Source organism: Streptomyces sp. NBC_01257, from assembly GCF_035917255.1.
Classification (GTDB): Bacteria; Actinomycetota; Actinomycetes; order Streptomycetales; family Streptomycetaceae; genus Streptomyces.
Genome location: NZ_CP108472.1, coordinates 3,422,261 through 3,652,946 on the forward strand (window position 1 = coordinate 3,422,261; position 230,686 = coordinate 3,652,946).

General features: G+C 70.8%; 185 protein-coding genes, 2 tRNA genes, 3 rRNA genes, 1 other RNA gene and 1 riboswitch (2 of these 192 cut by a window edge). Of the genes, 70 read left to right on the plus strand and 121 right to left on the minus strand.

The genetic code is table 11. The annotated features are described in order from the left end of the window. On the minus strand, window positions 1-184 hold the 5' end (the start) of the coding sequence (locus OG408_RS14485) for an ROK family transcriptional regulator (RefSeq protein ID WP_326670197.1). The gene continues 1,004 nt to the left of window position 1, outside the view; the window shows 184 of its 1,188 coding nt (coding positions 1-184); it begins with the start codon at window positions 182-184; its stop codon lies off the left edge, out of view. A gap of 56 nt (window positions 185-240) precedes the next feature. Between OG408_RS14485 and OG408_RS14490 the strand changes: the two genes are divergently transcribed. After that, a complete protein-coding gene (locus OG408_RS14490) occupies window positions 241-1,410 on the plus strand; it encodes a Gfo/Idh/MocA family oxidoreductase (protein WP_326670198.1) in 1,170 nt (389 codons plus the stop codon). After that, on the plus strand, window positions 1,407-1,886 hold the full coding sequence (locus OG408_RS14495) for a heme-degrading domain-containing protein (protein ID WP_266779177.1): 480 nt from the start codon (window positions 1,407-1,409) through the stop codon (window positions 1,884-1,886). The genes OG408_RS14490 and OG408_RS14495 overlap by 4 nt, the downstream gene beginning before the upstream one ends. A gap of 207 nt (window positions 1,887-2,093) precedes the next feature. Here OG408_RS14495 and OG408_RS14500 read toward each other — a convergent pair whose 3' ends face one another. From OG408_RS14500 to OG408_RS14525, 6 genes are all read right to left on the minus strand, one after another. Further along, on the minus strand, window positions 2,094-2,954 hold the full coding sequence (locus OG408_RS14500) for a fumarylacetoacetate hydrolase family protein (protein WP_285563694.1): 861 nt from the start codon (window positions 2,952-2,954) through the stop codon (window positions 2,094-2,096). Between the two features lie 135 nt (window positions 2,955-3,089). After that, on the minus strand, window positions 3,090-3,860 hold the full coding sequence (locus OG408_RS14505) for a YidC/Oxa1 family membrane protein insertase (RefSeq protein WP_266779181.1): 771 nt from the start codon (window positions 3,858-3,860) through the stop codon (window positions 3,090-3,092). 126 nt (window positions 3,861-3,986) lie between these two features. Next, window positions 3,987-4,307: a DUF6412 domain-containing protein gene (locus tag OG408_RS14510; RefSeq protein ID WP_326670201.1), complete on the minus strand. Its 321-nt coding sequence runs from the start codon at window positions 4,305-4,307 to the stop codon at window positions 3,987-3,989. A gap of 83 nt (window positions 4,308-4,390) precedes the next feature. Beyond that, window positions 4,391-5,929: a sodium:solute symporter family protein gene (locus OG408_RS14515; RefSeq protein ID WP_326670203.1), complete on the minus strand. Its 1,539-nt coding sequence runs from the start codon at window positions 5,927-5,929 to the stop codon at window positions 4,391-4,393. Further along, the gene (locus OG408_RS14520) at window positions 5,926-6,084 is read right to left on the minus strand and encodes a DUF3311 domain-containing protein (RefSeq protein ID WP_078617706.1); all 159 of its coding nucleotides are present in this window, start codon (window positions 6,082-6,084) and stop codon (window positions 5,926-5,928) included. The genes OG408_RS14515 and OG408_RS14520 overlap by 4 nt, the downstream gene beginning before the upstream one ends. A 61-nt stretch (window positions 6,085-6,145) precedes the next feature. After that, the gene (locus OG408_RS14525) at window positions 6,146-6,949 is read right to left on the minus strand and encodes a class E sortase (protein ID WP_326674538.1); all 804 of its coding nucleotides are present in this window, start codon (window positions 6,947-6,949) and stop codon (window positions 6,146-6,148) included. 99 nt (window positions 6,950-7,048) lie between these two features. On the opposite strand from OG408_RS14525, the gene OG408_RS14530 reads away from it, so the two are divergent. From OG408_RS14530 to OG408_RS14545, 4 genes are all read left to right on the plus strand, one after another. Next, the gene (locus tag OG408_RS14530; protein ID WP_266779188.1) at window positions 7,049-8,050 is read left to right on the plus strand and encodes an SEC-C domain-containing protein; all 1,002 of its coding nucleotides are present in this window, start codon (window positions 7,049-7,051) and stop codon (window positions 8,048-8,050) included. Window positions 8,051-8,231: 181 nt separating this feature from the next. Further along, a complete protein-coding gene (locus tag OG408_RS14535) occupies window positions 8,232-8,753 on the plus strand; it encodes a GNAT family N-acetyltransferase (protein ID WP_285563697.1) in 522 nt (173 codons plus the stop codon). Between the two features lie 250 nt (window positions 8,754-9,003). Continuing rightward, a complete protein-coding gene (locus OG408_RS14540; protein WP_326670206.1) occupies window positions 9,004-9,420 on the plus strand; it encodes a hypothetical protein in 417 nt (138 codons plus the stop codon). A gap of 92 nt (window positions 9,421-9,512) precedes the next feature. Beyond that, a complete protein-coding gene (locus tag OG408_RS14545; protein WP_326670208.1) occupies window positions 9,513-12,656 on the plus strand; it encodes a DUF3427 domain-containing protein in 3,144 nt (1,047 codons plus the stop codon). Window positions 12,657-12,782: 126 nt separating this feature from the next. On the opposite strand, the gene OG408_RS14550 is transcribed toward OG408_RS14545, so the two are convergent. Beyond that, window positions 12,783-13,274 carry an ATP-binding protein gene (locus OG408_RS14550; RefSeq protein ID WP_326670210.1) on the minus strand — a complete coding sequence of 164 codons (492 nt, stop codon included), beginning with the start codon at window positions 13,272-13,274 and terminating at the stop codon, window positions 12,783-12,785. Between the two features lie 374 nt (window positions 13,275-13,648). Here OG408_RS14550 and OG408_RS14555 point away from each other — a divergent pair, with 374 nt between their 5' ends. Then, entirely contained in the window at window positions 13,649-14,494 is an 846-nt protein-coding gene (locus tag OG408_RS14555) for a helix-turn-helix domain-containing protein (protein ID WP_326670211.1), read from the plus strand. Then, window positions 14,494-14,688: a DUF397 domain-containing protein gene (locus tag OG408_RS14560; RefSeq protein WP_326670212.1), complete on the plus strand. Its 195-nt coding sequence runs from the start codon at window positions 14,494-14,496 to the stop codon at window positions 14,686-14,688. The genes OG408_RS14555 and OG408_RS14560 overlap by 1 nt, the downstream gene beginning before the upstream one ends. A 75-nt stretch (window positions 14,689-14,763) precedes the next feature. Here OG408_RS14560 and OG408_RS14565 read toward each other — a convergent pair whose 3' ends face one another. Continuing rightward, on the minus strand, window positions 14,764-16,113 hold the full coding sequence (locus OG408_RS14565) for a hypothetical protein (protein WP_326670214.1): 1,350 nt from the start codon (window positions 16,111-16,113) through the stop codon (window positions 14,764-14,766). Window positions 16,114-16,492: 379 nt separating this feature from the next. On the opposite strand from OG408_RS14565, the gene OG408_RS14570 reads away from it, so the two are divergent. Then, window positions 16,493-17,260, plus strand: a complete 768-nt coding sequence (locus OG408_RS14570; protein WP_326670215.1) for a hypothetical protein — start codon at window positions 16,493-16,495, stop codon at window positions 17,258-17,260. Between the two features lie 90 nt (window positions 17,261-17,350). On the opposite strand, the gene OG408_RS14575 is transcribed toward OG408_RS14570, so the two are convergent. Beyond that, window positions 17,351-18,016: a nitroreductase gene (locus OG408_RS14575; protein ID WP_326670217.1), complete on the minus strand. Its 666-nt coding sequence runs from the start codon at window positions 18,014-18,016 to the stop codon at window positions 17,351-17,353. Between the two features lie 104 nt (window positions 18,017-18,120). Further along, the gene (locus tag OG408_RS14580) at window positions 18,121-19,176 is read right to left on the minus strand and encodes a MerR family DNA-binding transcriptional regulator (RefSeq protein ID WP_326670218.1); all 1,056 of its coding nucleotides are present in this window, start codon (window positions 19,174-19,176) and stop codon (window positions 18,121-18,123) included. Between the two features lie 179 nt (window positions 19,177-19,355). Here OG408_RS14580 and OG408_RS14585 point away from each other — a divergent pair, with 179 nt between their 5' ends. After that, window positions 19,356-19,979 (plus strand): histidine phosphatase family protein, encoded by a 624-nt coding sequence (locus tag OG408_RS14585; protein ID WP_326670219.1) that lies wholly within the window; start codon window positions 19,356-19,358, stop codon window positions 19,977-19,979. Window positions 19,980-20,117: 138 nt separating this feature from the next. On the opposite strand, the gene OG408_RS14590 is transcribed toward OG408_RS14585, so the two are convergent. Next, window positions 20,118-22,367, minus strand: a complete 2,250-nt coding sequence (locus OG408_RS14590) for a trypsin-like serine protease (RefSeq protein WP_285563717.1) — start codon at window positions 22,365-22,367, stop codon at window positions 20,118-20,120. 78 nt (window positions 22,368-22,445) lie between these two features. Then, window positions 22,446-22,970, minus strand: a complete 525-nt coding sequence (locus OG408_RS14595; protein WP_285563718.1) for a hypothetical protein — start codon at window positions 22,968-22,970, stop codon at window positions 22,446-22,448. Between the two features lie 508 nt (window positions 22,971-23,478). On the opposite strand from OG408_RS14595, the gene OG408_RS14600 reads away from it, so the two are divergent. The 4 genes from OG408_RS14600 (at window position 23,479) to OG408_RS14615 (ending at window position 32,216) form a co-directional block, all read left to right on the plus strand. Then, entirely contained in the window at window positions 23,479-26,859 is a 3,381-nt protein-coding gene (locus OG408_RS14600) for an ALF repeat-containing protein (protein ID WP_285563719.1), read from the plus strand. An 81-nt stretch (window positions 26,860-26,940) separates the two neighbouring features. Further along, complete coding sequence (locus tag OG408_RS14605; RefSeq protein WP_326670221.1) at window positions 26,941-28,875, plus strand: DNA/RNA non-specific endonuclease; 1,935 nt, start codon at window positions 26,941-26,943, stop codon at window positions 28,873-28,875. 31 nt (window positions 28,876-28,906) lie between these two features. Then, window positions 28,907-29,950, plus strand: a complete 1,044-nt coding sequence (locus OG408_RS14610) for a hypothetical protein (RefSeq protein WP_285563721.1) — start codon at window positions 28,907-28,909, stop codon at window positions 29,948-29,950. Window positions 29,951-30,542: 592 nt separating this feature from the next. Beyond that, window positions 30,543-32,216, plus strand: a complete 1,674-nt coding sequence (locus OG408_RS14615; protein ID WP_326670223.1) for a cellulase family glycosylhydrolase — start codon at window positions 30,543-30,545, stop codon at window positions 32,214-32,216. Between the two features lie 70 nt (window positions 32,217-32,286). Here the strand turns inward: OG408_RS14615 and OG408_RS14620 are convergent, their stop codons facing one another. Further along, window positions 32,287-32,931, minus strand: coding sequence for a dihydrofolate reductase family protein (locus OG408_RS14620; RefSeq protein WP_266779238.1), 645 nt, complete (start codon window positions 32,929-32,931; stop codon window positions 32,287-32,289). Between the two features lie 255 nt (window positions 32,932-33,186). On the opposite strand from OG408_RS14620, the gene OG408_RS14625 reads away from it, so the two are divergent. Beyond that, the gene (locus tag OG408_RS14625) at window positions 33,187-34,464 is read left to right on the plus strand and encodes an MFS transporter (RefSeq protein ID WP_326670225.1); all 1,278 of its coding nucleotides are present in this window, start codon (window positions 33,187-33,189) and stop codon (window positions 34,462-34,464) included. 43 nt (window positions 34,465-34,507) lie between these two features. Here the strand turns inward: OG408_RS14625 and OG408_RS14630 are convergent, their stop codons facing one another. Then, window positions 34,508-35,119: a TetR family transcriptional regulator gene (locus tag OG408_RS14630; RefSeq protein ID WP_326674540.1), complete on the minus strand. Its 612-nt coding sequence runs from the start codon at window positions 35,117-35,119 to the stop codon at window positions 34,508-34,510. 97 nt (window positions 35,120-35,216) lie between these two features. Here OG408_RS14630 and OG408_RS14635 point away from each other — a divergent pair, with 97 nt between their 5' ends. Then, on the plus strand, window positions 35,217-36,152 hold the full coding sequence (locus OG408_RS14635; protein WP_326670226.1) for an oxidoreductase: 936 nt from the start codon (window positions 35,217-35,219) through the stop codon (window positions 36,150-36,152). A gap of 81 nt (window positions 36,153-36,233) precedes the next feature. On the opposite strand, the gene OG408_RS14640 is transcribed toward OG408_RS14635, so the two are convergent. Beyond that, on the minus strand, window positions 36,234-36,818 hold the full coding sequence (locus tag OG408_RS14640; RefSeq protein ID WP_266779246.1) for a GNAT family N-acetyltransferase: 585 nt from the start codon (window positions 36,816-36,818) through the stop codon (window positions 36,234-36,236). A 194-nt stretch (window positions 36,819-37,012) separates the two neighbouring features. Here OG408_RS14640 and OG408_RS14645 point away from each other — a divergent pair, with 194 nt between their 5' ends. Together OG408_RS14645 and OG408_RS14650 are read left to right on the plus strand one after the other, a co-directional pair. Further along, window positions 37,013-38,854, plus strand: coding sequence for a serine/threonine-protein kinase (locus tag OG408_RS14645; protein ID WP_326670228.1), 1,842 nt, complete (start codon window positions 37,013-37,015; stop codon window positions 38,852-38,854). Window positions 38,855-38,957: 103 nt separating this feature from the next. Next, complete coding sequence (locus OG408_RS14650) at window positions 38,958-39,467, plus strand: GNAT family N-acetyltransferase (RefSeq protein WP_326670229.1); 510 nt, start codon at window positions 38,958-38,960, stop codon at window positions 39,465-39,467. Here OG408_RS14650 and OG408_RS14655 read toward each other — a convergent pair. The 3 genes from OG408_RS14655 to OG408_RS14665 form a co-directional block, all read right to left on the minus strand. Then, on the minus strand, window positions 39,458-40,030 hold the full coding sequence (locus OG408_RS14655; RefSeq protein ID WP_326670231.1) for a hypothetical protein: 573 nt from the start codon (window positions 40,028-40,030) through the stop codon (window positions 39,458-39,460). The two genes, OG408_RS14650 and OG408_RS14655, sit on opposite strands and share 10 nt — an antisense overlap. Before the next feature lie 75 nt (window positions 40,031-40,105). Then, the gene (locus tag OG408_RS14660; protein WP_326670233.1) at window positions 40,106-40,687 is read right to left on the minus strand and encodes a TetR/AcrR family transcriptional regulator; all 582 of its coding nucleotides are present in this window, start codon (window positions 40,685-40,687) and stop codon (window positions 40,106-40,108) included. Then, a complete protein-coding gene (locus tag OG408_RS14665) occupies window positions 40,684-42,195 on the minus strand; it encodes an MFS transporter (RefSeq protein WP_326670234.1) in 1,512 nt (503 codons plus the stop codon). The genes OG408_RS14660 and OG408_RS14665 overlap by 4 nt, the downstream gene beginning before the upstream one ends. Window positions 42,196-42,392: 197 nt before the next feature. Here OG408_RS14665 and OG408_RS14670 point away from each other — a divergent pair, with 197 nt between their 5' ends. After that, a complete protein-coding gene (locus OG408_RS14670; protein ID WP_026171862.1) occupies window positions 42,393-42,695 on the plus strand; it encodes a hypothetical protein in 303 nt (100 codons plus the stop codon). Between the two features lie 158 nt (window positions 42,696-42,853). Here the strand turns inward: OG408_RS14670 and OG408_RS14675 are convergent, their stop codons facing one another. Beyond that, window positions 42,854-44,242 (minus strand): DUF445 domain-containing protein, encoded by a 1,389-nt coding sequence (locus OG408_RS14675; RefSeq protein WP_405403501.1) that lies wholly within the window; start codon window positions 44,240-44,242, stop codon window positions 42,854-42,856. 151 nt (window positions 44,243-44,393) lie between these two features. Here OG408_RS14675 and OG408_RS14680 point away from each other — a divergent pair, with 151 nt between their 5' ends. Beyond that, complete coding sequence (locus OG408_RS14680; protein ID WP_266779259.1) at window positions 44,394-45,638, plus strand: SGNH/GDSL hydrolase family protein; 1,245 nt, start codon at window positions 44,394-44,396, stop codon at window positions 45,636-45,638. A 28-nt stretch (window positions 45,639-45,666) separates the two neighbouring features. On the opposite strand, the gene OG408_RS14685 is transcribed toward OG408_RS14680, so the two are convergent. The 4 genes from OG408_RS14685 to OG408_RS14700 form a co-directional block, all read right to left on the minus strand. Further along, window positions 45,667-46,335, minus strand: a complete 669-nt coding sequence (locus OG408_RS14685; RefSeq protein ID WP_326674542.1) for a DUF1707 SHOCT-like domain-containing protein — start codon at window positions 46,333-46,335, stop codon at window positions 45,667-45,669. A 61-nt stretch (window positions 46,336-46,396) separates the two neighbouring features. Continuing rightward, window positions 46,397-47,371 carry an ABC transporter ATP-binding protein gene (locus tag OG408_RS14690; protein WP_266779261.1) on the minus strand — a complete coding sequence of 325 codons (975 nt, stop codon included), beginning with the start codon at window positions 47,369-47,371 and terminating at the stop codon, window positions 46,397-46,399. Between the two features lie 42 nt (window positions 47,372-47,413). Further along, window positions 47,414-48,283 (minus strand): ABC transporter permease, encoded by an 870-nt coding sequence (locus OG408_RS14695; protein WP_266779263.1) that lies wholly within the window; start codon window positions 48,281-48,283, stop codon window positions 47,414-47,416. Further along, on the minus strand, window positions 48,276-49,076 hold the full coding sequence (locus OG408_RS14700; protein ID WP_266779265.1) for an ABC transporter permease: 801 nt from the start codon (window positions 49,074-49,076) through the stop codon (window positions 48,276-48,278). Before OG408_RS14700 ends, OG408_RS14695 begins: the two co-directional genes overlap by 8 nt. Before the next feature lie 172 nt (window positions 49,077-49,248). On the opposite strand from OG408_RS14700, the gene OG408_RS14705 reads away from it, so the two are divergent. Further along, the gene (locus tag OG408_RS14705) at window positions 49,249-51,669 is read left to right on the plus strand and encodes a transglycosylase domain-containing protein (RefSeq protein WP_326670240.1); all 2,421 of its coding nucleotides are present in this window, start codon (window positions 49,249-49,251) and stop codon (window positions 51,667-51,669) included. Window positions 51,670-51,697: 28 nt separating this feature from the next. On the opposite strand, the gene OG408_RS14710 is transcribed toward OG408_RS14705, so the two are convergent. From OG408_RS14710 to OG408_RS14720, 3 genes are all read right to left on the minus strand, one after another. Then, complete coding sequence (locus OG408_RS14710) at window positions 51,698-52,018, minus strand: DMT family transporter (protein WP_018555875.1); 321 nt, start codon at window positions 52,016-52,018, stop codon at window positions 51,698-51,700. Window positions 52,019-52,054: 36 nt separating this feature from the next. Beyond that, window positions 52,055-52,121, minus strand: a riboswitch (guanidine-III (ykkC-III) riboswitch). A 56-nt stretch (window positions 52,122-52,177) separates the two neighbouring features. Further along, entirely contained in the window at window positions 52,178-52,516 is a 339-nt protein-coding gene (locus OG408_RS14715; RefSeq protein WP_266779271.1) for a GroES family chaperonin, read from the minus strand. 46 nt (window positions 52,517-52,562) lie between these two features. After that, a complete protein-coding gene (locus OG408_RS14720; RefSeq protein WP_266779273.1) occupies window positions 52,563-52,883 on the minus strand; it encodes a DUF3618 domain-containing protein in 321 nt (106 codons plus the stop codon). 127 nt (window positions 52,884-53,010) lie between these two features. Here OG408_RS14720 and bcp point away from each other — a divergent pair, with 127 nt between their 5' ends. From bcp to OG408_RS14740, 4 genes are all read left to right on the plus strand, one after another. Continuing rightward, window positions 53,011-53,478: a thioredoxin-dependent thiol peroxidase gene (gene bcp, locus OG408_RS14725; RefSeq protein ID WP_266779275.1), complete on the plus strand. Its 468-nt coding sequence runs from the start codon at window positions 53,011-53,013 to the stop codon at window positions 53,476-53,478. Between the two features lie 157 nt (window positions 53,479-53,635). Next, window positions 53,636-55,132: a glycine betaine/L-proline transporter ProP gene (proP, locus tag OG408_RS14730; RefSeq protein WP_266779277.1), complete on the plus strand. Its 1,497-nt coding sequence runs from the start codon at window positions 53,636-53,638 to the stop codon at window positions 55,130-55,132. Between the two features lie 158 nt (window positions 55,133-55,290). Beyond that, window positions 55,291-56,205: an HNH endonuclease gene (locus OG408_RS14735; RefSeq protein ID WP_326670244.1), complete on the plus strand. Its 915-nt coding sequence runs from the start codon at window positions 55,291-55,293 to the stop codon at window positions 56,203-56,205. A gap of 137 nt (window positions 56,206-56,342) precedes the next feature. Next, window positions 56,343-56,429 (plus strand) — tRNA-Leu (locus OG408_RS14740). A 38-nt stretch (window positions 56,430-56,467) separates the two neighbouring features. On the opposite strand, the gene rdgB is transcribed toward OG408_RS14740, so the two are convergent. The 3 genes from rdgB to rph all read right to left on the minus strand — a co-directional run bounded on the left by rdgB (window position 56,468) and on the right by rph (window position 58,358). Next, window positions 56,468-57,070 carry an RdgB/HAM1 family non-canonical purine NTP pyrophosphatase gene (gene rdgB, locus OG408_RS14745; RefSeq protein WP_266779283.1) on the minus strand — a complete coding sequence of 201 codons (603 nt, stop codon included), beginning with the start codon at window positions 57,068-57,070 and terminating at the stop codon, window positions 56,468-56,470. 32 nt (window positions 57,071-57,102) lie between these two features. Further along, window positions 57,103-57,498: a hypothetical protein gene (locus tag OG408_RS14750; RefSeq protein ID WP_285563737.1), complete on the minus strand. Its 396-nt coding sequence runs from the start codon at window positions 57,496-57,498 to the stop codon at window positions 57,103-57,105. Between the two features lie 122 nt (window positions 57,499-57,620). Then, window positions 57,621-58,358 carry a ribonuclease PH gene (gene rph, locus OG408_RS14755; protein ID WP_266779287.1) on the minus strand — a complete coding sequence of 246 codons (738 nt, stop codon included), beginning with the start codon at window positions 58,356-58,358 and terminating at the stop codon, window positions 57,621-57,623. Window positions 58,359-58,486: 128 nt separating this feature from the next. Between rph and OG408_RS14760 the strand changes: the two genes are divergently transcribed. Next, on the plus strand, window positions 58,487-60,193 hold the full coding sequence (locus OG408_RS14760) for a GAF domain-containing SpoIIE family protein phosphatase (protein ID WP_266779289.1): 1,707 nt from the start codon (window positions 58,487-58,489) through the stop codon (window positions 60,191-60,193). Window positions 60,194-60,314: 121 nt separating this feature from the next. Here the strand turns inward: OG408_RS14760 and OG408_RS14765 are convergent, their stop codons facing one another. After that, window positions 60,315-60,548: a PTS glucose/sucrose transporter subunit IIB gene (locus OG408_RS14765; RefSeq protein ID WP_266779291.1), complete on the minus strand. Its 234-nt coding sequence runs from the start codon at window positions 60,546-60,548 to the stop codon at window positions 60,315-60,317. A 222-nt stretch (window positions 60,549-60,770) separates the two neighbouring features. Here OG408_RS14765 and OG408_RS14770 point away from each other — a divergent pair, with 222 nt between their 5' ends. Together OG408_RS14770 and OG408_RS14775 are read left to right on the plus strand one after the other, a co-directional pair. Next, complete coding sequence (locus OG408_RS14770) at window positions 60,771-62,084, plus strand: PTS transporter subunit EIIC (protein WP_285563739.1); 1,314 nt, start codon at window positions 60,771-60,773, stop codon at window positions 62,082-62,084. Between the two features lie 262 nt (window positions 62,085-62,346). Then, the gene (locus OG408_RS14775; protein ID WP_266779295.1) at window positions 62,347-63,597 is read left to right on the plus strand and encodes a PTS transporter subunit EIIC; all 1,251 of its coding nucleotides are present in this window, start codon (window positions 62,347-62,349) and stop codon (window positions 63,595-63,597) included. A gap of 80 nt (window positions 63,598-63,677) precedes the next feature. Here the strand turns inward: OG408_RS14775 and OG408_RS14780 are convergent, their stop codons facing one another. The 8 genes from OG408_RS14780 to clpS all read right to left on the minus strand — a co-directional run bounded on the left by OG408_RS14780 (window position 63,678) and on the right by clpS (window position 69,696). After that, window positions 63,678-64,430: an MBL fold metallo-hydrolase gene (locus tag OG408_RS14780; protein WP_326670249.1), complete on the minus strand. Its 753-nt coding sequence runs from the start codon at window positions 64,428-64,430 to the stop codon at window positions 63,678-63,680. 439 nt (window positions 64,431-64,869) lie between these two features. Continuing rightward, the gene (locus OG408_RS14785) at window positions 64,870-65,820 is read right to left on the minus strand and encodes a PLP-dependent cysteine synthase family protein (RefSeq protein ID WP_266779299.1); all 951 of its coding nucleotides are present in this window, start codon (window positions 65,818-65,820) and stop codon (window positions 64,870-64,872) included. Further along, entirely contained in the window at window positions 65,820-66,098 is a 279-nt protein-coding gene (locus OG408_RS14790; protein WP_266779301.1) for a MoaD/ThiS family protein, read from the minus strand. The genes OG408_RS14785 and OG408_RS14790 overlap by 1 nt, the downstream gene beginning before the upstream one ends. Before the next feature lie 123 nt (window positions 66,099-66,221). After that, window positions 66,222-66,347 carry a putative leader peptide gene (locus OG408_RS14795; RefSeq protein ID WP_266786633.1) on the minus strand — a complete coding sequence of 42 codons (126 nt, stop codon included), beginning with the start codon at window positions 66,345-66,347 and terminating at the stop codon, window positions 66,222-66,224. Between the two features lie 123 nt (window positions 66,348-66,470). Continuing rightward, complete coding sequence (locus OG408_RS14800; RefSeq protein ID WP_285563740.1) at window positions 66,471-66,902, minus strand: M67 family metallopeptidase; 432 nt, start codon at window positions 66,900-66,902, stop codon at window positions 66,471-66,473. Window positions 66,903-66,992: 90 nt separating this feature from the next. Further along, window positions 66,993-68,432 (minus strand): amino acid permease, encoded by a 1,440-nt coding sequence (locus OG408_RS14805; RefSeq protein WP_266779305.1) that lies wholly within the window; start codon window positions 68,430-68,432, stop codon window positions 66,993-66,995. A 311-nt stretch (window positions 68,433-68,743) separates the two neighbouring features. Continuing rightward, entirely contained in the window at window positions 68,744-69,328 is a 585-nt protein-coding gene (locus tag OG408_RS14810; protein ID WP_266779307.1) for a DUF2017 domain-containing protein, read from the minus strand. A 62-nt stretch (window positions 69,329-69,390) separates the two neighbouring features. Then, a complete protein-coding gene (gene clpS, locus OG408_RS14815; RefSeq protein ID WP_018555894.1) occupies window positions 69,391-69,696 on the minus strand; it encodes an ATP-dependent Clp protease adapter ClpS in 306 nt (101 codons plus the stop codon). A gap of 111 nt (window positions 69,697-69,807) precedes the next feature. Here clpS and OG408_RS14820 point away from each other — a divergent pair, with 111 nt between their 5' ends. Both OG408_RS14820 and OG408_RS14825 read left to right on the plus strand, forming a co-directional pair. Continuing rightward, on the plus strand, window positions 69,808-71,136 hold the full coding sequence (locus OG408_RS14820) for a nicotinate phosphoribosyltransferase (RefSeq protein WP_326670255.1): 1,329 nt from the start codon (window positions 69,808-69,810) through the stop codon (window positions 71,134-71,136). A 146-nt stretch (window positions 71,137-71,282) separates the two neighbouring features. After that, entirely contained in the window at window positions 71,283-71,867 is a 585-nt protein-coding gene (locus OG408_RS14825) for an isochorismatase family protein (RefSeq protein ID WP_266779313.1), read from the plus strand. 25 nt (window positions 71,868-71,892) lie between these two features. Here OG408_RS14825 and OG408_RS14830 read toward each other — a convergent pair whose 3' ends face one another. Both OG408_RS14830 and OG408_RS14835 read right to left on the minus strand, forming a co-directional pair. Next, window positions 71,893-72,225 (minus strand): hypothetical protein, encoded by a 333-nt coding sequence (locus OG408_RS14830; RefSeq protein ID WP_266779315.1) that lies wholly within the window; start codon window positions 72,223-72,225, stop codon window positions 71,893-71,895. Window positions 72,226-72,349: 124 nt separating this feature from the next. Then, the gene (locus tag OG408_RS14835; protein ID WP_266779317.1) at window positions 72,350-74,749 is read right to left on the minus strand and encodes an immune inhibitor A domain-containing protein; all 2,400 of its coding nucleotides are present in this window, start codon (window positions 74,747-74,749) and stop codon (window positions 72,350-72,352) included. A gap of 369 nt (window positions 74,750-75,118) precedes the next feature. Between OG408_RS14835 and OG408_RS14840 the strand changes: the two genes are divergently transcribed. Further along, the gene (locus OG408_RS14840; RefSeq protein ID WP_266779319.1) at window positions 75,119-75,460 is read left to right on the plus strand and encodes a hypothetical protein; all 342 of its coding nucleotides are present in this window, start codon (window positions 75,119-75,121) and stop codon (window positions 75,458-75,460) included. Window positions 75,461-75,505: 45 nt separating this feature from the next. Here the strand turns inward: OG408_RS14840 and OG408_RS14845 are convergent, their stop codons facing one another. Further along, window positions 75,506-76,177 (minus strand): RDD family protein, encoded by a 672-nt coding sequence (locus OG408_RS14845; RefSeq protein WP_266779321.1) that lies wholly within the window; start codon window positions 76,175-76,177, stop codon window positions 75,506-75,508. Window positions 76,178-76,319: 142 nt separating this feature from the next. After that, window positions 76,320-77,855 (minus strand): RDD family protein, encoded by a 1,536-nt coding sequence (locus OG408_RS14850; RefSeq protein WP_326670259.1) that lies wholly within the window; start codon window positions 77,853-77,855, stop codon window positions 76,320-76,322. Window positions 77,856-78,096: 241 nt separating this feature from the next. On the opposite strand from OG408_RS14850, the gene OG408_RS14855 reads away from it, so the two are divergent. Continuing rightward, window positions 78,097-78,573, plus strand: a complete 477-nt coding sequence (locus tag OG408_RS14855) for an SsgA family sporulation/cell division regulator (RefSeq protein ID WP_266779326.1) — start codon at window positions 78,097-78,099, stop codon at window positions 78,571-78,573. Between the two features lie 44 nt (window positions 78,574-78,617). Here the strand turns inward: OG408_RS14855 and OG408_RS14860 are convergent, their stop codons facing one another. Then, window positions 78,618-79,985, minus strand: coding sequence for an FAD-binding oxidoreductase (locus OG408_RS14860; protein ID WP_266779328.1), 1,368 nt, complete (start codon window positions 79,983-79,985; stop codon window positions 78,618-78,620). 97 nt (window positions 79,986-80,082) lie between these two features. Between OG408_RS14860 and OG408_RS14865 the strand changes: the two genes are divergently transcribed. Continuing rightward, window positions 80,083-81,855, plus strand: coding sequence for a tetratricopeptide repeat protein (locus tag OG408_RS14865; protein WP_326670263.1), 1,773 nt, complete (start codon window positions 80,083-80,085; stop codon window positions 81,853-81,855). 117 nt (window positions 81,856-81,972) lie between these two features. Here OG408_RS14865 and hppD read toward each other — a convergent pair whose 3' ends face one another. Continuing rightward, a complete protein-coding gene (gene hppD, locus OG408_RS14870) occupies window positions 81,973-83,118 on the minus strand; it encodes a 4-hydroxyphenylpyruvate dioxygenase (protein ID WP_266779332.1) in 1,146 nt (381 codons plus the stop codon). A 134-nt stretch (window positions 83,119-83,252) separates the two neighbouring features. On the opposite strand from hppD, the gene OG408_RS14875 reads away from it, so the two are divergent. The 8 genes from OG408_RS14875 (at window position 83,253) to OG408_RS14910 (ending at window position 89,791) form a co-directional block, all read left to right on the plus strand. After that, window positions 83,253-83,726, plus strand: a complete 474-nt coding sequence (locus OG408_RS14875; protein WP_266779334.1) for an Lrp/AsnC family transcriptional regulator — start codon at window positions 83,253-83,255, stop codon at window positions 83,724-83,726. 15 nt (window positions 83,727-83,741) lie between these two features. After that, the gene (locus tag OG408_RS14880; protein ID WP_266779336.1) at window positions 83,742-84,389 is read left to right on the plus strand and encodes an ABC transporter permease; all 648 of its coding nucleotides are present in this window, start codon (window positions 83,742-83,744) and stop codon (window positions 84,387-84,389) included. Beyond that, window positions 84,382-85,644 (plus strand): ABC transporter ATP-binding protein, encoded by a 1,263-nt coding sequence (locus tag OG408_RS14885; protein WP_266779338.1) that lies wholly within the window; start codon window positions 84,382-84,384, stop codon window positions 85,642-85,644. The genes OG408_RS14880 and OG408_RS14885 overlap by 8 nt, the downstream gene beginning before the upstream one ends. Next, complete coding sequence (locus OG408_RS14890; RefSeq protein WP_266779340.1) at window positions 85,641-86,525, plus strand: ABC transporter permease; 885 nt, start codon at window positions 85,641-85,643, stop codon at window positions 86,523-86,525. The genes OG408_RS14885 and OG408_RS14890 overlap by 4 nt, the downstream gene beginning before the upstream one ends. After that, on the plus strand, window positions 86,522-87,502 hold the full coding sequence (locus OG408_RS14895; protein WP_266779342.1) for a glycine betaine ABC transporter substrate-binding protein: 981 nt from the start codon (window positions 86,522-86,524) through the stop codon (window positions 87,500-87,502). Before OG408_RS14890 ends, OG408_RS14895 begins: the two co-directional genes overlap by 4 nt. Window positions 87,503-87,617: 115 nt before the next feature. Further along, window positions 87,618-88,226: an ArsR/SmtB family transcription factor gene (locus OG408_RS14900; RefSeq protein ID WP_266779344.1), complete on the plus strand. Its 609-nt coding sequence runs from the start codon at window positions 87,618-87,620 to the stop codon at window positions 88,224-88,226. 14 nt (window positions 88,227-88,240) lie between these two features. Continuing rightward, on the plus strand, window positions 88,241-88,441 hold the full coding sequence (locus OG408_RS14905; RefSeq protein WP_326670268.1) for a hypothetical protein: 201 nt from the start codon (window positions 88,241-88,243) through the stop codon (window positions 88,439-88,441). Window positions 88,442-88,444: 3 nt separating this feature from the next. Beyond that, window positions 88,445-89,791, plus strand: coding sequence for an MFS transporter (locus OG408_RS14910; protein ID WP_266779348.1), 1,347 nt, complete (start codon window positions 88,445-88,447; stop codon window positions 89,789-89,791). Here OG408_RS14910 and OG408_RS14915 read toward each other — a convergent pair. The 4 genes from OG408_RS14915 to OG408_RS14930 form a co-directional block, all read right to left on the minus strand. After that, window positions 89,721-90,509, minus strand: a complete 789-nt coding sequence (locus OG408_RS14915; RefSeq protein WP_266779350.1) for a YlbL family protein — start codon at window positions 90,507-90,509, stop codon at window positions 89,721-89,723. The genes OG408_RS14910 and OG408_RS14915 overlap by 71 nt on opposite strands. A gap of 491 nt (window positions 90,510-91,000) precedes the next feature. Then, window positions 91,001-91,642 (minus strand): IclR family transcriptional regulator, encoded by a 642-nt coding sequence (locus tag OG408_RS14920; RefSeq protein WP_266779352.1) that lies wholly within the window; start codon window positions 91,640-91,642, stop codon window positions 91,001-91,003. Window positions 91,643-91,978: 336 nt separating this feature from the next. After that, on the minus strand, window positions 91,979-93,991 hold the full coding sequence (locus tag OG408_RS14925; RefSeq protein WP_326670272.1) for a hypothetical protein: 2,013 nt from the start codon (window positions 93,989-93,991) through the stop codon (window positions 91,979-91,981). Window positions 93,992-94,107: 116 nt separating this feature from the next. After that, entirely contained in the window at window positions 94,108-95,730 is a 1,623-nt protein-coding gene (locus OG408_RS14930; protein WP_266779356.1) for a hypothetical protein, read from the minus strand. 292 nt (window positions 95,731-96,022) lie between these two features. On the opposite strand from OG408_RS14930, the gene OG408_RS14935 reads away from it, so the two are divergent. After that, entirely contained in the window at window positions 96,023-96,574 is a 552-nt protein-coding gene (locus OG408_RS14935; protein ID WP_266779358.1) for a hypothetical protein, read from the plus strand. An 86-nt stretch (window positions 96,575-96,660) separates the two neighbouring features. Here OG408_RS14935 and OG408_RS14940 read toward each other — a convergent pair whose 3' ends face one another. Both OG408_RS14940 and OG408_RS14945 read right to left on the minus strand, forming a co-directional pair. Next, entirely contained in the window at window positions 96,661-98,442 is a 1,782-nt protein-coding gene (locus tag OG408_RS14940; RefSeq protein ID WP_266779360.1) for a DEAD/DEAH box helicase, read from the minus strand. 212 nt (window positions 98,443-98,654) lie between these two features. Beyond that, on the minus strand, window positions 98,655-100,112 hold the full coding sequence (locus OG408_RS14945) for an MFS transporter (protein ID WP_266779362.1): 1,458 nt from the start codon (window positions 100,110-100,112) through the stop codon (window positions 98,655-98,657). A 185-nt stretch (window positions 100,113-100,297) separates the two neighbouring features. On the opposite strand from OG408_RS14945, the gene OG408_RS14950 reads away from it, so the two are divergent. Next, window positions 100,298-100,372: transfer RNA gene (locus OG408_RS14950), tRNA-Cys, on the plus strand. Between the two features lie 60 nt (window positions 100,373-100,432). On the opposite strand, the gene OG408_RS14955 is transcribed toward OG408_RS14950, so the two are convergent. From OG408_RS14955 to OG408_RS14995, 9 genes are all read right to left on the minus strand, one after another. Beyond that, entirely contained in the window at window positions 100,433-102,778 is a 2,346-nt protein-coding gene (locus OG408_RS14955) for a xanthine dehydrogenase family protein molybdopterin-binding subunit (protein ID WP_326670275.1), read from the minus strand. Next, window positions 102,775-104,328 (minus strand): 2Fe-2S iron-sulfur cluster-binding protein, encoded by a 1,554-nt coding sequence (locus OG408_RS14960; protein WP_266779373.1) that lies wholly within the window; start codon window positions 104,326-104,328, stop codon window positions 102,775-102,777. The genes OG408_RS14955 and OG408_RS14960 overlap by 4 nt, the downstream gene beginning before the upstream one ends. Next, window positions 104,325-105,221, minus strand: a complete 897-nt coding sequence (locus tag OG408_RS14965) for an FAD binding domain-containing protein (RefSeq protein ID WP_266779375.1) — start codon at window positions 105,219-105,221, stop codon at window positions 104,325-104,327. The genes OG408_RS14960 and OG408_RS14965 overlap by 4 nt, the downstream gene beginning before the upstream one ends. Window positions 105,222-105,544: 323 nt before the next feature. Further along, on the minus strand, window positions 105,545-107,179 hold the full coding sequence (locus OG408_RS14970) for a beta-N-acetylhexosaminidase (RefSeq protein ID WP_326670277.1): 1,635 nt from the start codon (window positions 107,177-107,179) through the stop codon (window positions 105,545-105,547). Window positions 107,180-107,183: 4 nt separating this feature from the next. Continuing rightward, complete coding sequence (locus OG408_RS14975; RefSeq protein WP_266779379.1) at window positions 107,184-108,032, minus strand: carbohydrate ABC transporter permease; 849 nt, start codon at window positions 108,030-108,032, stop codon at window positions 107,184-107,186. Further along, on the minus strand, window positions 108,029-109,000 hold the full coding sequence (locus tag OG408_RS14980) for a carbohydrate ABC transporter permease (RefSeq protein WP_326670279.1): 972 nt from the start codon (window positions 108,998-109,000) through the stop codon (window positions 108,029-108,031). Before OG408_RS14980 ends, OG408_RS14975 begins: the two co-directional genes overlap by 4 nt. Window positions 109,001-109,002: 2 nt before the next feature. Continuing rightward, window positions 109,003-110,307, minus strand: a complete 1,305-nt coding sequence (locus OG408_RS14985) for an extracellular solute-binding protein (RefSeq protein ID WP_326670281.1) — start codon at window positions 110,305-110,307, stop codon at window positions 109,003-109,005. Between the two features lie 228 nt (window positions 110,308-110,535). Then, complete coding sequence (locus tag OG408_RS14990) at window positions 110,536-110,829, minus strand: DUF3039 domain-containing protein (RefSeq protein ID WP_266779385.1); 294 nt, start codon at window positions 110,827-110,829, stop codon at window positions 110,536-110,538. A gap of 29 nt (window positions 110,830-110,858) precedes the next feature. Beyond that, a complete protein-coding gene (locus OG408_RS14995; protein ID WP_266779387.1) occupies window positions 110,859-111,419 on the minus strand; it encodes a YqgE/AlgH family protein in 561 nt (186 codons plus the stop codon). 275 nt (window positions 111,420-111,694) lie between these two features. Here OG408_RS14995 and murA point away from each other — a divergent pair, with 275 nt between their 5' ends. After that, window positions 111,695-113,035 (plus strand): UDP-N-acetylglucosamine 1-carboxyvinyltransferase, encoded by a 1,341-nt coding sequence (murA, locus tag OG408_RS15000; protein ID WP_266779389.1) that lies wholly within the window; start codon window positions 111,695-111,697, stop codon window positions 113,033-113,035. Between the two features lie 127 nt (window positions 113,036-113,162). Here murA and OG408_RS15005 read toward each other — a convergent pair whose 3' ends face one another. The 6 genes from OG408_RS15005 to OG408_RS15030 form a co-directional block, all read right to left on the minus strand. Next, the gene (locus OG408_RS15005) at window positions 113,163-113,444 is read right to left on the minus strand and encodes an HU family DNA-binding protein (protein ID WP_003968811.1); all 282 of its coding nucleotides are present in this window, start codon (window positions 113,442-113,444) and stop codon (window positions 113,163-113,165) included. Window positions 113,445-113,786: 342 nt separating this feature from the next. Continuing rightward, window positions 113,787-115,220: an NAD-dependent malic enzyme gene (locus tag OG408_RS15010; protein WP_266779391.1), complete on the minus strand. Its 1,434-nt coding sequence runs from the start codon at window positions 115,218-115,220 to the stop codon at window positions 113,787-113,789. Between the two features lie 416 nt (window positions 115,221-115,636). Next, complete coding sequence (locus OG408_RS15015) at window positions 115,637-118,015, minus strand: HelD family protein (protein WP_326670284.1); 2,379 nt, start codon at window positions 118,013-118,015, stop codon at window positions 115,637-115,639. A gap of 140 nt (window positions 118,016-118,155) precedes the next feature. Then, window positions 118,156-119,010: an anti-sigma factor family protein gene (locus OG408_RS15020; protein ID WP_266779395.1), complete on the minus strand. Its 855-nt coding sequence runs from the start codon at window positions 119,008-119,010 to the stop codon at window positions 118,156-118,158. After that, a complete protein-coding gene (locus tag OG408_RS15025) occupies window positions 119,007-119,594 on the minus strand; it encodes a sigma-70 family RNA polymerase sigma factor (RefSeq protein ID WP_266779397.1) in 588 nt (195 codons plus the stop codon). Before OG408_RS15025 ends, OG408_RS15020 begins: the two co-directional genes overlap by 4 nt. Before the next feature lie 88 nt (window positions 119,595-119,682). After that, window positions 119,683-120,306, minus strand: a complete 624-nt coding sequence (locus tag OG408_RS15030) for a CGNR zinc finger domain-containing protein (protein ID WP_266779399.1) — start codon at window positions 120,304-120,306, stop codon at window positions 119,683-119,685. 117 nt (window positions 120,307-120,423) lie between these two features. Here OG408_RS15030 and OG408_RS15035 point away from each other — a divergent pair, with 117 nt between their 5' ends. Then, window positions 120,424-120,972 carry a GNAT family N-acetyltransferase gene (locus OG408_RS15035; protein ID WP_326670286.1) on the plus strand — a complete coding sequence of 183 codons (549 nt, stop codon included), beginning with the start codon at window positions 120,424-120,426 and terminating at the stop codon, window positions 120,970-120,972. Between the two features lie 20 nt (window positions 120,973-120,992). Here the strand turns inward: OG408_RS15035 and OG408_RS15040 are convergent, their stop codons facing one another. Continuing rightward, window positions 120,993-121,577, minus strand: coding sequence for a GNAT family N-acetyltransferase (locus OG408_RS15040; RefSeq protein ID WP_326670288.1), 585 nt, complete (start codon window positions 121,575-121,577; stop codon window positions 120,993-120,995). A gap of 114 nt (window positions 121,578-121,691) precedes the next feature. Here OG408_RS15040 and OG408_RS15045 point away from each other — a divergent pair, with 114 nt between their 5' ends. After that, window positions 121,692-122,273: an anthrone oxygenase family protein gene (locus OG408_RS15045; RefSeq protein ID WP_285563759.1), complete on the plus strand. Its 582-nt coding sequence runs from the start codon at window positions 121,692-121,694 to the stop codon at window positions 122,271-122,273. Here OG408_RS15045 and OG408_RS15050 read toward each other — a convergent pair. The 10 genes from OG408_RS15050 to ftsE form a co-directional block, all read right to left on the minus strand. After that, window positions 122,222-123,364 (minus strand): uroporphyrinogen-III synthase, encoded by a 1,143-nt coding sequence (locus OG408_RS15050; protein WP_266779407.1) that lies wholly within the window; start codon window positions 123,362-123,364, stop codon window positions 122,222-122,224. The genes OG408_RS15045 and OG408_RS15050 overlap by 52 nt on opposite strands. A 129-nt stretch (window positions 123,365-123,493) precedes the next feature. Beyond that, window positions 123,494-124,825 carry a nitrate/nitrite transporter gene (locus OG408_RS15055; RefSeq protein WP_285563760.1) on the minus strand — a complete coding sequence of 444 codons (1,332 nt, stop codon included), beginning with the start codon at window positions 124,823-124,825 and terminating at the stop codon, window positions 123,494-123,496. Between the two features lie 131 nt (window positions 124,826-124,956). Then, complete coding sequence (locus OG408_RS15060; protein WP_326670291.1) at window positions 124,957-126,291, minus strand: acyltransferase family protein; 1,335 nt, start codon at window positions 126,289-126,291, stop codon at window positions 124,957-124,959. Then, window positions 126,288-128,483: a glycosyltransferase gene (locus OG408_RS15065; protein WP_266779413.1), complete on the minus strand. Its 2,196-nt coding sequence runs from the start codon at window positions 128,481-128,483 to the stop codon at window positions 126,288-126,290. Before OG408_RS15065 ends, OG408_RS15060 begins: the two co-directional genes overlap by 4 nt. Beyond that, a complete protein-coding gene (locus tag OG408_RS15070; RefSeq protein WP_266779415.1) occupies window positions 128,484-129,176 on the minus strand; it encodes a hypothetical protein in 693 nt (230 codons plus the stop codon). A gap of 358 nt (window positions 129,177-129,534) precedes the next feature. After that, window positions 129,535-129,922: a transfer-messenger RNA gene (gene ssrA / locus OG408_RS15075) on the minus strand. A 120-nt stretch (window positions 129,923-130,042) separates the two neighbouring features. Next, on the minus strand, window positions 130,043-130,531 hold the full coding sequence (gene smpB, locus OG408_RS15080; RefSeq protein ID WP_266779417.1) for an SsrA-binding protein SmpB: 489 nt from the start codon (window positions 130,529-130,531) through the stop codon (window positions 130,043-130,045). Window positions 130,532-130,549: 18 nt separating this feature from the next. Continuing rightward, window positions 130,550-131,737 (minus strand): S41 family peptidase, encoded by a 1,188-nt coding sequence (locus OG408_RS15085; RefSeq protein WP_326670294.1) that lies wholly within the window; start codon window positions 131,735-131,737, stop codon window positions 130,550-130,552. Between the two features lie 68 nt (window positions 131,738-131,805). Further along, entirely contained in the window at window positions 131,806-132,723 is a 918-nt protein-coding gene (gene ftsX, locus OG408_RS15090; protein ID WP_266779421.1) for a permease-like cell division protein FtsX, read from the minus strand. 23 nt (window positions 132,724-132,746) lie between these two features. Next, window positions 132,747-133,436 (minus strand): cell division ATP-binding protein FtsE, encoded by a 690-nt coding sequence (ftsE, locus tag OG408_RS15095; protein ID WP_024489199.1) that lies wholly within the window; start codon window positions 133,434-133,436, stop codon window positions 132,747-132,749. A 269-nt stretch (window positions 133,437-133,705) separates the two neighbouring features. Here ftsE and OG408_RS15100 point away from each other — a divergent pair, with 269 nt between their 5' ends. After that, a complete protein-coding gene (locus OG408_RS15100; protein ID WP_266779423.1) occupies window positions 133,706-133,909 on the plus strand; it encodes a hypothetical protein in 204 nt (67 codons plus the stop codon). A gap of 147 nt (window positions 133,910-134,056) precedes the next feature. On the opposite strand, the gene OG408_RS40165 is transcribed toward OG408_RS15100, so the two are convergent. Then, on the minus strand, window positions 134,057-134,986 hold the full coding sequence (locus tag OG408_RS40165; protein WP_266779425.1) for a hypothetical protein: 930 nt from the start codon (window positions 134,984-134,986) through the stop codon (window positions 134,057-134,059). A gap of 406 nt (window positions 134,987-135,392) precedes the next feature. On the opposite strand from OG408_RS40165, the gene OG408_RS15115 reads away from it, so the two are divergent. After that, on the plus strand, window positions 135,393-136,745 hold the full coding sequence (locus OG408_RS15115; protein ID WP_326670299.1) for a histidine-type phosphatase: 1,353 nt from the start codon (window positions 135,393-135,395) through the stop codon (window positions 136,743-136,745). A gap of 80 nt (window positions 136,746-136,825) precedes the next feature. On the opposite strand, the gene prfB is transcribed toward OG408_RS15115, so the two are convergent. The 3 genes from prfB to OG408_RS15130 all read right to left on the minus strand — a co-directional run bounded on the left by prfB (window position 136,826) and on the right by OG408_RS15130 (window position 141,087). Next, window positions 136,826-137,932, minus strand: coding sequence for a peptide chain release factor 2 (prfB, locus tag OG408_RS15120; protein WP_266779429.1), 1,107 nt, complete (start codon window positions 137,930-137,932; stop codon window positions 136,826-136,828). Window positions 137,933-138,014: 82 nt separating this feature from the next. Then, on the minus strand, window positions 138,015-139,274 hold the full coding sequence (locus OG408_RS15125; RefSeq protein WP_266779431.1) for a serine/threonine-protein kinase: 1,260 nt from the start codon (window positions 139,272-139,274) through the stop codon (window positions 138,015-138,017). Window positions 139,275-139,443: 169 nt separating this feature from the next. Further along, window positions 139,444-141,087, minus strand: a complete 1,644-nt coding sequence (locus tag OG408_RS15130) for a serine/threonine-protein kinase (RefSeq protein ID WP_266779433.1) — start codon at window positions 141,085-141,087, stop codon at window positions 139,444-139,446. A gap of 552 nt (window positions 141,088-141,639) precedes the next feature. Here OG408_RS15130 and OG408_RS15135 point away from each other — a divergent pair. The 5 genes from OG408_RS15135 to OG408_RS15155 all read left to right on the plus strand — a co-directional run bounded on the left by OG408_RS15135 (window position 141,640) and on the right by OG408_RS15155 (window position 151,757). Further along, the gene (locus OG408_RS15135) at window positions 141,640-145,338 is read left to right on the plus strand and encodes an FHA domain-containing protein (RefSeq protein ID WP_326670303.1); all 3,699 of its coding nucleotides are present in this window, start codon (window positions 141,640-141,642) and stop codon (window positions 145,336-145,338) included. A gap of 276 nt (window positions 145,339-145,614) precedes the next feature. After that, window positions 145,615-146,985: an ABC transporter substrate-binding protein gene (locus OG408_RS15140; protein ID WP_266779437.1), complete on the plus strand. Its 1,371-nt coding sequence runs from the start codon at window positions 145,615-145,617 to the stop codon at window positions 146,983-146,985. A gap of 4 nt (window positions 146,986-146,989) precedes the next feature. Beyond that, the gene (locus tag OG408_RS15145) at window positions 146,990-148,426 is read left to right on the plus strand and encodes a carbohydrate ABC transporter permease (protein ID WP_285563767.1); all 1,437 of its coding nucleotides are present in this window, start codon (window positions 146,990-146,992) and stop codon (window positions 148,424-148,426) included. Further along, on the plus strand, window positions 148,423-149,346 hold the full coding sequence (locus OG408_RS15150; protein ID WP_266779441.1) for a carbohydrate ABC transporter permease: 924 nt from the start codon (window positions 148,423-148,425) through the stop codon (window positions 149,344-149,346). Before OG408_RS15145 ends, OG408_RS15150 begins: the two co-directional genes overlap by 4 nt. 242 nt (window positions 149,347-149,588) lie before the next feature. Beyond that, window positions 149,589-151,757 (plus strand): bifunctional glycosyltransferase/CDP-glycerol:glycerophosphate glycerophosphotransferase, encoded by a 2,169-nt coding sequence (locus OG408_RS15155; protein WP_285563769.1) that lies wholly within the window; start codon window positions 149,589-149,591, stop codon window positions 151,755-151,757. An 87-nt stretch (window positions 151,758-151,844) separates the two neighbouring features. Here OG408_RS15155 and OG408_RS15160 read toward each other — a convergent pair whose 3' ends face one another. From OG408_RS15160 to OG408_RS15180, 5 genes are all read right to left on the minus strand, one after another. Beyond that, window positions 151,845-152,219 (minus strand): hypothetical protein, encoded by a 375-nt coding sequence (locus OG408_RS15160; RefSeq protein ID WP_266779445.1) that lies wholly within the window; start codon window positions 152,217-152,219, stop codon window positions 151,845-151,847. A gap of 70 nt (window positions 152,220-152,289) precedes the next feature. After that, window positions 152,290-153,804, minus strand: a complete 1,515-nt coding sequence (locus tag OG408_RS15165) for a bifunctional glycosyltransferase/class I SAM-dependent methyltransferase (RefSeq protein ID WP_266779447.1) — start codon at window positions 153,802-153,804, stop codon at window positions 152,290-152,292. A 79-nt stretch (window positions 153,805-153,883) separates the two neighbouring features. Then, window positions 153,884-155,113 (minus strand): glycosyltransferase family 39 protein, encoded by a 1,230-nt coding sequence (locus OG408_RS15170; RefSeq protein WP_442806131.1) that lies wholly within the window; start codon window positions 155,111-155,113, stop codon window positions 153,884-153,886. Between the two features lie 245 nt (window positions 155,114-155,358). Continuing rightward, window positions 155,359-158,919: a CDP-glycerol glycerophosphotransferase family protein gene (locus OG408_RS15175; RefSeq protein WP_442806030.1), complete on the minus strand. Its 3,561-nt coding sequence runs from the start codon at window positions 158,917-158,919 to the stop codon at window positions 155,359-155,361. 153 nt (window positions 158,920-159,072) lie between these two features. Beyond that, the gene (locus tag OG408_RS15180; RefSeq protein WP_266779453.1) at window positions 159,073-159,678 is read right to left on the minus strand and encodes a TetR/AcrR family transcriptional regulator; all 606 of its coding nucleotides are present in this window, start codon (window positions 159,676-159,678) and stop codon (window positions 159,073-159,075) included. Between the two features lie 182 nt (window positions 159,679-159,860). Here OG408_RS15180 and OG408_RS15185 point away from each other — a divergent pair, with 182 nt between their 5' ends. After that, a complete protein-coding gene (locus OG408_RS15185; protein WP_405403562.1) occupies window positions 159,861-160,835 on the plus strand; it encodes an ABC transporter permease in 975 nt (324 codons plus the stop codon). Beyond that, complete coding sequence (locus OG408_RS15190) at window positions 160,828-161,619, plus strand: ABC transporter ATP-binding protein (RefSeq protein WP_266779455.1); 792 nt, start codon at window positions 160,828-160,830, stop codon at window positions 161,617-161,619. The genes OG408_RS15185 and OG408_RS15190 overlap by 8 nt, the downstream gene beginning before the upstream one ends. A gap of 87 nt (window positions 161,620-161,706) precedes the next feature. Here the strand turns inward: OG408_RS15190 and OG408_RS15195 are convergent, their stop codons facing one another. From OG408_RS15195 to OG408_RS15220, 6 genes are read right to left on the minus strand one after another with little or no spacing between them, the layout of a single operon-like run. Then, a complete protein-coding gene (locus OG408_RS15195) occupies window positions 161,707-165,195 on the minus strand; it encodes a hypothetical protein (protein WP_326670311.1) in 3,489 nt (1,162 codons plus the stop codon). Window positions 165,196-165,211: 16 nt separating this feature from the next. Further along, window positions 165,212-166,297 (minus strand): hypothetical protein, encoded by a 1,086-nt coding sequence (locus OG408_RS15200; protein ID WP_266779459.1) that lies wholly within the window; start codon window positions 166,295-166,297, stop codon window positions 165,212-165,214. Beyond that, complete coding sequence (locus tag OG408_RS15205; protein WP_326670314.1) at window positions 166,294-167,328, minus strand: hypothetical protein; 1,035 nt, start codon at window positions 167,326-167,328, stop codon at window positions 166,294-166,296. Before OG408_RS15205 ends, OG408_RS15200 begins: the two co-directional genes overlap by 4 nt. After that, window positions 167,325-168,893, minus strand: a complete 1,569-nt coding sequence (locus OG408_RS15210) for a vWA domain-containing protein (RefSeq protein ID WP_285563775.1) — start codon at window positions 168,891-168,893, stop codon at window positions 167,325-167,327. Before OG408_RS15210 ends, OG408_RS15205 begins: the two co-directional genes overlap by 4 nt. Beyond that, window positions 168,890-170,797, minus strand: coding sequence for a hypothetical protein (locus OG408_RS15215; protein WP_326670317.1), 1,908 nt, complete (start codon window positions 170,795-170,797; stop codon window positions 168,890-168,892). Before OG408_RS15215 ends, OG408_RS15210 begins: the two co-directional genes overlap by 4 nt. Before the next feature lie 7 nt (window positions 170,798-170,804). Continuing rightward, window positions 170,805-171,731 carry a hypothetical protein gene (locus OG408_RS15220; protein WP_326670319.1) on the minus strand — a complete coding sequence of 309 codons (927 nt, stop codon included), beginning with the start codon at window positions 171,729-171,731 and terminating at the stop codon, window positions 170,805-170,807. Between the two features lie 164 nt (window positions 171,732-171,895). On the opposite strand from OG408_RS15220, the gene OG408_RS15225 reads away from it, so the two are divergent. Continuing rightward, window positions 171,896-173,029 (plus strand): FHA domain-containing protein, encoded by a 1,134-nt coding sequence (locus OG408_RS15225; RefSeq protein ID WP_326670321.1) that lies wholly within the window; start codon window positions 171,896-171,898, stop codon window positions 173,027-173,029. Between the two features lie 194 nt (window positions 173,030-173,223). Here OG408_RS15225 and OG408_RS15230 read toward each other — a convergent pair whose 3' ends face one another. Further along, the gene (locus tag OG408_RS15230; protein ID WP_266779471.1) at window positions 173,224-178,257 is read right to left on the minus strand and encodes an NAD-glutamate dehydrogenase; all 5,034 of its coding nucleotides are present in this window, start codon (window positions 178,255-178,257) and stop codon (window positions 173,224-173,226) included. A gap of 397 nt (window positions 178,258-178,654) precedes the next feature. Here OG408_RS15230 and OG408_RS15235 point away from each other — a divergent pair, with 397 nt between their 5' ends. Beyond that, window positions 178,655-179,221: a DJ-1/PfpI family protein gene (locus OG408_RS15235; RefSeq protein ID WP_266779473.1), complete on the plus strand. Its 567-nt coding sequence runs from the start codon at window positions 178,655-178,657 to the stop codon at window positions 179,219-179,221. A 33-nt stretch (window positions 179,222-179,254) separates the two neighbouring features. Here the strand turns inward: OG408_RS15235 and OG408_RS15240 are convergent, their stop codons facing one another. Together OG408_RS15240 and OG408_RS15245 are read right to left on the minus strand one after the other, a co-directional pair. Continuing rightward, window positions 179,255-179,926, minus strand: coding sequence for an HAD family hydrolase (locus tag OG408_RS15240; RefSeq protein ID WP_266779475.1), 672 nt, complete (start codon window positions 179,924-179,926; stop codon window positions 179,255-179,257). 89 nt (window positions 179,927-180,015) lie between these two features. Continuing rightward, a complete protein-coding gene (locus tag OG408_RS15245) occupies window positions 180,016-180,522 on the minus strand; it encodes a DUF6912 family protein (RefSeq protein WP_266779477.1) in 507 nt (168 codons plus the stop codon). A 289-nt stretch (window positions 180,523-180,811) separates the two neighbouring features. Here OG408_RS15245 and OG408_RS15250 point away from each other — a divergent pair, with 289 nt between their 5' ends. Beyond that, the gene (locus tag OG408_RS15250) at window positions 180,812-181,231 is read left to right on the plus strand and encodes an Rv3235 family protein (RefSeq protein ID WP_326670326.1); all 420 of its coding nucleotides are present in this window, start codon (window positions 180,812-180,814) and stop codon (window positions 181,229-181,231) included. A gap of 429 nt (window positions 181,232-181,660) precedes the next feature. On the opposite strand, the gene secA is transcribed toward OG408_RS15250, so the two are convergent. Then, the gene (gene secA / locus OG408_RS15255; RefSeq protein ID WP_266779481.1) at window positions 181,661-184,477 is read right to left on the minus strand and encodes a preprotein translocase subunit SecA; all 2,817 of its coding nucleotides are present in this window, start codon (window positions 184,475-184,477) and stop codon (window positions 181,661-181,663) included. A gap of 240 nt (window positions 184,478-184,717) precedes the next feature. On the opposite strand from secA, the gene OG408_RS15260 reads away from it, so the two are divergent. After that, complete coding sequence (locus tag OG408_RS15260) at window positions 184,718-185,305, plus strand: GNAT family N-acetyltransferase (RefSeq protein WP_326670327.1); 588 nt, start codon at window positions 184,718-184,720, stop codon at window positions 185,303-185,305. A 51-nt stretch (window positions 185,306-185,356) separates the two neighbouring features. Next, a complete protein-coding gene (locus OG408_RS15265; RefSeq protein WP_326670329.1) occupies window positions 185,357-186,532 on the plus strand; it encodes a winged helix-turn-helix domain-containing protein in 1,176 nt (391 codons plus the stop codon). A gap of 33 nt (window positions 186,533-186,565) precedes the next feature. Here OG408_RS15265 and OG408_RS15270 read toward each other — a convergent pair whose 3' ends face one another. The 7 genes from OG408_RS15270 to mtnA all read right to left on the minus strand — a co-directional run bounded on the left by OG408_RS15270 (window position 186,566) and on the right by mtnA (window position 195,044). Continuing rightward, complete coding sequence (locus tag OG408_RS15270; RefSeq protein ID WP_266779487.1) at window positions 186,566-187,321, minus strand: response regulator; 756 nt, start codon at window positions 187,319-187,321, stop codon at window positions 186,566-186,568. Window positions 187,322-187,507: 186 nt separating this feature from the next. Further along, window positions 187,508-188,197 carry a ribosome hibernation-promoting factor, HPF/YfiA family gene (gene hpf / locus OG408_RS15275; protein WP_266779489.1) on the minus strand — a complete coding sequence of 230 codons (690 nt, stop codon included), beginning with the start codon at window positions 188,195-188,197 and terminating at the stop codon, window positions 187,508-187,510. A 322-nt stretch (window positions 188,198-188,519) separates the two neighbouring features. Further along, window positions 188,520-189,248: a ComF family protein gene (locus tag OG408_RS15280; RefSeq protein WP_326670332.1), complete on the minus strand. Its 729-nt coding sequence runs from the start codon at window positions 189,246-189,248 to the stop codon at window positions 188,520-188,522. Window positions 189,249-189,323: 75 nt separating this feature from the next. Further along, entirely contained in the window at window positions 189,324-191,093 is a 1,770-nt protein-coding gene (locus tag OG408_RS15285) for an LpqB family beta-propeller domain-containing protein (RefSeq protein WP_326674543.1), read from the minus strand. 85 nt (window positions 191,094-191,178) lie between these two features. Further along, window positions 191,179-193,203, minus strand: coding sequence for an MtrAB system histidine kinase MtrB (mtrB, locus tag OG408_RS15290; protein ID WP_285563782.1), 2,025 nt, complete (start codon window positions 193,201-193,203; stop codon window positions 191,179-191,181). Between the two features lies 1 nt (window position 193,204). Further along, entirely contained in the window at window positions 193,205-193,894 is a 690-nt protein-coding gene (mtrA, locus tag OG408_RS15295; RefSeq protein ID WP_005316841.1) for a two-component system response regulator MtrA, read from the minus strand. Window positions 193,895-193,898: 4 nt separating this feature from the next. After that, a complete protein-coding gene (mtnA, locus tag OG408_RS15300) occupies window positions 193,899-195,044 on the minus strand; it encodes an S-methyl-5-thioribose-1-phosphate isomerase (protein WP_326670335.1) in 1,146 nt (381 codons plus the stop codon). 140 nt (window positions 195,045-195,184) lie between these two features. On the opposite strand from mtnA, the gene OG408_RS15305 reads away from it, so the two are divergent. Genes OG408_RS15305 through OG408_RS15325 form a run of 5 tightly spaced genes read left to right on the plus strand, consistent with a single transcriptional unit; the run spans window position 195,185 to window position 200,654 of the window. Continuing rightward, window positions 195,185-196,384, plus strand: a complete 1,200-nt coding sequence (locus OG408_RS15305; protein WP_326670337.1) for a glycerophosphoryl diester phosphodiesterase membrane domain-containing protein — start codon at window positions 195,185-195,187, stop codon at window positions 196,382-196,384. A gap of 4 nt (window positions 196,385-196,388) precedes the next feature. Continuing rightward, complete coding sequence (locus OG408_RS15310) at window positions 196,389-197,078, plus strand: DUF4129 domain-containing protein (RefSeq protein WP_266779498.1); 690 nt, start codon at window positions 196,389-196,391, stop codon at window positions 197,076-197,078. After that, a complete protein-coding gene (locus OG408_RS15315) occupies window positions 197,075-198,334 on the plus strand; it encodes a DUF4350 domain-containing protein (RefSeq protein ID WP_326670340.1) in 1,260 nt (419 codons plus the stop codon). The genes OG408_RS15310 and OG408_RS15315 overlap by 4 nt, the downstream gene beginning before the upstream one ends. Continuing rightward, a complete protein-coding gene (locus tag OG408_RS15320; RefSeq protein ID WP_266779502.1) occupies window positions 198,331-199,332 on the plus strand; it encodes an AAA family ATPase in 1,002 nt (333 codons plus the stop codon). The genes OG408_RS15315 and OG408_RS15320 overlap by 4 nt, the downstream gene beginning before the upstream one ends. Window positions 199,333-199,343: 11 nt before the next feature. Further along, window positions 199,344-200,654 (plus strand): DUF58 domain-containing protein, encoded by a 1,311-nt coding sequence (locus OG408_RS15325; RefSeq protein WP_326674544.1) that lies wholly within the window; start codon window positions 199,344-199,346, stop codon window positions 200,652-200,654. A gap of 113 nt (window positions 200,655-200,767) precedes the next feature. On the opposite strand, the gene rrf is transcribed toward OG408_RS15325, so the two are convergent. The 4 genes from rrf to OG408_RS15345 all read right to left on the minus strand — a co-directional run bounded on the left by rrf (window position 200,768) and on the right by OG408_RS15345 (window position 207,616). Continuing rightward, window positions 200,768-200,884, minus strand: a 5S ribosomal RNA gene (gene rrf / locus OG408_RS15330). Window positions 200,885-200,963: 79 nt separating this feature from the next. Next, window positions 200,964-204,088 (minus strand): 23S ribosomal RNA (locus tag OG408_RS15335). A 298-nt stretch (window positions 204,089-204,386) separates the two neighbouring features. Next, a 16S ribosomal RNA gene (locus OG408_RS15340) occupies window positions 204,387-205,912 on the minus strand. Together the 16S, 23S and 5S rRNA genes form the textbook arrangement of a ribosomal RNA operon. Before the next feature lie 696 nt (window positions 205,913-206,608). After that, window positions 206,609-207,616, minus strand: a complete 1,008-nt coding sequence (locus tag OG408_RS15345; RefSeq protein WP_266779504.1) for a stage II sporulation protein M — start codon at window positions 207,614-207,616, stop codon at window positions 206,609-206,611. A gap of 119 nt (window positions 207,617-207,735) precedes the next feature. On the opposite strand from OG408_RS15345, the gene OG408_RS15350 reads away from it, so the two are divergent. Further along, a complete protein-coding gene (locus tag OG408_RS15350) occupies window positions 207,736-208,719 on the plus strand; it encodes an RDD family protein (protein ID WP_326670342.1) in 984 nt (327 codons plus the stop codon). Between the two features lie 10 nt (window positions 208,720-208,729). Here OG408_RS15350 and OG408_RS15355 read toward each other — a convergent pair whose 3' ends face one another. The 8 genes from OG408_RS15355 to OG408_RS15390 form a co-directional block, all read right to left on the minus strand. Further along, entirely contained in the window at window positions 208,730-209,341 is a 612-nt protein-coding gene (locus tag OG408_RS15355; RefSeq protein ID WP_266779508.1) for a hypothetical protein, read from the minus strand. Between the two features lie 214 nt (window positions 209,342-209,555). Continuing rightward, window positions 209,556-211,013: an adenosylhomocysteinase gene (ahcY, locus tag OG408_RS15360; protein ID WP_266779510.1), complete on the minus strand. Its 1,458-nt coding sequence runs from the start codon at window positions 211,011-211,013 to the stop codon at window positions 209,556-209,558. Window positions 211,014-211,261: 248 nt separating this feature from the next. Further along, entirely contained in the window at window positions 211,262-212,323 is a 1,062-nt protein-coding gene (locus OG408_RS15365; RefSeq protein WP_326670344.1) for a cation diffusion facilitator family transporter, read from the minus strand. A gap of 89 nt (window positions 212,324-212,412) precedes the next feature. Next, the gene (manA, locus tag OG408_RS15370; protein WP_326670346.1) at window positions 212,413-213,591 is read right to left on the minus strand and encodes a mannose-6-phosphate isomerase, class I; all 1,179 of its coding nucleotides are present in this window, start codon (window positions 213,589-213,591) and stop codon (window positions 212,413-212,415) included. A 102-nt stretch (window positions 213,592-213,693) separates the two neighbouring features. Next, a complete protein-coding gene (locus tag OG408_RS15375; RefSeq protein ID WP_326670348.1) occupies window positions 213,694-214,830 on the minus strand; it encodes an SIS domain-containing protein in 1,137 nt (378 codons plus the stop codon). A gap of 57 nt (window positions 214,831-214,887) precedes the next feature. Then, window positions 214,888-215,070 carry a Trm112 family protein gene (locus tag OG408_RS15380; protein ID WP_266779518.1) on the minus strand — a complete coding sequence of 61 codons (183 nt, stop codon included), beginning with the start codon at window positions 215,068-215,070 and terminating at the stop codon, window positions 214,888-214,890. A 329-nt stretch (window positions 215,071-215,399) separates the two neighbouring features. Continuing rightward, complete coding sequence (locus tag OG408_RS15385; RefSeq protein WP_326670351.1) at window positions 215,400-216,776, minus strand: phosphomannomutase/phosphoglucomutase; 1,377 nt, start codon at window positions 216,774-216,776, stop codon at window positions 215,400-215,402. A 93-nt stretch (window positions 216,777-216,869) separates the two neighbouring features. Further along, window positions 216,870-217,247 (minus strand): DUF3499 domain-containing protein, encoded by a 378-nt coding sequence (locus OG408_RS15390; RefSeq protein WP_266779522.1) that lies wholly within the window; start codon window positions 217,245-217,247, stop codon window positions 216,870-216,872. A gap of 322 nt (window positions 217,248-217,569) precedes the next feature. Here OG408_RS15390 and OG408_RS15395 point away from each other — a divergent pair, with 322 nt between their 5' ends. Continuing rightward, a complete protein-coding gene (locus OG408_RS15395) occupies window positions 217,570-217,998 on the plus strand; it encodes a metallopeptidase family protein (RefSeq protein WP_266779524.1) in 429 nt (142 codons plus the stop codon). Between the two features lie 37 nt (window positions 217,999-218,035). On the opposite strand, the gene OG408_RS15400 is transcribed toward OG408_RS15395, so the two are convergent. The 3 genes from OG408_RS15400 to OG408_RS15410 all read right to left on the minus strand — a co-directional run bounded on the left by OG408_RS15400 (window position 218,036) and on the right by OG408_RS15410 (window position 224,183). Next, on the minus strand, window positions 218,036-219,562 hold the full coding sequence (locus tag OG408_RS15400) for a DUF5719 family protein (protein WP_326670354.1): 1,527 nt from the start codon (window positions 219,560-219,562) through the stop codon (window positions 218,036-218,038). After that, the gene (locus OG408_RS15405) at window positions 219,559-223,494 is read right to left on the minus strand and encodes a glycosyltransferase (protein WP_326670356.1); all 3,936 of its coding nucleotides are present in this window, start codon (window positions 223,492-223,494) and stop codon (window positions 219,559-219,561) included. The genes OG408_RS15400 and OG408_RS15405 overlap by 4 nt, the downstream gene beginning before the upstream one ends. A 425-nt stretch (window positions 223,495-223,919) precedes the next feature. Then, window positions 223,920-224,183: a WhiB family transcriptional regulator gene (locus OG408_RS15410; protein ID WP_030927001.1), complete on the minus strand. Its 264-nt coding sequence runs from the start codon at window positions 224,181-224,183 to the stop codon at window positions 223,920-223,922. Between the two features lie 703 nt (window positions 224,184-224,886). Between OG408_RS15410 and OG408_RS15415 the strand changes: the two genes are divergently transcribed. From OG408_RS15415 to OG408_RS15425, 3 genes are all read left to right on the plus strand, one after another. Next, window positions 224,887-225,414 (plus strand): cysteine dioxygenase, encoded by a 528-nt coding sequence (locus tag OG408_RS15415; RefSeq protein ID WP_266779530.1) that lies wholly within the window; start codon window positions 224,887-224,889, stop codon window positions 225,412-225,414. Window positions 225,415-225,523: 109 nt separating this feature from the next. Next, window positions 225,524-226,480: a 2-phospho-L-lactate transferase gene (cofD, locus tag OG408_RS15420; protein WP_285564883.1), complete on the plus strand. Its 957-nt coding sequence runs from the start codon at window positions 225,524-225,526 to the stop codon at window positions 226,478-226,480. Next, window positions 226,477-227,796: a coenzyme F420-0:L-glutamate ligase gene (locus tag OG408_RS15425; RefSeq protein WP_266779534.1), complete on the plus strand. Its 1,320-nt coding sequence runs from the start codon at window positions 226,477-226,479 to the stop codon at window positions 227,794-227,796. The genes cofD and OG408_RS15425 overlap by 4 nt, the downstream gene beginning before the upstream one ends. Before the next feature lie 165 nt (window positions 227,797-227,961). On the opposite strand, the gene OG408_RS15430 is transcribed toward OG408_RS15425, so the two are convergent. The 3 genes from OG408_RS15430 to OG408_RS15440 all read right to left on the minus strand — a co-directional run. Then, complete coding sequence (locus tag OG408_RS15430; protein WP_266779536.1) at window positions 227,962-228,942, minus strand: DNA-3-methyladenine glycosylase family protein; 981 nt, start codon at window positions 228,940-228,942, stop codon at window positions 227,962-227,964. 89 nt (window positions 228,943-229,031) lie between these two features. Further along, entirely contained in the window at window positions 229,032-230,123 is a 1,092-nt protein-coding gene (locus OG408_RS15435) for a nucleotidyltransferase family protein (protein ID WP_266779538.1), read from the minus strand. A gap of 203 nt (window positions 230,124-230,326) precedes the next feature. Continuing rightward, on the minus strand, window positions 230,327-230,686 hold the final stretch of the coding sequence (locus tag OG408_RS15440; protein WP_266779540.1) for a peptidoglycan recognition protein family protein. 969 nt of this gene lie beyond the right edge of the window; 360 of the gene's 1,329 nt are visible here — the last part of the coding sequence; the start codon falls outside the window, past its right edge; its stop codon occupies window positions 230,327-230,329.

Genomic DNA, 230,686 nt, shown 5'->3' on the forward strand with positions numbered 1-230,686 from the left:
CCAGGCCCTCGGCCCGCAGCCGGGCGGTGATCTTGCTGACGGCCTGCGGGGTGAGTCCGGTCCGCTCGGCGAGTTCGAGCCGGCTGATGCCGCTCCCGCCCGCGACCCGCAGCAGGTCCAGCACGAGCGCCGCGTTGTGGCTGCGCAGCGTCGGCAGGTTCGCGCCGCTATTGCTCCTGTTCACCGACCCATTGTGTCCTGCGCTTGCACTTTGGCAACAGCGTTGCCAAAGTGGAACGCATGACAGACCACGCGACTCACGAGACGTCCGGCACGGCCCCGGCCCCCCTGCGTGTCGGGCTCGTCGGCTACGGCCTGGCGGGTTCCGTCTTCCACGCCCCTCTGATCGCCGCGACCGACGGCCTCGTCCTGGACACGGTCGTGACGTCGAACGAGGAGCGCCGGGAGCAGGCCCGCGCCGAGTTCCCCGGGGTGCGCTTCGCCACCTCGCCGGACGAGCTGTGGCCGCGCGCGGACGAGCTCGACCTGATCGTGATCGCGTCGCCGAACAAGACGCACGTCCCGATCGCGACGGCCGCGCTCAAGGCCGGTCTGCCGGTGGTCGTGGACAAGCCGGTGGCCGGCACCTCGGCGGAGGCCCGCGAGCTGGCGGCGCTGGCCGAGGAGCGCGGGCTGCTGCTCTCGGTCTTCCAGAACCGCCGCTGGGACAACGACTTCCTCACCCTGCGCTCGCTGATCGCGGACGGCGAGCTGGGCGAGGTGCAGCGCTTCGAGTCGCGCTTCGAGCGCTGGCGCCCGCAGCCGAAGGGCGGCTGGCGCGAGTCGGGCGACCCCCAGGAGATCGGCGGGCTGCTGTACGACCTGGGCAGCCATGTCGTCGACCAGGCGCTGGTCCTGTTCGGTCCGGCGGTGCGGGTGTACGCGGAGTCGGACGTGCGCCGGCCGGGTGCGGCGGCCGACGACGACACGTTCGTCGCGATCACCCACGCGAGCGGGGTCCGCTCGCACCTGTACGTCAGCGCGACGACGGCCCAGCTCGGCCCGCGTTTCCGGGTGCTCGGCTCGACGGCCGGCTATGTGAAGTACGGCCTCGACCCCCAGGAGGCCGCACTGCGCGAGGGTGCGCGCCCGTCGGCGGACGGGCCGTGGGGCGAGGAGAACGAGGAGCTGTGGGGCCGGCTGGGCTCGGGCGAGTCCCCGCTCACGGGCGGCGGCACCCCGGTCCGTACGCTGCCGGGCGACTACCCCGCGTACTACGCGGCGGTCGCCGGCGCGCTGCGCGGCAAGGGCGACAATCCGGTGACCGCGCTCCAGGCCGCCGCGGCGCTCGACGTCCTGGAGGCCGCCCGCCGCTCGGCCCGCGAGGGCGTCACGGTCACGCTGCCCACGCCGTCCGCGTCCACCGCCACGCACGCCACCGCTCATGCCACCGAGGAGCAGTCCGCATGAACCCCACCGCTCCGACCATCTCCGAGCTCATCGCCCAGGAGCGCCGGCTGACCCTGCCGCACTTCGGCTACGACGACGCGTACGCGCTCGGCGGTCTGCTGGTCGCCCTGGCGCGGGAGCGGCACGCCCCGGTGGCGATCGACATCCGGCGAGGCGCACAGCAGCTGTTCCACGCCGCGCTGCCGGGTTCGAGCGCGGACAACGACGCGTGGATCGACCGCAAGCGCAGGGTCGTCGAACGGTACGGCGAGAGCTCGTACCTGGTGGGGACCCGGTTCCGGGCCAAGGGGACGACGTTCGACGAGGCCTCGCGCCTGGACCCGGACAGGTACGCCGCACACGGCGGCTCGTTCCCGATCGCGGTCGAGGGCGCGGGCGTCATCGGCTCGGTCACGGTCTCGGGACTGCCGCAGGCGGAGGACCACGCACTGGTGGTCGAGGCGCTGGAACAGTTCGCGACGAAGATCAGCGACTGAGAACCCCGGTCACACCCGGAGGGGTGGGGACTGCCAGTGGCAGCCCCACCCCTCCGATCTTTAGGGCCATCAGGTCCAGCTGGGAACCACCCAGCCCGGTAAAATCAAGCCCGTCCGGCGCTTGGGGACATCTCTTCAGCCCGTCCGGCGCTTGAGGACGAAGCGGTCCCGGGCGCACCCGGGACCGAGGACCGCCCCGCCCACCCCCTAAGCGCCTTTCAGCTCCTGCCGCTGCCGCCCCAGCCCCGCGACCTCGAGCTCCACGACATCCCCCGCCCGGAGGTACGGCTTCGGCTCCGGCTGCCCCATCGCGACGCCCGCAGGCGTCCCGGTGTTGATCACGTCGCCCGGGTAGAGCGTCATGAAGTGGCTGAGGTAGCGCACGACCTCGCCGACCGGGAAGATCTGGTCGGCCGTCGTGCCGTCCTGCTTCAGCTCACCGTTGACCCAGAGCTTCAGCGGCAGCGCCTGCGGGTCGGCGACCTCGTCGGCCGTCACCAGCCAGGGCCCCAGCGGGTTGAACGTCTCGCAGTTCTTGCCCTTGTCCCACGTGCCGCCGCGCTCGATCTGGAACTCGCGCTCGGAGACGTCGTGCGCCACCGCGTACCCGGCGACGTGCGCGAGCCCCTCCTCGGCCGAGTCCAGGTAACGGGCGGTGCGCCCGATGACGACGGCGAGCTCGACCTCCCAGTCGGTCTTCTCGCTGCCGCGCGGCACGAGCACCGTGTCCTCGGGACCGACGACCGTGTCCGGCGCCTTGAAGAACAGGATCGGCTCGGTCGGTATCTGGGCGCCGGTCTCCGTGGCGTGGTCGTGGTAGTTCAGCCCGATGCACACGATCTTGCCGATCCGGGCGAGCGGCGGCCCCACCCGCAGCCCCTCGGCGTCGAGCACGGGCAGCTCCCCGGGCGCGGCCGCGGCCGCCCGTACCCGGGCGAGCGCGTCCTCGTCGGCGAGCAGCGCGCCGTCGATGTCGGCGACGACTCCCGACAGGTCACGCAGGGTTCCGTCCTCGTCCAGCAGTGCCGGACGTTCCGCGCCCGCTGTACCCACACGAAGCAACTTCAACGGTCTGTCTCCCTCGGTCGAGATCGGGCCCGTCGGATGGGTTGCGGCCATCGCAGGCTTGTCCGATCCTCCAAGACATCCGATCACTCCGCAAGACCCTGTTCACACACTGGACCGGAGTGTTCGGGCGCCCGATTACGCCGCCGTGGCCATGGCGGCGCCCGCGGCCGGCATGTCGCGGTAGAGGTAGGCCCGCTCGATCGCGGTCCAGGTGGTGCTGGTGACGACGTACAGCGCGGCGGCCAGCGGTACGAAGGCGACGGTGAACAGCGTGAAGAAGGACATCAGCGGCATCACCTTCGCCATCGCGCCCATGCCCGGGACCGGCTGTCCGTCGGGGCCGGTGGCCGGCGTGACGGGGTTGGCCGCCATCTGCCGCTTCGTCCGCCCGTAGTTGAACGTGGCGACGGCGGCGACGATCACGAACAGCCCGACGTACACGAGGCCCTGCGCGCCGAACATTCCGCCGTCGGCCATCGCGTCGCGCCAGCGCTCGCCCAGCGGGGCGCCGAAGAGCTGGTGGCCGAGGAGTTCGTTGGCGTCGCCGCCGATCTTCTGGCTGGAGAAGAGGTGGTAGAGCAGGAAGAAGGCGGGCATCTGCAGGAGGCTCGGCAGGCAGCCGGAGAGCGGCGAGACCTTCTCCTCCTTGTGCAGCTCCATGAGCGCCTTCTGCATCCGCTCGGGGTTCTTCTTGTGCTTCTTGCGGAGTTCGGCGATCTGCGGCTGGAGCCGGCGCTGCGCCTTCTGTCCGCGCGCCGCGGCCCGCGACAGGGGGTGCACGGCGAGCCGTACGAGCGCGGTGAACAGGACGATCGCGGCGGCGGTGGACGCGTTCTGGAAGAGCGGGTGGAGCAGATCGGCGAAGGCGCCGACCAGGCTGGCGAATGCGGACATGAAGGCGGACATGGATGAGCCCTCCGGGGTCTCGTCGTGCCGGGAAGTGGATCAGCTTCGGCATGACGATCCGCGCGGGGCGCCCGCGTACGCGCACAGCGCGTACGTACCGGACGGAGAGAGGGAGGAGAGGGAGCCCTACGCGGCCGTCAGGAGGACACGGCCGGGGGCTCGGGGTCGCCGGCGCCCCTTGGCGTCGGGATCCCGCTGCGGGAGGAACGCGGTGCGTTTCTCCCGGTCGCGCATGGCGGTACGGACCCGGGTGCGGGGCACCGGGACGGCGCAGCGCGCGCTGATGACCGAGCAGGCCACGAGTGCGGTTCCGGCGGCCGCGGTGGCGGCGAGCGCGACCGCGGCGGAGAGGCTGCCGCCCTCGGCGAGCAGGACCTCGGTGAGGAAGAAGAGCAGCAGCCCTGCGGGGCGGAGCAGCCGGGCGAGGGTGCCGCGTATGCGGTTCATGGCACGTGCGTCCACGATCCCTCCCCCTTCCGTGCTCCTGCGGCCACGCCGTGCGGGTCGCACGGCACTTCAACCTTTAACCGTTATACACGATCGGATTTCGGGGACAGCTCCTCCTCGTCCCCGATCTCGTCCCCGATCTCGCCCTCGATCTCGTCCCGTGCGAGGACCTCGTCGTCCGGCCGCTCGTCACGCTCGCGCGGCCCCGCGTACGTCACCACCAGCGCGACGGCCAGGTTGGCGCCGAGCGCGACGATGCCCGCGTTCACGCCCCACACCGGATCGTTCTCCGTGAACACGAACCCGCACACCACGCCCACCCCGACGACCAGCCCGCTCAGCGCCCCGAGCAGCGTCAGCCGCCGCCACATCAGCCCCAGCAGCACCATGGGGAGCAGCTGTGCCATCCCCTCGTACGAGATGAGGGAGAGCCGCACGAGGGTGTTGGGCGCGGTGTACGTGAGCAGGAGGGCCAGGCTGCCCGCGATCACGACGACGACCTGGGCCGCGCCCTTCTGCCGCCGTTCCCAGCGCGGCACGAGCGAGAGCACGCTGCGCCCCCACATCGTGCCGATGACCAGCATGAAGACGGCCATGGGCACGATCGAGGAGAGCGCGGCGGCGACGCCGATGATGCCGACCGACCAGGCCGGCAGCGAGTCCACGACGAGCTTGAAGAGGGCGAGGTTGGACTCGGCCCCGACGAGCCCGGGGACGACGAAGAGGGCCGCCATGCCGAGCAGCATCGGGACGAACAGCAGGACGTTGTAGGCGGGCAGCCACATCGCGTTGCGCCGGAGCACGTCGGCGTTCTTGGCGCCGAGGTAGCCGGCGACGGTGGTCGGGAAGATCACGACGGTGAGGGAGTTCAGGAACGAGGTGGTGATGAACCAGGCCTGTCCGAGCCCGCTGTCCCCGTGGCCGGGGAAGGTCAGCCACTCGCTCTTCTCGGTGACGAGCCGGTCGAGGAAGGGCCCGTAGCCGTCGAAGTAGTGCAGCGGTACGTACACGGCGAGGAAGCCGAGCGTGGCGATGACCAGGACGTCCTTCAGGACGGACACCCACGCGCTGCCGCGCAGCCCGCTGACGACGACGAAGCCGGTGGTGACGGCGAAGGCGATGAAATAGGCCCAGTTCAGGCTGATGGCGCCGTAGGAGATCGTCGAGACGACGACGCCCATGCCGGTGATCTGGAGCTGGATGTACGGGAGCAGGAAGACGGTCGCGAGGACGGCGGTGAGCGCGCCGAGCCAGGGCCGGCCGAAACGGTGGGCGACCATGTCGGTGATCCCGACGAGTCCGTGCCTGCGCGCGTACGCCCAGAGCATCGGCCCGACGACATAGCCGACGGCGTAACCGCAGGACATGTACGCGACCACGTACAGGACCGGCGCCCCGTAGTTGTAGCCCCAGCCGGCGGCGCCGAGGTAGCTGAAGCTGGTGTAGCCCTCGCCGGCCATCAGCACCCAGATGAAGACGGTCCCCAGGCTGCGCCCGCCCACCGACCACTCGGCGAGCCCGCCGCCCTCTCCCCCGCGTCTGCCGCGCACGGCGAACAGTCCGAGGGCGACGGTGGCGACCATGAAGACCCCGAAGACGGAGGTCGCGACGGCGGCGTTCACCGGCGGTCACCCCGCCGGGTCAGCCACACGGCGACGGGGGTCAGCACGGTCGCCCCGAGCAGCCAGAAGAAGAGGAACGGCAGTCCGAGAACGACGGGCCGGACCCGGTTCACGAACGGCAGCGCCCCCAGGTAGAGCACATAGGGGACCAGCAACCACAACAACTGCGGACGTCGTCTGAGCACGTCAGAGAACCTTACGACCTCCCCCCTGCGGTCAGCGCCCGCGTACGCCGGTGAGCTTCCCCCACACCACCAGCCGGTAGCGGGAGGTGAATTCCGGCGTGCAAGTCGTCAGGGTCAGATAGGACCCGGCCGCCCGGTAGCCCACGTACGGCTTCACATTGCTGCGCGGCACGGCGGCGACGACCCCGCCGTCGCCCGGCAGGGTCCGGGCGAGGGTCTTGTCGACGGTGTACGTGTAGACGGCGTCCCGGGTCTCGACGGTGATCCGGTCGCCGGAGCGCAGCCGGTTGATGTAGCGGAACGGTTCGCCGTGGGTGTTGCGGTGCCCGGCGAGCGCGAAGTTCCCGGAGCCGCCGGGCTGCGCGGTACCGGGGTAGTGGCCGGCGTACCCCTTGTCGAGGACGCCGCGCTTGCTGATGCCCTGGGCGACGGGCGCGGTCAGCCCGATGCGGGGGATCCGGATGACGGCGTACGCCTGGGACCGGCGGGGCGCGGACGCGGCGGCGTCACGGTCCCCCGCCCCCACGGCGGGGCTGTCGTCCGCTGGCTCCCCGGACGCATCCGCCCCCGCCGGGTCCGACGGATCCGGCACCGCGGGCCCGGTATCCGTCCTCTCCCCTTCCTCCGGGTCCCCCCAGTCCCGCTGGAGGTCCTGCACGGTGTGGGCGGCTTCGGCGCGGGCCTGGCGGTTGGTCCACCACAGCTGGTGGGCGACGAGCAGCAGCAGGACGACGCCGAGGGTCACCACCAGCTCGGCGCTCGTCCACAGTCCGCGCGCGGCCAGCCGCCTCCGACGCGGGTCGCGCTGCACGACCACCGGTATCCGCTCACGCATCCGTTCACGCACGGCCCGCACGATAGGGCCAAGCCCCGTAAGTCTCCAGGGCCGGAACAGGCCTCCGTGCAACGCCCCGACGGCAGTACCGTGTGGTCCATGCGCCCCGACACGCCTGCCGACCACACCACCGAAGCCGAGCGCCTGCTGCGCACCGCGGCGCAGTACCCCGAGGACCACGAACCGCTGCTCCTCCAGGCGGCGGCCCATCTGGAACTCGCCGGCGACCGCGCCCGCGCCACGACGCTCTACGACTCCCTGCTCAGCGACCCCGACACCGAGCACCCCCACCTGGTGAAGGCGCTCAACGCCGCCAACCTGTGGGAGTACGGCCACGAGGCCGAGGCCCGCGCGATCATCGACGGCATCCGCGCGGCCGGCCCGCTGGAGGCGGCCCCCTGGGAGATCGCGGCCGAGACCCTGGAGGCCCACGACGAGCTCGAAGCGGCCCACGACTACTTCTCGACGGCCCTCACCCTGCTCATCGCCCCGGGCGAGGAGGTGCCGTACGCCACACAGTCACTGCTGACCGGCCGGCACCGCGTCCGCCGGCTGATGGGTGTCACGCACGACGCCTGGGACGAGCTGGCCGACACCCTGCACACGGCGGCGGTCCCGCTGGACGAGCTGCACGACCCGAAGCGGCTGTGGGCGCTCGGCTCCTCGGACCCGGGCGAGCTGCGGGCCGAGATCACCCGCCTCCGCGCGGAACTGGGCACGTACCGCACGGCGCTGTCCCGCCCGTTCCCGGTGGCGGTGCTGCACTGGCCGGAGAACGAACTGCGCGAACTCCTCACCGCGTACCCGGGCCTCGCCACGGAGTACACCTCCCACGCCGACCACCTGTCCCGCCTGGAGGCGGCCCTGCGCGACCTCCACGCGACGGGCACCCCGAACCTCGGCATCGTGACCGGCACGGTCCCGTCGTACGAGGCCTTCGCCGCCTCCGAGGCCGCCTCCCCATCCGACCCGGACCTGCTCCCCCAGTACGCGACGACCCTGGCGGCCCGCGGCCGCGCGGTCCCGTGGCCGCCGGCGAGGAGCGCGGCGTGCTGGTGCGGCTCGGGTCGTTCGTACCGGGACTGCCACGGGGGCGCGTAGCTGTTCGCTGTTCGCTGTTCGCTGTTCGCACGTAAGGGGCCGGAGCGGGCTCTGGGCGGGCTCTCTCCTGGGCCGCCCTGACGGGGTGGCCCGGGGGCCCGCCCGTCTGGGCGGCCCGGGGGTGCCTCGCGGGCGGAAATTCCCGATGCCGTCGGGCCCGCCGCCCGCATACCCTGCCGCCATGCCCGAGATCCGGCTCCAACGCCTGCGCCCCGACCACGCCCCGGCCCTCCTCGCGTTCGAGCGGGAGAACCGCGCCTTCTTCGCGGCGTCGATACCGGACCGCGGCGACGACTACTTCACCCACTTCGCCGCCCGCCACGCGGCGCTCCTGGCCGAACAGGAGACGGGAGCCTGCCACTTCCACGTGCTGGTGGCGGAGGACGGCGAGGTGCTGGGCCGGTTCAACGTGGTGGACGTGGCGGACGGATCGGCCGAACTGGGCTTCCGCCTGGCCGAGAAGGCGACAGGTGGCGGCCGGGCCACGGAGTCGGTCCGCCAGATCCTCAAGGCGTGCGCGAGGATGTACGGCCTGACGACGGTGCGCGCGTCGGCCACGCTCACCAACACCGCCTCACGCGCGGTGCTGACCCGCACGGGCTTCGTCCCGACGGGCGAGGAAGTGACGCTGAACGGGAAGCCGGGACTCCGGTACGTACGGGAGCTGGCGGAAACGCCGTCACCCACATCCCCACCCGCGTGATGCGGCCGCGCGTGGCCGACTTACCTCTGGCGCAACGCACGCCCTCCCCCGACCATGGCCTCCTGAAGCGTGGACCACTTCGGGGGAAGGCCACCGCATGAGCACGGACGACCCGGGCACGCCGGGCAAAAAGCCTCCACCGCAACGCCCTTGGGCCCGCGGGAACCCCGGCCCCGGTGGCCCTCCCCGCCCGCCGCACCCACCCGGCCCCGCCGGCTTCGGAGGCGGGCCGCCTCCCACCGGCAGCGAGATGCCCGCCCCGGTCAGCAGTCTGCGCGTTCTCATGATGGTCGTCGGCGGACTCCAGGCGATCCTCGGCCTGGCCCTGGTGACCAACAGCGTCGCCATCGCCACGTCCCTCTGGGGCGAGGACGACGCCTCCGCGTACGCCCGCCGGGCCACGGGCGAGGACCACGCGGGCACGGTCGTCTTCGTGGGCATCCTCATTCTGGCGATCGCCGCATGGGGCATCCTGACGGCCCTCAAGTTCCCGACCCGCCACCCCAACGTGCGGAATTCGGCCATCGCCTACGGCTGGACGGCCCTGGCCTTCACCGTCGCCCTGTGGGCGTTCCTGTCGGTCCTGATCCTGATCTGGCTCATCCTGGCGATCCTGCTCACGGTCCGGCCGAACCAGCCGGAGTGCAGGGCGTGGTTCGGGGGGTAGGGGACGTTCTGATCCTGCCCATGCGCTCAGGTTCTGTCAGTCTCCCTTGATACAACTGCGTACATAAGTGTCGCGACGAGGGGGACTCGGCTATGGCCAGCCATGCTTCAGAGGGAGCGGCGCCCGTCGCCGGTCTGTACGAGACTCTGATCACCCGACGCCTCGAAGAACAGATGAAGCAGCTCAGCGCCGCTGGTTGGCACGCGATCGACGGCACTGTGGGCATCGAGTCGACGCCACATGTTCTGTCACGTCACATCGCCAGCACCGTGCGGCAAGTGCTTCAAGGCCTCAAACCGGCGGAACAAGTCGTGGCCGCCAATCACATCCTTGAATCTCTCAACACCATTGAAGGTGCTGCTGAGTGGGCCGATGCGGTCATCGACGGGCCGCGACAGCTTCTCGCCGTCGCAGAACAGGAAGCACCAGGCGTCTACGCCATCCGGCCCGCTACGCCTCTCTCAGAGACTGCCCTCATCACCAATTCCCCTGAAGATCCGAGCCTGGGCTTCGAGATTCGAAGGGAACTGGCAACAGCTGACCGTGTGGACCTACTCTGCGCGTTCGTTAAGTGGCACGGCCTGCGAGTGCTCGAAGAATCGCTGACATCCGCCCGGGATCGCGGCGTCCCCATCAGGGTTCTCACGACCACGTACATCGGTGCCACCGAGCGTCGCGCGCTCGACCGGCTCGTTCGCGAATTCGGCGCCGAGGTGAAGGTGAACTACGAGCTTCGCTCGACTCGCCTGCACGCCAAGGCGTGGCTCTTTCGCCGGGACAGTGGGTTCGACACCGCGTACGTCGGCAGTTCCAACCTCTCGAAGGCCGCGCTCCTCGATGGTCTCGAATGGAACGTACGGCTCTCGTCGATCGCCACCCCGTCGGTCCTGCGCAAGTTCGAGGCGACCTTCGACGCCTACTGGAGCGAGCGCTCCTTCGAGCCGTACGACCCCGACAGCGACGCGCAACGATTGGATGAGGCTCTCTCTCACGCTGGCGGCCCGGCCGGCCAGCAAGGCCGCAACGTCATCACGCTCTCCGGGCTGGAGGTGCGTCCATACCCCCACCAGCGCGACATGCTGGAGCGCCTTGAGGTCGAGCGCACCGTTCACGAGCGGAATCACAATCTACTCGTCGCCGCCACGGGCACGGGCAAGACAGTGATGGCGGCGCTGGACTACAAGCACTTGAGAAAGAAGCTTGGTCGGGACCTACGTCTGCTCTTCCTGGCCCATCGGAAGGAGATCCTCGAACAATCCTTGCGTGTTTACCAGAACGTGCTGGTCGATGCGAACTTCGGTGAGCTCTTCTTCGGCGGTGAGGTGCCCGAGGACTGGAACCACGTCTTCGCAAGCGTTCAGTCACTCAACGTGCGCGCCCTGGAGCGCCTGGCTCCCGATCACTTCGATGTCATCGTGATCGATGAGTTCCATCACGGCACTTCGTTGACCTACCGGCGGCTTGTGGAGCACTTCACCCCGCAGGAACTACTGGGTCTCACTGCCACGCCAGAACGTATGGATGGGCTGAACATCCAGGATGAGTTCTTTGACGGCCGAATCGCAGCCGAAATGCGGCTCTGGGAGGCCCTTGAGAACGAGCTGCTAAGTCCGTTCCACTACTTCGGTGTCACCGACAACACTGACCTGCGCCCCCTCGCCTGGAAGCGAGGGGCATACGACACGAGTGCTCTCAGCAACCTCTTCACAGGTAACGATGCCCGGGCCAGGCTCGTCGTCAAAGCTGTTCAGGACAAGGTCACCGACCCCGGAACAATGCGAGCACTGGGCTTCTGCGTCTCGGTGACACACGCTCAGTTCATGGCCGACTACTTCAGACGCGCTGGCCTTAACGCCGTCGCACTCTCAGGCGAGACACCGAAGCCGGAGCGCAAGGCAGGTCTCGACGATCTCCGCTCTGGAACGCTCCAAGTCATCTTCTCCGTCGACCTGTTGAACGAAGGACTCGACATCCCCGATGTCGACACCCTCCTCCTTCTGAGACCCACCTCAAGTGCCACTGTCTTTCTTCAGCAACTGGGACGTGGCCTTCGCCGTACCGACAGCAAGGCAGTGCTCACCGTCCTCGACTTCATCGGCCAACACCGCAAGGAGTTCCGATTCGAGGAGCAGTTCCGCGCCCTGACCAACCTGACACGTAACCGACTCCTCACCAACATCGAGGATGACTTCCCGCAGCTGCCCTCTGGCTGCCAGATCATCCTTGAAACGAAGGCCAAGGCCCTCATCCTCGACAACATCCGCAACCAGATCGGCGTCAACGTCACTCAACTCGCTCGCGAGGTTGCTACCTACGCGGAGCCCCGGCTCGCGGACTACCTCAGGGAGAGCGGCCGAGAACTCAAAGAGCTCTACCGAGGCAATGGAAATTCTTGGACAGGGCTTCTCCGCCGCGCCAAGCTCCTGGAACCGACGGCGCCCAGCGGTGAGGCAGCGCTCCTGAAGCGGGTACCGGCGTTTCTTCACGTCGACGATCCGACACGCGTCGCGGCGTACACCAAGTTGCTCAGCGATGACGCACCGCCGTACGACCAACTGAGCGGCCAGGAGCAGGCATACGCCCGCATGTTGTTCTTCTCGCTCTGGCCGTTGGGGGGAGAATTCACAAGTTATCAAGAGGGCTTCGATACTCTGCGCACTCAGCGTGCATTCCGAGACGAGGTCCGACAGGTTCTGGCTCACGTCCTCGACCTGGCCGCCCATCTGCCACTCCCACTACTAGGCGCACATAGCGACCTGCCCTTGGCGGTTCACGCCTCATACAGCCGTGAGGAGATCCTTCCTGCACTGGGGCAATCCACTGTGGACGGCTTCATGCCCGGACACTTCCGTGAAGGCGTGAAGTGGTGCGAAGAAATCCAAACAGATGCCCTTCTCATTACCCTAGAGAAGGATGAGAAGGATTTCTCCCCCGAAACCCGGTACAAAGACTACGCACTGAACGAGTCCGATTTCCATTGGGAGTCACAAAACCAGACATCGGAAACGTCCCCAACAGGCCTCCGCTATCAGACGCACCGAGAGAAGAACACTCACGTACTCCTCTTCGTCAGACGCTACAAGAAGACGGACATCGGAGGCCCCCAGCCCTGGATGCTGCTCGGACCGGCCGACTACGTCACCCACAAGGGGAGTAAGCCCATGGCAATTACATGGAAGCTGCACCACGAGATGACAGCAGACGTCTGGACGTACTCAGCAATCGCCGCAGGGTAGAGCTGCACCTAGAGCCCCTGCGACCGGTCCGCCCACCGACTGCGGTGGTGACGCAGACACGCAGGGTCTATTTCATGCTCGGGTAGCAACAGCGCCCTAAACACGTGCCTTGACGGGCCAGATGACTCACGCGACCTCCTCCGCCTCCGACTCGACTTCGAAGAGGAGTTGCGCACGGTCAAGCGCCTCGTCAGCGTCGAAGCCATGCGCCCTTAGCCAGAGTAGAAGGTCAGCGATCAGGCCGGTGGCTGCCTCCGCGGCTTCCTTCACGCTCAGCCGCCTCGGCTGCGAGCGCCCGAGGCGCTCCCCCAACCCACAGAGACCCAAAAGCGCTTCCGCCTTTGCCACCTGTTCACTCGCGACATGACCGTCGGCCGATTGCAGATCAGTGGTTAGCTCACACCAAGTGGTCTTGGAAACGCCACGGACGATCACACCCCACCGGGCAGCCACTCCATCCACCAGGGCCATGCCGCGCCCCCACTCCTCCAAGCCAGCAGGCCTGACGAGCGTCGGAAGCCGATGCCCGTCGGGGTCGCTCACCTCAATACGCAAGTGGCTGCCGTTCATACTCACCGCCAGACAGGCCGACACCCCCACACCCACGTGCTTGATCACGTTGCTCGTGAGCTCAGTTACGCAGATCTGAGCCGCGTGAACCAGCGAGGGGAGCCCCCAGAGCCCCAGCTGAAGCCGCACCACCCGACGCAGGCCAGCAAGCTCGCACTCCTCCGCCAAGAACGGAAGCTCCCACCGCTTCCGCTCGACACCAAATCGGCACCCAGTCATACCCATCACCCTTCCCAAGCCTTGGCGGTCACTACGTGCTCCCGCCTCGTCTCATAAGGTGACAGTGGAACTCTCAAAATGGAACTCTCACCGCGACCTTTCGGGAGTGCACACCCTCGACGCGCGCCCCCGTCGTGCGCCACCTTGCTCGCACGGCTCGGCGCCGTGCACCCTCTCGGAGACCGACTTGAAGGGCCGAAGACATGCCAGTTGGACCGACTACCCGCAGGCGTCAGCTGGGAGCAGACTTGCGCCGCCTCCGTGACGCAAAGGGCCTCACCTTGGAGGAGGCGGGTGCCCGCGTGGGTATCTCCAAGGCCACGCTGAGTCGATACGAGACGAAGGAAGGAACGGTCAAGTGGCCTGCCGTGGACGCTCTTTGCCGGGAGTACGGAGCGTCTGACCAGGAACGAGAATCGCTGGTCGATCTGGCCAAAGGAGCTCGCATCCAAGGCTGGTGGCGGTCGCTGGCCGACCCAATCCCCGAATCCATGAACCTCATGCTCACCCTCGAAGACGAGGTGGTGAGTGAGGGTCACTACGCCTGCATGTACGTTCCAGGGCTACTTCAAACTCGCGCGTACGCCGAGGCAGTTCACCGAGCGTCAGAGATGAGATGTACCGACCAAGAGATCAATCACATGGTCGACATCCGGATGAAGCGTCAGGAGCTCCTCGCGCGTGATGAGCCACCACACCTCTGGGCAGTGATCGACGAAGCAGTCATCCGACGGATGGTCGGGGGGCGATCCATCATGCGTGAACAGTTGCAGCACCTGATCGCAGCATCGGCCCAGCCCAACATCACGGTGCAGATACTGCCGTTCGAAGCGGGGGCCCATGCAGCGGCCGTGGGCAGCTTCGTCATCCTGGGTGGGTCGGCACCTGAACTCGATGTGGTCTACGTGGACATCATCGGTGGCGGGCTGTTCATGGAGAAGCCGCGGGAACTCGAACGCTATAAGTTGGCGTTCGAGTACTTGCGCGCGCAGGCGCTGGATCTCCAGTCCTCTACCGCGCTCCTGAACCAGGTTTGCGAGGAGCTGTGATGGATCACGAGGACACCCAGTGGTTCAAGTCGTCATACAGCGGGGGCAGCGGGACTGAATGCATTGAAGCGGCCTTCACCTCCGTCGGCGCATCTGTGCGCGACAGCAAGCGGCCGAGCGGCGGCCGATTCCACGTCGGCCCAGCAGCTTGGGCGGACTTCGTCGGATCGGTACGGGCAGGCGAGATTCGCTGACTGAGGGCTGCCGTTGCCGAGCAGCCGCAGCCCCATGACCTCCCTGCCTTCCCTGAGGAATGAGGACGCGCACGCTCACCCCGGCGCCCGCACCCCCACAAGGCTCGAACCGTGCGCGTACACCAGCCGGTTGTCCGAGAGGAAGAACGGCGGCCCACTCGTCGTTCGTCGCCAGGCGGTCCTGCCGTAGACGTCGACGGCGATGATCTCGCCCCGCCGGCCCCTCCCGGGGACGTACCAGGCGCCCTGGCCCACGTCCTGTGCGGTGGCGGTGAGTTCGGCGGGGCGGCGTAGGGAGGTGTCCGACGAGGTGGGATCGGGACCCGGATGGGGATTCGGGTCGCGGTACGTGCCGTCCGTGCGGTAGGCGAGGATGCTGCTCCTGCGGGCGACCGGGTATTCGCCCGGCTTCAGGCGCAGCGGGAACGTGCCGTGGTACTCGTCCCCGATCAAGGCGCCCGCCGCATCCGGCAGGGTCAGGCGGTAGCTCATGAGGAGCGGGATCGACGGGTCCCTGCGGCAGCCTTCGCGGACGGCCGCCTGGGGCTGGTCCCAGGTGAAGGTGTGCTGCCAGGCCGGGGCGGGGGACTCGGTCGTGACGTCGTACGCCGCTGCCCGGGCCTGGCAGCCGGGGCCGTGCGGGGTGGTCAGTACGAGGGTGCGGTAGAGGGTGGGGATCACCTGGGCGATGTCGCCTCGGGGCAGTTCTACGGGCCAGGCGTGGAGCCGGTCCTCACCGCGCCGGAGCGTCATGAGCCGGCCGTCGGCGACGAAGACCAGCGGACTGCATTTCCGGCCGAGGTCCGCACTTCCCCATGCCCCGGCCCCCTCCTGGTTGCAGGGGGCGGCGAAGACCGCCGGGCCGCGGGTTCGGTGCTTCCACAGGATCCTGCCGGTGGTGGCGTCCCAGGCGGTCAGCGTGCAGGCGGCCCCGGGCAGGCACGTGGCGGCCACCGCCTGGTGGATGGTTCCCGGTGTCGACGCGACGGTGACGAGCCGGAGTTGCCCCGGCGGGCGGGCCGGGGGCGCGGCCAGTCTCGTGAAGCGGCCGGTGACGGGGTCGAGTGTTGCCATGCCGGGCATCCGGCCGGACGCCGCCGCGCCCACGAGTGTCAGCGGGCCTCCGGTGGGGGTGGCGACCGCGTGTGTTCCGCCCGGGCGGCCGGTGAGCGCGAACTGATCCGGCAGCGTCGTACGCCAGAGAACCTTCCCGTCCTCGTCGAACCTCGCCGCCACCGTCCCCTGCCCGATGATCCCCATGCGGCGGTTCACCAGAGCCCAACCGCCCGAGGCATCCGTCGGTACGGGCAGCGGCACCCGGAACGCGGCCTCGGGATCCTGGTCCGCCCCGATGCGCGGCGGCGACGGCGCGAAGCAGCCGGTGAGCAGCGGTAGAAGCATCAGAAGACCGAGCAGTCTGCGCATGAGAACCCCCCGCACCAGCCTGCACAGGTGCGTCTCTCGTGGGGAGCACGAATGACGACCGGTTCGGTCACGGAACGGAGAGCCCGCACACCGGGGCACCATGCCGGCCGTCGCGCGAGCGCCCGTACCAGAGAAACCGGCGCATCATCACGAAATATCGATACCAGCTACACACCATCCTCACAAAGTCTTAAGATCTCACCGTCCTGGCGCTCCTGGTGACTCTCACCTCGGGCGTCGGCGCGCATCCACGACACGACACGACGCGGCGCAGCAGGCGCAGTCGTGGGGCGGCAGCAACGATCGAGAACAAGAAGCAGGGGGCGGCATGTCTCTTCGGGATGCACCGAGGTCTTCGATATCCAGCGGTGCCCAGGGCATGAAGTGGGGAAGGAAGAAGCCCCGACGGGCCTACGGAGCCCTGGTGGTCGGGCTCATGGCCCTCTCCGTCGGCATCTCGGCGTGCTCCGCCGGGGACCAGGACGCCGCTTCGGCCGCGGCTTCGGCGAGCACATCGACGGTGCCGTCCGCCACGGCTTCGGCCTCCCCCTCGGCCACGGTCTCCACGTCCCCGCCCGCCACCGCCTCGACGTCCCCCTCCGCGACGCCCTCGAAGAAGCCGGTCGTTCTGGAGGCGGTCGGCAACTACACCGGGTGGAACCTCCGGAAGGCCGTGGCCGACGCCCGCGGACACCACGTCAAGTCCGTTTCGTACACGGACGCGAGCGAGCTTCGGCGTTCCGTGGTGAGCACATCGAACTGGAAGGTGTGCTCGCAGAGCCCGTCCTCCGGCAGCTACAGCACCACCACCAGGCTCGCCTTCAAGATCGTGGGCGTCAACGAGTCGTGCGCGCACCCGCCGCGCTCCTCTTCCAGCGGTACGTCCGGCAGCAGCGGCGGGTCGTCCTCGTCCGGCGGCAGCGGCAGCAGTGGCGGCAGCAGCGGTGGGTCCGGCTCGGGTGGGGGTACCTCGGCGGGTGGTGGCTCCGGCAGTACGCAGGTGTGCAGCATCCGGTCCAACGCCGGTAACTGCTACCACGCCGGGCAGTTCTGCCGGAAGGCCGATGTCGGGGCGACGACCACGGACGCCGCCGGGCGAAAGATCACCTGCGGCTATCAGGCCAGTGCGAACCGGTGGCACTACTGAGGCGAGGCGCGCGCGCAATCCGCGGATCGCTCACCGCACCGACGGCCGCCGGTGCGCCGCCCAGCATGCGACTGCGGAGATGCCCGGCGGTCACATGCCGATGAAGCTCACCGTCTCCGTCATGTCCGCCCGCCCGGTACGCAGCCGTGGCACGTCCTCCTTCTCGAATCCCACGGAGACACCGCAGAACAGCACGAGGCCGTCGTCGGCTCCGACCGTCTCGCCGACGGTCCTGCGGTACATGGTCCACATCACCTGGGGGCAGCTGTGCAGGCCTTCCGCCCTCAACAGCAGCATGACCGTCTGTACGTACATCCCCGCGTCGGCCCACTGCCCGGGGCCCATCGACTCGTCGACGTAGCAGAACAGGACGACCGGCGCCCCGAATGCCTGCGCGTTCAAGGTGGCGATCCGCCGGGGTCTGCCGGGGTCGTCGCGCTCGATTCCCAGAGCCTCGTACCGCTGGGCGGCCGCGGCGGAGAACCGGTCCGCGTACGGAGGCTTCAGTTCGGCCGGGTACATCGGATACTCCCGGTCGTCACCCTGGTCACCCGCCACCGCCCGGGCCGTCGCGCGCCTCTTCAGCTCGGCCAGGGGCTCACCGGCCACGACGTACATCCGCCACGGCTGGAGGTTCCCGCTCGACGGGGACCGCGTTGCCGCGGTCAGCACTCGTTCCAGCGCCTCCCTGGACACCGGTTCATCGCTGAACGCCCGCACGGCTCTGCGGCTGTCCACGGCCTCGTACACGTCCACGGCTTCGGATCCTCCCTACGGTTGCTCCAGGTCCAGGTTCGACGAGTGTCGCTGCGTCTCCCCCGGCCAAGGCAACCAGGGTGCGGCCGGGAACTCCCCTCCGGTCAGGCGGGGTTGTCCCGGAGCCATCGGAGTACCTGCCGCGCGTGCTCGTCCGGCGGGAAGACCGGATAGAAGACGTGCTCGATGACGCCGTCGCGTACGACGAGCGTGATGCGCTTGTACAGGGGCACCCCGCCCGCCTCGAACGTGGGCAGGCCCAGCGTCGTGGACAGGCGGAACGCGGTGTCGGAGAGCATCGGGAACGGGAGGCGCAGCCGGTCCACCACCTCCTGCTGGTAGGCCGTTCCCTGGCTGGACAGGCCGTAGACACGGGTCGCGCCGGCGGCCACGAGGTCGTCGTGGTGGTCCCGGAAGTCGCAGGCCTCGCTGGTGCATCCCCGTGCTCCGGGGATGCTGTTCCAGCCCTCGGGGAGGTCTGTGTCGGGGCGTCCGGTGAGTGGGTAGCAGTAGATGACCGACCGGCCCTCGCCCAGCGCGTGCAGCGCGACGGTGCCGCCTGTGGTGTCGGGCAGCTCGGTCTCCGGTACGGCCCGGCCCTGGAGGTGCGCGGCCGCCCCGTCGTCCTCGGGGACCGGCAGGTCCGCGGGGAGTCGGATCAGATGTGCGTTCGCGTCGATCGCGGTGGTCCCTTCGGTGTCCGGTCCGTCGGCGGGGCCGACTGCCTTCTTGTTCTCTTCGGTGTCCGGTCCGTCGGTGGGGTCGCTCGCGCTGTCCCCTTCCGTGTCCGCTCCCCCGGTTCGGCTGTTGCGATGGGCCGCCTCGTGGAGGTGACGGGCCAGTACGGAACGGCGGGCGGTGAGTTCCTCGATCCGCTCGGTCAGGTCGTCGATGGCCTCGCGGTAGCCGGCCAGCGAGGACGGGCAGTCGTCCACGTGCTCCCGGCCGCCGGCCAGGCATTCCAGGAACGGACGGGTTCGCTCGACCGGAATCCCCAGGCGGTTCAGCTCCCGGGCCTCCCGCACCAGCCTGGCATCGTGCTCGGAGTAGTCCCGGTAGCCGTTGGCGAGCCGGGCAGGCGCGATCAGGCCCAGCGACTCGTAGTAGCGAACCGTCTTCGTCGTCACACCCGCGCGCCGCGCGACCTCACTGATCCTCATCGTGCGACGAACGTAAACCCTGCCCCCGGGGGCAACGTCAAGGGCCTGCCGGGCGAGGTCCCCGGGCCCCCGGAACCTGCGCGGCTTCCCCGCCCGCGGCCGGAACCACGCGGGCAGCCGGCGGCGTCCGTCCAGGGACTCGTACGATCACCGACACGCTTCCAGAGGATCTCGCCTCCATGACCGGAACAGCCACCCGCTACCTCTATCTCACGCGACACGGTGAGGCCTCACCGGACGAGAGTGAGCTGACGGAGAGCGGCCGACGACAAGCGGCTCTGCTGGGGCAGCGGCTCCGGGGCTGCCCGCTCTCGGCCATCCACCACGGTCCCCTTCCCCGGGCCGCGCAGACCGCTCAGCTGATCGGTGAGCAGCTCGACGGCGTTCCCCTTCAGGTGTCCGCACCCGCCGGGGACTACCTTCCGTACCTGCCCCAACGGGCCGAGCTGCCTCCGGAGTCGGCCGACGCCATGGTCGCCCGCCTGGCCCAGTTCCCGGCCCAGGAGCGCGAACAGGGGCCGGAGCTGGCCCGGGAGGCGCTCGTCCGGTTCACGGGGGCGGTGGACGGGGATGCGCCGCGCCATGAACTGCTCGTCACCCACAACTTCCTCACCGGCTGGCTCCTCCGGGATGCCCTCGACGCTCCGAAATGGCGGTGGATGGGCCTCTACCACGCCAACGCCGCACTGACCGTGATCCGGTACGAGCCCGGCCGGCCCGCCGCCGTACTCCTCTACAACGACACCGGGCATCTGCCCGTGGAGCTGCGCTCGGACTGCTTTCCGGACGACCTTCACATCTGAGGGGGCGTGGACCCCGGAACGACTGCGGTCCGCCCCCGGGGTCGGGGGCGGACCGTACGGTCAGTGCCTCACTTCGTGGCAGGCCCGGGCCGCCAGGACTCGCGTCGTGGACCGGCCCGGGCCGTCAGAGGGCCTCGCCTAGCGCGCGGCGTGGCCGAACTCGTCGCCGGCTGCGGGCAGGCCGCCGGTGCCGGGCTGGTACGTGGTCACCGCGCCGTCGGTGCCGCCGGGGATGACGTTGCCGATCGGCAGGGCGTACAGCGAACCGTAGGTGCTGGGTCCGTAGGGCAGACCGGCGTAGAGGTGGGTGCCGGTGAAGTGGATGCTCTCGCCCAGACGCTGGCCCGCCTTGGAGGTGCCGGGTATGCCGTCGCCGTCTCCGGCCTCGATCCACAGGTCGTTGTCACCGGCCGAGCCCAGCATCGAGAAGGTGTGGATCGCACCGGACTGGGTCTCCGTGCCGATGGCCTCGCCCGGGGTTCCGACGGCGACCAGCAGGGTGGAGGTGGTGGCCACCGCGCGCGGCGCGGTGTTGATCGCGGTCAGGCTCTCGCCCATCCGGTCGCCGGCCTCCGAGGTACCCGAGACCGTGTCGTCCGCTTCGCCCTGACGCAGTTCGCGCAGGTAGGTCCAGGTGCTGTCGGCGTTGATACGCACCAGGACCGCTCGTCCGGCGCCCGCCTTCGCGGCGCCGGCGACCGTGGTGGTCTCGCCCGGCGAACCGATGGCCAGCATCGAGGTGTTGGCGCCTGCGGAGGCGGAGGCGCGGTACGCGGTCATGGCCAGGGCGGCGCCGAACTCGTCGCCCGTCTCGGCGGCTCCGGTCACCCCGCCGCTTCCCTGGACGACGCCGCCGATGCTGGTGGGCCGGCCGTCCGCGTCCAGCGTGTGGCTGAACAGGGCGACCTGGCCGGCGTCGGCACTGGCGTCGAGGTCCTCGCCGGGTGCGCCGATGGCGAAGTAGTTCCCGTCACCGGCGACGGCGGCGCCGAACCGGTCGCCCGCCTCGGGCGCTCCGGGCACTGCGACGGGCAGGTCCTGGTGGAGGGAGCGGCTGGTGTCGCCGTAGACGTAGAAGGCCATTCCGGCCGCGGCCCCGCTGCCGACGGACTCGCTCCGCACCCCCGATGCCGAAGGGCCGACGGACTCGCCCGGCAGACCGATGAGGATCCACGGACGGCCCTCGGCCGTGGTGCCGGCCGCGAGGGCCTTGCCCATGCTGTCGCCGGCCTCGGAGGTCGAGACGGAGATCGCGCCGGTGCCCGCACCCTGTTCGAGGCCCTTGTGCTTCACCGCGCCGGTGCCCAGGCCGCTGGGGCCGCCGAAGAGTATGTCGACCATGCCCGCGTTCGCGGCGCCGTTCAGCGCTTCGCCCGGGGACCCGACCACCAGGTCGGTGTAACCGTCCTGGTTGTAGTCGACGGTGGCCAGGGTCTCGCCGAAGCCGTCGTTCGCCTCGGCCGCGCCGCCCACCCAGTCCAGGTCCTGGTCGATCTGGGCGATGCCCTTGCCGCCGCCGTACACCATCCGGACGAGGCCGGCTCCGGCCTTGCCGCCCACGGTCGCCTTGGCGTCGGCGACGGCGATGTCCTCGACGCCGTCCCCGTTGAAGTCGGTGATCGCGGGGGCGCCGACCTTGGAGTCGATCCAGGACTTCAGGTCGTCGACCCGGGCGGTGACGCCCGCGGTGCTGGTCTGGGTCTCGTCGGTGCCGAAGCAGCCGCCCTGGAAGGACTGGCTGTTCAGGGCCACCAGCTGGGCCGCGGCGCCGGTACCCCGGAGAACCGGGCCGCCGGAGTCGCCCATGCACGCGGCGGCGTCCTTGCCGGTGACGGCCGCCGTGGTGGCGGCGGCCGAGTCCACGGTGTAGGTGCCGGTGTGCAGCTTCAGCGGCGCCCACTCGTCCTTGCTGCGGCCGTATCCCGCGAACTTCAGCTCCTCGCCCGCAGCCGGGGCGGTGGTCGCCAGGGGGGCCGGGGCGACGTCGGTGACGGGCCGGTCGAGCCGGGCCAGGACGACGTCACGGTCGGCACGCGGCACCAGTTCGACGATCTTGCGCTGGGCACCGGAGGTGGAGGTGAGGTCGGTGCGGCCGATCGTCGCGGTCACGTTCGACGCCGGGACCCCGGGGGTCACGGAGAGGCTCTGCGCCGGGTCGGCGGCGAAGCAGCTCGCGGCGGTGAGAAGCCATTCGGAGTCGACCAGGACACCGGAGCAGCCACGGTCGTTCGTGCCGACGACGATCTGCGCGGTGTAGGCGTGGGTGGTGTCGGAGGCCTCGGAGGCAGGTCCGGTGACGGCGGCGGCGGGTACGGCGCAGAGCGCGAGCGGCGCGGCCACGAGGGAGGCGGCCGCGGCGAGGACGCGGGAGCGTCTGGTAAGGCGCATGGGTTTCAGGGTTCCTTGCTGAACGTGGACGAGGGATCTGCGGTGCTGAACAGGGCTGTTGCGGGACCCTGAGCGCGGCTACTTGGCCGTCCGGATCTCGACGAGCATGTGCTCCCGGCCTTCGTCGTCCACGGACTCGCCCACCGGGGTGAAGGTGTTCTTGATGATGTCGAAGCTCTTCTCCTCGTCACCGACGGTCATGTCGACGGTGGTGGAGTAGTCGTTGCCCTTGAACGAGTAGACGGCGGGGATCTCCAGGCTCAGCCAGCCCTCGTTGCCGACGACCTTGAAGCAGATCCTGGCGCCGTTGTGGCGGGCCAGGAGCTCGAGCTGTCCGGTGCCGGCCACACAGTCGGCGAGCGTGATGTGACCGTCGCCGCGCTTCAGGACGATGTTCTTCTCCGCCAGGATCTTGTCGGCCTGCGGGTAGTCGTAGTCCTCGACGGCGTAGCCCGGGGCTCCGTCCGCGACCAGCTTGGAGGGCGACTCCTGGGCGGGCGACCCAAGGACGCCGGTGGTCATCGCGAGGATCGCGAGAGCGCCGGCCGCCGCGGTGCCGAGAATCCTTACCGCGAGCCGATTTCTCCGCTGCCGCATGGTCATTGTTCCGTGTCTCCTCATTGCATTCCTCAGTTCGAAAAACGGGATCACAGGCATACGAAACAGGCCCCGCATCCGAGGGCTGCTCATTCAATTCGCCTCGGGACGGCTCGCCCGACCTCGTGGCAAAGGGTCATGACGATGCGTCACTGAGGTGACCCCGTCATGCCAACACGGAGAGAAGGTTCAGTCCAAAATCGCGTTCCACTCAAAAACGGGCAATGCTCGCGCACACAGTGTGACCTTCGCCATCATTTGAAAAGGTTGTATCGGTAGTTGTGAGGGACACGTAAACATTCGCGCCGCAATCGCGCTGACTTATCCAGATACCGTCACGTAAATGCCTCCATGAGGGCCCAGTTGCCTTGCCTGAATAAGCAACTCGGCTTTTATGGCCGCGCGTTGATAGGGTCACCGGAATCCAGTGACTGCCCCCGCCGCATTCCGTGGCGAGCCCTGCCCGCAAGATTGCGAGGGGCCTCACTCCACCGCCTTTGCGAGGAATTCCCCTATGCAGACGACATTTTGGAGCAGACGCCGCGTGCTCGGCGCGCTCGCCGCCGTGACCGCCGTCGCGGCCACCCCTTCGATCCTGATACCGGCCACCGCCACCGCCGCCGAAGGCACCACGCCCGAGCCGGTGCCGCTGCCCGACACCGACCGCGCCAGGGTCGTCAACGCGTGGCTGACCGGCGGCAAGAGCGTCAAGGCCGCCGCCGTCGAGGCCCTCTACGGGAGCGACGCCGGCATCCAGACCTTCCTCGCCGAGACGCTGCCGAAGCAGACCGTGGAGGACAACCGGGTCGCGATCGTCCGCAGCCTGGACCGTGCGGGCAAGGGTCTGCGCCGGGAGGCCGTCGCCGCCCTGGACAACGGCGACACCGCGATAGCCGCCTTCCTCAAGGACGGCTTCGGCCCCGCCATCGTCGAGGACCTGCAGGTCGCCACCAGCATCGTCGCGGCCACCGGCGGCAAGGCGGTGGTGCGCGAGGCCAACGCCGCCCTGACTGCCGGCACCGCGTCGCAACTCACCGCGTTCCTCGCCGACCAGCAGTACGACGCGCGCCTGGAGGACACCCTGGTCCAGGTCAGCGCCATGATGGTGAACAGTGGTCCGGAGGTGCAGAAGTACGCGGACCGCGCGCTCAGCGGCACCGCGGCCGATGCCGAGTGGTTCATGGAGACCGGCCAGCACATCGCGCGCGCCCGCGACCAGGAGTCGGCGACCATCGAGGAACTGGTGGCCGTCGTCGAGCGCGAGGGCAAGCGCGCCGAGCGCGAGACCAACCTGGCCGTGGAGGCGGGGGCCCGCGCAGAGACCGCCGCCGCGAAGGCCAAGGAAGCCGCGGAGAAGGCCGCCGCCGAGGCCTCCGCCGCCCAGAGCGATGTGCGGAAATCGGCAGCCGCGGCCCGCAAGGCGGCGAGCGCGGCGAAGGGTGCGGCGGACGCCGCACGCAACGCGATCAACGCCTCCAACGCCGCGGTGCAGGCGTCCCGCCGCGCCTCCTGGGCAGCCGTCGGCGCCGCACAGGCCGCCTCGAAGGCCGGCAGCGCCGCGTCCCGCGCCTACAACGCCGCGATCGCCGCCTCCAAGGACGCCGGTAAGACGGCGGCCGCCAAGAACGCTGCCGTCGCCGCCAAGAACGCCGCAGGCAAGGCCCGTTCGGCTGCCGCCGCCGCCCTGAAGGCCGCCCTCGCCGGCGACGCGTGCAAGGCGGCCGGCAACTCCGCCGCCTCCGCCGCGCGCAACTCGGCCGCCGCCGCCACCGCCGCCGCCCAGGCCGCCGTCGCGGCCGGTGCCTCCAAGGCGGAGGCCGACGAGGCCAAGCGCCAGGCCGCCATCGCCACCAGCGCCGCCAACCGCGCCAGCAACGCTGCCTCCACCGCCCAGGCCCTGGCGACCACCGCCGCGGCCGCGGCCCGCGCCGCGTCCGTCGCCGCCAACTCCGCCGCCGACCACGCCGAGAAGGCGGCAGCCGCCGCCGACGAGGCCGTCCTCAACGCGGGCAAGGCCATCGACTACGCCAACAAGTCGACCGCCCACGCCGCGGAGGCCGTGAAGGCCGCCAACGTCGCCACCAAGGCCATCACCGACGCCCTGGAAGTGGAGAAGAACGCCCGCGCCGCCGAGGCCCAGACCCTGCTGCAGGACAAGCAGCAGGCCATCGAGGAGGCTCAGCAGCTCGCCGCCATCGAGCAGAACGAGCTGTCCGACGTCCGCGACAAGCGGCTCATGGCGGAGCGCACCAGCCAGGAGACCAAGGACGTCATAGCCAACGCCGAAACGGCCCTGTACTCCGGCGACATGACACTCGCCGCGACCCTGGGCCGGCAGGCGGCGATCGCCCTGATCGACGCCCGCGGCGCCTACACCCGCCAGGCGGCCCAGCACGCCCTCGCCGGTTCCGATGACGACGTCTTCGCCTGGATCGACCTCGACCGGGCCCTCGCCCAGGGGCAGGACGACCGCGAGACCACCCTCCACGTGGCGACGATCGGCGCACCCATGGTCGCCGCGGCCGCCGCGGCCGCGCTGGAGAGCAACGACTCGCTCGCCGTCGGGGACTTCCTCACCAGCGGCATGAAGCGCGCCTCGGACGAGGAACTGAGCGTCGCGATCAACAAGATCCTCGGTGAGGGCGCGGGCAAGGCCGTCACGAAGGCCGCCAACGACGCACTGGAGGACAACACCACCGAGTCCCTCAACTACTTCTTCGACACCGCCTACCCCATAGCGGTCAAGGAGGACGACGGGGTCCGCACCAACGAACTCATCGCCACCGGAGGCGCGTTCACCAAGGCCTACGGCGAGGTCGCGCTGGAGGGCCCGGCCTGGATGCTGCGCAACTTCATCACCGTGATCCAGTACCGCACGGCGCAGCTCGACCACGACACCGCCACCCACGTCGCCGCGGTCCGCGGAGCCATCGCCGCGGCCGCGAAGATCGCGGAGAAGGCGCAGGAGGACGCGGCCCTCGCCTCGAAGGCCGCCGCCGACGCCCGTAACGCCGCCGACGAGGCCCAGGAGTGGGCGCAGAAGGCCCTCGACTCCGCCGCCAAGGCCGACGACTACGCCCAGGAGGCGCGGGACAACGCGAACGCCGCCGACAAGTCGGCCGCCGACGCCCAGTCCTCCGCCACCACGGCGAAGAACGCCGCCGCCACCGCCCACGGCGCAGCGCGCTCCGCCAACTACTCGGCGAACAAGGCCGTCGACTCGGCACGCGCCGCCCTCGCCTCCTCCGCCGAGGCCCAGCGGTCGGCCGCCGCCGCCCGCGCCTCCGAGCTCGCGGCCGGCGCCGACGCGAAGGCCGCCGCCGCCGCGTACTCCCAGGCCAAGCAGATCGTCGCCGACAAGAAGCGGGCCGAGGTCATCGCCAGGGCCAAGGCGGCCGCCCTCGCGGCCGAGGAACAGCGCAACAAGCACCAGAACCCGGCCGACAACGACAAGAACAACCAGGTCAACCCCAACGGCACCGCGGGCGGCGACTCCGACGAGTGGTGGAACGACGCCCAGTTCTACGCCGACGCCGCCAACATGATCAGCGTCGGCGCCGGATTCCTGGCCGCCGGCTGCGCCCTCGCCGCCTTCGTCTTCCCGCCGGCCCTCGCGGCGGCCGGCTTCTTCGCCGGCGTCTCCGCGGGCGCGGGCGCCCTGGGCACCCTCTTCACGGGCATCGAGCACGGCTTCACCAGCGGCGCCTTCTGGGAGTCCGCCGTCGGAACCGGCCTGAGCCTGGTCTCCTTCGGCGCCTACAAGTGGGTCGGCGCCGCCGACAAGGCGCTCGGCGGCGGCCTCGTGAAGCCCGTCGTCGGCAAGATCACCGACGTCGGCGAGGACCTGGTCTCCGGCATCACCAAGGGTCTCAGCAACTTGGGCCTGGCGGCCTGATCCCCTCCCGCCCAGGGGGCGCCGCAGTCATGCGGCGCCCCCTTCCCTTCCCTCCCCCTTTCACGGAAAGTTCCTGCCTCCATGCATGCGATACGCACCGGGCGCGCCCCGAGAAGACGCGCCCGCTCAGCGGTCCTGACCGGTCTCACCGCCCTGACGCTCGTCCTCACGACAGCCGTCACGGGCCAGGCGGCCCAGCCGCAGTCGTCCACGGCGACCACGTCGTCGGCCACGAAGGCCGCCGGCACCAGCAACGGGACCGACGCGCTCGCGACCCGCTCCGGTGAGGAGTGCACCGCCACCGCGCCCGGCTCGAAGGAGCGCCGCGCAGGCGCCGTCGAATCCTGCGTGACCGTCGCTCCCGCCCCCGCGAAGGCGCAGGCCCGCGTCGCCGCCACCGCCGCCGACGGCAACACCGGAAGCTGCGACATCACCAACCCCGGCATCTACAGCTACGAGCGCTTCTCGTACTGCGTGACCGGCATCAACGTCACGTACATCCTGCGCAACGCCAACGGCGTGGAGATCGGCCGCGGCACCCTGGCGGTCTCCACCGGCGGCGACCTCTCCCCGACCGAAACGACCTGGAGCGAACAGGTCACCGTCACGATGACCAGCGCCGCCGGCGATGTCACCGCCCTGGATGCCAAGCTCCGCGCCTCCTGCGACGCCGGCTGCACGGCCACCAAGACCGCCCCCTGGTACAAGAGCGACCTCGTCGTCGGGGGTAGCCTCACCGGCACCGTCACCTACTCCTCGCCGCAGGCGGCGGGCTCTTCCTCCTCCTTCCTCACGGCGTACGCGATGTACGTGACGTCCCCGGGTGCGACGACGGTCGACCCGAACGCGTCGTGGAAGAACGCGCGGCAGATCAGGTGCGACGACGCCGTCGGGGGGACTTCGGTGGCCGGCTGCGCCGTCCCCTCCGTCATGGCCGTGGTGCCGATGAAGGCAACGAGCGCGGACGCGGGCGGCGCCGTGGCCGCCTACGGCTGGGCACAGAGCAACCTCAACGGCGCCTGGGGGAAGAAGGGCAGCCCCCTGACCCGGTCGACAAGCGGCGTGGCCGCCCGCACCGCCACCACGTGCGGCGGCTTCACGGCCGAGACGGAGCTCGTCGACGGCGACTCCTGCGGTGACTTCCCGTTCGGCGAGGCGAAGGAGGGCGGTGCCGCCGGCGCGCAGTGTGTCCAGGCGATCCCCCACCTGGGCAACGGCGAATGGAACACCTACGTTCTGAACGACGCCCATGAACTGGACCGCGCCGCCCCCTGTGTCCAGGCCCATGTCACGCCCGCCGAGAAGCAGTTCGCCGACACGCAGCTCGTCGACGGCTTCACGGACCAGCGGGTGATCGACGCCGACCAGTTCGAGCTGCCGGTCTCGGTTCCGGACGCCGGACCGCAGGCCAGTTGCCTGAACGACCCCCGGCCGATCAACTCGATCCCCAACCCGATCGGCGGCGGCTGGTTCTGGAACACCACCGAGGCGGTTCCTCTCGCCAACCAGAGCAAGCCGGCGGCCGGCGCCGGGGAAAGGCCGACCCGGGCGCAGGCATGCCTGGGACGGGAGACCAGCGGGGGGAAGGGAACCAGCGATCCCGTCACCGGCTGGGAGGACGCGGAGAAGTTCAAGAAGGACAACAGCCTCACCTACGGCCTGTCTCGGTGTCATCTCATCGCGAAAGTCCTCGGCGGAAAGGGTAACGACGCGCTCACTCGGAGCAACCTCGTCCCCTGCTGGCAGACCGGAATGAACACCGGCACACCCAGCATGCGGAAGTTCGAGACCATGGCGCAGGACACGATCAAAGGCCCCATCGCCAGCTTCGGACCAAACGACGCGGTCTTCTACCAGGTGACGCCCGTCTACAAGGACGCGGACAGCACCATCCCGACGGGCGTCACGATGATCGCTAGTATCCAACGGGCGAACGGGACAACAGAGGAACTGTTCCCCAACGTCTACGTCACGAACACCTACGCGAACACCGGAACGTACAACCTCGGTAACTGATCCCACACATTGCGCGCCAACGGGAGCCGGCATGAGCTTCACCACCCCACCGCGGCCGTTCAACATCGCCGCGCTCTTCCCTCAGCTGGCCCCGCTGGCGCGCACAGCGACCCGGCTGCACCCGCGGCCCGGGTCGCCGACCGTGCACGACAGCTCCGTCGGCGGACCACTCCTCTGGCCCGCCGACGAGCCCTGGCCCCACTGCAGCGAGGCACACAACAGGCACGCGTCGCCGGTGGTCCACTCACCGGACGACATCCGGCTCCTCCGCCGAGACCTCGCCGCAGCAACCGAACGGCTGCGCCTAGACCCCGAGGCACCCGAGTCCACCCCCGAGGAACGGGAGAACTGGGAGCGGCTCAAGGCGGGCCGCCCCTGGTTCGACGGCCCAATCCCCCTCCTCCCGGTCGCCCAGCTCTACGCCCGAGACATACTCTTCCCGTGCCCGACCGACGCGGACCTCCTCCAGATCCTCTGGTGCCCCTTCGACCACGAGGAGACTGCCCACCCGAAGACCGCGCTCTTCTGGCGCTCCTCCGCCTCCGTCGCCAGCGTCCTCGACGCACCACCCGAGCCTCCCGTTGTCCAGCTCGGCTACTACCTCCCCGAGCCGTGCCTCTTCTCACCCGAGCAGGTGACCGAGTACCCCAACCCCAGGGAGTTGAGCGAGGAACTCCGGGGCCAGCTCGAAGACATGAGCCGCTGGGATTCCATCGACCCTGCGCGGTACAAGTCGTATGCGTACGACCCGAGCGACCTCTACCAGAGCAGCCTCTGCCACGCCCCCGGCTGGAAGACCGGCGGCTGGACTCTCTGGGACCGCATGGACCCCATACCCCGCCCCTGCCCCGAGTGCGGCACCGAACAGGTCCCGCTCCTCACCATCGCCTCCTGGGAATGGGACGGCGACGGCGGCACGTGGATCGCCAAGGAGCAAGCGCCGAACCCGGCCCCGCCTCCCCTGGGCGCCCAGAACGGCAACTTCACCCTGATCGACATCCTCGGCGGCTACAACCTCCAACTCCACGCGTGCCCGAAGTCCCCGGACCACCCCCACATCGAACTGGCCCAGTGAACACTCCATGCAATGCCGTCCGCGGAGCGTGTAGCCGCCACACCGCCGCCGGGCGTGTGGCGTCCCCGTAGTGCTGATGCCACCTACCCGCCGGCCATGCCCGCGCGTATGGCCGCAAGGGCACTACGCTGGAAGATCGGCGGGTGGACCCGCTGGGGGCTCACCGACCCCATGCCCAGGCCGTGCCCGGAATGCGGAACCGAAACCGACCCGCTGCTCACCATCGCCGGCTCGGAATGGAATGCGGGCACCCAGAGCTGGGCCCCCGACGAAGACGGGGGCGAACTCCGCCTCGCCCAGCTCGGCGCCCACATCGCAGAAGCCCACCGGGCTCGACATCGCCCGCGGCTCCAACCTGCAACTCCACGCCTGCCCGGTATCCCCCGACCATCCGCACATCGAACTGATCCAGTGATCGGTGCGTAAGAAGAGCACCTGACGGCCGCGAGCCGCGGGCGATGCCGCTGCGCAATGTATTGACGTGCCCCTGACTAACTGGCTTCATAGGAGCGCGTAAGCGTGGGAGCGCTCCCACACGCGGAAACGTCTGTCGATGCTCAGCTCTTGATCCCGCTCACCCCCTGGAGCCGCAGTGAGAACAGCAAGAAGCACGCAGAAGAACCCAGCGCACAAGCATCCCGTCACCGCTCTCCTGACCGCCCTGGTCACCCTCCTCGGCCTCCTCGCCCTCGGTGGCCTCGCCCCGGCCCAGGCCGCACCAGCAACGCCCGCCGCCACCGGACTGCACATCAGCGACGGCCGCCTGCTGGAGGGCAACGGCAACGACTTCGTCATGCGCGGGGTCAACCACGCCCACACCTGGTACCCCGGCGAGACCCAGTCGCTGGCCGACATCAAGGCGACCGGCGCCAACACCGTCCGCGTCGTGCTCTCCGACGGGTTCCGCTGGAGCAGGAACAGCCCGGACGACGTGGCCGCCGTCATCGCCCAGTGCAAGGCCAACCGGCTCATCTGCGTACTGGAGGTGCACGACACCACGGGGTACGGGGAGGACGCCGCCGCCGGCACGCTCGATCACGCCGCCGACTACTGGATCAGCCTGAAGGACGTCCTCGCCGGCCAGGAGGACTACGTCGTCATCAACATCGGCAACGAGCCCTGGGGCAACACCGACCCGGCCGGCTGGACCGCACCCACGACCGCCGCGATCCAGAAGCTGCGCGCCGCCGGATTCGCGCACACGATCATGGTGGACGCGCCCAACTGGGGCCAGGACTGGCAGGGCGTCATGCGGGACAACGCCCAGGCCGTCTACGACGCCGACTCCACCGGCAATCTGATCTTCTCGATCCACATGTACAGCGTCTACAACACCGCGCAGAAGGTCACCGACTACCTGAACGCGTTCGTGGACGCCGGACTCCCCCTGGTCATCGGTGAGTTCGGAGGCCCCGCCGACCAGTACGGCGACCCCGACGAGGACACCATGATGGCCACCGCCGAGCAGCTGAAGCTCGGTTACATCGCCTGGTCCTGGAGCGGCAACACGGACCCGATCCTCGACCTGACGATCGGCTTCGACCCCACGCAGCTCAGTTCCTGGGGTGAGCGCATCTTCCACGGCGCCGACGGCATCGCCCAGACCTCCCGCGAGGCCACCGTCTACGGCGGCGCCACGGAGGACACCGAGGCCCCGACCGCGCCCGGCGCCCCGACCGCCTCCGCGGTGACGGACACCTCCGCCACGCTCGGCTGGACCGCGGCCTCCGACAACGTTGCCGTCACCGGCTACGACGTCGTCCGCGTCGACGGCACCACGGAGACGGCCGTCGCCTCCTCCGCCACCACCGGCGTCACTGTCACCGGACTCGGCGCCGGTACCGCCTACACGTTCGCGGTGTACGCGCGCGACGCCGCCGGGAACCGTTCGGCGCGCTCGGCCACGGTGGGCGTCACCACGGACGAGGGCGGCAGCACGCCGGGCGCGAGCTGCTCCGTCGGCTACCGGGTCGTCGGCGAGTGGCCGGGCGGCTTCCAGGGCGAGATCACCATCCGCAACACCGGCACCACCGTCATCGACGGCTGGACGCTGGGCTTCGCCTTCGCCAACGGCCAGACCATCAGCAACATGTGGGGCGGAATTCCCACGCAGAACGGCGGTTCGGTGAGCGTCGCGCCCGCCTCGTACACCTCGTCGATCGCCGCGAAGGGCTCGGTCACCGTCGGATTCACCGCCGGTCGCAGCGGTACGAACGCCGCGCCGAGCGCGTTCACCCTCAGCGGTGGCGCCTGCGCCGCCGCCTGAGGCCCGGCCCGGCCCGGCGGAGACCGCCGGGCCGGGCACGGCGCCCGTGACGCCGGCCGGCGTGCGTGATTCAGCGCCGCCAGAACAGGTGGTGCGTCACACCGCTCGGGCTGGGCACGACGTCCAGGTGGAACCGGTCGAGCAGGTCGTCGGGCGACTCCCAGAGCCGAACCCCGGAGCCGAGCTTCACCGGTGCGACCACCACGTGCAGGGCGTCGACGAGATCGGCGTCGAGGAACTCCCGGACGGTGGTCGCCCCGCCCCCGAGCCGGACGTCCTTGCCCTGCGCCGCCTCCCGTGCCGTGGCGAGGACCGCGGCGGGCTCGTCGTCGACGAAGTGGAACGTGGTGTCGGAGAGGGTGAACGAAGGGCGCGTGTGGTGGGTCATCACGAAGACCGGGGTGTGGAACGGCGGTTCGTCGCCCCACCAGCCACGCCACTCGTGGTCCTTCCAGGCTCCGCGGTGCGGGCTGAACTTGTTGCGGCCCATGATCTCGGCGCCGATGTTGTGCGTGAAGTCCCGGGTGAAGTAGTCGTCGAGGCCGCGGCTCCCTCCGGGGTCGGTGCGGTTGGGCCAGCTCGCCGTGGCACCGGCCCAGGACATCAGGGCCCCGGGGTCGGCGTGCCCGAACGGCCGCTCCAGGCTCTGGCCCTCGCCGGCGCCGAATCCGTCGCTCGACACCGTGAAGTTCTGCACTCGCAGCAGCTGTGCCACGTGCGTCCTCCTCCTGTGGTTGTTGACCCTGATGAGACTGCCGACCCCGCTGAAAGTCATCGCCGCCACGCCGATGACCGCCCCCGGCGCCGGGCGGCGGAGCCGGGCCTCAGCCGGTGCCGGTGGTACGTACCCCTCCCCGGCCTGCGGCTACGCGATCTTCCGGCGCCCCCGCGAGTGGCCGGAGCCCTGCCGGCTCTGATATCCCTGACCGACGTCAGAGGGTACGAGCACGGCAGCGAAGGGGCACCCGCCATGGGAGGCAGACCGTCGCTGGGCCGCCGGTTCGGGTGGCTGTGGGCCGCGTACTCGGTCAGCACCTTCGGCACGCGGCTCGCGTTCGACGCGTTCCCCCTGATGGCGATCCTGGTGCTCCACTCCGGGCCGACGGCGGTGTCGGTCCTGGCCGCCGCCGGGCTGGCCGTCGGCGCCGTGATCGCGATCCCGCTCGGCCCGTGGGTCGACCTCCGCCGCAAACGGCCCGTGATGATGGCGATGGACCTCATCCGCTTCGGGGCGCTGCTGACCGTCCCCGTCGCGTACGCGCTCGATCTGCTCGGCTTCGTCCAGTTGCTGGTCGTGTCCGTCGTCGTCGCGTCCGCCGACATCACCTTCGGCGCGGCCGCGGGCGCGTATCTGAAATCGCTCGTGCCCTCGCGGGACCTGGTCACCGCCAACGGGCGGTTCGAGTCCACGTCCTGGACCGCCACCATGCTGGGGCCGCCGCTGGGCGGGGCCGCGATCGGCATGTTCGGGCCGGTGATCACGGTGCTGGCCGACGCGGTCAGCTATCTGCTCTCGGCCCTGGGGCTCCGGGCGATCGGCGGCAAGGAGCCACCGCCCGGCACCGGGGAGCGGCCTCGGCTGCGGGCCGGTGATCTGCTCGACGGCTGGCGCCACATCCTCACCGACCCGGCGCTCCGCCCGCTGTTCTTCAACACGGTCCTGACCAGCGGTCTGATCATGGCGACCGCGCCGGTGCTCGCCGTCCTCATGCTGAGCGACCTCGGCTTCGCGCCCTGGCAGTACGCGCTCGGCTTCGCCGCGCCCTGCATCGGCGGCCTGATCGGCTCCCGCATGGCGGGCGGCCTGGTCACCCGGTTCGGCCGGCACCGGGTGATGCTCTTCACCGGGTGGCTGCGGGCCTGCTGGCTGGTGGGACTGGTCTTCGTCGGGCCGGGCACGGTGGGACTGGTCACCGTCATGGTGGTCGAGCTCGGGCTGATCACGTCCATGGGCGTCTTCAACCCGGTGTTCGCCACGTACCGGCTGGAGCACACGGACACGGGCCGCGTCGCCCGCACCCTGTCCGCCTGGTCGGTCAGCAGCAAGGCGACCGTCGCCCTCCTGACCGCGCTCTGGGGGCCGCTGGCCGCGCTCACCGGCCCGCGCACGGCGATCGGCGTCGCCGGCCTGCTCATGCTGGCGACCCCGCTGCTCCTGCCGCACCGGGAGCCGGCGGAGGGCAAGGGCGTACCGGACGGGGGCGGCACCGAGGCCGAGGCCGATACCGGCCGGAGCCGTACGACCTGACGTCCACGGCCGGGGACACGGTGCCAAGCCCCTTCGGGTCAGTTCAGGGCTGCTCGCTGCGGGCCGTCGTCCCGGCGTCCAGCGCCGGGGCGATCACCTCGAAGGCCTGGTCGAGCAGGGCGGCCGGTGACTCGGCACCGTCGCCGGTGCTCCAGCGGTGCAGTACGGCGTCGAACGCGTTCAGCGCCATGCCCGCCGCCATCCTGGGATAGAAGTCCGCACCGGCGTCGAGCCCCAGCCGCTGCGCCACCTCCTGCGCCAGGTCGTCGCGCCACTGCGCCTGGCGTTCCAGGAAGCGCGCGAGCAGGGCGGGGGTCCGCAGGATCAGCCGGACCACGCGCAGCGCCCGGTCCCCGTGGTCGGCGCATTCACCGAGGGGCACCCACACCGCCCGCAGCAGCGCGACGGAGGGCGGTTCCGCGGCGGGGCGCGTCGCGAGCTCGGCGCGGATGCCGGTGCCCATGTCGGCCAGGAACTGGACGACCACGTCCTCCTTGGACGCGAAGTAGCGGAAGAACGTCCGCTTGGAGACGCCGGCGGCGACCACGATCTCGTCGACCGTGACGGCGTCGAACCCCTTCCGGGCCAGCAGTTGGAGGGCCGCTTCCGTCAGTTCGTCGGAGACGAGCCGGCGCTTGCGCTGGGCCATGGTCATGTCGGGGCGGCTGCTCACCACCCCAGGGTATTGCATGCCTTTAATGACACCAAGTGCCATGTTGACACATGATGCCGTCAGAGGCAGCCTGTGTCGTATGACACCGCAGCAACGCTGGACTTCCGAGCAGATCCCGGACCAGACCGGGCGCGTGATCGTCGTCACCGGGGCCAACAGCGGCCTCGGGCTGGCCACCACCCGGGCCCTCGCCCGGCGCGGCGGGCATGTGATCCTCGCCGTGCGCGACGAGGAGAAGGGCCGCCGCGCGGTCGCGGACCTCACCGCCGGGCAGCCGGACGCCCGTCTTGAGGTGCGCCGGCTCGACCTGGCCGACCTCGACTCCGTACGGTCCTTCGCCGACCGGCTGCACGCCGACCGCGGGCGGCTGGACGTGCTCGTCAACAACGCCGGGGTGATGGCGCCGCCCCGGACCCTGAGCCCCCAGGGCCACGAGGTGCAGTTCGCGTCCAACCACCTCGGCCACTTCGCCCTCACCGGGCTGCTGCTCGACCTGCTGGGCGCCGGGAGCGATCCCCGTGTCGTCACGGTGAGTTCGGCCAATCACCGCAAGGCCCGGATCCACTTCGACGACCTCACGGGCGAGCGCCGGTACACGCCGATGGGTTTCTACAACCAGTCCAAGCTCGCCAACGCCGTCTTCGGCCACGAGCTCCACCGTCGGCTGACCGCGGCCGGCAGCCCGGTGCGCAGCCTGCTCGCCCACCCCGGTTACGCCGCCACCGGGCTGCAGACCGAGGGGCCCGCCGCCCTGGTGAAGCTGCTGTTCGGCCGCGTCCTCACACCGCTCGCCCAGAGCCCGGACCGGGGCGCCCTGTCCCAGCTGTACGCGGCGACGGACCCGAGTGCGCGGGGCGGCGAGTTCATCGGGCCGGACGGGATGGGCGAACTGCGGGGCGGGCCGACCCGGGTGGAGCTGTCCGCCGGGGCGGCGGACGCCGCGACCGGTCAGCGGCTGTGGGAACTGTCGGAGCGGGCGACGGGCGTGCGGTTCGCGTTCCCCGCATCCGTCTGAACGGTTCGGCTGCCCGCGCCCTCCCCCATGGCGGTGCGGGCGGTCAGCCCGTCGGGCCCCGGGCAGGCAGATGCACGGCGGTCAGTCCGTCCGGACCCGGGCGTGCAGATGCACGTCGTGGCGGCCGTCCGCCTGCAGCCACGCCGAGCGCCGGACGCCCTCCACGGCGAAGCCCGCCTTCTCCGCCACCCGGCACGACGCGTGGTTGGCGGTGGCGTGCTCCAAGGCGATCCGGTGGAAGCCCCACGTGTCCATCGCCCACTGCGTCACCACCGTGACCGCGCTCGGGCACAGCCCCCGGCCGCGCGCCAACGGCACGGTCCAGTAGGCGATTTCGGCCGTGCCGTCCTGGAGGTCGAAGGCCTTCAGGGCGACCCGGCCCAGCAGTGTGCCGCCGTCCGCCGCATCGACGAGCGCCCAGTGGGCGCCGGTCCCGGCCGTCCACTCCGCCTGCCAGGCAGCGATCCACTCCTCCGCCTCGGCCACGGAATCCGCTCTGCGCACATGCCAGCGCTGGATCGCCGGATCACGGAAGGCCTCCAGGACCGCCGCGGCATCGGTGCGGAGCCAGGGGCGCAGCAGCGCCTCCTCCCCTACGGGCAGGGCGGGATGGCCGGTGGCGGCCGGTGTGCCGGCAGGGATCGAGGGGCCAACCAGGGACGGCATGACGGGCATTCTCACAGACGCCCGCCGGGGAGGGGCCGGACGGGCCGCCCTGGCGGGGGGAGGTCCGGCACGCGCGCGCCGCGCCCCTCCCGTGCGCCCGCCCGCATGCGCGCCCCCGTGCTCGTCCTCCGCGACTCCGGATTTGGATAAGGTGCCGTTTCGACAGCAGCGTTCTTCGGGGGAGACACGAGTTCATGAGCGGTCAGCAGCCAAACCGGGGCGGCGCCTCGCAGGTCTTCCAGCCACTGGCGGCGGACGACCCGGCCACCATCGCCGGATACCGTCTCGCCGCCAAGCTCGGCGCGGGCGGTATGGGCAAGGTGTACCTGTCGTACACACCCGGCGGACGGCCCGTCGCCATCAAGGTGATCCGGCCCGAGTTCGGCGAGGACCCCGAGTTCCGGCGGCGGTTCGCGCAGGAGGTGCAGTCCGCGCAGCGCGTGCAGGGGCTGTTCACCGCGCCGGTCATCGACGCCGACACCAACGGTGCGCAGCCGTGGCTCGCCACCGCGTACGTGCCGGGGCCCTCGCTCGCCGACGCGGTCGCCGCGCACGGGGCGCTGCCGGTCGAGGCGGTGCTGCTGCTGATCGCCGGCATGGCGGAGGCGCTGCACGTCATCCACGGCGCGGGCATCGTGCACCGCGACCTCAAGCCGTCGAACGTGCTCCTCGCAGCGGACGGGCCGCGCGTCATCGACTTCGGCATCGCGTACGCGGCCGACGCGACGTCGCTCACCGGCAGCGGCGTCACCATCGGCACCCCGTCGTTCATGGCCCCGGAGCAGGCCGCGGGGCGCCGGGTCACCCCGGCCACCGACATCTTCGCGCTCGGCCAGGTCGCGGCCTACGCGGCCACGGGCTCACCGGCCTTCGGCGAGGGGACCTCGCACGGGGTGCTCTACCGGATCGTCCACGAGGAGCCGGACCTCAGCGGCGTCCCGGAGCGGCTGATGGAGCTCGTCGGCCGGTGCCTGTCCAAGGACCCGGAGGCCAGGCCCTCGGTCGCCGAGGTCATCACGCTGTGCCAGACCGCGAACGCGGAAACGGTGCTGCGCCGCCCGGAGGACTGGCTGCCGAGCCCGGTCGCCGCCGACATCACGGTCCGCGCGGCCGCGCCCGCCCCGGTGCAGACCCCGCCGCCCCCGGCCGCCGCCCCGGCGGCGTACTCGCCCACGACTCCGGTGGCCCCGAGCACGCCGCCCCCGGGGTACGGCCCGCCGGTCACGCCCCCGCCCGTCCAGAGCCAGGCGGCGCATCCCACGCAGCCCGCTCACCCCGCTCACCACCCCGCCCAGCCGTACCAGCCGGTCTCCCAGGCGCAGGTCCACGCCCCGACGCAGTTCCCCACCGGGTACCCGGCGCAGGACCAGACGTACCCCGGTCACCGCCCGCCCCAGGGGCCGGGCCCGACGCCGCAGCCCGCGAAGGGCCGCGGCGGCCGGATCGCCGCCATCGTCATCGCCGCCGCGCTCGTCCTCGGCATCGCGGGCGGCGGGACGGCGTACTTCCTGCTCAAGGACGACGGGAAGAAGTCGCAGAGCAACGAGTCGCCCAAGGACAACAGCACACCCAAGGACGGCGGTTCGTCACCGGGTGCGGATGACGAGAGCACGGACACCGCGACCGACCCGAAGCCCTCCGCCAAGGCCGATCCGAAGCCGGCCGACTACCCGGGCATCAATCTCACCGCCGGCTACCACCTGACCCTCGGGGACGAGGACGTCCGCCCGCAGGACGGCGAGGACAGTGGGTACGAACTGTCCTACGACACCGGCGGCTACCTCGACGCCGAGGCGGAGGGCGGGCGCCTCGTCCTGCTCGACCCGGGCCAGGAGGGATCGTTGGAGACCTGCCGCTCGGACACCCGGTTCACCAGCAACATCTACGTGGACAAGCTCTCCAAGGGACGGCAGGTCTGCATCACGACCGGCACGGGACACCTGGCGCTCCTCACGTACCAGGGCCACTCCCCCGAGGACTCGCCCAGTGACTACATGACGATCGACCTGACCGTCTGGCGCAACGCGACCGGCTGAGACTGGAGTTGCCGTGCGGCGGCCTGCCCTGCGGCGGGCCGCCGCAAGGGCCGGTGGCGGAATCCGGTGCGGTTCCCGGCCTGCCGGAAGGCAGCTTGCGGGAATGTCCTCATCGTCCCCATCGCTCCGGCTCGCGCCGGTCACGTCCGACAACGTCGAGGCGGCCTGCGCACTCACCGTCCGGCCCGATCAGAACGGACTCGTGAAGCCCGTCGCCTGGTCGCTGGCCCAGGCCTGCACCAGCCCCGACACGGCGTGGCCGCGGCTCATCGCCGACGGTGAGACGCTCGTCGGCTTCGTCATGGCCTTCCTCGGCGTGCGCTTCGCCCCGGACCGGCCCGGCGACCCGCTGCGGTCCGGACTCTGGCGGCTGAACATCGCCGCCGCGCAACAGGGGCGCGGATACGGGCGGTTCGCCGTCGGGGCCGTGAACGACGAGCTGCGCCGGCGCGGGACACCGCGGACGACCGTCACCTACGTCCCCGGAGCGCACGGGCCCGAGGAGTTCTACCGGAAACTCGGCTTCCGTACGACCGGTGAGACGAGCGGCGACCAGGTCGTCGCGGAGCTGGAGCTCGGCACGGCGACTGCGGGGGACACCCGTCAGCGGTAGTCCTCCGGGTGGCCCTGCATCCAGGTGTTGATGCGGTCCCGCGTGCCGGTCAGGTCATCGAAGTGCTTCTCCAGGTTGGCGGTCGAGATGTCACCCGCCAGCCCGGTCCACAGCGTGCTCAGCCACCCCAGGGGCTCCTTGAAGTGGTTCGGGCGCCCGTCGTCCACCTTCATCGCCCGGTCCAGGCCGGTCAGTTCCTCGTGCACCCGGCCCAGGAAGTAGGCGCAGTCCCCCGCGCCCGGGGTGCAGGTGTCGTCGAGCGTGGCCTGCAGTCCGGCGAAGGCGTCGCGCACCTCCTCCGGCCGCTTGGCGGCCGTCTCCAGGTCCGCCTGTGCCTCGACCGCCTCCGAGGCCGCCGCCGACGCCTTCGCATCGGCCTCGGCACGCTCGATCGCGTCGTTCGCCGCCGAGGCGTCCGTCGACGGGGCCACGTACGGCACATCGCCCCCGGGCCCGTCCGAAGTGGCCGCCTGCGAACAGGCGCTCAGGGACGCCACCAGCGCGGCCGCCACCGCCAGCACGGCAGCATTCCTCCGGGCGCGCGTGCGGATACGGACAGACATGTGAGGCCCCCCTCGTCGGCTGGCCCAGACCATATCGCGCGCCGTCACGGCGGCGAGCGGAAGACCGGCCAGAGGTCAGCCGGTGATCAGCTTCTGGAGCGCGGGCGCGTACAGGTCGGCGATGCGTTCCGGGGTGGCCAGGGCACCCGCGCCCTCGCGGTGGAGGCCGAGGGTCGCGCCGAGGCCCAGGAGGTGGCCGGCCAGGAGTTCGGCGCGCAGGGCGCGGTCGTGGCCGGGGAGCCGGGCGGTCAGGGCGTCGGTGACCTGTTCGTGGAACCGGTCGCGCAGCAGCGAGCGTTCGTCCTGGTTGCCGAGAGAGAACACGACGCGCAGCAGCGGGTCGGACTGGCGCTCGCGGCGGTGGGTCACCAGCGTGACGACCATGTGGCGGCCCAGGACGTCGAGCGGGGCGTCGAAGAGCTCCGCGGCGGCCGGGCCGAAGTCGGCCACCGTGTTGAAGAGTTCCTCCTTGCGGCCGAAGTGCTTGACCACCAGGGACGGGCTCACCCCCGCGTCGGCCGCGATGCTGCGGATCGTCACCTCGGCGTACGGGCGCTGGGTGAACGCCCGGCGCGCCGCGCGCAGGATCGCGGACCGGCCGGTGCCGCCCGCCGCCGCGGGGTCGGGGGCCGTCGCGATGGCCTGGCCGCCGGTCATGCGCCCTCCTGGATTCCTGCCGCCCGCACACCCGCCTCGCGGGTCGCCGGTGCCTTGCGGTTCTCTCCGACCGTACCCGCCCCGGCGGGCTTGTGGCCCGGCAGGAACAGCGTGACGACGAGGGCCGCGAGGGCCGCGCCCGCCGCGATCACGAAGACCAGCTGGTACGCGTGGAGCGTCGGGGCGGTCCTGCCGCCCGCCTGGAAGGTGATGTTGGCCAGCACCGCGGCGACGGTCGCGCTGCAGAAGGCCTGCCCGATGGAGCGCATGAGGGTGTTCAGGCCGTTGGCCGCCCCGGTCTCGCTGACCGGGACGCCCCGCATCACGAGCGCGGGCAGCGCCGAGTAGGCGATGGCCGTGCCGGAGGCGACGACCGTGGCGCCCGCGACGATCAGCCACAGGCTGTGGCTGGTGAAGTACCGCACCCCGTAGCCGACGGCGATGATCCCGGCCGCGAGCGCGAGGCTCACCTTGGGACCGTGCTTGGCCGAGATCCGGGCCGAGACGGGCGACAGCGCCACCATCGCCAGGCCGCCGGGCAGCAGGCACAGTCCGCTGACGACGAGGGAGGCGCCGAGCCCGTACCCCGTGGCCTTCGGCTCCTGCACCATCTGGGCGGTGACCAGCGAGTTCGCGTAGAACGCGAAGCCGATCAGCAGGGCCGCGACGTTGGTGAGCAGGACGGCCGGGCGCGCCGAGACCCGCAGGTCGACCATGGGGGTGCTCACGCGGAGCTCGTACGCGCCCCAGAGCAGTGCCACCACCACCGCGGTCACGAGCAGGCCGACCGTGCGGCTCGATCCCCAGCCCCAGTCGGCGCCCTGGGTGACGGCGAGCAGGAGGCAGACGAGGGCGACCGACAGGCCCAGGGCCCCGATCGCGTCGAAGCGGCCGCGGCTGCGCAGCGGGGACTCCGGTACGCACGCCAGCACCAGCACGATGTCGACGATGCCGATCACGCCGGAGACCCAGAACATCGTGTGCCAGTCGAAGTTCTCCACGACGAGCGCCGCGACCGGCAGGCCGATGGCGGCGCCGATCCCGAGCGTCGAGCTCATCAGGGCGACGGCCGACAGCACCCGCTCGGGCGGCAGTTCGTCGCGCAGGATGCTGATGCCCAGGGGCACGACGGCGATCGCGGCGCCCTGAAGGGCGCGGCCGGTGATCAGCACCCCGATGTGGGAGCTGACCGCGCAGAGCGCGGAGCCCACGACCAGCACCCCGAGCGAGGCCACGAGCACCCGGCGCTTGCCGTACATGTCGCCGACCCGGCCGAGGACCGGGGTGAAGACCGCGCCGGTGAGGAGGGTGACGGTGACCAGCCAGCTCGCGGCCGCGGGGGTGGCGCCGGTCAGCTCGGGGATGTGCGGCAGCAGCGGGACGACGATCGTCTGCATGACGGCGACCACGACCCCGCAGAAGGCCAGCACGCCGACGGCGAAGCGGGGGTGCGGGGCCCGGACCTCGGGGGCCGCTGGGGTGGCTGGGACCGGTATGTCCGCGGGCATGGTTCTCCGTACGGTGCTCGGCGGCGACGGGGTGCACGCCGACAAGGGGTGCACGTCTGTTCACCCCCAGGGTAAACGCTTGTGCACCCCCTCGGCGACGTGTCGGCGAAAGGCCGCGTTAGCCTCGGATCCGAGAGCCGGTACGGGCGATGCGCCGCGCGTACGGCGATATCCACGAGAAAGCTGAGGTGGCTGCGATGGCGAAGGTTCCGGCAGCGGCGGTGGCGGCGGGCGGACTGGTCGGCGGCTACGCCGTCGCACGGTGGACCAGGAAGCGTCCGCTGGGCGGGGTCGCTCTCGCCGCCGCGGGCGGTGTCGCGGCGTACGAGTGGAACCGGCAGGCCGGACCGCGTGCCGCCGTCGCCCTGACCACCGCGTACGTGGCCGCCTTCGCGGGCTCGCACCCGCTGGCGAAGAAGGTCGGCGCGTGGCCCGCCGTCTTCACCGTGGCCGGCACCGTGGCCGCCGCGTCCTGGGCGGTCACCCGCCGCGCCTCCTGAACGGGAGCTCCGTCCGCCGCGCCGCCCCGGCCGCCCGGCGGAAGTTTCTTCCCCCGCGGTGAACGCGGGCGGGGCAGGCCCCGTATGGATGGGTACTCCCCCGCGTAACCCGGGTGCGTGTCCGAACGAATCGACAGGGCGGACACGCACCCGGCCCCCTACGCCCCGAACGCCCGCGACACCGAGTAGATCAGCAGACCGGCCAGCGCGCCGACCACCGTGCCGTTGATCCGGATGAACTGCAGGTCACGGCCGATGTGCGCCTCGATCTTCTTCGACGTCTGGTCCGCGTCCCAGCCGGCCACCGTGTCGCTGATCAACGACGTGATCTCCGCCCGGTACGTCGTGACGACGTAGACGGCCGCGTCCTCCAGCCAGCCCTCCAGCTTCGCCTGGAGCCGCCCGTCCGTCGCCAGCCGGGCACCCAGCGCCATCAGAGAGGCACGGGCGCGCAGCCGCAGCTCGCTCCGCTCGTCCTCCGCCGCCGCGATCACCATCTGCCGCACCGACGACCACGCGGACGCGATCACGTCCTGGACCTCGCCGCGCCCCAGGATCTCCGACTTCAGCCGCTCCACCCGGGCCCGGGTCTCCGAGTCCGTCTGGAGATCGGCCGCGAAGTCCGTCAGGAACGTGTCGATCGAGCCGCGCGCCGGATGGCCCGGCATGTCGCGCATCTCGGTGACGAACCGCAGCAGCTCCTTGTAGACCCGCTCGCCCACCCGCTTGTCGACGAACCGCGGGGTCCAGCCCGGCGCCCCGCCCTGCACCGCGTCCATCACCGAGTCGTTGTGCTCCACCAGCCAGTCGTGGGCCCGGGCGCAGACCAGGTCCACCACCTTGCGGTGGCCGCCGTCCGCGACGACCTTCTCCAGCATCTTCCCGAGACCGGGGCCGACCTCCGCCGCGTTCGCCCGCCGGGTGATCGCCTCACCGACCACGGCCTGCACGTCGGAGTCGCGCAGGACGGTCAGCGCGCCCCGCAGCGCGGTCGACAGCTCCGCCGTCACCCGGTCCGCGTGCTCCGGCTCCGCGAGCCACGCACCGAGCCGGCCGCCGATGGCCAGGGAGTGGATGCGGTCGCGGACGACATCGCCCGACAGAAAGTTCTCCCCGACGAAGGAACCGAGGGAGGCCCCCAGCTGGTCCTTCTTGGTGGGAATGATGGCGGTGTGCGGAATCGGCAGGCCGAGCGGACGCTTGAAGAGGGCAGTGACGGCGAACCAGTCGGCCAGCGCACCCACCATTCCCGCCTCGGCGGCCGCCGCGACGAAGCCCGGCCAGCCGCTCACCCCCTCGTTCTTCGCCCAGGTGGCGAGGACGTACACCAGCGCGACCAGCAGAAGGAGGCCGGTGGCCGTGGTCTTCATACGGCGTACGCCACGACGCTTCTCCTCGTCCGCCGCCGTGTACGCGAACGAGGCGAGGGAGGCGCCCGGGCGCCGGACACCCGCCACCGGGCTCCCACGCCCGCCCGCACCCCCGCCCGGGGGCGCGCCCGTGCCGGCGCTCCGCTCGTCCGGTCCGGTGCCTTCGATCCGTTCCATCCGCTCCACCCGTCCGCGTGCCCAGCGCCCCCGGCGCCCCGTACGCATTGTCCCTGCCTGACCTACTCCCGGGCCGCACGTCGAGTTCCCCGCGCCCTGCCGCATCATGGGAACCGGTCCACGAACGAACGAACGAGGAGACACACCGTCCATGCCCAGGCGCCAGGGGTACACCCTGCTCATAGCCCTCGTGGCGGGCACCGCCGCGCTCGCCGCCGTCGTGGCGTTCGCGGGCTCGCTGCTGTTCTCCGGGCCCCGGGCGAAGGCGGCTGCCACCACCGCCCCGCAGGGCGTGGCCCGGACGCCCGCAGCGCCCGCCCACTCCACCGGCCTCTGGCTCGCCACCTGGGCCGCGGCACCCGTCCGCGGGGAACTCGACCCGGACCGGGGCACCGACCCGAGCCTGCGCACCATCCGTAACGTCGTGCACACCAGCATCGGCGGCACCGAGGCCCGGATCACCCTCTCCAACCTCTTCGGTACGCATCCGCTCCTCATCGACCACGCCACCGTGAACACCCGCCCGGTGACGTTCCGCGGCGCCCCCTCCGTCACCGTCGCCGCCGGCCGGCAGATCGTCAGCGACCCCGTCGTCGTCCCGGTCGTCGCCGACGCCGATCTCGTCGTCACCCTGCGCACTCCCACCGCCCGGGGCCCCGTCACCCTCCACCCCGGCAGCCACCAGACCTCGTACACCGAGGACCCGGACGGCACCTGGAGCACCGCCGACTGGCGCTACCTCACCGCCGTGGACGTGCGGGGCGAGACCTCCACCGGAACCCTCGTCGCGATCGGCGACTCCCTCACCGCGGGCAGCGGCTCCACCACCGACGCGAACAGCCGCTGGCCCGACGTCCTCGCCGACCGGCTGCACGGCCGGTACGCGGTCGTGAACCAGGGCATCGCCGGCAACCGCATCCTGCGCGACGGCATCGGCCCGCGCGCCCTCAGCCGCTTCGACCGCGACGTCCTGGGCGTCACCGGGGTGAAGACCGTCGTCATCGCCCTCGGCATCAACGACGTCCAGGCCTCCCCCCAGGAGACGGACCCGGCCAGGATCACGGACGCCCTGCGCGCCCTGACCCAGCGCGCGCACGCCCGCGGGCTGCGGGTCATCGGCGCGACCCTGATGCCGTACGAGGGCCATCGCAACTGGACCCCCGCCCGGAACGCCGTACGCACCGCGGTCAACGAGACGATCCGCGCGGGCGGTGTCTTCGACCAGGTCCTCGACTTCGACCGCGCGGTCCGCGACCCGTCCCTGCCGGACCGGCTGCTGCCCGCCTACGACTCGGGCGACCACCTGCACCTGACCGACGCCGGCTACCAGCGCCTGGGCTCCCTGCCCGACGTGGCCGACCTGCTGCGCGCCCAGCCGTCGTCGGACGCGCTGTGAGCGGGGGCGGCGAGCGGGAGCGAAGGCCCTAGCGGTCGCCGTCGCCCTTCTCCAGCCGCGGACGCTCACGCTCCGCGTCCCGCAGCCGCTGCTTCTCGGCCTTGCTCCGCTTCTGCCACACACCGACACCGCCCATCAGCGCGAAGCCGGTGATCCGCACCCGGGGAGCATCCGGTGCGGGGATCCCGGCGTCCTTCGAGTGCTCGCCGAAGCCGCCCATGATGCCGAAGCCACGCACGTCCACGTTCAGGTCCGGGGGGACCGTCACATGAATGCCACCCATGATCGTGAAGCAGCGGATGACCACCTCACGGGACTCGAAATTCGCCTCGCGCAGATCGATGTTGCCGCCGCCCCACATCGCGAACGCGGTGAACACCCGGCCGATGGTCCAGTTCCCCTGACGCCGGAACCCGCCCCAGAGCGCGAAGCCGCCCTGCGACGTGGCCGGCTTGCCGATCCGGTCCGGCCAGCGGGCCATCGACCCCGTCCGGGGCTGCCCCGCGACGACCGGGGCCACCGGGGCGCCACCGGGGGCAGGCAGATCGCGGACCAGCGGTTCGAGCTCACCGTGCGTACGGGCCTTGTAGGCCGCGTCGAGCCGCGTCTCGAACTCCTCCATCCGCAGCCGGCCCTCGGCCACCGCCTCGCGCAGGACCTCGGCGATCCGTTCACGTTCGGCATCGGAGGCGCGCATATCCGGAAGTTCGCTTGTCATACCGTGCAGCCTATTGAACGCGTCCGCTCCCGTCACCGATTCAAAGACCGGTGGCCGACGCGTACATCTTCGCGATGACCGCCTCGATGTCCGGCTCCCGCACCGACAGGTCCACCAGCGGGTAGTCCGCGGCGATCCGGGCCACCAGCGGGGCCGCCGACGCGGACGCCGGGAACGCCAGCCACTGCCGCACCCCCTCCACCTTCACCGTGCGCACCGAGGGCTCCGACTCCAGCCGGATCGGGGGGAGTTCACGCTCCAGGTCCACCACGAGCATCCGCTCGCTCTCGCCCACCTCATGCAGCCCCGCGAGCGCACCGTCGTACATCAGACGGCCGTGGTCGATCACCATCACCCGCTTGCACAGCTGCTCGATGTCGGTCAGGTCGTGCGTGGTGAGCAGCACCGTCGTACCGCGCTCCGCGTTCAAGTCCCGCAGGAATCCACGGACCTTGGCCTTGGACACCACATCGAGGCCGATCGTCGGCTCGTCCAGGTACAGCACCTCCGGATCGTGCAGCAGTGCCGCCGCGATGTCGCCACGCATCCGCTGCCCGAGCGACAGCTGCCGCACCGGCACGTCCAACAGCTCCGCCAGGTCCAGGAGTTCGATGCAGCGGTCCATGTTGGCGCGGAAGCGGGCATCGGGAATCCGGTACATCCGGTGGACCAGCCGGTACGAGTCGCGCAGCGGCAGGTCCCACCACAGCGTGGTGCGCTGCCCGAAGACCACCCCGATCCGCTGCGCCAGCCTCGTACGCTCCCGGGAGGGATCGATGCCCGCCACCCGCAGCGAACCGCCGCTCGGCGTGAGAATGCCGGTCAGCATCTTGATCGTCGTCGACTTCCCCGCCCCGTTCGGTCCGATGTAGCCGACCATCTCACCGCGCGCCACGCGGAAACTGATCCCGTCGACAGCCCGCACCTCGCGGCGTTCGCTGCGCAGGAAACCCGTCCTGCGGCGGACGTCGAAGACCTTCTCGACACCGTCGAGCTCGATGAAGTCCGTATCCATACCCTTCACACCCCTTCACGCCCCTTCTCGCCCGTCACTCCGTCAACTTCCCGTGCTCCGGTACGCCCTCAGCCCCGCCCGCCACGCCAGACCGGCACCCACCCAGCACACGCCCGCCACCAGCGGCGACAGGAACGCCACCCAGTCCGGCAGCCCCAGCGGATAGTCCCGGCCCAGCACATACAGACAAGGCAGCCAGTTCACGAAAGCCAGCGGCACGACGAACGTCACCCCGCGCACCAGATCCGTCGCGAAAACCGACGGCGGGTACTGGAGCAGCGTCGCCCCTCCGTACGTAAAGGAGTTCTGCACCTGCGAGGCATCCTGCGCGACGAACTGGAACGCCCCGCCGGCCACGAACACCGCCGAGAAGATCGCCGCCCCGCTCAGCACCATCAGCGGCACCAGCACCACCTTCGCCACGGTCCACTCGATGTCCAGCGTCACCAGCGCATAGCCGAACACCAGCAGCCCCTGGGACACCCGCCCCAGCCTGCGCAGCGCGAACCGGTCCGCCGCCACCTGCGCGATCACCGGGACCGGCCGCACCAGCAACGTGTCCAGCGTGCCGTCCCGCACCCGCTGGCCCAGCCGGTCCATCGACCCCATCAGCAGATCCGCCAGCCCGAACGCCGTACCCGCCGACCCGTACAACAGGGCGATCTCCGGCAGCGTGAACCCGCCCAGCACATCCACGTGCGAGAACATCAGCACGATCGTGACGAAGTCGAACGCCGTCGCCGCGAAGTTCCCGAGCGCCATCATCACGAACGACGCCCGGTACGCCATCGTCGAGCGCAGCCACATCGCGACGATCAGCCCGTACGCCCGGACCCCCTCGACCACCCGCGACCGGGGAACGAACACCGCATCGGGCGCGTCACCCACGACCGCGTCCACCACCTCAGCCACCCTGGACCACCACCCTCCGCGTCGCCACCGACTGCACCAACCGCCCCGCCAGCAGCAGCACCAGCGCCCAGCCCGCCTGGAACGCGTACACCCGCACCAGGCCCCAGCCCGTGTGCTTGCCGAGGAACACATCGGCCGGCACCTGGAGCAGCGCCGACCACGGCAGCGCCCGCGCCACCTCACCCAGCAGCCCCGGGAACAGATTCAGCGGCAGCAGCATCCCCGAGAAGAACATCCCCGCCAGGAACGACATCTGCGCCACCCCCGCCCCGTCCATCAGCCAGAACGCCGACAGCGCGACCAGATAGCGGAGCGCGAAACTCACCACGACACCCAGCGCCACCGCGACCAGGAACGCCACCCAGGTCCCCGGCGACGCGGGCATCACCAGATCGAACGCGAGCGAACCGAGGACCATCGGCACGATGCCGCGCCCCAGCAGATGAAACGCCGCCCGACCCAAGTCACCCGCCAGCCACCACAGTTGAAGGTCAACAGGCCGGTAGAGATCGACCGCGATATCACCCGTACGGATCCGCTCGATCAGCTCGTTCTCGAAACCGCCGCCCATCATCACGCACGTCATCAGAAGCGCCTGGCCCAGCCACACATACGTGAGCGCCTGCGACATGTCGTATCCGCCGAGCTGCGGACGCTCGTCCCACAGCGCCGCATACGTGTACGCCAGAATGAAGCCGAAGACGGTGTTGGTGAACACCCCCGCGGCCGTCTCGATCCGGTACGTGGCATAGCGCCGGAACCCGCCCGCCGCCACCACCGCGTAGAGCCGCACAGCAACCACCCCCCGCAATCGGGGTGCCCCACCACGCGTGGACACCAAAGCGCAGGAGCCTAGCCCAGCCGGGGCAACCGCCGCGACCGCTTTACGAAGGTCGATCCGATGGTTATTCCGCAGAAAAGTGCACTATGGGGGAACTGACCGCGGCCGAGGAGTCTGCACCGACATGAGCGACGAGCCACAGCAGCAGAACGGGGACCCCGCCCCCCGCGGCTGGACCCCCAGAGACCTGCCTGCCGACGCTGCCGCCCCCGCGAAGCAGGGCACCCCGGCCCCGGACGCCACCGGCGCGGACAAACAGAAGAAGCAGAAGAAGCCCAAGCGCCCCAAACGCACCGGCTGGCGCCGCGCGATCCCCACCTGGCGCATGGTCCTCGGCGGCATCCTGCTCATCGCCCTGGTCCTGATCGGCGGCTTCATCGCCGGCTACCAGCTCGTCGACATCCCGCCCGCCAACGCCAGCGCCACCGCCCAGTCCAACGTGTACCTCTACAAGGACGGCAGCGTCATCGCCCGCGACGGCGAGGTGAACAGGGAGAACATCAAACTCGCCCAAGTCCCCCGCACCGTCCAGCACGCCGTCCTCGCCGCCGAGGACCGCGACTTCTACTCCGAACGCGCCGTCGACATCAAAGCGATGTTCCGGGCCGGCTGGAACACCCTCACCGGCAAGGGCAAACAGGGCGGCTCGACCATCACCCAGCAGTACGTCAAGAACTACTACCTGGGCCAGGAACAGACCGTCGGACGCAAGATCAAGGAATTCTTCATCGCGATCAAGCTCAACCGCGAGGAGTCCAAGGACCAGATCTTCGAGGGCTACCTCAACACCAGCTACTTCGGCCGCAACGCCTACGGCATCCAGGCCGCCGCCCAGGCCTACTACAGCAAGGACATCGGCGACATCACCACCGCCGAAGGCGCCTACCTCGCCTCCCTGCTCAACGCCCCGAGCGCCTACGACGTCATCACTCACCCCGAGAACAAATCCGCGGCCCTCGCCCGCTGGAACTACGTACTCGACGGCATGGTGAAGGAGGAATGGCTCGACGCCGGCGAACGCGCCCGCCTCACCTTCCCCCTGCCCGGCCCGGTCAAGCCCGCCAACAGCCTCTCCGGACAGCGCGGCTACCTCGTCCAGGCCGTCGAGGACTACCTCGTCCAGAACGACATCCTCGACGAGAAGACCCTCGCCACCCGCGGCTACCGCATCACCACCACGCTGGAGAAGAAGAAGCAGGACGCCCTCGTCAAGGCCGTCGACGACAACGTCATGTCCAAGACCAGCAAGAAGAACAAGGCCGACCGCAACGTCCGCGTCGGCGGCGCCTCCATCGACCCCGCCACCGGCAACGTCCTCGCCCTGTACGGCGGCATCGACTACACCAAGCAGTACGTCAACAACGCGACCCGCCGCGACTACCAGGTCGGCTCCACCTTCAAACCGTTCGTCTTCACCTCCGCCGTCGCCAACGACTCCACCACCCAGGACGGCCGCCGCATCACTCCCAGCACCGTCTACGACGGCACCAACAAACGCATGGTCCAGGGCCCCGACGGACCCACCGGATACGACCCCGCCAACGAGGACGACGTCAGCTACGGCCCCATCACCGTCCGCACCGCCACCGACAAGTCAGTCAACGCCGTCTACGCCCAGATGGCCGAGGACGTCGGACCGGAGAAGGTCCGCAGCACCGCCATCGACCTCGGCATCCCCAAGAACACCCCCGACCTCACCGCCTCCCCGTCGATCGCCCTCGGCCCCGCCACCGCCAGCGTCCTCGACATGACCGAGGCCTACGCCACCCTCGCCAACCACGGCAAGCACGGCGCCCACGTCCTCGTCGGCAAGGTCACCAAGGACGGCGAGAGCGTCAAACTCCCCGACCGCACGACCAAGCAGACCGTCACCCGCGAGGCCGCCGACACCACCACCTCGATCCTGCGGAGCGTCGTCGACGGCGGCACCGGCACCGCCGCCCAGGCCGCGGGCCGCCCCGCCGCCGGAAAGACCGGCACCGCCGAGGAGGACAAGGCCGCCTGGTTCGCCGGCTACACCCCCGGCCTCGCCACCGTCATCTCCGTCATGGGCCAGGACCCCGACACCGGCGCCCAGAAACCCCTCTACGGAGCACTCGGCCTGCCCCGCATCAACGGCGGCGGCGCACCCGCCCAGACCTGGGCCCAGTACACCGGCGCCGCACTGCGCGGCACCACCGTCGAGGAGTTCGACCTCGACCTGGAGAGCGGCACCGACGAGACGGACCTGCCCACCGACGAGGACACGGCGACCGGCGACACCGGACAGCCCTCCCGGACCCCCTCCAGCACACCCCCGAACACCCCGTCCAGCACACCGCCCACCACCCCGTCCACCCCGCAGACCACCCCCGGCACCACCGACACCCCCATCGGCGGCACCGACACCGGCGGAGCGACGGACGGCGGCGGCACCGGAGGCGGAGACGACGGAGGCGGCACGGGCGGCGACGGCACGGGCGGCCAGGACAACGGCGGCGGGGACAACGGCGGCGGCGGCTTCCTCGAAGGCGCCCGCGGCACCCGCGCCCCGGCACTCCCGTAGGCCACCCCGGGGCACGGACCAGCGCGGGTCAGTGCCCCGAGGTCGCCTTCAGCCCCACCACAGCCACCAACAGCAGACACACGAAGAAGATCCGGGCCGCGGTCACCGGCTCATGCAGCACCACCATGCCCAGCACCGCCGCACCCGCCGCACCGATACCGACCCACACCCCGTACGCCGTACCGATCGGCAGCGTCCGCGCCGCATGCGACAGCAACAGCATGCTCGCGACGATCCCCAGACCGGTGAACACACTCGGCCACAGCCGAGTGAACCCCTCGGTGTACTTCATCCCGATCGACCAGGCCACTTCCAGAAGACCAGCGACCACCAGCAGAACCCACGCCATGACGGCACCTCCGACGACAGAACACGCGAACAACACGGTGCGTCGTCTTTGCAAAAAGCCCGGTACGGCGCGTCTCGTCGGGGTCCCACCACCGTAGCAAAGAACAGGCAAAGGGCCTGGTGACAACCGTCACCAGGCCCCGCACAGCACGATCCGGAGCTACAGATACAGCCCGGTCGAATCCACCGAACCCTCGAACCGGTCCGCCGCCACCGCATGCAGATCCCGCTCCCGCATCAGCACGTACGCCACACCCCGCACCTCGACCTCGGCACGGTCCTCGGGGTCGTACAGCACCCGGTCCCCCGGCTCGACCGTCCGCACGTTCTGCCCCACCGCGACCACCACGGCCCAGCCCAGCCGGCGGCCGACCGCGGCCGTCGCCGGAATCAGGATGCCGCCGCCGGAACGCCGCTCACCCTCGGGCGAATCGGACCGGACCAGCACACGGTCGTGCAGCATCCGGATGGGCAGCTTGTCGTCGGTGTTCTCGCTCACGCCCCGCAACCTACCCGGCCGCGACACCACCTGGCGCCCTCGGGGCTCAACGCTTCTTCCGCTGCGCGGACACAGTGAGCAGACCCACCACACCCACCGCGAGCAACGCCACCGGAATCACCCGCTCCAGACGCGGCGAACCCTCCTCCGAAACGAACTGCGCCTTCACGTCCGACACCGTCCGGTTCACCGCGACGAACGCCCGCCCGGCCGTCCGGTCCACCGCCCCGGCCGCCTTCGCCTTCACGTCACCGATGATCGTCTTCGGGTGCACCCGCACCCCGATCTCATCGAGCACCACCGCGAGCTGCTCGCGCCTGCTGATGATGTCCGCCTCGATCTGCGCAGGGGTCCTGGCATCCGACACTGCGCCGCCTCCGTGGTCCTCGTCCGGTAAACCTTCATCGACAGTCTGTCAGCTCGACCGCCCCCGCACCCGGCGGCACCCCTATTACGCTCGGTCCCGTACACCCCGCGCACCAAAGAGGAGAACCATGAGCGAGCGACTCAAGACCGGCGACACCGCCCCCGCCTTCACCCTCCCCGACGCCGACGGCAACGACGTATCGCTCGCCGACCACAAGGGCCGCAAGGTCATCGTCTACTTCTACCCGGCCGCCCTCACCCCCGGCTGCACCAAGCAGGCCTGCGACTTCACCGACAACCTCGACCTCCTGGCCGGCGCCGGATACGACGTCATCGGCGTCTCCCCCGACAAGCCCGAGAAGCTCGCCAAGTTCCGCGAGAAGGAGAATCTCAAGGTCACCCTGGTCGGCGACCCCGCCAAGGAGACCCTGGAGGCCTACGCCGCCTTCGGCGAGAAGAAGCTCTACGGCAAAACGGTGACGGGCGTCATCCGGTCGACGATCGTCGTCGACGAGGACGGCAAGGTCGAACACGCCTTCTACAACGTCAAGGCCACCGGCCACGTCGCCAAGATCATCAAGGACCTGGGCATCTGACCCGACCGGCAGGAAAACGGCGGAAACACACCCCTGGATTGGGCCGAACGGCCGAAAACATGTGATGGACATCCCAATCCACCGCCGAATCGGTTTGCAACCGCCATGTCCGCGCAGAAGCCTTTCCTGGAACACCCACCGAGGAAAGGACCCGGCCATGGCGGCCTCCGACCCCCAGCAGGCGGCCGACCCCGAAGCGGTCAAACGGCACCCCGCCCTCTTCCGTGCCATCCGAAAGCGCCAGAACCCCAAGCTGCGCAGGACGGACATCACCGTCACGGACGACCAGGCGGTGAAGCGCGCGGTCAAGGCGGCCTCACTCGGTAACGCCATGGAGTGGTTCGACTTCGGCATCTACTCCTACCTGGCGGCGACCCTGGGCCATGTCTTCTTCCCGTCCGGGAACGACACAACCCAGCTCCTCTCCTCCTTCGCCACCTTCGCCGTCGCCTTCCTCGTACGACCGCTCGGCGGCATGTTCTTCGGCCCCATGGGCGACAAGATCGGCCGCAAGAAGGTCCTCGCCCTCACCATGATCCTCATGGCGGTCGGCACCTTCGCCATCGGCGTCATCCCCTCCCACGACACCATCGGCGTCGGGGCCCCCATCCTCCTCATCCTCTTCCGGATGCTCCAGGGCTTCTCCACCGGCGGCGAGTACGGCGGCGCCTCCACCTTCATCGCCGAGTACGCCCCCGACAAACGACGCGGCTACTTCGGCAGCTTCCTCGAATTCGGCACCCTGGCCGGCTACGTCGGAGCGGCCGGCCTGGTCACCGCGCTCTACGCACTCCTCAACGACACCCAGATGGAAGCCTGGGGCTGGCGCGTCCCCTTCCTCGTCGCCGGCCCGCTCGGCCTCGTCGGCCTCTACCTGCGACTGCGCCTCGACGAGACCCCCGCCTTCCAGAAGCTGGAGGGCGGCACCGCCCACGCCACGGAGGCCGCGGACGGCGTCGAGACGACCGCCAAGGGCGACCTCGCCAAGATCTTCCGCGACTACTGGCCGACGCTGATCCTCTGCATCTGCCTGGTCGGCGCATACAACATCACCGACTACATGCTGCTGTCGTACATGCCGACGTACCTCTCCGACGAGCTCGGCTACAGCGAGACCCACGGCCTGCTGATCCTGCTCGGCGTCATGGTGTTCCTGATGCTGATCATCAGCCAGGTGGGCAAGCTCTCCGACCACTTCGGCCGCAAGCCCCTGCTCATGACGGGGATGCTCGGCTTCCTGATCTTCTCCCTGCCGGCCTTCCTCCTGATCCGCCAGGGCAGCATCCCGGCGATCACGATCGGCATGCTGATGCTGGGCCTCTCCCTGGTCTGCATGCTCGGCACGATGTCCGCCGCCCTCCCGGCCCTGTTCCCCACGCAGGTCCGCTACGGCTCCCTGTCGGTGGGCTACAACCTCTCCGCGTCGATCTTCGGCGGTACGACCCCGCTGGTCATCACGGCCCTGATCAGCTGGTCGGGCACCAACCTGATGCCGGCGTACTACGCGATGGCGGCGGCGCTGGTCGGCGTGATCGCGGTGGCCTGCATGAAGGAGACCGCGAACAAGCCGCTGGCGGGTTCGCCCCCGTCGGTGGAGACGAGCGAGGAGGCGGAGGAACTGGTCCAGGCGCAGACGCCGGACCCGAAGTTCTGACCCGTCCCGTCCTGCATGGGAATGGCCTGCGCCGCTTCGGTTGTCGCCGAAGCGGCGCGGGCCATTCCGCATCTTGTCGGATATCGGACGTGACTCTCCGATAAACGGTTCGTTACTCCGTACGAGGCCGCGAACGGGCGGCCGGATGCGGAGGGGGAATGTCCGAGGTGTACGACCCAGCAAGACTCGCACTGGCTGTGGAAGCCGCAAGCAACTGGACCGATCTCATGCGCCGACTGGGCCTGAAGGAGAGCGGCGGAAGGCACCGCACACTCAAGGCGAAGGTCACGGAACTCGGACTCGACACAACTCACTTCAAGCAGCGCAGTCCGTGGCGCAAATACCCTGATGCGGCCATCGCCGCCGCAGCGACGTCGTCATCATCCCTGCGCGAGGTCGTCCTCAAACTGGGCGCCACTCCGGCCACGGGCACCCTGTCTCACATAGCCCGTCGCATCGCGGCTGCGGGGATCGACGTCAGCCACTTCCCTGGAATGAATCGCCCCCAGTTGGACCTCCTGTTCAGTGCCGAGGAACTGCAGGCTGCCGCCGACTCCAGCCAGTCCGTCCGCGGGGTGGCGCGAGCTCTTGGCGTCCCGGATGACGGCCGATCACGCGCCGCAGTGGCTGCAATGCTTCGCAGGAGGAGCATCAACACCTGCCACTTCCGCAACGCCCGCGTCTACATCCCAGAGGAAGGCCTGAGTACTGCAGTACGGAAGGCTTTCAGTTACGTCGAGGTCGTTCAGGCGCTCGGCCTTGAGGTGACCGATTCCAACCACCGGCGGGTACGACGCAAGATCCTGCAGATGGAACTGGATACAAGCCACTTCAAACGCCGCTCGTGGGCATCTGTACAAGTTCCGAAGCAGAAGCAGATTGCACCAACAGCACTCGTGATCATGCCGCAGGGATCGACTCGAGCGAACCGAACACGCCTTCACCGGGCGCTCCAGGAGCTCGGCGTAACGTACCGCTGCACGTCCTGTGGCAACACTGGCGAGTGGCTGGGTCGATCGATCACGCTCCAGATCGACCACGTCAACGGCAACTGGCTGGACAACCGGGCCTAGAACCTGCGCTATTTGTGCCCGAATTGCCACGCACTCACAGAGACCTGGTGCCGGAAGAAGACAGCCGTTTCGGAGTCCGCGAGCGGTGACCTGTCTGCCCCGAAGACCATCCCGCCCGCTACGATGGACCCAAGTATGCGGCCGTAGCCAAACTGGTATCGGCGGGTGTTTTAGGGGCATCTGGGAGCAATCCTGTGTGGGTTCGAATCCCACCGGCCGCACCACAGATGGGCCGTCCCACAGGGGCGGCCCATCGCGTCGTTCACCCCACCAACTCCCGCACCACCGGCACCAGCGCCCGGAACGCCTTCCCCCGGTGGCTGATCGCGTTCTTCTCCGCCGGGGTCAGTTCCGCGCAGGTCCGGGTCTCGCCCTCCGGCTGGAGGATCGGGTCGTAGCCGAAGCCGCCCGTGCCGGACGGGGTGTGGCGCAGGGTGCCGGGCAGGCGGCCCTCGACCACGCGTTCCGTGCCGTCCGGGAGTGCGAGGGCGGCGGCGCAGGCGAAGTGGGCGGCGCGGTGCGGGGCGTCGATGTCGGAGAGCTGGGCCAGGAGCAGGTCGAGGTTGGCCTGGTCGTTGCCGTGGGTGCCTGCCCAGCGGGCGGAGAAGATGCCGGGGGCGCCGTTCAGTACGTCGACGCAGAGGCCGGAGTCGTCGGCGATGGCCGGGTGGCCGGTGGCCTGGGCGAGGGCGTGGGCCTTGAGGAGGGCGTTCTCGGCGAAGGTGACGCCGGTTTCCTTGACGTCGGGGATCTCCGGGTACGCGTCCGCGCCGACGAGTTCGTAGGTGAGGCCTGCGTCGGCGAGGATCGCGTGGAGTTCGGTGATCTTCCCGGCGTTGCGGGTGGCGAGGATGAGGCGGGTCATGTCCCGATTATCGCCGCCGGGGTGGCTGCGCCTTACGGGGTGCAGACCTTGGCGATCTCCGCGGCGGCGTCGGTGACGGGGGTGATGTCGGGGGTGGCGTCGCCCTTGTCGATGGAGCCGCGGACGTTGGCGACGCCGGCCTGGAGGTCGTCGACGGCCTTGCTGAGGTCGGCGTTGTCGGTCTTGTCGCCGAGGTTGCCGAGTTCCTTCTCGATCTCGTCGAGTGACTCGGAGGCCTGGGTGGGGTCGTTGGAGGCGTTGGCGACGGCCTGCTGGAGGTTGTCGACGCTGGTGGCGATGGCGTCGGCGGTGCGGACGCAGTCGAGTGTCTTGTCGAGGGCGCCGCAGCCGGCCGCCGCGGTGACGGTGAGCAGTGCGGCGGTGATGGCCAGGGCGGTGCGGCGGTGGCGTCGGTGGCGCGTGGCCATGGTGGGTCCCTCCCCGGGTGCGGATACGCGGACGGGCGCACGGTTCGACCCGTGCGCCCGTATTCGTATCGACGCTGTGGAGTGGGACTTGGTTGCTTCTTTACCCGGGCCTGTCCTCGTCGTTACTCGCCGAGGGTGCGGGCGAGGGCGTCGTTCTGGAGCTGGGTGAGGTCGACGCAGCCGGCGGTGGCGAGGTCGAGGAGGGCGTTCAGTTCCTTGCGGTCGAAGGGCTCGGCCTCGGCGGTGCCCTGGATCTCGACGAAGCGGCCGTCGCCGGTGCAGACGACGTTCATGTCGGTCTCGGCGCGGACGTCTTCCTCGTAGCAGAGGTCGAGGAGGGGGGTGCCGTCGACGATGCCGACGCTGATCGCGGAGACGGTGCCGGTGAGCGGCTTGCGGCCGTGCTTGATGATCTTCTTGCCCTGGGCCCAGGTGATGGCGTCGGCGAGGGCGACGTAGGCGCCGGTGATGGCGGCGGTGCGGGTGCCTCCGTCGGCCTGGAGGACGTCGCAGTCCAGGACGACGGTGTTCTCGCCGAGGGCCTTGTAGTCGATCACGGCGCGCAGGGAGCGGCCGATGAGGCGGCTGATCTCGTGGGTGCGGCCGCCGATCTTGCCGCGTACGGATTCGCGGTCGCCGCGGGTGTTGGTGGAGCGGGGCAGCATCGAGTATTCGGCGGTGACCCAGCCTTCGCCGCTGCCCTTGCGCCAGCGCGGGACGCCTTCGGTGACGGAGGCGGTGCAGAAGACTTTGGTGTCGCCGAAGGAGATGAGTACGGATCCTTCGGCGTGCTTGCTCCATCCGCGTTCGATGGTGACGGGGCGGAGCTGGTCGGGGGTGCGGCCGTCGATACGAGACATGGGCGGAAGCCTATCCGGCGGGTGGGGGGACTTTTGGCCCGCTGTTCGGGGACGTTCAGCCTTTCCTTCTTTACTGTGATCCTGCTTAAGCTTTTAGTATCTAAGTCTCCACTCACAGGAAGATCTTGATGTCCCTCCCTTCGAGCCGGACAATCCGGCCGCAGCCTGCCGCACCGCGTCTGCCCCTGTCGGACCACCTCGCGTCCGTCCAGGTCCTGGAGGGTGCGCCGCATGGGATCGTCATCGCTTCCGCCGAGCAGGGGGCGACGACGGTGTACTCGAACGGGCGGCTGGCGGAGCTGTTCGGGGCGCAGGTGCCGCAGGAGCCGGGCGGGCTGGCCCGGGCCGCCACGTCCTTTAGCGACCGCAACGGCGAGCCGTTGCGGTTCGCCGAGTCGCCGCTCGGGGTGGCGCTGGGGCTGCGTCGTCCGGCGCGGGCCGAGGTGCGGTACATGCCGCAGGGCGAGCGGGCGCTGTGGCTGGACATCAGTGCCGTTCCGCTGGACTTCGGTCCCGGTGAGCTGCCGCTGGCGGTGGCGTTCCTCCATGACGTGTCCCAGCAGCGGCGGTCGGCCGATGATCTGGACGAGGTGAACCGCAGGCTGGCCGAGCAGTTGGAGGATGCGACCTGGGTGCACGGTCTGTCGGAGCGGCTGACGGATCACGACAGTGTGGACGGCACGCTGCATCAGGTGCTGGGCGAGGGTGCCCGGCTGTTGCGGGCGGACATGGGTGTGGCGCGGCTGCGGGACGAGGACGGTGCCGTGATGCGGACGCGTGCGCTGTACGGGATGCCGGCGGATGTGCGGTCGGTGCGTGAGGCGGTGGAGGCGTTGCCGCCGGGGCGGTTCCTGGTGGACGAGGCGGAGGCGGCGGGCGGTGCGCTGATCGTGGAGGACGTGGAGACGGATCCGTCGTGTTCGCCGCGTGTGCGTGAGCTGGGGCGTGCGGCGGGGTTCCGCCGGGTGTACGCGCTGGCGCTGAGCACCACGTCGGGCCGGCGGCTGGGTGTGGTGGCCTGGGCGTGGCGGGAGCCGGGGCGGCCGACGCTGCGGCAGCGGCAGCTGGTGGGGACGTACTGCCGGTTCGCCGGGCAGATGGTCGAGAACAATCTTCTGTACGAGCGTGAGCGGCGGATCGCCGGGACGCTTCAGCAGTCGATGCTGGCGCAGACGCTGCCCGAGATCGCCGGGGTGCAGGTCGCGGCGTGCAGTCTGCCGGGGGCGCGGGGGATGCAGGCCGGGGGTGACTGGTACGACGTGATGGCGTTGCCGGGCGGGAAGGCGGGGCTGGCGCTGGGTGACGTGATGGGCAAGGGGTTGCGGGCGGCGACGGCGATGGGTCAGCTGCGGACGGCGTTGCGCAGTTACGCGTTGGTGGAGGGGGAGGATCCGGTGGCGGTGCTGTCGGATCTGAACGCGTTGAGTCAGGACATGGCGCTGACGGATCTGGCGACGGTGCTGTACATGACGGTCGATCCGCAGGAGCGGCGTGCGGTGGTGGCGTCGGCCGGTCATTGTCCGCCGTTGCTGGTGGACCATTCGGGGGCTCGGTTCCTGCGTGCGGGGCAGGGGGTTCCGCTGGGTGTGGTGGACGAGTGGGATGCGGAGGCGGACGAGTTCGAGCTGCCGGCGGGGGCGTTGCTGGTGCTGTACACGGACGGTCTGGTGGAGCGGCGCGGGGAGGAGCTGGGGGTGGGGCTGGAGCGGCTGCGTGCGGCGGCGTTGGCGGCGCCCTCGGATGTGGGTGATCTGTGCGGGCATCTGGTGGAGGCGTGCCTGGATGACGGTGAGAGTTCGGACGACGTGGCGATTCTGGCGGTGCGGGTGCGCTGATCGGGGGGCGGCGCCCGGGGGCGGGGGTGCCGGGGGGTGTGCCGTGTACGCCGCAGGCCCCGTCCGGGTGGACGGGGCCTGCGGCGTGCCGGGGGTTGGCCCGGTCGGGTTCAGCGGTGGGTCACATCATGTCTTCGATGTCGGCGGCGATGGGGTCGGCGTCGGTGCCGATGACGACCTGGATCGCGGTGCCCATCTTGACGACGCCGTGGGCGCCGGCGGCCTTGAGCGCGGCTTCGTCGACCTTGCTCGCGTCCTTGACCTCGGTGCGGAGGCGGGTGATGCAGCCCTCGACCTCTTCGATGTTCTCGATTCCGCCGAGCCCGGCGACGATCTTCTCAGCCTTGCTGGCCATGGCCTTCTCCCTGGTTTTTCACGAACATGCGACGGCCCACCATGGGTCCGTTTCGTCACGGTAACGCACGGTTGGCCCAACTTCGCGAGCGAGTAGCCGAACCATCACCAATGATGACGATCACCGGCGCCCTGTCTTCCGGGCGGGCTCCGCACCGTACCGCAACTGGTCTACACCAGTCTGCAACGACCGCCAAATGTGACTGGTTCCGGGAGGATGCCGATGAGCTCGACGAGCAGCGCCGCGATCCCACAGAAGAAGTGGTGGAACGGCCTCTTCCAAGGCCTCCAGAAGATGGGGCGCAGCCTTCAGCTCCCGATCGCCGTCCTTCCGGCGGCAGGCATCCTGAACCGGCTCGGCCAGCCGGATGTGTTCGGTGACGAGGGTCTGGGCTGGGACAACCTCGCCAAGGTGTTCGCGGCGGCCGGTGGTGCGCTGCTGGACTCGGGTCTCGGTCTTCCGCTGCTGTTCTGCGTGGGTGTCGCGATCGGCATGGCGAAGAAGTCGGACGGGTCGACGGCGCTGGCCGCCGTGACGGGCTTCCTCGTCTACTACGCGGTGCTGCACGCGTTCCCGGTGGACTGCGACAGCGGTTCGACGTTCGTCTCGGGCGGCACCTGGTTCGGTACGTGCGTGACGGACGACGCGCAGGTGACGGCGGCCGAGTACCAGAACCCGGGGGTGTTCGGCGGCATCGTGATGGGCCTGATGTCGGCCTGGTTCTGGCAGCGGTACCACCGGGTGAAGCTGGTGGACTGGCTGGGCTTCTTCAACGGCCGCCGGCTCGTCCCGATCATCATGGCGTTCGTGGGTCTGCTCTTCGCGGCGCTCTGCGCCTGGCTGTGGCAGCCGGTCGGTGACGCGCTGACCAGCTTCTCGGAGTGGCTGGTGGATCTGAACTGGCTGGGCTCCGGCATCTTCGGCATCGCGAACCGCGCCCTGCTCGTCTTCGGGCTGCACCAGTTCCTGAACACGTTCGTCTGGTTCCAGTTCGGTGACTACACCAAACCGGACGGGACGATGGTGCACGGTGACATCAACCGGTTCCTGGCCGGTGACCCGACGGCCGGTCAGTTCACGACGGGCTTCTTCCCGATCATGATGTTCGCACTGCCCGCGGCGGCGCTGGCGATCTATCACTGCGCGAAGCCGCATCGCCGCAAGGCGGTCGGCGGCATGATGATCTCGGTCGGTCTGACGTCGTTCGTGACGGGAATCACGGAGCCGATCGAGTACTCGTTCCTCTTCGTCGCGCCTCTGCTGTACGCGATCCACGCGGTGCTCACGGGTGTGTCGATGGCGGTGACGTGGGCGCTCGGAGTGAAGGACGGCTTCAGCTTCTCGGCGGGCCTGATCGACTACGTCATCAACTGGAGTCTGGCGACGAAACCCTGGCTGATCATCCCGATCGGTCTGGCCTTCGCCGTCGTGTATTACGTGATCTTCCGGTTCGCGATCACCAGATTCAACCTCCAGACGCCGGGCCGCGAGCCCGACGAGGTGGAGGAGGAACTGGAGAAGGACCTCACGAAGTAGCTGCTCACGGGGCGAACGCCCTGTTCGGCCAAGGCCCTCGGACCCACCGGTCCGGGGGCCTTCGGCATGTCACTGTGCGTGGGTGATGGCTACTGCGAAGTAGTCGGAAATTGCAGGTTCCTTATCTAACCCTCACCGTGCTACAACTGGTCTACACCACTCAGTGGTCCAGACCACGCGCCGCTTCTGCGGCGCGTTTCTCGAGTCGTCGCCCACCCAAACACCCTGTCCCTGGCGGCGCCTTGCCTACTGGAGGAAGTTGATGAGTACGGCCACCGCCACGGCGGCCCCCGCGAAGAAGCGGGGCTCCGGCCTGTTCCAGGGCCTGCAGAAGGTGGGACGCAGCCTCCAGCTGCCGATCGCCGTGCTGCCGGCCGCGGGCATTCTGCTCCGTCTCGGCCAGCCCGACGTCTTCGGTGACGACGGCCTCGGCTGGCACAAGGTCGCCTCCGTGTTCGCCACCGCGGGCGGCGCGGTCTTCGACAACCTTCCGATGCTCTTCTGCATCGGTGTCGCCATCGGGTTCGCCAAGAAGTCGGACGGCTCCACGGCACTGGCCGCGCTCGTCGGCTTCCTGGTCTACAGCAACGTCCTCAAGGCCTTCCCGGTCACCGAAGCGGTGATCCAGAAGGGCGCGGACACCGCGGCGACGTACAACAACCCCGGTGTCCTGGGCGGCATCCTGATGGGTCTCGTCACGGCGATCCTGTGGCAGAAGTTCCACCGCACCAAGCTGGTCGACTGGCTCGGCTTCTTCAACGGCCGCCGTCTCGTCCCGATCATCATGGCCTTCGTCGGTGTGATCTTCGGTGTCTTCTTCGGCCTGGTCTGGGAGCCCATCGGTGAGGGCATATCCAACTTCGGCGAGTGGATGACCGGCCTCGGTTCCTTCGGTGCCGGCCTCTTCGGCCTGATCAACCGCGCGCTGCTGCCCGTCGGCATGCACCAGTTCGTCAACACGGTCTCGTGGTTCCAGCTGGGTGACTTCACCGACGCGACGGGCGCCGTCGTGCACGGTGACCTGAACCGCTTCTTCGCCGGTGACCCGACCTCGGGCCAGTTCATGTCGGGCTTCTTCCCGATCATGATGTTCGGCCTCCCGGCCGCCGCCATCGCCATCGCCCACGCCGCTCGCCCCGAGCGCCGCAAGGCCGTGATGGGCATGATGATCTCCCTCGCGCTGACCTCGTTCGTCACCGGTGTGACCGAGCCGATCGAGTTCTCGTTCATGTTCATCGCGCCGCTGCTCTACGCGATCCACGCGGTCCTGACCGCCCTCTCGATGGCCGTCACCTGGGCGCTCGGCGTGCACGCCGGATTCACCTTCTCGGCGGGCTTCATCGACTACGCACTGAACTGGAACCTGGCCACCAAGCCGTGGCTGATCATCCCGATCGGTCTCGTCTTCGGAGCCATCTACTACGTGCTCTTCCGCTTCGCGATCACCAAGTTCAACCTCACCACCCCGGGCCGCGAGCCCGAGGAAGAGGTCGAGGACCTGACCAAGGCGTAAGCCCCGTCGGCCCCGCGACAGCTCGAAGCCCTCACCTTCCCGGCGGAAGGTGAGGGCTTCGTCGTACGCGGGACCGGACCCTAGATCTCGTACACCGCGCCCGGCACCGCCAGCTCCGTCGGTCCGGCGAAGACCTCGCGGGCGTCGGACAGGTTGCGGTCGGCGTCGGTCCACGGCGGGATGTGGGTGAGGACCAGGCGCCCCACCCGCGCCCGGGCGGCGAGCTCACCCGCCTCGCGGCCGTTGAGGTGGAGGTCCGGGATGTCCTCCTTGCCGTGCACGAACGACGCCTCGCAGAGGAACAGGTCGGCGCCCTGCGCCAGCTCGTCCAGGGCCTCGCAGGTGCCGGTGTCGCCGGAGTACGTGAGCGAGCTGCCGCCGTGCTCGATGCGGATGCCGAACGTGTCGACGGGGTGGCAGAGCTTCTCCGTACGCACCGAGAAGGGGCCGATCTCGAACGAGCCGGGCTTCAGCGTGTGGAAGTCGAAGACCTCGCTCATCGCGTGGTCGGACGGGGTGTCGGCGTGGGCGGTGGTGAGCCGCTGCTCCGTGCCGTCGGGACCGTAGACCGGGATGCGGGCCGGGCGTCCGCCGTCGTGCGGGTAGTAGCGGACGACGAAGTACGCGCACATGTCGATGCAGTGATCGGCATGGAGATGACTGAGGAAGATGGCGTCGAGGTCGTACAGACCGACATGGCGCTGCAGCTCGCCGAGGGCGCCGTTGCCCATGTCGAGGAGCAGCCGGAAGCCGTCGGCCTCTACGAGGTAGCTCGAGCATGCCGATCCCGTGGACGGGAACGAGCCGGAGCATCCGACGACGGTGAGCTTCATGGAGCGTGAACCTCCGAGACGTGGGAACGGGGAGGGTTCGTGCGGATCGTTGAGCGTTTGTTGAGCGTAAGGCGCGAAAGAGCCGGTCGCTCCTTCGGGGCGTGCCGTTGTGGGGGAACTCACCTGTGCTGTCACCGGTTCGATGGAAGCGGGGCGTCCCCGGGGGGGGTGCGCCCGGGGCGGGTGCGCCTGCGGCGGGCCTGTTCCCCGCCCCGCCCCTTCCCGTATCCGGGGCTACGCCCCGGACCCCGCGCCTCGAACGCCGGCGAGGCTGACTTTCGCGGCTGCGATTCGCCCTGCGGCGGCAAGATCAAGCCCCTCCGGCGGTTGAGGAGCGGGGGTACGGGGGCAGCGCCCCCGCAGAACGGCGGACGCCGGGGGTCCCGGACCGGTGTGGTCCGAGGCCCCCGGCGTCCGGGTGGGCGAAAGGCGCGGGCGGCTACGCCCAGAGCTGGCCCTGGAGCGTCTCGATCGCCGCTTCCGTCGTGGGCGCGGTGTAGACGCCCGTCGACAGGTACTTCCAGCCGCCGTCCGCGACGACGAAGGCGATGTCGGCCGGCTGCCCGGCCTTGACCGCCTTGTTGCCGACACCGATCGCGGCGTGGAGCGCGGCGCCGGTGGAGACGCCCGCGAAGATGCCCTCCTGCTGGAGGAGTTCGCGGGTGCGGGTGACGGCGTCGGCGGAGCCGACGGAGAAGCGGGTGGTGAGGACCGAGGCGTCGTAGAGCTCGGGGACGAAGCCCTCGTCGAGGTTGCGCAGGCCGTAGACGAGGTCGTCGTAGCGCGGCTCGGCCGCGACGATCTGGATGCCTTCGACGTGTTCGCGCAGGTAGCGGCCGACGCCCATGAGGGTGCCCGTGGTGCCGAGGCCGGCCACGAAGTGGGTGATGGAGGGGAGGTCGGCGAGGATCTCGGGGCCGGTGGTGGCGTAGTGGGCGCCCGCGTTGTCCGGGTTGCCGTACTGGTAGAGCATCACCCAGTCGGGGTGCTCGGCCGCGAGCTCCTTGGCGACGCGGACGGCGGTGTTGGAGCCGCCCGCCGCCGGGGAGGGGATGATCTCGGCGCCCCACATGGCGAGCAGGTCGCGCCGCTCCTGGGAGGTGTTCTCCGGCATCACGCAGACGATGCGGTAGCCCTTGAGCTTGGCCGCCATGGCGAGCGAGATGCCGGTGTTGCCGCTGGTGGGTTCCAGGATGGTGCAGCCGGGGGTGAGCCGGCCGTCCTTCTCCGCCTGCTCGACCATGTGGAGCGCGGGGCGGTCCTTGATCGAGCCGGTCGGGTTGCGGTCCTCCAGTTTGGCCCAGATGCGGACGTCGTCCGACGGTGACAGCCGCGGCAGGCGGACGAGCGGGGTGTTGCCCACTGCGGCGAGCGGGCTGTCATAGCGCATCAGTTCATGCCGCCGGCGACGGCCGGGAGGATGGTGATGTTGTCGCCGTCGCTGAGCTTGGTGGAGATGCCGTCGAGGAAGCGGACGTCCTCGTCGTTGAGGTAGACGTTCACGAAGCGGCGCAGCTGGTCTCCGTCGACGATGCGCTCACGGATGCCGGTGTGGCGGCTCTCCAGGTCCGTGAAGAGGTCGGCGAGGGTGTCCCCGTTGCCCTCGACGGCCTTGGCGCCGTCGGTGTAGGTGCGGAGGATGGTCGGGATGCGGACCTCGATGGCCATGGCGTGGGCTCCTGTCGAAGCGGAGTGGTGGCGGTGGGCGTGGGGCGCGCGGCTCTGCCCCCGCGCAGGGGGTGGTGCGTGAAGGGTGGCGTCGGGTGGGGCGGCGCCGGGCCCCGGCCCTGCTCAGGCCTCGGGGCGGGCGGTCCGGTGGTTCGTACAGATCGCGCTGGCGAGCCGGCACAGGTCGACGTGCAGGCGCGCCACGAGCAGCATGCCCGGCGTCTTGTCGCTCACGTCATGGGGAACCATGCGCTCATCGTATCGATTCCCGGTCCGGGATCCGGAATGTGATCTCACCTGGTGGATGGTTGGCGTTCAACAGGTGGACAGGGCCGGGCCGGCGGCCCTGTCCGGGCGTCGCGGGTGCCGTGGTCAGGGGGCGGGGTACGCCTCGACCACCTCGACGTCCTCCTCCGTGATCTCGCCGTCCACGATGCGGTACGAGCGGAACTGGAAGGGCCCGGACCCGTCCGTGTCGGCGGTCGAGACGAGGACGTAGTGGGCGCCGGGCTCGTTGGCGTACGTGACGTCGGTGCGGGAGGGGTAGGCCTCGGTCGCCGTGTGCGAGTGGTAGACGATCACGGGCTCCTCGTCGCGGTCGTCCATGTCGCGGTAGAGCTTGAGGAGGTCGGCCGAGTCGAATTCGTAGAACGTGGGCGAGCGGGCCGCGTTGAGCATGGGGATGAAGCGTTCGGCGCGGCCGGTTCCGGCGGGCCCGGCGACCACGCCGCACGCCTCGTCGGGGTGGTCCTCGCGGGAGTGCGCGACGATCTGGTCGTACAGAGCCTGGGTGATGGTCAGCATGGCGCCAGGATAGGACGACGGGCCCTCACGTACCGAGGAGTGGTACGTGAGGGCCCGCATCGTGGAATCGCCCTGGCGGGGGCCTTCGGCTCAGCGGCCGGCGAAGGCCTTGTTCCCGGGGTTGCGGGCCTTGAGGACCAGGTAGGAGACGCCGAGGATCAGGGCCCACAGCGGGGCGCAGTAGAGCGAGATCCGGGTGTCCTTGTCGATGCCCATCATGACGATGACGACGCCGATGAAGGCGAGGGCGAAGACGCTGGTGTACGGGGCGCCGGGGGCCCGGAAGGTGGACTGCGGGAGCTCTCCGCGGTCGGCGAGGCGGCGGTAGCGGATCTGGCTGATCAGGATCATGATCCAGGCCCACATGCCGGAGATGGTGGCGAAGGAGACGACGTAGGTGAAGGCGTCACCGGGCCACTGGTAGTTGATCCAGACGCCGACGAGCATGAGGGCGGCCGAGACGGTGGTGCCGACGAGGGGGGTGCCGCTCCTGGTCAGGCGGGTGAAGACCTTCGGGCCCTGGCCGTTGAGCGCGAGGTCGCGGAGCATGCGGCCGGTGGAGTACATCCCGGAGTTGCAGGAGGAGAGCGCGGCGGTCAGGACGACGAAGTTGACGATGCCCGCGCCGAGCCCGAGGCCCATCTTCTCGAAGGCTTCGACGAACGGGGAGACGTCCGGCGAGAACTCGGTCCAGGGGACCACCGAGAGGATCATGATGAGGGCGCCGACGTAGAAGACGGCGATGCGCCACGGCACGGTGTTGATGGCCTTGGGCAGGACGGTCTTGGGGTCCTTGGACTCGCCCGCGGTGACGCCGACGAGTTCGACGGCGAGGAAGGCGAACATCACGATCTGCAGGGTCATCAGGGTGCCCTTGATGCCGTGCGGGAAGAAGCCGCCGTCGGCCCAGAGGTGGGTGACGGACGCGGTGTCGCCGGCGTCGGAGAAGCCGAGGGTGAGAATTCCGGCGCAGATGAGGATCATGCCGACGATGGCGGTGACCTTCACCATCGAGAACCAGAACTCGAGTTCACCGAACAGTTTCACGGAGATCAGGTTCACGCCGTACAGGATGATCGTGAAGATCAGTGCGGACACCCATTGTGGAATGTCGAACCAGAACGTCATGTACTGGGCCGCGGCGGTGACTTCGGTGATTCCGGTGACGACCCAGAACAGCCAGTAGGTCCAGCCGGTGACGAAGCCGGCGAAGGGGCCGATGAATTCCCGGGCGTATTCCGAGAAGGAGCCCGAGACCGGGCGGTACATGAGGAGTTCGCCCAGGGCCCGCATGATGAAGAAGATCACCAGGCCCGCGATGGCGTACGCCAGGATGAGGCTGGGTCCGGCCTTGGCGATGGCTTTGCCCGCGCCGAGGAAGAGGCCGGTGCCGATGGCACCGCCGATCGCGATCATCTGGATCTGGCGGGCGCCGAGAGCGCGCTGGTAGCCCTCGGCGGACGTGGTGGCATCCGCGGCTGCGGCGTGCGGGCCGTCCGGTCCCTTGTCGTCGATCTGCGCCGATGTCATGTGTGCGCCTTTCTCCACGCTGATCCGAGCCTTTGCGGCTGCGGATCAGGTCCTGATCCCCCCGGATATGGATGGAGTGCTGCCGGTGGTTGCCGGACTCGTCGCGCCTACCCGGGAACAGGGGTGGCGTCCCCGAGTGGTCGTGAAGATTTATCACGGGTCCCTCGGCGATCCACCGGACATTATGTGGCGCACGCCACAGGAAAAAGCGGACAACGGTGTTCAGGCGCTGCAAAAAAGACCGATCAGGTGACGCGATCGTTATTCGGATTTGAGGGTCCGTTGAGCGAACACACCCCGCTCCGGACGGGCTAGGGCATCAGCGTTTCGACGAGGGTCTCCTGGAGCGCTCCGAGCCAGAGGTAGGCCATGACCATGGGCTTGCGCGGATCGCTGTCGGGCAGCCGGTAGAGGGAGCCGTCCTCGCCGCCGTCCTCGTCGGAGACCTCCAGCCGGGTGCCGATGGTGAGCCTGAGGTCGTTGAGGGAGCCCAGCCAGCTGCGGCACTCGTCGGGGCCGAGGCTGAGCACGGCGGCGCCGTCCCCGGCGGGTGTGAGCGCGTCGAGGGTGCGGACGACGAGGAGGGCGTCGTCGCGCTTGCGGGTGCGCAGGTCGTTCTCGGTGAAGCGGCGGAACTCGGAGGAGGCGGCGCGCAGTTCGCTGTCGTCGTCGCCGTAGGCCTCGGGGAAGAGGCGGGCCAGGGCGGGGTCGGACGGCGGTTCGCTGGGGCCTTCGGCGAAGAGGGCGGCGAGCGGGTCCTCGCCCTCGGCGGGTTCGTCGCCGGGGCCGATGAGTTCGAGCAGCTGCACGGCGAGGGAGCGCAGGATCGCGATCTCCACCTCGTCGAGCGCGACGGCCGCGCCGCCGCCGGGGGTGGCCTCGAAGTGGCCGGCCATGGGTTCTCTCCGATGGTGGTCGGGCGGGGCGGGGGCGGAGCGTGCGGGTGCCGGGAGGGGCACTAGTTGCGGTCCTGGGTGAGGGTGGCCCACAGTCCGTAGCCGTGCATGGCCTGGACGTCGCGTTCCATCTCTTCGCGGCTGCCGCTGGAGACGACGGCGCGGCCCTTCTGGTGGACGTCGAGCATCAGCTTGTGGGCCTTGTCCTTGGAGTAGCCGAAGTAGGCCTGGAAGACATAGGTCACATAGCTCATGAGGTTGACCGGGTCGTTGTGGACCAGCGTCACCCAGGGGACGTCGGGCTCGGGGACAACGAGGTTCTCCTCGGCCGATTCGGGACGTTCGATCTCTACGGGGGCGACGCTCACCTACCCCATGCTGCCACTCGGGAGGGGGCATCGCACAAACGGCCCCGGCAGCGCGCCGGGCGCGGCGCCTACATCTCGTCACTTTGACGAAATAGGGGTAGCATCCCCGGCATGAACTCAGCGGACCTTGGGCGACGGGTCGGTGTGCCGTCGACCGCGCTCTTCACCGACCAGTACGAGCTCACGATGGTGCAGGCCGCACTGAAGGCCGGCACCGCCGGCCGGCGCTCGGTCTTCGAGGCGTTCACCCGCCGGCTGCCCGAGGGGCGGCGCTACGGCGTCGTCGCGGGCATCGGACGGGTGCTGGACGCGGTGGAGAACTTCCACTTCGACGACGAGATGCTCGCCTTCCTGCGCGACCAGCACATCGTCGACGGGCCGACGCTCGACTATCTGGCGGACTACCGCTTCAGCGGCGACATCTGGGGCTACCCGGAGGGCGAGGTGTACTTCCCGGGCTCGCCGATCCTGCGGGCCGAGGGCTCCTTCGCCGAGTGCGTGCTGCTGGAGACGGTGATCCTTTCGATCCTCAACCACGACTCGGCGATCGCCGCGGCGGCCTCCCGGATGTCGGCGGCGGCGGGCGGCCGCAGGCTGATCGAGATGGGCGCCCGGCGCACGCACGAGCTGTCGGCGGTCGCCTCGGCCCGTGCCGCGTACATCGGCGGCTTCGACACCACGTCCGACCTGGCCGCGGGCTTCCGCTACAACATCCCGACCGTCGGGACGAGTGCTCACGCCTTCACCCTGCTGCACGACTCCGAGCGGGACGCGTTCCGGGCCCAGGTCGACTCGCTGGGGCGGGACACGACGCTGCTGGTCGACACGTACGACGTCACCGCGGCGGTCCGTACGGCGGTCGAGGTGGCCGGTCCGGAGCTGGGAGCGGTCCGGATCGACTCCGGTGACCTGCTCCTGGTCGCGCACCGGGTGCGCCAGCAGCTGGACGAGCTGGGCGCGACGGGCACGAAGATCGTGGTGACCTCGGACCTGGACGAGTACGCCATCGCCTCGCTGGCCGCGGCGCCGGTGGACGCGTACGGGGTGGGCACGCAGCTGGTCACCGGCAGCGGGCAGCCCACCTGCTCGATGGTCTACAAGCTGGTGGCCCGCGCCTCGTCGGCCGATCCGGCGGACGAGCTGCTGCCGGTGGCGAAGAAGTCGATGGGCGCGAAGTCCTCGATCGGCGGCCGCAAGTGGGCGGCGCGCCGGCTGGACGAGGACGGGGTGGCCGAGGCCGAGGTGATCGGGACCGGTCCGGTGCCGCCGGAGCTGGCCGGCCGGCAGCTGCTGGTGGAGCTGGTCAGGGGCGGCGAGGTGGTCGCCCGGGAGCCGCTGGACGCGGCGCGGGAGCGGCACATCGCGGCGCGGGCGGGGCTGCCGATGTCGGCGATGCAGCTGTCGCGGGGCGAGCCGGTGCTGCCCACGGAGTACGTGTGAGCGCGGGGTGGGGTTCGGCGCGGGGTGCCGGGGCGCCCGTTGATCGCTTTGTCCTCAATTGCCGGACGGGCTTGATTGTGCCGTCCGATTCCCTAGGCTCGATGCCACCCCCGTGACCGCCTCTCCCCCACCGAAGGACACCCGCCATGCACCGCGCCTTGATCGTCGTGGACGTTCAGAACGACTTCTGTGAGGGCGGGAGCCTCGCGGTGGCGGGGGGTGCCGATGTCGCCGCCGCCATCACCGACCTGATCGGTGAGGCCCAGCCCGGCTACCGGCACGTGGTGGCCACCCGTGACCACCACATCGATCCCGGTGACCACTTCTCGCAGGCGCCGGACTTCGAGCACTCCTGGCCCGCGCACTGCGTCGCCGGTACGGAAGGGGTGGGCTTCCACCCCAATTTCGCCCCGGCGGTCGCCTCCGGCGCGATCGACACGGTCTTCGACAAGGGTGCCTACGCGGCCGCGTACAGCGGCTTCGAGGGCCAGGACGAGAACGGTGTGGGGCTGGCCGAGTGGCTGCGCGACCGCGGGATCACCGAGGTCGACGTGGTCGGCATCGCGACCGACCACTGCGTGCGGGCCACCGCCCTGGACGCCGTCCGTGAGGGCTTCGCCACGCACGTACTGCTGGATCTGACGGCCGGCGTCGCCGAGGCGACGACGGACCGGGCACTGGCCGAGCTGCGGGACGCGGGCGTGGTGCTCTCGGGCAAGCCGGTGGTCTGAGCCCCGGCCCGCCCGGCTGTCCGGTTCAGCTCTGCCGGGCCGGCAGGGCGGGCCGCAGCAGGGCCCGGATCGGGTGCCAGAGCTCCTGGGCCCGCTCGGGTCTCGCGCGCCACAGGACGCCGTCGGGGTGGTGCAGGACGGCGGTGATCTCGTCCGGGGTGGGCGGCTCGGCGTTGCCGCGGAGGTAGACGGCGCGCAGGCCCAGGTTCCGCAGCCGGGTGAGGGCCCTGGCCCGGTTGGCCGCGTGCACCAGGACGCGGACCGGGGTGCCCGGTCCCACGCCCTCCGCCGGGCTCGGCAGCGTGATCGCGACGACCACACTGCCGTTCGGCAATTTGCTGAATCCTCCGCCTGCCATGCTCCACGCTCCCCCGTGAGACGTCGTGTCAATAAGAAACCGAATAAGAGGCACCTAAACACGATCGGCCGCCGCCCGCTAGAGGGCGACGGCCGATCATGCTCTGACCTGCGGTGTTACCGGATTACTTGTGCGAGGGACCCACCTGGACGGTCATCGTGGAGCCGCTGAGCGGCTCGCTGATGATCGAGATCCGGGTGTTGGTGTCAGTAACCTGCACGCTTCCGGTCTTGTTCTCCTTGTACCAGTAGGTGCCCTTGTGGTCGTCGAAGACCGGAACGCCGAGCTGCGGCTTGATCTTCGTGGCCACGTCACCGTTGTGCAGCGTGAAGCCGTCGGTGGGGTACCAGCTGAACGGGGCGTCGAAGGGCTGGATCTTGTTGCGAAGGATCGTGCCGTCCGACCACTTGAGCGGCTTGGCGTGCGCGTCGATCGGCAGGATCAGGCCCTGACCCGGGTGGGTCGAGACGTTGTTGTCCTTCTGCGAACCGTCCCACAGCCAGATGAGCAGGCCGTTCTGGTACGGGTAGTGCTCCACCCAGTCCGGACGGGTGTTGGCGAAACCGAAGTTGTACGGGCCGACCTTGAGGGTCGTGTCGTACGAGACGTACTGGCGGTTCTCCGCGATGTAGCGCTGCGGGTAGTCCTTGGTGAAGGACGCACCCACCCGGGAGAAGCCCTTGACGGTCCAGCCGTTGTCGTCGCCCTCGGCGTTGTCCGTGAAGAGCGCGGCACCGTCGGCGTTGACCGCGATGGTGTCGGCCGCGAAGCCGACGCCGCCCGCGCCGCCGTCGGTGGCGTAGCGGAAGCGGATGTCGATCTTCTTGCCCGCGTAGGCGTCCAGCGAGTACGAGAGCTTCTGGTACTTGCCGGAGACGTCGGTCAGGGCCGGCTTGTCACTGGCGTCGCGCGGGATGGCCTTGCCGTCGGCGGTGCCGTCGATCGCGGTCCAGCTGGTGCCGCCGTTGTCCGACACCTCGGTGTAGAGGTAGTCGTAGTCCTTCTCGATGTCCCACCAGCCCGAAAGGTCCAGGGACGCCTTGGACTTGCCGGTCAGGTCGACCGGACGGGACAGGGTGTTGTTGAGGTTGTCGCCCGCGTCGCTCCACCACTGCTTGGCGCCCTCGGCGGGCGTCGTGACGGCGGTGGTGACCGCCTTGTCGGGCAGTTCGACGACGAGCGCCTGCTTGTTGCTGGTGTTGTACTCGGACACCCCCAGCTTGTGGGTGGACTTCGTCGCGGCCTTGGCCACGTCGTAGTCCAGCCAGCCCAGCTGGAACTTGTCCCAGGCGGTCATGTCGCCGGGCAGGTCACCGATGCTGTTCTTACCGGTGCCGAGCCAGGAACCGGCCGACATCAGCGACCAGAAACCGACCGAGTTCTCGGCGGTGTTGGTCGTGTCGTACAGGTCCGGCAGGCCGAGGTCGTGGCCGTACTCGTGGGCGAAGACGCCCAGGCCGCCGTTCTCGGGCTGCGCGGTGTAGTCACCGACCCAGATGCCGGTGTCACCGATCTGGGTGCCGCCGGCCTTGTTGTCGGCCGGGCCGGTGGCGCCGGCGTTGGTGCCGTACGCGTACCAGCGGTGCGCCCAGATGGCGTTGGTGCCCTCGGCACCGCCGCCCGCGGACTCGTCCTCGCCGGCGTGCACGATCTGGAAGTGATCGATGTAGCCGTCGGGCTCGTTGAAGTTGCCGTCACCGTCGAAGTCGTAACGGTCCCACTGGTCGTACTGGGCGAGATCCGCCTTGATCTGCTCGGGCGTACGGCCCTTGGCCTTCTGGTCCGCGGCCCAGGCGTTGACGCCGTCCTTGATCATGTCCCAGGCGTTGGCGCAGTTGGTCGAACCGCAGTAGTTCGAGCCGTAGCGTGCCTCGTTGTACGGGACCTTGACCCAGTCGGAGACCTCGCCCTCGACCGAGTAGCGCCCGGAGGACGTCTTCTCGTAGTACGTCTTGAGCGAGTTCTTGCCGGCACCCTCGCCGAAGTACAGGTCCTGGAAGTGGGCCTGGTTGTAATCGGCCTGCCAGGCGGTGCTGTTGTCCTTCTTGGGGTCCGGCTTGGCTATCTTGTTGTGCGCCGGGCCCGGCGTGCCGCCGTACTTCGGGACGGCGGGCTTGGGGCCGTCGCCGTCCGGGTCGAACATGGTCGTGTTGTCGACCTGGTTGCCGAACTCCACCAGCACGGTGAAGATCTTGTCGGTCTTCTCGCGGCCGAGCTCGACGTACTTGTTGTCGTCGAGCTTGACGACCTTGGAACCGCTGCGCGCAGTCACCTTCTTGTCGCCGGATATGACCTGTTCCAGGGCGGCCTGACGCTGGGCGTCCTGCTGCTTGCTGAACGGGCCGTCCAGGTTGTGCGCGTCGCCCTTGGCCGACCCCGGGTCCCGGCGGTCGATGGCGGAGGCGGCGGTACCTGACGCCTGGTCATCTGCCTGAGCTGTGGCGAAGGCCGATGCGGTGGCGGCGGTCGCGGCCATGGCCACGACAACCGCTCCGGTGCGAAGCGCCCGTCTCTTAATGATCACGTGATGCAGTCCTCCCCGGCGCCCGCGGCTACGGCCTGGGAGTGTGAAGGGGCCGCGCGCGGAAACGCGTCACAAGTGACGACATTCGACCGGAGTTACGGAAGAAAAGACAGACCTTGACTTGAACAGACCAAGTGCACTATGCAGGAGCACATTTCCGCTATCCGGACGACTCCGACACCCCCAACCGGCGCGCTGAATCGGCCGATCGGCGCGCGGCATGACTCCGTGCGCCCCCCGTGCACCGGTACCGTGGGTTAGGTGACGCTTACTACCCGTTCCGCTCGGGCATCCACCGTCGTAGAGTCACTCGACAGCGAGACCGTGTCGAGAGACCGCCCATCCGACGTCCCGAGGACGGATACCGCCATGCCGCGTCCCACTGCTGCACAGCTCTCCTACGGTTCGGTGACCGTCGTCTTCTCGACCCTCGCCATGCTGCTGCTGTCCCGTACCGAATCGGGCATCGGCATCTCCGTCATCGGCACGGCCGCGCTCGCGCTCGGCCTGCTGGTGGCCGTCACCGTTCCCCGGCCCGCCCGAGGGAACACAGCGAAAGCGGCGAGGACGACCGCCACGGTGTCCGCACACCGTGACGCCGTCCCCGCCGATGCCGGGACCGAGGGCCGCACCCTCGACCCCGTACAGAGCAGGATCCCGGCCGCGCGCACCGCTTCGGAGCGCGTCGGCGAGCACTCGCTGCGGCGCTGACCGCCACCGCCGGAGGGGTGCCGACACACCCTTCCGGCCGGTCCGTCAGTTGGTGACCACCACCACCGTCTTGGCCGCCTTGTCCTGCAGTCCCTGCTTGTAGGGCTTGTCCGTGAACATCAGCACGATGTTGATCAGCCACCACAGGCACGGGCAGCACAGCAGCGCCGGCAGCCACAGCACCACGGCCCGCAGGAACGCGCTGCCGGTGTCCGGCACCCTGCCGTCGTTGAGCATCGCGACCCGCAGCTTCAGCAGCCGCTTGCCCAGGGTGCGGCCGTCCTTGTGCGTGAAGTACGTGTCGTAGGCGACGTAGACCACCAGGGCGATCAGCGACCAGAGCAGCTGATGCCCGCTGTAGGTCTGGGCGAAGATGTCGCCGACGTCGTCGTCGTTGTTGTTGTCCGACATCTCGACCGCGCCGCCCCAGGGCAGCGAGATCAGGTACAGCGGGATCGAGATGATCAGGAAGTCGATCAGCCGGGCCAGGATCCGCTTGCCGGGTTCGGCCAGCGGCGGCATGCCCGCCAGCGGATCGGTCCCGCCGGCTCCCCCGGCGCCGTAGGGGCCGGGATCGTACGGCGGCGGCGGCGGAGGGGGCGGGGGCGGCGCACTGCCGTAGGGCGAGCCGGATGACGGCGGCTGGGGCTCCTGCGGCCTCTTGAGGAACGGGTCGTCCTCGGGCGGCTGACCGGACGTCGGCTGATCGTTGCTCATGGGGGCAGTGCACCCCGCCGCACGGGCCCCCGCAACGGCTCAGGTGCGTTCGGGGGAACGGGATCCGTCCGACGGCCCTCACCCGAAGGGCCGTCAGCCGTGCGGGTCGCTCCCGCGCCGCTCCGGGACGCGGGCGCCCCGCTCAGCCGGCGACGAAGGTGCGCGCCGCCTTGTCGTGCCAGCACTGCCGCCACGGCCGGTCGAACAGGCACCACGCCACGTTGGCCACGCCGATCACCAGGAGGCCCAGCACCCCGTAGACCAGCCAGCGGCGCAGGGCGGCGCCGAAGCCCGGTGCGTCGTGGGACTCGATGTCCCGGACGTCGAGCCCGCAGAGCTTCTTGCCGAGCGTACGGCCCCACTTCACGGTCGGCAGCACCTCCAGGAGGACGCCGAGCACCAGGAAGACGCCGAGGACGACGCCCGCCAGACCCGCGGTGGTGGAGTCCAGCAGCCAGACGGTGACCGTCTCGCCGGACAGCTTGGCCGCCTCGATCTTCTCGTTGACATGGTCCGCCGCCCGCGTCGCGAGCGGCACCGAGACGGCGCCGACGAGGGCGCCGAGCACCACCGTGTCGATGAGCCGGGCGGCGAACCGCTTGCCGAGTGCGGCCGGCCGGGCCGATGTCCGGGCCGCCGCGAGCTGCTGGAAGTGGTCGTTGACCGGGGGCTTCCAGGGCACGACGGGCTGGTCGGGCTGCGGGGACTGCTGCGACTGCTGCGGGAAAGCGGGCTGTTGCTGCTGCGCGGGCGCCTGCGGCTGCGGCCCGGCGGGCTGTTCGGGCCGGGCCAGCTGATGGACCTGCTGCGCCCAGGAGGCGGAGCCGCCGCCGGGGCCGGGCGTGAGCGGGCTGTTGAGCTCTCCGGGGACGGCCGGGGGCGCGGACTGCCGGGGCGGTGCCGGGGCGGGCACAGCGGGCTGTGCGGAGGGCTGCGGGGCGGCGGGCGCGGCCGGGGCGTTGCCGGGTGCGATCGCCCGGATCGACATCGTGCCCTCGGTGGACGGCTGCTGAGCGTCGCGCGGGCCCGGCGCGCTGCCGGCCGGGCCCACGGCCCGGATGGTGACGGTGCCGTCGGCGGGCGGGCGCCCGGTGTCACCGGTTCCGCCGCCGGGGCGGGCGGGGCGGCCGACCCGGATGGCGACGGTGTTCTCCGGGGTCTGGCCGCCGCCGTCGCGCATGCCGGGCAGCGCGCCGCCGGTGGGGTCCGCGGGGGCGGGCCGGCGCGGGTCGGCGGGGGCCCGGTCCGCCGGGGCGGCGTCGGCCGGGGTGCGGGCTTCGGGCGAACCGCCCGCGGGCGTCCGCGGATCGGCGGTCTGCGCGGTCCGGGGCTCGGGGTTCCCGCCCCAGGAGACCCGCCGGTCGCGCTCGCCGCCGAAGCCGTTCTGCCGGGAGACGTCGGCCTGCCAGGCGGTGGCCGGTTCCGGGCGGTTGCCCTCGTACGGCTCCTCGTCGAAGAAGACCGGACCGGTCTCGTCCACCGCGGCGGGGGCCGGCGGTGCCGTCTCGTCCTCCGGGGGTGCGGCGGGCATCGGTTCGCCCTGCTGCGGGGCGGGCCGGCTGGTGCCGGGCACCCAGGAAGCGCCGTTCCAGTACCGGACGTATCCGGGAATGGACGGGTCGGGGTAGTACCCCTCGCGGGGTCGGTCGTCACCGGGTGCCGGGGTTGGGGCGCTCATCACCGTGGTCCCGTATCTCTTCGAGGCCTTGGACCGGCCGGCAATCGGGGGGCGGTCCTCATACAAGGGTCCACATCTATCAGACACCCGCCTGTCACCGGGCCGGTCCTGGTGTTTGGGCCACTTTCCGGTCACCGCGAAATATTTTTCCCCAAGTCGCGTAATGGATGGCGGGGAGGGCGCTCTCTCCCTGTGCGGCCGGTCGTGGGACCGGCCCACAGGCACCGAAAGGACGCACCTCATGGACACCGTCGTGGAACGCGAGCTGGAGCTCAAGCTGGTCCTGTCGCCCGAGCGCAGCATCCCCGTGCCCGCCCGGCTGACGTATCGCACCGACGACCCCTACGCCGTGCACATCACCTTCCACATCGGCTCCGACGTCCCCGTGCACTGGACGTTCGCCCGCGATCTGCTGGTCGAGGGCGTGTTCCGGCCGTGCGGGCACGGGGACGTACGGATCTGGCCGACCAAGATCGACCGGCGCAGCGTCATCTGCGTGGCGCTGACCTCGCCCGACGGCAACGCCCTGCTGGAGGTGCCGTCGGTGGCGGTGGCCACCTGGGTGGAGCGGACGCTGCGCGCGGTTCCGCCGGGTACGGAGACCGAGCGGCTCGGCATCGACGAGGCGCTGGCCGAGCTGCTCGCTCCGCTGCCGGCCGACGACCTGTGGCTCAGTGACCCCTGGCCGTCGGACGAGTCGCAGGACGGGGAGAGTTGAGAGGGCGGCCGGGGCGCCGGACGGGCCCGGCCCGGAGCCGGGGGTCAGAAGACCTTGCCCGGGTTGAGGAGCCCCAGCGGGTCGAAGGCCTGCTTGATGCCCCGGTGCAGTTCCACGCTCACCTCGCCGAGTTCCCTGGCGAGCCACTCCTTCTTGAGCACGCCCACACCGTGTTCGCCGGTGATCGTGCCGCCGAGTTCGAGGCCGAGCGCCATGATCTCGTCGAAGGACTCGCGGGCCCGCCGGGACTCGTCGGCGTCGGTGTGGTCGAAGCAGACGACGGGGTGGGTGTTGCCGTCGCCCGCGTGCGCGCAGACGCCGATGGTGAGGTCGTACTTCTCGGCGACGGCGGCGGTGCCTTCGAGCATGGCGCCGAGCTGCGAGCGCGGTACGCACACGTCGTCGATCATCGTCGCCGACTTGACGGTCTCCAGGGCGGTGAGCGACATCCGCCGGGCCTGGAGCAGGAGGTCGGACTCGGCCGCGTCCTCGGCCGGGACGACCTCGGTGGCACCGGCGGCGGTGCACAGCTCGGCGACGGCGGCGAGGTCGGCCGAGGGGTCGGGGGTGTCGAAGGCGGCGAGCAGGAGTGCCTCGGTGGACTCGGGGAGGCCCATGTTCGCCATCTTGTTGACCGCGTGGACCGTCGTACGGTCCATCAGTTCGAGGAGTGACGGTGTGTGACCACGTTCCATGATCCGGCAGATGGCGTCGCAGGCGCTCGCGGCGCTGGGGAACTCGGCGGCGAGGACGAGCTGCTGGGGAGGCTGCGGCTTGAGCGCGAGCACGGCCTTGACAACGATGCCGAGGCTGCCCTCGGAGCCGACGAAGAGCCGGGTGAGGTCGTATCCGGCGACGCCCTTCGCGGTGCGGCGGCCGGTGCTGAGCAGGCGCCCGTCCGCGAGGACGATGTCGAGCCCGAGGACGTATTCGGCGGTGACCCCGTACTTCACGCAGCACAGGCCGCCGGACGCGGTGCCGATGTTGCCGCCGATGGTGCACGTCTCCCAGCTGGAGGGGTCCGGCGGGTAGTACAGCCCGTGTTCGTTGACCGCCCGGGAGAGCACCGCGTTGACGACGCCCGGCTCCACCACGGCGATGCGGTCGACGGGGCTGATCTCCAGGATCCGGTCCATCTTCACCAGGGAGAGCACGATGCAGCCGTCGGAGGCGTTGGCCGCGCCGGACAGGCCCGTGCGGGCGCCCTGGGGGACGACCGGGACGCGCAGCGCGGTGGCCGTGCGCATGATGTGCTGGACCTGCTCGACCGTGCGGGGCAGCGTGACGACGGCCGGTGTGCCCGCCTCGCAGAAGCTCGCCATGTCGTTGGCGTAGGAGGCGGTGATGTCCGGGTCGGTGATGAGGGCTTCGGCCGGCAGGCCCGCGCGCAGTAGTGCGAGAAGATCGTCCATGATCCAAGACTGACACCCGGGCCCATTGGTGTGAACCCGTATGCGGCAGCGTTCGTAAGACGCGGTGTGCTCTTCGTACTGACGCAGAGTGATCGGCATGGACGTCACGCCACAGCAGCCGCCGGCCGATCGCCCCGTACCGGGCCCGGACCACTCCGCCGACACCGCCTACGCCCCGCCCTGCGAGTCCCCTCCCGCCCTGCCGCCGGACGCCGCGTCCCTGGCCGAACCGCCGCCCGCCTCGCTGCGCACGACCCTGCGCCGGGCCGCGTTCGGTGTGGTGGCGGGGGCGGTGCTGGTGACGGGTGCGGTCGTCGCGGTGCCCGATGGCGACGAGGACGCGGCGCCGCCCGTACCGGGTCCGGTCTCGCGGGCGATGGCCGCGACGGCGGCCGGCTCCCCCGCCTCGCTCTCCGATCTGACGGCGCTCATCGGGGACCGGCAGAAGTGGGTGGGCACGCATCCCTCGGACGCGCGGTCGTGGGCGGTGCTCGGGTCGGCGTACGTGGAGTGGGGGCGCCGGGCCTCGGACGCGGCGTACTACACCCGGGCCGAGCAGGCGCTGAAGCGGTCCCTGAACGTGGAGCCTGGCGAGCGCGGCAACGAGGCGGCCTGGGTGGGGCTGGCCTCCCTGGCCAACGCCCGGCACGACTTCGTCACGGCGAAGAAGTGGGGCGAGACGGTACGGTCCCGGCAGCCCAAGCAGTGGACGGTGTACCCGGAACTGGTCGACGCGTACAACGGCCTGGGCGACTACAAGTCGGCGACGACGGCGGTCGAGAAGTACGCCGCGCTGCGCTCGGGCGTGCCCGCGCTCGGGATGACGGCGGACATGTACCGGGACCGGGGCTGGCGCGAGGACGCGCTGGCCACCGCGCAGGACGCGGTGAACCGGGCCAAGACCCCCGCGGAGAAGGCGGCCTGTCTGTCCCGGCTGGGCGAGCTGGCCTGGGAGCGGGGTGAGCCGCAGGAGGCGGTCGCCCAGTACGGGGCCGCGCTGCGCACCGACCCCGCCCACCACCCGTCCCTGGCCGGCCGGGCGCGTGCGCTGGCGGCCCTGGGGCGTACCGACGAGGCCCAGCGGGACTACCAGGCGGCGCTGACTAAGTCGCCGCGCCCGGCGTACATGCTGGAACTGGGCGAGCTGTACGAGTCGCTCGGCCTGGACGGCGACTCGGTCAACCAGTACACGCAGTTGCGCAGGGCGCTGGCCAGGACGAAGGCGCAGGGGGTGGACGACTCGCTGCTGCTGGGCCGGTTCGAGGCGGCGCACGGTGACGCGAACGCGGGCGTCGAGCTGCTGCGGGCGGAGTGGGGCCGCGGGCACCACAGCGCGGCGGTGGCCGATGCGCTGGGCTGGGCGCTGCACCGTTCGGGCGATCCGGACTCGGCGCTGGAGTACGCGGAGCAGGCGGTCGACTCGGGCGGTCAGAACGCGGGGTACGCGTATCACCTGGGCATGGTGCAGCGGGCGTTGCAGGACTTCGGTCCGGCCCGCCGCCATCTGGAGGAGGCGCTGCGCACCAATCCGCAGTTCTCGCCGCTGGACGCGCCGCGGGCGCAGGAGGCACTGGACACGATGGGGCTGCCGCCGGCCGGCGGTCCGCAGGACATGCAGCCGGCCGCACCGCCCGCCCCGCAGCCGCCGCAGGAGCCGTCGCCCGCCCCCGAGCCGGAGTCCGGCCCCGCGGAGCCCGCGGCGCCGCCCGGGGAGCCCGGTGACGCCCCGGCCCCGGCGGCGGGCCCGCCGGGACAGAAGGCGAAGCCGGCCGCGCCGAAGGCCGCACCCGAAAAGGCCGGCGGCGCGACGCACACTCCCACCCGCACCCCGCCGAAGCCGCCGGCACCGCACGCGTCCCCCGGGCACTGACGCGGGGCGCCGCCCCCGCACGCCGCGACGGGCGGGCCGGAGTTCCGGCCCGCCCGTCGCGGTGTTCCCCCGTCGTGGGTGGATCAGTGGTGGCCCTGGACCGGAAAGGGCCGTGGATCAGAGGTTGCCGCGCTTCTCCTGCTCGCGCTCGATCGCCTCGAAGAGGGCCTTGAAGTTGCCCTTGCCGAAGCCCATCGAGCCGTGGCGCTCGATCATCTCGAAGAAGACGGTCGGCCGGTCCTGGACCGGCTTGGTGAAGATCTGCAGCAGATAGCCGTCCTCGTCGCGGTCGACGAGGATCTTCAGCTCGCGCAGGGTCTCCACGGGCACCCGGGTCTCGCCCGCCCACTCGCCCAGCGTGTCGTAGTACGAGTCGGGGGTGTCGAGGAACTGGACACCGGCCGCGCGCATCGCCTTCACCGAGGCGACGATGTCGTTCGTGGCGAGCGCGATGTGCTGGACGCCCGCGCCGCCGTAGAACTCCAGGTACTCGTCGATCTGGGACTTCTTCTTGGCGACGGCCGGCTCGTTGATCGGGAACTTGACCTTGAGCGTGCCGTCGGCGACGACCTTGGACATGAGCGCGGAGTACTCGGTGGCGATGTCGTCGCCCACGAACTCCTTCATGTTGGTGAAGCCCATGACCTTGTTGTAGAAGCCGACCCACTCGTTCATCCGGCCGAGCTCGACGTTGCCGACGCAGTGGTCGACGGCCTGGAAGAAGCGCTTGGCGGGCGGCTCGACGATCGGGTCGGCCGCGGCGTAGCCGGGGAGGTAGGGGCCCTCGTAGCCGGTGCGCTCGACGAGGGTGTGGCGGGTCTGGCCGTACGTGGCGATGGCGGCCAGGACGACGGTGCCGTGCTCGTCCTTCACCTCGTGCGGCTCGGTCAGTCCGAGTGCGCCGTGCTCGACCGCGTAGGCGTACGCGGCGCGGGCGTCGGGGACCTCGATGGCCAGGTCGACGACTCCGTCGCCGTGCTCGGCGACGTGCTCGGCGAGGAAGCGGCCGTGGTCCGTGGACGCCCTGATGACGGAGGTGAAGACGAAGCGGGCGGAGCCGTTGGTGAGGACGTAACTGGCGGTCTCGCGGCTGCCGTTCTCCGGTCCGGAGTAGGCCACGAGCTTCATGCCGAAGGCGGTCGCGTAGTAGTGCGCGGCCTGCTTGGCGTTGCCGACGGCGAAGACGACCGCGTCCATTCCCTTGACCGGGAAGGGATCGGCCTGCCGCGCTGTCCCGGGAGTGCTGTGCATCGTCTCTGTCATGCCCGAAGCGTCGCGCCACTTCGCAAGGTGCGCAACAGTTCGTGAAATCGCTGGGCACTTTGCACAGCGCTTCGCCATGATGGGCGGGCTATCTGTACATGGTGACCATCACAGTGACCCTCCGGAGGCCGGCCGTGGCGATCGATCATCTCGACGGGCGTCTCATCGTCCTGCTGGCGCGCGAGCCGCGGATCGGGGTCCTGGAGGCGTCGCGCCGGCTCGGCGTGGCGCGCGGGACGGTCCAGGCGCGCCTGGACCGTCTTCAGTCGAATGGCGTCATCCGCGGCTTCGGTCCGGACGTGGACCCGGCCGCCCTCGGCTATCCCGTCACCGCCTTCGCCACGCTGGAGATCAAGCAGGGCCAAGGCGCCGACGTGCGGGCCCACTTGGGCGGCGTACCGGAGGTGCTGGAGCTGCACACCACCACCGGGCACGGCGACATGCTGTGCCGGCTGGTGGCCCGTTCCAACGCCGATCTCCAGCGGGTGATCGACCGGGTTGTCGGATTTGATGGCATTGTCCGGGCCTCCACGGCCATCGTCATGGAGAACCCCGTACCCCTGCGCATCATCCCGCTCGTCGAACAGGCGGCGCAGGACACCGACTGAGCCGAGGAGTGACGTGTGAGCTTCTGGGAGTACCTGGGAAATCGTCACCAGCAGTTGCTCACCGACGCGTTCCAGCACGTGAGCGCCGTCTTCCAGTGCATGGTGATCGCGACCGTGCTGGGCGTCCTGATCGGGGTGGTCAGCTATCGCAGCGGCTGGGGGTCCTCGGTGGCGATCACCTCCACGGCGACCGTCCTGACCATCCCGTCGCTCGCCGCGATCGGTCTGCTGATCCCGCTGGTGGGGCTCGGGGTGGCGCCGACCGTGATCACCCTGACGCTGTACGGGCTGCTGCCCATCGTCCGCAACTCCATCGTCGGGCTGCGCGGGGTCGACCCGGCGCTCGTGGACGCGGCGAAGGGCATCGGGATGTCCCGGCTCGCCCGGCTCACCAAGGTGGAACTGCCGCTCGCCTGGCCGCCGATCCTCACCGGCATCCGGGTCTCCACCCAGATGCTCATGGGGATCGCCGCCATCGCCGCGTACGCCTCCGGGCCGGGTCTCGGCAACGAGATCTTCCGCGGCATCGCCTCGCTGGGCAGTGCCAACGCGATCAATTCGGTGCTCGCGGGCACGCTCGGCATCGTCATCCTCGCCCTGCTCTTCGACGCCGCGTACGTGCTGCTGGGGCGGCTCACCATCCCGAGGGGGATCCGTGTCTGAGACCGCCGCAGAGACCGGGCCGGAGCCGGTCGTCAACGCCACCTCCGGGGCGACCATCCAGCTGGAGAACCTGACCAAGCTCTATCCGGGCAATCCCAGCCCGGCCGTGGACAACGTCTCGATGGACATCAAGGCCGGCGAGACCGTGATCTTCGTCGGGCCGTCCGGCTGCGGGAAGTCGACCACCCTGAAGATGATCAACCGGCTGATCGAGCCGACCTCGGGCCGGATCAGGATCGACGACGAGGACGTCACGGACATCGACCCGGTGAAGCTGCGCCGGAAGATCGGTTACGCGATCCAGTCGTCCGGGCTCTTCCCGCACATGACGGTCGCCGAGAACATCGCCCTCGTACCGAAGATGGTGGGCTGGTCGAAGTCGAAGGTGAAGGACCGGGTCGAGGAGATGCTCGATCTGGTCGGCCTGGACCCGCGCGAGTTCCACGGCCGCTATCCGCGGGCGCTCTCCGGCGGTCAGCAGCAGCGCGTCGGCGTGGCACGGGCGCTGGCCGCCGATCCGCCCGTGCTGCTGATGGACGAGCCGTTCGGCGCGGTCGACCCGATCACCCGTGACCACCTCCAGGACGAGCTGATCCGGCTCCAGCACGAGCTCCACAAGACGATCGTCTTCGTCACCCACGACTTCGACGAGGCGATCAAGCTCGGCGACCGGATCGCCGTACTGCGGGAGCATTCGCACATCGCCCAGTTCGACACCCCGGAGGCCATCCTCACCAACCCGACGGACGACTTCGTCTCCGGTTTCGTCGGGGCGGGGGCTGCGCTGAAGCGGCTCAACCTCACCCGCGTACGGGACGTGGAGATCGCGGAGTTCCCGACGGTGACGGTCGACGACCCGCTCCAGTCCATCTTCAACAAGCTGCGCAGCGGCCCGCACAACGAGCTGCTGATGCTGGACCGCCGCAACCGCCCGTACAAGTGGCTGCGCCGCGGCGACCTGATGCGGGCCCGCGGTTCGCTGGCGCGGGCCGGGCAGCTGGTGCACGACACGGTGACCAGGGACGCGACGCTGCACGACGCGCTGGAGGCGGTGCTGACCGACAGCGGCGGCCGGGTCGCGGTGACCGGACGGCGGGGCGAGTTCATCGGCGTCGTCGACATGCACACGCTGATGAACTCGGTGCACGAACTCCTGGAGGCCGACCGGCTCACCGCCATCGAGCACCAGCACGAGCTGGAGGAGCTGCGCACCCATCAGACCGTCCAGGAGCTGGAGGGCGGTGCGGGCACATGAGCAACGACTCCCCGTCCGGCCCCCGCTCCTCCGGGCCGGTCCCCGCGTCCGACCGGGACCGCCCGCCGGGCGAACACGACGTCAAGGGCCACGCCTTCCGCGACGAGGAGGCGGAACCGTCGCCTTCGCCGGCCGGACCACCCCGCCGCATCACCTGGCGCAAGCTGGTGCTGGTGCCGGCGGCGCTCGCGGTGGTGCTGGTCATCACGTACGTGTGGATCACCAACGTCGACCTGGACTCGATCGCGGAGAACTCCCTGGCGGGCGACACGGTGCAGCTGCGGTGGTGGCAGCACGTCAGGCTGACCGCGATCTCGACGTTCTGGGTGCTGATCATCGCCATTCCGCTGGGCATCGCGCTGACCCGGCGCGGACTGAGCAAGGCGGCGCCGGTGGTCACGGCGATCGCCAACATCGGGCAGGCGACCCCGGCGATCGGTCTGCTGGCCCTGCTGGTGATCTGGCTGGGCATCGGCCCGTCGACGGCGATCACCGGCATGGTGATCTACGCGGTGCTGCCGGTGCTCTCCAACACGGTCGCCGGTCTGAAGGCGATCGAACCGACGCTGGTGGAGGCCTCGCGCGGCATCGGGATGTCGGCGATGGGCACGCTCCGGAAGGTCGAACTCCCGCTCGCCGTGCCGCTGATCCTGGCGGGTGTACGGACCGCGCTGGTGCTCAACGTGGGCACGGCGACGCTGGCCACGTTCGGCGGCGGTGGCGGTCTCGGCGACCTGATCACCTCGGGCATCCAGACCCAGCGCATGCCGGTGCTGGTGCTCGGTTCCGTGCTGACGGTGGTGCTGGCACTGCTGGTGGACTGGCTGGCCTCGCTCGTCGAGGTGGCGCTGACACCGCGCGGACTGGAGGTGGAGCGATGAGGAGGCGACGGGTGCGCGCGGGCCTGGCGGGGGCGGCCGCGCTGGCGCTGGTGCTGGCGGGGTGCGGGCTGAAGAGCGGTTCCCCGATGGTGGACGACGTGGAGCCGGGCTCGGTCGGGCAGGGGCAGCCGCTGGACGGCGCCTCGCTGACCGTCACCTCGAAGAACTTCAGCGAGAACATCATCCTGGGCCAGATGATCGGCCTGATCTTCAAGGCGGCCGGGGCGGAGGTCCTGGACCGGACGAACCTGCCCGGCTCGATCAGCGCCCGGGAGGCGATCGTCCAGGGCGACGCCGACGCGATGTACGAGTACACGGGCACCGGCTGGATCACCTATCTGGGCCACGCCAAGCCGATCACCGACCCGCTGAAGCAGTGGGAGGCGGTCCGCGCGGAGGACCGGGGGAACGGGGTGACCTGGCTGCCGCAGTCCACGCTGAACAACACCTACGCGCTCGCGATCAGCAAGAAGAACAACGCGAAGTACCACCTGAAGACGCTCTCCGACGTCGCCGCGCTGGCGAAGAAGAACCCTTCGGCGGTGACGATCTGCGTGGAGAACGAGTTCGCCTCCCGCAACGACGGACTGCCCGGCATGGAGAAGGCGTACGGGATGTCGCTGCCGGCCGCCAACATCAAGAAGATGGACGCGGGCATCGTCTACACCCAGGTGTCGAAGTCCAACTCCTGCCTGCTGGGCGAGGTGTTCACCACGGACGGCCGCATCAAGGCGATGGACCTCGACGTGCTGGCGGACAACAAGCACTTCTTCCCCAACTACAACGCGGCGCCCGTCATCCACACCGCGACCTTCGAGAAGTACCCGGTGATCGCGGCCCTGCTCGACCCGCTCAGCGCACGGCTGACCACGCAGGTCGCGCAGGAGCTGAACGCCAAGGTGGACGTCGAGGGCGAGGACCCGCACGAGGTGGCGAAGGACTGGCTGGTCGACGAGGGGTTCATCAAGGCAGGGTGACAGCCGGCCCTCCCGGGGCGGCCGGACAGCCGCCTCGGTAGGGCCGGACAGAGTTACAAAGAAGATGTTGCAAAGACCTGTTGCAAAGCTGTCTTTGCAACTCTATGGTTGAGGCATGCCAACCACAGAGCCCGACGACAGGGCCGCGAACGCCGCGGACCCGAAGGTCCTCAGCATCGACGCCCGCACCCTGCGCGGACTCGCCCACCCCCTGCGCATCAGGCTGCTCAACACCCTCCGGGAGTTCGGGCCCGCCACCGCCTCCGGTCTCGCCGAGCGGCTCGGCGAATCCAGCGGAGCCACCAGCTACCACCTGCGCCAGCTCGCCGCGTACGGCTTCGTCGAGGACGACCCGACGCGCGGCAAGGGACGCGAGCGCTGGTGGCGGGCCGTGCACGCCGGCGCCTCCTTCGGCCCCGAGTTCCTGTACGACCCCGACCCCGAGGTGCGCGGCGCGATGGGCCTCGTCCTCCACGAGGTCGCGTCGACGCACGCACAGGAGCTGAACACCTGGCTCGGCACGATGCACGAGTGGCCCCAGGAGTGGTACGAGGGCTCGGACCTCAGCGACTTCAAGGTGCGGCTCACCCCGGAGCTGGCCAGTGAACTCTCCGAGAAGGTGCACGAACTGATCAACAGTTACCGCGGCCGCGTCCCCGAGGACACCGAGGGATCCGCCGTCGTCCGCACCCATCTGCACGTCTTCCCGCGCCCCACCGACTGAAGGGCCACCACGCCATGCATCCCGACACGCACCTCGCCCTGCACCGCATACGCTCCGCCGAACTGCGCGCCCGGGCCGACAACTTCCGCCTCACCCACCGCCGAGCCCCGCGCGGGCAGCTGCGGACCAAGCTGGCCTGGACCCTGGTCGAGACGGGTCTGCGCCTCCTGCCGGAGCGGACCGTCGTGCCGTACCGCGCGCCCCGCACGGCGTAGCCCGTGGACGGGGGGAGGAACAGGTCCGACCGCAAACCGCTCGTCGCCGTCCTGGCGGCCAACTCCATATCCACCGCAGGTACTTCACTCACCCTGATCGGCGTGCCGTGGTTCGTCCTCGAAACCACCGGAAGCGCCGGACGGGCCGGAGTCGTCGCCTTCTGCGCGACGCTGCCGATCGTCGTCTCCGCCCTGATCGGCGGGCCCGTCATCGACCGGACCGGCCGCCGCCGGGTCTCCATCGCCTCCGACACCGTGTGCGGACTCGCCGTCGCCGCCGTGCCGTTGCTGTACTACGCCGACGCACTCTCCTTCTGGGTGCTGTGCGTCCTGATGGCGCTCAACGGACTCGTCCACACCCCGGGCAACACCGCGCGCTACGTCCTCGTGCCCGACCTGGCCGAGCACGCCGGCACCACGCTCGCCCGCGCCGCCAGCCTCTTCGACGCGGTCTCACGCGGGGCCCGGATGGTCGGGGCCGCGCTGGCCGGGGTACTGATCGCGCTGGTCGGCGCGGAGACGGTGCTGCTGCTGGACGCGGCGAGCTTCCTGACCTCGGCCGCGCTGATCGCGGCGGGGCTGCGGGGCATCCGCGCGGCGGAGCCGGTCAAGAACGCCGCACCGGTCTCCCTGCGCACCTACCGGCGCGAACTGGGCGAGGGGTACGCCTACTTGTTCGGCAACCGGCTGCTGCTCGGCGTCGTCCTGATGGTCCTGTTCATGAACGGCACCGACCAGGGCTGGATCGCCGTCCTGCTCCCGGTGCACGCCTCGGCCGAACTGGGCGGGGCACGCGATCTCGGCCTGCTCACCGCACTGTTCGGGGCGGGTGGCCTGACCGGGGCGCTGCTGTACGGGGCGGTGGGGCACCGCTTCTCGCGGTGGGCCGTGTTCACCGTGTGCGTGCTGCTGTGCGGGGCGCCGAGGTACCTGGTCGCCGCGCTGACCGGTACGACGCCGCCGCTCGCGGTGACGATGGTGCTGAGCGGGATCGCGGGAGGGGTCCTGAACCCGATCCTGACGACGGTGATCTACGGGAGCGTGCCCGACGCCCTGCGCAGCCGGGTCTCCGGGGCCATCACCGCGGGGTGCGAACTGGCCCTGCCGGTGGGCGGGCTGGCCGCCGGCCTGCTGGTGGAGAGCGCGGGGGCCACGGGGGCGCTGCTGGTGATGGGGGCGGTGTACCTGACCGCGACGCTGAGCCCGCTGGTCTTCCCGTCCTGGCGGACGATGGACGGCCTCCCGACCGGGGAGCCGGGTGACCGTACGGCGGACGGGGTCAGCAGCTCGGGATCTTCCCCCCGTGGTCCAGCGCCCTCAGCGAGGACACCGCGCCCTTCAGAGTCGTGACCGGGATCAGCCGGAGCCCCTTCGGCAGTTCGGACTCCGCCTCCTTGCACTCGGCCTTCGGCACCAGGAAGACGGTGGCGCCGTCGCGCCGGGCCGCCTGGGTCTTGAGCGAGACGCCGCCGACCGCGCCGACGTCCCCGTCCGCCTCGATGGTGCCCGTGCCGGCGATGCTGCGGCCGCCGGTGAGATCGCCGCCGGAGCCGTCGCCGTCGAGCTTGTCGACGATGCCGAGCGCGAAGAACAGGCCGGCGCTGGGGCCGCCCACGTCGGCGAGGTGCAGGGTCACGTCGACGGAGCCGGGCTTCCTGCCGAGGTAGTTCAGGGCGGCGTCGACCGCGGAGTCCTGGGACTCCGCCATGTCGTCGAGGTTGTGCTTCTCGATCTCCTTCTCGGAGCCGCCGGAGGGGTAGACGGAGTCACGGGGCATGACCGCCCGGTCCGTACGGAACCAGCTGTCGATCACATCGCCGATCCCGACATCGGCGGTGGGCCCGGTCGCCACGATCGTGGTCATCCTCAGCTCGCCCTTGGTGGGCCGGGTGGGGGTGCCCTCGATACTGATCACCGGGGTGCCGTGGTCGTCACCGAGCACGTTCGCCGTCGTGCCCGGCTGCGCCAGCGTGAACGGCAGCGGCGCGAAGGCCGCGACGCCGAACAGGGCGAGGACCGGGAGGGCGCACAGGGCGAGGGTGCGGGGGCGCGAGCGACGTGTGAACACCCACCCAATCTAACGGTCCGCACTCCGCCGCCGTTCGCCGGACGGGCCGGGTTCGCCTCTGTCCGGTGGGTGGGGGTGGGGGCCCTCCGGGGCGTCTCCTCAAAAACTGGCGTGGCGACCCGACACGTTGCGGGGGCCGGGTATTACGCCATTTTTCTGCGGGGACCCCCCTGCACGCCCCCACCCACTCTCGCGTGCGTCTGAACACCGGCGGTACGACTGCCGCAGACGCTCGGCGGCCGGGTCCGGGGCCGTGCAGGGGAGTCCCCGCAGGACGACGAACGGATACCGGGCTCCCGCCGCGTGGGACTGGAAACGTTCGTCGTCTGAGGAGACGCCCCGGAGGGGCACCGGACCCCCACCCACCGAACAGAGGCACCCCCAAGCAGCGGAGCACCCGCACAAACAAGCCCGTCCGGCGATTGAGGACGGAACCCCGCACCAAGGACGAGGGGCAACGCAAACGCGCCGCCGCCCGCCCAAGGGCCCCGCTAGCGAAGCGCGTCCGCGACCTCGCGTGCGGCGTCGACCACCCGCGGTCCCACCCGCTCCGGCACCGCGTCGGCGAGCATCACCACTCCGACGCTGCCCTCGACCCCGGTCACCCCCATCAGCGCGGCGGCGGCGCCGCTGGCGCCCGCCTCCAGCTCGCCGTGGGTGAGCGTGAACGCCGTCTCGCCCACCGGCTTCTGCCGGGCGGCGAGGATCGCCCGTCCCGCGGCACCCCGGTCCAGCGGGTGGCGGAAGCCGGCCCGGTAGGCGACGTGGTAGTCCGTCCAGGTCGGTTCGACGACCGCGACCGCCAGCGCGTCCGAGCCGTCGACCAGCGTGAGGTGGGCGGTCGCCCCGATGTCCTCGGCCAGGGAGCGCAGCGCGGGCAGCGCCGCCTCCCGGACGAGCGGGTGGACCTGGCGGCCCAGGCGCAGCACGCCCAGTCCCACTCGGGCGCGGCCGCCCAGGTCGCGGCGGATCAGGGTGTGCTGTTCCAGGGTGGCGAGCAGACGGTAGACCACCGTGCGATTGACACCGAGTTTGTTGGACAACTCGGTGACCGTCAGGCCGTGGTCGGTGTCGGCGAGCAGCTTGAGGACACGCAGTCCTCGGTCGAGCGTCTGGGAGGTCTCCGCGGTCACGACGCCCTCTCCTCTTTGGTGAGCGGCGGCGGCTGTTCTCACGGATTGTGCGTCACCGGTCCCAGCGGCGACGCACGGAGAGGCCGCCGGCCTGGCCAAGGCACCGGCTGCGCTCCGCGGCGGCGTTGCCACGGGGCGTTCACATTTTTGGGACAGTAGCGAGCCAGTCCGCTCAGCGGAAGACCTCGTCCAGAATCCGGGCGCTTGTGGAAAAGCGGTTGTGCCGCCGGAGCATAAGTGCCGGTCAGCGGGGCGCCGGCCGAACGGCGCGGATCTACGCGCGTCCATGTCGGCCGACTCCCCCGCGACGCTCCGTACACCGGACGTGAACCGGCGTTAACTCACTGTGAACAATTGCTGGACAGTTTTTCCGTTCACGAGTACTTCGCAGGCCCTGATCGCCTTCGTGGCCGGGTCCCGGACGGTGAAGTTGAGGGCGAAGGTGCCGTCGAGTCCGACGATCCGGGTGACGTAGGAGTCGGAGGTCTGCTTCCCGTCGGCGGTGCGTCCGGTGACGGCGACCGTGGCGACGGGTGCGAAGCCCCGGCCGGTCACCTGGACGACCGTGCCGGGCGGACCTTCGGGCGGGGAGAGCGCGAAGGAGGCTCCGGACGGGACGGTCCCGTCCTGGACGGTGAAGGCGGCCGTCTCGGTGCGCGGGTTGATGAGGACCTCGCGGACCCGGAGGGCGACGGTGTCGGCGGCGTTGACGGTGAAGGTCTGCGAGAACGCCCCGTCGAGGCCGACGACCTTGGTGCGTACCGGGTCGGAGGTCTGCGATCCGTTCGCCCGCAGCCCGACGATCGACACGGTCGCGACCTTCGCGAAGCCCTGGCCGAGGACGGTGACCGCGGTGCCTCTCGGTCCGGCCGCCGGGGTGAGGACGACGAAGGTCGGGGAGACCGTCAGCTGGGTGAGGGCCTGTGCGCCGCCCGCCGTGACCTGGAGGGCGTAGACGCCGCGGGGGGTGGATGCCGCGGCGGTGACCGTACCCGCGAGGGTGCCGTCGGCGGTGACGCGCAGGGTGGAGCCGCTGATCCGGGCGGCGTCGCAGCCGGTGCCGTCGGTCGCGCACAGGGCGGCGGCCGGGGTGGCACCGGAGGGCCAGCCGTCACCCGAGACGCTGATCGTCCCGCCGGGTTTGACCTTGGCGGCGCCCGCGGAGAGCGTCGCGGTCGCCTCGGTCACGGTGAACGGCGCGGTCAGTACGGTCGCCGGGTCGTTGCCCTCGTCGACCTGGACCGCCGCGATCGCCGGGTCGGAGACGGTGAAGTCCACGGAGAAGGTGCCGTCGGGGCCGCTCTTCACATAGACGGCCGTGTCGTCGAGGGTCGCGCCGCTCGCGTCGAGGCCGATGGTGTTGATCCACCGGTCCTGGAGGTAGTCGCTGCCGGTGACGGTGATGACGCTGCCGACCGGCCCGCTGCTGCGGGACAGCGCGATGGCGCGTGGCCCGTCGGGCACGAAGGCCTTGACGGTCAGGGGCGCGGTGGCCTCCTTCGTACCGTCGCCGACCTTCACGAGGTACGAGCCGTCCGGCACCGCGCCCGCCGCCGCGAGCACGGCGCTGCCGGTCAGCTGACCGGAGCCGTTGATGGCGAGGGTGCCGCCGGCGAACTTCGCGGCGTCGCAGCCGCCGCCGTCCGCGGCGCAGAGCTGCGGTACGGGGGTGGCTCCGGCGGTCCAGCGGCTGCCCGACAGGGTGACGGCGGTGGAGGGCCGGACCGGGGCGGTGGGGGCGATGAGCGTGGCCGGCTGCCCGGCGCTGCCCTCCGCCGTCACGGTGCCGATGGAACCACCGCCGGCGGTGACGACGCACGCGGTCTCGTAGGTGGAGCCGAGCACCTTGGTGCGGGTGAGGTTGCGCAGCGGGGTGAAGCTGATCGGTCCGCTCGCGCCGGCGGGCAGCAGGAAGTCCCCTTCGTACGGCGGGATCTCGATCGGCTGTCCGGACGGGATGTCGAGCGGGATCTCGGGTCCGGTGACGGTGACCGTGCCGGTGGCTCCGCCGGACATCGCGAGGTCGAGGCTCGGGGTGGTGGGCACGTCGTTGAGGCTGAGGCCGCTGGTGGCCGGGGAGGGGCCGAGCGTCACCTTGGCGTGGACCCTGCCGCCGGGGTCGACGGTGTCGGGCGTCAGCTCCACGCCGAACTGCTGCGGTCCGTCCGCCTGGCCCTGTCCGGCGGGCAGGGTGCAGTGGACGGTCGGGGTGACGGTGCCGGCGTGGGCGAGGGGGGCGAGGGCGACGGTGCCCCCGGTCCAGACGAGTACGGCTCCGGCGCCGAGTGCGACGGCCCGGCGTAATGCCGGGCGGCCCGGTCCGCCGGTGGGTCTGCGGTGCGCGAACATACGGCTCCTCCAAAGGAAAGGAAATGCGGGTGATCCGAATGCGGAATGGACGACGCCCGCCTGTTCCATTGCCGTACGGAACAGGCGGGCGTCAGCGGGGATTTCCCCTGATCCCTTTACAGCAGGGTCAGGGTCAGGGTGGCGCTGTAATCTCCGGGCCTGGTGAATTCGGGAACGGTGAGGGCGAGACCCGCCTCGGCGTCGAACTTCCCGCCGGTGAACGGACGCGATCCGTCCGGATTCATCCGGCAGAGGCTCGCCGCCTCGCTCCCGAGCACGGTGGGCGATCCGGCGACCGGCGCCCCCACGCTCCCGTCCTGTGCCGTGCAGGCCGGCGCCCACCGCACCGCACCGGCCGGGATGGTGCCCCCGTCGGCGCTCGTGAAGCCGGTGAGGGTGGCGGTCAGGGACCAGCCGCTGTTGACGCCGCGGGCGTCCTGCACCTCCACCCGGTTGAGGTGGGCCCGCTGCACACCGCTGTCCGCGCCCAGGACCGTCGTACCGAAGTCGACGGTGTCCCCGTCCTGGGTCATGGTCAGCGTCCCGGCCCTGACCCGCGTGGTCAGCTGCTGCTCGGCCGTGGCACCGTCCCCGCCGCCGGTGGTGACGGTGAAGGGCGCGGTGCGTACGGTCGCCGGGTCGTTGCCCTCGTCGGCCTGGACGGCGGCGACGGCGTCGGAGATGACGGTGAACTCGACGGCGAAGGTGCCGTCCGCGCCGCTCTTCACGTAGACCGCGCTGTCGTCGAGCCCGGTGCCGGAGGCGTCGAGGCCGATGACGTTGATCCAGCGGTCCGGGTTGTAGTTCCGGCCGCTGACGGTGATCACGCTGCCGACCGGGCCGCTGTCGGACGACAGCGTGATCTCGCGGTTGCCGGCCGCGACGGCCTCGACGGTGAGGGGGGCGGTGGCCTCCTTGGTGCCGTCGTTGACCTTGACCTCGTAGTCGCCGTCGGGCACCGCTCCGGCCTCGCCGAGGGTGGCGGTGCCGGTGAGCGTGCCGGCGGAGTCGGTCCGCAGGGTGTGGGCGGTGAACTTCAGCGGATCGCAGCCACCGCCGCCGACCGCGCAGAGCGACGGCACGGGGGACGCGTCCGGGGTCCAGCCCGATCCGCCCAGTTGCACCTCGGTGTGCGGGCGCACCGGGCCGGCGGGGGCGGTCAGCACGGCGGGTTCGGACCCGGTGCCCTCCGCGGTGACGGTGCCGACCGGGCCGCCGCCGTCGACGACGTCGCAGGGCGTCTCGAAGACCGATCCGAACACCTTGGTCTGGGTGAGCGTACGGATCGGGGCGAGCGAGATCTCGCCCGAGGCGTCCGCGGGGACCAGGAAGTCGCCTTCGTACGCGGGGATCTCGATGGCCGCCCCGGCGGGGATGTCCATGGTGAACTCGGCGCCCCGCACGGTGACGGTGCCGGTGGCCCCGCCGGACATCGCGAGGTCGAGGCTCGGGATGGTCGGCACGTCGTCGAGGGCGATGGCGCTGGTGGCCGGGGACGGGCCCAGCGTCACCTTCGCGTGCACCTTGCCGCCCGGTTCGACGACGGCGGGCGACAGCTCCACGGTCATCTGCTGCGGCCCGGTCGCCTCGCCCTGGCCCGCGGGCAGGAGGCAGTGGACGGTCGGGGTCACCGTCCCGGCCGCGTCCGCGGCCGCGCGGGCGGGGGAAGCGGACGGTGCGGCCGTGGCCCCGACGCAGCCCAGTGACAGCACGAAGCAGGCCGCGAGCAGACCGGTCACACCGGGTCTTCGTCGTCGGATCACCTGACACCCTTTCATGGACCATTGATTGCGCACATTGAGGAGGTCACGTGCAGAGAAGTCAAGAGAGACCCAATTGATCCTTTCGGAAATGCCCGAAAAGCATTTCTCCAGGCGTTTCCTGCACACCTGTTGACTTCTTTGAAGATCACCGTTTCACTGCACCCGACATGCCGGGCCCGGCACGCAGATCCGTACGTACAGCAAATGCACGGAGTGCAGCGAGTCGTCGAATCTGCGGAATTCGAACCGGAAGGAGTTCCACCCCGTCATGTCGATCTCTTCAGGCACATCGCCGGACCGAAGACGCTTACCGCTGGTCCTGGCGGCGGCGTGTTCGGCCGGCGCCCTGCTCGCCCTGTCGTCCCCGACGGCCTCGGCGGTGACCCCGCTCATCGCGACGGCCAGTTACAACTGCGGCTCGTGGGGCAGCGGCACCGCCACCCTGACCGCCGCCGACAACGGCACGACCAAGTCCATCAAGATCACGTCGTCGGACATCAGGATGCCGGCCGGCACGAGCGCCGACCCGAACAGCATCACGACGACGCTCAAGCTCACCAAGACCGTGGGCGGAGTCACCAGTCAGGTCCAGTTCTCCGCCACGGCCAACCCGGGCATGAGCGGCGGGAACCCGATCACCCTGGGCCCCCTGAAGCTCACCTCCGGCACGCTCGCGGCCGGCAACAGCACGAATTCCGTGGTGCTGGCCACTCCCCCGAGCTCCACCAACTGGTCACTGCAGATCGTGGCCTCGTCCCCGACGTCCGCCACCGTGCCGTGCGTGGCGACGTCCGTCCAGTCCGCGTCGCACGTCTGGTGACGGCCCGGGCATGACGCCGGCCCGGGGCGGAACCAGCTGTCCGAACGCCCCGGGCCGGTGCCCGCGTCCTCGTGCTCCCGCGGGACTCACGTCATGCGGGTGGCCCACTCCTGGACCTTCTTGATCCGCTGCTCGATCTGCCCGGCGGTGGCCTCCGCGCTCGGCGGACCGCCGCACACCCGGCGCAGTTCGGTGTGGATGACGCCGTGCGGCTTGCCGCTCTGGTGCGTGTAGGCCGACACCATGGTGTTCAGCTGCTTGCGCAGGCTCAGCAGCTGCTTGTGCGTGACCACCGGCCGGTCCTCGGCGGGCTTCTCCAGCAGGTCCGCCTCCGAGGCCGGCTTCTGCCGGCTGTGCGCGATCTGCCGGGTCTGCCGCTTCTGGAGCAGCAGCTGCACCTGGTCGGGTTCGAGCAGCCCCGGGATGCCGAGGTAGTCCTGCTCCTCCTCGCTGCCCGGGTGCGCCTGCATGCCGAACTCGGCGCCGTCGTACAGCACCCGGTCGAAGACGGCGTCGGACTCCAGCGCCTCGAAGGGCAGCTGCTCCTCGGTCTCCTCGTCCTCCAGCTTCTCGGCGTCGGCCAGGAGCTTGTCCTCCTCGGAGAACGGGTTCTCCTCGTCGCTGCCCTTCTTGGGCTTGTCGAGGACGTGGTCCCGTTCGACCTCCATCTCGTTGGCGAAGTCGAGGAGCATCGGGATCGTCGGCACGAAGACCGAAGCGGTCTCGCCGCGCCTGCGGGAGCGCACGAAGCGGCCGACGGCCTGGGCGAAGAAGAGCGGCGTCGAGATGGTGGTGGCGTACACGCCGACGGCCAGCCGCGGCACGTCGACGCCCTCCGACACCATGCGGACGGCGACCATCCAGCGCGAGCCGTCCTCGGTGAACGCGTCGATCTTCTTCGACGCGGCCTTCTCGTCGGAGAGGACGACGGTGGGCTTCTCGCCGGTCACCTTCTTGAGGATCTTGGCGTACTCGCGCGCCGACTCCTGGTCGGTGGCGATGACGAGCCCGCCCGCGTCCGGGATGCCCTTGCGGACCTCGGTGAGCCGCTTGTCGGCGGCGCTCAGCACGTTGGGGATCCAGTCGCCGGTGGGCGCGAGCGCGGTGCGCCAGGCCTGCCCGATGGCGTCCTTGGTCATCGGCTCGCCGAGCCGGGCGGCGATCTCGTCCCCTGCCTTGGTGCGCCAGCGCATGTTGCCGCTGTAGCTGAGGAAGATGACCGGGCGCACGACGCCGTCGGCGAGCGCGTTGCCGTACCCGTAGGTGTAGTCGGCGGACGACCGCCGGATTCCGTCGTTGCCCTCCTCGTACGCGACGAAGGGGATCGGGTTGGTGTCGGAGCGGAACGGCGTGCCGGTGAGCGCGAGCCGGCGGGTCGCCGGGTCGAACGCCTCCTGGCAGGCCTCGCCCCAGGACTTGGAGTCACCGGCGTGGTGGATCTCGTCGAGGATCACCAGGGTCTTGCGCTGCTCGCACCGGTTGCGGTGCAGCATGGGGCGGACTCCGACGCCCGCGTACGTGACGGCGACCCCGTGGTACTCCTTGCTCACGGGGCCCGCGCTGTAGTCGGGATCGAGCTTGATCCCTATCCGGGCGGCCGCCTCCGCCCACTGCTTCTTCAGGTGCTCGGTGGGCGCGACGACGGTGATCTGCTGCACGACGTGGTGGTGGAGCAGCCATGAGGCGAGGGTCAGCGCGAAGGTGGTCTTCCCGGCGCCGGGGGTCGCGACCGCGAGGAAGTCGCGCGGCTGCTCCTGGACGTACCTCTCGAGGGCGCCCTGCTGCCAGGCTCGCAGCTTGCCGGCCGTACCCCAGGGGGCGCGGCCGGGAAAGGCGGGTGAGAGGTGGTGGGAGGCGGTAGTAGTCACGGTCTCCGGTTCGGGTCTCTCGGGTACGTGTGGTGCTGTCCGCACGGACCGGGACGGGCCCGCACGCGATACGACAACCGGGCCACCTTACCGGGGGGCGGGGCGCGATCCGCCTCGGACTGCGCCGCCCCGAAGGTAATTGCGACGGCTCTCACACCTCGTCCACGACGTCGCGAAGGTGCGGGTTCATGCCCGTACGGGAACGGTGTCGCTCATCGCTCCCGCACCCGCGTGGCCACCCACGCCCCCACCAGCGCCACCCCCGCCATCGGCAGGAACACCACCGCGAACGCCCCCGGGTGCGAGCCGGACGCGCCCGCCTCCAGCGCCTCGTGCACCACGCCCACCGCTCCCCCGCCGAGCGCCGCGAACGCCGCGCCGCCCGCCGCGAGCAGAAGGACGTTCGAGAGGCCGTCGGAGATCTGCAGGGCCGCGGAGTTCGCCCCGGCCTCCGCCGGCGCGGACAGCTTCAGCAGCAGCACGCTGGTCGATGCGATCACCATGCCCATGCCGAAGCAGCCGAGGGCCCAGGCGACGGCGACCGTCCAGACCGGCACCCCGTCGATCAGCACGGCGGGCGCGGCCGCGATCGCCGCGGCGACCAGCACCATGCCGCCGGCCATCAGCCGCTCGCGGTGCGGTTCCAGGCGGGGCCGGGACTGTACGTACGAGCCCAGGGCCCAGGTCCCGCCGCCGGCGGCCAGCGAGAGACCGGCCATCGTCGGGGACATGCCGCGCTGGGTGACCAGCATCAGCGGGACGAACGACTCGGCGGCGACGAACGATCCGGCCGCCACCCCGCGCAGCAGCACCACCGCGGGCAGCCCGCGGGCGGCGCGGGCGGTGCCCGGGGGCAGCAGGCCGCGGATCGCGGGGACGAGCAGCGCCACACCGGCGGCGGCCGGCAGCAGGGAGAACCAGTTCCGCTCCTGCCCGGCGTACTGGAGCAGTCCGGCGCCCAGCGAGATGCCCAGCGCGAGCGCGATGCGCCGGCGGTCGTACGGCTCGACGGGAGCCGTCGGGTCGGCCGGTCCCGAGGCCGTCCGCCGGATCGCGGGCAGCGCGAGGACCAGCGGGAAGACCACCAGGACCGGAATCCCGACGAAGACCCAGCGCCAGCCCAGGTGCTCGGTCACGCTCCCGGAGGCCAGCGGCCCCACGACGGACGGAATCACCCAGCTCGCGGCGAACGCGGCCAGGATCGCCGGGCGCAGGTGCTCCGGGTAGGCCCGGCTGATCACCACGTACAGCGCGACGATCACCAGCCCGCCGCCGAGCCCCTGCACGGCCCGGCCCGCGATGAACATCCACATGGTGCCCGCGGTCCCGGACAGCAGCAGCCCCGCCCCGAAGGCGGTGATCCCGGTGGCGAGCGGCGCGAGTGGGCCGCGCCGGTCGGCCCACTGGCCGGACAGCACCATGGCGAACAGGCTGGTGGTGAAGTACGCCGAGAAGGCGAACGCGTACAGCGGGATGCCGTGCAGCTCACGGGCGGCGACCGGCATCGCGGTCCCCACGGCGGTCGCCTCGAAGGCGATCAGGAACACGACGGAGACGATGCCGATGCTGAGCGCCCGGTAGGTCCGTCCCAGAACGCCTGTCCCGCGAGGGAGGTCGATGTCTTCGATGCGGGGCGAGACGTCGGCGTCACGCGGTTCCAGGACGGTCATGAGCCCAAGAGTAAGGGGCAAAAACCGGGATGAACCCTGTCGAGAGTCGCTCCTGCTCTCGTCCCTTGGTCGTAGGACCGGCCCGGCGATCGTGAACGCGGTGTGGCAGTCGCGTTGCACGGCGGCCCGCGCCCTTGAACACCCGGCCGCCGCGGCCATACGGTCGAGTCATCGCAGCAACGCACGACCGTGTGCCCGAGAGGCTCAGGGGCTCGACTGCAACTCGAGTTACACCGGTTCGAATCCGGTCACGGTCTCCACGCACCACCGCCCGCCCCTCGCTCGGAGGGGCGGGCGGTGTCGTTCCGGGGGCGGGCCGCTCAGCCCTTGGCGACGGCGACGGCCGCCTGGGGCCTGATCGGGAGCCGGTTGACCGGGCGGCCGGTGGCCGAGCGGACCGCCGCGGCCACGGCGGCCGGAGAGGTCACCACCGGGATCGCGGAGGCGGGCTTGGCGCCGAAGGGGGCCACCACATCGCGTTCCTCGACGAGCTTGACGATCCGGATGTCCGGGGCGTCCAGCGCCGTCGGCAGGGCGTAGCCCGTCAGATCGGGGTGCCGGATCAGACCGCGGGCGGTGCGGAGGTTCTCGGTCAGGGCGGCCCCGATGCCCTGGGTGATGCCCGCCTCGATCCGGGTCGCCAGCTGGGACGGGTTGAGGACCCGGCCGACGTCCTGGGCGATCGCCATCTCGACGACGCGGACGGAGCCGAGCTCGATGTCCACGTCCACCACCGCGCGGATCGCGCAGAACGCGAGGCCGACGAAGGCGTCGCCCTGGCCGGACTCGTCGAGCGGCTCGGTGGGGTGCGGGCGGCACTGGGCGGTGGCCCAGAGTTCCTTGCCGTCCATCGCCTCGGTGACGGTCGTGGAGAGCACCCCGTCGTAACTGGTGATCTTGCCGTCGGCGATCTGGAGCAGTTCGGTGGACATGCCGAACTTGTGGGCCAGCGGCTGGAGCAGCTGGGTGCGGACCATCTTCGCGGCGCGTTCGACCGCTCCGGCGGAGACCCAGGTGTGGCGGCCGTGCGTGGCGGGACCGGCGGGGGGCTGGTCGGTGTCGACGGAGGCCACGTGGACCTCCTCGATGCCCAGGGTCTCCTGGACGACCTGGCGGGCCAGCGTCGAGAAGCCCTGGCCGGTCTCGACGGCGGCGCAGATGACGGTGGCGACGCCGTCGTGGACGCGGACGGTGGCCGTGGAGACCTCGTCGGTGCCCTCGGCTCCGAGCATGTGGACCATGCCGAGTGCGTAGCCGACCCCGCGCCGCACCGCTCCGGGCTCGCCAGCGCCCTCGGGGCCGCCCGGGAGCAGCCAGTCGTCCTCCGGGGAGTCCTTGGGCAGCGAGGGCAGCGGGAAGTCGCGTACCGACCGCAGGAGTTCGGCGACGGGTGCCGGGCAGGTCACGGTCTGGCCGGTGGGCAGGATGTCGCCGGTGGACAGGGCGTTGCGCAGCCGCAGTTCGGCCGGCTCGATCCCGAGCTTGGCGGCCAGCTTGTCCATCTGGCCCTCGTAGGCGGCGCAGACCTGCATCGCGCCCTCGCCCCGGACGTGGCCGGACGGCGGGTTGTTCGTACGGACCGCCCAGCCCTCGATGAAGGCGTGCGGGACGACGTACGGACCGCAGGCGAACGCGACGGCGGCGGCCAGCGACTCCGACGAGGAGTCGGCGTACGCGCCGGAGTCCAGCAGGATCTGGGCCTCGACCTTCACCAGACGGCCCTCGGCGTCCGCGTGGTGGCGGTAGCGCAGCAGCGTCGGGTGGCGGTGGGCGTGGCCGAGGAAGGACTCCTCGCGGGTGGCGGCCAGCTTCACCGGGCAGCCGGTGCGCAGGGCGAGCAGGCCGAGCGGGAGCTGGAAGCCGGGGTCCTCGCGGTCGCCGGTCGCGCCGGGCACCCCGGTGACGACGACCTTCACCCGGTCGGGTTCGAGGCCGAAGCAGGCGGCGGCGAGGTCGCGGTCGGTGTGCGGGTCGGTGGACGCGGTGTAGATCTCCACGCCGCCGTCGGGGCGGGGCACGGCGAGGCCGGCCTCGGCGCCGATCGGGGCCGGGTCCTGACGGCCGATGCGGTACAGCCCCTCGACGACCACGTCACCGGTGATATCCGGGTCGCCGTAGCGCAGCGGGATGTGGCGGATCAGATTGCCGTCGGGGTGCAGCGGCTCGGCGGCGAAGGCCTTCTCCGGGTCGGTGACCGGTTCCAGCACCTCGTACTCGACGGCGATCGCGGCGGCGGCCAGCCGGGCGGTGTCCGGGTGGTCGGCGGCGACCGCGGCGATCGGCTCGCCGTGGTGGCGGACCAGGTCGGAGGCGAAGACGGGGCGGTCGACGACGCGGCGCCCGTAGGAGCCCTCGCCGGGCACGTCCTCGTGGGTGACGACCGCGCGGACGCCGGGCATCCCGACGGCGGCCGAGGTGTCGATGGACAGGATGCGGGCGTGCGGGTGCGGGGAGCGGAGCACGGCCGCCCAGAGCAGTCCCTCGGCCCACAGGTCGGCGGCGTACGGGAAGGTGCCCTCGGTCTTGGCGCGTGCGTCGGCCGGCGGCAGGGAGGAGCCGAGGCCGAGCAGCGGCTGCTCGGTGTCGGGGCCGCCGGGGCCGTCCAGCGACGGGATGCTGATCGCCGTGTGGGTCGCGCCCGCCGCGGTGGCTGCGTCGTTGCTCACGCCATGCCTCCGTCCTGCAGATGGGCCTGCACACTACCCGCGCCCGGCGCCGCCTGGTGCGGGATGCGGGCCTCGTCGGGGTCCGCGGATTCCTGCGCCGCATCGGCGGCGGCCTCGCGGCCCGCGATGACCTCGTTCACGGCGTCGAGCACGCCGCGGTAGCCGGAACAGCGGCAGAGGTTGCCGCAGAGCGCCTGGCGGGTCTCCAGTTCGCTGGGGGCGTGATTGCCCTCCAGCAGGTCGTGGACCGTCATGGCCATGCCGGGGATGCAGAAGCCGCACTGGACGGCGCCGCACTCGGCCAGGGCCCGCTGGACGTCGGACGGCTCCCCGTCGACGGCCAGGCCCTCGACCGTACGGACCTCGCTGCCCGCCGCCGTGGCCGCGGGGACCAGGCAGGAGGCGACGAGACGGCCGTCCACCTGGACGTTGCAGGCACCGCATTCGCCCTGCGAGCAGCCGTCCTTGGCACCGGCCAGGCCGAGCCGCTCGCGCAGCACGTAGAGCAGGGACTCGCCGATCCAGGCGTCGGTGACGGGCCGGTCGGCGCCGTTCACGTGCAGCACGTAGGAGGCGGCGGGGTGCTCGCTGGGCAGGTCGAGGGGGGCTGCGGGCGCCTCGTCCGGCGCCGCGGCGTCCATGGCCACGTCGTCCGCCACCGCGTCGTCCGGCGCCGGGGCGTCGTCCGTGTCCGGGGCGGGCTGCTCCGGCGCGGACTGCTGTGCGTCCTCGGGGGCGGCGTCCGGTGACGCCTCGTCCGACAGGACGTGGTGCTCCGGGTCCTCCGCCTCGGCCACCTCGGCGGCTGCGTCGTCGGCAGCCGGGTCCGGGCCGGGCTCCCGCGCGTCGGCGGGCGCGTGGTCGGGCATGCCGCCCAGGTCGGTCCCGAGCGCCGGGGTGTCGCCGGCCGCGGGCTCCTGCGTCGCCCACGGTGCGGGCGCGCCGCCCGGCAGCGTGGCCGGCGGGGTGCGGTCCGCGTACCAGCCGGCGGCCAGCGCGGAGGCCGAGAACTCCCCGGACTCCTCCGGGAGCTCGCCGTCGGCGACCGGGATCGTCCACTGGCCGGTGTGGCCGGGCGCCTCGGCGGGGCCGCCGGACTCCGCGAAGTTCCACTGGCCGGTGGCGGCCGAGGTCCCGCGGTACTGGCCGGGGTACTCCTGCGACGGCTGCGGTTCGGGCTGCGGGTATCCGTACGGCGTCTGCTGCTGGTTGGGGTCCGGCCAGTGCACCGGCGCGGGCGCGGGCTCCGTGCCGGGGCCCTGCTGGTCCCGCTGCTCCGCGGGCTCGTGCTGTTCGGGCCGGCCCTGCTCGTCCTGCTGGTTCTGCGCCTGGACGACCCAGCTGCCGGTGGCCGCCGGGTCGAGGCCGGCCGCGGGGGTCAGCGGCAGGATCATCGGCGGCACGTAGCCCTGGCCGGGCGCGGCCAGCGGCACGTTCGCCAGGTCCTCGGGCGGCAGGTGGACGAAGGCGGTCGCCTCGGCGTCGTACTCGCCGCCCTGCGGGGTCGGCTCCCAGCCCCCGTGCTGATCGGCGTGGTCCTCGTTGCTCACGACAGTGCCCTCCCCAGCGCGCGTCGGGCCAGTGCGGCGACGGTGCGCCGCAGGTGCAGTACGGCGGGGGGCAGCGGTGGCGCCTCTCCCCCGTCGGCGGGCGGTGCCTGGTCCGGGATGCAGGCCGCGGCGACGTACTCGCCGAAGGCGGCCAGCGCGTCGGGGGCCAGGCCCCGTTCGCCGTCCCAGTCGATCAGCGAGGCGATCCAGCGTTCGGCCTCCAGCGGCCGCAGCGGCATCGGCGCGATGGCGCCGACCGCGCAGCGCACTCCGCGCCGGGCCGGGTCGAGCACGATCGCGACGGAGGCGGTGGCCCGGCCGGGGCCGGTGCGTCCGGTCGCCTTGAGGAAGACCTGCGGGGCGTGCAGCAGCGGGACGCGGACGAAGCCGATCAGCTCGGCGGGCTCCAGCATCTCGCGGCCGGCCAGCAGGTGCGAGACCGGGATCTCGCGGCGTGCGCCGCCGGGGCCCGCGATGACGAGTTCGGCCTCCAGCGCGGCGAGGACCGGCAGGGCGTCGCCGGTCGGTGCGGCGGTGGCGATGTTGCCGCCGAGCGTGCCCGCGTTGCGGATCTGCGGCGGGCCCGCCGCGCGCGCGGACGCGGCGAGTGCGGGGATGAGGGCGGCGAAGTCGGGCCGCCCCATGCGTGCGTGGGTGAGGCCGGCGCCCAGCAGGGCGTGGCCGTCCTGGTAGTGCCAGCCGCGGAGCTCGCTGATCCGGCCGAGGCCGACCAGCCCGGAGGGGCGCAGGAGCCCCTTGTTGACGGCCGCCATCAGATCCGTGCCGCCTGCCACGGGTACGGCGGCGGGCATGGCGCCGAGTGCCGCCACGGCCTCGTCCAGCGAGGCGGGCAGCGTGACGGACTGCGTCGCCTGCGGTGCGTGCATGGTCAACCCAGCTGCCCCTTCCCGGTGTCCCGGCTGTCCCGCCTGTTTCGCCGTACGGTACGTGCTCGAAGCCCGGACGTGGCAACTCTGGCACATCTTCGGACCGGCCCGACGCGAGGGTCCGCGAAGGGAGTATCCGTACCCGGTCAGGGGGATGCTCCCGTTTCGCCCCTCTTCGGCCCGGAGTGCCGATTGCCGCCCTTCGGGGTGGTTGTGCGACTTGTTCCGTTCCGGCGGGTGGCGGCTCCGGGGCGGATTCCCGCGCCGGGAACGGCGCCGCCACCACGGTCCCGGGGACGGTGGTGGCGGCAACCGGAAGGTGTCCGGACTCACACGTTCGGGGGTGCTCCCTCGATCGGGCGGCCGAGGACTCCGGGGCGCCGCTGCCACGGCAACGGGCCGCCCGGCGGCCGGTAGTCGACGCCGAGCGCGTCAAGTCGCCCGTAGTGGGTGGCCATTCGGCCCTCGAACTCCGCGAAGTCCCGGTCCGCCGGGGCCGGCAGCGCCGACCAGGCGACCTCGGCGAAGGCCGCCAGGCGGGGGAAGACCTGGTAGTCGACGCGGGAGCGGTTCTGCATGACCTCGGTCCACACGTTGGCCTGGGCGCCGAGTACGTGCCGGGCCGCCTCCTCGTCGAGGGCCGGCGGCACGGGTTCGAAGCGGTAGACGTCCTCCAGGGTGCGGACGTATCCGATGGGCATCGGCTCGTCGGGGCCGCCGTGCTGACGGTGGTCCAGATACACCTGCTGCTCCGGGCACATCACGACGTCGTGCCCGGCCTCGGCGGCCGCGATGCCGCCCGCGTAGCCGCGCCACGAGGAGACCGCGGCGCCGTCGGCGAGACCGCCCTCCAGGATCTCGTCCCAGCCGATGAGGCGACGGCCGCGCGCGGTGAGCCAGTTGTCGAAGTGGCGGATGAACCAGGACTGGAGCTCGTCCTCGCCGGCCAGGCCGAGCTCCTTGATGCGGGCCTGCGCGGCCGGCGACTGCTTCCACTGGTCCTTGGGGCACTCGTCGCCGCCGATGTGGACGAACGGCGAGGTGGCGGCGGGGAAGAGCTCCAGGATCTCCTCGAAGACGCCCTCGAAGAAGCGCAGGGTGTGGTCGGTGGGGGCGAGCACGTTGGGGTTGACGCCCCAGGTGTCCCAGACGGTCAGGGCGGCGGTGTCGACGACGTCGGTGTTGCCCAGCTCCGGGTAGGCGCTGATGGCGGCCTGCGAGTGGCCCGGGATGTCGATCTCGGGGACGACCCGGATGTGCCGCTCGGCGGCGTACGCGACGATCTCGCGGATGTCGTCCTGGGTGTAGTAGCCGCCGTGCGGGGTCTCGTCCCAGAGCTCGGACGCCCGGTGGCCGTACTTGGTGCGCGAGCGCCAGGCACCGACCTCGGTCAGCCGCGGGTAGCGCTTGATCTCGACGCGCCAGCCCTGGTCGTCGGTGAGGTGGAAGTGGAAGACGTTCAGCTTGTGGGCGGCGAGGAGGTCGAGGTAGCGCAGGACGTCGGCCTTCGGCAGGAAGTGCCGGGAGACGTCGAGCATCATGCCGCGCCAGCCGAAGCGGGGGCGGTCCTCGATGTCGGTGAACCCGAGCGCGGCCGGGGCGGCCCCGCCGGCCGGTGCCCGGCGGAACGCCTGCGGCCCCAGCAGCTGACGCAACGTCTGGGCGCCCCAGAAGACCCCGGCGGGGCTGCCGCCGGTGATCACGACGCTGTTGCCGGGCAACGTGGTCAGCCGGTACTCCTCCGGCTCCAGGGCCGGGTCGGTCAGCAGCCGGACGGACTGCTCGGCACCCTCGGCGCCCGGCGCGAGCGGCAGGCCGAAGGCCGCGCCGAGCGTGGTGCGCAGCCAGCGCTCGGTGCTCTCGGTGCCGGGAGCGGCCGTGACGGTGGTGGACGCGTCCAGCGCGAATCCGTACCGGCCCTGGTCGCCGGCGCGCACGGGGGCCGGGATCAGATCCATGTTCATGACGTCAGTCCTTAACCGCTCCGCCCAGTCCCGAGACCAGGCGTCGCTGTACGAGTACGAAGAAGACCAGCACGGGGACGGTCATCACCGTCGAGGCTGCCATGATCCCGCCCCAGTCGTTCTCATCGGGTTTGAAGAAGACCAGCAGCGCCATCGGGAGCGTCGACTGGGAGGTGTCGCTGATCAGGAAGGACTTCGCGAACAGGAAGTCGTTCCAGGTCGAGATGAACGAGAAGACGCTGGTCGCCACGAGGCCCGGGAAGACCAGCGGGAAGAGGATCTGCCACAGGAAGCGGGCCCGGCTCGCCCCGTCGATGTACGCGGCCTCCTCCAGGGCGTCCGGAACGGCCCTGACGAAGCCGCGCAGCATCCAGATCGCGAACGGCAGCGAGAACGCGAGGTGCGGCAGGATCAGCGAACCGAGCGTGTTCAGCTGGCCGAAGTCCCGCATCAGGAAGAACAGCGGGATCGTCAGCGCCTCGACCGGCACCATCTGCGCGACCAGGAACATGATCAGCAGCGTGGTGCGGAAGCGGAATCTGAACCGGGTCACCGCCGTCGCCGCCAGGAAGGCGATCAGCGCGGAGACGATCACGACCGTCCCGGCGACGATCAGGCTGTTGAGGAAGTAGCGCCCGAAGTCCTGCTGCTGGAAGACCCGGCGGAAGGAGTCCAGGGACGGCGACAGGGTCCACGGCCGCGGGTGCGCGGACTGGATCTCGCCCGCCGGTTTGACGGCGGAGAGCACCATCCAGTAGAGCGGGAAGGCGACGGCGGCGGCGATCAGCAGCGCCGCGGCCTCGGCGGCGAGCCGGCCGGGCCGGCGGACGCGCAACAGGGACGGCAGGCTCACAGTTCCTCCCCCTGGCGCCGCACGAGGCGCAGATAGACGAGCGTGACGGCCAGCAGGATCACCAGCATCACGACGCCGATGGCCGAGCCGAGGCTGTACTGCGAGGACGCGAACGCCTTCTGGTAGGCGTACACGTTGAGCACCAGGTTCTGGCCGGCGATGCCGCCGCCGTTGGTCATGACGTAGATCTGGGTGAAGACCTTGAAGTCCCAGATCACCGACTGGATGGTGACGACGACCAGGATCGGGCGCAGCATCGGCGCCATGACCGACCGCCAGATCCGCCACTGCGAGGCGCCGTCCAGCGCGGCCGCCTCCAGCACCTCGGTGGGGATGGCGCGGATGCCGGCGTACACCGTGACCATCACGAACGGGAACGAGCACCACAGGACTTCGAGGAGCACCAGGGCGAAGGCGCTGTAGCGCCCGTACGTCCAGGAGAAGTCACCGAGCCCCAGGACCCGGTTGACCGGTCCGAGGTCGGCGTCGAAGAGGAAGACCCAGACGGTCGAACCGGTGATCGCGGGGGTCGCCCAGGCGCCGAGCGCGGCCATCATCAGCGCGAGCCGCGGCACGGCCCGCACCCGGGTCAGCAGGACGGCCAGCGCGCAGCCGGTGAACAGGGTGGCCAGCACACAGGCCGCCGCGAAGACGACGGTGGCCAGCAGCACCTGCCAGAACTGGCTGTCGCCGAAGAGCGTGGCGTAGTTGCCGAAGCCCTGGAAGGTGGCGGGTTCACCGCCGCTGACCTGGGCCTGGGTGTACTCCAGGAAGGAGATCAGGCCCAGTTGGTAGATCGGGTAGACGAGCAGCCCGCCGAGCAGGACGAGGGCGGGCAGCAGATAGAGCCAGGGGGTCCAGCCGGGCCGCCCGGCCGGTGAGGCCGCGCGGCGGCGGGGCGGGCGGAGAGGGGGGCCGTCCGTCCCGGGTGCGGGGGGCGCTTTGTACGCCGTGCTGTTCGCCGTCATCGTCAGCCCGCGTCGGCGAACGCCGCGTCCATCTTCTTCGCGGCGTCGTCCGAGGCCTTCGCCACGTCCTTACGGCCGCTGACGATCTCCTGGAACATCGTCGGCAGGATCAGCGAGGAGTCGATCTGTCCCCAGGCCGGCGATGCGGGGACGAACCTGGTGCCCGCGCCGAGCGTGGCGACGAAGGGGGCGACGAACGGCTCGCGCTTCGCCGCTTCGGCCCGTACGTCCTTGTACGTCGGCAGGAAGCCCATCGCGTCGAACATCTTCGCCTGGGTGGCCTTGCCGGTGAGTTCCTTCATCAGGCCGACGGCCAGGGTGCGGTGCTTGGTGCTCTTCAGCACGCCGATGTTGTTCCCGCCCGCGAACGCGGGGGCGACGGAGCCCTCGGCGAGTCCGGGCAGCGGGACGACGGCGTACTTGCCCTTGACCGTGCCGGCTTCGACGGCGGCGTGGCTGAAGTCGCCGCCGATGGCCATGGCGGCCTTGCCTGAGGCGAAGGCGGTGACGGTCGCGTTGCCGCCCATGGCGGCGCACTTGGCGGCCGGGCAGTTGGCGGCGCCGAACAGGGAGGTGTAGGCCTCGATGCCCTTGCGGGCCTTGTCGCTGTTGATGGCGGCCTTGTACGCGCTGCCGCTCCCGTCGGCGAGTTCGCCGCCGTTGGCCCAGATGAAGGGCATCGCACCGTAGGTGTACGCGCCGCCGACGGCGAGTCCGTACAGGTCCGGCTGCTCCTTGTGGATCTTCTTCGCGGTGGAGATCAGCTCGGCCTGGGACTTGGGCGCCTCGATGCCCATCCGGGAGAACACGTCGGTGCGGTAGTAGAGCGCGCGGACGCCGACGAAGAGCGGGGCCCCGTAGACCTTGCCGCCGACCGTCACCGACTCCTTGGCCGTCGGGTCGGTGTCCTTGGCGTCGTCCCAGGCGGCGAACTCCGCGCTGACATCGGCGAGTCCGCCGTCCTTGACGTAGCCGGCGGTGTCCGTGTTGCCGTACTCGATGAGGTCGGGGGCGCTGTCGGGGTCGTTGAACGCGGCCTTGACGCGCTGGGCGCGGGTCTCGACCGGTATGTACTCGATCTCGACCTTCGCGCCCTCGTGGGCCTTGCGGAAGGCGGCGGTCGCGGCGTCGACGACCTTCTCCTTGGGCTTGTTGCCGACCTCCTGGAACAGCCAGACGCGGAGCGTGCCGGTCTTGTCGTCCTCCTTGGAGCCGGTGTCGGAGGTCTGCGGCGCGCAGGCGGTGGCGGTGAGGCCGGCCAGCACAAGCGCCGCGGCCGGAACGGCAATTCGGGCAGAAAACATCATCCGGAACCCCTACCGGTAGGCGTTGCATCATGCGCAACGCTCGTTTCGTTCTGCACAACTTGCAGGAGAGTAGGTCCGGACCAGGACGCCGACAAGTGGTCTCCACCACTCTGTGACCCTCGGAAGCAGCCCGTGCAACGCCGGCGGCCCCCCGCACGGCGAAGAGCCCCCGGGGCACGCGACTGCGTGCCCCGGGGGCTCTCCCGGGCTCTTCGTGGTGCGGTGGGACTACTGCTTGTCCTTGCCGCCCTTGCCCTTGTCCTTGTCGCCGCCGGCGCCCATGGACTCGTAGATCTCCTTGCACATGGGGCACACCGGGTACTTCTTGGGGTCGCGCCCCGGCACCCAGACCTTGCCGCACAGTGCGACCACGGGGGTGCCCTCCAGGGCACTCGCCATGATCTTGTCCTTCTGAACGTAATGGGCGTAGCGCTCGTGGTCGCCGTCGCCGTTCGACACCTGCGGCGTCGGCTCCACGAGGGTTCCGGTACCTGCCCCGCGCTCGGGCTCAAGAGTGCTCATAACCGCCAAGCGTACTGAAAGCCCGGGCATCAGTTCAGCGAAGGGTCGTCCGGATACGTGGCGATCATGGCCAGTTCGCTGCGCTGGCGGCGCAGTACCGCCCGCCAGAGACCTTCCGGGCTGGGCGAGGACACGTCACCCGGTTCCGATTCGACGACGTACCAGGCGCCCTCGGACAGCTCCGTGTCCAGCTGACCGGGCCCCCAGCCGGCGTACCCGGCGAAGATCCGCAGCGAGCCGAGCGCCGCGGCCAGCAGCTCCGGGGGCGCCTCCAGGTCCACCAGGCCGATCGCCCCGTGGACCCGGCGCCAGCCCAGGGGGCCCTCGTCGCCGGGGATCACCGCGACACCGAGCGCCGAGTCGAGGGAGACGGGCCCGCCCTGGAAGACGACGTCCGGCTCACCGGTCAGTCCGGCCCAGGACGCGAGGATGTCACCGACGCCGACGGGGGTCGGGCGGTTCAGGACCACGCCGAGCGAGCCCTCCTCGTCGTGGTCGAGGAGCAGCACCACCGCACGGTCGAAATTCGGGTCCGCCAGGGCGGGTGTGGCCACGAGCAGCCGCCCTGTGAGCGAGGACACCTCGGTCATGGCAGAAATGATCCCGCATCTTCGGCGTTCGCGGGGGTCAAGTGACCTGTTGGTCGCCCTGGGTGCCCGAGCGCAGCTCAGGGCGCACGGATGCACGAGGAGCGCACGCCGCGACCGCCCATCCGGACGGTAACCCTCCGCAATATGGGGGGAGCAGAGCGTGTTGTGGCGGATTCATGACGTTCGCACACCCCCCGTTCTCTTACGGAAGGGGGGTGCCTGGCCATTACCCTTTCGGTTGGCCCCCTGCCCGACCACTCCGGAACGCGAGATTCATGACCGGCACAGACGATGTCCTGCTTGTCCACGGCGGAACCCCGCTGGAGGGTGAGATCCGCGTCCGAGGCGCCAAGAACCTGGTGCCGAAGGCAATGGTCGCCGCGCTGCTCGGCAGCGGGCCCAGCCGGCTGCGCAACGTGCCGGACATCCGCGATGTCCGGGTGGTGCGCGGGCTGCTGCAACTGCACGGCGTGACGGTCCGTCCGGGTGACGAACCGGGTGAGCTGCTCCTCGACCCGACCCATGTCGAGAGCGCGAACGTCGCCGACATCGACGCCCACGCGGGCTCGTCGCGCATCCCGATCCTCTTCTGCGGCCCGCTGCTGCACCGGCTGGGCCACGCGTTCATCCCGGGCCTCGGCGGCTGCGACATCGGCGGCCGGCCGATCGACTTCCACTTCGACGTGCTGCGCCAGTTCGGCGCGACGATCGAGAAGCGGGCGGACGGCCAGTACCTGGAGGCCCCGCAGCGGCTGCGCGGCACCAAGATCCGGCTGCCGTACCCCTCGGTCGGCTCCACCGAGCAGGTGCTGCTGACCGCGGTGCTCGCCGAGGGCGTCACCGAGCTGTCCAACGCGGCCGTGGAGCCGGAGATCGAGGACCTCATCTGCGTACTGCAGAAGATGGGCGCGATCATCTCCATGGACACCGACCGGACCATCCGGATCACCGGTGTGGACCGGCTCGACGGTTATACGCACCGGGCCATCCCGGACCGCCTGGAGGCCGCCTCCTGGGCGTCCGCGGCGCTGGCGACCGAGGGCAACATCTACGTCCGCGGCGCCCAGCAGCGCTCGATGATGACGTTCCTGAACACCTTCCGCCGGGTCGGCGGCGCCTTCGAGATCGACGACGAGGGCATCCGCTTCTGGCACCCGGGCGGCGCGCTGAACGCCATCGCGCTGGAGACGGACGTGCACCCCGGCTTCCAGACCGACTGGCAGCAGCCGCTGGTCGTGGCGCTGACGCAGGCCGCCGGCCTGTCGATCGTGCACGAGACGGTGTACGAGTCCCGGCTCGGCTTCACCTCGGCGCTCAACCAGATGGGCGCGCACATCCAGCTCTACCGCGAGTGCCTGGGCGGCAGCGACTGCCGCTTCGGCCAGCGCAACTTCCTGCACTCCGCGGTCGTCTCCGGGCCGACGAAGCTGCAGGGCGCGGATCTGGTCATCCCGGACCTGCGCGGCGGTTTCTCGTACCTGATCGCCGCCCTGGCGGCCCAGGGGACGTCCCGGGTCCACGGGATCGACCTGATCAACCGCGGCTACGAGAACTTCATGGAGAAGCTGGAGAAGCTCGGCGCGAAGGTCGAGCTGCCCGGCGGTTCACTGGTCTGACGACGGGTTCCCGGGGGCCGGGCCCCCGGGAACGCGCCTGCGGGGCGTGGAGCGGCCCTCTGCGGCCCGTACGCCGAAGGGCGGCCACCCTGGTCGGGGTGACCGCCCTTCGTCGTACTCAGGGGTGTTACTTGCCCTTGGCGGCTTCCTTGAGCTTCGAGCCCGCGGAGACCTTCACGCTGTAGCCGGCCGGGATGTTGATCGGGTCGCCGGTCTGCGGGTTACGAGCGGTGCGAGCGGCACGGTGGGTGCGCTCGAAGGTCAGGAAACCGGGGATGGTGACCTTCTCGTCGCCCTTGGCGACGATCTCACCGACGGTCTCGGCGAGCGCGGCCAGCACGGCGTCGGCGTCCTTGCGAGTCACCTCGGCGCGGTCGGCCAGGGCGGCCACCAGCTCACTGCGGTTCATGTTGTTACTCCCGTGTTCTTCTTGCCTGTGAGGCGTGAGATCGAAGCCGATGCTGCCAGGGCCCTCGGACAGTGCCCGGACCCGGGTCCGTTTTTGAGACCTTCGCGCCCCGTGGGGTCTCCCCCGGACGAAGTCCTTGGGAAAGCATCCTGCCCCCACCTGCGGCGGGAAAGCCAATCCGGCACCCTCCGGAGTCACACGAAAAGCACCACTGCCTCGTCGTGGTGACGTTCCGTCGACTCCCCAAAAGCGGTCCGCACCTGATGCGGGGCTCTGTGGGACGCGTCGCCCGCCCACCCTAAAGGGGCGTTTGGGGCGCCGCGAGCCGCGACGCGCCGGACATCAGACGGACGTGGGGCCCGTCACAGCCGCGCCGGCCGCCTTGGCGGCGTCCCGGACGGCTCCCGCGACCGCTCCGGCGACCTTGTCGTTGAAGACCGACGGGATGATGTAGTTCGCGTTCACCTCGTCCTCGGCGACGACATCGGCGAGGGCGCCCGCGGCGGCGAGCATCATCTCCGTGTTGACGGTGCGGGACTGGGCGTCCAGGAGGCCGCGGAAGACTCCGGGGAAGACCAGGACGTTGTTGATCTGGTTGGGGAAGTCCGAACGGCCGGTGGCCACGACCGCGGCCGTCCGGCGGGCGATCGCGGGGTCGACCTCGGGGTCCGGGTTCGCAAGCGCGAACACGATCGCGCCGTCCGCCATGGCCGCGACGTCGTCGCCGTCCAGCACGTTCGGGGCCGAGACGCCGATGAAGACGTCGGCGCCCACGACGGCCTCCTTGAGGGTGCCGGTGACGGACTCCGGGTTGGTGTTGTCGGCGATCCAGCGCAGCGGCGAGCCGGCGGCGGCGGAGACCAGGTCCTCGCGGCCGGCGTGCACCACACCGTGGATGTCGGCGACGACCGTGTGCTTGACGCCCGCGGCGATGAGCAGCTTCAGGATGGCCGTACCGGCCGCTCCGGCGCCGGACATGACGACCCGTACGTCCCCGATGCCCTTGCCCACCACGCGCAGGGCGTTGGTCAGCGCGGCCAGGACGACGATGGCGGTGCCGTGCTGGTCGTCGTGGAAGACGGGGATGTCCAGGGCCTCGCGCAGCCGGGCCTCGATCTCGAAGCAGCGCGGCGCCGAGATGTCCTCCAGGTTGATGCCCGCGAAGCCGGGGGCGATCGCCTTGACGATCTCGACGATGGCGTCGGTGTCCTGGGTGTCCAGGCAGATCGGCCAGGCGTCGATGCCCGCGAAGCGCTTGAAGAGGGCCGCCTTGCCCTCCATCACCGGGAGGGCGGCCATCGGGCCGATGTTGCCGAGGCCGAGCACCGCGGAGCCGTCCGTCACGACTGCGACGGAGTTGCGCTTGATGGTGAGGCGCCGGGCGTCCTCGGGGTTCTCGGCGATCGCCATGCAGACCCGGGCCACGCCCGGGGTGTAGATCATCGAGAGGTCGTCACGGTTGCGGATGGGGTGCTTGGACGCCATCTCGATCTTGCCGCCGAGGTGCATCAGGAACGTACGGTCGGAGACCTTGCCGAGGACGACGCCCTCGATGTCGCGCAGACCTTCGACGATCTCGTCGGCGTGCGAGGTGGAGGAGGCGGCGATCGTGACGTCGATCCGCAGCTTCTCGTGGCCGGAAGCGGTCACGTCGAGGCCGGTGACCGAGCCACCGGAGGACTCCACGGCCGTGGTGAGCTGGGAGACCGCTGTGCCGCTCGCGGGCACCTCCAGCCTGACCGTCATCGAGTACGAGACGCTGGGCGCCGTTGCCATGGCCGAGTCCTTCGCTTTCCTTAGCTTCATTGCTATGCGTGACCGGAGCGGAAACCACCTCTCTCCGGACACGCCTTCCGATATTCGCACCTACCGACGAGTAGCCGGTAATGACTGCCACACTTCGGAAAGTGTTTTCCACCATACGAGATATGAGGCTTCCAGCGGAACCCCCACCAGCCCCGCAAACGAAAACAGACCCGCGCCACCGGAGGGTGACGCGGGTCTGTCTTCTGCAGTTGTACGACACCGGCCCGCCATGCTCGCCTCGCGGCAAGTGGTCGCTCGAAGCGACGAAGGTTGGGCCCGGGGGCTTGGATCGAGCCGGTGTCGACTCCAGGCTAACAAACACCCCGGAGAAGTGATTCCCGTGGCGCAGGTTGACCGAAAAAAGGCTCCCGCACCCGGCCCCCCGGTCAGTCCCTGAGCAGGTCCGGCACCCCGTCCTCGTCGGGCAGGTCCCGCTCCCCGGAGACGACCGTCAGCTGCTGCGTCGCGCGCGTCAGCGCCACGTACAGCACCCGCAGCCCCGCCGGGGACTCGTCCGCGATCTCCGCGGGCGAGACGACCACCGTGGCGTCGTACTCCAGGCCCTTCGCCTCCAGGCTGCCCAGCGCCACCACGCGCTCGCCGAGCTCCGCGAGCCAGCCACGGGCCTGCGCCCGCCGGTTCATCGCGACGACGACACCCACCGTGCCGTCCACCTCGCCGAGCAGCCGCCGCGCCTCCTCGCGCACCGTCCCGGCCAGATCGCCGTCCCGCACGGTCTCGAAGCGCGGCTTCACGCCCGTGGAGCGGACCGCGGCCGGGGACTCCATGCCCGGCATCGCGAGCGCCAGGACCTTGGCCGCCAGCTCGGCGATCTCCGCCGGGTTGCGGTAGTTGACGGTCAGCGTGAAGTTCCGGCGCGGACGGCTGCCCAGCGCCTCGTCACGCGCCGCCGACGCCTCGTCCGGATCGGACCAGGAGGACTGCGCCGGGTCGCCGACGATCGTCCAGGTGGCGTGCCGGCCGCGGCGGCCGACCATCCGCCACTGCATCGGCGTGAGGTCCTGCGCCTCGTCGACGATGACGTGCGCGTACTCCGTGCGCTCCGCCGCGAGCCGCTCGGCCCGCTCCCACTGGGTCTCCTCGCGCTGCGGCATCAGCTCCTCAAGACCCGTGAGCTGGTCCAGCGGATCGAACTCGCGCTTGCGCTTGGGCCGGTGCGGGGTGCCGAGCAGCGTCTGCAGCTCGTCGAGGATCGCCACGTCGTGGACGGACAGCGGGCCGCGGCCCTCCGCGTCCAGCCGCTTCAGGGAGCGCGCGAGCCGGCGCACCTCGCCCTGGTTGAGGGTCCGGCGCGCCCACCGGGCGAGCCGCTTCTCGTCGGCCATCGCCGCGAGCACCCCGCGCGGGGTGAGCTCGGGCCACCAGGCGTTCAGGAACTCGATGAACGGCGTCTCCGTGGAGACGTCCTCGTCGAACGACGAGCGCAGTTCGGCCGCGAGCTCCTGGTCGGTGTAGCGGCCGCGGCCCGACGACCGGTTCCACAGCGCGTCGAGCAGCAGCTTGCGGGCGCGCGGGCGCAGCAGGTTGACCGGCGCGGTGCCGGACAGGACGTTGTTGCGGATGCGCCGGAGCTCGTCCTCGTGGAGTTCCACGCGGGCGCCGAAGGCCACCACCCTGAGCCGGGTGGGCGTGGCCGCCTCCTGGGGCGTCTCCTCGGCCTCCCCGAAGGCCAGCTGGCCCTCCTGGGCCGCCGGGCGGGCCGCGGGCTGCTCCAGCGCCCCGCGGGCCGCCTTGCGCAGCACGTGGAGCATCCGGGAGGAGCCCTTGATGCGCGCCACGGCCGGTTCGTCGTAGGTGGTGGCGCCCTCGGTGCCGGCCGCCTCGTCGGACAGCGAGCCGACGGCGCGGATCGCGACCTGGCCCTCCTCGCCGAGCGAGGGCAGCACCCCTTCGGTGTACGCGACCAGCAGCGGCGTCGGCGAGACGACGAGGATGCCGCCCGCGTACCGCCGCCGGTCCTGGTAGAGCAGGTAGGCGGCCCGGTGCAGCGCGACCGCGGTCTTGCCGGTGCCGGGACCGCCGGAGACCTCGGTGACCGAGGCGGCGGGCGCCCGGATCACCAGGTCCTGCTCGGCCTGGATGGAGGAGACGATGTCCCGCATGGTGTGGCTGCGGGCCTGGCCGAGTGCGGCCATCAGTGCGCCGTCGCCGATCACGGGGAGCTTGTCGCCCTCCAGGAACGCGGTCAGCTCGGGCCGCATCAGGTCGTCCTCGACCCCGAGGACCCGGCGGCCCTTGGAGCGGATGACCCGGCGGCGTACCACCCGGCCCGGTTCCTTGGGCGTCGAACGGTAGAACGGGGCGGCCGCCGGGGCCCGCCAGTCGATGACCAGCGGCGCGTAGTCGGAGTCGAGGACCCCGATCCGGCCGATGTGCAGCGTCTCGGCGATATCGGCGGTGCCGTCCTCCCGTACGACGTCGTCGGCGGGTTCGACGGAGGTGAACGCGCCGTCCGGGCCGCGTTCACCGTCCTTGCCGAGCAGCAGGTCGATCCTCCCGAAGAGGAAGTCCTCGAACTCGCTGTTCAGCCGGTTGAGGTGGATTCCGGCGCGGAACACCTGGGCGTCCCGTTCGGCGAGCGCTCCCGGTGTACCCACCTGGCCGCGCTTGACGGCGTCATTCATGAGAAATTCCGCCTCGTGGATCTTCTCCTCGAGGCGGTGGTAAACACGGTCGAGATGTTCCTGCTCGACACCGATTTCCCGGTCCCGCAACGAATCGACAGCGGCATCCTGCGCGGCCACCGAGGCCCCCTTCTGACGTGCATTGGGCAGCCGTCAACCCTATGCGAAGGGGGGCCTTCGCGCACCTGCCGCAGGCATCGATCTCGCGCGCCGGGATATCGATTGCGTTTCGGGGACCCGCCGGGGGGGGTCCCCGCAGCTCAGGCGTCGACGCTCACCAGCCGTTCGCCGTCGAACGTACGGACCTCGAAGTGGTCGATGTCGGCCCGCTCCATGGCCGCCCCGCCATGGACGTAGAGCGGATATCTGGCGGCCGGATGCGTGGAGTCCGTGATGCCGTAGCCCCACTTCGGCACGGACCAGGAGGTGACGACCTCCTCCTCGCCGGTCTTGGAGACGGCGACCAGCCGGCACTTCTGCGGGCCCTTCACGTTCTTCAGCTCCAGCACGGTGTGCGTGCCCCAGGCCTTCGGCTCCATGCCGACCGTGGCGTCGACCGCGGTCACGGGGTCGGTCGCCTCCACCTTCTCCTTCATGTGGTGGAAGAAGGCGTCCTCGGCGGGGCTGGTGGGGTGCGGGTCGGCCGCCTCGACGGTGCCGCTGCCGCTGTCGGTCGCCGTCACCGCGATCACCGGGCCCCCGATGATCAGCGCCGCTGCCGCCGCCACCAGGTATCTCCCGCGCCGGGTGCGCCGGGCGCGTTTGGCGGCGACCTCGTCGACCAGGGTGTCGAGCACCCGGGGCGCGGGCGGCGCCGGGACGTGCGGGACCGGCCGGGCGCCCGGCACGGCGGCCGGGGCCTCGGCGAGCATCGCGAGCATCGGCTCAAGACCGGCGAACTCGTCGAGATGGGCGGCGCAGCGGGCGCAGCCGGCCAGGTGCTCCTCGAAGGCGGCGGCCTCGGCGGGGTCCAGGATGCCGAGGACGTACGCGCCCGCCGCGTCGTGTCCCGCCTCGTCGACGGGTCCGGCGGCCGGGCCCGGGACGAAGGGCCCGGCGGGGCCGGAGGGACCGGCCGGGCGGGGCCCGAAGGGCTCCCAGTCGTGGTCGCTCATGCCGTGATCCCCCTCTCCTCCAGTGCGAGCTTCATCGACCTCAGTGCGTAGAAGACCCGGGACCGCACCGTGCCACTGGGGATGCCGAGGACCTCGGCCGCCTCGTTGACCGTACGGCCCTTGAAGTAGGTCTCGACCAATGCTTCCCGGTGGGCGGGGGTCAAATCGTCGAGCGCGTCCGAGAGCGTCATCAGCCACAGCGCCTTGTCAATCTCGTCCTCCGCGGGAATGACCTCCAGCGGTGACGGGTCGACCTCGTGCGGCCGGGCCTGCCGACTGCGGTGGCCATCGATGACGATGCGCCGGGCGACCGTCACCAGCCAGGGCCGGACGGAACCGGTGGCCCTGTTGAGCGAACCGGCGTTCTTCCAGGCACGGATGAGCGTCTCCTGCACCACGTCCTCGGCCCGCTGCCGGTCACCGGCGACGAGGCGGAGCACGTACGCGAGCAGGGGTCCGGCGTGTTCGCGGTAGAGCGCCCGCATCAGCTCCTCGTCAGGGACGGCGGAGGGTGACGGGGGCGGCCCACTGCGATGCCGGGCCCGGTGCGGACGGTCATCGGCCACGGCCGCATCCTTGCGCACCCGAACCTCCCGGTCGAGACCCTGTTGAGCTCCTTGGCCATCGATACGGGGCGGCGCGGCGATCCATTCAATCCGCGTCCAAGATTCTTTACGGCTCCGGTGCCGCCCGGTCCCGGAGGGCGCCTGCCGGGTCCGCGTTGCGGCGCCGGTGCCGGGCGACCCGTTCGCGGTTGCCGCAGACCTCGCTGGAGCACCAGCGGCGGCGCCGGCCGCGCGAGGTGTCCAGGTAGACGCGCCGGCAGTGGTCGCCCTCGCAGCGACGCAGCCCGTCCAGCGCGACCGGGTCGGTGAGGAGCTCGACGGCGTCGCGCGCCACGGCGGCCAGCAGGGCCGCGCAGTCGGGTTCGGTGCTCAGGCCGCGCACCAGCGCGCCGTCACCGGCACGCACGGCGCACAGGACCGGCGGGGAGCCGGCGGCGAGCGCGTTGACGCGCTCCAGGGCGCCGTCGGCGCCGCGCCCGCCGAGCTGTGCGGTCAGCAGCCGGTCCAGGGCGGTCCGCAACTGCCGGAAGCGCACGAGCCAGTGGTCGTCCACGCCCTGGAGCAGGGTGCCCCGCGGGACGGCTCCGGCGGCCGTCAGCCAGTCGGCGAGCCGTTCGGGCCGGTCCAGCGGATCGGCGGTGCCCGGGCTCCCGGTCCCCGTCGCGACCAGGTCCAGGCAGAGCCGCCCGGAGTCGAACCGCCAGTCGCACGAGCCCCTGCGCGTCGCCATGCGCATGCCACCGCCTCGGGTCCGGTAGACGTCCCCACCAGAGTGCCCCTCGCGGCCCCCGCCCGTAACCCCTGCCACCACCCCGGGCCGCGGCAACTCCCCTCGTACGATGACCGGATGAACGACGACCTGCGCACCGACCGCATCCTGGACGGCTCCCTGGTGCTCCGCCCCTGGCTGCCGGGCGACCTCGGGGTCCTCCTGGACGCCTACCGCGACCCGGCGATCCAGGCCGGGTCCCGCGCCCCGGTGGCGGACGAGGAGGCGGCGGCGGACTGGCTGCGGGCCCAGGACGAGGGCCGGGCGTCCGGGCTGCGCCACAGCTTCGCCGTCGTGGACACGGCGCTCGGGGACGGGCCGGTCGGGAACGTCGTCCTGGTGCGCCCCTCGCCCGGCTCGGACGCGGCCGAGGTCGGTTACTGGACGGCGGCGCCCGCCCGCGGCCGCGGCATCGCCCCGCGGGCCCTGGAAGCGCTCACCGGCTGGGCGTTCACCTCACCGGCAGGGGACGGGCTGGTCCGGCTCGACCTGCTGCACCAGGAGGACAACGAGGCGTCGTGCCGGGTGGCCGAGAAGGCCGGATACGCCTTCGCGGAGGTGCTGCCCGCGCACCCGCCGTGGCCGCTGGCCGGCCACCGCCACGAGCGCCGGGCGGCGGGCCGCTGAACCCGCCGGACCGGGTGCGCTCAGACGCCGGGGGCGGCCGGTGCCCCGGTCAACGGGCCGTCGTGCAGGATGCGCTGGAAGAGCCGGTGGTCGCGCCATTCGCCGTCGATGTGCAGATAGCGCGGGGCCATGCCGAACTCCTCGAAGCCGCACTTGGCGAGCACCCGCTGCGACGCCGTGTTGTCCACCACCGTGCCGGCCTCGATCCGGTGCAGCCGCAGTTCGTCCCTGGCCAGTTCGCAGATCAGCCGCACGGCGGCGGTGGCCAGTCCGCGGCCCGCGAACGCCACGTCCACCCAGTAGCCCAGGGTGGCGCTGCGGAACGGCCCGAGGACCAGGGCGTTGAGGCTGAACCCGCCGATCGCGCGGTCCTGCGCGTCGGCGAGGGTCCACGTCATCGCGCGCCCCGCCTCGCGGTCCGCCAAGGCGTCGGCGAGCCGCTCGCGCTGCCCCTGCTCGGTGTAGAAGGCCTCGGGCCGCACGGGCTCCCAGGGCCGCATGTACGTACGGCTGCGGGTCAGGGACTCCGCGCGGGGGCCGGCGTCGGCCAGGGTCAGGGGGCGGAGCCGTACCTCCGCGTCGATCAGGTGGATGTCATCGGTCATCCCCGCACGCTACCCGGGCGCGGCACGATGCCCCGTGCGGCGGCTGGACGCCCGCGAAGGGAACTGCGCGCCTGAGCCATGGAGCGGCCCCGGCGCCGCCACTTGACTGGACGCATGACAACCAGCGGGCCCGACCGGCCGACCTCAGCCCTCCACCACCTCGTCATCGGCGGTGCCGCCGTCACCACCGGACTGGTGGCGGGCACCTTCTACGCCTTCTCGTGCGCGGTCATGCCCGCGCTCGGCCGCAGCGACGACCGGACCTTCATCGAGGTGATGCGGAACATCAACGACGTCATCGAGAACCCGGTCTTCTTCGCCGGCTTCTTCGGCGCGCTGATCCTCACCGCGGCCGCCGCCTGGCAGCAGCGCCGCTCCCCCGGCCCCCGCCGGTGGCTCCTCGCGGCGCTCGCGGTGTACGCCGTGGCGTTCCTGCTCACCTCGGGCGTCAACGTCCCGCTGAACAACGCCCTCGCGGACGCCGGTGACCCCGCGCGGATCGCCGACCCCGCCGCCGTACGGGACAGGTTCGAGGACGCCTGGGTCGCCTGGAACGCCGTGCGGGCGGTGCTGTGCACCGCCGCGCTCGCCCTCCTGCTGCGGGCCCGGGTCCTCGTCGCGCCGCCCGGCGCGCGCCGACTCCCTCAGGAGTCGGCGTACTTGGCGTCGGACGCCGGGTCCAGGGCCAGCCGGTAGCCGCGCTTGACGACCGTCTGGATCAGCCGGGGAGCCCCGAGTGCGGTGCGCAGCCGGGCCATCGCCGTCTCCACCGCGTGCTCGTCCGTACCGCTGCCCGGCAGGGCGCGCAGCAGGTCGGCGCGGGCCACCACCCAGCCCGGCCGGCGGGCCAGGGTGTGCAGCAGGGCCATGCCGGCGGGCGGCACCGCGCGCAGTTCGTCGTCGACCAGGACGGCGTGGCCGCGGATCTCGACCCGGTGCCCGGCGACGGGCAGGGTCCGGGCCCGGGCGGGCAGTTCCCGGCAGATCAGCTGGACGAGCGGGCCGAGCCGGAAGCGCTCGGGCTGGACGGTGTCGACGCCGCGGGCCTGCAACGGCAGTGCGGTGACCGGCCCGACGCAGGCGGACAGGACCTCCCCCTGCAGCACGCCCATCAGTTCGGGCAGCAGCCCGCGCTCCTCCGCCCGGCGCAGCACGGAGACCGCCGCCGGAGCGCTGGTGAAGGTGAGCGCGTCCAGGCCGCGGGCGAGGGTGATGTCGATGAGCCGGTCGAGCGGGGCGATGTCCTCGGGCGGCATCCAGCGGTAGACCGGGACCCCGACGACCTCGCCGCCGGCCGCGCGCAGCGACTCCACGAAACCGGGGAGGGGTTCGCCGTGCAGCTGGAGGGCGATGCGCCGCCCCTCGACGCCCTCCTCCAGCAGCCGTTCGAGGACCTCCGCCATGGATTCGGACGCCGGCGACCAGGCCTCGGTCAGTCCGGCGGCACGGACCGCGCCCTTGACCTTGGGCCCGCGGGCCAGCAGTTCGACCCCGCGCAGCGTGTCCAGCAGCTGCTCGCCGATGCCCCAGCCGTCGGCGGCCTCGATCCAGCCGCGGAAGCCGATCGCCGTGGTCGCGACGACCACGTCGGGGACGGCGTCGATGAGTTCCTTGGTGGCGGCGAGCAGTTCGCTGTCGTCGGCGAGCGGCACGATCCGCAGAGCGGGGGCGTGCACCACGGTGGCGCCCCGCCGCCGCAGCAGGGTGCCGAGTTCGTCCGCCCGGCGTGCGGCGGTGACACCGACCGTGAAGCCCGCGAGGGGCCCGTGCTGTTCGTCGTCGTGCATATGGTCTACCCGGCTCTCGTCCCGCTGCTGCTCAATGGTGCGGAGGGCCGAGCCTGCCAACGAAGCGTGACAGGCTCGGTTCGCCCGTATTTCCCGCCCGTTACGTCACCCGGCATCGCCGGTTCATCATCACACCTCTGCATAGCTGAGCTGGGGCTTCGCCGGGGCTGCCACGGTGCGGCGAAGGTATACCGCCCAGGTGAGCAGGAAGCACACACCGTAGAAGGCCAGGAAGGACCAGAAGGCCGCCGTTCCGGTGCCCGAGGTCTGGAAGGACTGCCGGAAGGCGAGGTTGATGGCGAGCCCGCCGAGCGCGCCGACCGCGCCGATGAGCCCCATCGCCGCCCCGGACAGCCGCCGCCCCTGGGCCGCCGCCTCCTCGCCGCGCAGCCCCTGGGCGATCGCCTTGGCGTGGAAGATGCCCGGGATCATCTTGAACGTCGATCCGTTGCCGAGCCCCGTCAGGACGAACAGGGCCGTGAAGCCGATGAGGAACACGGTGAGCGATTCGATGCCGGATGCGTAGACGACGACTCCGGTCGCCACGGCCATGGCGGCGTAGTTGGCCAGGGTGATCCGGGCGCCGCCGTACCGGTCGGCCAGCCAGCCGCCGACGGGCCTGATGAGCGAGCCCAGCAGCGGGCCGACGAAGGTGAGCGATGCGGCCTGCAGCGGGGTGCGGCCGAACTGCGTCTGCAGGACGAGCCCGAAGGCGAAGCTGTAGCCGATGAACGAGCCGAAGGTGCCGATGTAGAGCACCGCCATGATCCAGGTGTGCGGGTCGCGCACGGCGTCCTTCGCGGCCCCGGTGTCGTTCTGCACGGGCGCCAGGTTGTCCATGAAGCGCGCGGCGCACAGACCGGCGACGACGATCAGCGGGATGTACACGCCGAGCACGATCCGCGGGTGCATGGCGCCCGCGGTCCCGATCACCAGCAGCCCGACGAGCTGCACGACGGGCACCCCGATGTTGCCGCCGCCCGCGTTGAGCCCGAGCGCCCAGCCCTTCTTGCGCAGCGGGAAGAAGGCGTTGATGTTCGTCATCGAGGAGGCGAAGTTGCCGCCGCCGATGCCGGTCAGCGCCGCCACGGCGACGAGCGTGGGGTACGAGGTCCCGGGCTCCATCACGACGAAGGCGGCCACCGTCGGCACCAGCAGGGTGAACGCGCTGAACACGGTCCAGTTCCGGCCGCCGAACCGGGCCACGGCGAAGGTGTACGGCACCCGCACGAGGGCGCCGACCAGCGTCGCGGTGGAGATCAGGAAGAACTTCCCGGCCGGGTCCACCCCGTACTCCGGTCCCATGAACAGGACCATCACCGACCACAGGGTCCAGATGGAGAACCCGATGTGCTCGGACAGGACGGAGAACCACAGGTTCCGGCGGGCGATCCGCTCGCCCTTCTCCCGCCAGAAGGTCTCGTCCTCGGGTTCCCACTGCTCGATCCAACGGCCAGCCATCACGCGCCTCCACGGGTGGTCGGGGTGTTGTCCCCGACGCTAGGGAGCGCGCGTTTCGGTGCGGTGCCGTGAGGTGACCGGTGCGCAACCTTGCTCTCACCGGGCCGGGGCCGGGCCGGTGAGGGCGGCGGTCAGCGCCGGCGCGTGCCGCCCGCCGACGAGGGCTCGGGCGCAGGCCGTTCACGGGTCTTGCGCACACCGTTCGGCCACAGCCTCGGCCGGCGCTTGGCGGCGACGTCCTCCAGCCAGCCGACCGCCACGATCATGATCCCTATCAGCGGCCAGACCAGGAGGAACATCAGGACGGTGTACACGGCCTCTATCTCCGACCCCAGGTGGGCGTCGACGAACGGTATGGCCCAGAGCTCGTCCAGTATCGGTATCGTCGCCATGATCAGCAGGTTGTGCCAGAGGTAGATCGTCACCGCCCGGTTGTTGGCGAGCGTCACCAACGGGTCCCAGGCGGCCAGCCGGCCCGGCAGCTGCTGCCACGACGGCGCGTACTGGAGCAGGATCACGCAGAAGCCGAACGACCAGGTGGCCTGGGCGAGCGGGATGTCGTTGAGGTCCCAGCCGTCCGCCGTGAGATGTCCCGAGGCCCACCACAGGCCGAACGCCATGACGAGCGCCGAGAGCGACACCACCAGATAGCGCGGGACCTTCTCGAACAGCCCGTCGTTGTGGGCGAAGCCGAGGATCCAGCAGGAGCCGAACATCCCGAAGTCGACGAGGGCGTTGCCCGTCTCGCCGGGGATCGTGACCAGGCCCGAACCGATGACGGCGGTGAGCCCGATGGGCGCGAGCATCGTGGCCCACGGCAGCCTGCGGAACGCCTTCAGCAGCAGCGGCGACGCCAGGACGAACCAGAGGTAGGCGCGGATGTACCAGAGCGGACCGGCCGCCTGCACCGCCCAGGTGTCCTCCAGGAGCCCGGCCTTGTCACCGCTGAGCCAGGGGTACGGCGGCGCGCCGACCGGGAAGATGTAGCAGCCCAGCTTCAGGAACCACCAGATCCCCTCCTCCCGCACCGGCTTCCAGGTGAGGAGGAACATCATCGGCAGGACGACGGCCGAGAACGCCCACATCGGGGGCAGCAGCCGGCGGATGCGGCCGCGGATGACGCCCCATGCCGGACGGGCCAGCGAGCGGGCCATCAGCGAACCCGCCAGGGCGAACATGACGCCCATGGAGGGGAACAGCACCGTCAGCCAGGCCCAGCCGAAGATGTGGTAGACGACGACCCGGACCAGCGCGATCGAGCGCAGCAGGTCGAGGTAGCGGTCCCGGCCCGGCTTCTTCGCGGCGGCCGGAGCGGGCTCCGCCACCGGCGGGACGGCCTCGGGGGCCGGCTCCCACTGCGTCCGGCCGTACGGCGCCGCCATGTCCTGCTGCACCGGGAACGGCACCGTGTGCGGCTCCCGGGGAGGCTGCTGCGGGTACGCCGAAGGGTGGCTCGGGTGGGTCATGCGACGGGCCTCCGGTCGTTGCTGCGCCCGCGCTGGCCGCCGGGCACGGCACCGGGTGCCTCCACGGCCCCCGTGCGGCGCAGCTTCTGCCAGCGGAGCCGGCCGCCGGTGAGGGCGGTGATCCAGGACTGCAGCAGCACCACGTACATGAGCTGCCGGTAGAGGACCTGCTGGAGGGGCAGCGAGATCAGATGGGTCATGCGCTCCCGGTCGAGCCGGAAGGCGTACGCGGCGCAGACGGCCTGCACCGCGAGGACGCCGAGCCAGGCGACGACCGTCTTCTCCGTGGGGCCGAAGACGAGTCCGTACAGCAGGAAGACGTCGATGAGGGGGGCGAGCAGCGGGGCGACGACCATGAACAGGGCGACGAACGGCAGCCCGACCCGTCCGAAACGGCCGGACGGTCCGCGCTCGATGACCGCGCGGCGGTGCTTCCAGATGGCCTGCATCGTGCCGTACGACCAGCGGTAGCGCTGCGACCAGAGCTGCTGCACGGACTCCGGCGCCTCGGTCCAGGCCCGGGCGTTCTCCGCGTACACGACGCGCCAGCCGTCCCGGTGCAGGGCCATCGTGACGTCGGTGTCCTCGGCGAGGGTGTCCTCGCTCATGCCGCCGATCCGGTTCAGCGCGTCGCGGCGGAACGCCCCGACCGCGCCGGGGATGGTCGGCATGCAGCGCAGCATGTCGTACATCCGGCGGTCGAGGTTGAAGCCCATCACGTACTCGATGTGCTGCCAGGCGCCGATCAGCGAGTCGCGGTTGCCGACCTTGGCGTTGCCCGCGACGGCCCCGACCCGCGGGTCGGCGAAGGGCTGGACCAGCTCGCGGACGGTGGACGGCTCGAAGACCGTGTCGCCGTCCATCATCACGATGATGTCGTGACGGGCATGCGCGATGCCGTTGTTCAGGGCGGCGGGCTTCCCTGCGTTGCGCTGGCGCACCACCCGGACGCCCGGCAGCCGCATCGCGTCGACGAGGTCGGCGGTGCCGTCCGTGGAACCGTCGTCGATGACGATGACCTCCAGCGGATAGTCGCTGGCGACCAGTGAACGCACCGTGTTGGCGATGCACTTGCTCTCGTTGTACGCGGGCACCAGGACGGACACCGGGCGGGTGAGCGGTTCGCCCCAGCTGAAGCCCTTGCGGCGGACCCGGCGGGCGTGCGCGAAGGACAGCAGCAGCATCAGGCCGAAGCGGGCCAGGACCAGCACCCCGATGACGGCGAGGCCCACCACCAGCACATCGGTGATGTGCTCGGAGACGTCGACGGCGGAGACGAACGCCTTGCCCTTCCAGAGCGCGAACCCGGTGACCGGGGTGTGCGCGCTGGGGGCGCCGAGCGCGTCGGTGAGGTTGGCGAACTCGTAGCCCCGCTCCTGCATCTTCGGCAGGAACCTGCCGAGGGCGGTGACGGTCTGGGACCGGTCGCCTCCGGAGTCGTGCATGAGGATGACGGCGCCCTTGCCGTGCTTGGGCGTGGCCCGCTCGATGATCGCCCGGACGCCCGGCCGCTTCCAGTCCTCGCTGTCGGTGTTGTTCACGACGGTGAGGTAGCCGCGGCTGCCGACGTACTGGGTGACCGGCCAGGACTTGTCGTCCATGGCGTCGGCGAACGAGGAGTAGGGCGGCCGGAACAGCGAGGTGCGGATGCCGGCGGCGCCGGCCAGCACCAGCTGGTTCTGGGAGAGCTCCCAGTCGATGCGGCCGGTGGACTGGTAGGAGAGGTCGGGGTGGTTGAAGGTGTGCAGACCGACCTCGTGCCCCTCCCTGACCATGCGCTCCACCAGCTCCGGGTAGCGCGAGGCCATGGTGCCGGTGACGAAGAAGACGCCGTGCGCGTGGTACTTCTTCAGCTCGTCCAGGACCCGCGGGGTCCAGACCGGGTCGGGGCCGTCGTCGAAGGTCAGCACGATCCGGTGATCGGGGATCCGCAGCGTCTTGGCGGGCTCGGTGGTGGAGCGGGCGTCGATGACCGGGCCGCCTTCGAGCACCTGCTCGGGCACCCGGTCGGTGGCCGCCGGTGGCTGGATCCGGTGGTCGGCGAGGATTTCGCTGTGCACGTAGCCGCGCAGCATCAACATGGCGAGCAGGGCAACGAGGAAGAGGAACGGCAGCATGTAGCGCATGGGAAGTCTGCGCCGCCGGGTCTGCTTCTTGCGGTTGTGCCTGACCCGCGGGGCGGGTGTGGTCATCTAGCTGGCGCCTTCTTGCTCTTGCACAGGAGGATCCGGTGTGCCGGCGGGAGTGGTCGCGGGGTCGGAGGGCGTTTCCACCGGGTCCGCCGTCGGCGTCCCGGGGTCGACGGCCGGGGTCGTGGCGGTGGTCTCACCGACCGGCTTGCCGCCGCCCGTGGCCTGGCCGGCGCGGGTGTGCCCCGCGGACGGTACGACGGGTGCCGAGGCCGAGGACCCGGCTCCTGCCCCGGTCGCCGGGGAGCTTCCGTCACCGGTGGCCTCGCCCCCGGTCGCGGCGGCGCTCTCCCCGGTCTGCGGCGCCGACGGCGAGGAACTGGGCAGCGCCCCGGGCGACACCTGGGCCCCCGAGCTCGTCCCCGGGGTGACCGGCGTCTGCACCTCTTCGGCCTTCCGGTGCTCCTCCTGGCCGGAGAGCGGCAGGAAGGGTGCGCTGGAGTTGCCTCCGAGCAGGGCGACGACCAGCGTCACCGCGTAACCGACACAGATCGCGGCCAGGACCCAGCCGAGCCGCCGGAGCGACTTGCTGCGCCGGCCGCTCTCGTCGACGAAGACCGGGCCGTCGGAGCCTTCCGGAGCGCCTGGTTCCGGGAGCAGCTCGGAGAGCTGCCGTCCCAGTCCGTCGAGCTGGATGGTGACTTCGTTGGGCTCGTGGGTGTGTCCCGCACGGGCACCTTCACGCCAAGTTTCCACAGTTGTACGCACTTCCCCCACTCAGGATCGGGTGCGCGCAACTGACCTTCTGTGCGTCGTCGGACCGGGCCCCCACCCCGTCCACGCGCCCCCTACCACAGTGCACCCGGGCCATGAATGTAGCGCACGCCGGCGACAGTCCGAGCCCACGGACAGGTGTTGTTCATCATGAGAGATACATCTGTTTTCGAACCGTGGTGCGGGCGCTGCCCCGGTCGGGTCCGTCCCGGGCGCGCGGCACGGGCATGCACGCCGGGGGCGCACGCCCCCGCACACCGACCGACTGTCGGCCCGTGCGCGGGGACAAAAAACGAGGACCCCGCTGCCGGTGGCAGCGGGGTCCTCGTTCACATGGGAATTGTGGAGATGGCGGGAATCGAACCCGCGTCCAACGGTGCGGAACCAGGGCTTCTCCGAGTGCAGTTCGCTACGCTTTTCTCGGCCCCGGAGGTCACGCGAACAAGCCTCCGACAGGCCCAGCCACTGTTTGATTTCCTTCCAGGCCCCGTGACCGGGCCTAGAAGTTTAGATCCCTTAGTGATGCCAGGATCCGGGTCGGGATCACCCCCGGGCTGACACTCCGCAGAGTCTTCGCTTAGCTGCTAATTAGGCAGCGAGGGCGAAGGCGGAGGAATCGCGCTTGGAATTGGCGATTATTGTTTGCGACATATGGTTTACGAGATCATTGCCGCTTCCTCGACTCGCTTCCCCTGCTTCGACATCCGCTGTCGAAACCGATCATCCCCATGTTGATTTTTCAAAGGTGGTACACACCCCGTGGGGTGCAGTGCCATCGTACGTGACCAACGCACGACGATGCCAGCGTATTCCTGCCGCACCGGCCGGCAGCCACTGGCGCGGTGCGCTCAGGCGCTCCGCTGACGGCGGCGGGCCGCCGAGATCGCCCGGTTCGTCTCCCTCGTGTCCTGCTTCTCGCGCAGCGTCTGCCGCTTGTCGTACTCCTTCTTGCCCTTCGCCAGCGCGATCTCGACCTTGACCCGGCCGCCCGTGAAGTACAGGGCGAGCGGCACGATCGTGTGGCCGGTCTCCTGGGACTTCGACTCCAGCTTGTCGATCTCGGCCCGGTGCATCAGCAGCTTGCGCTTGCGCTTGGCGGAATGGTTGGTCCAGGTGCCCTGGACGTACTCCGGGACATGGATGTTGTGCAGCCACGCCTCCCCGCCGTCGATCTGCACGAAGCCGTCCACCAGGGAGGCCCGTCCCATACGCAGCGATTTGACCTCGGTGCCCATGAGCACGAGGCCGCACTCGTAGGTGTCGAGGATGGTGTAGTCGTGGCGCGCCTTCTTGTTCTGCGCGACCATCTTGCGCCCGGTGTCTTTTTCCTTAGCCATAGTGCGGCCATTTTCGCACTACGACCCACCCCCGAGGCCACTCAATACCGTCTCGGCCCGCTCCTGGGCCCGCGCGCTCACCGCCAGGTCCGGGGTGATGCCCCGGCCGTCGACGCCGTGGCCCGCCGGGGTGCGGTAGTGGCCCACGGTCAGCTCGGCCACGGAACCGCCCGCGAGCCTGCTGGGCATCTGGACGGAGCCCTTGCCGAAGGTCCGCGAGCCGACCGTGACGGCCCGGCCGCGGTCCTGGAGGGCGCCGGTCAGCAGCTCGGCCGCGCTCATGGTCCCGCCGTCGACGAGGACGACGACGGGGCGCTCGGTGTCGCCGCCCGCCTCCGCGTACAGGGCCCGCTGCTCGCCGTGCACGTCGTACGTGGCGACCAGGCCGCCGTCCAGGAAGGCGGAGGCCGCGGTGACGGCCTCGGTGACCAGCCCGCCGGAGTTGCCGCGCAGGTCCAGCAGCACCCCGGCACCCGCCGGGGCCTTCCGGACCGCGTCGCGGACCGCGTCGCCCGATCCCTTGGTGAACGAGTCGACCTCGATCAGCACGGCCGCGGCGGCATCGGCCGGGTACGGTCCGAGCCGCCGCACGGAGACCGTCTTGTTGGTGAGCCGGGCCCGCCGCAGCGTCTCGGTCCGGGTGACGGAGCCGCGCTGGACGCCCAGGACGACGGTGGTCCCCGCCGCCGCTCCGGTGCCGTCACCGCGCAGCAGCGCCACGACGTCGGAGACCGGGCGCTTGTCGACCCGGCGGCCGTCGACCGTGCGGAGCAGATCGCCGGACCGGATGCCGGCCCGGTCGGCGGGGCCGCCCGGCTGGACCCGGGTCACCGCGACCAGCCCGTCGGCGGACCGCCGGGCGGCGAGCCCGACGCCCGTGTACGAGCCGTCGAGGGCCTGCTCGAACTCCTGGTACTCCCGCTCGTCGTAGACGGCGCCCCAGCGGTCCCCGCTGCGGCTGACGGCCTCCTCGGCCGCCTCCGTACCCGACTTGCCGTCGGCCACGGCCTCGGCGGCGGCGTCGGCGACCGCGTCACGGTCGGCGGACGCGGCGACGGACCTGGTCTCTATCTCGGCACCCTGCCCGTCCCCGCGCGGCAGCGAACCGGTGGCGGCGGCCGTGGCCAGCACACTCGCGAAGACCAATGTCAGGGCCGCCCCGCAGCGTAGGCCGCGGGGCCCGAAACGGTTCTCAGGGCCCGGCATGGCGCCGAGTCTAGGACAACGCCCCGCCGGCGCACGGCCCGTTGGCCGCGCGCCGCACGGGGCGCACGTCACACCTTGAGGTACTTGCGGAGCGCGAAGAGAGCGGCAACGGCGGGCATCAGCAGGCCGATCGCCAGGACCAGCGGGAGCTTGGTGAGGACGGCGTCCCAGCCGATGAAGTCGATCAGGTTCAGCTTGTCCTGGAGGGCGAGACCGCCGTCGATCAGGAAGTAGCGGCCGGCCAGCAGCATCACGCAGGCCAGCACACCCCCGATCAGCCCGGCGAACGCGGCCTCCATGATGAACGGCATCTGGATGTAGAAGCCGGAGGCACCGACGAGCCGCATGATGCCCGTCTCCCGCCGTCGGCTGAACGCGGACACCCGCACGGTGTTCACGATCAGCATCAGCGCGATGACGAGCATCAGCGCCATCACGAACAGCGCGGCGACGTTCATGCCGTTCATCAGACCGAAGAGGTTGTCCAGGATGCTTCTCTGGTCCTGGACCGACTGCACCCCGTCACGCCCGGCGAAGGCCGTGGCGACGACCTTGTACTTGGTGGGGTCGTGCAGCTTGACGCGGAACGACTCCGGCATCTGGTCGGGCGTGATGTTGCCCGCCATCGGGGAGTCGCCGAACTCCTCCTGGTAGTGCTTGTAGGCCTCGTCGGACGACTCGTACGTCACCTTCTCGACGACGTCCATCTTGTTGAGATCGCCCTCGATCTCCTTCTTCTGGGGCTCGGTGACCGCACCCTTGGCGCACTGGACCACCGTCTCCGCATCCCCCTTGCCGCAGAGGTAGATGGAGACGTTGACCTTGTCGTACCAGTAGTCCTTCATCGTGCTGACCTGCTCGCGCATGAGCAGCGCGCCGCCGAACAGGGCAAGCGAGAGGGCGACGGAGACGACGACGGCGAAGGTCATCGTGAGGTTGCGACGGAGGCCGACGCCGATCTCCGACAGGACGAACTGGGCGCGCATGGCGTCCTTTCAGTGCTCGGTGCTCAGTGCTGGTAGCCGTAGACGCCGCGCGCCTGGTCGCGTACGAGACGGCCCTGCTCGAGCTCGATGACGCGTTTGCGCATCTGGTCGACGATGTTCTGGTCGTGGGTCGCCATGATCACGGTGGTGCCGGTCCGGTTGATCCGGTCCAGCAGCTTCATGATGCCGACCGAGGTCTGCGGGTCGAGGTTGCCGGTCGGCTCGTCCGCGATCAGCAGCATGGGCCGGTTGACGAAGGCCCGCGCGATCGCCACGCGCTGCTGCTCACCACCGGAGAGCTCACCGGGCATCCGGTCCTCCTTGCCGCCGAGACCGACGAGGTCGAGGACCTGCGGGACCGCCTTGCGGATCTCACCGCGCGGCTTGCCGATCACTTCCTGGGCGAACGCCACGTTCTCCGCGACGGTCTTGTTGGGAAGGAGGCGGAAGTCCTGGAAGACCGTGCCCAGCTGGCGGCGCATGTGCGGCACCTTCCAGTTGGACATGCGCGCGAGGTCCTTGCCGAGGACGTGGACCATGCCCTGGCTGGCGCGCTCCTCGCGGAGGATGAGACGCATGAAGGTGGACTTGCCGGAGCCGGAGGAGCCCACCAGGAAGACGAACTCGCCCTTCTCGATATCGAGAGACACATCCCGTAGAGCGGGACGGCTCTGCTTCGGGTAGGTCTTGGAGACGTTGTCGAATCGGATCACGGATGCACCACGGTCGGCCGGGAGTAGGTGTGCGTGACCATACGCGAACCGGGCTGACGCGTGCAGGCGCGCGTACCGGGATGGGTGTTTTACGGTGAAACGGCACCGCTCCGGGCTGCGCCGTAAGGGGAACGGACCTGGAGGTATCCGGCGGGCCGAGCCGAAACCCGTGCGAGCTGGCACAGTGGTAGGGGGAACGGTTGCGTTTCCGTGAGCGTTGTGCGGAGAGAAAGCTTGTGCGGCTCCGCCGCGCGGGAGGAGGAAAGCGCATGACCTATGACCGACTGGTGTGCGCAAACTGCGCGGCGCCCGTGAACGAGGGGCGCTGCCCCGTATGCCGGGCGAGCCGTGCGCGGCTGGAGCAGCAGGAACAGGAGCAGGGACCGTTCGCGGGGCTCAATCCGGCGATGCTGATCGCTCTCATGGTGGTGCTCCTGGCGGCGCTGGCCCTGCTGGCGCACCAGACCGTCTAGCGCCCGCCTGCCCGCGCACCCGCCCTCGTCAGGGCCGGTGAAACGTTCGTCCTCGTACGCGCTGGTGCATGCACAGGGGCCCGGATGCCGATATCGGCGTCCGGGCCCCTGTGTCTGTCCGTGTGCGTCTGTGTACCGCTGTCGCCGTCAGGCGGCCGTGCGGCCGTTCACCAGGCGCGGCAGGATCCGGAAGCCGATGCCTCCGGCGATCATCGTCGCGGCGCCGACCAGCAGGAACGTGGTCTCGGCCGCACCGGTCTCGGCCAGCTCGTCCTTGCCCTTGCCCTGCTCGGCCGGCTGGTTGCCGACCGAGTCGGTGTCGGTGTTGTCGGCGCACTCGGCGCCGTCTAGGTCGACGGTGCAGGTGCCGGTGTCGCCGGTGCTGCCACCGTTGCTCCCGGAACCGCCACCGGCCGCCGCGCTGCCACCGCCACCAGCGGCAGCGTCACCGCCACCAGCGGCCGCATCGCCACCACCAGCAGCAGCGTCACCGCCACCAGCGGCCGCATCGCCACCACCAGCAGCAGCGTCACCGCCACCGGCCGCCGCATCGCCACCACCAGCAGCAGCGTCACCGCCACCAGCGGCCGCATCGCCACCACCAGCAGCAGCGTCACCGCCACCGGCCGCCGCATCGCCACCACCAGCAGCAGCGTCACCGCCACCAGCGGCCGCATCGCCACCACCAGCAGCAGCGTCACCGCCACCAGCGGCCGCATCGCCACCACCAGCAGCAGCGTCACCGCCACCAGCGGCCGCATCGCCACCACCAGCAGCAGCATCGCCGCCACCGGCCACATCGGCACCACCGGCAGCGTCGCCGCCACCGGCCACATCGGCACCACCCGCGGCGTCGCCGCCACCGGCCGCAGCGTCGCCGCCGCCGGCCGCGTCGTCCTCGCCGTTGATGCCGATGTTCACGCCGTCGTTGTCGACCGAGGCGTTGACACCGATACCGGCGACATCGACGCCGATCCCGACGGCCTGGGCCGCACCTGCGGCGGTGAGCGAGGCGCCTGCGGCGATCACGGCACCCGCGGCTATCCGCGCGACGCGTACACGCGTCTTCTTCGTCATTCCTGCTACCCCCAGTAGCTGTTCTCGTCATGGAGCAGCCATATGCGGGTCCACGGTCCTGCCGGGGTTGCGCCCGCAGCAGGGCCACGTCGCCGTGGTCATCCCGCCCCCGATCACACCTGTCCCAGACATACGCATGCTGCTCCAGCACCCTTTCCAGAGTTAAGGACTACGTCAAGGCCGTTCCGTGCAATGTGACCCGTTTTCAGAGCAGTTGACCCTCATTCAGGGGCACGACTGTGACGCACTCACCACGCCTTCTACGCAACTCGCAACGCCAACTCCCTTTCGCCCCAAGCCCGTTTCGGACGCCTCCCGGCCGCACCGCGGCCATGTCCGGTTCATCCGGAAGGATCATGATGCGGGCATCCGACCGATCCGACTCGCCCCGAACCCCGGTGAACCCATGCAGAAACGAACCGTCGCCCTCTCCCTGACGCTCACGGTCTCCGCGCTCCTGACGGCCGCGATACCCGCGCAGGCCTCCTCCGCGGGTTCCTCCGGCTTCTACGCCACCAAGACCCCGTACGCGCCGCAGCAGAACATGCGGTCGTACCAGCGGGCACCCAAGGGGTTCGTCCCGGTCTTCACCGAGAACGTCTCCCGCCACGGCTCGCGCGCCGCCTCGGACAGCGAGGACGGCGACCTGATCCTGGCCCTGTGGGAGAAGGCGAGGAGCGAGGGGCAGCTCACCCGCACCGGCGAGCGGTTCGGCGGCGAGACGAAGGCGCTGCTCGCCGCCATGGACGGGATCGGTTACGGACAGCTCAGCGGACGGGGCGTGCGCGAGATCCAGGACACCGCCGCCCGGCTGGAGAAGCGGCTGCCCGGACTCTTCCGGCAGATCGTCAGGGATTCCGAGCAGATCAACGTCGTCAGCTCCGGCAAGGACCGCGCGGTAGACAGCGGGAACCTGTTCGCCGAGGCCCTCGCCGAGAACGAACCGGCCCTGGCGCCGCGCATCACCCCGGCCACGACCGATCCCGACCTGCTGTACTTCCACAAGTCGGCCGGCGGCGCGGAGTACCGGGACTACGTCGACAACGACGAGCGGCTCGCCGCCACCCTCGACGGCATCACCGACCAGCCGGCCTCGCACGCCGCCGCCCGCAACGTACTGGGGAAGATCTTCGAGCCTGCCTTCGTCCGGCGGGTCTCGGCGGGCGAGTTCGACTCGATCGGCACCGAGGTGGAGTTCGCGCAGGCGGTCTACGCCCTCTACAGCATCGCCCCGGCCATGGCCGACGAGGGCGACTGGGACATGAAGCGCTACATCGCGCCCCGGGACGCCCGGTGGTTCGCCTACCTCAGCGACGCCGAGGACTTCTACGAGAAGGGGCCGGGCTTCGACGACAGCGACATCACGTACCGGATGGCGAACGTCCTGCTCGACGACTTCTTCACGAAGATCGACGCCAAGCGCGCCGGAACGAGCGACGCGGGCGCCGAGCTGCGCTTCACGCACGCGGAGGAGATCATCCCGCTGGCCGCGCTCATGGGACTGCCCGGCAGCACGGAGGCCGTGTCGCCGCGGAAGCCGTACACGTACGCCGACAACCCGTGGCGCGGCGCATCGGTGGCGTCCATGGCCACGAACATCCAGTGGGACCTGTTCCGGAAGGGGAACAAGTACCTGGTGCGGATGCTCTACAACGAGAAGCAGACCGCCTTCAGGAAGGGCTGCGAGCCGGTGGCGAAGGGCAGCTACTTCTACGACGTCGACGAGCTGAAGCAGTGCCTGGGCCGCGGCGCGTCCTGACCGCTACGGTCACGGATACGGCGACGGGCGTGAGAGCCGCGGCTCTCACGCCCGTCGCCGTACATGCCGTCCCGGCGGGACTACTTCTCGCTCTGCTTGCGCCAGCGGATGCCGGCCTCGATGAAGCCGTCGATCTCGCCGTTGAAGACCGCTTCCGGGTTGCCCATCTCGAACTCCGTCCGCAGGTCCTTGACCATCTGGTACGGGTGCAGGACGTACGAACGCATCTGGTTGCCCCAGGAGTTGCCGCCGTCGCCCTTGAGCGCGTTCATCTTCGCCTGCTCCTCCTGGCGGCGGCGCTCGAGGAGCTTGGCCTGGAGGACGTTCATCGCGGACGCCTTGTTCTGGATCTGCGAGCGCTCGTTCTGGCAGGAGACGACGATGCCGGTGGGCAGGTGGGTCAGGCGCACCGCGGAGTCCGTGGTGTTGACGCCCTGGCCGCCGGGGCCCGAGGAGCGGTACACGTCGACGCGGAGCTCGGACTCGTCGATCTCGACGTGGTCGGTCTGCTCGACCACGGGCAGCACCTCGACGCCCGCGAAGGACGTCTGGCGGCGGCCCTGGTTGTCGAAGGGGGAGATCCGGACGAGCCGGTGGGTGCCCTGCTCGACGGAGAGCGTGCCGTAGGCGTACGGCACCTCGACGGCGAAGGTGGTCGACTTGATGCCGGCCTCTTCGGCGTACGCCGTCTCGTAGACCTCGGTCTTGTAGTTGTGCCGCTCGGCCCAGCGGAGGTACATGCGCTGGAGCTTCTCGGCGAAGTCGGCCGCGTCCACGCCACCGGCCTCGGCGCGGATGGTGACGAGCGCCTCGCGGGCGTCGTACTCGCCGGACAGGAGGGTACGGACCTCCATCTCGTCCAGCGCCTTGCGGACGGACTCCAGCTCGGTCTCGGCCTCCGCGAGGGCGTCCGCGTCGCCCTCGTCCTCGGCGAGCTCGAAGAGCACTTCGAGATCGTCGATCCGGCCGCGCAGGGTCTCGGTCTTGCGGACCTCGGCCTGGAGGTGCGAAAGCTTGCTGGTGATCTTCTGCGCCGCCTCCGGGTCGTCCCACAGGGACGGAGCGGCAGCCTGCTCCTCGAGCACGGCGATGTCACCCCTCAGCGCATCCAGGTCCAGGACGGCCTCGATCGACCCCATGGTCGAGGAGAGGGACTTCAGCTCTTCGGAAATATCGACGACTGCCACGGGTCCAGCCTAACGGCTGTCGGCGCGGACGTTCCTCGGGCCGCGTGATCGCCGTCCTCGCCGCCCGCACCGGCGGTCCGGGTCAGGGGACGGCGGGGGCCGAATTCTTGGTGTCCCGGGTGTCCTGGGGCGTCGCTCCCGCGTCGTCCCCGCCCAGGGCCAGCCAGCCGCCCACCCCGGCCGCCGCGACCAGGACGAGCGCGGCCGCGCCCAGGGTGAGGCGGCGCTTGCGGATGGCCGCCGACTTGTTGCGGGCCGAGCCGGGGCGGGGCCGGCCGGGCGCGCGCGGGGCGCGGGCGGTGCCGCGGGGGCCGCCGGAGAGCTCGTCGGGGGCCGGGACGCGCATGCTCGTGTGGGTGTCCCGGTTGGAGTCGGGCGACGAGCCGGGGACCAGCGGGACCGCGCCGCGGCGGCGGGGCTCCTCGGTGGCCGGGGTGTACTGCTGCTCGTCGTAGGCCTGGCCGTGCGGATCGGCCTCGGGCTCGTCGTCCGGTTCGTCGACGTCCAGGGGCGGGATGCCCGCCAGGTGCGGGAGCTGCTCGCGCAGCCGGGCCGCCAGCTCGGAGGCGCGCAGCCGGGAGGCCGGGGCCTTGGCCAGGCACTGGACGAGCAGCTGCCAGAGCTCGTCGGGGATGCCGGGGAGCGGGACGACGGTCTCGGTGACATGGCGGCGCAGGACGGCGCCGGGGTGGCCGCCGCCGAAGGGCGTGAAGCCCGCGAGGAGCTCGTACAGCACCGTCGCGAGGGCGTAGATGTCGACGGCGGCGCGCGGCGGGAGGCCCTCCACGATCTCGGGGGCCAGATAGTCCGGCGTCCCGATGATCTTGGTGGCCTTGGTGCGGCGCGGGGTGTCGATCAGCTTGGCCACACCGAAGTCGGTGAGCAGCGCGGGGTGGGAGTTGCCGGGGCCGAGCGGGCCCTCCATGTCGAGCAGGATGTTCTCCGGCTTGACGTCGCGGTGGACCACCCCGGCGGCGTGCGCGGCGGCGAGGGCGTCGGCGACATCCGCGACGATCGCGACGGCCGCCTCGGGGGCCAGCCGGCGCTCGCGGTCGAGCCGGGTGCGCAGGTCCGTACCGCGGACCAGGTTCATCACCAGGGCCAGGTCGTTGCCGTCGACCACGAGGTCGCGGACGGCGACGACGTGGGGATGGTCGAGCCCGAGCAGGGCGGTGCGCTCCTGGACGAAGCGGCCGACGAGCTCCTGGTCGGACGCGAGGTCCTCGCGGAGCAGCTTGATGGCGACGGGCCCCTCGGGGCCGTCACCGAGCCACACCGTGCCGGCGCTGCCGCGCCCCAGAATCTGGTGGGCGGTGTACCGGCTGCCGATATTCCGTGCCAAGACTGCTCCCTCAGCGGCTGGCGATGGACCGTCGCTCAACAACCCCCGGTCGACAAAGTTACGCGGCGATCGGGGGGTTGCGTGCCCTGGATGGCGCCAACCTTCACTTCTACGGGCGAATTGCCTCGGAATTGGTCCGCGGAAGTCGATATAGCTACAGCGGACGCGGTCAGTTGCCGCTTCCGCCGCTGTCGCCGCCCAGCTTCGAGACCCAGTCGGTGACGGTGTCGAAGGCGTCGGTCATCGCGTGCCAGTAGCTCTGGCCCTGGCCGATCCAGTCCTTCAGCGGGGTGAGCTCCCAGATCAGCCAGCTCGCGACGAAGAGCAGCACCAGCGTGAAGAGGCAGCCCTTGAGGCAGCCGAGGCCGGGGATCTTCATCGGGTTGGCGCTGCGCTGCCTCGGCTCGCGGGGCGGGCGCTGGGCCGGCTGCTGGGGCTGCTGCGGCGGCGCGTACTGCTGGCGCTGCTGCTGCGGCTGGTACTGCTGTTGCTGGGGCTGGTACTGCTGCTGGGGCTGCTGGCGGTACTGCGGCTGCTGTTGCTGCTGCGGGTACTGCTGCTGTTGCCGTCGCGGCTGCTGCTGTGGCTGGGGCTGCTGGCGCTGCGGCCGGCGGCGGAGCGGGTCCTCGCTCGGGTCGAGGTACTGGACCTGCGTCTGCTCGTTGCGGTCGCGGGCGGCCTGGAGCTGGGACTGCCAGGGGTGCGGCCCGTCGGACTGCGGGGTCCCCTCGGGGCGCGGCGGGACGGGCGGCATGACCGCGGTCGGGTCGGCGTGCGGGCCGCCGGGTCCGGCGTTGTGCTGCATGACGCTGGTGGCGGCGTTGGGGTCGTACGAACCGGCGTTGCTCGGCAGCACCTGCGTCGGGTCGGCGGCTCCCGGCGTCTCGGGGACGGCGGTGGGCGCCGGGTCGGGCGCGAGCAGCGCGGCCACGCCGTCGGCTGCCGCGATCTGCGCGGAGTTCGCGTGCACGCCGATGCCGGCGGCGACGGTCCGCAGGGCGCGGGCGAGGTTCTCGGCGCTGGGCCGGCGGTCCGGGTCCTTGCTCAGGCAGCGCTCTATCACCGTCCACAGCGGGGCGGGGACGGTGCTGGGGCGGCGGGGCTCCTCACTGAGGTGCCGGTGCAGGACCTCGAGCGCGGTGCCGCCGGCGAACGGCGGACGGCCGGTGAGCAGCTCGTACAGCAGGATTCCGGCGCCGTAGATGTCGACGGCGGAGGTCTGCGGGCGGCCCTCCGCCGACTCGGGCGCCACATAGGCGGGCGTCCCGACGAATTCATGGGTCCGGGTCAGGCCCGGGGAGTCGGCGAGCCGGGCGATGCCGAAGTCGGTGAGCATCGGGTGCATCTGGCCGTCGCGCTCGTCGAGCAGCACGTTGGCGGGCTTCAGATCGCGGTGGACGACGCCGTCGGCGTGGCTGGCGGCGAGCGCGTCCGCGATCTGCGCGGTGAGCAGCGAGGCGCCGACCGGGGTGAGCGGGCCGTTGTCGCGGAGGTAGCGGTGCAGGTCGGGGCCGTCGATCAGGTCCATGACGAGGGCGAGGAGATCGCCCTCCACGACCAGGTCGCGGGTGCGCACGATGTTCTCGTGCCGCAGCCGCAGCAGGACGGAGCGCTCGCGCAGGAACCGCATCACGACGTCCGCGTCGTTGGCGAGCTCCTCCTTGAGGACCTTGATCGCCACCGTCTCGCCGGGCTGGCCGGCGACGGCCGCCTCGGCGCCCGCGGTCTCACGCTGGCGGGCGCGCCAGACGGTGCCCGTGGCGCCGCGTCCCAGCGGCTCCTCGAGCAGGTACTTGCTGCCTACCGGCCGCACGTCATGCGCTCCCTGCTGGTCGTGGTGCTTGCGGTCCCCCGGATCCGTCCGGAGTTTCCGGCCCACTCTAGTGGGGCGGCCGGAGTGGACGGCCGGGTCGGGAAGGTTACCTTTTTGTCTGCATTACCCGTAATTCCCCATAGGCGCGGTCTCCCGCGCCCCCGGAGGCGCACCCGTTGCGGAGGAAGACGCTCACACCGGAGGGATGGTTGCCGCACACAGGTGCGACGGACGATCCCCGGGGACCGTTCCGGAACCCGCTGTTCCCGCACAAAGCTCCCCGCGCTCCCGCACAGAGTGCCCCGTGAGCTCGCCCAGGAACCGTTCAAGGCGGCACTTTTGGGCGCACAGCAGACGTTTCAAGATCACTTAGTGGTGACCCCCGGGCGTGTTGTCAGTGGCAGGTGCGAGGATGCCTGCAGCACGGAACCGTGGGGTCGGGAGTCCTGCGGTACGTGACGAACCTGTACCGGACGAGGCGTCCGTGCCGGGTGGGGGGAATCACAGCGTCTCCCCTGCCGGCACCGCGCGCAGAAGGGACCGCTGACGGCGATGCAGATCCGGCTGACCGTCCTCGCGCCGCGCAGCGGCCAGACCCCGGCGCGCGCCTGCGATGTGCTGGTCACCGCCCCCGCGGGCACGGCGCTGGCCACGGTGGCCTCCGGCCTGGCCGCATCCGTCTCCGGGCCCGAGGGCTCCCTCGGCAGCGGCGCGGTGGTGCTGTTCGCCGGACGGGAGCGGCTCGACGCGCAGCGGTGCGCGCTCGGTGAACCGCCCCTGGTCGACGGGGCGGTGCTCTCGCTCCAGGTCCCGGGCGAGGACGAGACGCCGGACGACGCGGTCCCGGCCCAGCTGCACGTGATCGCCGGGCCGGACGCGGGCGGGGTCCACCTGCTGCACGGCGGGCAGATCCGGATCGGCCGCTCGGCCGACGCCGATGTCCCGCTCGACGACCCCGATGTGTCCCGGCTGCACTGCGCGGTGACCGTCTCCGCGGACGGCCGGGTCTCGGTCGCCGACCTCGGATCCACCAACGGCACCTCGCTGGACGGCACGGAGGTCCGCGACCGTCCGGTCCGGCTGAACCCCGGCGCGCTGCTGCGGCTCGGCGAATCCACGCTCCGCCTCACCTCGGGGCTGCGGACTCCGGCCCTGGACACGGCGCCGGACGGCGAGGGACATCTGCGCGTGGCCGTGGCACCGGCCGCCGCCGCGCCCCCGGACCACGGCTACGGGCCGGTCCACGGCGGGCCGGAGGAGTACGAAGGACCGGACACCGCCCATGAACACGAGCGCGCGGCCGACGGGCGGTCCCCGGCGCGATCGCACTCCGGGTCCGCGCGGACCGGCCGCGTCGCGGACGACGAGGCGCGCCGCCGCGGTGGCATAGGCGCCTGGGCCCGCCGGCTGGCGGGCGGCAGGGGCGAGCCCGCGCCCGAGAGCGTGCCCGACGAGGCCGGACCGCCGGCTCCCACCGAGACGTTCACCGCGCTGCCCACGGTCCCCGCCGGCACCTGGCCGGATCCGGCCGCCGTGCTGCTGACCGCGCTCGGCCCGGGCCCCCGGCTCTGGGAGCGCGACACGGCGCACCCGGAGGCGCTGGTGGTCAGGCTGGGCACGACCGACCGGGCCGACCTGCCCGCCGTGCCGGTGACGGTGGGGCTGCGGGAGGCCGGTTCGCTGGGGCTCGCCGGGCCGCGGGAGCGGCTGGCGGGGCTCGCCCGCTCCGCCGTGGCCCAGCTCGCCGCGCTGCACTCCCCCGCCGATCTGGAGATCGTGCTGATCAGCACGGACCGGGCGCGCGGCACGGACGAGCGCCGGCGCGAATGGGCCTGGCTCGGCTGGCTGCCGCATCTGCGGCCGATGCACGGCCAGGACTGCCGGCTGCTGCTGGCGTACGACCGTGACCAGGCCGTCGCGCGGACGACGGAGCTGGTGCGCCGGCTGGACGACGGCCCGCTCGGTCCCGGCTGGGCGAGTCTCGATCCCGGTACGGTCGCCGAGGCCGCCCGGCACTACGAGGGACCCTTCACCGTCGTGATCGTCGACGGCGACCCCGGCTCCGCGGTCCTGCGCGAGAACACCGCCCGGCTGGCCGCGGCGGGCGCGGCGGCGGGCATCCACCTGATCTGTCTGGCCGAGACCCCGGCCGCGACCCCCACCTCCCCGGTCGCGGCGACCTACGAGGCGGCCTGCCACGCCTCGATCCCCTTCCGCGAGTGCGGGGCCGTCGCCATGCTCAGCGGCGATGTGGCGACCGCGCTGCGGCTGCTGCGCACGGCCGGCGGCCGGGCGGCGGGCCACGGCACGGTGGCCGCGGTGGACGCGGTGTCGGCGCACTGGGCGGAGCGGTTCGGGCGGGCCCTGGCCCCGTTGCGCGCGGAGGGTTCGGCCGCGCTGCCGGGGCACCGCGCTGCGGTGGCCCTCCCGCCGTCGGCCCGCCTCCTGGACGAGCTGGGCCTGGCCCGCGCCACGCCCGCCTCGCTGATGGCCCGCTGGGCCTCGGCGGCGGACGAGCAGCCGGGGGCGACGGTCCGCGGCTCGGGCGGCTGGACGGGCGGTCCGGGACCGGCGGGCGACAGCGACCGCGGCTCGGCCCGCACCGACCGGCAGGGCGGCCAGGCCCCCCGGGTGGGCGCCCAGCGCACGGCCGGCGACCCACCGCGCACGACGGCGCCGCACGGCGCGACGGACGACGGACACACCACGCCCTCCGGCCGCACGCCGTACCCGGGCAACGCGGAAGGGGCCGGCTCGGGCCGCACCCCGTATCCCCAGTCCCCCGGCTCGGGCCGCACCCCGTATCCGGGCACGGACGACCGCGGCTCCGGCCGCACGCCGTACCCCCACGGCGCCGCCGACGGGCGCGGCGGTGCGAACGACACCCACGCGGGGGTGCAGCGCCGCGCCCCCGGTCGCGGCGACGCCCACGACGACCGCGGCTCCGGCCGCACGCCCTACCCGCGGGTGGGCGAGCAGCGCCATGAAGGAGGGCCCGGGGACACCCCGAGTTCGCGCACCCTGCCGGGCTCCGACACCCGGGCCTGGAGCGGGTCCGGAGACGTGCCGGGCGCCGACAGCCTGCGTACCGCCGGATCGGGCCGCTCGAACCGGGTCAGCGGCCCCCGGCACGGCGACGCGCCCCAGGTCGCCGCACGCGGCGCCGAGTCCGGGCGGGCGCCCTCGTCCACGGCCGCCGGAACCCCGGCCGGGGCGGCCGGGCGGCCCGTCGTGGTGCTCGGGGCGGGACCCCGGGGCCCGGTGAGCGTCGATCTCTCGGAAGAGGGGCCGCACCTGCTCATCGAGGGGCCCGGCGGCAGCGGGCGTACCGAACTGCTGCGCGCGGTCGCCGCTTCGTTGGCCGCCGCCGACCGGCCCGACCGGCTCGGCATCCTGCTGGTCGACGGGGCGGGCGGCGAGCGCGGCGAGAGCCTGCGCCCCTGCACCGAGCTCCCGCACGCGTTCACGCACCTGGTGGCCTCCGATCCGGTCAGGATGCGGGAGTTCGCCCAGGCGCTGGGCGGCGAGGTGAAGCGGCGGGCCGAGCTTCTCGGCGGGCTCGACTTCGCCGAGTGGCACAGCCGGCACGAGGTGGCGCAGCGGATGGTCGGACAGCGGTCCCCCGGCCCGGCCGAACAGCGTGGTGACGTCGAGTCCCCGATGAGCGGCACCCTGCGGCTGCGGCCCGCATCGGCCCGGGGCACGGACCCGGGGCCCTCGCCGCTGCCCCGGCTCGTCGTGCTCGTCGACGACTACGACGCGCTGATCGCCCCGGCGCTCGGCAGTCCGGGCCGGCCGGCCGCGGGCTCGGTCGTCCGGGCGCTGGAGGCGGTGGCCCGGGAGGGCGGCCGGCTCGGCATGCATCTGGTCGCGACGTCCGCCCGCCCGGACCGCACGGAGGACAGCGAGCTGGCCCGGGGGGCTCGGCTGCGTGTGGTGCTCGATCCGCCCGTCGTGCCGCCGTCGCCGGACGAACCGGCGCCGGGCCGCGGGCGGCTGGGCCATCCCGACGGCCGGGTGACGCCGTTCCAGGGCGGACGCGTGACGGGGCGCATCCCGCGTACCGCGACGCTGCGGCCGACGGTCGTGCCGCTGGAGTGGGAGCGGATGGGCGACCCGCCGACCCGCCGCCCGGTCCGCGAACTGGGCAACGGGCCGACGGACCTGGCGCTGCTCGCCAGTGCGCTGGAGCGGGCGGCCCGTTCGGTCAACGCCGAGCCGCTGGCTCCGCTGGCGCCCGCGCACCCCTGAGCGGCGAAGGACCCACCGGGCGGGCCCACCCGAGGGGCCTACGCGGTGGGCCCACCCGGTGGCCCCACCGTCCCCAATCGCCTCATACCGCACCGACTTCACGTCACGAGCCCATCACATCAGGGATCATCGGGGAGTTGGGCCCGATGGCGGTATTGCGGCGCCCCGGTGCCGGGCGTAGGACTGTTGCGCACAGGACGACGTGATAAACGAGCGGCGCCGCCGGGAGTCCGCCGGTGCCGCTCCGTGTACGCGCACAGGAGAGACGGGGCAGGGATGCGCACAACGCTTCGGATTCGCAGGGCCGCCATGGTGTTCACCGCCATCGGCGCGCTGGCCCTCACGGGCTGCGGCGATGACGGTGACGGCGGAAAGGACGCGAAGGACGGGGGTGGCTCGTCCAAGGGCGCGGACAATCCGCAGAGCGTCGTATTACCGAAACTGGACGGCGAGAAGATCTCGGTCGCGGCGGTCTGGACCGGACCCGAGCAGGCCAACTTCGTGAAGGTCCTCAAGGAGTTCGAGAAGCGCACGGGCGCGAAGGTGACCTTCGTCCCGGCGCAGGACCCGATCGTCAACTTCCTCGGTACGAAGATCGCGGGCGGCCAGCCGCCGGACGTCGCGATGATCCCGCAGGTCGGCGCGATCCAGCAGGCGGTCGCGAAGAAGTGGGCGAAGCCCGCCGGGCCCGAGGCCAAGGCGCAGCTGGCCAAGAACTACTCCAAGGTCTGGCAGGACCTCGGCGCGGTGGACGGCACCCAGTACGGCGTGTACTTCAAGGCCGCCAACAAGTCCCTGATCTGGTACAACACCAAGGCGTTCGAGAACGCGGGTGCGAGCGAGCCGAAAACCTGGAAGGACTTCCTGGCGACCGCCGAGACGGTGTCCGCCTCCGGTGTCACACCGGTGTCGGTCGGCGGCGCGGACGGCTGGACGCTCACCGACTGGTTCGAGAACATCTACCTCTCCCAGGCGGGCCCGGAGAAGTACGACCAGCTGGCCCAGCACAAGATCAAGTGGACGGACCCGTCCGTGAAGGACGCCCTGACCTCGCTGGCGCAGCTCTTCGGGAAGCCCTCCCTGATCGCCGGCGGCGCCGACGGCGCGCTGCAGACGGAGTTCCCGGCCTCGGTCACCCAGACCTTCACCGGTGGTGACCAGCCCAAGGGCGCGATGGTCTTCGAGGGTGACTTCGTCGGCATCAACATCGCGCAGACGAAGGCCAAGATCGGTACGGACGCCAAGGTGTTCCCGTTCCCCGCGGTCGGCGCCGAGTCGCCCGTGGTGACCGGTGGCGACGCGGCGGTGGCGCTGAAGGACGGCAAGGGCGCCCAGGCCCTGCTGACCTGGCTGGCCTCCACCGACGCGGCGAAGATCTGGGCCGAGCAGGGCGGGTTCATCTCGCCGAACAAGGCCCTGGACGCCGCCGCGTACCCGAACGAGGTGCAGCGCACGATGGCGAAGGCACTGATCGCGGCCGGCGACGCCGTCCGGTTCGACATGTCCGACCAGGCCCCGCAGTCGTTCGGCGGAACGCCCGGCAAGGGCGAGTGGAAGACCCTCCAGGACTTCCTGAAGAACCCGAAGGACATCGCGGGGACCCAGGCGAAACTGGAGTCCGACGCGGCCAAGGCGTACAAGAGCTGACGCGATGACGACAGCCGCCGCGGGGGGCGCCGACGAGGCGCCCCCCGCCGACAAGCAACCGTCCGGCGGGACTTCGGTACCCGCCCCCAGGGAGCCCGTGTCCGGGAAGCCGTCCGGTCCGCCGGGCGCCGGGCAGGGCCGCACCCGCAGGAGCGTGACCGGCACCCGCAGGGCTGTCGCGGCACTGTTCCTGCTGCCCGCGCTGGTGCTGCTCGGCGCGCTGGTGGTGTATCCGATCGTGTACTCCGTCTACCGGTCGTTCTTCGACCAGGCGGGGACCGGTTTCGCCGGCCTGGACAACTACAAGGCGCTGTTCACGGACGACACCATCCGTACGGCGGTCAAGAACAACGCGATCTGGGTGGTCTTCGCCCCGACCGTCGCCACCGCACTCGGTCTGATCTTCGCGGTGCTGACCGAACGGATCCGCTGGGGCACGGCGTTCAAGCTGGTCGTCTTCATGCCGATGGCGATCTCGATGCTCGCCGCGGGCATCATCTTCCGGCTGGTGTACGACCAGGCGCCGGAGCGCGGCGTCGCCAACGCCGTCTGGGTGGGCGTGCACGACACGTTCGCCGAGTCGGCGGGCTTCCCCAAGGCGCACCCGCTGCCCGTCCATCCGCTGAAGGCGGCGGGCGGCGGTGCCTTCGTGACGAAGGTGCCGGTACGGGCCGGGGAGCCGGTCCAGCTGCCGCTGGTCGGGGTGCTGCCCGCGAAGATGCCCGGTGACGCGAAGCCCGCGAAGGCTCCCGCACCGGCGGACGGCGGGCGGATCACCGGCACGGCCTGGCTGGACTTCACCAAGGGCGGCGGCGGCAAGCCCAACGTCATCGACGCCAGGGAACTCGGGCTCAAGGGCATCAAGGTGGAGGCCGTCAGGGACGGCGAGGTGGTCGCGTCGGCCACCGCGGGCGCCGACGGGGTCTTCACCCTGCCCGCATCGGCGGACGGCGCCGAACTCCGCCTCCCGGCATCCAACTTCAAGGAGCCGTACAACGGGGTCGACTGGCTCGGCCCGTCGTTCGTGACACCCGGCATCATCGGGAGTTACGTCTGGATGTGGGCGGGCTTCGCGATGGTGCTGATCGCGGCCGGACTTGCGGGTCTGCCGCGGGAACTCCTGGAGGCGGCCCGGGTGGACGGGGCCAACGAGTGGCAGGTCTTCCGCCGGATCACGGTGCCGATGCTCGCCCCGGTCCTCGCGGTGGTGCTGGTGACGCTGATGATCAACGTACTGAAGGTCTTCGACCTGGTCTTCATCATCGCGCCGGGCTCCTCGCAGGACGACGCGAACGTACTGGCGCTCCAGCTCTACCGGTCCTCGTTCGGCACGGACGCGGACCTGGGGATCGGCAGCGCCATCGCCGTGCTCCTGCTGCTGCTGGTGGTCCCGGTGATGCTCTTCAACATCAGGCGGATACGGAAGGAGGGGCGCCGATGACGACACCCTCGGCCACGGCCGCCCCCGCCGGACCGGGCGACGCCCCGGCCACCGGCGCGGAGAAGCCCGGGCGCTCGTTCGGCGCACGGCTCGCCACCCGCGCCGGCGGCGGTGTCATGCGGGTCGTCCTGATCCTGGTGGCCCTGTTCTGGCTGATGCCGACCATCGGACTGTTCCTGTCCTCGCTGCGCAGCGCGGACAAGATCGCGGCGACCGGCTGGTGGAAGGTCTTCACCGTCCCGTCCGAGATGACCTTCGACAACTACACCCGGCTGCTGGACAATCCGACGATCACCGATTCGCTGCTCAGCACGGTCCTGATCACCGTCCCGTCGACGGCCCTGGTCGTGGTGATCGGCTCGTTCGCCGGATACGCCTTCGCCTGGATGGAGTTCCCGGGCCGCGACTGGTGGTTCCTGGTGGTCGTGGGACTGCTGGTGGTCCCGGTGCAGGTCGCCCTGATCCCGGTCTCCAAGCTCTTCGGCGAGGTCGGGATCTTCGAGACGACGCTCGGCGTGATCCTGTTCCACACGGCCTTCGGCCTGCCGTTCGCGATCTTCCTGTTGCGCAACTTCTTCGCGGAGATCCCGCGGGAGCTGCTGGAGGCGGCGCGGCTGGACGGGGCGGGCGAGATCCGGCTCTTCACCCGGGTCGTGATGCCGCTGGGCGGACCGGCGATCGCCTCGCTCGGGATCTTCCAGTTCCTCTGGGTGTGGAACGACATGCTGGTCGCGCTGATCTTCGCGGACTCCGACTCCCCGCCGATCACGGTGGCGCTCCAGCAGCAGGTACGGCAGTTCGGCAACAACATCGACGTGCTGGCGCCCGGCGCCTTCGTGTCGATGGTGATCCCGCTCGTGGTGTTCTTCGCCTTCCAGCGCCAGTTCGTCTCCGGCGTGATGGCGGGCGCGGTCAAGTAGCCGCACCACCACCCGTATCGCAGCACCGCATCGCACATCCGTACGTCAATCAGGGGCGGTTCCGCTTACTCCGGCGGGGCCGCCCCTGCCTGCCGTTTCGCACGGCTGCCGGGGTCCGGCGTAACCCCGTCACTCCATCGGGCGTTTACGGAGTACCCGCCCCCACCGTCGGCGCGCGCGCCTCGGTGCACCGCGCCCCGGTCCTCGCTGCCCCGCACGCCCGTGTCCGAGAAAGAGTCCGTATGCCCCGCCTGAGTCTCATCATCCCCGTCCGCCGCGCCCGGGGAAGCCTGCGCGCCTGTCTGGAGTCGGTGCTCTCTCAGTCGTTCACGGACATCGAGGTGATCGGTGTCGACGACCGGGCGCCGGACGGCTCGGGGCTGCTGCTCGACGAGTTCGCCGACCGGGACAGCCGGGTGCAGGCCATCCATCTCCCGGCCGGCGCGGGTCCGGACGGGTGCCGCAACGCCGGGGCCGAGCGGGCCGTCGGGGACTATCTGATGTACCTGGAGGCGCACTTCGTCCTCCTGCCGGACGCGCTGCGGGCGATCGCCGACCGGATCGGGGCCGCGGGCGAGCCCGATCTGCTGCTGTTCGGGCACCACAAGCGGCCGTTCCGCGGGCGCCCCCGGCCCAGCAGGTCGCTGGAGCTGCTGGGCGGGCTCTCCGACGGCCCGCTGGCCGCGCCCGGACAGTCCGCGCTCCTGGACATCGCCCCGGTCTCCTGGAACCGGGCCGTGCGCCGCACGCTGCACGAGGGCGAGAAGCTGGAGTTCGGTCCGGGGCAGCACGGGGAGCGGATCTACGCCCTCCAGACGCTCGCCGCGGCCGAGTCCGTCGCCGTCCTGTCCACCGCCTGTGTCGAGCACCGCCAGCAGCGCTATCTGCCGGCCCTCGACGACGAGGCGCCGGCGGGTGCGGCCCCGGCCGGACTCGTCGAGGCGTACGCCGGGCTGATGGACTTCGTCCGCGAGCGCCCCCGGCTCGAACCCGTACATCCGCTGCTCTTCGAACGGGCGGTGCAGGAGCTGCTGTCCGGCTATCCGGCGGTGACGCGCCGGCGCAGGCGGTACGTGCGCTCCGTCGCCGCCTTCCACCGCACCTACCGGCCGGCCGGGCACCGCTTCCCGGGCGGCGCGCGGGGGCTGCGGCCCCGGCTGATCGGTGGCGGCCGGTTCGCCGTGCTCGGCGGCCTGGACACGGCACTGGCGCTGCGCCGCGGGCTGCGGGCCGCGCCCGACGCCGTGCGGGGACGGGCCAAGCGCAGTCTGAGCCGGCGCTACTACTGGTGGCAGCGCAAACTCCCGCTGGACCGCGGGCTCGCCGTCTACGCCGCGTACTGGAACCGCGGGGTGAGCTGCAATCCGGAGGCCGTCTTCCGCAAGGCCCGGGAGCTGGCCCCCGGGGTGCGCGGGGTGTGGGTGGTCTCGAAGAACCAGGTGGACGCGCTGCCCGAGGGCATCGACCACGTGGTGCCCGGCACCCGCCGCTACTGGGCGACGATGGCCCGGGCCACGTATTTCTTCAACAACGTCAACTTCCCCGACCACGTGGTCAAGCGCCCCGGCCAGGTCCATGTGATGACGCACCACGGCACCCCGCTGAAGATCATGGGGCTTGACCAGCAGGACTATCCGGCGGCGGCCCAGGGGCTCAACTTCGACCGGCTGCTGAAGCGGGTCGACCGGTGGGACTGGAGCGTCTCCGCCAATCCGCACTCCACCGAGGTGTGGACCCGCGCCTATCCGGGCGCGGCGCGCGCCCTGGAGACGGGGTACCCGCGCAACGACGTCCTGACGTCGGCGACCGCCGAACAGATCCTGACGATCCGTGAGGGCCTCGGCATCCGCCCCGGGCAGCGCGTCCTGCTCTACGCGCCCACCCACCGCGACTACGAGTCCGGTTTCACCAGCCGCCTCGACCTGGAGCGGTTCTGCGCGGCGACCGGCCCGGACACCGTCGTCCTGGTGCGCGCGCACTACTTCTACGGGGACCCGGAGCTGCCCCGGCACCCGTCGGTCATCGACGTCAGCGACCACCCGCGGATCGAGGACCTCTGCCTGGCGGCGGACGCGCTGGTCACGGACTACTCGTCGGTGATGTTCGACTACGCCCACCTGAACCGCCCGATCGTGGTGCACGCCCCGGACTGGGAGACGTACCGCACGGTCCGCGGCGTCGTCTTCGACCTGCTGTCCGGCCGGCCCGGTGAGACCCCGGGCGCGGTCGCGACGACCACGGACGAGCTGGCGCGGATCTTCACCGACGGCAGCTGGGACGGCCCCGGGAGCAGGGAGCTCCTGGCGGCGTTCCGTGCCCGGTTCTGCCCGTACGACGACGGCCGCGCCGCCGAGCGTGTGGTGCGCCGGGTGCTGCTGGGCGAGGAGCCCACGGCGTCCGGCACGGTCTGACGGGGCAGGGAGCACAGGGCGAAGGGCCCGCCGCCGGAGATCCGGTGGCGGGCCCTTCGCCCTGTGCGGGTGCGTGGACATGCGGGCTCAGCGTTGCTGGCCCGCCATGACCGTGGCGAGGCCGACCACCACGAGCAGCGAGCCGCCCCAGGTCCACATCGAGGTCCGCTCGTGCAGCACCGTCGCCCCGGCGCCCACGATCAGCAGGTAGCCCAGCGCGTTGAACGGGTACGCGATGGAGAGCGGCACCTTGGCCAGCGTCGACATCCACGCCAGCGCGGACACCGCGAAGACCACCAGGCCGAGCACGACCCAGGGGCTGGTGGCGGCGCGCAGGGCGACCGAGCCGCCGTCCCGGCCTGCGGTGGCCGCTGCGCCCTTCATCCCGTGCTTGAGCATGATCTGGCCGCCCGCCGAGGAGAACACGGCGAACAGCAGCAGAATCAGACTGGGGAGGGTCAAGGCCTTGCTCCTGACTGCGGCGGCCCGGGACTCGGATGCCGGGGCGGAGGTGGGTTCGGGGATGGTCGCCTCAGACGCCGACCCGGTCTGCGGGGACGTACTGTCGGTTGAGGATGTCCTGTACATCGACGTGCTCTCCAGCGATGATCGTCTCGGCCGCGTGCGGGGTGAGCGTGGCGACGTGCTGATAGCCGAACAGCGTCGGCCGGATCCGGGTCAGCAGCCTCGACAGCCCGCCGAGTACCGCGGCGAGCGGGCCGCGGCCCAGGAGCGACCAGAACGGCGCCCCGGTCGAGGCGATGTCCAGCACGTCGTAGCCTGCGGCGCGCACGGTCCGGCGCAGGCTGGCCCGGGTGAAGAAGCGCAGATGCGTTTCGTCGAGGATGCCGCGGCGGTCGTAGTCGAAGGCTCCGAGCGCGACGCGCAGCCGTGAGTACCAGTGGCTGAAGTTCGGTACGGACAGCAGCACCTCGCCGCCGGGCCGCAGGACGGTGGCGACCTCGGCGAGTACCCGCTCCGGGCGGGAGAGGTGCTCGATGACGTCCCCGGCCACCACGTAGTCGAAGCCGGTGCCGATCTCCGCCGGCAGCCCCTCCTCCAGGTTGGCGAGGTGGAAGTGGCTGCACTTCTCGCGCACGCCGGGCACCTCGACGTAGTCCACGCCGGTCACCTCGTGGCCCAGGGACTCCAGGCGCTGCGCGAACAGTCCGCCGGAACAGCCGAGGTCCAGGACCCGGCCGGGCGGCAGCTTCCGCATCTTCTCCAGGATGACCGCGTGCGAGGAGCCGTCGCCCTCCTTGAAGGCGTACTCGACGGGCTTGGGGATCCAGGCGCAGGTGCCGAAGCCCTTGACGGCCAGACGGTATTCGAGGACGTCCTTGATGACGTCCTTCGCGTACTTCATGCCGTTGACGTAGCAGATCTCGTCGCCGTAGTACGTGGGCACGGGGATCTCGTTGATCCGCATTCCCGCGTTCAGCAGCTGGACGATGATCTGGGTGTCGAAGTCGAACGCGTCCGTGTTCCGGTCGATGGGCAGCTTCTTCAACGCCTCGACGCTGTAGGCGCGGTAGCCCGAGTGGAATTCGGTGAGCTTCGAGCCGAGCAGCCCGTTCTCCAGCCGGGTGAGAATGCGGTTGCCCAGCCACTTGTACATCGGCATTCCGCCCTTGAGGGCGCCGCCGGATTTCATCATCCGCGATCCGAACACGGCTTCGCATTCGCCGCGTTCGATCGGGGCGACCATCTCGGGGAGCAATTCGGGGGCGTACTGCCCGTCGCCGTGCAGCAGCACGATGATGTCGAGTCCGTGCGCGGCCGCCAGTGCGTATCCGGCTTTCTGGTTCCCGCCGTATCCGAGGTTCTTGGTGTGCCTCATCACGACGGTCCGCGGCATTCCCTCGGCCTGCGACCAGCGGCAGCCCGCGGTGAAGGTCGCGTCATGACTCGCGTCGTCGAGAATGAGAATCTCGTCGACCCGGGACCGGAAATCCTCCGGAATCCGGTCGAGGGTCTTCTCCAGCGTTGTCTCCGCGTTGTACGCGACCACCAGGATGCCGATCCTGGGACTCGGGCTTTCCTTCACGGGGCGTTCTCCAGTTGCGCTCGATGCTCGGTGCGGTATCAGGGACGGGACGGTGGTGGGTGCCGCTCGGGCACCGCGGTCAGGTGACGGCGGAACCGGAGGGCTGCGAGGTGCGGGGTACGGCGAGCGGCGCGGGTCCGGGGCGGCCGGGCGGGCCCGTGTCCGGCGGGGTGGCGAGGAGGCGTCGCACGCCGGTGACCAGTCCGACGGCGAGGACGATCCAGCCGGCGGCGCCCAGCAGCAGCACCGGCTCGCTCCAGCGCACGGCGGAGCGTCCGCCGTAGCCGAGGACGGCCGTCAGCCCGGCCACGCAGTTGTACGCGAGGCCCTCCCGGAACCCGAGGACGAACAGCGCGGCGGCCGCCCAGGTCAGGTACTGCAGTCCGGAGGCGGTGGACAGCAGGAGCAGCAGGCCCAGCGCGACGGCGACGGCACCCGGCAGCTGCGCGGGCCGCCGCCACGCGATCCAGGCACCGGCGGCCACGCAGGGCAGCACGAAGAGGAAATGGCCGCCGCCCTGCATGAAGGTGACGACGGGCTCCGGCAGACCGAACACGTCGGCGAACCGGACCAGCCCCCACAGGTGGTAGCTGCCGCCCGCGTACTCCAGCACGTTCTCCTTGAGCTGCCGCGGCACGGCCACCAGGACCGGGCCCCAGACCAGCGCGAACACGGCGGCGAACCCGGCGGCGAAGCGGGCCGCCACCGGCCGGCCGCCTCGCAGCGCGGCGATGAACAGCGCCGGGAGCGCCACGACCGGAATGAACTTGACGCTGATCGAGAGGGCCGCCGCCACCCCCGCCGCGAGCGGAGCCTTACGGTCGGCCAGCAGATGGGCGGCGGCCAGGGCGAACACGATGGCGACCGCGTCGGTGTTGCCGTGGTAGCCGGACGTCGCGATCAGCACCGGGCTGAGGGCCACGCCGATCCCGCACGCCACGGCGGTCCGCAGGGCCGCACGGCGGCGGACGATTTCGAGGACGAGCAGCGCGCAGCAGAAATCGGCGATCGACGCGGGAAATCTGATCAGCGCACCGAACGACATTCCGAATTCGGCGAGATCGTTCAGTCCGAGCAGCATCCAGCCCGCCAGGGGCGGGTGGTTGTAGACGGGCAGACCGGGCAGTGGCTGCTCATAGATCCGAATGGGTCCGTGCACCCCGATGGCCTTCGCGAATCCCTCGAAGAAGCGCACGTCGGTAGGGCCCGGCGTATTCGCCGCGATGATCATGCGAGTGAGAAGACCGACGGCCGAGACGGCGAGTACGACCGCTCTCGCCCGTCGCACGTCCCAGGTTTCGCACCACATTCGGATACCCATGAAAGCAGAACGTAGCAACCCGTCGACGCTATGCGACGCACCTATGAACACATTATTCCGGCCCACGGCTCGGATTCCCTGCGCATCCGTGCAAACGCCACATTCCTCGAATCACTCGAACGGTTTACGCAGTTCGGACAGCCCGTGCGTCAATTCGTGTTCACCACCGCATCACCCCGCAGTTCACCCCGCGTGGGCACCCGTGCGGAGCAACGGGGGCACCGGGGTGAGCCCTAAAGCATCCGGTCGGCCACCCGGGCGGCTGCCCGGCCGTCGTCGAGGTCGCAGAAGTCCCGCCGGAATGCCTCGTACGCCCCCGCGTGTCCCGCGACGGCCCCGGCCGGGTCGCGCAGCGCCTCGATGAGGGCGGCGGAGTCCGGGATCAGCGGGCCGGGGGCCCGCGCCTCGAAGTCGAAGCTGAATCCGCGCAGAGTGTCGCGGTAGTGCTCCAGGTCGTAGGTGTGGAAGAGCATCGGGCGGCCGGTCTGCGCGAAGTCGAACATCAGCGAGGAGTAGTCGGTGACCAGGGCGTCGCTGATCAGCATCAGCTCGCCGACGTCCGGGTAGCGCGAGACGTCGCGGACGAACCCCGTGCCGCTGTCCGGGAGCCGGTCGGTCACCAGGTAGTGCCGGCGCACCAGCAGGACGGTGTCCGCGCCCAGTTCGCGCTCGGCCGCGGCCAGGTCGAGCCGCAGGTCCATCGTGTAGCGGCCGCCGTTCCTCGGCTGGTCCTCGCGCCAGGTCGGCGCGTACAGCACGGCCCGCTTGCCGTCGGGGATCCCGAGGGACTCCCGTACCGCGGCGGCGACCTTGGTCCGGTCCGGGGCGTGGAAGAGGTCGTTGCGGGGGTAGCCGCACTCCAGGACCTCGCCCTCGAAGCCGAACGAGCGGCGCAGCACGGGGGTGGAGTAGGTGTTCGGCGAGACGAGGAAGCTCCACTGCCCGGCCCGCTGCCCGAGGGTGGCGATGTAGGAGGCGTTGGCCTGGGCGGTGCCGGCGAGTTCGAGGCCGATGCGCTTGAGCGGGGTGCCGTGCCAGGTCTGGACGACGGTCTGGCCCTCGCGGCGTTCGAACCATTCGGGCAGCTGGGTGTTGGTGACGATGTACCGGCTGCGGGCGAGCGCCTCGTGCCAGGCCGCCGAACCGTGCTCCACGGCGGTGGCACCGGCCGGGATGCGCGCCTGACCGTCGCGGACGACCCACAGGTGTTCCAGGCCGGTCGTCCGGCGGGTCAGTTCCTCGTGGACGGCGCGCGGTGAGTCCGAGTACTGACGGCCGTCGAAGCTGCTGAACAGGACGGCCGGGCGCAGCGCCGCGGTGCGCTGCGCGGCATGGGCGGCGCCCAGCAGCCGCCGGGCGCGGGGCCCGCGCTCCGCTGCGGCGAGCGGGGGCGCGCAGCTCAGCAGCAGCTGGTCGTGGAAGCGCCGCTCGATGACGTACGCGCGGCCCGCCAGGGTGCGGGCGGCGGGCAGGGTGTGATGGACGGCTGCCGGGAGGCGCAGCGCGGTGTCGCGGCTCTCGCCGCCGGCGGCGCCCCTCTCGCGGAGGAAGAAGTACCAGTTGCCCTCGCCCAGCGGCAGGGTGCCGCCGCCGCACGCCTCGACGGCGTCGGGCCGCAGCGTGGCCGTGAACCGCCGCTCGCCCTCCGGTCCGGTGAACGTGACGGGGAAGACGGCCTCCTCGTGGTGGCCGCTGTGCCGGGCCACGAGGGCGGCGGGGCGCCCCGGGTCGTCCGGGAAGGTGCCCTCCAGGAGCAGGGCCCCGTCCTGCGTCCAGGAGGCCGCTTCGACGGCAGGCTGCACGGGACGGTCGCTGATCAGCAGGTTGCCGCGGGCGCTCACGGTGAGGCCCAGTTCGCGGGGCTCGTCCCCGGCCGGTGCGAGCGGGTAGCGGCCCGGGGGCACGGGCCCCGGCACGTCCACCGGCGTCCGGCGGCCGCCGGGCCCGACGAGGTGGACGCTGTAGGGAATGCTCGCCGGCGCGGGCCCGGCCTCCTCCCGGGCGCCCAGGACCGCGGCGAGCGGGATCTCGGCGGTGAAGCGCCGCCAGCCGGCCGCCGAGGACACCGCGCCCTCGTGAACGGTGACGGGGCAGTCGAGCGCGGCCCCGGAGGCGCGGTGGCCGAGGCCGAGCCGCAGCCCCTCGGCGCCGAGCCGGTCCCGGACCATGCCGTCCACGACGACGGTGGGCCGCCCGTCGCCGGCCGTGCCCGCGCGGTGCGTCTCGAAGCGGGCGTCGATCCGCTCGGCGTGCAGGACCAGCCGGTCGGCGTCGAAGACCGGCACGATCCGGTGGTCGCCGTCCGGCCGGTGCACGGGCGGCGCCACGGGGGCCTCCGCGGTGCTGGGTGCGGAGCGCCGCAGCAGACCGTTCCGTGCGGCGCCCAGCTCCAGCCGCCAGCTGACGCGGTCGGCCGGCCCGTCCGCCGCGATGCGGATCCTGGCGGGGTCGACAACCGTCTCGAACCCCGACCGGTCGTAGTCGTGCAGGCTCTGCCGGGAGCGCGCGGTGGCCTCCTGGTCGGCGGTCCGGCGCAGCCGCAGCGGAACGACCTGCCGCCGCCCGCCCGCCCGCAGCCAGCCGGCCCGGAGTTCGGCGCGGCCCGGACCCGCGGGCAGGTTCCGGATGTACGCGTACCCCTTCAGGTGCAGCCGGCCGTCCTGCCAGCGGACCTCCCGCAGCCGGGCGACCAGCGGCAGGTCCCCGTCGCCGACGCGCAGCACCCGGGCCGGCACCGGCCGGGTCAGCGGCGGATAGCCGGCCCGCCGGCGGCGCACCCCGCGTACGGCGAACGCGCCGGGCTCACGCTTGTCGAGGGCGATCAGGGCCAGCAGTTCCTCCGTGCGGCGCTCCCGCACGAGGTGCCACATCAGCCGCAGCCGCAGCGGCAGCCCGTCGAGCACCGCGGGGTCGACCTGGTCGATGAACGCGTTGGTGTGCGTCAGGAAGGCGGCGCGGTACTCCTCGTCGCCCTCGGGCAGCACCTCCATGAAGTACCAGAGGTCGTTGGCGAGGGCGTGGGCCTCGTAGTGGTTCTTGTCGGCGGCCGTGCGGTTCTCCGCCAGGAAGGCGGAGACGCCCTGCACATGGGCGACCCGGTCGCGGATGCCGCGGACGACGGCCCGGCCGGAGGTGATCGAGCCGGGGCGGTCGCGCCAGTGGTAGACGGGGTCCTTCAGGATGTCGACCGAGGCGGCCAGGAAGTGGGCGGGCAGCACGACGGGGATGTCCTCGTAGAGCGCGCCGACGGGGAAGGCGAACGCGTGCTCGTCCCAGAAGGAGCGGCGGAAGACCTTGTTGCACGCGATCCGGTCGCCGGCGAGCTCCCGGTCGCGGGAGATGTGGGTGCGCATCCGCGTCGTCGCCATGGGCCCCCGGAACATGGGCGACTGCACGAGCCGGCCGCCGGCCCGCAGCCGCAGCACGTTGCCGGACGCGAGGTCCGATCCGGTCTTCTCCAGGGCGCCGACGAGCAGTTCGTACGCGCGCGGCGGGACGATGTCGTCGCTGTCGACGAAGGCCAGGTAGCGGCTCCCGGGATCGCAGTTGCGGACACCGGTGTTACGGGCGTGGCCCAGCCCGCCGTTCTCCTGGCTGACCAGCCGGAAGCGGTCGTCCTGCGCGGCGAACCCGGCGGCGACGGCCGCGCTGCCGTCGGTGGACCCGTCGTCGACCATCACCACTTCGAGATCGGTGACGGTCTGCTCCGCGAGGGACTTCAGGCAGTCCGACAGGAAGGGTTCCACGTTGTAGACGGGGACAACGACACTGAGCCGTGGCGGCATGGTGAGCACGTCCGTTCATGGGGAGCCTGGCGATCCGTATGGCTCAACCCCGTGAACGGCCGGGGGTCACCGGTTACGGGCCCCAACGAGTGATGTCACGTGCACACGTGCTGACGCGGGTACCCGGGTCACCGGCCCGCGCGCCCGGCGGGCCCAGTCGGCTCAGCGGGTCAGGGCCGCCACGGCCGAGGCCGCCAGATCGTCCAGGTACCCCGCGGGCAGCTCGCCCCTGACGACCGCGAGCCGCCAGTAGAGCGGGCCGACGATCAGGTCGAGGGCGCGGTCCGGATCGCTGTCCGGCGGGAGCTCCCCGCGCGCCACGGCGTCGCGTACGACCACGGCGGCGATGCCCTGCTGCGGGTCGAGCAGGGCGGCCTTGATGGTGTCGGAGATCTCCGGGTTGCGGGCCGCCTCGACCAGCAGGTCCGGGATGACCTGGGAGGCGAGCGGGTGGCGCAGCGCGTACGCGGCCAGTTCGAGCACCGCGCGGACGTCCCCGTACAGCGAACCGGTGGCCGGGGCGGGCATGCCCTGCACCGCGACGGCGGAGACCAGGTCCAGGACGAGGTGCAGCTTGGACTTCCAGCGGCGGTAGACGGCGGTCTTGCCGACGCCCGCCCGCCGGGCGATGCCCTCGATGGACATCCGGGCGAAGCCGACCGCGGCCAGCTCCTCGAACACCGCGGTACGGATCGCGTCGGTCACGTCCTCGCGCAGCACGGCGGCTCCGGCGGGGACACGGCGGCGGCTTCCCGGGTCGGTGGTCATGGCCGAATCATAGTCCGCGACGACGAAACGGTTGCGTTGCGACGTCAGTACGTCCTACCCTCGGCGTTACGACGATACGGTCCCGTCCCGTCGTTAACCGCGCGTTTCCCTCCCCTCCACCTCCCCTCCTTCTCCCCCCTCCCGCCCCTCCCGCCCTTCCCGCCTTCCCGTCGAAAGCGATCGTGGTGAGTCAGACAACAGCCCCGGCACCGGCGGACACCCCGCCGCCCGCCGCCCCGCCCGCAGACAAGCCTGTCGACACATCCGCGGCCGCCCCCGTGTACGCCCCGGGCGAGCTGGCGGCCCTGGCCGCCCGGCACGGGCTGAGCGTGAGCGGAGCCCGCCCGGCCCTGCCGGCGTACGTCCGGCAGCTGTGGGGGCGGCGGCACTTCATCACGGCCTTCGCCACCGCCAAACTCACCGCCCAGTACAGCCAGGCGAAACTCGGCCAGATCTGGCAGATCATGACGCCGCTGCTCAACGCGACGGTCTACTACTTCATCTTCGGCGTCCTGATGAAGACCAAGCAGGGCGTCACCGACTTCGTCCCGTTCCTGGTCACCGGCGTCTTCATCTGGACCTTCACCAGCAACTCGATCACCGCGGGCACCCGCGCCATCAGCGGCAACATCGGCCTCGTCCGGGCCCTGCACTTCCCCCGGGCCTCCCTGCCGATCGCCCTGGCCCTGCAACAGCTCCAGCAGCTGCTCTTCTCACTGGGCGCGCTGGTGCTGATCCTGCTGGTGTTCGGCCAGTACCCGCAGCCCGCCTGGCTGCTGGCGGTCCCGGCCCTGGCGCTGCAGGCCCTGTTCAACACCGGCGTCTCGATGGTCATCGCCCGGCTGGCCGCCCGGACCCCCGACATCGCCCAGCTGATGCCGTTCATCCTGCGCACCTGGATGTACGCATCGGGCGTCATGTGGAGCATCGACACGAGCCTGTCGGGCGACCGGGTCCCGTACCTGGCGAAGCTGGCGCTGGAGGTCAATCCGGCCGCCGTCTTCATCGACCTGATGCGGTTCGCCCTGATCGACAGCTTCCACGCCTCGCAGCTGCCCCCGCACGTGTGGGCCGTGGCCGCGGGCTGGGCGCTGGTGTGCGGCGTGGGCGGATTCCTCTACTTCTGGCAGGCCGAGGAGAGTTACGGACGTGGCTGACACCCTGGATCCCGCGGTACCGACGGTCGTCGTGGACGACGTCCACATCACGTACAAGGTCAACGGCGCCCGCACCGGCAAGGGCAGCGCCACCTCCGCCCTGAGCCGGATCACCTCCCGCCGGGCAGCCCCAGGCGTGCGCGAGGTGCACGCCGTGAGGGGGGTCAGCTTCGCCGCGTACAAGGGCGAGGCGATCGGCCTGATCGGCTCCAACGGCTCGGGGAAGTCGACCCTGCTGAAGGCCGTCGCCGGCCTGCTGCCCGCCACGAAGGGCCGCGTCCACACCCAGGGCCAGCCCTCACTGCTCGGCGTGAACGCGGCTCTGATGAGCGATCTGACCGGCGAGCGCAACGTCGTGCTCGGCGGCCTCGCGATGGGCATGAGCCGCGAGGAGATCCGCGAACGCTACGACGGCATCGTCGACTTCTCCGGCATCAACGAGAAGGGCGACTTCATCACCCTGCCGATGCGCACGTACTCCTCCGGCATGGGCGCCCGCCTGCGCTTCTCGATCGCCGCCGCGAAGGACCACGACGTCCTGCTGATCGACGAGGCCCTGTCCACGGGCGACGCGAGGTTCCAGCGGCGCAGCAAGGACCGGATCATCGAACTGCGCCGCAAGGCCGGCACGGTCTTCCTGGTCAGCCACCACAACAAGTCGATCACCGAGACGTGCGACCGGGCGATCTGGCTGGAGGCGGGGACGCTGCGGATGGACGGTCCGGCGAAGGAGGTCGTCGCGGCGTACGAGGAGTTCACCTCGGGCCGCGGGAAGGGAAAGTGACCGACTCCTGCCGTCCGGTGAACCGGTTTCCCGGCGGACCGTCGCGCTCGAGGTGATCCACGGCGCGTTCGGGGGGGCGTTCCCGAGTCACCCCGCGGCGGCAGTGACCGGCGCACCACCGCCACGGCCCCACAGCCGCAGCAGCACCCGCTCCTCCGGCTCCCCCCGCGCCAGCAGTGCCGCCGCCCGTGACCAGGTGGCCGGGGGCAGCCCGTAGCCGGTGATCAGCCGGTGCAGTACGGGGGCGGGGCCCGGCAGCATCAGGAGCTCGCCGAGCAGGCGGGCGTCGGCGGGGGGTGCGTCGGTGGCGAGGACCAGGCCGAGCGCGTCCGAGCCGAAGCGCTCCACCAGCGCGAGCCCGTCCTCGCCCGCGGCCAGCAGCCAGGGGGAGAGCCGTCCGCTCTGCCCGCCGTGCTGTTCCCGCTGCTCCACCAGCAGCCGCAGCACCCGTTGCCCGGCGGCGCCGGCGAGCAGCGGCAGCCAGCGCGGGCCCCACACGGTCAGGGAGTCCGCGACGCCGGGCAGCCGCTGCTCGACGACCGCCGCGCTCACGGCGACCCGCGGCCCGAAGCGGACGCCGACGGTCAGCACCGCCTCCAGCGAGGGCGGGGCCAGCACCTCGGTGAGCGGGGCGAGCCCGGCCAGCGAGCGGCGCTGTTCGGGGCTGAGCCGGAGCCGGTCGGCGAACTGCTGGGCGATCACCCCGAGCCCTTCGCGCAGCAGTACCCGCAGGGCGGCCGCCGGGTCCGGGGCGGCGAGCACCATCGGCAGCTCCCGGCGGGCGCGGGGATCGAGCACGGCCTGCGGCTCCTCGGCGTACAGGGCCAGCAGCGCGGCGCGCTGGCGCGGGGTGCCGAGGCCGGCGAGGAGCGGCAGCAGCGCGGGAGCGGAGCGCAGCGTGTCCGGCACGGAGGCGGCGTCGCCCGCCTCCCGTTCCCCGAGCACCGCCTCGGTGACGCGGCGCGTCAGCCCGGTGCCGTCCACGGCCCAGTCGCGGATCCTGCGCGGGCGCTCCACCACGTTGCCGACGATCCAGCCGAGCGCCTTGCCCCGGTCCCGCTGCATCCGGGACCACTCGACGGCGGCCGCGGTGGCGAAGGGGGCGGCCTGGCCGCTCTCGTACCCCCGTTCCTGGAAGGCGACCAGCACCTCGTCGAGGGGGTGGGCCAGGGCGCGCGCGTAGCCGCCGAGAACGCTCATCGCCTGCTGGTCGAGGCCGAGTTCATGGGCGTGCCGCAGTCCATCGGTGCCGATCTCGGCGAGCGCCGCCTCCGGGTCGGGGAAGGCCGCGACGATCTCGGCGAGGTCGAGGTCCCCCTGCTCGGCGAGCCAGCGAGCGGCGAGCACCGGATGGGCGCAGACGGTGGGCCAGTGCTCGGGCCCGGTGCCGAGCAGGGCGCGTACGGCGTCCGGTCCCGGGACCCCGGCATCGGCCGCGATCCGCAGCAGGACCCGGGCGTCGACGTCACCGGCCGTGTCCTGGACGGCGATCTGGACCCAGCCGAGACCGAGGGAGCCCAGGTGCTCGGGCTGGCGCAGTCCGTCGAGCAGCGTCCGCCACATCTGCGGGGTGTAGCGGGTGAGCAGGTCGAGGTCGTCGCCCTGCAGCAGCGGGCGCAGGAGCTCGAAGAGTTCCGGGTCCTCCAGCCGTCCGGCGAGGAACTGGAGGCTGGGCGCGGGGATCTCGCAGAGCGCGCCGACGAGCGTGTCGTCCATCGAGGCGACGGCCGCCGCCAGCCTGGCGGGGTCGACCCCGGTGACGGCGGTGCACAGCCGCCCGTACAGACCGACCCGGCGGATGCCGGCCCGCTCGCGCAGGGCGTCCTCCATCGGCAGGTCCTCGGTTCCGACCGGACGGTCGGGGTCGAAGACCGCAGCGAGCCGGGTGGCCACCGGCAGCAGCCTGCGGGCGGACTCGTCGTAGAGGTCCTCGGCCGCCGGCCCAAGCAGGGCGGACATCAGGCAGTCGCGGAAGACCGAACCCGGCACGCCGGACAGCGCGGCGACCAGCCGCCGCATCCGGGCCTCGTCGAGCAGCCGGTTCTGCTTGCGCATGCCGGGGGCGTTCTGCCGGGCGCGCACGGCGACGAGCAGTTCGGTGTTGGTGCCGAAGCAGTCGGTCATCTGGTCCAGGAGCTTGCCGCGCTGGCGGGACTGCAACTGGTCGGCGGCGCCGCCGAGTGCCAGGGTCCAGCCCGCCGCGAAGGTGCGCCTGCGCATCGCCTGGCCGCCGACGCCCCCGAGGAGGTCGGCGGAGTAGGCGTCCATGTCGCGGTCGGTGAGGTACGGCAGCTGATCGGCGGGGCGGCCCGCGATGCGCGGTACGGCGCCCGAGAGGTCGTCCGGATTGACGCGCTCGGCGCGCCCGCCGCGTACCGCCTCGATCCGCCGCTGGTCCTCGGGGTCCAGCCGGCCGGCGACGACCAGCCGGGCCCGGGGGGCCGCCGACGCGGCACGGCAGACCTGGGTGGCGAAGTCCTTCGGGCTGAGCAGCACCCAGCCGGCGCCGGAGAGCAGGGTGGCGGTCCGGGTGCCCAGGCGCCGCTGTTCGAACGCGGCCAGTGCGATCACCTTGGCCCCGTGGTCGTGAAGCAGGCCCAGGCGCAGCACCTCGGGGTTGATGTCGAGACGGCCGCCGCCGGAGCCCTGCGCCGCGTCGTCGTAGACGAGCAGCGCCTCGGCCTCGGCGAAGTCCCGCAGGGCGCGGGCCTCTTCCTCCTGCCCGGCGGCCCGGGCCAGGGTGTCGGCGAGCTGGCCGGGGCGCAGCGCGGGCACCCGCTGGAAGCCGGCCGCCTCCAGGTAGCCGCCGAGGTCGGCGGGGCCGTGCACCGGGCCCCAGGCCGCCGGTGGCAGTCCGCAGGCCATCCAGCCGGCCAGCCGGGTCAGGGCGCGCACCTGGACCTCCCGCCAGCGCACGGCCGTGTCGTGGCTGCCGCCCGCGGGCGGCAGGTCCTCGCCGAGGAGGAGCGCGCTGGGCAGTGACATGCCCTGCGGGCCGGGCATCCGGCCCTCGGAGGGGATGTAGCCGTGCCGGCCGAGACCGACGAAGGCGAGGGAACCGGAGTTGAGGACGAGGTGGTCCGGGGAGAGCTCCAGCGGGGTGAAACCCGCGCGCGCCATGTCGTCCAGGGCCCGGCCCAGCGGCACCAGGGTGTGCAGCGCCTCGGCGGGGCTCCAGCGGTGGCCGGCGGCAAGCATCGTGTCGAGGTCGTCGCGTTCGCGCAGCGCGTGCAGCGGTGTGGAGGAGGCTCCGGGCGACCAGGCGGTGACGAGGGCGGGCGGCAGCCCCGGATGGTCGACGATGTCCAGGAGCGCGGGCATGACGGGGTTGCCGGCCGCGAGCAGCGCGGCGGCCCGGCCCCGCTGCCTGCGGTTCGGGAAGACCCGCAGCGCCCCGTACGCGTCGGCGTCCTCGTCCTTCACCAGCCGGGTCGCGCGGACGGCCGCCGCACCCGACGAGCGCAGATGTCCGGGGCGCAGCTGCACCGTGTGGGGTTCCCAGATGCGGCCGGAGCGGCCGGGGATGCGGGTCAGCAGCCCGCTGAGTGTGGCATTGGCCCTGCCGCGGCCGCTCATCGCGGGTCCGGTCGGTTCATCGGGGCTCTCCCAGGGTGCGGAGCGCGGACTGCAGGGCGGTGGCGCTGCGGGCACGGGCGAGGTCGGTCCTGACCCGGTCGACCGTGGCCAGCCGGAACTTCTTCGCCGACAGACAGGTGGTGAGCGCGTTGGTGAGGATCGGCCCGTAGCGCAGACTGGCGACGAACCGGCGGGCCGGGGCGCTGACGTCGAAGTCCTCGGCGTACAGCTCGCGGGCCTGCCGGTCGGTGATCCTGCGCAGCGCGGCGGCGTGGGCGAGCGTGGCGCCCAGCATGTAGATGTCGAACCGCTCCGATGCCGGGGCGAGTTCGGAGGGCTCGTCGGTGCCTTCGGCGGACGGCGGGGCGTAGGCCCGGGTGGTGGTGCGGATGCGTTCGCCGATCTGTACGGCGGCGTCGTAGTCGATGAGCACGTACCGGGCGGGCGGCCCGAGGACGAGGATGTTCTCCGGCTTGATGTCGGCGTGGATCCAGCCCTTGGAGTGCTCGTCCCCGAAGTGCCGGTCGGCGTGCAGCGCGGCCAGGGTGTTGCACAACTGCTCCGCCAGGTCGAGCAGTTGGTCCGGCTTGAAGCGGCGGTGCGACGCAGCCCGTTCGTCGATCTCCTCCTGCAGGGTGCGCGAGACGCCGCCGTGGTGACCGATGAACTGCTGGACGATGAAGCTCTCGTACGGCACGCCGCCCGCGCCCGGCTGCCCGCCGTGCCGGCCGTCCGCGACCAGGGACGGGGAGGGCTGGGACTCGACGCTGATCACGACGGGGCACTGCTGGGTGAGCTGCGCGGCCTGGCGTGCCGCCCGCAGCCCCTGGTCACGCTGCTTCTTCTGCTCGGCCAGCTCACCGTGGACGTTGCGCGGGTTGTCCAGCGCCGCCTGCGACCACCACATGCCCTTGATCACCACGTCGCCGCCGGACCAGCGGTCCTCGGCGAGCACGGCGTACCCCTGTCCGGCGGCGGCGAGGAGCCTCTTGGTGCGGAACCGGCCGTCCTCGCCGTAGCTCTCCGGGAGCCAGGCCAGCCGCGGCGAGTCGAGGGAGTCGGGGTGGTCGGCGTGTACCCAGCCCGGTGCGAACGGGGTCACGCGGTGTACCCGCCTTCGGGCTCGGCCCCGTTGCTGATCCGCAGCCGTACGGTGCCGGGGCCCAGGTGGAGTTCGTCGCCGTCCTCCAGCGCGTAGGGCGTTGCGGCGGCCAGCCGGGAGGTGCGCGGGACGCCGTCGAAGCCCAGCTCCGGGTTGAGGAAGGAGGCGTTGTTCTCCGGCAGGTGCTCGGCGATGGGGCGGCCGTCGTCGTCGAGGAAGATCCGCAGATGGGAGCGGCTGATGCCGGCGGCCCGGTCCGCGTCGAGCCCTTCGGTGACGTCGGTGGTCCCCGGGCGGCTGCGCGACGCCCTGCCCAGCGTGAGTCCCTCCGCCGGCACGGGCACGGTCCTGGTGACCGTGTAGCCGTGCTGCACGGTCACCAGGACCGGTCCCGCCTCCAGCACGTCGGGCAGCGGCGGCTCGACGACGACCTCGACGGCCTCGTAGCCGCAGGACCGGCAGTACCAGCGGTTGGCGTCCTTGTTGACCTGCCGCGGCAGCAGCACCACGCCCCTGCGCAGACACGACCCGGCCGGATCGGTGCAGCGGAAGCGTTCCTCGGCGTCCTCCCGCAGCAGCCCGGCCTTGTCGAGCTTGTGGAGCCGGTCGCGCTCGATCTCCGCGTCGGTGGCGATCCCCAGGTGGCGCAGGCTGAAGATGACCTTCCCCTCGACCCTGCGGACCGACCACACCCGGGAGTTGTTGCCCTGGAGCCAGGCGTGCTCCCGGCGGGCGAAGCGGAAGTTGTCGCTGGAGACGACGGCGGCCCCGAACTGCGCGGCGAGCGCCAGGATCCGGTCGTCCGCGTCGCCCTGGTGCACCTCCAGCCACTGCTCGCGCTCCGCCTGCCTGACCAGGTGCTGTTCGTCCAGGAAGGGCCGGACGGTGGCGTCGAGCACCGCGATGGCCTGGGCGCCCGGGTACTTGCTCAGCCACGCGTCCCGCACCCCGACGACCCGGGAGAAGGGCCAGGGCCGCTTCCGGGTCGCCGCCACGTTCGAGGCGTCGATGATGACGCCGGGCACGCTCACCGCGGCCCCCGGCCGGGCGGCGGTTCGGTGGTCCCGCCGGGCAGGGCGGGCGGGCCGCCGTACCCCGTTCCTCCGCTCCCGTACGCGCCACTGCCGTACGTACCGCTGCCACTGCCGTACGTACCGCTGCCGCCCCCGTAGGCCGGGGCGTCGGTCCCGTACTCGCCGTACTCGTCGTCGTCATCGTCGTCGAGGCTCTGGCGCCTGCGCCGCGCCCTGATCTCGTCCGGCGACTCCACCGGGATCTGCTGGAACCAGTCCCGCTTGGACTTGGTGGAGCTGCGGCTGGACGCCGCCCGCGCCTCGTTCGCCACGTCCTTGGGGTCGAGGCCCTCCCGCAGGCCCCCGCCGGCCCGCTGGTAGGCGGCGGCCAGGTCCGGGTCGGGGATGCTCCGGGCGCGCTCCACGCCCTCCTGGTAGATCCGCTCCCGTTCGGCCTTCGAGCCGGCGGCGGCGATCCGGCCCGTGATCTCCCGGTCCAGCTCGATGGCGTCGATCTGCCGGCTGAGGTCGGGCTGCAGGATCGGCGACAAGGGGTTGTCGACCGTACGCAGCGCAATCTGGGCGGGGGTGAGCGGCCGGGCGTCCGCTCCCGTCCCGATGGATCCGGTGGCCTTCAGTACGGGGATCGGCCCGGCGCTGATCCGCTCGGGCGCCCGCAGCCGCAGCGCGTACAGCGGCTGCCCCTCCTCACCCGAGCCGATCGCGCCGAGCTTCAGCCGCACCTGGCTGGGCCGCCGCCCGCCGCCCTCGGAGACCGCACCCTCGATCCGGCGCCGGGTCGGATCCAGCTGGTAGACGCCGAGCACCTGGAAACTCGGGTTGATCTCCACCGCCAGCTCACCGCTGCCCGCGACCACGTCCCTGCCGTAGGCCGCGAACCTGGCGGTGATCTGCTTCATCGCCTCGGCCGCGCCCGTGCGCGAGGCGACGTGCTCGGGCAGACCCGTCGGGGCGAGCCGTTCGAGGAGACCGAAGTCGGCACCCGCGCCGATCCCGATCACGTCGGTGTGCAGCTCACGGCCGGCGGCGTCGGCGGCGAGTGCGGCGAGCCGGCCGGGGTCGGTCTCGCCGAAGTTGGGAATGCCGTCGCTGAAGAGGACGACGCGGCGCGAGGCGGCCCGCTGCCCGGCGAGCCGTTCGTACGCGCGCCGCAGCGCGCCCTCGATGTTGGTCCACCGGCGTTCCTCGTCGATGTTCCCGTTCCACCTGCCGCGGCGCCGCAGCTCCCCCGCGGTGCCGGAGAAGCGGACTCCGGCGTTCTGCGCGAACGTCAGCACGTCCACGTGCGCGCCGTGGGGCAGCGCGGCCACGAGCTCCCGCACCCCCGCCTCGGCGACCTGCTTGCGGCTCGGGTCGTCGGGGTCGGCCGGGTCCGCGAACTCGTCGGAGCTCGAATCGGCCCTGATCTCCATGGAGTAGCTGTCGTCGACGGCGATGACATAGGCGACCCCCTCGGCGACCCGGTCGCCTCGGCCCAGCTCACGCGGGGCGATCAGCAGCGTGAACACCTCGCCGAGGTGCACCTCCTGACGGTCCGCCGTGATCTTGATGTCCTCGGTCATCGGTCCTGCGCCTCCCCCATCGCGCACACCAGCGCGGTCGCGTTGTCCCAGCCGCCCAGAGCCTCGGCGCGTTGCACCAGCGCGGCGGCCAGTGCGGGCGCGGTCGGCCGTCCGGACACGTCGAGCTGTGCCGTCAGATCCGCGAGCACGGAGCCGAACCACCGGTCCCGCTCCGCCTCGGTAGCACCGTCCGAGGCGAGCAGCAGCAGGTCCCCCGGAGCCACCCGGAACGTGCGGTGCGCCCAGCGGGCCGCGCCGCCGCCGAGGAAGGAGACGAGCTGCGACTCCTCGCCCTCGGCATCCGCCGTCACCCTGAGCCGTTCCGCGAAACCGGTGTGGGCGGGCGTCAGCTTCCATGCCGCGTACGGGTTCTCTGCGGCGGACGGGCGCAGGGGCCGGATCAGCCACGCCTCGGCGTCGCCCACCGAGACGACGGAGGCCGTGCCGTCGGGGTGCACGGTGGCCAGGACGGCGGCCGCGCTGCCGACCCCGGTGGCCCGGCCCACGGCCGCGTCCAGTTCGGCGATCAGCTCGCCGGGCCCGAGCGGGACCTCGCCACCGCCGCCGCCCGGCTCACCGCCCGGTCCGGGTCGCCCCGCCACCAGCGCGGGCCCTGCCCCGGCGGACCACTGCGCGTCCTCCCACGCCGCGGACTCCGCCCCGCCGGAATGCGGCCAACCGGATGCCCCTGGCCCCCCACCGGACGGCCACTCGTCCGGATCATCCGCCCCCGCAGACACGGATCCGCCCGCGCGCGGCCACTCCTCACGGCTCTCCGCCACCGGACTGGGATGCCATTCGGAACCCTCCCGCGCAGACTCCGCGTCATCCGCGCGCGGCCACTCCTCACGGCCCTCCGCCGCCGGACCAGGACGCCACTCGGAACTCTCCCGCGCCGACCCCGCCCCGCCGAAAGGCCGCCCACCAGCCGTTCGCGGTTCCCCGCCGTGCGACCACCCCTCACGGCCCTCCACCGCAGACCCCGCGTCATCCGCGCGCGGCCACTCCTCCGTGCTCCCCGCCACCGGAGCCGAACGCCACTCGGAACTCTCCCGTCCCGCAAGCCCTGCCCCGCCGCCAAACCGTCCCTCGGTCGCCTCCGCTACGGAAGGCCGCCTCGACTCTTCCTCCAGCCGCCACCGCCGCAGCACTTGGTCCAGCGCGGCCCGCGCCGCGATGCCGCCCGAGCCGTCGCCGTCACCGGTCACACCGTCGAAGACCGCACACCGCATGATCCCGCTCGGCCCGGTCCACGCCCCGGCGGTGTCCTCGTTGTCGGTGGCCGGATCGCCCTTCGCCTTGCGCGAGCCGACCGCGCTCTCCCGGAAGCAGAGCGCGGACACCCCCTCGGGCGCCGTCCGGCCCAGTGCCTCGTGCAACGGGGCGAGGCCTGCCGCGACCCCCTGTCTCAGCTCGTGCCCGAGCAGCCGGCGGCACACCGCGTCCAGCCCGAGCGGGAAGGTGCCGGCGAACACGTCGAGCATCTGGAGCGCGTCCCTGAGGTCCAGGCAGGGCCGCTCGGCGACAGCTCCCACCAGCGCCCTGACCAGCGCCCGGCGGTCCCTGAGCTGCGGCGCCCCGTGCTGCGGGGTGTCCCGCCGCTCGCGCGGCCGGACCTTCCCGTCGAGGTCGTACCGCGGGAGCGCCGCCACCTGCCAGCCCTCGTACGCGTCATGGCGTACGGATTCGGCGACCAGGCTCCCGGGCCCTGTCAGGTCCAGCGCCGCGTCCACGACCGGCCAGAGCCCGGGCAGGGCGTCGACGAGGCCGGCCCCCTCCAGGCTCTGGGCCTCGACGACGCTGTCGCGCAACGTCGGCGCCAGCCCCTGCGGCCATTCCACGGCTATCTCCGGCAGCGCGACGGCGCCGTACTCCGGCGCTCCCGCACCCGGCTGCACAGTCATATGTCCCTCAAGCCCCTTGGTCACGGCCACCACCGGCCCGGCGACGGCGGTCCAGCACATGCCTCAGAACCCCCGCCTGCTCCGCCCGCGCCAGCTCCCCCGTCAGCCTGGCGATCTCGGCCTCGGCCCGCTGCGCACGGTCCTGCAACTGCCAGACGATCCGGGCGGCGTCGTCACGCGCGGCCGCGATCTGCTGCTCGGCGTACTCCTGGGCGCGCCGCGCGGCCTCCTGCGCCCGTTGTTCGCGCTGCTCGGCCCGGGACTCCGCGGCCTGCGCCTGGTCCTTTAACTCGCCCTTGAGCCGGGCGAGTTCCTGTTCGGCGCGGCGCGCCTCCGCCTCGGCATCGGCCCGGGCGCGGGCCCGCTCCTCCGACAGCACCCGGTTCAGCAGTTCGTCGAGGTCGGGACCCTGCCCGGTCGGGAACGGCCCGGCCCTGCCCGGAGCGGGGGCGGTGTACGGCTCGGGGTCCGCGTACAGCTCGGCCACCGGGGTCGCGACGCCGACCGGCGGTTCCGACAGCGCCAGCGGTACGAGTCTCACCGTGAGCGCGGCCGGGTCGACCACCGTCACCGGGCGCCAGCCGCTGAAGCCGTCCGCCACGGCGTTCCCGTCCTCGTCCGGCACGACGCCGACCCGGCACCCCGAACCGAGCACGGCCTGCGCCCCGTCCACCTGCGCCCACAGGGTTTCCCCGGCGCTCAGCAGGGAGGCCGCGACCTCGGGGGAAGGAACGGGGACGCCGTGCCCGCGCACGAATCCCTGCGGGGGTCCGGGCGGCGGCGGTGGCGGCGACGCCGCGGCGTCCGCCGCCGGCGCCTCGTCGGCGAAACTCCCCCAGCCGTCGGCCTCGGCAGCCGCGGGGGCGGCGGGCTGCGCACGGGGCGGTGGCGGAGCCGACGACGACTCGTCCATGAACGAACCCCAGTCCGACACGCAAACGCCCCCACGTTCTCGTCTCCGCCAAGCCGCGACCGTCCCGCGGCGCCAGAAGTCCGCACCGGAACTGCGAGCTTGTCGTGGACGTCAATATAGTTGCTGTGCACCGGAATTCACATGCAGTCAGATAACGCATCGAGACTTCGGGGAAGGCGATCTCCTTGGAGAACCACCTCACCACGGACTTCAGTGAAGCCTGCTTCCTGGTGGACCTGTCCAACGTCGTGCGCAACCGCGGACTCAGTGAACCGGGGCTGCGCTCCCTGCGCAGGCTGCAGCTCGTACTGGACGCGGCGAAGGAGTTCGCCCGCGACCCCGACATCCGGCTGTACCTCGTCGCCGATGCCAGCCTGCGGCTCGGCGGACGCCGCGAGTTCACCGATCCGGCCGACATCCGGCTGCTCGGCCGATGGGTCCGCGAGGGCCTGGTGGAGGAGCTGCCGGACGCGGACGAGCGGCTGCTTGAACTGTGCGAGTACACCGGCATCCCGGTCATCACCGGCGACCGCTTCCGGGGCGAACGCCTCGACCGCCCCTGGCTCCAGGGCAACACGGACGACTTCCTGGAACCGGTCCCCGCCCGCGACGGCACGGTGCGGCTGGTCCCCGTCGACATGGGGGTGGCCAGTGCGCTGGACATCTCCATGAAGATGGAGGAGGACGCGCTCAAGAAGATGGGACTACTGAAGGGGCGCAGCCCCCGCTTCGACGTGGTGAACCGCAACTGGCGTTGCGAGGACCGGCGTTGCTCGCTGTACGACACCCGCAAGGGATCCGCCGCCCTGCTGCCGCGCATCATCGCCGGCGTGCCCCACTGCCAGAGTCACGGCGGCCGCCTGCTCGACGACGGCCCCCGCACCGCGACGGTCCAGCTGAAGCTGCTGGTGGAGGGGGACGTGAAGGCCCGGTTCACGCTGGAGGACGGCTCGACGGTGGCGGTCGGCCGGGCACCGGGCGAAGGCGGAATCGGCCTGCTCGGTCTGCTCCCGGAGCAGCGCACGGCCGGCTTGAGCCGTATCCATGTGGAGCTCCGGGTGAACGGCGGAATCGTCCAGGCACGCGACCGCAGCACCTACGGCACGCGGTGGCGGTCGACGGCCGGGAAGTCGGGGCCCGGCCCGTGGCACCCGCTCGGTACGGCGGAACGCCCGTACCGCGGCGGGGACGAACTCCTGCTCGTCGAGGGCGTGGTCCTGTCCCGGAGCGGCCGCCGCTTCCCGACCGAGCTGGCCAACGAGTGGCGGCGCAGACAGCCGCCTCCGCCGGACGACGCCGGCGAAACCCGTATGTACTGAGATCCGCATGCACTGACATCCGTACGTACTGGGATCCGTACGTACGGAGATCCGTACGCGCCGGGACCCGGAAGTACCGCGACCCGTATGGGCCGAGGCCCCGGGCCGTCGGCGCCCGGGTCCCGTCCACAGAACGGGAAGGGGCGGCTGCCAGGAGCATCCGAGCTCCTGGCAGCCGCCCCTTCGCCGTTACGTCAGACGTGCGTACGCAGCAACGTCCGCATCGTCCGCATGGCCACGGACAGATTCGCCAGGTCGAACGCGTCCGACCCCTGGATCTCCTCCAGCGTGGACCGCGACCGGGTCAGGATCGCCGCGTTCTTCTCCTCCCACGCCTGGAACCGCTCCTCCGGCGAGGACGCCCCGTTGCCCACGCTCAGCACGTCACCCGTGAGCGCCGCGTGCGCGGCGTACAGGTCCTCGCGGATGGAGGCACGGGCCATCGACTGCCAGCGGTCGGCCCGCGGCAGCTCGATGATCCGGTCCATCAGCTGGGTGATGCCCAGCCGGTCCGCGAGGTCGTAGTAGACCTCGGCGACGGCCAGCGGGTCCTTGCCCGTGCGGTCGGCGATCGCCACGATGTCGAGCGCCGGGAAGGCCGACGAGAATCCGGCCACCCGCTGCGCCAGCTCGTCCGGGACGCCCGCCTCGGTGAGCTCGTCCAGGATGCTCTGGTACCACTCCTGGTCGGCGCCCATCAGCATCTTGGGCAGCTCGGCCCAGACCTGCTCGACCCCGTTGCGGAAGAAGTCGATCGTCTCGGCGATCTCCAGCGGCTGCGGCCGGTTGCCCAGCAGCCAGCGCGAACCGCGCTCGACGAGCCGGCGCGAGTGCAGCCGGATGCGGGTCTGCACATCGGCGGCGACCTTGTTGTCGAGCGCCTCGACGGCGTCCCACACCTTGCCGAGGCCGAAGATCTCCCGGGCCGCGAACTGCGCCCGCACGATCTCCTCGATCGAGGCGCCCGTCTCTTCCCGCAGCCGGTGCAGGAAGGTCGAACCACCGCTGTTGACCGTGTCGTTCACCAGGACCGTGGTGATGATCTCGCGCCGCAGCGCGTGTCCGTCGACCGCCTCCGGGAACCGCTCGCGCAGCTGCTGCGGGAAGTAGGCGTGCAGCAGCTTCTGCAGATGCGCGTCGTCCGGGAGGCTGGTCCCGATCAGCTCCTGCGCCGCCGTGATCTTCGTGTACGCGAGCAGCACGGCCAGTTCGGGCTGGCTGAGCCCCTTGCCCGCGTTCAGCAGTTCGCGGATCTGCCGGTCGGTGGGCAGGAACTCCAGGGCCCGGTCGAGGTGCCCGTCCCGTCCCAGCCGGCGCATGAAGCGCTGGTGGGCGTGGAGCAGGGAGGGCGCCTGGGCGCAGGCGTTGGCGAGCGCGGTGTTCTGCGCGTAGTTGTTGCGCAGCACCAGGTGGCCGATCTCGTCGGTCATCTCGGCGAGCAGCTTGTTGCGCTGCTTGACGGTCATGTCACCGTCCCGCACCAGGCCGTTGAGCAGGATCTTGATGTTCACCTCGTGGTCGGAGGTGTCCACGCCGGCGCTGTTGTCGATCGCGTCGGTGTTGATCCGGCCGCCGTTGCGGGCGAACTCGATCCGGCCGAGCTGGGTGGCGCCGAGGTTGCCGCCCTCGCCGACGACCTTGGCCCGCAGGTCCTCGCCGTTGACGCGGATCGCGTCGTTGGCCTTGTCGCCGACGTCCGCGTTCGACTCGGCGGAGGACTTGATGTACGTCCCGATGCCGCCGTTCCACGCGAGGTCGACGGGGGCCTTGAGGATGGTCTGCATCAGGTCGGCGGGCGTCATCTTGGTGACGCCGGACTCGATGCCGAGCGCCTCGCGGATGTGCGCGTTGACCGGAATGGACTTGGCGCTGCGCGGGTGGATGCCACCGCCCGCGGAGATCAGCCCCTTGTCGTAGTCGGCCCAGGAGCTGCGCGGCAGGTCGAACAGGCGGCGCCGCTCGGCGTACGAGGTCGCCGCGTCCGGATTCGGGTCGATGAAGATGTGCCGGTGGTCGAAGGCCGCGACGAGCCGGATGTGCTCGGAGAGCAGCATCCCGTTGCCGAACACGTCGCCCGACATGTCGCCGACGCCGACGACGGTGAAGTCCTCGGTCTGCGTGTCGTGGCCGAGCTCCCGGAAGTGCCGCTTGACGGACTCCCAGGCACCGCGGGCGGTGATGCCCATGCCCTTGTGGTCGTAGCCGGCCGAGCCGCCGGAGGCGAACGCGTCACCCAGCCAGAAGCCGTACGCGACGGCGACCTCGTTGGCGATGTCGGAGAACTTCGCGGTGCCCTTGTCGGCCGCGACGACGAGGTAGGTGTCGTCCTCGTCGTGCCGGACGACGCCCTTGGGGTGCACGACCTCGCCGGCCACCATGTTGTCGGTGATGTCGAGCAGCGCCGAGATGAAGGTGCGGTACGAGGCGATGCCCTCGGCCATCCAGGCGTCACGGTCGACGGCCGGGTCGGGGAGCTGCTTGGCGACGAAGCCGCCCTTGGCGCCGACCGGGACGATCACGGTGTTCTTCACCATCTGAGCCTTGACCAGGCCGAGGATCTCCGTACGGAAGTCCTCGCGCCGGTCGGACCAGCGCAGACCACCGCGGGCGACCTTGCCGAAGCGCAGGTGGACGCCCTCGACGCGCGGCGAGTAGACCCAGATCTCGAACGCCGGGCGGGGCGCCGGGAGGTCCGGGATCGACTGCGGGTCGAACTTCATCGACACGTAGCCGTGCGGCTCGCCGCTGTCCGCGCGCTGGAAGAAGTTGGTGCGCAGGGTGGCCTTGATGACGGTGAGGAAGGACCGCAGGATCCGGTCCTCGTCGAGCGAGGCGACCTGGTCGAGGGCCCCGTCGAGTTCTTCGAGGAGCCCGTCGGTCAGCTCGGTGCCGGCGCTCTGGCGGTCCGGCGACATCCGGGCCTCGAAGAGCGAGACCAGCAGCCGGGTGGTGTGGACGTTGTTCTGGAGGGTGCTCTCCATGTAGTCCTGGCTGAACGTCGATCCGGCCTGGCGCAGGTACTTGGCGTAGGCGCGCAGCACCATGGCCTGGCGCCAGTTCAGACCGGCGCTCAGCACCAGCGCGTTGAATCCGTCGTTCTCCGCCTCGCCCGTCCAGACGGCGGCGAAGGCGTCCTGGAACCGTTCCCTGGCGTCGTCGGCCAGGTAGCTGCCGTTGCCCGTGGCCTGCGGCATCCGCAGCCCGAAGTCGTAGATCCAGGCGTGCGTGCGGTCGGCGCAGCGCAGCTCGTACGGGCGCTCGTCGACGACCTCGACACCGAGCCGCTGGAGCGCCGGGAGGACGGCGGACAGGGAGACCTGCTCACCGGTCCGGTAGATCTTGAACCGGCGCTCGCCGGGGGAGGCGCCGACCGGCTCGTACAGGCTGAGGGCGAAGTTCCGCTCGTCCTCCTTGAGGGCTTCGAGGTGGACCAGGTCGGCCACGGCGGAGCGCGGCGAGTGGTCGGCCTTGTAGCCCTCGGGGAAGGAGTGCCCGTAGTGGCGCAGCAGCTCGGCGGCGCGCTCCTCGCCGCATTCGGCGCCCAGTGCCTCCTGGAAGCCGTCGGCCCAGGAGCGGGCGGCCTCGACCAGGCGGGCCTCGATGCGGTCGGCCTCGGCGTCGGTGAGCGCGGTCAGCTCGCTGCCGGGGGCGACCCGGACGACGAAGTGCAGCCGGGACAGGATCGACTCCGTGTTCCAGGCGGTGAAGTCGACGCTGGTGCCGTTCAGCTCCTCCTTGAGGATGTCGATCAGCCGCAGGCGCACACCGGTGGTGTAGCGGTCGCGCGGCAGGTAGACGATCGCGGAGTAGTAGCGCCCGTACTCGTCCTGGCGCAGGTAGAGCCGGAGCCGGCGCCGCTCCTGGAGGTAGAGCACCGAGGTGACGATGGAGCGCAGCTGGTCGGGCGGCGTCTGGAACAGCTCGTCGCGGGGGTACGTCTCCAGGATCTGCAGCAGGTCGCGGCCGTCGTGGCTGTTGTACGAGAAGCCCGCGCCCTCCAGCACCTCGGCGACCTTGCGGCGGACGACGGGCACCCGGCGCACGGACTCGGTGTAGGCGGCGGACGAGAACAGTCCGAGGAAGCGGCGCTCACCGATGACGTTGCCCTCGGCGTCGAACTTCTTCACGCCGACGTAGTCGAGGTAGCTGGGGCGGTGCACGGTCGCCCGGCTGTTGGCCTTGGTCAGGATGAGGAGCTTGTGCTCGCGGGCCTTGGCCCGGGCGTCGGCGGGCAGCCGGTCGAAGGAGGGGCTGACCGGGTGCGCCTCGTCCTCGGTGTGCTGCGGGTCGGAGCGCAGGATGCCGAGGCCGGTGCCGGGCACGGCGGCCAGCGCGTCGGTGTCCGTCAGCTCGTACTCGCGGTAGCCGAGGAAGGTGAAGTGGTCGGCGGCGAGCCAGCGCAGCAGTTCGCGGGCCTCGTTCACCTCGTCGTCGGCGAGGTCGTCGAGCGGCTCGCCGGGCAGGTCGTCGGCGATGCGCAGCGCGGCGTCGCGCATCTTCTCCCAGTCCTCGACGGTCTCCCGTACGTCGGACAGGACGCGCAGCAGGTCCGCCTGGATCTGCTTGAGGTCGGCGCGGTCGGTCTCGCGGTCGATCTCGACGTGGATCCAGGACTCGACGAGTGCGTCGTGCGGCAGCTCGGCCTTGGCGTCCTTCGCGCCCTTGGCGTTCTTCCGGCCGGCCTGCGGGCCGGTCGAGATGCCGACGCCGTCGGTGAGGACCTCGATCAGCTTGCCGGTCACATCGCGCCGGACGATGACCTGCGGGTGGATCACGACATGGATGCCGCGGCCCTGACGGGACAGCTCGTTGGTGACGGAGTCGACCAGGAACGGCATGTCGTCGGTGACGACCTCCACGACGGAGTGGCTGCAGGTCCAGCCGTTCTCCTCGACCGTGGGGGTGTGCACCCGGACGTTGGCCGTGCCCTGCGGGCGGTTCTCGGCGAGCCGGTAGTGGGAGGACGCGGCACCGAAGACGTCGACCGGGTCCCGGCCGGCGATGTCCTCCGGAGCGGTGTGGAGGTAGTAGCGCTGGAGATAGGCGAGCAGTACGTCCTGGTCCGGACGCTCCTGCCCGGCCCCCGTGCCGTTGTCGGCCCCGGTGGCCGCAACGCGCACCCGGGTGTTACCGCCCGGGCCGCCGGCACCACCGCCCGGGCTGTTGTCAGCTACCTTGGCGGCCCGTGCGAGCAGCTCGGCCTTGGCTTCGTCCAGCTTGGTCTGCATGTCCTCTGGCTCCTGTCGCGCGCCGTTGCGTGACGTAGGTGAAAAAGACGACGTACCGCCACGACACGGGGTTACCGGTCGGAGTCGACGCTATGCCGCAATGAGAGACGCCCGGGACCTTATTGGCCATTTTTGGCGGTCGGGCCGGGCTGAGGGGATCAGTCATGGCCCGGGCACTGTGGCACTCCGGGCGCAGGCCGGGGGCTTCGCTGCCCCCGAGGCGTATCGCGCTGATCACGGGGTCCAGGCTATCTCCCCCGCCCGGGTCGCCGTCACGAGCCGTATGTGTACAAAAGAAAGCCCCGGACTTTGACAGTCTGGACAGCGCACCGGCCCGCGCTGCCGCACTCTGGTACCGGAAACCGGAACAGGCCGACGCACCGTGGGGAGCCCCGCCATGGCACCGAAGATCCTGATCGTCACCGGCGACGCCGCCGAGTCCCTCGAAGTCCTCTACCCGTACCAACGACTGCTCGAAGAGGGTTACGAGGTCCATATCGCCGCTCCTTCCCGCAAGACGCTCCGCTTCGTGGTCCACGACTTCGAGCCCGGCTTCGACACCTACACCGAGAAGCCCGGCTACACCTGGCCCGCCGACCTGGCCTTCTCGGAGGTGGACCCGGACGACTACGTGGCCCTCGTCGTCCCGGGCGGGCGCGCGCCCGAGTACCTGCGCAACGACGCCGACCTGCGCACGATCCTGTCGGCGTTCTTCGACACGGACCGTCCGGTGGCCCAGATCTGCCACGGCCCGCTGATGTCGGCGGCGGTCGGCGCGCTGAAGAACCGCCGGGTGACGGCCTATCCCGCACTGGAACCGGACATGGGGACCGCCGGGGCCACCTTCCAGGACACCGAGGTCGTGGTGGACGGCACCCTGGTCTCGTCCCGCGCCTGGCCGGACCACTCGGCCTGGATGCGTGAATTCCTGACCGTGCTCCGTACCAAGGCCCCGGTCGCCTGAGCCCGTACCCGGACGGGGCCGTCGCCCGCTCTCCTACTCGCCCATCTGCTGGGCGAGGGCCGCGGCCTCGGCCAGGGTGTCCACGACGGGCACCCCGGCGGCCTCGAGACTGGCCCGGCTGTGCGAACCTCCGGTGAAGAGGACCGCTCGCGCACCGACGTGGGCGGCCGCCACCGCGTCGTCCACGGCGTCACCTATGACCACCGTGGACGCCGGGGATATCCCGTCCAGCGCCGCGAAATGCCGCTCCATGTGCTGCGCCTTGCTGCCGCCGGACGGCCCGGTACGCCCGTCGACGCGCACGAAGTGCCGCTCGATGCCGTATCCGCGCACGACCGGGACCAGCTGGTCGTGTCCGTACATGCTGAGCAGGGACTGGCTCCGTCCGGCCAGCTGCCACTGCGCGAGCAGCTCGGCGGCTCCCTCGGTCAGCCCGCAGGCGGCCCGCTGCTCGGTGTAGTGGCGGTGGAAGATCCCGTCCATCCGCTCCCACTCGGCCTCGGTGGGCAGCCGGCCCATCAGCCGCTCGTAGAAGCGGGGTATCGGGATGCAGTACATCTCCCGGTACTGGTCCAGCGTGATCGGCTCCAGGCCGACCTCACCGAACGCGGCGTTCGTCGCGCCGACGACCGCGGTGTTGTCGTCGAGCAGAGTGCCGTTCCAGTCCCAGACCAGATGTGTGCGGTGCTTCCCGTACGTCCCCATGAGGAAAAAATACCCGCTGCCACTGACAACGGTAGAACACCCCTGCGAACACGCCGACGAACGGCCGGTGGCGGAGACCGCTCGGCCTCTCAGCCGATCAGATTCGGGATCTCCTGGACACCGAACCACAGGAGCTCGTGGTCCTCGGCGCCGTCGACGGTGAACTGGGCGTCGTCGTCACCGAGGTCCGCCGCCCCCAGCGCGGCCGCGGCGGCCGTGACGTCCTTGTCCGCCTCGTCCGAGTCGACGTGCACGGCGGCGGCCTCGGCCAGCCCGACCGCGGAGGCGATGGTGACCTCGCCGAGCGAGGAGGACTCCAGCATGTGGTCCGGGTCGGCGACCGCGGCCCCGTCCGGCACGTCCACGGCGACGACGACCCGGCGACGGGCGGCAGCGGGGTCCCCGGCGATCAGCCGCAGCGACGCGGACGCGGCCCGGTTGAGCGCCGCGTACTCCAGCTCCTCGATGTCGTCCGAGACGTACCACTCCCGCAGCGCCGGCGTCACCGCGTACGCGGTCAGCGGGGCGGAGCCGACCTCGCCGGCCCGGTGCGCCGCTGCGAGCCCGGAGAGGGTCAGGGGGACGTACACGCGCATGGCTGGGCCGCTTTCGTAGTCGGAACGCCCTCAGGATACGTGGGGCGTCCCCCTTTGGGGTTACGTGTCCCGCCCTCGCCCCGTCCACCCGGTAACCGCCCCTCACCCTGCCCGGCCCGCCCAGGGCACCTTCCCCGGACCGGGTCGACCACCCGGATAGGTGAATCCCGCGTCCCCCACCGCCGGCCCATCGACGCTTGCGGCCGCCTCCACGACCCCCGTAGAAGATCCACAGCAGAAGTTACCGCCCGGTACTGATCCGGGCCTCTGAAGCACGGGGGCGACAGCGATGACCACGAACAGGACCCGGCCCGCCGCACGGCACGACGCACGCAGGCCCGAAGCCGTACCCGTACAGCGCCGCCGGACTCCCCAGCGGATCCGGCCCCACCAGTGGTTCGCGGAACGCCTCCTGGCGGTCCTCAGCGGCCAGCGCCCCGTCCACTGGATGCTCGGCCACACGATCGGCGAGGCCTACGACCAGCTCGCCGAACTGGCCCCCGCCACCCCGCTCCGGAGCCGCGGCGCCCGCCCGGTCATCCGCATGTGCCGAGGCGCCCAGCCGGCCCCGGGCGTCGTGGAGGCCTGCGCGAGCATCGCGGCAGGCGAACAGGTCCGCGCCATGGCCTTCCGCCTGGAACAGGGCCCCGACCTCCGCTGGCGCTGCGCCGCGGTAGAACTCGGCAACACCCCGGTACGCAACCGTTGACGGGGACCCACACCCCCCGGGGACCGCCGCTCTGGGTGCCTCTCCGAGGGCGGCGCCAACCAGCCCCTCCGGGGCGACCTCTCGGGCCCCTCCGGACCACCTCTCCAGTCCCTCCGGCGCTTGAGGAGCGGGGCTCAGGGGCAGAGCCCCTCCGGACCACCTCTCCAGTCCCTCCGGCGCTTGAGGAGCGGGGCTCAGGGGCAGAGCCCCTCCCGGCCACCCCTCCAGCCCCTCCGGCGCTTGAGGAGCGGGGGCCCGGGGGCAGAGCCCCCGGTTACGGGAAGGGGCGGGGCGGGGAACAGGCCCGCCGCAGGCGCACCCACCCCACCCGCGCCCACCCACACCCGCACCCGCACCCGCACGCACAACGGCCGGGCCCGGACACCCCAAGGTGCCCGGCCCCGGCCGCAGAACAGCAGTCAGCGCACGCTACTTCTTGCGGCGCCGCCCACCACCGCCACCACTCTTCTGCGCCTTGCGCCGCTCGGCCCGGGTGAGCCCGTCCGACTCCGAGGAGCCACCGGCATCCGCGTTGGAGAAGTCGCCCTCGACGACACCGCCCTCCCCGTCCACCGTGGGAGCGGAGAAGTGCAGCCGGTCCGGACGCTGCGGAGCGTCGAGCCCCTTGGCCCGGATCTCCGGACGCGCGGCCGGCACCGCGTCCTCCTTGGTCAGCGACGTCGCCGCGTCCTGCACCGGAACCTCCTCGACCTGCTGCTCGACCTGGACCTCCAGGTTGAACAGGTAGCCGACGGACTCCTCCTTGATGCCCTCCATCATGGCGTTGAACATGTCGAAGCCCTCGCGCTGGTACTCGACCAGCGGGTCCTTCTGCGCCATGGCCCGCAGGCCGATGCCCTCCTGGAGATAGTCCATCTCGTAGAGGTGCTCACGCCACTTGCGGTCCAGGACGGACAGCACCACGCGCCGCTCCAGCTCACGCATGATGTCGGAGCCGAGCGTCTTCTCACGCTCGTCGTACTGCTCGTGGATGTCGTCCTTGACGGACTCGGCGATGAACTCGGCGGTGACACCCGCGAGGTCCCCGGCCGCGTCCTCCAGCTCGGCGACCGTGACCTTCACCGGGTAGAGCTGCTTGAAGGCGCCCCACAGCCGGTCCAGGTCCCACTCCTCGGCGAACCCCTCCGCCGTCTCCTGGCGGATGTAGTCGTCGATCGTGTCGTCCATGAAGTGACGGATCTGGTCCTGGAGGTCCTCGCCCTCCAGCACCCGGCGCCGCTCGCCGTAGATGACCTCACGCTGCCGGTTGAGCACCTCGTCGTACTTCAGGACGTTCTTACGCGTCTCGAAGTTCTGCTGCTCGACCTGCGACTGCGCCGACGCGATCGCCCGCGTCACCATCTTGTTCTCGATCGGCACGTCGTCCGGCACGTTGGCCATCGACATGACGCGCTCGACCATCTGCGCCTTGAACAGACGCATCAGGTCGTCGCCGAGCGAGAGGTAGAACCGGGACTCGCCCGGGTCGCCCTGACGGCCGGAACGACCGCGCAGCTGGTTGTCGATGCGGCGCGACTCGTGCCGCTCGGTGCCCAGGACGTACAGCCCGCCGAGGTCCTTGACCTCGTCGTGCTCGGCCTTCACGGCCTGCTCGGCCTTCTCCAGGGCCGCGGGCAGCGCGGCCGCCCACTCCTCGACGTGCTCGACGGGGTCGAGTCCGCGCTGACGCAGATCGGCCTCGGCCAGGTCGTCGGGGTTGCCGCCCAGCTTGATGTCCGTACCGCGGCCCGCCATGTTCGTCGCGACCGTGACGGCACCCTTGCGGCCGGCCTGCGCGATGATCGGCGCTTCCCGGTCGTGCTGCTTGGCGTTGAGGACCTCGTGCTGGACACCGCGCTTGGAGAGCTGCTGCGAGAGGTACTCGGACTTCTCGACCGAGGTGGTGCCGACCAGGATCGGCTGGCCCTTCTCGTGCTTCTCGGCGATGTCGTCGACGACGGCGGCGAACTTCGCGACCTCGGTGCGGTAGATCAGGTCCGACTGGTCGGCCCGGACCATCGGCCGGTTGGTCGGGATCGGCACCACGCCGAGCTTGTAGATCTGGTGGAACTCGGCGGCCTCGGTCATCGCCGTACCGGTCATGCCGGAGAGCTTGCCGTAGAGGCGGAAGAAGTTCTGCAGGGTGATCGTGGCGAGCGTCTGGTTCTCGTCCTTGATGTCCACCCCTTCCTTCGCCTCGATCGCCTGGTGCATGCCCTCGTTGTAGCGGCGGCCGGCGAGGATGCGGCCGGTGTGCTCGTCGACGATCATGACTTCGCCGTCGATGACGACGTAGTCCTTGTCCTTCTTGAAGAGTTCCTTGGCCTTGATGGCGTTGTTGAGGTACCCGACGAGGGGGGTGTTCACCGACTCGTAGAGGTTCTCGATGCCGAGCCAGTCCTCGACCTTCGCGACACCGGGCTCGTGGATCGCGACGGTCCGCTTCTTCTCGTCGACCTCGTAGTCGCCGGTCTCCTCGATGCCCTTCAACGGGTTGCCCGCCTCGCCCTTCGCCAGGCGGGTGACCAGCTTGGCGAAGTCGCCGTACCACTTGGTCGCCTGGTCGGCGGGGCCGGAGATGATCAACGGCGTACGGGCCTCGTCGACCAGGATCGAGTCGACCTCGTCGACGATCGCGAAGTTGTGGCCGCGCTGGACGAGCTCGTCCTGCGCCCACGCCATGTTGTCGCGGAGGTAGTCGAAACCGAACTCGTTGTTCGTTCCGTACGTGATGTCGCAGCCGTACTGCTCACGGCGCTGGGCCGGAGTCATGTTGGCGATGATGCAGCCGACGCTCAGTCCGAGGAACTTGTGGACCCGGCCCATCAGCTCCGAGTCACGCTCGGCCAGATAGTCGTTGACCGTGATCAGGTGCACTCCCTTGCCCGAGAGCGCGTTGAGATACGCGGGCAGGGTGCCGACGAGGGTCTTGCCCTCGCCGGTCTTCATCTCGGCCACGTAACCGAGGTGCAGGGCGGCGCCGCCCATCATCTGGACGTCGTAGTGGCGCTGTCCGAGGACCCGCTTGGCGGCCTCACGGACGGTCGCGAATGCCTCGGGAAGCAGGTCGTCCAGGCTCTCGCCGTCCGCGTACCGTTCCTTGTACTCGTCGGTGAGCGCCCGCAGCTCGGCGTCGGAGAGGTTGACGAAGTCCTCTTCGATGGAGCTGACCTGGTCCGCGATGCGGTGCAGTTTGCGCAGGATCTTGCCTTCGCCTGCACGCATGAGCTTGTTGAAGACGGACACTGAGGCTGGTCTCCTTGCCGGTCGGGCCTGGCACTGGGTCGTGTTATGGACTCTGGCGCGGGCACGGCAGGTGGGCCCCACCGCAACGGCCATCGTAAGCGAGGACCCCGCCGCGCCGGGAGGGCTGCCACTGCGTTGACCCCGCAGTGCCCTTCCGAATCAACGGACGAAGGGCGCCGAAGGTGCCGGGAAGCCCGAAAAGTACTCGCAGGGCGGCCGGTCCCTCAGCAGAATCCGTACATGGAGCCGATCACTCTCACCACCGACCGCCTGCTGCTGCGCCCCTTCGCCCCCGGCGACGTGGACGAGGTGCACGCAGCCTGTCAGGACCCCGACATCCAGCGCTGGACGGTGGTCCCCTCGCCGTACGGCCGCGCCGACGCGGAACTCTTCGTCCGGCAGCTCTCGCCCGCGGGCTGGCAGGACGACTCCATGTACAACTTCGCCGTGGTGCTGCGCGACGGCGGGGCCCTGACCGGTGCGCTCGGCGTCAACCGGCGCAGCGGCCCCGGCACGTACGAGATCGGGTTCTGGAGCGCCCGGGAGCACCGCGGTCTCGGCCACATGACGGAGGCGGTCCTGTGCGCCGCCCGCTGGACCTTCGTCTCGCTGGGCGGGGACCGGCTGGAATGGCGGGCGGAGACCGGCAACGTCCCCTCGCGGGCCGTCGCGCTGCGGGCCGGCTTCCGCATGGAGGGCGACCAGCGCTCGGGGCTGCTCAACAAGGGAGTGCGACGCGATACGTGGACGGGCGCACTGCTCCCCTGCGACCTCGGCCTGCCCGGCACCCACGCCTATGTTCCGGCGGCCGCCCCCGCCCGTCCGTGAGCGGGCCGCTTCCCCGCCCGGATGTCAGTGCCGCCCTCTAGGGTTCCTGGCATGACGTCTGTGCAGCCTCCCGCAGCCGAACTCTCCGCCGACCAGGCCCGCAGGATCGCTCTGCGCGCCCAGGGCTTCCTCGGCGCCCCGGACCGGCGGGGCGGGGTCCCCGGCGTCCTGCGGCACCTCGGCGCCGTACAGCTCGACACGATCTCGGTGCTCGCGCGCTCGCACGAACTGATCCCTTACGCGCGCCTGGGCGCGGTCGGCCGGCGCCCGGTCGAGGATGCGTACTGGTCGGGCGGCCGGGCCTTCGAGTACTGGTCGCACGCGGCGTGCATCCTGCCGGTCGAGGAGTGGCCGCACTTCGCCTTCCGCCGCCGCGCCTACCGCGCGCGCCCGCAGTGGCACCACGACCTGCCGGACGGCGTCTACGACACCGTCATCAAGCAGTTGCGCGCCGAGGGCCCGCTGACGGCGACCGAGCTGGGCGGCGCGAAGAACGGCGGCGAGTGGTGGGACTGGTCCGCCTCGAAGGTCGCCGTCGAGCGGGCCCTGATGTACGGCGAGGTGGTGTGCACCGAGCGACGCGGCTGGAAGCGGGTCTACGACCTCGCGGAGCGCGCCCTGCCCGCCGCGGTGCTGCACGACGATCTGGACGACGCCGAGTGCCTGCGCAGGCTGGTGGCGCTGGCGGGGCAGTCGCTGGGGGTCGGCACCCGTGCGGACATCGCCGACTACCACCGGCTCAAGGGCGAGCAGTTCGACGCGGTGGTGGCGGACTCCGGGCTGGTGCCGGTGACGGTGCGTGGCTGGGCGAAGCCGGCCTGGGCGGATCCGGCCGCGCTGGCCGCCGAGCCGCGCGGACGCCACCGCACGACACTGCTGTCGCCGTTCGACTCACTGGTCTGGGAGCGGGCCCGGACCGAGCGGATCTTCGCCTTCACCCACCGGCTCGAGGCCTACGTCCCCAAGCCGAAGCGGATCCATGGCTATTTCGCGATGCCGCTGCTGGCGGGCGGCATGCTGCAGGGGCGGGTCGACCCGGCCCGTGAGGGCACGACCCTGGTCGCCCGGCAGGTGTCCCTGGCGGGCGCGAAGGCCGTGGCACCGATGGCCGAGGCTCTGGTGGAGGCCGCCTCCTGGGTCGGCTGCACGGATGTCCGGCTGGAGCGGGTGGACGCGCCGGAGCTGCGCGGACCGCTCACCCGGGAAATCGCCCGCGTCCTGGCGTGACCGCACATTCCCGGGGCTTTACCCCCGGCCGTCTCACCTGATCTCGAGGATCTTCTCCCGCATCGCGTAGACCACGGCCTCCATCCGGGAGTGCAGCTGCAGCTTCTCCAGAATGTTGCGGACGTGGTTCTTCACGGTGTTCTCGGAAATGAAGAGTTCCTTCGCGATATCCCGATTGTTCATGCCCGTGGCAACCAGTTTGAGGACTTCGAGCTCACGCTCGGTGAGCCGGGGCGCCGGGACCAGCCGGCGCTCGTCGGTCCGCTGGATCATCGACTTGAACTCGGTGAGCAGTTTGGACGCCATCGACGGGCTGATCTGGGACTGCCCGTCCGCGACCGCGCGAATCGCGGTGGCGACCTCGTCCGTGGAGATCTCCTTGAGGAGATAGCCGGTGGCGCCCGCCTTGATCGCGTCGTAGAGGTCCGCCTCCTCGTCGCTGATCGTCAGCATGATGATCTTCGCGCTGGGCGCCACCTCCTTGATGGAGGTGCACGCCTCGATGCCGCCGCGCTTGGGCATCCGCACGTCCATCAGGACGATGTCGGGCAGCAGGTCGGCCGCCTTGTCGACCGCCTCCGCCCCGTCGCCCGCCTCGCCTACGACCTGGATGTCCTCCTCCTGCGCGAGGACGATCTCCAGACCTCTGCGGAACAGGGCGTGGTCGTCGACCACGAGGACCCGGATCGGCTCCTTGCGGGAACCGCTGTCGTCCGCCGCACCGGTATGTACACCGGCAGCATCGTCGGCATCATTCGCATCGCGCACGGGCCCGAAGGTGTCCGCCATCGTTCCTCCCCCTGAAGGCCACGGCCTGAAGTTCACAACTGTCCGCCAACGGCAGTTCACAGAGCACCGATTGGCTTGGGCCGCCATGATTTCATGCCTGGACGTCAGAGCGGTGATCCTGTGGTCGCACACGGGTGCCCCTGGGGGCGCACGGGGCGCTCCAGGGGCACCACAGAAGTGGTGGCGTCAGCCGCCGAGCGCACCGCCCGCGCCGCCCGCCTCGTCGGCGGCCAGGGGGTCGGTCCTCAGGTGGATGACACCGTAGTCGTAGGCGTGCCGCCGGTAGACGACACTGGGTTCCTTCGTTTCCGAGTCGACGAACAGATAGAAGTCGTGACCGACCAGCTCCATCTCGTAGAGCGCCTGGTCGAGCGACATGGGCGCCGCCACATGCGTCTTCTCACGCATCACCAGCGGTCCTTCGCCCTGTACCTCGAGCGAGCCGATCCTGGTGGTGGGTACGGGCTGTGCCGCTTCGTCGACGATCAGTTCGCCGTCGCCGTTGAACGACGCGGCGTCCGGCACCATCTCACCGACCTCCGCAGCGGAGATACGGCCTGTGCCACGGCGGCTGTAGCGCTTGTCGTGCTGCTTGCGCAGCCGCGCCTCCAGCTTGCCTGTGGCCAGGTCCAGCGCTGCGTACGGGTCGCCTGCGGCCGCTTCTGCCCTGATGACCGGTCCACGCGAGCGGAGCGTGATCTCCACCCGGTCGGAACGGTCTGCCTGACGAGGATTCGGCTCCTTGGACACCTCCACGTCGAGGCTGATCACCTTGCCGTCGAACTTCTGGATCTTGTCCAGCTTCAGCTTCTCGGCCACGTGCTTGCGGAACCGCTCGGGCACCTCGGTCTTGCGGCCCTTGACGACGATGTCCACGCAGAACTCCGTTCCCGGATCGCTCCGCTCAGCGGCGGAGCGTCTCCCTTTTGCACCAGGCTCCGGTGATGGCCGGAGCCGCGGACTCGGTGACTTCCACCTCCTCCTCCCCCGTCGGCAAGGTCTCCACCCCACCGAATTTCCGGTTTCTGTACTGCCGGTGGGTCGCCTGCCCGAAACCTGGTGGTGCATTCGCCGAGGCCTGGCATTCACCATTCCTCACAACCGAACATAGCCTGCCCGGCCGGATGTCGGCACCCGCTACTCGCACGTACCTCCGTTCAGGTCTTTTTGCCCACTCACTACCTGCAACGATGCAACTTCAGTTCCAGTTCCGGTTTATTTCGAAGGCGGACGGAGAGGCTGCGACGACGGCCGCGTGACGCACCCCCGGAGCCGTGCTCCGCCACCCTCCGGCGCCGTCGATCACGCGTGCCGCCTCGGCCAGCGAGGCACCCGTCGTCAACAGGTCGTCCACCAGCACCACCCGTCCGGCGGCGAGCAGCCGCTCACCCCCGGCGACTATGCCCAGCGCCCCCGTCAGATTCGCCCGGCGCTCCCGGGCTCCGAGCCCCGACTGGTCGGCCACCGGACGCCGCTGCCGCAGCACACCGGCGACCCGGGCGGGCATACGCGCACGCCGCAGCTCCGCCGCGGCTGCCAGGGCGATGCGGCGGGCCGGATCGTGCCCGCGCGCGGCGACGGCGCGGCGTGCGGACGGTACGGGCACGAGCAGCAGCGGTCCCGGACCCGGCGACAGCCCCGCACCGGCTCTCACGGCACCCGCCAGCGCCCTGCCGGCCGCTCCGGCGAGCCCGAGTACACCTCGCTCCTTGTGGGCCAGCAGCACCGCCCGTACCGCGTTCTCGTAACCGGCGGCCGCATGCACCACGGGCAGCCCGGGAGGCTCCGGATCGGGGCTCACCCGGCGCGGCGCCCCGCCGTACAGCTGCGCGCCGCACTCCGCGCACAGCTCGGTCCGTGGTCTGCCGCAGCCGCCGCAGGCCACCGGCAGGACCAGTCCGGCGATCTCCCGCCACCACCCGCGCATGACTCCACTGTGCCCGCGCCGGGGCAGCCCGACCACCCCTGTGGACAACGCCCGGGCGCACCGCCTCCGCGGGCGTCAGCCCGGGTAGACCAGCGCCGACCCCTCCTTGAGGACCGACTGCCAGTTGTCGCCGGGCAGCAGCTTGAATATCCCTTCGCCGACCGTGTCCGCCATCAGCGGAAGCTGCTCGTCGTCCGCGGCGGCGATGGCCCGCACCTGGTTCACCCCTGGCAGCACGCCCGAGGACGGGGTCGAGCCGTCCGCCTGCACATAGCGGACCTGCTGCACCCCGCCCTGCTCCTTGCCGACCACCACAAGCCGGCTGCCACCCGACCACGACATCGCGGTCACGTCCACCAGCTGCGGCGCGGCCTGCCGCAGGTCCACCACGGAGGCCTTCTCCTTGCCCTGCGGCCCGTGCCGCTCGATCCGGCCGATCTTCAGCGTCGTCCCGTCGCCGTTCGTCAGCAGGAGCGCGATGCGCACCCCGTCCGACGACAGGCGCAGCGCAGTGATCCGGCTGCCGTCCAGACTCGGCACGGTGACCTCCTGGGGCTTGCCCGTGCCACCGGCGAGCCGCAGCAGCCGCGAGTTGCCGGGGTCCCGGTCGGCGACCCAGAGATCGCCCCGGCCGTCCCAGCTGGGCGCCGTCAGCCGGTTCTCCTCGCGTCCGGCCTTGCTGGTCACCGCCGGGACGGGAAGCTCTCCGTCCGCGGCGATGGAGGACACGTAGAGCGCGTCCGCGTGCTGCGAGAGCGCGGCAGCCGTCTGCTCGTCCCGGGCCACGCCGACGGCGCTCACCTTCAGCGAACCGGCGCCGAAGGGGCCGGCGACCCGCTCCGGCTCACCGCTGCCCCTGGTACTGCCGGGGATGCGCTCCACATGCCCCTTGGCGTCGACGAAGTACTGGCTGTCGGGCCCGCCCGACGAACCGTCGGGGGCGTACTCCTCGGCCTGGTCCGCATCGAGCACGCACAGGGCCGAGCCGTCGGACCGCTGCAGCTCCACCTGCTCGACGCGTGCCGATGTCAGGTCCCGGAGGGTGAAAAGCACCTGCGAGGCCATCATCCGGCAGGAGCGCTGTCCGGTGCCGTCCGCCTTCTTGTCGAGCGGGACCTTCAGCACGTTGCGGTCGTCGGGGGTCAGCGACGTGACGCCCTTGCGCAGACCGGTTCCCGCCGGAAAACGCGAGGCGACCACCGGCCGCAGCCAGTCGGTGGGCCCCCTCAGGAGGCTGCGGACCGCCTGCGTCACCGTGTCCATTCCGGTCGCCGGATCGGTCCGGTTCCGGATGTAGACGGGGTCGGCGACCAGCGTGGACTGCGCCTCGCTCCGCCCGGTGGCGAAGTAGAACTTGTTGACGGAACGGTAGAGCCGCTTGAAGTCGGACTGCCCGAGCACCAGTCCGTCCGGCACCAGGTCGATGCGCCATTCCTTGCCGTCCGGACCGCTCTGCCGCACCAGTTGCAGGGTGCGGGAGTAGTCCGTCGGCGTGAGCGGCTGGTAGGCGTTCTGGTCGTCGACCGTCGCCACCTTCTCGCCGGTCAGGGTGTAGCTGACCTCGTTGGTGCTGCGGTCGCTCTCGTGGATCGGCCGGTCGCTGCGGTTCGGCGCCTTGGCCAGCACTGTGGTGACGGCCCCCGGCTTCCAGTTGTTCGACGCCCTCTTCGTGAGGTACTGCCGCGTCGTCCGGAAGTCGGAGTCGTCGCTGGTCATCGACTCCAGGAAGCCGTCGACGACCTCGTTCGGAGTGGCGCCGTCACGCGGCGCGACCGCGTACACCTGCACCTGTGAGTCACCGGGCTGCGAGGCGTCCACCGCCTTGACGTCCCCCGTGACGGGCATCGAGCCGCACGCGGACAGCAGCACGGCACCACAGCCGAGCAGCACGGTGGCCCCCACCGCACGTCCACGGCCGCCCTGACGACGGTCAGTGCCCACGAGTCGTGTCCTCCCGCCCCGGATCCTGCCCCGGAGAGTCGTTGTGACCGGCCCGCCGCTCCTCGGCGGGACGCGGCACCACACGTGCACCGTTGCCCGGCAGAGCTGCCGGATGCACCGAGGCCGGTGCGGTCCGGGCCGGCACGGGGTCGCGGGACGGTACGGGCAGGGGTGCCCGGTCCGCGCCTGCCGGCTGGGCGGGCACCGCGACCCGCCGGTTTCCGCCGGCCGGCGCGGGCGCGGCCGCTTCGCGGTCCCGGTTCTCCCGGTTGCGCCGCGAGTCCTCGGGCTCCAGCGGTATCGGCGAGCCGCGCAGCGGTTCGTCCGCCGTACGCGGCAGCGTCAGCCGGAACTGCGAACCCCCACCGGGCTCGCCCCAGGCCTGCAGCCAGCCGCCGTGCAGCCGTGCGTCCTCGACGGCGATGGACAGCCCCAGTCCGGTGCCGCCCGTCGTACGGGCGCGGGCCGGGTCGGCCCGCCAGAAGCGGTTGAACACCCGGGTCGCCTCGCCGGGCTTCAGCCCCACGCCGTAGTCCCGGACCGCCACGGCCACCGCTCCGCCGGCCACGCCCATCCGCACCACGACATCGCGTCCCTCGCCGTGCTCGACGGCGTTGACGACCAGATTGCGCAGGACCCGCTCGACCCGCCGCGCGTCGGCCTCCGCGATCACCGGCTGCTCGTCGCCGACCACCCGGATCCGGGTGCCCTTGCGTTCGGCCAGCGGCTCGGCGCCGCCGATCACGCGCCGCACGACCTGCCTGAGGTCTATCGGCTCCGCCTCCAGCGCCGCGGCGCCCGCGTCGAACCGGCTGATCTCCAGCAGATCGGAGAGCAGCGACTCGAACCGGTCGAGCTGGTCCCCCAGCAGTTCCGCGGAGCGTGCCGTGACCGGGTCGAAGTCGACCCGTGCCTCATGGATGACGTCGGCGGCCATCCGCACGGTCGTCAGCGGGGTCCGCAGCTCGTGCGAGACGTCCGAGACGAAGCGCCGTTGCATCCGGGAGAGCTCCTCCAGCTGCTGGATCTTCAGCTGGAGGCTCTGCGCCATTTTGTTGAAGGCTTCACCGAGGCGGGCGATGTCGTCCTCGCCGGTGACCTTCATCCGTTCCTGGAGCCGGCCCGCCGAGAGCCGTTCGGCGATCCCCGCCGCCATGCGTACGGGTGTGACGACCTGCCGCACCACGAACCAGGCGATGGCCCCGAGCAGGACGACCACGAACAGACCGGCGGTCGCCAGCGTGCCCTTGACGAGCGTCAGGGACTTCTCCTCCTGCGTCAGCGGGAAGACGTAGTACAGCTGGTACGGATTGCGGTCGATGTCGTAGAGCCGCTTGCCCACGACGAGGCCGGGCTGCGACTCCTGCCCGTTCGCGTACTTGATCTGCGAATAGGTCTGGAACGCTCCCGGGCCTTTGTTCACCGAATCGCGAAGCTTCTGCGGAATGCTCGCGGCCTCGACGCTGCCCGAGCCACGTGGCGCACGCGAGCCCTCGTCGGCGCTGAGCGCCACCACGTTGAAGGCGTTCTTCCCGCCGCTGGCGAGCTGGTCGACGAGCTCGGTCCGCCAGGAGTTGTTGCCCGTCGTCCCGTCCGCGGCGTCATTGCCCTGCCCACCGGGGGTGAGCGGCGCGTTCGCCTTCTCCTGGGCGGCCGCGAACCCGCCTGCGGCCTGAGTCTGGGCGGCCTTGCCCTTCGCGTCCAGCAGGCCGTTGCGCACCTGTCCGATCACGACGAGGCCGAGCAGCAGCACCACACCGAGCGACATCAGCAGCGTGCCGGCGACGACCCGCAGCTGGAGGTTGCGCCGCCACAGCCGAACGGCCGGGAGCAGCGGACGCCGCACCCAGCGCATCAGCAGCCGCGGCACCGGCCCGCCGGGCGCCCGGTCCTGGAACAACCGGCCGCCCTGCAGAAAGCGCCCGACCGGAGATGACGTGTGCCCTGAACCGGCAGCCCGCTCCGTACGGACTCCCGGCTCCCCGGGCTTCGGAGCAGTGCTACCCAGGGACATGTCAGCTCGGTCCGGCCTTGTAACCGACACCTCGGACGGTCACCACGATCTCCGGCCGCTCCGGGTCCTTCTCGACCTTGGAGCGGAGCCGCTGCACGTGGACGTTCACCAGACGCGTGTCAGCGGCGTGACGGTATCCCCAGACCTGCTCGAGGAGTACCTCACGAGTGAAGACCTGCCACGGCTTGCGGGCGAGCGCGACCAGCAGGTCGAACTCCAGCGGGGTCAGGGCGATGGACTGCCCGTCCCGCTTCACCGAGTGCCCGGCCACGTCTATGACCAGGTCACCGATGGTGAGCTGTTCCGGTGCCGGTTCCTCGGACCTGCGCAAACGTGCCCTGATCCGGGCAACCAACTCCTTAGGTTTGAACGGCTTGACGATGTAGTCGTCGGCCCCGGACTCCAGGCCCACCACCACGTCAACCGTGTCGCTCTTGGCAGTGAGCATGACGATCGGCACGCCGGACTCGGCCCTGATCAGCCTGCAGACCTCGATGCCGTCCCTACCGGGCAGCATGAGATCCAGCAGGACCAGGTCCGGCTTTGCCTCACGAAATGCAGCAAGTGCCTTGTCGCCGTCCGCTACGAACGACGGCTCGAACCCCTCACCACGCAGCACAATCCCGAGCATCTCGGCCAGTGCGGTGTCGTCGTCGACGACAAGGACGCGTCCCTTCATAAACGACATCATCCCATTAGCTAATCGTTACCTGCGATGATCTGGCACACAGCTCTGCCAGTCCGACTCCCGTGACCGGGGAGATTACGCCCTCCTCCGTCACGATCGCCGTGACCAGCTCCGGCGGTGTGATGTCGAAGGCGGGGTTGTACGCCGGGGTTCCCACCGGAGCCACGGGCACGGCGCCCGCTTCCCGCCCGTCGGCCCCCCATTGCGGCGATGTGAGCTCCGTCACTTCCCGCCCGGGGCGCTGCTCCACCGTGATGGACGCACCGTCCGCGGTGTGCAGATCCACGGTCGTGACCGGCGCCACCACGATGAACGGTACGTGGTGATACTTCGCGAGCACCGCCAGCGGATAGCTCCCCACCTTGTTCGCCACCGATCCGTCCGCGGCGATCCGGTCCGCCCCGATGAGCACCGCGTCCACCTCGCCCGCGGCGAACAGGGACCCGGCGGCATTGTCGGTGAGCAGGCTGTACGGCATGCCGTTGCGCGCCGCCTCGTACGCGGTCAGCCGGGCCCCCTGCAGCAGCGGGCGGGTCTCGTCCACCCACAGCCGCCGGAGCCGGCCCGCCCGGTGTGCCGCGAGCGCCACCGCGAAGGCCGTGCCCTCGCCACCGGAGACGAGGGCCCCGGTATTGCAGTGGGTCAGCAGCCGGTGACCACCGCCGGGCAGCAGCTCGTCCAGCAGGGCGAGCCCGAACCGCGCCATGTGCCCGCTGGCCACCGCGTCCTCCCGGTGCAGCGCCCGGGCCTCGTCCAGCGCCACCGCAGCGGCCTGCTCCGGAGCGGCCCCCTTGTCGACGGCCGCCCAGTACGCCCCGGCGGCACGCCGGACGCCGTAGCCGAGGTTCACGGCGGTGGGCCGCGCCTGCTCCAGCAGTCCTGCGGCCTCTGCCACGTCGTAGCCCCGCACGGCGGCCAGTGCCACCCCGTAGGCCCCGGCGATACCCAGCAGCGGCGCCCCTCGCACCGCCAGTGTCCGGATCGCCTCCACCAGCGCGGGAACATCCGTACACACCAGCTCGGCCTCCTCCGCGGGCAGCCGTGTCTGGTCCAGAAGCACCAGCACGGGGCCTTCCGGAGGCTCGTCCCAGCGGAGTACGGGAAGCGCGGCGGGCTCGCTGCCCACCGGCGATTGCGCGTCCTGATCAGCCATCCGTCCAGTCTGCCCCGTAACCCGCCCGCACATGAAGGAACGAACGAGATACAGCGCCAGGCCCGGACGGGTGCCACGCGTGGCACGATGGCTGCCAACCTGACGCCCCGGTGAGCGGACAGGACCGTGAAGGAGCGAGAATGAACGACACTCCGGGCTGGGCCTCGCCCGGATCTGCCCCCTCCGACGGCCAGGAGGCGGGCGTTCCCCGTCCCTCCGAGCCGGTCGACGGCAGCGGACCTGCGGGAAACTGGTCTTCCACGCAGCCGCCCGCAGGGCAGTGGTCCCCGCCGAGCCATACCGGAACCGGCCCCGGCACACCGCCTCCCCACCCGGGCTGGGGCGTTCCGCCGCAGGGTCCGGGCTGGGGCCGGCCGCCGGCGGCCAAGCCCGGCGTCATCCCCCTCCGGCCGCTGGGCGTCGGCGAGATCCTGGACGGTGCCGTCTCCACCATGCGCGCGCACTGGCGCACGGTTCTCGGCATCACCCTCGCCGTCTCCGTGGTCGCCCAGACCGCCATCCTGCTCGTGCAGGAGTACCTGCTGCCCGAGCCGCCCTCGCTCGACCGGAACGCGACCGGCTCGGAGGCGCTCCGGCAGGCCACCGACTCGCTCCGCTCCAGCCTGCTCAACAGCGCCCCGCCGCTGCTCATCTCGATGCTCGCCACGATCTTCACCACGGCGGTGCTGACCGTGGTGATCAGCCGCTCGGTGCTGGGCCGTCCCGTGACGCTCTCCGACGCCTGGGCCGAGGCACGGCCCCGGCTGCTCCCGCTGCTGGGCCTGACCCTCCTGCTGGCCGTGATGGCCGGAGTCATCATGACCGCGGGAATCCTCCCGGGCTTTCTGATCGGTGACACCGCGGGTGTCGGTCTCGCCTTCCTCGGACTGCTCGCCGCAGGCGGCGTGTTCCTCTGGCTGATGGTCCGCTTCTGCCTCGCCTCCCCGGCCCTGATGCTGGAACGGCAGTCGATCACCGCATCCCTGAAGCGCTCGGCCAAACTGGTCCGCGGCGCCTGGTGGCGGACGTTCGGCATCCTCGCGCTCACCTGGCTGCTGACGATCATCGTGATGGTGGTGATCGGCATCCCGTTCGGCCTCATCGCGGTGGCCGTGGACGACGGCAGCCTGAGCTCCTTCCTCACCGACGGCGCCACCAGCTTCGGCTGGCCGTTCCTGATCGTCTCCGCCGTCGGCGACGTGGTCATCGCGACGATCACCTATCCGCTCTCCGCCGGAGTCATGGCCCTGCTCTACGTGGACCAGCGCATCCGGCGCGAAGCACTCGACCTCGACCTCGCCCGGGCAGCCGGTCTGCCGGGCTACGACAACAGGAGCTGACACCGTGTCGGGGGCGGGCGGCACCACACCAGCACGACTGCTGATCCGGGCCAGCGGCGACATACCCGTGGACACCCCACGGGTACCCGCCCGCGAGGCGGCACGCCATGAGCTGTCCAAGCCGATGTACCACGAGAACGATCCGAACCCGTTCCAGCGCGCCCTGGACCATGTGTGGACCTGGATAGGCGATCTCCTCTCCTCCGCCTCCGGTGCCGCCCCGGGCGGACCCGCCGGGCTGATCGTGCTCGTACTGATCGTCATCGCACTCATCGCCGCGCTCCTGTGGCGCCTGGGCACCCCGCAACGTGGCCCGCGAACAGCGGACGCCCTCTTCGAGAACGGTCCCCGCAGCGCGCCGGAGCACCGGGCCGCCGCCGAGGCCCACGCCGCGGCCGGCCGCTGGAACCAGGCGGTCCAGGAGCGGATGCGTGCCATCGTCCGGTCCCTGGAGGAACGCACCCTGCTCGACCCCCGCCCCGGACGCACGGCCGACGAGGCCGCCGTGGAAGCAGGCCGCACACTGCCCGCACACGCCGCACGGCTCCGGGCGGCGGCCCGGGAGTTCGACGACGTCACATACGGCGGCCGCTCCGCCGGCCAACAGGCATACCTGACCGTGCGCGCCCTGGACCTCGACCTGGAGTCCGCCACCCCGGAACTGACCGGCGCACTCCGAGGAGCCGCCGAATGACCACGGTCGGCCCCCCTCCCACCCCCATCTCCCCCTCCACCTCTGCCTCCCTCACCCCGCACCAGGTCTGGACCCGCACCCGCGGGCTGCTGCTCGCCGTCCTCGTGCTCGTCGCCGCCGGCATCGCGCTCGCGGCCACCCGGTCCGGAGAGCAGCACGGCCGGCTCGACCCCCGCTCCGCAGACCGCTACGGCAGCCGGGCCGTCGCCGAACTCCTCAAGGACCAAGGGGTCTCCGTCCAGGTCGTCACCACGTTGCATGCCGCCGCGTCCGCGGCAGGCCCCGACTCCACGCTGCTCGTCGCCGGCCCCAATCTGCTGACGCCGTCCCAGCAGAGCGTGCTTCGCACCACGACCACCGGCCGAGGCGGCCGGACGGTGCTCCTCGCCGCGGGGCCGCCCTCGGTGGGCAGACTGGCTCCCGGCGTCCGCGCGAAATCCTCCGTCCCGGTCTCCGCACGCTCCCCGCAGTGTTCCGACACGGCCGCCCGCCGGGCCGGTGACGCCGAGACGGGCGGCTTCCGCTACACGTCGGACGGCTCCGCCTCGGACGGCCTCGACACCCTCGCCTGTTACCCGGCCGACGGCCTGCCGTCGGTGCTCTTCCTGAAGCACCCCGCATCGGGTGACACCGTCCTGCTCGGATCTCCCGATCTGCTCTACAACGACCGCCTGGACAACGAGGGCAACGCCTCCTTGGCCCTTCAACTCCTCGGCTCCCGACCGCATCTCGTCTGGTACCTCCCCTCACTCAGTGATCCCTCCGCCGCGGACAGCAGCGGAGGCCAGGACAACGGCACGGACGGCGACAGCGCGGAAGGCGAAAGCGGCTTCCTCGACCTGATCCCGTCCGGCTGGCTCTGGGGCACCCTGCAACTCGCTCTCGCCGCAGTACTGGCCGCCATCTGGCGGGCACGACGCCTGGGCCCCGTGGTCACTGAACGGCTCCCCGTGGCCATCCGCGCCTCGGAATCCACCGAAGGCCGCGCCCGCCTCCAGCGCAAGGCGAACGCCCGCGACCGGGCCGCTGCCTCACTGCGTCATGCCACCCGCGCCCGCATCGCCCCCCTCGTCGGGGTCTCTCCGCGCGACGCCCACTCCCCCGAGACGCTCCTCCCCGCTGTGTCCGTACGGCTCAGCCCGGCCGACGGCGACCCGCGCGAGTCGCTCTTCGGCCCGCCCCCCTCCGACGACGCCGCACTCGTCCAACTGGCAGCCCAACTCGACACCCTCGAAAGAGAGGTCCGTACCTCATGAGCGCCCCGCCCCCTATCCCTGCCGGGACAACCGGGACCGTCAGCAGCGACGACACGGCCCGTGCCTCCCTGGAAGCGTTGCGCTCCGAGATCGCCAAAGCCGTGGTCGGCCAGGACCCGGCGGTCACCGGACTGGTTGTCGCCCTGCTCTGCCGAGGCCACGTCCTGCTCGAAGGAGTCCCCGGTGTGGCCAAGACCCTCTTGGTGAGGGCCCTCGCGGCATCACTCGAACTCGACACCAAACGCGTCCAGTTCACCCCCGACCTGATGCCCAGCGACGTCACCGGGTCACTCATCTACGACGCACGCACCGCCGAGTTCTCCTTCCAGCCAGGACCGGTCTTCACCAACCTGCTGCTCGCTGACGAGATCAACCGGACCCCTCCCAAGACGCAGTCCTCCCTTCTGGAGGCAATGGAGGAACGCCAGGTCACGGTCGACGGAACGCCTCGTCCCCTGCCTGACCCCTTCCTCGTCGCCGCCACGCAGAATCCGGTCGAGTACGAGGGCACGTATCCCCTGCCCGAAGCCCAACTGGACCGATTCCTGCTCAAGCTGACGGTCCCGCTGCCTTCTCGCGAGGACGAGATCAGCGTCCTGACCCGTCACGCCGATGGCTTCAATCCCCGCGATTTGCAGGCGGCGGGGATACGCCCGGTCGCAGGCCCGGCCGACCTGGCAGCCGCACGCACCGCCGTCGCCAAGACCACGGTCTCTCCGGAGATCGCCGGCTATGTCGTCGATATCTGTCGTGCCACGCGTGAATCCCCCTCGTTGTCTCTCGGAGTCTCCCCCCGAGGTGCCACTGCTCTGCTCTCCACGGCGCGCGCCTGGGCCTGGCTGACCGGCCGCGACTACGTAACCCCTGACGACGTGAAAGCCCTGGCCCTTCCCACGCTCCGGCACCGCATTCAGCTGCGGCCCGAGGCGGAGATGGAAGGAGTCACCCCCGACTCCGTCATCACCGCTGTTCTCGCCCACGTCCCCGTACCCCGTTGAGGCGGTGAATGGTGGCTCTCACCGGACGCACCGCCCTGCTCGCCGCTCTGGGGTCACTCCCTGTAGGCATCCTGGCCCCGAGCTGGACGGGCATGCTCGCGGTCAATGCCCCGCTCTCTCTAGCAATTCTGTGCGACTACGCCCTGGCAGCACCAGTACGTACGCTTCGGTTCACCCGATCTGGCGATACAAGCGTTCGACTCGGTGACAGCGCGGAAGTGCAACTCACCGTAGTCAATCCTTCCCGCCGCCTCCTGCGGGCACACCTCCGCGACGCCTGGCCTCCCAGCAGTTGGCTGCCGGGTGCGGATGCGACCGCGTCCCGCCACAAACTGCAAATCCCTCCGGGCGAGCGTCGCCGTGTCACCACGCTGCTGCGACCGACCCGCCGCGGGGACCGCCAGGCCGAACGGATCACCCTCCGCTCCTACGGACCGCTGGGTCTCGCCTCGCGCCAGGGGACCCATCGCGTTCCGTGGACGGTACGTGTCCTCCCGCCGTTCACCAGCCGCAAGCACCTTCCGTCCCGCCTGGCCCGACTGCGCGAACTCGACGGGCGAACGAGCGTCCTCACCCGGGGTGAGGGCACTGAATTCGACAGCCTGCGCGCCTACGTCCCCGGCGACGACACCCGCTCGATCGACTGGCGGGCCACTGCCCGTCAGTCCGCTGTCGCGGTACGGACCTGGCGCCCCGAACGCGACCGTCATGTCCTCATCGTTCTCGATACCGGCCGCACGTCGGCGGGGCGGGTCGGTGACATCCCGCGCCTCGATGCATCGATGGACGCGACGCTGCTCCTCACGGCTCTCGCCACCCGCGCGGGGGACCGTGTGGACTTGCTCGCCTACGACCGGCGGGTACGCGCCCAGGTGCGGGGCCGGGCAGCCGGCGAGGTGCTTTCCGCCATGGTCGATGCCCTGGCGCCGCTGGAGCCGGAACTCGTGGAGACCGACGCGCGGGGTCTCAGCGTCGCCGCTCTGACGAACGCCCCGCGGCGCTCCTTGATCGTGCTGCTGACCGGTCTGGACGCCGCCCCCGTGGAGGAGGGCCTGTTGCCCGTCCTGCCTCGTCTCACCCAGCGCCATACCGTGCTGGTGGCGTCGGTGAGGGACCCGCACATCGAGGAAATGGCCGGCGCGAGAGGCACAGTGGACGCGATCTACGAAGCCGCTGCCGGGGCCGAGGCTCAGGAGCGACGGCGACGGACGGCGGACCAGCTCCAGCGTCACGGTGTGGTGGTCGTCGATGCCACACCGGACAGCCTGGCACCGGCTCTCGCCGATGCCTACCTGGCTCTCAAGGCGGCGGGCCGGCTGTAGCAGCCGTCCCGGACCCGCAATGGTCCGGGACGGGGTCCGTTCCGGAAATATGGCCCGTAAACGCGGAAAAGCCCCGTGCCACAAGGGCACGGGGCTCAACCATTCTAAAAGGAGTTCGGCGGCGTCCTACTCTCCCACAGGGTCCCCCCTGCAGTACCATCGGCGCTGAAAGGCTTAGCTTCCGGGTTCGGAATGTAACCGGGCGTTTCCCTAACGCAATGACCACCGAAACACTATGAAATTAACCAACACCGGAACAAAACACGGCCGTTCGTTATTTCAGAACTAACACAGTGGACGCGAGCAACTGAGGACAAGCCCTCGGCCTATTAGTACCAGTCAGCTCCACCCGTTACCGGGCTTCCACATCTGGCCTATCAACCCAGTCGTCTACTGGGAGCCTTAACCAATCAAGTTGGTGGGAATACTCATCTCGAAGCAGGCTTCCCGCTTAGATGCTTTCAGCGGTTATCCTTTCCGAACGTAGCCAACCAGCCATGCCCTTGGCAGGACAACTGGCACACCAGAGGTTCGTCCGTCCCGGTCCTCTCGTACTAGGGACAGCCCTTCTCAATATTCCTACGCGCACAGCGGATAGGGACCGAACTGTCTCACGACGTTCTAAACCCAGCTCGCGTACCGCTTTAATGGGCGAACAGCCCAACCCTTGGGACCGACTCCAGCCCCAGGATGCGACGAGCCGACATCGAGGTGCCAAACCATCCCGTCGATATGGACTCTTGGGGAAGATCAGCCTGTTATCCCCGGGGTACCTTTTATCCGTTGAGCGACAGCGCTTCCACAAGCCACTGCCGGATCACTAGTCCCGACTTTCGTCCCTGCTCGACCCGTCGGTCTCACAGTCAAGCTCCCTTGTGCACTTACACTCAACACCTGATTGCCAACCAGGCTGAGGGAACCTTTGGGCGCCTCCGTTACTCTTTAGGAGGCAACCGCCCCAGTTAAACTACCCATCAGACACTGTCCCTGATCCGGATCACGGACCCAGGTTAGACATCCAGCACGACCAGAGTGGTATTTCAACGACGACTCCACAACCACTGGCGTGGCCGCTTCAAAGTCTCCCACCTATCCTACACAAGCCGAACCGAACACCAATATCAAACTATAGTAAAGGTCCCGGGGTCTTTCCGTCCTGCTGCGCGAAACGAGCATCTTTACTCGTAGTGCAATTTCACCGGGCCTATGGTTGAGACAGTCGAGAAGTCGTTACGCCATTCGTGCAGGTCGGAACTTACCCGACAAGGAATTTCGCTACCTTAGGATGGTTATAGTTACCACCGCCGTTTACTGGCGCTTAAGTTCTCAGCTTCGCCGACCCGAAAGTCAGCTAACCGGTCCCCTTAACGTTCCAGCACCGGGCAGGCGTCAGTCCGTATACATCGCCTTACGGCTTCGCACGGACCTGTGTTTTTAGTAAACAGTCGCTTCTCGCTGGTCTCTGCGGCCACCCCCAGCTCAGGAAGCAAGTTCCCTCACCAGTGATGGCCCCCCTTCTCCCGAAGTTACGGGGGCATTTTGCCGAGTTCCTTAACCATAGTTCACCCGAACGCCTCGGTATTCTCTACCTGACTACCTGAGTCGGTTTAGGGTACGGGCCGCCATGAAACTCGCTAGAGGCTTTTCTCGACAGCATAGGATCATCCACTTCACCACAATCGGCTCGGCATCAGGTCTCAGCCTTAATGTGTGACGGATTTACCTACCACACGGCCTACACCCTTACCCCGGGACTACCACCGCCCGGGCTGGACTACCTTCCTGCGTCACCCCATCGCTTACCTAGTACAAGTCTGGTTCGTCGGCTCCACCACTACCCTCAACTCCGAAGAGATCGGGCCGGCTTCACGGACTTAGCATCGCCTGATTCAGTATTGGGCGTTTCAAAGCGGGTACCGGAATATCAACCGGTTGTCCATCGACTACGCCTGTCGGCCTCGCCTTAGGTCCCGACTTACCCTGGGCAGATCAGCTTGACCCAGGAACCCTTAGTCAATCGGCGCACACGTTTCTCACGTGTGTATCGCTACTCATGCCTGCATTCTCACTCGTGAACCGTCCACAACTCGCTTCCGCGGCTGCTTCACCCGGCACACGACGCTCCCCTACCCATCCCAGCAGGCGTTGGCCCTTAATGCTGGAATGACACGACTTCGGCGGTACGCTTGAGCCCCGCTACATTGTCGGCGCGGAATCACTTGACCAGTGAGCTATTACGCACTCTTTCAAGGGTGGCTGCTTCTAAGCCAACCTCCTGGTTGTCTCTGCGACTCCACATCCTTTCCCACTTAGCGTACGCTTAGGGGCCTTAGTCGATGCTCTGGGCTGTTTCCCTCTCGACCATGGAGCTTATCCCCCACAGTCTCACTGCCGTGCTCTCACTTACCGGCATTCGGAGTTTGGCTAAGGTCAGTAACCCGGTAGGGCCCATCGCCTATCCAGTGCTCTACCTCCGGCAAGAAACACACGACGCTGCACCTAAATGCATTTCGGGGAGAACCAGCTATCACGGAGTTTGATTGGCCTTTCACCCCTAACCACAGGTCATCCCCCAGGTTTTCAACCCTGGTGGGTTCGGTCCTCCACGAAGTCTTACCTCCGCTTCAACCTGCCCATGGCTAGATCACTCCGCTTCGGGTCTTGAGCGCGCTACTAAATCGCCCTATTCGGACTCGCTTTCGCTACGGCTTCCCCACACGGGTTAACCTCGCAACACACCGCAAACTCGCAGGCTCATTCTTCAAAAGGCACGCAGTCACGACGCACCGAGTAAACTCGATGCGCGACGCTCCCACGGCTTGTAGGCACACGGTTTCAGGTACTATTTCACTCCGCTCCCGCGGTACTTTTCACCATTCCCTCACGGTACTATCCGCTATCGGTCACCAGGGAATATTTAGGCTTAACGGGTGGTCCCGCCAGATTCACACGGGATTTCTCGGGCCCCGTGCTACTTGGGTGTCTCTTAAACGAGCCGTTAATGTTTCAGCTACGGGGGTCTTACCCTCTACGCCGGACCTTTCGCATGTCCTTCGCCTACATCAACGGTTTCTGACTCGTCTCACAGCCGGCAGACTATGAAAAAGAGATCCCACAACCCCGCATGCGCAACCCCTGCCGGGTATCACACGCATACGGTTTGGCCTGATCCAGTTTCGCTCGCCACTACTCCCGGAATCACGGTTGTTTTCTCTTCCTGAGGGTACTGAGATGTTTCACTTCCCCTCGTTCCCTCCACACTGCCTATGTGTTCAGCAGCGGGTGACAGCCCATGACGACTGCCGGGTTTCCCCATTCGGACACCCCCGGATCAAAGCTTGGTTGACAGCTCCCCGGGGCCTATCGTGGCCTCCCACGTCCTTCATCGGTTCCTGGTGCCAAGGCATCCACCGTGCGCCCTTAAAAACTTGGCCACAGATGCTCGCGTCCACTGTGCAGTTCTCAAACAACGACCAGCCACCCATCACCCCACCCTTACAGGCGAGTTCACTGGGGCCGGCAACCGAAGGACGACCATTACGGCCGTACCTTCAGATACCCAACAGCGTGCCCGACACAGTCAACCCGTCTTCATGTTCCACGCCGAAGCAGTACTTACGAAAACCAGCCAACCGTGCCGAATAGTCAACGTTCCACCCATGAGCTAACCACCGTCGAACATTTGTCGACGTAGTGGCTCTGGATTCCTTGCGGAATCTAGATGCTCCTTAGAAAGGAGGTGATCCAGCCGCACCTTCCGGTACGGCTACCTTGTTACGACTTCGTCCCAATCGCCAGTCCCACCTTCGACAGCTCCCTCCCACAAGGGGTTGGGCCACCGGCTTCGGGTGTTACCGACTTTCGTGACGTGACGGGCGGTGTGTACAAGGCCCGGGAACGTATTCACCGCAGCAATGCTGATCTGCGATTACTAGCAACTCCGACTTCATGGGGTCGAGTTGCAGACCCCAATCCGAACTGAGACCGGCTTTTTGAGATTCGCTCCGCCTCGCGGCATCGCAGCTCATTGTACCGGCCATTGTAGCACGTGTGCAGCCCAAGACATAAGGGGCATGATGACTTGACGTCGTCCCCACCTTCCTCCGAGTTGACCCCGGCAGTCTCCTGTGAGTCCCCATCACCCCGAAGGGCATGCTGGCAACACAGAACAAGGGTTGCGCTCGTTGCGGGACTTAACCCAACATCTCACGACACGAGCTGACGACAGCCATGCACCACCTGTCACCCGACCACAAGGGGGGCCGTATCTCTACGGCTTTCCGGGCGATGTCAAGCCTTGGTAAGGTTCTTCGCGTTGCGTCGAATTAAGCCACATGCTCCGCTGCTTGTGCGGGCCCCCGTCAATTCCTTTGAGTTTTAGCCTTGCGGCCGTACTCCCCAGGCGGGGAACTTAATGCGTTAGCTGCGGCACCGACGACGTGGAATGTCGCCAACACCTAGTTCCCAACGTTTACGGCGTGGACTACCAGGGTATCTAATCCTGTTCGCTCCCCACGCTTTCGCTCCTCAGCGTCAGTAATGGCCCAGAGATCCGCCTTCGCCACCGGTGTTCCTCCTGATATCTGCGCATTTCACCGCTACACCAGGAATTCCGATCTCCCCTACCACACTCTAGCCTGCCCGTATCGACTGCAGACCCGGGGTTAAGCCCCGGGCTTTCACAACCGACGCAACAAGCCGCCTACGAGCTCTTTACGCCCAATAATTCCGGACAACGCTTGCGCCCTACGTATTACCGCGGCTGCTGGCACGTAGTTAGCCGGCGCTTCTTCTGCAGGTACCGTCACTTTCGCTTCTTCCCTGCTGAAAGAGGTTTACAACCCGAAGGCCGTCATCCCTCACGCGGCGTCGCTGCATCAGGCTTTCGCCCATTGTGCAATATTCCCCACTGCTGCCTCCCGTAGGAGTCTGGGCCGTGTCTCAGTCCCAGTGTGGCCGGTCGCCCTCTCAGGCCGGCTACCCGTCGTCGCCTTGGTAGGCCATTACCCCACCAACTAGCTGATAGGCCGCGGGCTCATCCTTCACCGCCGGAGCTTTTAACCTTCCCCCATGAGAGAGAAAGTATTATCCGGTATTAGACCCCGTTTCCAGGGCTTGTCCCAGAGTGAAGGGCAGATTGCCCACGTGTTACTCACCCGTTCGCCACTAATCCACCCCGAAGGGCTTCATCGTTCGACTTGCATGTGTTAAGCACGCCGCCAGCGTTCGTCCTGAGCCAGGATCAAACTCTCCGTGAATGTTTTCCCGTAATCGGGTAGACACACACGAGAGCGGAACGGTCAGGTCGGAATAAGACCGACCGTTCACTGTGTCCTCGCTGTGTTCATTGCCTACCAGGCCGGTAAAGACCTGCTAGGACTTTCAAAGGAACCTCGAACCTGCCGAAGCAGGTCGGGGTATCAACATATCTGGCGTTGACTTTTGGCACGCTGTTGAGTTCTCAAGGAACGGACGCTTCCTTTGTACTCACCCTCTCGGGCTTTCCTCCGGGCGCTTCCCTTCGGTCTTGCGTTTCCGACTCTATCAGACTCTTTCGTGTCCGATTCCCGGTCGAAGCGGGCCTCGCATTTTCCGCTTTCCAGTTCTTCGCTTTCGCGTTTCCCTTTCCGGCGGTTCCAACCTTACCAGACTCATTTCGTTCCGTTTCCGGTTCGAATTTGAATTCTGGTGGCCGTTGAAGTGGCCTTGCCTTTCGGCTGATTCGACTTTATCAGAAGCATTTCGGCCGAACTAATCGGCTTCATGTTCCAGAGAGTGGGAATCAACGGCTCTGCGGAAATCCAATTTCCGGTAAGAGCGAAGCAAATCTAACCTGCTGGGCCCGAACTTGTCCAGTTCGAGGCAACCGTTTGAATCTACCTCCCCCAGTCCTCCGTGTCAACGGTTTTTTGGGGCGAGGAGGAGACTAGCAGCTCAGCAGGGGCGTACGCACATCAGGTGGCGACCGGCAGCTCGGCACTTCGTTCGGCTGCTGCGAGGTCGCCCGCGTCACCGGCTCGGGCCGCTCGGCCGCCCAGGATGTAGACGTAGGCGAGGAAGGCCAGCTCGGCCGCGATACCGATGGCGATACGAGCCCAGGTCGGGAGGCCCGAGGGGGTGACGAAGCCTTCGATGACGCCCGAGACGAACAGGACGACGGCCAGTCCGATGGCCATACCGATGGCTGCTCGTCCTTGTACTGCCAGGGCCGTACGCCGGGTGTGCGGTCCGGGGTCGATGACCGTCCAGCCCAGGCGGAGGCCCGTACCCGCCGCGACGAAGACCGCCGTGAGCTCGAGCAGTCCGTGCGGCAGGATCAGGCCGAGGAACGTGTCGAGCCGCCCCGCCGACGACATCAGACCGATGCCCACGGCCAGGTTGAGCACGTTGACGAAGAGGATCCAGATCACCGGGACGCAGAGGAACGCGCCCAGGACCAGGCACATGGCGGCGGCCTGGGCGTTGTTCGTCCAGACCTGGGCGGCGAACGAGGCCGCCGGGTGGCTGGAGTAATACGTCTCGTACTCCCCTCCCGGACTGGTGAGCCGGCGAAGGTCCTCCGGGGCGGCGATGGCCGACTGGACTTCCGGATGGGTTCCGATCCACCAGCCCATCAGCGCGGCCAGCAGGGCGGAGAGGACGGCCGTGGGTATCCACCAGTGCCGGGATCGGTAGACCGCTGCGGGGAATCCCGCCGTGAGGAAGTGCGCGGCATCGCGCCAGGAGGCGCGGCGGGTTCCCGTCACCGTGGAGCGGGCCCGGGCCACCAGTTGCGTGAGACGCGCGGTGAGCAGCGGGTCGGGCGCGCTGGACTGGATCAGGGAGAGATGGGTGGCCGTGCGCTGGTAGAGGTCGACGAGTTCGTCGGCTTCCGCGCCGGTGAGCCTGCGGCCGCGGTGCAGGAGGTGGTCCAGACGGTCCCACTCGATGCGGTGGGTGTTGACGAAGACGTCGAGGTCCATGGGCGGCTGCTGCTCCAGGCATGGGTGCGTACGGGTCCGTACAACTGCGGCGCGTTGCGGGTCAGCTTGGCAGACTGTGGGCGCGAGGGGCAGGGATGGTCGGCGAAGGGTGGGCGGCGATGAGTGAGCTGGTGACCGGGGACGCGGTCGTGCTGGGGTTGCGGCCGGCGAAGTTGCCGAGCCGGGCGCTGGCTCTGGTCATCGATCTGGCGGTGGTGGGGACGGTCTTCGTCATGGTGTCGATCGGACTGGCCATCGCGACGGCCACGCTCGACGACGCCGCGGTGGCCGCGGTGTCCGTCGCGACGTTCCTGCTGGTTCTGGTCGGGGGCCCGATCGCGGTGGAGACGCTCAGCCACGGCCGTTCACTGGGGAAGCTCGCCTGCGGGCTCCGGGTGGTGCGGGACGACGGGGGGCCCATCCGGTTCCGGCATGCGCTGGTGCGCGGGGCGATGGGCGTCGTGGAGATCCTCGCGACGCTCGGTGTGATCGCCTCCGTCGCGTCCCTCGCTTCGGCGCGCGGGCGGCGGATCGGGGATGTGTTCGCGGGGACGCTCGTCGTACGGGAGCGGGTGCCGGCGGGCAGGGCGGCTGCCGTGCCGCCTCCCCCTCCCTGGCTGGTCGGGCGGTTCGCCGGACTGGACCTGTCGGCGGTGCCCGATGATCTGTGGCTGGCGGTACGGCAGTACCTGACGCGGATGCACCAGCTGGACGCCACCGTGGGACGGGCCATGGCCGAACGGCTGGCCGGAGAGGTCGCGGCACGGACCGGGGTTCCGGCGCCGGAGGGTGTACCCGCCGCCGCGTTCCTGGCCGCTGTGGTGAACGAGCGGCAGGTGCGCGATGCGCGCCGGGCGTTCGCCGCGGTCCGGGGGCCTGGAGCGGGTTCCGTCGGAGGACCTGTGGGGGGTTCTGCGGGGGTTCCTGTCGGGCCTGTCGGTGTATCCGGAGGGCCGGTCGGTACGGAGTCCCTGCCGCTGCCCCTGTCTCAGCCGCAATCTCGACCGCGGTCTCAGTCTCGGCCTCGGTCTCAGCCGGGGAAGACGGCTGCTCCCGGTGCGGAGGTCCGGCCCGCGGCCACCGGATTCGCCCCGCCCGCCTGAGCGATGGGCCTCAGCGGTCCGAGGGCGGGGACTCCAGCTCTTCGAGCTCGATGCCAGGGGCCGACAGGACCACGTCGCCGGCGATGTGGACGCTGTGCTGCTCACCGGTGTCCAGGGCGCTGACCTGGTATTCGTCCACGGTCAGGGGGCCGTTGTCAGTGGGGTGCGCTTCACTGTTCACCAGGGCCCAGGACTGGTCGACGGTACGAGGGGCGAGGACCGGGTCCGTGAAGGTGACGACGCGGAGTCGGGTCGAGGGGGAAGCGGGGGTGAGGCGGAGCAGCCGTGCGGTGGCGACGAGGAATGCGGGGGACGTGCCGGCGAAGGCATGGGCGCGGACATTGCCTTCGGTGGCATGGGTGCCGGTCGGGTCGGTGCGTACCCAGGTGACGCCTTCGAGGGCGGCGCCTCGGACCTGCCAGCTCGCGGCATGGAGTTCGAGACGGATGGGGCGGCCGAGTTCGTCGAGTGTGAGATCCACGGATCCGAGGTGATCGCCGGACGGGGCGGTCGTCTGGGAGACGTAGCGCCAGCCGGAGGGGCCGGGCGCGCAGTGGAAGTGTTCTTCGCCGAGGGGGGTGTGGTCGTGGAGATCGTGGAGCGAATATCGGCCGCGGGGCATGGGGTCCTTCGGGTTCCTCGGGCTGTGCGGGTGCGGTACGGCGCAGGCCCCCGACACGGGGGTGCGGGGGCCTGCGTACGTAGCTGCTGCTGAGTCACCGGTCCTGCGGACGCGCGCGCGTCCGCAGGCACTGCGGGGGCTGCCGGTGGCCGGTCGTCACTGACCGGTGGTGAAGTGACGGGTCACCGGCAGGCCGTCGCAGGTGGTGAAGGTGTCAGTAGCGGTAGTGGTCCGACTTGTACGGGCCCTCGACCTCGACGCCGATGTACGCGGCCTGCTCGGGGCGCAGCGTCGTCAGCTTCACGCCGAGGGCGGCGAGGTGGAGACGGGCGACCTTCTCGTCGAGGTGCTTGGGCAGCACGTAGACGTCGGTCGGGTACTCCTCGGGCTTCGTGAACAGCTCGATCTGGGCCAGGGTCTGGTCCGCGAACGAGTTGGACATGACGAACGAGGGGTGGCCGGTGGCGTTGCCCAGGTTCAGCAGGCGGCCCTCGGAGAGCACGATGAGGACCTTGCCGTCAGCGAACGTCCAGGTGTGGACCTGCGGCTTGACCTCGTCCTTGACGATCCCGTCGATCTTCGCGAGGCCGGCCATGTCGATCTCGTTGTCGAAGTGGCCGATGTTCCCGACGATGGCCTGGTGCTTCATCCGGGCCATGTCGGCGGCCATGATGATGTCCTTGTTGCCCGTCGTCGTGACGAAGATGTCGGCCTGCTCCACGACGTCGTCGAGGGTGGCGACCTGGTAGCCGTCCATCGCCGCCTGCAGCGCGCAGATCGGGTCGATCTCCGTGATGATCACGCGGGCGCCCTGGCCCCGCAGGGACTCCGCGCAGCCCTTGCCCACGTCGCCGTAGCCGCAGACGACGGCGGTCTTGCCGCCGATGAGGACGTCGGTGGCGCGGTTGATGCCGTCGATCAGGGAGTGGCGGCAGCCGTACTTGTTGTCGAACTTCGACTTGGTGACCGCGTCGTTGACGTTGATCGCCGGGAACAGGAGGGTGCCGTCACGGTGCATCTCGTACAGCCGGTGCACGCCGGTCGTGGTCTCCTCCGTGACACCACGGATCTCGGAGGCCAGCTGGGTCCACTTCTGCGGGGACTCACCGAGGGTGCGGTTCAGCAGGGTGAGGATGTACGCGTACTCCTCGCTGTCCGCGGTCGACGGGTCCGGAGCGGCGCCCGCCTTCTCGAACTCGACGCCCTTGTGGACGAGGAGGGTGGCGTCACCACCGTCGTCGAGGATCATGTTCGGACCACCGGTGGGGGTGTTCGGCCAGGTCAGGGCCTGCTCCGTGCACCACCAGTACTCCTCCAGGCTCTCGCCCTTCCAGGCGAAGACCGGGACGCCGGCGGGGGCGTCCGGGGTGCCGTTCGGACCCACGGCGATGGCCGCGGCTGCGTGGTCCTGGGTGGAGAAGATGTTGCAGGAGGCCCAGCGGACCTCGGCGCCGAGGGCGACCAGGGTCTCGATCAGCACGGCGGTCTGCACGGTCATGTGCAGCGAACCGGTGATGCGGGCGCCGGCCAGCGGCTGCGCGGCGGCGTACTCCTTGCGGATCGACATCAGGCCGGGCATCTCGTGCTCGGCGAGGGTGATCTCCTTGCGGCCGAAGGCTGCGAGGGAGAGGTCGGCGACCTTGAAGTCCTGTCGATTGGCGACCGTCGTCATAACGGGGCTGCTCCTCGTGATGGGTTCGAGGGTGGGTAGGGCGGCTCTGCGGCGGCGGGCACACGAATGCCCGAGCGCTCGCAGCGCAGTCCGTCGGAGGCCCTCTCTCCCTCGGCCGGTCCGGCGTACGGACCGATCGACCGCCATCAGCAGCGACGTCTGACACTGCGGTCGAATCTACACCGAACGGCCCAGCCGCTCCCAGCCCACCGGGTCCAGGAGCGGCCTCATCGGGGTATCGGGTGCGGTCAGTGGCCGGAATCCGTCGGTTCTGCCGGGGTGTCGGGGGTGGCGGATGCGTCCGGGGTGCCGGATGCGTCCGGGGTCTGGTCGGACGAGGGGACGGCCGGGGAGGACCCGCCCGGTTCCTTGGCCGGGTTGGTGCCGGCCCTGGCCGCCGCCTCGTTGTAGATGTCCGGCTCCAGGTAGATGACCCGGGCGATCGGCACGGCCTCGCGGATACGGGACTCCGCGGCGTTGATGGCGTTGGCGACCTCGGTGGCGGTGTCGTCGTGCTGGACCGCGATCTTGGCTGCGACCAGCAGTTCTTCCGGGCCGAGGTGGAGCGTACGCATGTGGATGATGCCGGTGACGGTGTCGCCGTCGACGACCGCGGCCTTGATCTTCTCGACCTGGTCGGTGCCGGCGGCCTCACCGAGCAGCAGGGACTTCGTCTCGGCCGCCAGGACGATCGCGATGACGATCAGCAGGATGCCGATGCAGAGGGTGCCGATGCCGTCCCACACGCCGTCGCCGGTTCCGAGCGCCAGGCCGACGCCGGCGAGGGCCAGGACCAGGCCGATCAGCGCGCCGAAGTCCTCCAGCAGCACGACGGGAAGCTCCGGTGCCTTCGCCCGGCGGACGAACTGGGTCCAGGTGAGGGCGCCGCGGGTCTCGTTCGACTCCTTGATCGCCGTACGGAACGAGAAGCTCTCGGCGATGATCGCGAAGACCAGAACGCCGACCGGCCAGTACCAGGCCTCGATCGCGTGCGGGTGCTTGATCTTCTCGTAGCCCTCGTACACCGCGAACATGCCACCGACCGAGAACAGGACGATGGAGACGAGGAAGGCGTAGATGTAGCGCTCGCGCCCGTAGCCGAAGGGGTGCTGGGGGGTGGCCTCGCGCTTGGCCTTCTTGCCGCCGAGCAGCAGCAGGCCCTGGTTGCCCGAGTCGGCCAGCGAGTGAACGCTCTCCGCGAGCATCGACGACGAGCCACTGAACAGGAACGCCACGAATTTGGCCACTGCGATCGCGAGGTTGGCGCCGAGTGCCGCCACGATCGCCTTGGTTCCGCCTGACGCACTCATGGGTGCCTGGTGTCCCTTCGTTCGGTGCTGCGGCTCCGGCGGCCGCGGTACGGCCGGACATTGTTGCAGTCCATGGTGCGGACGGTACGTCAGGCCACCACAGTGGCGCGGAACAGCGTGCCCGTACCGGACACTTCGGCCTTCTCGCCGGCCGGTACGAACACCGAGTCGCCCGGTACGAGGCCGAGCTCGCCGACCTTGGGCGCGCCCGCCGTGCAGAGCAGGATCTGGGGCGTGGCCGCGGCCAGGTCGACCGGGGCGGCGCCGGGTGAGAGGTCGAAACGGGAGAGCCGGAACTCGTCGACCGGCGTCTCGTACAGCTCCTCGCCGGACGGGGACGCCTCGGGCCGCAGGATTCCCGGATCGGTCGCCTCGAAGCGGACGATGCGCAGGAGTTCGGGTACGTCGATGTGCTTGGGCGTCAGCCCGCAGCGCAGCACGTTGTCCGAGTTCGCCATGATTTCGACACCGAGGCCGCCGAAGTAGGCGTGCGGGACTCCGGCGTCGAGGAACAGGGCCTCTCCGGGCTGGAGTTGTACGTAGTTCAGCAGCAGGGCCGCGACGACGCCGGCGTCGCCCGGGAAGTGGTGCGCGGCGCGTGCGTACGGGGCGTAGCTGCCGCCGATCCGTTCGGCGGCGGCCGCCACGGCCGTCACCGTCTCCGCCATCTGTGCCGGGTCCGCGGTGAGGATCGCCGTGAGGACCTCCCGCAGGGCCGCCTCTTCGGGGTGGGCGCGGAGCAGATCGGCGTACGGCTTGAGGGAGTCGACGCCCAGCGCCTCCATCGCCTCGGCCGCCTCGACGGGCCGGCGGAAGCCGCACAGGCCGTCGAAGGGGGTGAGCGCGCAGATCAGTTCGGGCTTGTGGTTGGCGTCCTTGTACACGCGGTGGGGGGCGTCGATCGGGACGGACCGGCGCTCCTCGTCGGCGTATCCCTCCTGTGCCTGGGCGAGGTCGGGGTGGACCTGGAGGGAGAGCGGGGCACCGGCGGCGAGGAGCTTGAGGAGGAAGGGCAGCCGGGGGCCGAACTTCTCGACGGCGGGCCGGCCGAGTTCGCGTGCCGGGTCGGCGGCGATGACGTCGGTGAGGGCCTGCTCGGCGGGAGCGGTGTCTGTGCCGGTGCGGGTTATCCGGGAGGGGGCTCCCGGGTGCGCGCCCATCCACATTTCCGCCTGGGGTTCGCCGGTGGGGGCGACGCCGAGCAGGTTCGGGATGGCCGTGGTGGAGCCCCAGGCGTACGGGCGCACGGTGTTGGAGAGCCGGTCCATGGAAATCGTCCTCGTGCCTTGTGAGATGCGTGGCGGTGTTGTGCTGCGTAGCGGTGTGGTGCGCGTGAGGGGGGTGGTGCGTGTGTGGGGTGGTGCTGTGGTTCAGGCGCGGGCTGCCGAGGCGAGGGCCAGGTAGACGGCGGCGAAGTCGGTGACCGCGAGGAGCTCCGCGAGGGCTTCGAGCTTGGTGCCCTCCTCCGGTTCCAGCTCGCTGATCGCGGTGTCGTGGCCCAGGGCCAGCTCCCGGGCCGCGGGGGCCGCGCTCAGGCCGCCGGTGGGGCGGTCGCGGAGCAGGACGACGCGGGCGTGGAGGGGTTCGGACTCCTCGACCCGGTCGCGGAAGAAGTCGTCGGGGTCGGCCCCGGCGGCGAACGCGCCCGCCAGCAGGGCCCCGTGGGCGGGAAGCGCCTCGGGGAGTTCGGCGGCGAGGGCCGGGCGGCCGGACAGCTCGGCCAGCACCGCGGCGAACCGTCGCCCGACCGGGCCGGCGGCGTCGCCCTCCGTCCAGATGAGGGGCAGGCTGTCCGCGAGTTCGGCGGCGAGGGTCTTGGCCGGGTTGCTGTACGTGGCGATCGCCGGTCCGCAGCGCTCCGCCGTGCGGTCCAGGCGGTCGGCGACGCCCTGCAGTACATCGGCGGGGGCGGTGACCAGGCCGACGCGGTCGAGGAGCGCGAGCAGCGGGGTGAACAGGGCCCAGAGCGTGCCGGGGCCGGCCGCCGAGGTCTCGGCGTCGTACTCGCCGTGCGGGGCGGAGGCCATCGGTACGACGAGGCCGTGCACCCCGTCGACCGCCTCGCGCAGCGGTGACTGCCGGGGCGCGACGGCGACGACGGTGCAGCCGCGGCGGTACGCCTGCTCGGCGAGGAGGGCGAGGCCCGGTTCGGAACCGTCGGCCGTGACGACGAGGAGCAGATCGACGGAGCCGGCCCAGCCGGGCAGCGTCCACCGCATCGCGCCGGCGGCCGGGGCGACGCCGGTCGGGTGGATGCGTGTGACCGGGGCGGAGGCGCCGGCCAGGGCCGCGATCAGGTCGGCGACGCCGGTCGCGGCGGTGCCGGAGCCCGCGACGAGGACGGCGCGGGGGCGGCCCTCCGGGTTCAGCGCGCTGATGCCGGCCTCCGTCGCGTGCCGGGCGGCGGTGCGGACCCGGGCCCCGGACTCGGCGGCGCCGCGGAGCAGACCGCGGCGGTCGGCTCGGGCCAGGGCTTCCGGGGCGTCGAGCAACGACTCGTCGAGCATGGGGACGGTCCTCCGATCACGTGCCGATCACCGTGCGGGGTGTGGGCGTGGGCCCGGTTACGCGGGGCGGCGGGCCTCGTCGACGAGGAGGACGGGGATGCCGTCCCGCACCGGGTAGGCCAGGCCGCAGTCATTTCCGGTGCAGATCAGTTCCGGGCTGTCGGCTGCCGACCGGTCGTCGAGCGGGGAGTGGCAGGCCGGGCAGGCCAGGATCTCCAGGAGGCCGGCTTCGAGCGGCATGGGGTGGGTCCCTTCGGGCGGTCGGGCGTTGGGGGCGGAGTGGGTGGTGCGGTGTGTTCTTCGGCTGTGCGGTTGATCTTGTTCTGCCCTTGTGGATCGGGCGAGGTCAGCCTACCGCCGGGGTGGCGGGGGCGCGGCCTGGCCCGGCCGGGGGTGGGGGCGGTGCGAGGGGGTGGGGGCGGGTGGGGTGCGCCTGCGGCGGGCCTGTTCCCCTGCCCGCCCCTTCCCGTGACCGGGGCTCCGCCCCGGGCCCCGCTCCTCAACGCCGGAGGGGCTGACATGTGCCGGTGGGGCGCAGGTGACGGGGTGCCGCGCCCCCGTCCGGCTCCTCAGTCGTTGGTCCGTGTGCGGATCAGGTTCAGGACCTCGTCGCGTACCGCTTCCATCGTCTCCTCGTCGTCCGCCTCGACGTTCAGGCGCAGCAGGGGTTCCGTGTTGGAGGGGCGGAGGTTGAACCACCAGTCCGGGGCGGTGACCGTGAGGCCGTCCAGGTCGTCCGTGGTCACGTTCTCGCGGGTGCCGAAGGCTGTGCGTACGTCCTCCGTGCGGGCCTGCTGGTCGTCGACCGTGGAGTTGATCTCGCCCGAGCCGGTGTAGCGGTCGTACTGGGCGACCAGGGCCGAGAGGGTTCCCTCCTGGCCTCCCAGGGCGGCCAGGACGTGGAGGGCGGCGAGCATGCCCGTATCGGCGTTCCAGAAGTCGCGGAAGTAGTAGTGCGCGGAGTGCTCGCCGCCGAAGATCGCGCCGTGCGTGGCCATCTCCGCCTTGATGAACGAGTGGCCGACCCGGGTGCGGACCGGGGTGCCGCCCTGTTCGCGTACGACCTCCGGGACCGAGCGGGAGGAGATCAGGTTGTGGATGATCGTGCCCCGGCCGCCGTTGCGGGCCAGTTCGCGGGCCGCGACCAGGGCGGTGATCGCGGACGGGGAGACGCCGGCGCCCCGCTCGTCCACGACGAAGCAGCGGTCGGCGTCGCCGTCGAAGGCCAGGCCGAGGTCGGCGCCCTCGGCCAGTACCCGAGCCTGGAGGTCGACGATGTTCTTCGGGTCGAGCGGGTTGGCCTCGTGGTTCGGGAAGGTGCCGTCCAGCTCGAAGTACATCGGTACGAGGTCCAGCGGCAGGCCGGCGAGGACCGTCGGGACCGTGTGGCCGCCCATGCCGTTGCCCGCGTCCACGACCACCTTCAGGGGGCGGATCGCGGACAGGTCGACCAGGGACAGCAGGTGGGCGGCGTAGTCCGTGAGCGTGTCGCGTCCGGTGACCGTGCCGGGGGTGGCGGCCGGCTGCGGTGCGCCGGACTCCGACCACTTCTCGACGAGGGTGCGGATCTCGGCGAGACCGGTGTCCTGGCCCACCGGGGCCGCGCCCGCCCGGCACATCTTGATGCCGTTGTACCGCGCCGGGTTGTGCGAGGCCGTGAACATCGCGCCCGGCAGGTCCAGGGCTCCCGACGCGTAGTACAGCTGGTCGGTCGAGCAGAGGCCGATCAGGGTGACGTCGGCTCCGCGGGCCGCCGCGCCCCGGGCGAAGGCTCCCGACAGCCCGGGGGACGTGGGGCGCATGTCGTGGCCGACGACGATCGCGTCCGCCGCAGTCACCTCGACGAACGCCGCCCCGAACAGCTCGGCCATCGCCTCGTCCCACTGGTCGGGCACGACTCCGCGCACGTCGTACGCCTTCACGAGCTGCGACAGATCTGCGGTCACGGGCCGGTCCTCCTGAGGTTTCTTCGGACCGCCAAACTACCCGGCGGTCCGGAACGCCTCATGCGCCGGATACTCCGGGCCACGGCTCCAGGTTCAGGACTCGGGTGAGCGGAGCACGCGCAGGTGGCCCCGGCGGCCGACCTCCATCGGGTCCGCGGTGCGCGGACCGCCGCCCCTGGTCCCGTCCGCGCGGTCCTGCGGACGCGCGGCTTCCCGCACGGCGTTGGCCAGGGCTTCGAGGTCGTCACCGCTGGGGCGGGTGGGTGCGGAGGGGTCGGAGAGCCGGACGACCTCCCAGCCGCGGGGCGCGGTCAGGCGCTCGCTGTGCTCGGCACAGAGGTCGTAGCAGTGGGGCTCGGCGTAGGTGGCGAGCGGGCCGAGGACCGCAGTCGAGTCGGCATAGACGTACGTCAGTGTCGCGACGGCAGGGCGGCCGCACGCGGTGCGCGAACAGCGACGTACAGGGCTCACGATGTTGGACGGTACCGCACTCTTGAGCGGGCTGCGACGACTCTCCCTCAGGTCACCCCACCGTGTCGCCCTGTGATGCCGGGCACACCCGCTTCCCGGGCAACTCCCCTGACCTGCACGGGGGGAGAGGGGCGCGGACGGCGTCGACAACGATTCCGGTCACCACTTGGCGCAAAACCTGACAAACAGTGGTCGGCCGACGGTCGGGAGCAGGGCCTGAAACGAGTCACGGCGTGGCCGGAACGTTCAGAAACGGACAGGTGGGTTCCCCGCCGGACAGCGGCGGGCCCGTCACCCGGCGGAGGGTTACGCTGCGTCAGTGATGGACAGTCCCGTACCGCCCCTCCCGTCCGAGCCGCGACCGCGGCGCCGAGACCGACACGGCCGCGGCATGCGCGGGCCCGTCGCACCTCCGCAGGTGCCGCTGTCGGCCAGCAGGGCGGACAGTTTCCGTGATCTGGTGCAGGACTCGGTGGAACGGCTGGAGCGGCGCTGGCCGCAGCTGGCCGAGGTCGACTTCGTCGTCCTCGACGTGCCGGGGACCGCGGAGGAGACCGTGCCGCTGGGCGTCGCGCTCCCCGCGCAGAAGGAACGGCCCGCGCAGATCGTCGTCTACCGGCGCCCCGTCGAGATCCGCACCAAGAACCGCGACGAGCGGGCGATGCTGGTGCACGAGGTCGTGGTGGAGCAGGTCGCGGAGCTGCTCGGCCTCTCGCCGGAGTCGGTCGATCCCCGGTACGGGCAGGAGTAGCCGTCCCGTACGGCCACGCCCGCCCGTCCCCTCCGCGTCAGTCGTCCAGGACCGACAGGTCCTGTTCGGCGGCCGGGACCTCGACCGTTCCGCCGTCGTCCGGCAGCGTCTGCACCGTGAACATCGGGATGCCGTCCAGCGGGACCGACAGCGTGCGGGCGGCGTGGACCGGGCCGCCCGACTGCGTCTCGACGGTCAGCGCGTACGTGCCCTTGAGGCCGGCCGGTACGGGCGGCGTGACCGCGAGGGTCGTACCGGCGCCGACCTGGTACGTCTTGCTGACCGGGGTGCCGCCCTTGCTGCCCGCGGACGCCGTGACCTTCACACTGCCGGCGGCGCCGGGTGCGGTGAGCGAGAGGACCGAACCCTTCGCCCGGTTGTCGGCGGCGGTCGCCTGCGCGCCCACCGGGCCGGTCGCCGGGATGTAGCCGACCTCCTGCTTGTCGCCCTTGCCGCGGACCACGCGCAGCGCGGCCACCACCGGAGTGGTCTTGCCATCGGCGGGCTTCAGCAGCAGGGAACCCGCCTCGCCCCTCGTCAGGTTCTTCAGGTCGACGCCGGCGGTCATCCGCGACTTGACGTGCAGGTCCTCGTGGCCCGCCGGTGAGATCGCCCCGGTCTTGCCGAGCAGCTTCAGTTCGAGGTCGGCGTCGTCCTCGCCGGGGACGAAGGCGACCAGCCGTACGGAGGTGGCGTCCGCCGGGATGCCGGGCAGGACCAGGGTGCTCGCCGGGTCGGCGGAGGCCGTGAGCCAGTCGCTGCCGTTCTCGCTGTCCGCGGCCCTGACGACCGCGCCGACGCGTCCGGTGCGCGTGGTGACGTGGACGGTCACATCGTCGGCGGCCTTGCTGGTCAGCGTCGAGATGAGGACCCGGACGCCGGACCTGGCGGGGACGGTGATGCCCTCGCCGACGTCGGACTTGAGCGTGCCGTCCGGGCCGTACAGCTCGATGTCGGCGACGGCGGCGGTGTCGTCCGGGTTGGTCAGGTGGACGTAGTCCTCGCGGGACTTCGCCGTGCTCGCGGCCGGGAACCAGAAGTCGGTGTCGGGCGCGGTGCAGCTGACGCCGAGCAGGCCGCGGGAGTCGCCCGCCTCGACGGTGGTGGTCTGCTGGGCGGTCCAGCCGGGGGCCAGCCGGCCCGTGGCGGTGCCGACGAGTGCGGGGGCGTCCCCGCCGGACGCCTCGGCGGTGGCCGGTTTCCCGGGTTCCTTGAGGGAGACGACCGGCTTGTCCGGGTCCGCCTTCTTGGTCTTCTTGTCCTTGTCGTCCTTGTCCTTCTTGGTGTCGGCGTCCTTGACGGCCGTGGACCCGAGTTCGGCCGCCCCGGCCGTTCCGTCCGCGCCGCCGCTCTTCGCGAGCGGGGTGAAGGAGGTGTACGTCGTCTCCGCGAGATCGGACAGGCCGGGGGCCGGGCAGAGCAGGCTGGACCGCTCCACGGGCAGCCGCTCGGCCGCCCTCGCCTGCGTCGTGCCCCCGTCGCCCGGTGCGGTGACCGCGGCGAATCCGGTGACGGCGGCGAGGGCGACGGCCCCGGCGATGAGGGACAGGCTGGTGGACTTCACTCGGACTCGCCTCGCGATGTGTTGCCGGTCGGCCACGGGTTCTGGCCCGGGGCGGGGTTGTCGTCGGGGTTCTCGTCGGGACTGTGCGGCTGGTTCCGCGGGTCGTACGGGGCCTGGCCGCCGTACGCGCCCTGGTCGCCCCCGTACTGGCCCTGGTCGTCGTACTGGCCCGCGCCGTACTGGCCGGTCCCGTACGGGTCACCGGTGCCGTAGGGGGCGGCGTTGCCGTACGGGTTGTCGGGGTCGTACGTCCCGCTGTTGTCCTGCGGGGCGTTGCCGTACTGGGCCGGGTCGTACGGGGCGTACTCGCCCTGCTGCTGGGGATAGCCGAACGCGTCGTAGCCACCGGTGCCGTCAGGCTGCTGCTGCGGCTGTTGCCCGGCCGCGTACTGGCCTTCCTGGTACTGGCCCTCCTGGTACTGCGGGTAGCCGGCGCCCTGGTACTGCTGGGCGTCCCACTCGCCGTACTGCTGCTGCGGCACCGCCGCGTACTGGCCGGTGTCGCCTTCGGACTGCTGGGGGACGAAGACGTGTCCGTCGTCGTCGGCATCCCGCGACGGTTCCGGGACGGTGGCCTGCGGGCCGGTCTGCTGGTCGGGGACGTACCCCGCCTGCTCCCCCGCACCCGGGGTGTCGCCGTCCTCACCCTGCGCCTCGCCCTCGGCCAGCGCGGCCGCGCGGAGCCTGCGGGCACGGCGGCCGTCGCCGGACAGCGCCTCGGCGGGGACCGCCACGGCCTCCTCGGGCAGGTCGTCGTCGATCTCGCGGCGACGGCCCGGCAGGGCCAGGACCAGCAGGACCACGGCGAACGCGGCCTGGGCCCAGATCCACACGGAGTGGGTGAACGGCGTCTCGTACGTGAGGTCCAGCGTGCCGCCCTCGGTGGGCAGCTCGAAGCCCTGCGCCCAGCCGTCGACGGTCTTGCGGGTCAGCGCCCGGCCGTCGAGCGTGGCCTGCCAGCCGGGGTCGGCGGCGTCGGCGATCCGCAGGACCCGGCCCGCGGCGCCCTCCGGGATCTTGGTGTGCGCCTCGACGGGGGCGGACCCCACCGGCAGCGACTCGTCACCCGCGGCCGACGGGACGATCATGATCCGGGCGACCTGACGGTCGACCCGCCACAGCGCGCTGCCGTCGAGCTGGCTGAGCCGGCTGAGTCCCGGCGTCGCGTCGAGCACCCGGCTCATCTGCTTCGGCGCCCCGTCCCGGACGAGGACGTAACGGATCGCGAAGCCGCTGAGCTGGCTGCCCTGGTCGGCGCCGGAGCCCGCCACGAGGTTGGCGACGACCTTGTCGAGGTGGCCGTTGCCGCCACCGGCCGCGGCCAGTTCGGCGTCGCCCAGCCGCGCGCCGGAGCCGCGGACCAGGGTGTACGCGACGGAGGTGGGCGAGGTGCCGCCGAGCACCAGGGTGCGCGGCTGGTCGCGGGTACCGCTCTCCTCGGCGACGAACGCGGGCACCTGCACCGGGTCGCGGCGCTCCAGCGGGCCCGCGGCGCCGCCGATCATCCAGCCGACGGCGGCCAGCAGGGGGGCGATCCCGGCGGCGAGCGCGATCAGGACGGCGACCGGCTGGCGCCAGCCGAAGCTGAGCTCGGCAACGCGGATCCGGGCGCCGTCCGCGCCGACCAGCGCGGCGGCGATGAGCGCGGCGCCGTAGACGAGGGTGGCCGGTCCGGCCCAGCCGGAGCCGTTGGCGAGCCCGGCGAAGGCCAGGGCCACCAGGGCGACGACCCAGGCGGTCCGGGCCGCGAACTGACGCTCCCCGCGCAGCAGCGCGGCCAGGGCCGCGAGCACGATGCCGAGGAGCAGGACGCCGCCCGCCGCCTTGGGCCCGCCGGGGCTGATCCCGAGCAGGTCCAGTGCGGAGGCCGAGCCCGAGCCGGTGTCCAGGCCCGCTTCGTCCAGGAAGCGCGACGGGCTGGTCAGCAGGGACAGCGACCAGGGCGCGAGAACGAGCAGCGGGGTGCCGATCGCAGCGAGAAAGCGCAGGCCGTAGGCCGTGATGTCGTTGCGGCGCAGCGCCAGCACACCGACGCCGAGGACCACGGCGAGCGGCCACACGACGGGGGTGAACGCCATCGCGAGGGTGAGCAGCAGTGTGTACGCCCAGGTGGCGCGCCAGCTGCCGCGTACGTCGCCGCCGCCGCTGCGCAAGCCGTACGCGGAGACGGCCGTGCGCGCGATCAGCGGGAGCAGGACGGCGAGGACCGCGGTGCCGAGGCGGCCGGTCGCCAGGGCGCCGGTCGCGGCGGGCAGGAACGCGTACGCGACGCTCGCCCAGGCCCGCAGCAGCCGCGAGGGCAGCAGCGGGCGCGAGACGAAGTACGCGGTGAGTCCGGCGAGCGGGACCGAGCAGACCAGCAGCAGGGTGAGCGCGAAGCCGGTGGAGCCGAGGAACAGCGCGGACAGCGCCGAGATCACGGCCAGGTAGGGCGGGGCGGTCTGGGTGCCGCCGGTGCCGACGGTGTGCCAGCCGTCCGCGTAACGGCCCCACAGGTCGGAGACATCACCGGGTGCGGGCAGCAGGGCGCCGCCGGCCAGTGCGCCGCCGCCGAGGAGGCTGCGGCAGGCGACGAGTGAGACGAGGAGCAGAACGGCGAAGAGCACCGGGCCGGGCTTGCGGCCGACGCGCTTGAGGCGGGCGAACTGGTCGATCTCCAGGAAGTCGGCGTCGTCGCCGCCCGGACCGGACTCGACGGCGCCGTGCCGCGAGCCGCTCGCCTCGGCCTCCGCGCCGCCGCCGAAGTTCCCGGCGACCTGTTCCACGGTCGCGCGGACGGTGGCGCCGGGTGCGGGGAAGAGGCCGCGCAGCTCGGCCGGGTCGACGGCCGCCTTGCCGCGCCGGCTTCGTGCGCTGAGGATGCGGCCGGGGCGCAGCAGGGTGCCGAGGAGGCCGGTGACCTCGTCGAGTGCCTGGCCCGGCACCTTGCCGACGAGATAGGCGAGCGTCCGCAGCAGGGTGCCGAGCACGAGCCGCAGCAGCACCCAGGGCAGTCGCTTGCCGGGGGCGTTGACGAGCATGGTGTAGACGGCGCCGGCCTTGTCGACGCGGTGCGGGCTGGAGACGGAGCGCCCGGCGCAGTCGATGGGGCGGCGCTCGCGGGCGGACGCCTCGGCGTGCCGCAGGACGGCGTCGGGGGCGACCAGCACCCGGTGGCCCGCCATGTGGGCGCGCCAGCACAGGTCGACGTCGTCACGCATCAGGGGCAGCCTGCGGTCGAAGCCGCCGAGCTCCTCCCAGACGTCCCGGCGGATCAGCATGCCGGCGGTGGAGACGGACAGGACGGTACGGACCTGGTCGTGCTGGCCCTGGTCCTGTTCGCGCCGGTCGAGTCCGGTCCAGCGGCGCCCGCTGTTGGCGATGGAGACGCCGACTTCGAGGAGCTGGCGGCGGTCGTACCAGCCGCGGAGCTTGGGTCCGACGATCGCGGCGTGCTGGTCGTTGTCGACGACGCGGAGCATCTCGGCGAGGGCGTCGGGTTCGGGTGCGCAGTCGTCGTGGAGCAGCCAGAGCCACTGCACCGGCTCGCCGTGCGGCAGTTCGGGCAGGTCGTAGGCGTCGTCGCGCCAGGACCTGGTGACCGGGTCCCAGCCGCTGGGGCGCTTGAGGTACGGCAGGTCGTCCGGGGTCAGGACACCGGCGGTGCGGCTCGCCTCGTCGACCGCGGTGCCGAAGCTCGTACGCCTTGCGAGGTGCAGGACACGGTCGGCGCCGAGCGCCTCGGTGACCAGTCGCGCGGAGTCGTCGGCGCTGCCGGTGTCGGCGGCGACGACGTTCTGTACGGGGCGTTCCTGCCCGAGCAGCCCGGAGAGCGCGTCGGGCAGCCAGCGTGCGCCGTCGTGGGAGACGAGCACGGCGGTGACGACGTGCCGGGGGAACTCTGGGGCGGCGGCGGCCGCGTACGGCGCCGTTGCTTGGCTGTGCACGGACATCGAGGTACGGGCCCTCCGGCCGGGTCCGGGGGACGTCCCCCGGGGGCTGCATCGGTGTACACGCGCGCCCTGTCGGGTCGTTGGCGCGTCTCGGACGGGGCCCCACACTAACGGTACGGATAACCGGGGTGGCGCGGACCGGTTGATCGGGGGCGGGGGCGCAGCGGCGGAGGGCGGCCGAAGTCCGGGCCCGGTAAGGCGGATGAGGGGTTCGTACGTCTCCCGGCCCGGGTACGCCGATGGCCCGCCGCCTGCGGGCAGGGTGCAGGCGGCGGGCCATCGGCGGTGCATGCCATGGAGCGGTGGCCGGCCCGGGAGAGGTCAGCTCCGCGGGTCCCTTCGCCGGGTTCCCTGGTCGGGCTCCCCGCTCCGGTTCCCTGCTCGGTCCGGCTCCGGATGTTCTCCGTGTTCTCCGGTGGGAGCGGTCAGACCGCGGCCTTCTTCAGACGCCGTCGCTCACGCTCGGAGAGACCGCCCCAGATACCGAAGCGTTCGTCGTTGGAGAGGGCGTACTCCAGGCATTCGGACCGGACTTCACAGGCGAGACAGACCTTCTTCGCCTCGCGGGTGGATCCGCCCTTCTCGGGAAAGAAGGACTCGGGATCGGTCTGCGCGCAGAGTGCGCGCTCCTGCCAGCCGAGTTCCTCGTCCGCGTCCTCGACCAGCAGTTGCTGGAACAGCTCGGTCATGTGCGCCCCTCGTCTGTCTCTTGCGTCCCCGTGATGCGGCCGTTATCGAATCGGCCGAACGACACGAGTGAAATTACAAGTGTGTAGCTTCGGGCCAGTCAAGCGCAGATCTGCTATTGGGCCCGGTATTCACTCTGCGGAACCAAGCGTATGCGTAAAGTGTTCAAATCACCAAAAACCTGACATATGCCATCGGCTCCGTCACCCCCGCGTCCGTCACTCACAGGAACGCCCCGGAGGGCGGACACGTTGCGATTCGATCACCGAAGCGATCAAGATCACAGTCGGGTCACGGGGCCGCGACCGCGTTTATCTCCGCGGCTGTTGCGCCACATCTCCGGCATCGGGGCTGCATAAACCTTTCTCCGGGTGGAGTAACCGGATGAGGTGAAACATTACCGCCAAATCGGGCATTGGGTTGACAGTCGGAGGTTCTCCGGTTCTCCTTGATGTCATGCCAGTGACCTCAGCGATGCGCGCCACCCACATCCGTGGGTTCCGCAGCGCTGTCCAGGCTCGCTGTTGCTGTTCCAGCTGTCTCGGTTGTTGAAGCCCCCGCGCTCCAGCCACACAGCTCCTACCGGACCTCCGGACCTCCCCACGCGGCTCCACGCCCTGCGGTCACCGGTCCCAGCGGTCCTCGCGACACCCCCATCAGCACTGCACCAGCACCACTGCACCCTGCCGAGGAACCACCGCACCCATGAACAGCGACAGCGACCTCCAGATCGCCGGCGACCTCCTCGAGGTCCCGCACCTGCTGCGCCCCGCGCGCGAGCACCCCGCCACGGTGGCCGAATTCGTCGGGCTCGCCCGCGCCGTCGCCGCCGACCGCTCCCAGTGGGCCCACCTCGTCCAGTACGACGCGGCCACCCGCTGGTACCACCGCCTGCGCACGGTCCCCGCTCTCGGCTCCGCCCGGGCAGGAGAGACCCCGCTCGGCTACGAGATCTGGCTGCTCAGCTGGGTCCCGGGCCAGGGCAGCGGGCTGCACGACCACGGCCCGTCCTCCGGTGTACTCACCGTCCTGGACGGCGAACTGACCGAGCGTACGGACCGCGGACAGCGGACCCTCGGCTCCGGCGCCCAGCGCGTCTTCGCCCCCGGCTACGTCCACGAGGTCGTCAACGACTCCCTCGAACCGGCCGTCAGCCTGCACATCTACTACCCGGGCCTGACCGACATGCCGATGCACGCCACACAGTGCACGGCGGCCGTCCCGGCCGTCTGATCGGCCCGCCTCCAACCACCCCGACAATGATCAGGCTCCGCCTGACAGTCCCACCCGTCTCCCACCACCACCCCGACAATGATCAGGCTCCGCCTGACAGACTGTTTGCATGCGCATTGTGGTTCTGGCCGGCGGTATCGGTGGTGCTCGTTTCCTGCGTGGCCTCAAGGAGGCCGCGCCCGACGCGGACATCACGGTCATCGGCAACACGGGTGACGACATCCATCTGTTCGGACTCAAGGTCTGTCCCGACCTCGACACCGTGATGTACACCCTCGGCGGTGGCATCAACGAGGAGCAGGGCTGGGGCCGTACCGACGAGACCTTCCACGTCAAGGAGGAACTCGCGGCGTACGGCGTCGGCCCCGAGTGGTTCGGGCTCGGCGACCGCGACTTCGCCACCCACATCGTCCGTACGCAGATGCTCGGCGCGGGCTACCCGCTGAGCGCCGTCACCGAGGCGCTCTGTGCGCGCTGGAAGCCGGGGGTCCGGCTGCTGCCGATGTCCGACGACCGGATCGAGACGCATGTGGCCGTCGACGTCGACGGCGAGAGCAGGGCCATCCACTTCCAGGAGTACTGGGTGAAGCTGCGCGCCTCCGTCCCGGCGCAGGCGATCGTGCCCGTCGGTGCCGAGCAGGCCAAGCCGGCTCCGGGCGTCCTGGAGGCGATCGCCGGGGCCGACGTCATCCTCTTCCCGCCGTCGAACCCCGTGGTGTCCGTCGGGACCATCCTCGCCGTGCCCGGGATCCGGGAGGCCATCGCCGAGGCCGGGGTGCCGGTCGTCGGCCTCTCCCCCATCGTCGGTGACGCACCGGTGCGCGGGATGGCCGACAAGGTGCTCGCCGCGGTGGGCGTCGAGTCGACGGCCGCGGCGGTAGCCCGGCACTACGGCTCCGGGCTGCTCGACGGCTGGCTCGTCGACACCGTGGACGCGGGCGCGGTGGACGAGGTGGAGTCCGCGGGCATCCGCTGCCGTTCCGTGCCGCTGATGATGACCGATGTCGCCGCGACCGCCGAGATGGCGCGGCAGGCGCTGACCCTCGCGGAAGAGGTACGCGCATGAGTGCCGCCGCTCCGGACGCCGCGCCCTCCTTCCGGGTGTGGGCGCTGCCCGGGATGCCCGAGGTGCGGGCCGGGGACGACCTCGCGAAGCTGATCGCCGCCACCGAGCCGGGTCTCGTCGACGGCGACGTGCTGCTCGTCACCTCGAAGATCGTCTCCAAGGCGGAGGGCCGGATCGTCGAGGCCACCGACCGGGAGGCGGCGATCGACGCCGAGACGGTACGGGTGGTGGCGCGGCGCGGCACGCTGCGGATCGTCGAGAACCGGCAGGGCCTCGTCATGGCCGCCGCCGGGGTCGACGCGTCGAACACCCCCGCCGGGACGGTCCTGTTGCTGCCCGAGGACCCGGACGCCTCGGCGCGGGCGATCAGGGCGGGGCTGCGGGACACCCTCGGCGTCGAGGTCGGCGTCGTCGTCACGGACACCTTCGGGCGGCCGTGGCGCAACGGACTGACCGATGTCGCGATCGGGGCGGCCGGGGTGCGGGTGCTGGACGATCTGCGGGGCGGCAGCGACGCGTACGGCAATCCGCTCAGCGCGACCGTGGTCGCCACCGCCGACGAGCTGGCCTCGGCCGGTGATCTGGTCAAGGGCAAGGCGGACGGCCTGCCGGTCGCGGTCGTGCGGGGGCTGGGCCACGTCCTGGACCCGGCCGACGCCGCCGGGGCCCGGGCGATGGTGCGGGTCGCGGCCGACGACATGTTCCGGCTCGGGACGTCCGAGGCGGTCCGGGAGGCGGTGACCCAGCGGCGCACGGTCCGCGAGTTCACCGACGAGCCGGTGGACCCCGGGGCGGTGCGGCGTGCGGTGGCCGCGGCGGTGACGGCGCCCGCGCCCCATCACACGACGCCCTGGCGGTTCGTGCTGCTGGAGTCGCCGGAGTCCCGGACCCGGCTGCTGGACGCGATGCGGGACGCGTGGATCGCGGATCTGCGGCGGGACGGCAAGAGCGAGGAGTCGATCGCGCGGCGGGTGAAGCGGGGCGATGTGCTGCGCCGGGCGCCGTATCTGGTGGTGCCGTGCATGGTGATGGACGGCTCCCACACGTACGGGGACGCGCGGCGGGACGGGGCGGAGCGCGAGATGTTCGTGGTCGCCGCGGGAGCCGGGATCCAGAACTTCCTGGTGGCGCTGGCGGGCGAGCGGCTGGGGTCGGCGTGGGTGTCCTCGACGATGTTCTGCCGTGATGTCGTGCGGGAGGTGCTGGAGTTGCCTGCGTCGTGGGATCCGTTGGGGGCGGTGGCCGTGGGACGGGCCGTGGACGCGCCGGCGCCGCGGGTGGGGCGCGATGCGGAGGGGTTCGTCGCTGTGCGGTGAGGCGGTGGCCGGTGGTGGGTGGTTTTCGGGGCGCTGCCCCGGACCCCGGTCCTCAATCGCCGGACGGGCTTGAAAGGGACGCTCCGGTGCGCGATGGGAGCCGGACGGGCTTGAATGGGCCGCCTCGACGCGACGCCCCGGTGCGCGGCCAGGGCCTGTGCCTCGCTACAGCCTGGCGATGTCGCCTCTTGTCATTCTCGGGGCGTGGCGTGGCGGGGTGTTGCCCGAGAGCAGGATCAGGCGGGTCGCCCGGTGGCGCTGGCCCTCGTACGGGGCCAGCAGGGCCAGCATTTCCTCGTCGTCGGCGTTGCGGTTGCCGGCCAGGGCGTGGCCGACGATGCCGGGCAGGTGGAGGTCGCCGACCGTCACCGCGTCCGCCGCGCCGTTCGCCCGCTGCAGGGTCTCGGCGGCCGTCCAGGGGCCGATGCCCGGGATGACCTGGAGGCGGGTCATCGCATCGGTCAGTTCCATGGCGGCCGCCTCCTCCATGCGGCGGGCCACCCGGACCGCACGCAGGATCGTCGCCGAGCGCTTGCTGTCGACGCCCGCGCGGTGCCATTCCCAGGACGGGATCAGCGACCAGGTGCGGGCGTCCGGCATGACGTAGAGGCCGTACTCCTGCGGGCCGGGTGCCGGCTCCCCGTACTTGCGGACCAGGAGGCGCCAGGCGCGGTACGCCTCGTCCGTGGTGACCTTCTGCTCCAGGACCGACGGGATCAGGGACTCCAGCACCAGGCCGGTGCGCAGCAGTCGCAGGCCCGGTCTGCGGTGGTGGGTCGTGGCGAGCAGGCGGTGGCGCGGGGTGAAGGCGTCGGGGTCGTCCGCCGCGCCCAGCAGCACCGGCAGCTGGTCCAGCAGCCAGGCCGCGCCCGGCCCCCAGGCCGCGGCCTCGATCCGGCCGTCGCGGGCGACGACGTGGAGCGTGCCGGGACCCGCGGGGGTGCGGCTGGCCCGGCGGACGGAGCCGTCGGCGGACATCCGGAACGTGGGGTCGGCGGGGCCGCGGCGCAGCGGACCGAGGACGAGCCGCAGGTCGAGCGGGCCCGGTGGGGTCCAGTCGCGGGTCAGCGCCGCCGGTACGGGTGTCGCCGTCTGGCGCGGGACGGCCGCGCGCGGGGCGCTGCGGGGTGCGAATCGTCCTGCCACGGATGAGGTCCTCGGTAGTCGGGGCTGCCTGTCGAGGGTACGGCTGATTCCGGCCAGTCGGGTGTCATGCGGGAGGCGGAACGTCCCGGTCATTCGTCCGAGGAGAAGCGCACCGAAGCGGCGGGCAGATGGGCCCCGCACCAGATGCGGACGCCGTCGAGCAGTTCGTTGTCGGCACCGACCTTGGCCCCGTCGCCGATGACCGCGCCGCTCAGGACCGTACGGCTGCCGATCCTGGCACCCGCTCCGACCAGCGAGTCCGTGATCACGGCGCCGGGGTCGACGACGGCGCCCGCCAGCACGGTGGAGCCCTCGATCCGGGCGCCCGCGCCGATCACCGCGTCGGCACCGATGACCGTACCGCCGGAGAGCTTCGCGTCGGGGGCGACGGAGGCGGTCGGCAGGACGAGGCGGTCGCCGCACCGGCCGGGGACGGCCGGGGAGGGTGCGCGGCCGAGGACGAGGTCGGCGGAGCCGCGTATGAACGCCTGCGGGGTGCCGAGATCCAGCCAGTAGGTGGAGTCGACCATGCCCTGCAGATGGGCGCCGTCGGCGAGCAGGCCGGGGAAGGTCTCGCGCTCCACGGAGACCGGCCGGCCGGCCGGGATGGTGTCGATGACCGACCGGCGGAAGATGTACGCCCCCGCGTTGACCTGGTCGGTGACGATCTCCTCGGGCGTCTGGGGCTTCTCCAGGAACGCGGTGACCCGGCCGGTGCCGTCCGTCGGCACGAGACCGAAGGCGCGCGGGTCGTCGACCCGGGTGAGGTGGAGCGAGACGTCCGCTCCGGAGTCGGCGTGCGAGGTGACCAGGGCCCGGATGTCGAGGCCGGTGAGGATGTCGCCGTTGAAGATGAGGACCGGTTCGTCCGGGCCCGAGGTGAGCCGGTGCGCGACGTTGCGGATGGCGCCGCCGGTACCGAGCGGCTCGCGCTCGGTGACGTACTCGATGTGGAGGCCGAGCGAGGAGCCGTCGCCGAAGTACGGCTCGAAGACCTCCGCGAGGTACGACGTCGCGAGGACGATGTGCTCGACCCCGGCGGCCCGGGCACGCGCCAGCTGGTGCGTGAGGAAGGGGACGCCTGCCGCCGGAACCATGGGCTTCGGGGTGTGCACCGTGAGGGGGCGCAGCCGGGTTCCCTTGCCTCCGACCAGGAGAATCGCTTCTTTTGCCTCTGTCACAGCACTGTCTCTGCTTCCTGCTGGGGCCGGGCCGGTAAGAAGCTGTTGTCCGATCTCCGCTGGATCGGCGTCCCGCGCCCAGGGGAGATCGGACAACAGCTTCTTCGGCTGGCCAGTGTATGCAGCCCGGAGGGGGGTCCTTCGGTCAGCAGCCCGCAGCAGGCCTCCGGCGCGCACGGCGCCGGTTCACGGCTCCTTTCGCGTCAGCGGCCCTGCAGACGGGCCGAACCGGTCCGGGCCGTGCCGAGCTTCTTGTAGAGACGCGCTCCGGGGCATTCGGTTGCGAAGCCGTCGCGATGGCCCGAGATCACGTTGAGTTTGACCTTCTTGCCCTTCTTGTACTTGTTGCTGCCGCCCGAGGTCAGGGTCACCTTGCCCTTCGGGTTGGCGCCGAACAGGCCGAGCTTCCAGGCGGTGAGCTTGGACACGGCGGTGACGGCCGCGGCGGGCGGGTTCGACTTGCTGAAGGTCCCGAGCACGGCGATGCCCATGGTGTTGGTGTTGAACCCGAGGGTGTGGGCGCCCATGACGGCCTTCGTCACGCCGCCGGCCCGGCCCTCGTA

Coding starts and splice junctions, on each gene's coding strand:
- OG408_RS14490 (WP_326670198.1), top strand. CDS start 241: ATGACAGACCACGCGACTCACGAGACGTCCGGCACGGCCCCGGCCCCC.
- OG408_RS14495 (WP_266779177.1), top strand. CDS start 1,407: ATGAACCCCACCGCTCCGACCATCTCCGAGCTCATCGCCCAGGAGCGC.
- OG408_RS14505 (WP_266779181.1), bottom strand. CDS start 3,860: ATGTCCGCCTTCATGTCCGCATTCGCCAGCCTGGTCGGCGCCTTCGCC.
- OG408_RS14510 (WP_326670201.1), bottom strand. CDS start 4,307: ATGAACCGCATACGCGGCACCCTCGCCCGGCTGCTCCGCCCCGCAGGG.
- OG408_RS14525 (WP_326674538.1), bottom strand. CDS start 6,949: ATGCGTGAGCGGATACCGGTGGTCGTGCAGCGCGACCCGCGTCGGAGG.
- OG408_RS14530 (WP_266779188.1), top strand. CDS start 7,049: ATGCGCCCCGACACGCCTGCCGACCACACCACCGAAGCCGAGCGCCTG.
- OG408_RS14535 (WP_285563697.1), top strand. CDS start 8,232: ATGCCCGAGATCCGGCTCCAACGCCTGCGCCCCGACCACGCCCCGGCC.
- OG408_RS14540 (WP_326670206.1), top strand. CDS start 9,004: ATGCCCGCCCCGGTCAGCAGTCTGCGCGTTCTCATGATGGTCGTCGGC.
- OG408_RS14545 (WP_326670208.1), top strand. CDS start 9,513: ATGGCCAGCCATGCTTCAGAGGGAGCGGCGCCCGTCGCCGGTCTGTAC.
- OG408_RS14555 (WP_326670211.1), top strand. CDS start 13,649: ATGCCAGTTGGACCGACTACCCGCAGGCGTCAGCTGGGAGCAGACTTG.
- OG408_RS14560 (WP_326670212.1), top strand. CDS start 14,494: ATGGATCACGAGGACACCCAGTGGTTCAAGTCGTCATACAGCGGGGGC.
- OG408_RS14565 (WP_326670214.1), bottom strand. CDS start 16,113: ATGCGCAGACTGCTCGGTCTTCTGATGCTTCTACCGCTGCTCACCGGC.
- OG408_RS14570 (WP_326670215.1), top strand. CDS start 16,493: ATGAAGTGGGGAAGGAAGAAGCCCCGACGGGCCTACGGAGCCCTGGTG.
- OG408_RS14580 (WP_326670218.1), bottom strand. CDS start 19,176: ATGAGGATCAGTGAGGTCGCGCGGCGCGCGGGTGTGACGACGAAGACG.
- OG408_RS14585 (WP_326670219.1), top strand. CDS start 19,356: ATGACCGGAACAGCCACCCGCTACCTCTATCTCACGCGACACGGTGAG.
- OG408_RS14590 (WP_285563717.1), bottom strand. CDS start 22,367: ATGCGCCTTACCAGACGCTCCCGCGTCCTCGCCGCGGCCGCCTCCCTC.
- OG408_RS14595 (WP_285563718.1), bottom strand. CDS start 22,970: ATGACCATGCGGCAGCGGAGAAATCGGCTCGCGGTAAGGATTCTCGGC.
- OG408_RS14600 (WP_285563719.1), top strand. CDS start 23,479: ATGCAGACGACATTTTGGAGCAGACGCCGCGTGCTCGGCGCGCTCGCC.
- OG408_RS14605 (WP_326670221.1), top strand. CDS start 26,941: ATGCATGCGATACGCACCGGGCGCGCCCCGAGAAGACGCGCCCGCTCA.
- OG408_RS14610 (WP_285563721.1), top strand. CDS start 28,907: ATGAGCTTCACCACCCCACCGCGGCCGTTCAACATCGCCGCGCTCTTC.
- OG408_RS14625 (WP_326670225.1), top strand. CDS start 33,187: ATGGGAGGCAGACCGTCGCTGGGCCGCCGGTTCGGGTGGCTGTGGGCC.
- OG408_RS14630 (WP_326674540.1), bottom strand. CDS start 35,119: ATGACCATGGCCCAGCGCAAGCGCCGGCTCGTCTCCGACGAACTGACG.
- OG408_RS14635 (WP_326670226.1), top strand. CDS start 35,217: ATGACACCGCAGCAACGCTGGACTTCCGAGCAGATCCCGGACCAGACC.
- OG408_RS14640 (WP_266779246.1), bottom strand. CDS start 36,818: ATGCCGTCCCTGGTTGGCCCCTCGATCCCTGCCGGCACACCGGCCGCC.
- OG408_RS14645 (WP_326670228.1), top strand. CDS start 37,013: ATGAGCGGTCAGCAGCCAAACCGGGGCGGCGCCTCGCAGGTCTTCCAG.
- OG408_RS14650 (WP_326670229.1), top strand. CDS start 38,958: ATGTCCTCATCGTCCCCATCGCTCCGGCTCGCGCCGGTCACGTCCGAC.
- OG408_RS14655 (WP_326670231.1), bottom strand. CDS start 40,030: ATGTCTGTCCGTATCCGCACGCGCGCCCGGAGGAATGCTGCCGTGCTG.
- OG408_RS14660 (WP_326670233.1), bottom strand. CDS start 40,687: ATGACCGGCGGCCAGGCCATCGCGACGGCCCCCGACCCCGCGGCGGCG.
- OG408_RS14665 (WP_326670234.1), bottom strand. CDS start 42,195: ATGCCCGCGGACATACCGGTCCCAGCCACCCCAGCGGCCCCCGAGGTC.
- OG408_RS14670 (WP_026171862.1), top strand. CDS start 42,393: ATGGCGAAGGTTCCGGCAGCGGCGGTGGCGGCGGGCGGACTGGTCGGC.
- OG408_RS14675 (WP_405403501.1), bottom strand. CDS start 44,242: ATGGAACGGATCGAAGGCACCGGACCGGACGAGCGGAGCGCCGGCACG.
- OG408_RS14680 (WP_266779259.1), top strand. CDS start 44,394: ATGCCCAGGCGCCAGGGGTACACCCTGCTCATAGCCCTCGTGGCGGGC.
- OG408_RS14685 (WP_326674542.1), bottom strand. CDS start 46,335: ATGCGCGCCTCCGATGCCGAACGTGAACGGATCGCCGAGGTCCTGCGC.
- OG408_RS14690 (WP_266779261.1), bottom strand. CDS start 47,371: ATGGATACGGACTTCATCGAGCTCGACGGTGTCGAGAAGGTCTTCGAC.
- OG408_RS14705 (WP_326670240.1), top strand. CDS start 49,249: ATGAGCGACGAGCCACAGCAGCAGAACGGGGACCCCGCCCCCCGCGGC.
- OG408_RS14710 (WP_018555875.1), bottom strand. CDS start 52,018: ATGGCGTGGGTTCTGCTGGTGGTCGCTGGTCTTCTGGAAGTGGCCTGG.
- bcp (WP_266779275.1), top strand. CDS start 53,011: ATGAGCGAGCGACTCAAGACCGGCGACACCGCCCCCGCCTTCACCCTC.
- proP (WP_266779277.1), top strand. CDS start 53,636: ATGGCGGCCTCCGACCCCCAGCAGGCGGCCGACCCCGAAGCGGTCAAA.
- OG408_RS14735 (WP_326670244.1), top strand. CDS start 55,291: ATGTCCGAGGTGTACGACCCAGCAAGACTCGCACTGGCTGTGGAAGCC.
- rdgB (WP_266779283.1), bottom strand. CDS start 57,070: ATGACCCGCCTCATCCTCGCCACCCGCAACGCCGGGAAGATCACCGAA.
- OG408_RS14750 (WP_285563737.1), bottom strand. CDS start 57,498: ATGGCCACGCGCCACCGACGCCACCGCCGCACCGCCCTGGCCATCACC.
- rph (WP_266779287.1), bottom strand. CDS start 58,358: ATGTCTCGTATCGACGGCCGCACCCCCGACCAGCTCCGCCCCGTCACC.
- OG408_RS14760 (WP_266779289.1), top strand. CDS start 58,487: ATGTCCCTCCCTTCGAGCCGGACAATCCGGCCGCAGCCTGCCGCACCG.
- OG408_RS14765 (WP_266779291.1), bottom strand. CDS start 60,548: ATGGCCAGCAAGGCTGAGAAGATCGTCGCCGGGCTCGGCGGAATCGAG.
- OG408_RS14770 (WP_285563739.1), top strand. CDS start 60,771: ATGAGCTCGACGAGCAGCGCCGCGATCCCACAGAAGAAGTGGTGGAAC.
- OG408_RS14775 (WP_266779295.1), top strand. CDS start 62,347: ATGAGTACGGCCACCGCCACGGCGGCCCCCGCGAAGAAGCGGGGCTCC.
- OG408_RS14780 (WP_326670249.1), bottom strand. CDS start 64,430: ATGAAGCTCACCGTCGTCGGATGCTCCGGCTCGTTCCCGTCCACGGGA.
- OG408_RS14785 (WP_266779299.1), bottom strand. CDS start 65,820: ATGCGCTATGACAGCCCGCTCGCCGCAGTGGGCAACACCCCGCTCGTC.
- OG408_RS14790 (WP_266779301.1), bottom strand. CDS start 66,098: ATGGCCATCGAGGTCCGCATCCCGACCATCCTCCGCACCTACACCGAC.
- OG408_RS14795 (WP_266786633.1), bottom strand. CDS start 66,347: ATGGTTCCCCATGACGTGAGCGACAAGACGCCGGGCATGCTGCTCGTG.
- OG408_RS14800 (WP_285563740.1), bottom strand. CDS start 66,902: ATGCTGACCATCACCCAGGCTCTGTACGACCAGATCGTCGCGCACTCC.
- OG408_RS14805 (WP_266779305.1), bottom strand. CDS start 68,432: ATGACATCGGCGCAGATCGACGACAAGGGACCGGACGGCCCGCACGCC.
- OG408_RS14810 (WP_266779307.1), bottom strand. CDS start 69,328: ATGGCCGGCCACTTCGAGGCCACCCCCGGCGGCGGCGCGGCCGTCGCG.
- OG408_RS14820 (WP_326670255.1), top strand. CDS start 69,808: ATGAACTCAGCGGACCTTGGGCGACGGGTCGGTGTGCCGTCGACCGCG.
- OG408_RS14825 (WP_266779313.1), top strand. CDS start 71,283: ATGCACCGCGCCTTGATCGTCGTGGACGTTCAGAACGACTTCTGTGAG.
- OG408_RS14830 (WP_266779315.1), bottom strand. CDS start 72,225: ATGGCAGGCGGAGGATTCAGCAAATTGCCGAACGGCAGTGTGGTCGTC.
- OG408_RS14840 (WP_266779319.1), top strand. CDS start 75,119: ATGCCGCGTCCCACTGCTGCACAGCTCTCCTACGGTTCGGTGACCGTC.
- OG408_RS14845 (WP_266779321.1), bottom strand. CDS start 76,177: ATGAGCAACGATCAGCCGACGTCCGGTCAGCCGCCCGAGGACGACCCG.
- OG408_RS14850 (WP_326670259.1), bottom strand. CDS start 77,855: ATGAGCGCCCCAACCCCGGCACCCGGTGACGACCGACCCCGCGAGGGG.
- OG408_RS14855 (WP_266779326.1), top strand. CDS start 78,097: ATGGACACCGTCGTGGAACGCGAGCTGGAGCTCAAGCTGGTCCTGTCG.
- OG408_RS14860 (WP_266779328.1), bottom strand. CDS start 79,985: ATGGACGATCTTCTCGCACTACTGCGCGCGGGCCTGCCGGCCGAAGCC.
- OG408_RS14865 (WP_326670263.1), top strand. CDS start 80,083: ATGGACGTCACGCCACAGCAGCCGCCGGCCGATCGCCCCGTACCGGGC.
- hppD (WP_266779332.1), bottom strand. CDS start 83,118: ATGACAGAGACGATGCACAGCACTCCCGGGACAGCGCGGCAGGCCGAT.
- OG408_RS14890 (WP_266779340.1), top strand. CDS start 85,641: ATGAGCAACGACTCCCCGTCCGGCCCCCGCTCCTCCGGGCCGGTCCCC.
- OG408_RS14895 (WP_266779342.1), top strand. CDS start 86,522: ATGAGGAGGCGACGGGTGCGCGCGGGCCTGGCGGGGGCGGCCGCGCTG.
- OG408_RS14900 (WP_266779344.1), top strand. CDS start 87,618: ATGCCAACCACAGAGCCCGACGACAGGGCCGCGAACGCCGCGGACCCG.
- OG408_RS14905 (WP_326670268.1), top strand. CDS start 88,241: ATGCATCCCGACACGCACCTCGCCCTGCACCGCATACGCTCCGCCGAA.
- OG408_RS14925 (WP_326670272.1), bottom strand. CDS start 93,991: ATGTTCGCGCACCGCAGACCCACCGGCGGACCGGGCCGCCCGGCATTA.
- OG408_RS14935 (WP_266779358.1), top strand. CDS start 96,023: ATGTCGATCTCTTCAGGCACATCGCCGGACCGAAGACGCTTACCGCTG.
- OG408_RS14945 (WP_266779362.1), bottom strand. CDS start 100,112: ATGACCGTCCTGGAACCGCGTGACGCCGACGTCTCGCCCCGCATCGAA.
- OG408_RS14970 (WP_326670277.1), bottom strand. CDS start 107,179: ATGAACATGGATCTGATCCCGGCCCCCGTGCGCGCCGGCGACCAGGGC.
- OG408_RS14980 (WP_326670279.1), bottom strand. CDS start 109,000: ATGACGGCGAACAGCACGGCGTACAAAGCGCCCCCCGCACCCGGGACG.
- OG408_RS14985 (WP_326670281.1), bottom strand. CDS start 110,307: ATGATGTTTTCTGCCCGAATTGCCGTTCCGGCCGCGGCGCTTGTGCTG.
- OG408_RS14990 (WP_266779385.1), bottom strand. CDS start 110,829: ATGAGCACTCTTGAGCCCGAGCGCGGGGCAGGTACCGGAACCCTCGTG.
- OG408_RS14995 (WP_266779387.1), bottom strand. CDS start 111,419: ATGACCGAGGTGTCCTCGCTCACAGGGCGGCTGCTCGTGGCCACACCC.
- murA (WP_266779389.1), top strand. CDS start 111,695: ATGACCGGCACAGACGATGTCCTGCTTGTCCACGGCGGAACCCCGCTG.
- OG408_RS15005 (WP_003968811.1), bottom strand. CDS start 113,444: ATGAACCGCAGTGAGCTGGTGGCCGCCCTGGCCGACCGCGCCGAGGTG.
- OG408_RS15010 (WP_266779391.1), bottom strand. CDS start 115,220: ATGGCAACGGCGCCCAGCGTCTCGTACTCGATGACGGTCAGGCTGGAG.
- OG408_RS15020 (WP_266779395.1), bottom strand. CDS start 119,010: ATGAGCGACCACGACTGGGAGCCCTTCGGGCCCCGCCCGGCCGGTCCC.
- OG408_RS15030 (WP_266779399.1), bottom strand. CDS start 120,306: ATGGCGACGCGCAGGGGCTCGTGCGACTGGCGGTTCGACTCCGGGCGG.
- OG408_RS15035 (WP_326670286.1), top strand. CDS start 120,424: ATGAACGACGACCTGCGCACCGACCGCATCCTGGACGGCTCCCTGGTG.
- OG408_RS15040 (WP_326670288.1), bottom strand. CDS start 121,577: ATGACCGATGACATCCACCTGATCGACGCGGAGGTACGGCTCCGCCCC.
- OG408_RS15045 (WP_285563759.1), top strand. CDS start 121,692: ATGACAACCAGCGGGCCCGACCGGCCGACCTCAGCCCTCCACCACCTC.
- OG408_RS15050 (WP_266779407.1), bottom strand. CDS start 123,364: ATGCACGACGACGAACAGCACGGGCCCCTCGCGGGCTTCACGGTCGGT.
- OG408_RS15055 (WP_285563760.1), bottom strand. CDS start 124,825: ATGGCTGGCCGTTGGATCGAGCAGTGGGAACCCGAGGACGAGACCTTC.
- OG408_RS15060 (WP_326670291.1), bottom strand. CDS start 126,291: ATGACCCACCCGAGCCACCCTTCGGCGTACCCGCAGCAGCCTCCCCGG.
- OG408_RS15065 (WP_266779413.1), bottom strand. CDS start 128,483: ATGACCACACCCGCCCCGCGGGTCAGGCACAACCGCAAGAAGCAGACC.
- smpB (WP_266779417.1), bottom strand. CDS start 130,531: ATGGCTAAGGAAAAAGACACCGGGCGCAAGATGGTCGCGCAGAACAAG.
- OG408_RS15085 (WP_326670294.1), bottom strand. CDS start 131,737: ATGCCGGGCCCTGAGAACCGTTTCGGGCCCCGCGGCCTACGCTGCGGG.
- ftsX (WP_266779421.1), bottom strand. CDS start 132,723: ATGCGCGCCCAGTTCGTCCTGTCGGAGATCGGCGTCGGCCTCCGTCGC.
- OG408_RS15100 (WP_266779423.1), top strand. CDS start 133,706: ATGACCTATGACCGACTGGTGTGCGCAAACTGCGCGGCGCCCGTGAAC.
- OG408_RS40165 (WP_266779425.1), bottom strand. CDS start 134,986: ATGACGAAGAAGACGCGTGTACGCGTCGCGCGGATAGCCGCGGGTGCC.
- OG408_RS15115 (WP_326670299.1), top strand. CDS start 135,393: ATGCAGAAACGAACCGTCGCCCTCTCCCTGACGCTCACGGTCTCCGCG.
- OG408_RS15135 (WP_326670303.1), top strand. CDS start 141,640: ATGCAGATCCGGCTGACCGTCCTCGCGCCGCGCAGCGGCCAGACCCCG.
- OG408_RS15140 (WP_266779437.1), top strand. CDS start 145,615: ATGCGCACAACGCTTCGGATTCGCAGGGCCGCCATGGTGTTCACCGCC.
- OG408_RS15145 (WP_285563767.1), top strand. CDS start 146,990: ATGACGACAGCCGCCGCGGGGGGCGCCGACGAGGCGCCCCCCGCCGAC.
- OG408_RS15150 (WP_266779441.1), top strand. CDS start 148,423: ATGACGACACCCTCGGCCACGGCCGCCCCCGCCGGACCGGGCGACGCC.
- OG408_RS15155 (WP_285563769.1), top strand. CDS start 149,589: ATGCCCCGCCTGAGTCTCATCATCCCCGTCCGCCGCGCCCGGGGAAGC.
- OG408_RS15170 (WP_442806131.1), bottom strand. CDS start 155,113: ATGTGGTGCGAAACCTGGGACGTGCGACGGGCGAGAGCGGTCGTACTC.
- OG408_RS15180 (WP_266779453.1), bottom strand. CDS start 159,678: ATGACCACCGACCCGGGAAGCCGCCGCCGTGTCCCCGCCGGAGCCGCC.
- OG408_RS15195 (WP_326670311.1), bottom strand. CDS start 165,195: ATGAGCGGCCGCGGCAGGGCCAATGCCACACTCAGCGGGCTGCTGACC.
- OG408_RS15210 (WP_285563775.1), bottom strand. CDS start 168,893: ATGACCGAGGACATCAAGATCACGGCGGACCGTCAGGAGGTGCACCTC.
- OG408_RS15215 (WP_326670317.1), bottom strand. CDS start 170,797: ATGACTGTGCAGCCGGGTGCGGGAGCGCCGGAGTACGGCGCCGTCGCG.
- OG408_RS15230 (WP_266779471.1), bottom strand. CDS start 178,257: ATGCAGACCAAGCTGGACGAAGCCAAGGCCGAGCTGCTCGCACGGGCC.
- OG408_RS15235 (WP_266779473.1), top strand. CDS start 178,655: ATGGCACCGAAGATCCTGATCGTCACCGGCGACGCCGCCGAGTCCCTC.
- OG408_RS15240 (WP_266779475.1), bottom strand. CDS start 179,926: ATGGGGACGTACGGGAAGCACCGCACACATCTGGTCTGGGACTGGAAC.
- OG408_RS15245 (WP_266779477.1), bottom strand. CDS start 180,522: ATGCGCGTGTACGTCCCCCTGACCCTCTCCGGGCTCGCAGCGGCGCAC.
- OG408_RS15250 (WP_326670326.1), top strand. CDS start 180,812: ATGACCACGAACAGGACCCGGCCCGCCGCACGGCACGACGCACGCAGG.
- OG408_RS15260 (WP_326670327.1), top strand. CDS start 184,718: ATGGAGCCGATCACTCTCACCACCGACCGCCTGCTGCTGCGCCCCTTC.
- OG408_RS15265 (WP_326670329.1), top strand. CDS start 185,357: ATGACGTCTGTGCAGCCTCCCGCAGCCGAACTCTCCGCCGACCAGGCC.
- OG408_RS15270 (WP_266779487.1), bottom strand. CDS start 187,321: ATGGCGGACACCTTCGGGCCCGTGCGCGATGCGAATGATGCCGACGAT.
- OG408_RS15280 (WP_326670332.1), bottom strand. CDS start 189,248: ATGCGCGGGTGGTGGCGGGAGATCGCCGGACTGGTCCTGCCGGTGGCC.
- OG408_RS15285 (WP_326674543.1), bottom strand. CDS start 191,093: ATGCCCGTCACGGGGGACGTCAAGGCGGTGGACGCCTCGCAGCCCGGT.
- mtrB (WP_285563782.1), bottom strand. CDS start 193,203: ATGTCCCTGGGTAGCACTGCTCCGAAGCCCGGGGAGCCGGGAGTCCGT.
- mtrA (WP_005316841.1), bottom strand. CDS start 193,894: ATGATGTCGTTTATGAAGGGACGCGTCCTTGTCGTCGACGACGACACC.
- mtnA (WP_326670335.1), bottom strand. CDS start 195,044: ATGGCTGATCAGGACGCGCAATCGCCGGTGGGCAGCGAGCCCGCCGCG.
- OG408_RS15305 (WP_326670337.1), top strand. CDS start 195,185: ATGAACGACACTCCGGGCTGGGCCTCGCCCGGATCTGCCCCCTCCGAC.
- OG408_RS15315 (WP_326670340.1), top strand. CDS start 197,075: ATGACCACGGTCGGCCCCCCTCCCACCCCCATCTCCCCCTCCACCTCT.
- OG408_RS15320 (WP_266779502.1), top strand. CDS start 198,331: ATGAGCGCCCCGCCCCCTATCCCTGCCGGGACAACCGGGACCGTCAGC.
- OG408_RS15345 (WP_266779504.1), bottom strand. CDS start 207,616: ATGGACCTCGACGTCTTCGTCAACACCCACCGCATCGAGTGGGACCGT.
- OG408_RS15350 (WP_326670342.1), top strand. CDS start 207,736: ATGAGTGAGCTGGTGACCGGGGACGCGGTCGTGCTGGGGTTGCGGCCG.
- OG408_RS15355 (WP_266779508.1), bottom strand. CDS start 209,341: ATGCCCCGCGGCCGATATTCGCTCCACGATCTCCACGACCACACCCCC.
- ahcY (WP_266779510.1), bottom strand. CDS start 211,013: ATGACGACGGTCGCCAATCGACAGGACTTCAAGGTCGCCGACCTCTCC.
- OG408_RS15365 (WP_326670344.1), bottom strand. CDS start 212,323: ATGAGTGCGTCAGGCGGAACCAAGGCGATCGTGGCGGCACTCGGCGCC.
- manA (WP_326670346.1), bottom strand. CDS start 213,591: ATGGACCGGCTCTCCAACACCGTGCGCCCGTACGCCTGGGGCTCCACC.
- OG408_RS15375 (WP_326670348.1), bottom strand. CDS start 214,830: ATGCTCGACGAGTCGTTGCTCGACGCCCCGGAAGCCCTGGCCCGAGCC.
- OG408_RS15380 (WP_266779518.1), bottom strand. CDS start 215,070: ATGCCGCTCGAAGCCGGCCTCCTGGAGATCCTGGCCTGCCCGGCCTGC.
- OG408_RS15395 (WP_266779524.1), top strand. CDS start 217,570: ATGGACAGTCCCGTACCGCCCCTCCCGTCCGAGCCGCGACCGCGGCGC.
- OG408_RS15405 (WP_326670356.1), bottom strand. CDS start 223,494: ATGTCCGTGCACAGCCAAGCAACGGCGCCGTACGCGGCCGCCGCCGCC.
- OG408_RS15410 (WP_030927001.1), bottom strand. CDS start 224,183: ATGACCGAGCTGTTCCAGCAACTGCTGGTCGAGGACGCGGACGAGGAA.
- OG408_RS15415 (WP_266779530.1), top strand. CDS start 224,887: ATGAACAGCGACAGCGACCTCCAGATCGCCGGCGACCTCCTCGAGGTC.
- cofD (WP_285564883.1), top strand. CDS start 225,524: ATGCGCATTGTGGTTCTGGCCGGCGGTATCGGTGGTGCTCGTTTCCTG.
- OG408_RS15425 (WP_266779534.1), top strand. CDS start 226,477: ATGAGTGCCGCCGCTCCGGACGCCGCGCCCTCCTTCCGGGTGTGGGCG.